188 protein-coding genes, 2 tRNA genes, 3 pseudogenes and 2 riboswitches (1 of these 195 cut by a window edge) are annotated in these 230,686 nt (G+C 67.0%); of the genes and pseudogenes, 122 read left to right on the forward strand and 71 right to left on the reverse strand.

Annotated elements, in window-relative coordinates:
• Positions 1-128: 128 nt before the first annotated feature.
• The 6 genes from ACTHQS_RS00945 to ACTHQS_RS00970 all read right to left on the reverse strand — a co-directional run bounded on the left by ACTHQS_RS00945 (position 129) and on the right by ACTHQS_RS00970 (position 7,824).
• Positions 129-836: an ABC transporter ATP-binding protein gene (locus ACTHQS_RS00945; RefSeq protein WP_440165262.1), complete on the reverse strand. Its 708-nt coding sequence runs from the start codon at positions 834-836 to the stop codon at positions 129-131.
• A gap of 2 nt (positions 837-838) precedes the next feature.
• The gene (locus ACTHQS_RS00950) at positions 839-2,269 is read right to left on the reverse strand and encodes an ABC transporter permease (RefSeq protein ID WP_440165264.1); all 1,431 of its coding nucleotides are present in this window, start codon (positions 2,267-2,269) and stop codon (positions 839-841) included.
• Positions 2,270-2,470: 201 nt separating this feature from the next.
• On the reverse strand, positions 2,471-3,565 hold the full coding sequence (locus tag ACTHQS_RS00955; RefSeq protein WP_440165266.1) for a substrate-binding domain-containing protein: 1,095 nt from the start codon (positions 3,563-3,565) through the stop codon (positions 2,471-2,473).
• 49 nt (positions 3,566-3,614) lie between these two features.
• The gene (gene mmsB / locus ACTHQS_RS00960) at positions 3,615-4,898 is read right to left on the reverse strand and encodes a multiple monosaccharide ABC transporter permease (protein WP_440165269.1); all 1,284 of its coding nucleotides are present in this window, start codon (positions 4,896-4,898) and stop codon (positions 3,615-3,617) included.
• Positions 4,899-4,942: 44 nt separating this feature from the next.
• Positions 4,943-6,502: a multiple monosaccharide ABC transporter ATP-binding protein gene (mmsA, locus tag ACTHQS_RS00965; RefSeq protein ID WP_440165270.1), complete on the reverse strand. Its 1,560-nt coding sequence runs from the start codon at positions 6,500-6,502 to the stop codon at positions 4,943-4,945.
• Between the two features lie 131 nt (positions 6,503-6,633).
• The gene (locus ACTHQS_RS00970; RefSeq protein WP_440165272.1) at positions 6,634-7,824 is read right to left on the reverse strand and encodes an ROK family transcriptional regulator; all 1,191 of its coding nucleotides are present in this window, start codon (positions 7,822-7,824) and stop codon (positions 6,634-6,636) included.
• 234 nt (positions 7,825-8,058) lie between these two features.
• Between ACTHQS_RS00970 and ACTHQS_RS00975 the strand changes: the two genes are divergently transcribed.
• Positions 8,059-8,919, forward strand: a complete 861-nt coding sequence (locus tag ACTHQS_RS00975; protein WP_440165831.1) for a nitrilase-related carbon-nitrogen hydrolase — start codon at positions 8,059-8,061, stop codon at positions 8,917-8,919.
• Positions 8,920-8,928: 9 nt separating this feature from the next.
• Here ACTHQS_RS00975 and ACTHQS_RS00980 read toward each other — a convergent pair whose 3' ends face one another.
• Positions 8,929-10,533, reverse strand: coding sequence for a PucR family transcriptional regulator (locus ACTHQS_RS00980; protein WP_440165274.1), 1,605 nt, complete (start codon positions 10,531-10,533; stop codon positions 8,929-8,931).
• A gap of 172 nt (positions 10,534-10,705) precedes the next feature.
• On the opposite strand from ACTHQS_RS00980, the gene ACTHQS_RS00985 reads away from it, so the two are divergent.
• Both ACTHQS_RS00985 and ACTHQS_RS00990 read left to right on the forward strand, forming a co-directional pair.
• Positions 10,706-12,232 carry an amino acid permease gene (locus tag ACTHQS_RS00985; protein ID WP_440165276.1) on the forward strand — a complete coding sequence of 509 codons (1,527 nt, stop codon included), beginning with the start codon at positions 10,706-10,708 and terminating at the stop codon, positions 12,230-12,232.
• Entirely contained in the window at positions 12,229-13,965 is a 1,737-nt protein-coding gene (locus ACTHQS_RS00990; protein WP_440165277.1) for a flavin monoamine oxidase family protein, read from the forward strand. The genes ACTHQS_RS00985 and ACTHQS_RS00990 overlap by 4 nt, the downstream gene beginning before the upstream one ends.
• On the opposite strand, the gene ACTHQS_RS00995 is transcribed toward ACTHQS_RS00990, so the two are convergent.
• Together ACTHQS_RS00995 and purU are read right to left on the reverse strand one after the other, a co-directional pair.
• On the reverse strand, positions 13,962-14,480 hold the full coding sequence (locus ACTHQS_RS00995; RefSeq protein WP_440165278.1) for a gamma carbonic anhydrase family protein: 519 nt from the start codon (positions 14,478-14,480) through the stop codon (positions 13,962-13,964). The two genes, ACTHQS_RS00990 and ACTHQS_RS00995, sit on opposite strands and share 4 nt — an antisense overlap.
• 107 nt (positions 14,481-14,587) lie before the next feature.
• Positions 14,588-15,448, reverse strand: coding sequence for a formyltetrahydrofolate deformylase (gene purU, locus ACTHQS_RS01000; RefSeq protein WP_440165280.1), 861 nt, complete (start codon positions 15,446-15,448; stop codon positions 14,588-14,590).
• Between the two features lie 43 nt (positions 15,449-15,491).
• Positions 15,492-15,577, forward strand: a riboswitch (ZMP/ZTP riboswitch).
• 147 nt (positions 15,578-15,724) lie between these two features.
• Here purU and glyA point away from each other — a divergent pair.
• The 10 genes from glyA to ACTHQS_RS01050 all read left to right on the forward strand — a co-directional run bounded on the left by glyA (position 15,725) and on the right by ACTHQS_RS01050 (position 25,022).
• On the forward strand, positions 15,725-17,023 hold the full coding sequence (glyA, locus tag ACTHQS_RS01005) for a serine hydroxymethyltransferase (protein ID WP_440165281.1): 1,299 nt from the start codon (positions 15,725-15,727) through the stop codon (positions 17,021-17,023).
• A 3-nt stretch (positions 17,024-17,026) separates the two neighbouring features.
• Positions 17,027-17,929: a bifunctional methylenetetrahydrofolate dehydrogenase/methenyltetrahydrofolate cyclohydrolase gene (locus ACTHQS_RS01010; protein WP_440165283.1), complete on the forward strand. Its 903-nt coding sequence runs from the start codon at positions 17,027-17,029 to the stop codon at positions 17,927-17,929.
• Positions 17,930-18,058: 129 nt separating this feature from the next.
• On the forward strand, positions 18,059-19,033 hold the full coding sequence (locus tag ACTHQS_RS01015) for an ABC transporter ATP-binding protein (protein WP_440165285.1): 975 nt from the start codon (positions 18,059-18,061) through the stop codon (positions 19,031-19,033).
• A gap of 40 nt (positions 19,034-19,073) precedes the next feature.
• A complete protein-coding gene (locus ACTHQS_RS01020) occupies positions 19,074-19,889 on the forward strand; it encodes an ABC transporter permease (RefSeq protein ID WP_440165287.1) in 816 nt (271 codons plus the stop codon).
• Complete coding sequence (locus tag ACTHQS_RS01025; protein ID WP_440165289.1) at positions 19,886-20,698, forward strand: ABC transporter permease; 813 nt, start codon at positions 19,886-19,888, stop codon at positions 20,696-20,698. The genes ACTHQS_RS01020 and ACTHQS_RS01025 overlap by 4 nt, the downstream gene beginning before the upstream one ends.
• 83 nt (positions 20,699-20,781) lie before the next feature.
• Entirely contained in the window at positions 20,782-21,345 is a 564-nt protein-coding gene (locus tag ACTHQS_RS01030) for a hypothetical protein (RefSeq protein ID WP_440165291.1), read from the forward strand.
• A gap of 10 nt (positions 21,346-21,355) precedes the next feature.
• Positions 21,356-22,189 (forward strand): exodeoxyribonuclease III, encoded by an 834-nt coding sequence (locus ACTHQS_RS01035; protein ID WP_440165293.1) that lies wholly within the window; start codon positions 21,356-21,358, stop codon positions 22,187-22,189.
• A 17-nt stretch (positions 22,190-22,206) separates the two neighbouring features.
• Positions 22,207-23,250 carry a tryptophan--tRNA ligase gene (gene trpS / locus ACTHQS_RS01040; RefSeq protein WP_440165295.1) on the forward strand — a complete coding sequence of 348 codons (1,044 nt, stop codon included), beginning with the start codon at positions 22,207-22,209 and terminating at the stop codon, positions 23,248-23,250.
• Positions 23,251-23,254: 4 nt separating this feature from the next.
• The gene (locus ACTHQS_RS01045) at positions 23,255-23,959 is read left to right on the forward strand and encodes a 2'-5' RNA ligase family protein (protein ID WP_440165297.1); all 705 of its coding nucleotides are present in this window, start codon (positions 23,255-23,257) and stop codon (positions 23,957-23,959) included.
• Positions 23,960-24,020: 61 nt separating this feature from the next.
• Positions 24,021-25,022, forward strand: a complete 1,002-nt coding sequence (locus ACTHQS_RS01050; protein WP_440165298.1) for a YihY/virulence factor BrkB family protein — start codon at positions 24,021-24,023, stop codon at positions 25,020-25,022.
• Here the strand turns inward: ACTHQS_RS01050 and ACTHQS_RS01055 are convergent.
• The 5 genes from ACTHQS_RS01055 to sdhC all read right to left on the reverse strand — a co-directional run bounded on the left by ACTHQS_RS01055 (position 25,019) and on the right by sdhC (position 29,439).
• Positions 25,019-25,795 carry an alpha/beta hydrolase family protein gene (locus tag ACTHQS_RS01055; RefSeq protein WP_440165300.1) on the reverse strand — a complete coding sequence of 259 codons (777 nt, stop codon included), beginning with the start codon at positions 25,793-25,795 and terminating at the stop codon, positions 25,019-25,021. The genes ACTHQS_RS01050 and ACTHQS_RS01055 overlap by 4 nt on opposite strands.
• A 106-nt stretch (positions 25,796-25,901) precedes the next feature.
• A complete protein-coding gene (locus ACTHQS_RS01060; protein ID WP_440165302.1) occupies positions 25,902-26,684 on the reverse strand; it encodes a succinate dehydrogenase iron-sulfur subunit in 783 nt (260 codons plus the stop codon).
• A 1-nt stretch (position 26,685) separates the two neighbouring features.
• The gene (gene sdhA, locus ACTHQS_RS01065; protein ID WP_440165303.1) at positions 26,686-28,485 is read right to left on the reverse strand and encodes a succinate dehydrogenase flavoprotein subunit; all 1,800 of its coding nucleotides are present in this window, start codon (positions 28,483-28,485) and stop codon (positions 26,686-26,688) included.
• A gap of 108 nt (positions 28,486-28,593) precedes the next feature.
• The gene (locus ACTHQS_RS01070) at positions 28,594-29,055 is read right to left on the reverse strand and encodes a succinate dehydrogenase hydrophobic membrane anchor subunit (protein WP_142130710.1); all 462 of its coding nucleotides are present in this window, start codon (positions 29,053-29,055) and stop codon (positions 28,594-28,596) included.
• Positions 29,056-29,058: 3 nt separating this feature from the next.
• On the reverse strand, positions 29,059-29,439 hold the full coding sequence (gene sdhC / locus ACTHQS_RS01075) for a succinate dehydrogenase, cytochrome b556 subunit (protein ID WP_081620212.1): 381 nt from the start codon (positions 29,437-29,439) through the stop codon (positions 29,059-29,061).
• Between the two features lie 276 nt (positions 29,440-29,715).
• On the opposite strand from sdhC, the gene ACTHQS_RS01080 reads away from it, so the two are divergent.
• The 28 genes from ACTHQS_RS01080 (at position 29,716) to ACTHQS_RS01215 (ending at position 58,767) form a co-directional block, all read left to right on the forward strand.
• Positions 29,716-30,849: a mannose-1-phosphate guanylyltransferase gene (locus tag ACTHQS_RS01080; RefSeq protein ID WP_440165305.1), complete on the forward strand. Its 1,134-nt coding sequence runs from the start codon at positions 29,716-29,718 to the stop codon at positions 30,847-30,849.
• 98 nt (positions 30,850-30,947) lie between these two features.
• Complete coding sequence (locus ACTHQS_RS01085; protein WP_440165307.1) at positions 30,948-32,165, forward strand: amidohydrolase; 1,218 nt, start codon at positions 30,948-30,950, stop codon at positions 32,163-32,165.
• 131 nt (positions 32,166-32,296) lie between these two features.
• Complete coding sequence (locus ACTHQS_RS01090) at positions 32,297-32,731, forward strand: MarR family winged helix-turn-helix transcriptional regulator (RefSeq protein ID WP_440165309.1); 435 nt, start codon at positions 32,297-32,299, stop codon at positions 32,729-32,731.
• A 44-nt stretch (positions 32,732-32,775) separates the two neighbouring features.
• Entirely contained in the window at positions 32,776-33,207 is a 432-nt protein-coding gene (locus tag ACTHQS_RS01095) for an organic hydroperoxide resistance protein (protein WP_440165310.1), read from the forward strand.
• Positions 33,204-34,220: an NADP-dependent oxidoreductase gene (locus tag ACTHQS_RS01100; RefSeq protein ID WP_440165312.1), complete on the forward strand. Its 1,017-nt coding sequence runs from the start codon at positions 33,204-33,206 to the stop codon at positions 34,218-34,220. The genes ACTHQS_RS01095 and ACTHQS_RS01100 overlap by 4 nt, the downstream gene beginning before the upstream one ends.
• 256 nt (positions 34,221-34,476) lie before the next feature.
• Positions 34,477-35,586 carry a BMP family lipoprotein gene (locus tag ACTHQS_RS01105; protein ID WP_440165314.1) on the forward strand — a complete coding sequence of 370 codons (1,110 nt, stop codon included), beginning with the start codon at positions 34,477-34,479 and terminating at the stop codon, positions 35,584-35,586.
• A 181-nt stretch (positions 35,587-35,767) separates the two neighbouring features.
• Positions 35,768-37,354, forward strand: a complete 1,587-nt coding sequence (locus ACTHQS_RS01110; protein ID WP_440165316.1) for an ABC transporter ATP-binding protein — start codon at positions 35,768-35,770, stop codon at positions 37,352-37,354.
• Positions 37,347-38,741 (forward strand): ABC transporter permease, encoded by a 1,395-nt coding sequence (locus ACTHQS_RS01115; RefSeq protein ID WP_440165318.1) that lies wholly within the window; start codon positions 37,347-37,349, stop codon positions 38,739-38,741. The genes ACTHQS_RS01110 and ACTHQS_RS01115 overlap by 8 nt, the downstream gene beginning before the upstream one ends.
• Complete coding sequence (locus ACTHQS_RS01120) at positions 38,738-40,063, forward strand: ABC transporter permease (protein WP_440165320.1); 1,326 nt, start codon at positions 38,738-38,740, stop codon at positions 40,061-40,063. The genes ACTHQS_RS01115 and ACTHQS_RS01120 overlap by 4 nt, the downstream gene beginning before the upstream one ends.
• A gap of 5 nt (positions 40,064-40,068) precedes the next feature.
• A complete protein-coding gene (locus ACTHQS_RS01125; protein ID WP_440165322.1) occupies positions 40,069-40,491 on the forward strand; it encodes a cytidine deaminase in 423 nt (140 codons plus the stop codon).
• Complete coding sequence (locus ACTHQS_RS01130) at positions 40,488-41,819, forward strand: thymidine phosphorylase (RefSeq protein ID WP_440165324.1); 1,332 nt, start codon at positions 40,488-40,490, stop codon at positions 41,817-41,819. The genes ACTHQS_RS01125 and ACTHQS_RS01130 overlap by 4 nt, the downstream gene beginning before the upstream one ends.
• 6 nt (positions 41,820-41,825) lie before the next feature.
• Positions 41,826-42,455: a DedA family protein gene (locus ACTHQS_RS01135; protein WP_440165326.1), complete on the forward strand. Its 630-nt coding sequence runs from the start codon at positions 41,826-41,828 to the stop codon at positions 42,453-42,455.
• Positions 42,456-42,588: 133 nt separating this feature from the next.
• Positions 42,589-43,314, forward strand: coding sequence for a DedA family protein (locus ACTHQS_RS01140; RefSeq protein ID WP_440165328.1), 726 nt, complete (start codon positions 42,589-42,591; stop codon positions 43,312-43,314).
• A 53-nt stretch (positions 43,315-43,367) separates the two neighbouring features.
• Positions 43,368-44,504: an adenosine deaminase gene (locus tag ACTHQS_RS01145; RefSeq protein ID WP_440165330.1), complete on the forward strand. Its 1,137-nt coding sequence runs from the start codon at positions 43,368-43,370 to the stop codon at positions 44,502-44,504.
• A gap of 79 nt (positions 44,505-44,583) precedes the next feature.
• Positions 44,584-45,165: a MazG nucleotide pyrophosphohydrolase domain-containing protein gene (locus tag ACTHQS_RS01150; RefSeq protein WP_440165833.1), complete on the forward strand. Its 582-nt coding sequence runs from the start codon at positions 44,584-44,586 to the stop codon at positions 45,163-45,165.
• A 118-nt stretch (positions 45,166-45,283) separates the two neighbouring features.
• On the forward strand, positions 45,284-46,564 hold the full coding sequence (gene eno, locus ACTHQS_RS01155; protein WP_110542781.1) for a phosphopyruvate hydratase: 1,281 nt from the start codon (positions 45,284-45,286) through the stop codon (positions 46,562-46,564).
• A 150-nt stretch (positions 46,565-46,714) separates the two neighbouring features.
• Positions 46,715-47,395 carry an FtsB family cell division protein gene (locus ACTHQS_RS01160; RefSeq protein ID WP_440165332.1) on the forward strand — a complete coding sequence of 227 codons (681 nt, stop codon included), beginning with the start codon at positions 46,715-46,717 and terminating at the stop codon, positions 47,393-47,395.
• 27 nt (positions 47,396-47,422) lie between these two features.
• A complete protein-coding gene (locus tag ACTHQS_RS01165) occupies positions 47,423-48,094 on the forward strand; it encodes a DUF501 domain-containing protein (RefSeq protein ID WP_440165334.1) in 672 nt (223 codons plus the stop codon).
• Positions 48,091-49,038 carry a Ppx/GppA phosphatase family protein gene (locus ACTHQS_RS01170; protein WP_440165336.1) on the forward strand — a complete coding sequence of 316 codons (948 nt, stop codon included), beginning with the start codon at positions 48,091-48,093 and terminating at the stop codon, positions 49,036-49,038. Before ACTHQS_RS01165 ends, ACTHQS_RS01170 begins: the two co-directional genes overlap by 4 nt.
• A 5-nt stretch (positions 49,039-49,043) precedes the next feature.
• Complete coding sequence (locus tag ACTHQS_RS01175) at positions 49,044-50,450, forward strand: S8 family serine peptidase (RefSeq protein ID WP_440165338.1); 1,407 nt, start codon at positions 49,044-49,046, stop codon at positions 50,448-50,450.
• 34 nt (positions 50,451-50,484) lie between these two features.
• Entirely contained in the window at positions 50,485-51,951 is a 1,467-nt protein-coding gene (locus ACTHQS_RS01180; protein WP_440165339.1) for an NAD(P)/FAD-dependent oxidoreductase, read from the forward strand.
• Between the two features lie 112 nt (positions 51,952-52,063).
• Positions 52,064-52,137: transfer RNA gene (locus ACTHQS_RS01185), tRNA-Leu, on the forward strand.
• Between the two features lie 246 nt (positions 52,138-52,383).
• The gene (locus tag ACTHQS_RS01190; RefSeq protein ID WP_440165341.1) at positions 52,384-53,616 is read left to right on the forward strand and encodes a branched-chain amino acid ABC transporter substrate-binding protein; all 1,233 of its coding nucleotides are present in this window, start codon (positions 52,384-52,386) and stop codon (positions 53,614-53,616) included.
• 152 nt (positions 53,617-53,768) lie between these two features.
• Positions 53,769-54,776, forward strand: coding sequence for a branched-chain amino acid ABC transporter permease (locus tag ACTHQS_RS01195; RefSeq protein WP_440165342.1), 1,008 nt, complete (start codon positions 53,769-53,771; stop codon positions 54,774-54,776).
• A complete protein-coding gene (locus tag ACTHQS_RS01200) occupies positions 54,773-56,020 on the forward strand; it encodes a branched-chain amino acid ABC transporter permease (protein WP_440165344.1) in 1,248 nt (415 codons plus the stop codon). Before ACTHQS_RS01195 ends, ACTHQS_RS01200 begins: the two co-directional genes overlap by 4 nt.
• The gene (locus tag ACTHQS_RS01205; RefSeq protein ID WP_440165346.1) at positions 56,017-56,982 is read left to right on the forward strand and encodes an ABC transporter ATP-binding protein; all 966 of its coding nucleotides are present in this window, start codon (positions 56,017-56,019) and stop codon (positions 56,980-56,982) included. The genes ACTHQS_RS01200 and ACTHQS_RS01205 overlap by 4 nt, the downstream gene beginning before the upstream one ends.
• The gene (locus ACTHQS_RS01210) at positions 56,969-57,682 is read left to right on the forward strand and encodes an ABC transporter ATP-binding protein (RefSeq protein ID WP_440165347.1); all 714 of its coding nucleotides are present in this window, start codon (positions 56,969-56,971) and stop codon (positions 57,680-57,682) included. Before ACTHQS_RS01205 ends, ACTHQS_RS01210 begins: the two co-directional genes overlap by 14 nt.
• A 152-nt stretch (positions 57,683-57,834) precedes the next feature.
• On the forward strand, positions 57,835-58,767 hold the full coding sequence (locus ACTHQS_RS01215; RefSeq protein ID WP_440165349.1) for a Bax inhibitor-1/YccA family membrane protein: 933 nt from the start codon (positions 57,835-57,837) through the stop codon (positions 58,765-58,767).
• Between the two features lie 103 nt (positions 58,768-58,870).
• Here ACTHQS_RS01215 and galK read toward each other — a convergent pair whose 3' ends face one another.
• Both galK and galT read right to left on the reverse strand, forming a co-directional pair.
• A complete protein-coding gene (galK, locus tag ACTHQS_RS01220; RefSeq protein ID WP_440165351.1) occupies positions 58,871-60,058 on the reverse strand; it encodes a galactokinase in 1,188 nt (395 codons plus the stop codon).
• Positions 60,055-61,212, reverse strand: coding sequence for a galactose-1-phosphate uridylyltransferase (galT, locus tag ACTHQS_RS01225; protein ID WP_440165353.1), 1,158 nt, complete (start codon positions 61,210-61,212; stop codon positions 60,055-60,057). The genes galK and galT overlap by 4 nt, the downstream gene beginning before the upstream one ends.
• Before the next feature lie 100 nt (positions 61,213-61,312).
• On the opposite strand from galT, the gene ACTHQS_RS01230 reads away from it, so the two are divergent.
• From ACTHQS_RS01230 to ACTHQS_RS01245, 4 genes are read left to right on the forward strand one after another with little or no spacing between them, the layout of a single operon-like run.
• Positions 61,313-62,272 (forward strand): aldose 1-epimerase family protein, encoded by a 960-nt coding sequence (locus ACTHQS_RS01230; protein WP_440165354.1) that lies wholly within the window; start codon positions 61,313-61,315, stop codon positions 62,270-62,272.
• A 35-nt stretch (positions 62,273-62,307) separates the two neighbouring features.
• On the forward strand, positions 62,308-63,645 hold the full coding sequence (locus ACTHQS_RS01235; RefSeq protein ID WP_440165356.1) for an AI-2E family transporter: 1,338 nt from the start codon (positions 62,308-62,310) through the stop codon (positions 63,643-63,645).
• Between the two features lie 3 nt (positions 63,646-63,648).
• A complete protein-coding gene (ilvA, locus tag ACTHQS_RS01240; RefSeq protein WP_440165359.1) occupies positions 63,649-64,887 on the forward strand; it encodes a threonine ammonia-lyase in 1,239 nt (412 codons plus the stop codon).
• Between the two features lie 8 nt (positions 64,888-64,895).
• Entirely contained in the window at positions 64,896-65,525 is a 630-nt protein-coding gene (locus tag ACTHQS_RS01245; protein WP_440165361.1) for a rhomboid family intramembrane serine protease, read from the forward strand.
• A gap of 108 nt (positions 65,526-65,633) precedes the next feature.
• Here ACTHQS_RS01245 and greA read toward each other — a convergent pair whose 3' ends face one another.
• Positions 65,634-66,128, reverse strand: coding sequence for a transcription elongation factor GreA (gene greA, locus ACTHQS_RS01250; RefSeq protein ID WP_440165363.1), 495 nt, complete (start codon positions 66,126-66,128; stop codon positions 65,634-65,636).
• 151 nt (positions 66,129-66,279) lie between these two features.
• The gene (locus tag ACTHQS_RS01255) at positions 66,280-66,738 is read right to left on the reverse strand and encodes a DUF4307 domain-containing protein (protein WP_440165365.1); all 459 of its coding nucleotides are present in this window, start codon (positions 66,736-66,738) and stop codon (positions 66,280-66,282) included.
• 128 nt (positions 66,739-66,866) lie between these two features.
• On the opposite strand from ACTHQS_RS01255, the gene mca reads away from it, so the two are divergent.
• Positions 66,867-67,772: a mycothiol conjugate amidase Mca gene (gene mca, locus ACTHQS_RS01260; protein WP_440165366.1), complete on the forward strand. Its 906-nt coding sequence runs from the start codon at positions 66,867-66,869 to the stop codon at positions 67,770-67,772.
• Between the two features lie 97 nt (positions 67,773-67,869).
• Entirely contained in the window at positions 67,870-68,211 is a 342-nt protein-coding gene (locus ACTHQS_RS01265) for a hypothetical protein (protein WP_440165368.1), read from the forward strand.
• Between the two features lie 23 nt (positions 68,212-68,234).
• Here the strand turns inward: ACTHQS_RS01265 and trhA are convergent, their stop codons facing one another.
• On the reverse strand, positions 68,235-68,978 hold the full coding sequence (trhA, locus tag ACTHQS_RS01270) for a PAQR family membrane homeostasis protein TrhA (protein WP_440165370.1): 744 nt from the start codon (positions 68,976-68,978) through the stop codon (positions 68,235-68,237).
• Between the two features lie 147 nt (positions 68,979-69,125).
• On the opposite strand from trhA, the gene ACTHQS_RS01275 reads away from it, so the two are divergent.
• A complete protein-coding gene (locus ACTHQS_RS01275; protein ID WP_141161648.1) occupies positions 69,126-69,887 on the forward strand; it encodes an isoprenyl transferase in 762 nt (253 codons plus the stop codon).
• A 239-nt stretch (positions 69,888-70,126) separates the two neighbouring features.
• Complete coding sequence (locus ACTHQS_RS01280; protein WP_440165371.1) at positions 70,127-71,545, forward strand: PhoH family protein; 1,419 nt, start codon at positions 70,127-70,129, stop codon at positions 71,543-71,545.
• Between the two features lie 102 nt (positions 71,546-71,647).
• On the opposite strand, the pseudogene ACTHQS_RS01285 reads toward ACTHQS_RS01280, so the two are convergent.
• Both ACTHQS_RS01285 and ACTHQS_RS01290 read right to left on the reverse strand, forming a co-directional pair.
• Positions 71,648-72,295: pseudogene (locus ACTHQS_RS01285) on the reverse strand (GNAT family N-acetyltransferase).
• A 42-nt stretch (positions 72,296-72,337) separates the two neighbouring features.
• Positions 72,338-73,129: a hypothetical protein gene (locus ACTHQS_RS01290; protein WP_440165373.1), complete on the reverse strand. Its 792-nt coding sequence runs from the start codon at positions 73,127-73,129 to the stop codon at positions 72,338-72,340.
• Between the two features lie 60 nt (positions 73,130-73,189).
• Between ACTHQS_RS01290 and ACTHQS_RS01295 the strand changes: the two genes are divergently transcribed.
• Together ACTHQS_RS01295 and ACTHQS_RS01300 are read left to right on the forward strand one after the other, a co-directional pair.
• On the forward strand, positions 73,190-73,732 hold the full coding sequence (locus ACTHQS_RS01295; protein ID WP_440165375.1) for a prepilin peptidase: 543 nt from the start codon (positions 73,190-73,192) through the stop codon (positions 73,730-73,732).
• Positions 73,733-73,773: 41 nt separating this feature from the next.
• Positions 73,774-74,244: an NUDIX hydrolase gene (locus ACTHQS_RS01300; RefSeq protein WP_440165378.1), complete on the forward strand. Its 471-nt coding sequence runs from the start codon at positions 73,774-73,776 to the stop codon at positions 74,242-74,244.
• Between the two features lie 88 nt (positions 74,245-74,332).
• Here the strand turns inward: ACTHQS_RS01300 and ACTHQS_RS01305 are convergent, their stop codons facing one another.
• The 5 genes from ACTHQS_RS01305 to ACTHQS_RS01325 form a co-directional block, all read right to left on the reverse strand.
• Positions 74,333-76,018 carry an MDR family MFS transporter gene (locus ACTHQS_RS01305; RefSeq protein ID WP_440165380.1) on the reverse strand — a complete coding sequence of 562 codons (1,686 nt, stop codon included), beginning with the start codon at positions 76,016-76,018 and terminating at the stop codon, positions 74,333-74,335.
• The gene (locus tag ACTHQS_RS01310) at positions 76,015-76,683 is read right to left on the reverse strand and encodes a TetR/AcrR family transcriptional regulator (protein ID WP_440165382.1); all 669 of its coding nucleotides are present in this window, start codon (positions 76,681-76,683) and stop codon (positions 76,015-76,017) included. The genes ACTHQS_RS01305 and ACTHQS_RS01310 overlap by 4 nt, the downstream gene beginning before the upstream one ends.
• Positions 76,684-76,813: 130 nt before the next feature.
• Positions 76,814-78,241, reverse strand: coding sequence for a class II fumarate hydratase (locus tag ACTHQS_RS01315; RefSeq protein WP_440165384.1), 1,428 nt, complete (start codon positions 78,239-78,241; stop codon positions 76,814-76,816).
• A gap of 87 nt (positions 78,242-78,328) precedes the next feature.
• Entirely contained in the window at positions 78,329-78,943 is a 615-nt protein-coding gene (locus ACTHQS_RS01320) for a carbonic anhydrase (RefSeq protein ID WP_440165386.1), read from the reverse strand.
• Positions 78,944-78,952: 9 nt separating this feature from the next.
• Positions 78,953-79,633: a DUF4245 domain-containing protein gene (locus ACTHQS_RS01325; RefSeq protein WP_440165835.1), complete on the reverse strand. Its 681-nt coding sequence runs from the start codon at positions 79,631-79,633 to the stop codon at positions 78,953-78,955.
• 224 nt (positions 79,634-79,857) lie between these two features.
• Here ACTHQS_RS01325 and glpX point away from each other — a divergent pair, with 224 nt between their 5' ends.
• Both glpX and ACTHQS_RS01335 read left to right on the forward strand, forming a co-directional pair.
• Positions 79,858-80,880, forward strand: a complete 1,023-nt coding sequence (gene glpX, locus ACTHQS_RS01330; RefSeq protein WP_210411426.1) for a class II fructose-bisphosphatase — start codon at positions 79,858-79,860, stop codon at positions 80,878-80,880.
• A gap of 83 nt (positions 80,881-80,963) precedes the next feature.
• The gene (locus ACTHQS_RS01335) at positions 80,964-82,019 is read left to right on the forward strand and encodes a lipid II:glycine glycyltransferase FemX (RefSeq protein WP_440165387.1); all 1,056 of its coding nucleotides are present in this window, start codon (positions 80,964-80,966) and stop codon (positions 82,017-82,019) included.
• A 93-nt stretch (positions 82,020-82,112) separates the two neighbouring features.
• On the opposite strand, the gene manA is transcribed toward ACTHQS_RS01335, so the two are convergent.
• Genes manA through ACTHQS_RS01355 form a run of 4 tightly spaced genes read right to left on the reverse strand, consistent with a single transcriptional unit; the run spans position 82,113 to position 86,789 of the window.
• Positions 82,113-83,357 carry a mannose-6-phosphate isomerase, class I gene (manA, locus tag ACTHQS_RS01340; protein WP_440165388.1) on the reverse strand — a complete coding sequence of 415 codons (1,245 nt, stop codon included), beginning with the start codon at positions 83,355-83,357 and terminating at the stop codon, positions 82,113-82,115.
• A gap of 42 nt (positions 83,358-83,399) precedes the next feature.
• Positions 83,400-85,049: an LCP family protein gene (locus ACTHQS_RS01345; protein WP_440165390.1), complete on the reverse strand. Its 1,650-nt coding sequence runs from the start codon at positions 85,047-85,049 to the stop codon at positions 83,400-83,402.
• 10 nt (positions 85,050-85,059) lie between these two features.
• Positions 85,060-85,644: a 5-(carboxyamino)imidazole ribonucleotide mutase gene (purE, locus tag ACTHQS_RS01350; protein ID WP_440165392.1), complete on the reverse strand. Its 585-nt coding sequence runs from the start codon at positions 85,642-85,644 to the stop codon at positions 85,060-85,062.
• Entirely contained in the window at positions 85,641-86,789 is a 1,149-nt protein-coding gene (locus ACTHQS_RS01355) for a 5-(carboxyamino)imidazole ribonucleotide synthase (RefSeq protein WP_440165838.1), read from the reverse strand. Before ACTHQS_RS01355 ends, purE begins: the two co-directional genes overlap by 4 nt.
• Positions 86,790-87,012: 223 nt before the next feature.
• Here ACTHQS_RS01355 and ACTHQS_RS01360 point away from each other — a divergent pair, with 223 nt between their 5' ends.
• Positions 87,013-87,573 (forward strand): GtrA family protein, encoded by a 561-nt coding sequence (locus tag ACTHQS_RS01360; RefSeq protein WP_440165393.1) that lies wholly within the window; start codon positions 87,013-87,015, stop codon positions 87,571-87,573.
• Between the two features lie 25 nt (positions 87,574-87,598).
• Here the strand turns inward: ACTHQS_RS01360 and ACTHQS_RS01365 are convergent, their stop codons facing one another.
• Positions 87,599-88,297: a TIGR03089 family protein gene (locus tag ACTHQS_RS01365; protein ID WP_440165840.1), complete on the reverse strand. Its 699-nt coding sequence runs from the start codon at positions 88,295-88,297 to the stop codon at positions 87,599-87,601.
• A 392-nt stretch (positions 88,298-88,689) separates the two neighbouring features.
• On the opposite strand from ACTHQS_RS01365, the gene ACTHQS_RS01370 reads away from it, so the two are divergent.
• Genes ACTHQS_RS01370 through ACTHQS_RS01380 form a run of 3 tightly spaced genes read left to right on the forward strand, consistent with a single transcriptional unit; the run spans position 88,690 to position 94,389 of the window.
• Entirely contained in the window at positions 88,690-89,223 is a 534-nt protein-coding gene (locus ACTHQS_RS01370) for a WhiB family transcriptional regulator (protein WP_440165394.1), read from the forward strand.
• 29 nt (positions 89,224-89,252) lie between these two features.
• A complete protein-coding gene (locus tag ACTHQS_RS01375; RefSeq protein WP_440165396.1) occupies positions 89,253-92,636 on the forward strand; it encodes a glycosyltransferase family 2 protein in 3,384 nt (1,127 codons plus the stop codon).
• Positions 92,629-94,389, forward strand: a complete 1,761-nt coding sequence (locus ACTHQS_RS01380) for a DUF5719 family protein (protein ID WP_440165397.1) — start codon at positions 92,629-92,631, stop codon at positions 94,387-94,389. The genes ACTHQS_RS01375 and ACTHQS_RS01380 overlap by 8 nt, the downstream gene beginning before the upstream one ends.
• Before the next feature lie 41 nt (positions 94,390-94,430).
• Here ACTHQS_RS01380 and ACTHQS_RS01385 read toward each other — a convergent pair whose 3' ends face one another.
• On the reverse strand, positions 94,431-94,943 hold the full coding sequence (locus ACTHQS_RS01385) for a metallopeptidase family protein (RefSeq protein WP_440165399.1): 513 nt from the start codon (positions 94,941-94,943) through the stop codon (positions 94,431-94,433).
• A 117-nt stretch (positions 94,944-95,060) separates the two neighbouring features.
• Between ACTHQS_RS01385 and ACTHQS_RS01390 the strand changes: the two genes are divergently transcribed.
• The 4 genes from ACTHQS_RS01390 (at position 95,061) to ACTHQS_RS01405 (ending at position 98,599) form a co-directional block, all read left to right on the forward strand.
• Positions 95,061-95,447 carry a DUF3499 domain-containing protein gene (locus ACTHQS_RS01390; RefSeq protein ID WP_159632513.1) on the forward strand — a complete coding sequence of 129 codons (387 nt, stop codon included), beginning with the start codon at positions 95,061-95,063 and terminating at the stop codon, positions 95,445-95,447.
• 79 nt (positions 95,448-95,526) lie between these two features.
• Positions 95,527-95,754: a Trm112 family protein gene (locus ACTHQS_RS01395; RefSeq protein ID WP_142120732.1), complete on the forward strand. Its 228-nt coding sequence runs from the start codon at positions 95,527-95,529 to the stop codon at positions 95,752-95,754.
• Positions 95,755-95,829: 75 nt separating this feature from the next.
• Positions 95,830-97,296, forward strand: a complete 1,467-nt coding sequence (ahcY, locus tag ACTHQS_RS01400) for an adenosylhomocysteinase (protein WP_440165402.1) — start codon at positions 95,830-95,832, stop codon at positions 97,294-97,296.
• Positions 97,297-97,360: 64 nt separating this feature from the next.
• Positions 97,361-98,599: a L,D-transpeptidase gene (locus ACTHQS_RS01405; protein ID WP_440165403.1), complete on the forward strand. Its 1,239-nt coding sequence runs from the start codon at positions 97,361-97,363 to the stop codon at positions 98,597-98,599.
• Position 98,600: 1 nt separating this feature from the next.
• On the opposite strand, the gene ACTHQS_RS01410 is transcribed toward ACTHQS_RS01405, so the two are convergent.
• Positions 98,601-99,401, reverse strand: coding sequence for an RDD family protein (locus tag ACTHQS_RS01410; RefSeq protein ID WP_440165405.1), 801 nt, complete (start codon positions 99,399-99,401; stop codon positions 98,601-98,603).
• A gap of 88 nt (positions 99,402-99,489) precedes the next feature.
• Here ACTHQS_RS01410 and ACTHQS_RS01415 point away from each other — a divergent pair, with 88 nt between their 5' ends.
• Together ACTHQS_RS01415 and ACTHQS_RS01420 are read left to right on the forward strand one after the other, a co-directional pair.
• On the forward strand, positions 99,490-100,482 hold the full coding sequence (locus ACTHQS_RS01415) for a stage II sporulation protein M (RefSeq protein WP_440165407.1): 993 nt from the start codon (positions 99,490-99,492) through the stop codon (positions 100,480-100,482).
• Positions 100,483-100,606: 124 nt separating this feature from the next.
• Positions 100,607-101,866 carry a TIGR01906 family membrane protein gene (locus tag ACTHQS_RS01420; RefSeq protein WP_440165408.1) on the forward strand — a complete coding sequence of 420 codons (1,260 nt, stop codon included), beginning with the start codon at positions 100,607-100,609 and terminating at the stop codon, positions 101,864-101,866.
• Here the strand turns inward: ACTHQS_RS01420 and ACTHQS_RS01425 are convergent.
• Together ACTHQS_RS01425 and ACTHQS_RS01430 are read right to left on the reverse strand one after the other, a co-directional pair.
• Positions 101,857-103,686 (reverse strand): AMP-dependent synthetase/ligase, encoded by a 1,830-nt coding sequence (locus tag ACTHQS_RS01425; protein ID WP_440165409.1) that lies wholly within the window; start codon positions 103,684-103,686, stop codon positions 101,857-101,859. The two genes, ACTHQS_RS01420 and ACTHQS_RS01425, sit on opposite strands and share 10 nt — an antisense overlap.
• A 67-nt stretch (positions 103,687-103,753) precedes the next feature.
• The gene (locus ACTHQS_RS01430; RefSeq protein ID WP_440165411.1) at positions 103,754-105,478 is read right to left on the reverse strand and encodes a dolichyl-phosphate-mannose--protein mannosyltransferase; all 1,725 of its coding nucleotides are present in this window, start codon (positions 105,476-105,478) and stop codon (positions 103,754-103,756) included.
• Between the two features lie 45 nt (positions 105,479-105,523).
• On the opposite strand from ACTHQS_RS01430, the gene rsmI reads away from it, so the two are divergent.
• Both rsmI and ACTHQS_RS01440 read left to right on the forward strand, forming a co-directional pair.
• Positions 105,524-106,399: a 16S rRNA (cytidine(1402)-2'-O)-methyltransferase gene (rsmI, locus tag ACTHQS_RS01435; RefSeq protein WP_440165412.1), complete on the forward strand. Its 876-nt coding sequence runs from the start codon at positions 105,524-105,526 to the stop codon at positions 106,397-106,399.
• A 194-nt stretch (positions 106,400-106,593) separates the two neighbouring features.
• Positions 106,594-108,093 carry an NAD-dependent succinate-semialdehyde dehydrogenase gene (locus ACTHQS_RS01440; RefSeq protein WP_440165414.1) on the forward strand — a complete coding sequence of 500 codons (1,500 nt, stop codon included), beginning with the start codon at positions 106,594-106,596 and terminating at the stop codon, positions 108,091-108,093.
• Between the two features lie 59 nt (positions 108,094-108,152).
• Here the strand turns inward: ACTHQS_RS01440 and ACTHQS_RS01445 are convergent, their stop codons facing one another.
• From ACTHQS_RS01445 to ACTHQS_RS01455, 3 genes are read right to left on the reverse strand one after another with little or no spacing between them, the layout of a single operon-like run.
• Positions 108,153-110,630 carry a transglutaminase family protein gene (locus ACTHQS_RS01445; RefSeq protein ID WP_440165416.1) on the reverse strand — a complete coding sequence of 826 codons (2,478 nt, stop codon included), beginning with the start codon at positions 110,628-110,630 and terminating at the stop codon, positions 108,153-108,155.
• The gene (locus tag ACTHQS_RS01450; protein WP_440165417.1) at positions 110,627-112,093 is read right to left on the reverse strand and encodes a DUF58 domain-containing protein; all 1,467 of its coding nucleotides are present in this window, start codon (positions 112,091-112,093) and stop codon (positions 110,627-110,629) included. The genes ACTHQS_RS01445 and ACTHQS_RS01450 overlap by 4 nt, the downstream gene beginning before the upstream one ends.
• Before the next feature lie 11 nt (positions 112,094-112,104).
• On the reverse strand, positions 112,105-113,205 hold the full coding sequence (locus tag ACTHQS_RS01455; RefSeq protein WP_440165419.1) for an AAA family ATPase: 1,101 nt from the start codon (positions 113,203-113,205) through the stop codon (positions 112,105-112,107).
• Between the two features lie 163 nt (positions 113,206-113,368).
• Here ACTHQS_RS01455 and ACTHQS_RS01460 point away from each other — a divergent pair, with 163 nt between their 5' ends.
• The 5 genes from ACTHQS_RS01460 (at position 113,369) to ACTHQS_RS01480 (ending at position 119,543) form a co-directional block, all read left to right on the forward strand.
• Positions 113,369-114,274 carry a TatD family hydrolase gene (locus ACTHQS_RS01460; RefSeq protein WP_440165421.1) on the forward strand — a complete coding sequence of 302 codons (906 nt, stop codon included), beginning with the start codon at positions 113,369-113,371 and terminating at the stop codon, positions 114,272-114,274.
• A gap of 279 nt (positions 114,275-114,553) precedes the next feature.
• The gene (locus tag ACTHQS_RS01465) at positions 114,554-115,720 is read left to right on the forward strand and encodes a transglycosylase family protein (protein ID WP_440165422.1); all 1,167 of its coding nucleotides are present in this window, start codon (positions 114,554-114,556) and stop codon (positions 115,718-115,720) included.
• A gap of 110 nt (positions 115,721-115,830) precedes the next feature.
• Complete coding sequence (gene rsmA / locus ACTHQS_RS01470; RefSeq protein ID WP_440165424.1) at positions 115,831-116,703, forward strand: 16S rRNA (adenine(1518)-N(6)/adenine(1519)-N(6))-dimethyltransferase RsmA; 873 nt, start codon at positions 115,831-115,833, stop codon at positions 116,701-116,703.
• Entirely contained in the window at positions 116,700-117,677 is a 978-nt protein-coding gene (locus tag ACTHQS_RS01475; protein ID WP_440165426.1) for a 4-(cytidine 5'-diphospho)-2-C-methyl-D-erythritol kinase, read from the forward strand. The genes rsmA and ACTHQS_RS01475 overlap by 4 nt, the downstream gene beginning before the upstream one ends.
• A gap of 33 nt (positions 117,678-117,710) precedes the next feature.
• Positions 117,711-119,543, forward strand: coding sequence for an ABC-F family ATP-binding cassette domain-containing protein (locus ACTHQS_RS01480; protein WP_440165428.1), 1,833 nt, complete (start codon positions 117,711-117,713; stop codon positions 119,541-119,543).
• A 161-nt stretch (positions 119,544-119,704) separates the two neighbouring features.
• Here the strand turns inward: ACTHQS_RS01480 and ACTHQS_RS01485 are convergent, their stop codons facing one another.
• A complete protein-coding gene (locus tag ACTHQS_RS01485) occupies positions 119,705-120,331 on the reverse strand; it encodes a TetR/AcrR family transcriptional regulator (RefSeq protein WP_440165430.1) in 627 nt (208 codons plus the stop codon).
• Positions 120,332-120,464: 133 nt separating this feature from the next.
• On the opposite strand from ACTHQS_RS01485, the gene ACTHQS_RS01490 reads away from it, so the two are divergent.
• From ACTHQS_RS01490 to sufU, 9 genes are all read left to right on the forward strand, one after another.
• Positions 120,465-120,536, forward strand: a tRNA-Gln gene (locus tag ACTHQS_RS01490).
• 104 nt (positions 120,537-120,640) lie between these two features.
• Positions 120,641-122,119, forward strand: coding sequence for a bifunctional UDP-N-acetylglucosamine diphosphorylase/glucosamine-1-phosphate N-acetyltransferase GlmU (gene glmU, locus ACTHQS_RS01495; RefSeq protein WP_440165431.1), 1,479 nt, complete (start codon positions 120,641-120,643; stop codon positions 122,117-122,119).
• Between the two features lie 2 nt (positions 122,120-122,121).
• Entirely contained in the window at positions 122,122-123,102 is a 981-nt protein-coding gene (locus tag ACTHQS_RS01500) for a ribose-phosphate diphosphokinase (protein ID WP_188569849.1), read from the forward strand.
• Positions 123,103-123,426: 324 nt separating this feature from the next.
• Positions 123,427-124,041 carry a 50S ribosomal protein L25/general stress protein Ctc gene (locus ACTHQS_RS01505; RefSeq protein WP_440165433.1) on the forward strand — a complete coding sequence of 205 codons (615 nt, stop codon included), beginning with the start codon at positions 123,427-123,429 and terminating at the stop codon, positions 124,039-124,041.
• Between the two features lie 123 nt (positions 124,042-124,164).
• Positions 124,165-124,770 (forward strand): aminoacyl-tRNA hydrolase, encoded by a 606-nt coding sequence (gene pth, locus ACTHQS_RS01510; protein ID WP_440165435.1) that lies wholly within the window; start codon positions 124,165-124,167, stop codon positions 124,768-124,770.
• A gap of 109 nt (positions 124,771-124,879) precedes the next feature.
• Positions 124,880-127,615 carry a LuxR C-terminal-related transcriptional regulator gene (locus ACTHQS_RS01515; protein ID WP_440165437.1) on the forward strand — a complete coding sequence of 912 codons (2,736 nt, stop codon included), beginning with the start codon at positions 124,880-124,882 and terminating at the stop codon, positions 127,613-127,615.
• A 52-nt stretch (positions 127,616-127,667) separates the two neighbouring features.
• Entirely contained in the window at positions 127,668-130,253 is a 2,586-nt protein-coding gene (locus ACTHQS_RS01520) for a LuxR C-terminal-related transcriptional regulator (RefSeq protein ID WP_440165439.1), read from the forward strand.
• Positions 130,254-130,767: 514 nt separating this feature from the next.
• Positions 130,768-132,093, forward strand: coding sequence for a SufS family cysteine desulfurase (locus ACTHQS_RS01525; RefSeq protein WP_440165441.1), 1,326 nt, complete (start codon positions 130,768-130,770; stop codon positions 132,091-132,093).
• Between the two features lie 23 nt (positions 132,094-132,116).
• Positions 132,117-132,566, forward strand: a complete 450-nt coding sequence (gene sufU, locus ACTHQS_RS01530; protein ID WP_440165443.1) for a Fe-S cluster assembly sulfur transfer protein SufU — start codon at positions 132,117-132,119, stop codon at positions 132,564-132,566.
• A 91-nt stretch (positions 132,567-132,657) separates the two neighbouring features.
• Here sufU and ACTHQS_RS01535 read toward each other — a convergent pair whose 3' ends face one another.
• The 3 genes from ACTHQS_RS01535 to ACTHQS_RS01545 are packed head-to-tail and all read right to left on the reverse strand — an operon-like array spanning position 132,658 to position 134,920.
• Positions 132,658-132,879 (reverse strand): SCO4848 family membrane protein, encoded by a 222-nt coding sequence (locus ACTHQS_RS01535; RefSeq protein WP_440165444.1) that lies wholly within the window; start codon positions 132,877-132,879, stop codon positions 132,658-132,660.
• 3 nt (positions 132,880-132,882) lie between these two features.
• A complete protein-coding gene (locus ACTHQS_RS01540; protein ID WP_440165447.1) occupies positions 132,883-133,380 on the reverse strand; it encodes a DUF2505 domain-containing protein in 498 nt (165 codons plus the stop codon).
• Between the two features lie 43 nt (positions 133,381-133,423).
• On the reverse strand, positions 133,424-134,920 hold the full coding sequence (locus ACTHQS_RS01545) for an SDR family oxidoreductase (RefSeq protein WP_440165842.1): 1,497 nt from the start codon (positions 134,918-134,920) through the stop codon (positions 133,424-133,426).
• A gap of 246 nt (positions 134,921-135,166) precedes the next feature.
• Here ACTHQS_RS01545 and mfd point away from each other — a divergent pair, with 246 nt between their 5' ends.
• Together mfd and ACTHQS_RS01555 are read left to right on the forward strand one after the other, a co-directional pair.
• On the forward strand, positions 135,167-138,853 hold the full coding sequence (mfd, locus tag ACTHQS_RS01550) for a transcription-repair coupling factor (protein WP_440165449.1): 3,687 nt from the start codon (positions 135,167-135,169) through the stop codon (positions 138,851-138,853).
• Between the two features lie 6 nt (positions 138,854-138,859).
• Entirely contained in the window at positions 138,860-139,678 is an 819-nt protein-coding gene (locus tag ACTHQS_RS01555; protein ID WP_440165450.1) for a metal-dependent hydrolase, read from the forward strand.
• Positions 139,679-139,750: 72 nt separating this feature from the next.
• On the opposite strand, the gene ACTHQS_RS01560 is transcribed toward ACTHQS_RS01555, so the two are convergent.
• From ACTHQS_RS01560 to nirB, 6 genes are all read right to left on the reverse strand, one after another.
• Complete coding sequence (locus ACTHQS_RS01560) at positions 139,751-140,014, reverse strand: hypothetical protein (protein ID WP_440165452.1); 264 nt, start codon at positions 140,012-140,014, stop codon at positions 139,751-139,753.
• Positions 140,015-140,066: 52 nt separating this feature from the next.
• Entirely contained in the window at positions 140,067-140,786 is a 720-nt protein-coding gene (gene deoC, locus ACTHQS_RS01565) for a deoxyribose-phosphate aldolase (protein ID WP_440165453.1), read from the reverse strand.
• Positions 140,787-140,914: 128 nt separating this feature from the next.
• On the reverse strand, positions 140,915-141,811 hold the full coding sequence (locus ACTHQS_RS01570; RefSeq protein ID WP_440165455.1) for an FAD-dependent oxidoreductase: 897 nt from the start codon (positions 141,809-141,811) through the stop codon (positions 140,915-140,917).
• Positions 141,812-142,035: 224 nt separating this feature from the next.
• On the reverse strand, positions 142,036-143,184 hold the full coding sequence (locus ACTHQS_RS01575) for a uroporphyrinogen-III synthase (protein ID WP_440165456.1): 1,149 nt from the start codon (positions 143,182-143,184) through the stop codon (positions 142,036-142,038).
• A 14-nt stretch (positions 143,185-143,198) separates the two neighbouring features.
• Positions 143,199-144,248 (reverse strand): uroporphyrinogen-III C-methyltransferase, encoded by a 1,050-nt coding sequence (gene cobA / locus ACTHQS_RS01580; protein ID WP_440165457.1) that lies wholly within the window; start codon positions 144,246-144,248, stop codon positions 143,199-143,201.
• Between the two features lie 2 nt (positions 144,249-144,250).
• Complete coding sequence (nirB, locus tag ACTHQS_RS01585; protein ID WP_440165458.1) at positions 144,251-146,893, reverse strand: nitrite reductase large subunit NirB; 2,643 nt, start codon at positions 146,891-146,893, stop codon at positions 144,251-144,253.
• Between the two features lie 259 nt (positions 146,894-147,152).
• Here nirB and nirD point away from each other — a divergent pair, with 259 nt between their 5' ends.
• Entirely contained in the window at positions 147,153-147,533 is a 381-nt protein-coding gene (gene nirD / locus ACTHQS_RS01590) for a nitrite reductase small subunit NirD (protein WP_440165460.1), read from the forward strand.
• A 48-nt stretch (positions 147,534-147,581) separates the two neighbouring features.
• Here nirD and ACTHQS_RS01595 read toward each other — a convergent pair whose 3' ends face one another.
• Positions 147,582-149,330, reverse strand: a complete 1,749-nt coding sequence (locus ACTHQS_RS01595) for a phospho-sugar mutase (protein ID WP_440165461.1) — start codon at positions 149,328-149,330, stop codon at positions 147,582-147,584.
• A gap of 57 nt (positions 149,331-149,387) precedes the next feature.
• Entirely contained in the window at positions 149,388-150,206 is an 819-nt protein-coding gene (locus ACTHQS_RS01600) for a purine-nucleoside phosphorylase (protein ID WP_440165464.1), read from the reverse strand.
• Between the two features lie 104 nt (positions 150,207-150,310).
• Between ACTHQS_RS01600 and ACTHQS_RS01605 the strand changes: the two genes are divergently transcribed.
• The 6 genes from ACTHQS_RS01605 to ACTHQS_RS01630 are packed head-to-tail and all read left to right on the forward strand — an operon-like array spanning position 150,311 to position 155,239.
• Complete coding sequence (locus tag ACTHQS_RS01605; RefSeq protein WP_440165466.1) at positions 150,311-151,726, forward strand: NAD(P)H-quinone dehydrogenase; 1,416 nt, start codon at positions 150,311-150,313, stop codon at positions 151,724-151,726.
• A 49-nt stretch (positions 151,727-151,775) separates the two neighbouring features.
• Positions 151,776-152,534, forward strand: coding sequence for a prolipoprotein diacylglyceryl transferase (locus ACTHQS_RS01610; RefSeq protein ID WP_440165469.1), 759 nt, complete (start codon positions 151,776-151,778; stop codon positions 152,532-152,534).
• On the forward strand, positions 152,531-152,887 hold the full coding sequence (locus ACTHQS_RS01615; protein ID WP_440165470.1) for a hypothetical protein: 357 nt from the start codon (positions 152,531-152,533) through the stop codon (positions 152,885-152,887). Before ACTHQS_RS01610 ends, ACTHQS_RS01615 begins: the two co-directional genes overlap by 4 nt.
• Before the next feature lies 1 nt (position 152,888).
• The gene (locus ACTHQS_RS01620) at positions 152,889-153,242 is read left to right on the forward strand and encodes a hypothetical protein (protein ID WP_440165471.1); all 354 of its coding nucleotides are present in this window, start codon (positions 152,889-152,891) and stop codon (positions 153,240-153,242) included.
• Positions 153,243-153,259: 17 nt separating this feature from the next.
• The gene (locus ACTHQS_RS01625) at positions 153,260-154,846 is read left to right on the forward strand and encodes a radical SAM protein (protein ID WP_440165472.1); all 1,587 of its coding nucleotides are present in this window, start codon (positions 153,260-153,262) and stop codon (positions 154,844-154,846) included.
• Positions 154,847-154,855: 9 nt separating this feature from the next.
• The gene (locus ACTHQS_RS01630; protein WP_440165473.1) at positions 154,856-155,239 is read left to right on the forward strand and encodes a hypothetical protein; all 384 of its coding nucleotides are present in this window, start codon (positions 154,856-154,858) and stop codon (positions 155,237-155,239) included.
• 42 nt (positions 155,240-155,281) lie between these two features.
• On the opposite strand, the gene ACTHQS_RS01635 is transcribed toward ACTHQS_RS01630, so the two are convergent.
• The 5 genes from ACTHQS_RS01635 to ACTHQS_RS01655 all read right to left on the reverse strand — a co-directional run bounded on the left by ACTHQS_RS01635 (position 155,282) and on the right by ACTHQS_RS01655 (position 162,804).
• Positions 155,282-156,739 (reverse strand): benzaldehyde dehydrogenase, encoded by a 1,458-nt coding sequence (locus ACTHQS_RS01635; RefSeq protein WP_440165474.1) that lies wholly within the window; start codon positions 156,737-156,739, stop codon positions 155,282-155,284.
• Positions 156,740-156,884: 145 nt separating this feature from the next.
• On the reverse strand, positions 156,885-157,520 hold the full coding sequence (locus ACTHQS_RS01640; RefSeq protein WP_440165476.1) for a hypothetical protein: 636 nt from the start codon (positions 157,518-157,520) through the stop codon (positions 156,885-156,887).
• Between the two features lie 85 nt (positions 157,521-157,605).
• Complete coding sequence (locus ACTHQS_RS01645) at positions 157,606-159,165, reverse strand: FAD-dependent oxidoreductase (RefSeq protein WP_440165479.1); 1,560 nt, start codon at positions 159,163-159,165, stop codon at positions 157,606-157,608.
• Positions 159,162-161,381: a molybdopterin oxidoreductase family protein gene (locus ACTHQS_RS01650; protein ID WP_440165481.1), complete on the reverse strand. Its 2,220-nt coding sequence runs from the start codon at positions 161,379-161,381 to the stop codon at positions 159,162-159,164. The genes ACTHQS_RS01645 and ACTHQS_RS01650 overlap by 4 nt, the downstream gene beginning before the upstream one ends.
• A gap of 1 nt (position 161,382) precedes the next feature.
• Complete coding sequence (locus ACTHQS_RS01655) at positions 161,383-162,804, reverse strand: MFS transporter (RefSeq protein ID WP_440165483.1); 1,422 nt, start codon at positions 162,802-162,804, stop codon at positions 161,383-161,385.
• A 277-nt stretch (positions 162,805-163,081) separates the two neighbouring features.
• Between ACTHQS_RS01655 and ACTHQS_RS01660 the strand changes: the two genes are divergently transcribed.
• Positions 163,082-164,491 carry an MFS transporter gene (locus ACTHQS_RS01660; RefSeq protein ID WP_440165484.1) on the forward strand — a complete coding sequence of 470 codons (1,410 nt, stop codon included), beginning with the start codon at positions 163,082-163,084 and terminating at the stop codon, positions 164,489-164,491.
• A gap of 70 nt (positions 164,492-164,561) precedes the next feature.
• Here the strand turns inward: ACTHQS_RS01660 and ACTHQS_RS01665 are convergent, their stop codons facing one another.
• The 6 genes from ACTHQS_RS01665 to ACTHQS_RS01690 all read right to left on the reverse strand — a co-directional run bounded on the left by ACTHQS_RS01665 (position 164,562) and on the right by ACTHQS_RS01690 (position 171,676).
• The gene (locus ACTHQS_RS01665; RefSeq protein ID WP_440165485.1) at positions 164,562-165,293 is read right to left on the reverse strand and encodes a glutamine amidotransferase; all 732 of its coding nucleotides are present in this window, start codon (positions 165,291-165,293) and stop codon (positions 164,562-164,564) included.
• Between the two features lie 100 nt (positions 165,294-165,393).
• A complete protein-coding gene (locus tag ACTHQS_RS01670; RefSeq protein WP_440165487.1) occupies positions 165,394-165,831 on the reverse strand; it encodes a YybH family protein in 438 nt (145 codons plus the stop codon).
• An 18-nt stretch (positions 165,832-165,849) separates the two neighbouring features.
• A complete protein-coding gene (locus ACTHQS_RS01675; protein ID WP_440165489.1) occupies positions 165,850-167,661 on the reverse strand; it encodes an acetyl/propionyl/methylcrotonyl-CoA carboxylase subunit alpha in 1,812 nt (603 codons plus the stop codon).
• A gap of 130 nt (positions 167,662-167,791) precedes the next feature.
• On the reverse strand, positions 167,792-168,436 hold the full coding sequence (locus ACTHQS_RS01680; protein WP_440165491.1) for a Maf family protein: 645 nt from the start codon (positions 168,434-168,436) through the stop codon (positions 167,792-167,794).
• A gap of 9 nt (positions 168,437-168,445) precedes the next feature.
• Complete coding sequence (locus ACTHQS_RS01685) at positions 168,446-170,968, reverse strand: MMPL family transporter (RefSeq protein ID WP_440165492.1); 2,523 nt, start codon at positions 170,966-170,968, stop codon at positions 168,446-168,448.
• Positions 170,969-170,986: 18 nt separating this feature from the next.
• The gene (locus ACTHQS_RS01690) at positions 170,987-171,676 is read right to left on the reverse strand and encodes a TetR/AcrR family transcriptional regulator (RefSeq protein ID WP_440165494.1); all 690 of its coding nucleotides are present in this window, start codon (positions 171,674-171,676) and stop codon (positions 170,987-170,989) included.
• Positions 171,677-171,874: 198 nt separating this feature from the next.
• Between ACTHQS_RS01690 and ACTHQS_RS01695 the strand changes: the two genes are divergently transcribed.
• A complete protein-coding gene (locus ACTHQS_RS01695) occupies positions 171,875-172,438 on the forward strand; it encodes a hypothetical protein (protein ID WP_440165495.1) in 564 nt (187 codons plus the stop codon).
• Between the two features lie 105 nt (positions 172,439-172,543).
• Here ACTHQS_RS01695 and ACTHQS_RS01700 read toward each other — a convergent pair whose 3' ends face one another.
• The 5 genes from ACTHQS_RS01700 to ACTHQS_RS01720 form a co-directional block, all read right to left on the reverse strand.
• Positions 172,544-173,995, reverse strand: coding sequence for a dicarboxylate/amino acid:cation symporter (locus tag ACTHQS_RS01700; protein WP_440165497.1), 1,452 nt, complete (start codon positions 173,993-173,995; stop codon positions 172,544-172,546).
• A 118-nt stretch (positions 173,996-174,113) separates the two neighbouring features.
• On the reverse strand, positions 174,114-174,983 hold the full coding sequence (locus ACTHQS_RS01705) for a phosphatase PAP2 family protein (RefSeq protein ID WP_440165499.1): 870 nt from the start codon (positions 174,981-174,983) through the stop codon (positions 174,114-174,116).
• Positions 174,984-175,100: 117 nt separating this feature from the next.
• Positions 175,101-176,786 carry a DUF885 domain-containing protein gene (locus ACTHQS_RS01710; protein WP_440165501.1) on the reverse strand — a complete coding sequence of 562 codons (1,686 nt, stop codon included), beginning with the start codon at positions 176,784-176,786 and terminating at the stop codon, positions 175,101-175,103.
• Positions 176,787-176,828: 42 nt separating this feature from the next.
• The gene (locus ACTHQS_RS01715) at positions 176,829-177,086 is read right to left on the reverse strand and encodes an acyl-CoA carboxylase subunit epsilon (protein ID WP_440165503.1); all 258 of its coding nucleotides are present in this window, start codon (positions 177,084-177,086) and stop codon (positions 176,829-176,831) included.
• Complete coding sequence (locus tag ACTHQS_RS01720) at positions 177,083-178,666, reverse strand: acyl-CoA carboxylase subunit beta (protein WP_440165505.1); 1,584 nt, start codon at positions 178,664-178,666, stop codon at positions 177,083-177,085. Before ACTHQS_RS01720 ends, ACTHQS_RS01715 begins: the two co-directional genes overlap by 4 nt.
• Before the next feature lie 215 nt (positions 178,667-178,881).
• Here ACTHQS_RS01720 and ACTHQS_RS01725 point away from each other — a divergent pair, with 215 nt between their 5' ends.
• From ACTHQS_RS01725 to ACTHQS_RS01820, 20 genes and pseudogenes are all read left to right on the forward strand, one after another.
• Positions 178,882-179,769, forward strand: coding sequence for an SDR family oxidoreductase (locus ACTHQS_RS01725; protein WP_440165507.1), 888 nt, complete (start codon positions 178,882-178,884; stop codon positions 179,767-179,769).
• 86 nt (positions 179,770-179,855) lie between these two features.
• The gene (locus ACTHQS_RS01730; protein ID WP_440165509.1) at positions 179,856-180,764 is read left to right on the forward strand and encodes a biotin--[acetyl-CoA-carboxylase] ligase; all 909 of its coding nucleotides are present in this window, start codon (positions 179,856-179,858) and stop codon (positions 180,762-180,764) included.
• A complete protein-coding gene (locus ACTHQS_RS01735) occupies positions 180,757-181,356 on the forward strand; it encodes a PH domain-containing protein (RefSeq protein ID WP_440165510.1) in 600 nt (199 codons plus the stop codon). Before ACTHQS_RS01730 ends, ACTHQS_RS01735 begins: the two co-directional genes overlap by 8 nt.
• A complete protein-coding gene (locus ACTHQS_RS01740; protein ID WP_440165512.1) occupies positions 181,346-182,548 on the forward strand; it encodes an adenylate/guanylate cyclase domain-containing protein in 1,203 nt (400 codons plus the stop codon). The genes ACTHQS_RS01735 and ACTHQS_RS01740 overlap by 11 nt, the downstream gene beginning before the upstream one ends.
• A 316-nt stretch (positions 182,549-182,864) precedes the next feature.
• Entirely contained in the window at positions 182,865-188,987 is a 6,123-nt protein-coding gene (locus ACTHQS_RS01745) for an Ig-like domain-containing protein (RefSeq protein WP_440165514.1), read from the forward strand.
• 54 nt (positions 188,988-189,041) lie between these two features.
• Entirely contained in the window at positions 189,042-190,013 is a 972-nt protein-coding gene (locus ACTHQS_RS01750; RefSeq protein WP_440165516.1) for an AAA family ATPase, read from the forward strand.
• 71 nt (positions 190,014-190,084) lie between these two features.
• Entirely contained in the window at positions 190,085-191,428 is a 1,344-nt protein-coding gene (locus ACTHQS_RS01755) for a DUF58 domain-containing protein (RefSeq protein ID WP_440165517.1), read from the forward strand.
• Positions 191,425-194,052, forward strand: coding sequence for a transglutaminase-like domain-containing protein (locus ACTHQS_RS01760; protein WP_440165518.1), 2,628 nt, complete (start codon positions 191,425-191,427; stop codon positions 194,050-194,052). Before ACTHQS_RS01755 ends, ACTHQS_RS01760 begins: the two co-directional genes overlap by 4 nt.
• Positions 194,052-194,129 (forward strand): annotated as a pseudogene (locus ACTHQS_RS01765) (zinc-ribbon domain-containing protein); the annotation flags it as partial. The gene ACTHQS_RS01760 and the pseudogene ACTHQS_RS01765, both read left to right, overlap by 1 nt.
• A 264-nt stretch (positions 194,130-194,393) precedes the next feature.
• The gene (locus tag ACTHQS_RS01770) at positions 194,394-195,620 is read left to right on the forward strand and encodes an RDD family protein (RefSeq protein WP_440165844.1); all 1,227 of its coding nucleotides are present in this window, start codon (positions 194,394-194,396) and stop codon (positions 195,618-195,620) included.
• Positions 195,617-196,543 (forward strand): PP2C family protein-serine/threonine phosphatase, encoded by a 927-nt coding sequence (locus ACTHQS_RS01775; RefSeq protein ID WP_440165520.1) that lies wholly within the window; start codon positions 195,617-195,619, stop codon positions 196,541-196,543. Before ACTHQS_RS01770 ends, ACTHQS_RS01775 begins: the two co-directional genes overlap by 4 nt.
• Complete coding sequence (locus tag ACTHQS_RS01780; RefSeq protein ID WP_440165522.1) at positions 196,540-198,525, forward strand: FHA domain-containing protein; 1,986 nt, start codon at positions 196,540-196,542, stop codon at positions 198,523-198,525. The genes ACTHQS_RS01775 and ACTHQS_RS01780 overlap by 4 nt, the downstream gene beginning before the upstream one ends.
• Positions 198,522-200,288: a serine/threonine-protein kinase gene (locus ACTHQS_RS01785; protein ID WP_440165524.1), complete on the forward strand. Its 1,767-nt coding sequence runs from the start codon at positions 198,522-198,524 to the stop codon at positions 200,286-200,288. Before ACTHQS_RS01780 ends, ACTHQS_RS01785 begins: the two co-directional genes overlap by 4 nt.
• Positions 200,289-200,333: 45 nt before the next feature.
• On the forward strand, positions 200,334-201,038 hold the full coding sequence (locus ACTHQS_RS01790) for a hypothetical protein (RefSeq protein WP_440165526.1): 705 nt from the start codon (positions 200,334-200,336) through the stop codon (positions 201,036-201,038).
• Entirely contained in the window at positions 201,035-205,480 is a 4,446-nt protein-coding gene (locus ACTHQS_RS01795; RefSeq protein ID WP_440165527.1) for an FtsK/SpoIIIE domain-containing protein, read from the forward strand. Before ACTHQS_RS01790 ends, ACTHQS_RS01795 begins: the two co-directional genes overlap by 4 nt.
• A gap of 121 nt (positions 205,481-205,601) precedes the next feature.
• Entirely contained in the window at positions 205,602-206,240 is a 639-nt protein-coding gene (locus ACTHQS_RS01800; protein WP_440165529.1) for a hypothetical protein, read from the forward strand.
• Positions 206,241-206,303: 63 nt separating this feature from the next.
• Positions 206,304-208,527: pseudogene (gene ligA / locus ACTHQS_RS01805) on the forward strand (NAD-dependent DNA ligase LigA); the annotation flags it as partial.
• Positions 208,528-208,705: 178 nt separating this feature from the next.
• A complete protein-coding gene (locus ACTHQS_RS01810) occupies positions 208,706-209,515 on the forward strand; it encodes an inositol monophosphatase family protein (RefSeq protein WP_440165531.1) in 810 nt (269 codons plus the stop codon).
• A gap of 160 nt (positions 209,516-209,675) precedes the next feature.
• A complete protein-coding gene (locus tag ACTHQS_RS01815; RefSeq protein WP_387560042.1) occupies positions 209,676-210,179 on the forward strand; it encodes a GNAT family N-acetyltransferase in 504 nt (167 codons plus the stop codon).
• Between the two features lie 47 nt (positions 210,180-210,226).
• Positions 210,227-210,607: a RidA family protein gene (locus ACTHQS_RS01820; RefSeq protein WP_440165532.1), complete on the forward strand. Its 381-nt coding sequence runs from the start codon at positions 210,227-210,229 to the stop codon at positions 210,605-210,607.
• Positions 210,608-210,617: 10 nt separating this feature from the next.
• Here the strand turns inward: ACTHQS_RS01820 and ACTHQS_RS01825 are convergent, their stop codons facing one another.
• Entirely contained in the window at positions 210,618-211,280 is a 663-nt protein-coding gene (locus ACTHQS_RS01825; protein WP_440165533.1) for a response regulator, read from the reverse strand.
• Positions 211,273-213,027: an ATP-binding protein gene (locus tag ACTHQS_RS01830; protein WP_440165535.1), complete on the reverse strand. Its 1,755-nt coding sequence runs from the start codon at positions 213,025-213,027 to the stop codon at positions 211,273-211,275. The genes ACTHQS_RS01825 and ACTHQS_RS01830 overlap by 8 nt, the downstream gene beginning before the upstream one ends.
• Positions 213,028-213,216: 189 nt before the next feature.
• On the opposite strand from ACTHQS_RS01830, the gene ACTHQS_RS01835 reads away from it, so the two are divergent.
• The 5 genes from ACTHQS_RS01835 (at position 213,217) to ACTHQS_RS01855 (ending at position 219,087) form a co-directional block, all read left to right on the forward strand.
• On the forward strand, positions 213,217-214,686 hold the full coding sequence (locus tag ACTHQS_RS01835; RefSeq protein ID WP_440165537.1) for a CitMHS family transporter: 1,470 nt from the start codon (positions 213,217-213,219) through the stop codon (positions 214,684-214,686).
• 145 nt (positions 214,687-214,831) lie between these two features.
• The gene (gatC, locus tag ACTHQS_RS01840; RefSeq protein ID WP_043455998.1) at positions 214,832-215,128 is read left to right on the forward strand and encodes an Asp-tRNA(Asn)/Glu-tRNA(Gln) amidotransferase subunit GatC; all 297 of its coding nucleotides are present in this window, start codon (positions 214,832-214,834) and stop codon (positions 215,126-215,128) included.
• Positions 215,129-215,130: 2 nt separating this feature from the next.
• On the forward strand, positions 215,131-216,696 hold the full coding sequence (gene gatA, locus ACTHQS_RS01845; protein WP_440165539.1) for an Asp-tRNA(Asn)/Glu-tRNA(Gln) amidotransferase subunit GatA: 1,566 nt from the start codon (positions 215,131-215,133) through the stop codon (positions 216,694-216,696).
• Entirely contained in the window at positions 216,696-218,204 is a 1,509-nt protein-coding gene (gene gatB / locus ACTHQS_RS01850; RefSeq protein WP_255174957.1) for an Asp-tRNA(Asn)/Glu-tRNA(Gln) amidotransferase subunit GatB, read from the forward strand. Before gatA ends, gatB begins: the two co-directional genes overlap by 1 nt.
• A gap of 187 nt (positions 218,205-218,391) precedes the next feature.
• A complete protein-coding gene (locus ACTHQS_RS01855) occupies positions 218,392-219,087 on the forward strand; it encodes a hypothetical protein (RefSeq protein WP_440165540.1) in 696 nt (231 codons plus the stop codon).
• A 21-nt stretch (positions 219,088-219,108) separates the two neighbouring features.
• Here ACTHQS_RS01855 and ACTHQS_RS01860 read toward each other — a convergent pair whose 3' ends face one another.
• The gene (locus ACTHQS_RS01860; protein WP_440165542.1) at positions 219,109-220,020 is read right to left on the reverse strand and encodes a LysR family transcriptional regulator; all 912 of its coding nucleotides are present in this window, start codon (positions 220,018-220,020) and stop codon (positions 219,109-219,111) included.
• 126 nt (positions 220,021-220,146) lie between these two features.
• Here ACTHQS_RS01860 and tdh point away from each other — a divergent pair, with 126 nt between their 5' ends.
• The 6 genes from tdh (at position 220,147) to ACTHQS_RS01890 (ending at position 226,551) form a co-directional block, all read left to right on the forward strand.
• Complete coding sequence (gene tdh, locus ACTHQS_RS01865) at positions 220,147-221,193, forward strand: L-threonine 3-dehydrogenase (protein ID WP_440165544.1); 1,047 nt, start codon at positions 220,147-220,149, stop codon at positions 221,191-221,193.
• An 8-nt stretch (positions 221,194-221,201) separates the two neighbouring features.
• Positions 221,202-222,398, forward strand: coding sequence for a glycine C-acetyltransferase (locus tag ACTHQS_RS01870; RefSeq protein WP_440165546.1), 1,197 nt, complete (start codon positions 221,202-221,204; stop codon positions 222,396-222,398).
• A gap of 55 nt (positions 222,399-222,453) precedes the next feature.
• Positions 222,454-223,566, forward strand: a complete 1,113-nt coding sequence (locus ACTHQS_RS01875; RefSeq protein ID WP_440165548.1) for an NAD(P)/FAD-dependent oxidoreductase — start codon at positions 222,454-222,456, stop codon at positions 223,564-223,566.
• Between the two features lie 11 nt (positions 223,567-223,577).
• Positions 223,578-224,789: an imidazolonepropionase gene (gene hutI / locus ACTHQS_RS01880; RefSeq protein WP_440165550.1), complete on the forward strand. Its 1,212-nt coding sequence runs from the start codon at positions 223,578-223,580 to the stop codon at positions 224,787-224,789.
• A 99-nt stretch (positions 224,790-224,888) separates the two neighbouring features.
• Entirely contained in the window at positions 224,889-225,677 is a 789-nt protein-coding gene (locus ACTHQS_RS01885) for a DeoR/GlpR family DNA-binding transcription regulator (protein WP_440165552.1), read from the forward strand.
• A gap of 94 nt (positions 225,678-225,771) precedes the next feature.
• Positions 225,772-226,551, forward strand: coding sequence for a CPBP family intramembrane glutamic endopeptidase (locus ACTHQS_RS01890; RefSeq protein ID WP_440165554.1), 780 nt, complete (start codon positions 225,772-225,774; stop codon positions 226,549-226,551).
• A gap of 74 nt (positions 226,552-226,625) precedes the next feature.
• Here ACTHQS_RS01890 and ACTHQS_RS01895 read toward each other — a convergent pair whose 3' ends face one another.
• Positions 226,626-228,464, reverse strand: coding sequence for an HNH endonuclease signature motif containing protein (locus ACTHQS_RS01895; protein ID WP_440165556.1), 1,839 nt, complete (start codon positions 228,462-228,464; stop codon positions 226,626-226,628).
• Positions 228,465-228,790: 326 nt separating this feature from the next.
• Positions 228,791-229,429, reverse strand: a complete 639-nt coding sequence (locus ACTHQS_RS01900) for a VOC family protein (protein ID WP_175318149.1) — start codon at positions 229,427-229,429, stop codon at positions 228,791-228,793.
• 161 nt (positions 229,430-229,590) lie between these two features.
• Positions 229,591-229,705, forward strand: a riboswitch (SAM riboswitch).
• A 44-nt stretch (positions 229,706-229,749) separates the two neighbouring features.
• On the opposite strand from ACTHQS_RS01900, the gene ACTHQS_RS01905 reads away from it, so the two are divergent.
• A protein-coding gene (locus tag ACTHQS_RS01905; RefSeq protein WP_440165558.1) for a bifunctional o-acetylhomoserine/o-acetylserine sulfhydrylase crosses the window boundary here: on the forward strand, positions 229,750-230,686 show its 5' portion. The gene runs 386 nt beyond the window's last position; the window shows 937 of its 1,323 coding nt (coding positions 1-937); its start codon is at positions 229,750-229,752; its stop codon lies off the right edge, out of view.

The raw sequence follows: 230,686 nt of genomic DNA on the forward strand, positions 1-230,686 counted from the left end.
AGGGCCGCAGCACGCCACCGGAATTCCCGCGCCCTGGTTGGGGGTTTGGAGCGGAAAGGGGCCGACGGCGGGAGGATGCGTTGGGCGCTTCCCCCGCCGACGGCCCCGCCGCGTCAGGTTCCTCCGGGTCAGGGCGTGGCGGCGACGGCGCTCCGTCCCCGGACCGGCTCTTCCGTCAGCTTGCCCTGCTGCAGGCGGAACCGGCGGTCGGTCTTGTTCGCCAGCACCCTGTCGTGGGTGACCACCAGGATGGTGGTGTTATGGTCGCGGCTCAGCGAGCTGAGGAGCTCGATGATGTGGTCGCCGGTCTGCTCATCCAGGTTGCCTGTGGGTTCGTCGGCCAGGATGAGCTTCGGCTCGTTGGCCAGGGCACGGGCGATGGCCACGCGCTGCTGCTCGCCGCCGGAGAGCCTGTTGATCCGCCGGTCGTGCTTGGACGGATCAAGCTGGACCTGCTCCAGCAATTCCTTGGCGCGCTGCAGCCGGGCGGCCTTGCGAACCCCGGCGAACTCCATGGGCAGCATGACGTTGTCCACGGCGGACAGGTTGGGGATCAGGTTGAACTGCTGGAACACGAAGCCGATGTCCCGGCGCCGGTATTCGGTCAGCTTGCTGTCCGGCAGGCCTGCCAGGCTGACGCCGTCCACCACGACGTCCCCGCTGGTGGGCTTGTCCAGCGCGCCCAGCAGGGACAGCAGGGTGCTCTTGCCGCTGCCGCTCTTGCCCACGATTGAGGCCAGCGTGCCCTGCTCCAGGACAAAGCTGACATCGTTGACCGGCTTGATGGTGCGGTCACCGGAATTGAATGTGCGGACCAGGTTCTTGACTTCAATCATGGCTATTCTCCTCGCAGGACTTCGATGGGACGGATGCGCGCGGTGAGCAGCGCGGGGACCAGGGCGCCGACAATGGCGACGCCGAACACGGCGGCGATGCCACCGGCAATCACGCCCGGCGATGCGCTCGCGGTCACGGAGTTCAGCAGCTGCGAGGCGCCGCCCAAGGGGCCGCCCTGGCCGCCCGGGAAGCCGCCTGCCCCGCCCGGGCCGCGGCCCGTGGTGGCAGTGGTTGTGCTGGTGTTGCTGCTGATCAGGGCGGACGCGATGCCGCCGCTGGCGAAGGATGCGATGGCCGCCCCCACTGCGCTGCCCAGGGCTGCCAGGACCAGGGCTTCGAGGACGAACTGCAGGCCGATGGTCCGGTTAGGGGCGCCGATGGCCTTGAGGACACCGATTTCGCGGCGGCGCTCCCGGACCAGCATGACCATGATGAGCAGGATGATCAGGCCGGCGGTCCCGAGCGCGGCGATGAAGGCGATGAAGGAGATGTTCTTGACGCTGCCCAGGGAGCTGACCGCGGTCTGCAGGTTCTGCCCCTGGGTGACGTCGGCCTTGTCAGTGCCCAGGGCAGCCTGCAGGGCCGTCTTGGCGGTGGCCACGTTGTCCATGGAGTTGACCGTGACGATCATGCTGGACAGCTCACCCGGTGTCCCGGCGAGCGTCTGGGCGGTGGGGAGCGTGACGTAGACGGCGTTGTTCCCGAACGCAGTGCCGGCGTCGAACAAACCGGTCACCGTGTAGGTCTGGTCGTTGATGGTAAAGGTGGATCCGACGGTGAGGCTGTTCTTCTCCGCCAGCGTGGTGCCCAGCAGTGCACCGGTGGATGCTGCCGAGTAGTCACCCAGGCCGGCGCCCTGCGTGATGTTCAGGGCCTTGCCCGTGGTGTCCACCTCAGCACCGATACCGGTGGCGGTGACCGGCAGGGACCGCACCGGCTGCTGGGTGGTTCCGGTGTTGCCCGTCGTTCCGTTGGCCTGCTGGTTGCGGTTGCCCAGGGTGCCGGCATCCACGGCCGCGGTCAGGCTCGTGTTCAGGGTTGCAGCCGCTTGGCCGCCGGGTCCGCCCGGTGCGGCCTGTCCGCCCTGGCCCGTTTGACCAGCTGCCGTTTGGGCTGCGGCAGCAGCCGCGTTCCGCAGCCGCAGTGATGAGGTCCCGACGACGGCGCTGACGTTGGGCACGCCGGCGGCGGTGGCTGCCTGGTCGGCTGTGAGCGGTTCACCGCCGCCTTCGAAGCCTTGCCCGCCGGCGGGGTTGACGGTCAGGACGGTGCCGACGGAGGCGTTCAGCTCCTGGACTTTCGCTCCGACTGCCTGGTTGGCCACCAGCATGGCCAGTGCCAGGCCGATGGCGACGGCCAGCACCGCAACAACAGCTGCGGTGCGGACCTTGTTTCTGAAGGCATTGCCTACGCTTCGGGCAAGGACGCTCACGTTACTCCTACGAACTCAGGTGCCGGCGCTGAGGGCCGGCTTCGCATCCACCCTCGCCGGGGATCCTGTGCAGGAATCCGGCCAGGCCTGTGTTTGTGCTGTGAAGGGTGTTGCTGCTGGGCAGGACGCGGGAAAGCCCGGTCCAAATGAATGGACCGGGCTTTCTGGCCGCCGGTTTTACCCGGCGGGGAGTGAAGGGTGTTACTTGGTGATCGGGCCGAGTACCGGATCGTCGGCGTATGCCGTCTTGACGTTGGCGGCGGTCACGATGACCGGCTCCAGCAGGTAGGCGGGAACCACCTTGTTGCCATTGTTGTAGGACTTGTCGTCGTTGACCTCAGGCTTCTTGCCGGCCTGCAGGTCCTTGACCATGGTGATGGCGTGCTCTACGAGCTTGCGGGTGTCCTTGTTGATCGTGGAGTACTGCTCGCCGGCCATGATCGACTTGACCGACTCAACCTCGGAGTCCTGGCCGGTGACAACCGGGATGGGCTTTCCGGCAGCCTTGACGGAGGTCAGGACCGCGCGGGCCAGGGTGTCGTTGGGGGAGAGGACGCCGTCCAGGTTGGCGCTGGTGTAGCTGCCGCTAAGCAGGGTATCCATGCGGCGCTGGGCGTTCTCAGCCTTCCAGCCCTGGGTTACAGCCTGTTCGAAGGTGTTCTGCCCGGAGACAACCTTCAGGGTTCCGTCGTCGATCTTGGGCTTCAGGACGCTCATAGCGCCGTCGAAGAAGACCTTGGCGTTGGCATCGTCGGGGGAACCGGCGAACAGTTCGATGTTGTAGGGGCCGGCGGGCTTCTTGGCCTTGAGACCGTCCAGCAGGGCCTGGCCCTGGAGGACGCCGACCTTGAAGTTGTCGTAGGCCACGTAGTAGTCCACGTTGTCGGTGTTCAGCAGGAGGCGGTCATACGCGATGACCGTGGCCCCGGCGTCCTTGGCCTGCTTGAGCTGGGTACCCAGCTGGGAGCCGTCGATGGCACCCACGATGATGACCTTGGCACCCTTGGTGACCATGGCGCTGATCTGGTTCTGCTGCTCGGAGACGCCGCCGTTGGCGAACTGGACGTCAGCCTTGAACCCGGCGCCGTTGAGGCCGTCGTTGAACAGCTTCTCGGCGAGGACCCAGTTTTCACTGGTCTTCTGGGGAAGCGCGACGCCGATGGAGGAGTTCTGCTCGAATCCTGCGGCGCCGCTGCTGGAACCGCCGGACGGTTCCGAGCGGCCGCAGCCCGTCAGCGCCAGTGCTGCGATGGCAGCAACCGCTGCGGCCTTCCCTGATTTACCAAACATTCGCATTGTTGGTTCTCTTTCTTTGTGTGATGGAACGGTATTCAGGCTGCAAACTTCAGGCTTCCCTGGCGATCGCTTCCTTGGTGGAGGTGGTTTCGTCGGGCTGGATGGGGCTGCTGGGTCCGCCGGATGGACGGTTCATGTTCCGGGTCAGCATGCCGATAATGGAGCGTTTGCCCTGGGACTTGTTGTAGACGTCGAAGGCGACGGCGATCAGGAGCACCAGGCCCTTGATGATCTGGGTGAGGTCGGCGCCCACGCCCAGGAGCTGCAGGCCGTTGTTGAGCACTGCCATGACCAGGCCACCGATGATGGAGCCGACCACCGTGCCCACACCGCCGGTCACTGCCGCGCCGCCGATGAAGACTGCGGCGATGGCATCCAGTTCCCAGCCGACACCATCGAACGGACCTGATGCTGTGGACCGGCCGACGAAGATCATGCCTGCCAGGCCGGCCAGGATGGACATATTCATCATCACCAGGAAGTTGACCTTCTTGGACTGGACACCGGACAGCTCGGCTGCATGGCGGTTGCCACCCACTGCGTAGACGTGGCGGCCCAGGATGGTGCGGGAGGAGATGAAGCCATAGATCAGCACCAGGATGGCCAGGATCAGGCCGGGAATGGGGAACGAGGTGCCGGGGCGGCCGGTGGCGAAGAGGTACGTGGCGTAGAGGATCGCGGCGCAGATGAGGACCAGCTTCAGGACCGTGACCCACATTTCGGGAACTTCGGCACCCAGCGCCTTGGCGCGGGCCCGGGAGCGCAGTTCGCCCACGACGACGAAGACGGCTACGGCGATGCCCATGAGGAGCGTGAGGTTGTTATAGCCGGTGTCCGGTCCCACCTCGGGCAGGTAGCCGGAGCCCAGGTACTGGAAGTCGCTGGGCACGGGGATGGTGTTGGACTTGCCCACGAACTGGTTGAAGCCGCGGAAGAGGAGCATGCCGGCCAGGGTCACGATGAAGGCGGGGATGCCCACGTAGGCGGTCCACCAGCCTTGCCAGGCGCCGATGGCGGCCCCGAGGACCAGGCCCAGCAGCACGCCGGCATACCACGGCAGGTGCCAGTCGCGGATGGCCAGGGCGACCGTGACGCCGACGAAGGCGGCGACGGAACCGACGGAGAGGTCGATGTGGCCGGCAATGATGACCAGCACCATGCCGATGGCCAGGATCAGGATGTAGGAGTTGCCGTTGAAGAGGTTGATGACGTTGCCGGGGGTCAGCGTCCGGCCTTCGGTGGCGAACTGGAAGAAAATGATCAGGGCCACGAGGGCGAAGATCATGCCGAATTGGCGGGTGTTGCCGCCAAACAGCTTTTTGAGGGCGTTCATGGTGTCAGTCCTTGTGTCCGGAAGGTTCTGGATGGGCCAGAGGGTCAGGCGGCTTTTCGGGTGGCGGAGGTCATCAGCTTCATCAGGCTTTCCTGGCTGGCCTCGTCTTTGTTCAGGACACCGGTGATGGCGCCTTCGAAGATGGTGTAGATGCGGTCCGACAGGCCCAGGAGCTCGGGCAGTTCGGAGGAGATGACGATGACTCCCTTGCCCTGGTTGGCCAGCTGCTGGATGATCCCGTAGATCTCGTACTTGGCTCCAACATCGATGCCGCGGGTGGGTTCATCCAGGATCAGCAGGTCCGGGTCGGTGAACATCCACTTGGCCAGGACCACCTTCTGCTGGTTGCCGCCGGACAGCTTGGCCACGCCTTCCTCCACGGAGGGCGTCTTGGTGCGAAGCGACTTGCGGTACTGCTCGGCCACGGTGAACTCCTGGTTGGCATCGACCACATAGTTGTGGCTGACTTTCCTCAGGTTCGCGGCCACGGTGGTGGTCTTGATGTCATCGAGGAGGTTCAGGCCCAGGGTCTTGCGGTCCTCCGTGACGTATCCGAGCCCGGCGTCGATGGCCTGGCGGACGTTCTTGAGGACTACTTCCTTGCCGTCCTTGTAGATGTGGCCGTCAATGAAACGGCCGTAGGAGCGGCCGAAGACGGAGCGGGCCAGTTCGGTGCGGCCGGCGCCCATGAGGCCGGCGAACCCTACGATTTCGCCGCGGCGGACGTAGAAGCTGGAGTTCTTGCAGATCAGCCGGTCCTGGACGTTGGGGTGGCCCACGGTCCAGTTCTTGACCTCGAAGAACACCTCACCGATCGTGGGGGTGTGGTCCGGGAACCGGGACTCGAGGGTGCGGCCCACCATGCCCTTGATGATCCGGTCCTCATCCACGCCGTCCTTCTTGACGTCCAGCGTCTCGATGGACTTGCCGTCGCGGATGATGGTGATGGAATCGGCGATCTGCTCAATCTCGTTGAGCTTGTGGGAAATGATGATCGACGTGATGCCCTTGGCCTTCAGGCCCAGCATCAGGTCCAGCAGGTGCTGTGAATCCGATTCGTTCAGGGCCGCCGTCGGCTCGTCCAGGATGAGGATCTTCACGGACTTGTTCAGGGCCTTGGCGATTTCCACCAGCTGCTGCTTGCCGACGCCGATTTCCTTGATGGGGGTGTCGGGATCGTCCCGCAGGCCAACCCTGGCCAGAAGGTCCAGGGACCGCAGCCGGGCCTCGCCCCAGTCGATGATGCCCCGCTTGGTGGGCTCGTTGCCCAGGAAGATGTTCTCCATGATGGACAGTTCGGGGATCAGCGCCAGTTCCTGGTGGATGATCACGATGCCGGCGTGCTCGCTGGCCCTGATGTCCCGGAACTGCTGCACCTGCCCCTGGTAGACGATGTCGCCGTCGTAGCTGCCGTACGGGTACACGCCGGACAGGACCTTCATGAGGGTGGATTTGCCGGCGCCGTTTTCGCCGCAGATGGCGTGGATTTCGCCTGCTTTTACCCGGAGGTTCACGTTCGACAAGGCTTTAACGCCGGGGAATTCCTTGGTGATGGTCCGCATCTCGAGGATGATCGGATCCGCTTGCGTGGTCTGGGACGTCATGAGCCCTAACCCTCCAATGCAATGACTTCTTTGTCCGGCCGGCAAAGCGCAGGGCCGTCTGAACCAAAAGTAAACTGGATCACAGCTGTTGTCGTCAAGTCTTTAACGCAATTGCCGGATAACGAAATGGTCTACGACTTGCGGATTCCGGCGTGTTGGAACACCAGGGCGGCGGCTCCCAGCGCCTCCGCGCGGTCGCCCAGCGAGGACATGGTCAAGGTGGTGGTCTCTCCGATCACCGGGACTGCATGGCGGATCAGGCCGCGCCTGATGGGGTCCAGCAGGATGTCCCCGAGGCCCGCCAAGGGCCCTCCCACGACGATGACTTCCGGGTTGATCAGGTTGGCCACATTGCCCAGTGCGCGGCCCACGGCCAGTCCGGCATCGTCCACGACGCGCAGGGTGGCGGAGTCCCGGTTCAGGGCCTTGCGGACAATGTCCGCCGGGGTCATGGGAGGGTCTTCGCCGCGGCTGAGGAGCTCGATCATGGTGGTCGTCGAGGCGATGGTTTCCAGGCAGCCGCGGTTGCCGCAGCGGCACACCAGGCCCTGCTCATGGATGGTGGCGTGCCCTATTTCTCCTGTGATCCCCACGTTGCCGTAGTAGGGGGCACCGTTGAGGATCAGGCCGGCGCCGATGCCCGATCCGATTTTCATGAACATCAGGTTGCTGACCCCGGAGTGCTGCCCCCAGGTCACCTCGGACCAGGCGCCGAGGTTGGCATCGTTATCAACAAACACGGGGATTCTCAAGGTTTCCTCAAGGTGCTGGAGGATGTTGATGCCCACCCATTCGGGAAGGATGGCGCCCTGGGCCACCGTCCCTGTCCGGCGGTCAATAGGCCCGGGAATGCCGACGCCGGCACCCACTACAGAGGCGCGATCCACGCCGCTTTCCCGCAACAGTTTCTCCAATAGGGCCACAGCGGCCTGGATGCCGTCGTCCGCCTGGTGGCCCAGGGGGAGCATCACCGATTCTTCGGCGATGACGTGGTAGCTGAGCGAGGCCAGCACCACCCGCAGGTGCCGCCGGCCGAAGTCGATTCCGACGGCCACGGCGCCGTTGCTGTTCAACCGCACGTTCAGTGCCCGCCGACCGGAACTGGTAATGGGTTCGGTGGACGCCAGGCCCGAATCGAGCATGATCCTGACGATGTTGGAGACGGTGGCGGTGGACAGCCCCGTCTGCCGCGCCAGCTCCGCCTGGGTGGACGGGCCGCCCATCAGGGTCTCGATAATCCGCTGCTGGTTCAGCTGCCGCAGGGCGGACTGCGATCCGGGATTTTTAGCTTTGCTCCTCGTTGAGCGCGTGGTTGCGGACATGCTAAGAAGATTGCCCTATCGCCGCTCTTGTAGTCAAGAAGTTAACGCATGGCCCCGCACTGGTACATCTCAGTGCGGCAACCTTAGGCCAGCCGGAGTCCCGTGCATTCCATCCCGGACTGCCGGCGGGCGGGTCCAAAAGACCCGCCGGATCCCGAAGGTGGCTGGCTAAGCTGGTAGGCGGAAACAGTCCGGCCTGCGCATGCCCCATGAGCCGGCATGAAGAAGGTGGTAATGATGCTGCTGTCCGTCTTGCAGGCCAATGCCGTGGTCCTGGACATTGAGGCCAATCTCCGGACCGTGGACCATGCCGCCCAACGGTCTGCGCAGGCCGGCGCGGACCTGCTGCTCACGCCGGAACTGTTTCCGGTGGGCTACGCGCCGCTGCGGCTGCGCAGCGAACTGGATCCGGAGGCACTTCCGGCCATTCGTACACGCCTGGCTGATATCGCGCGCCGGAACAGGATCGCGCTCGTCTACAGCCTGCCCGCCCCGGTGCGCGCGGAACCGGCGCCGGCCAATGAACCCCGCTGGCACATCTCGGCCACCCTGGTGGATGCCCAGGGCAGGGAAATCCTGGACTACGCCAAGGTGCACCTTTTTGGCGGCGAGGAACGCAAGGCATTTGCCGCAGCCGCGGAACCTCCCGCCGTCGTGGATTTCCAGGGCATCCGCACCTCCCTGCTGGTCTGCTACGACATCGAGTTTCCCGAAGCTGCGCGGGCGGCCGCGGCCCGGGGCGCCGAACTGCTCCTGGTGCCCACCGCGCTGTCCGCCGGCTTCGAGGCAGTACCGCAGGTGCTGATCCGGGCCCGTGCACTGGAGAGCCAGCTCAACGTCGCCTACGCCAACCACTGCGGAAACGAGGACGCCTACACGTTTGGCGGCGGCAGCGTGGTGGCGGGACCCGACGGCGTGCTCCTCGCCGAGGCCGGGGACGGCCCGGCGCTGCTCTTTGCCGAGGTGGGCACGGCGGCTGTCAACGCAGCACGGGATGAGGTGCCCTACCTGCGGGAACGCCGGCCCGGGCTGTACCGGGAGTGGGAGGCAAGACTGCCACAGGAACCAGGCCGGCCCGGAGACGCTCCGGCATAGCAACTGCCGTCAGTCCCTGCCCGCCACGTCGCCTGCATACTGCAGTGCAATCCACAGCTCTGCCCGCACCTGTGCCAGGTTCAGGTCCATCTGCAGCAGTTCGCCGATGACTCCGATCTGCCGCCGCACGCTGTTCCGGTGCAGCCCCAGCAGTTTGGCGGAGGCATCCCAGCTGCCGTTCGCGCCCAGCCAGCCGTGGAGGACTGCCAGCAGCGGCCGGTGCCGGTCCGGTTCCAGCGCCAGGATCGGCGCCAGGAGGCGTTCGGCCAGCAGGGTCCCGGCCTCGCGGCCCAGCAGTCCCGTGACCGACCAGGACACCTCGCCAGCCCGAATGCTCCGTCCGTCTCTCTGGACCTGGCTGCGCAGGGAGCTGGTGCGCTGGTAGGCGGCAGGCAGGCCGGTAAGCTCGGTCGGTTCGCCGATCACCAGGCGCCATCCGAGCTTCTCCACGTCGACGAGCAGGGCATCGTCCACCCTGAGCCGGGTCACGGCGGCGAACCCGTAGTCAGTGATCTCCACCAGTTTGGTGTCGAGCATCCGGCGCCACTGCAGCAGTTCCCGGACCGGGCCGTCACCGGCCGGCCAATGCGGCGCCTCCACATTGATGCCCTGCACTACCCGCATGGGCGCGGACCGGGTGGAGGAGAGGCTTTGCGCCAGCAGGTCCTTGAGCCCGTTCAGCTGTTTGGCGCCGCCCGTGGCCAAGGTTTCGGGGTGCAGGAGGACGGCAGTGGCCAGCTGGCTCGGGGCCAGCGACCCGCTGGTGCGCTGCCGCACCAGCAGCTCGAGCAGCCCGACGGCGGTCTGCACCACGTTGTTCTGAGCGGGAGTCAGCGGAACGTCGGAACCGAGCACCAAGGCGCCGAGGTTGGCGTCCTTGGTGCTGCGCAGCGGATGGCCCACCACCAGCGCCGAGCCCGGCTGGTCAAAGCCGTCCATCTCCACCCGCGGGCCCCGGCCGGACAGCAGCCGTTCCAGCATAGGCCCCAGCAGGGAAAGGTCGACGGCGGTGCTGCCGCCGGCACTGGTGCCTCGGGCCCGGACCCGGCCGTCCGCCCCCACCATCACCGCCCAGACCGGCACGCGCTGGACCAGCGCGGCCAGGAGCTCATGCTCCGGCTTGGGGGAGAGGACAGCACGCATTAGTTGCCGGTTGGTCTCTGCCAACTGCCGGAAAACCCTGGCATTGTCACTCTCCAGCAGCTGTGAGAACTGGAGGCCTATCGCCGCGAACGGAAGGGACTCCGGTACTTCGAACAGGGTAAGGTTGTGCCGCCTGCACGCGTCGAGCACCGCATCCGGGACGGCATCGAAGTAGGGCCTGATCCCGAACCCGAGGGCCGCCACCTTGGCCTCCACGAGCCGCTGGACATACGCATCCACCCTGGCCTTTGCGCCTCCGTCGCCAAGGAAGGGCAGCCCGGCGGTGAGCAGGAACTCACCCTCCGGGAGATAGGGCGTAGGGTCCTCCAGTTCACTGGGTTCAACCCACCGCAGGAGGTGGCCGCCGCTGCCGCCATCGTGGAGCGTTTTCAGCAGTGGCGGCAGCTGGTCAAGGAACTGCTGGAGCGTGACGAAGCTCAGCCGTCCGCCCGCTTCGGGCTCAGCAGCCACGGTCCGGTACAACAGCCCGCGTGGTTCTCCGGGGCACCCCGCGGCGGCCACGGCCCTGTGCAATAAGTCTCATGGTGGACCACTATAAGTCATTTTGCACCTCCTTGAGAGTTGGCTCACATGGAAACCTTGGGGAGGGGAAATCGAAAACTACTCTGAAGGGACGTCAACGGTGACTGTGCCTGTAACGACCGAAAAACCCATTGCATCCAGCGGCGAAAGGCCCGGCCTCAAGGCGCAGCTGCTGCGCCGCAAACCGATCGGCCAGCTGGTGGGTGAAGCCGCGGGCAGCGAGGGCAGCCACGGGCTGGTCCGCAGCTTCGGCGTCCTCCACCTGACCATGATCAGCGTGGGAGCCACCCTGGGGACGGGAATCCTGGTGATCCTCGGCGAATCGGTTCCGCTGGCCGGGCCCGCCATCTGGATCTCGTTCGTCATCGCCGGCCTGGCCGCGCTGCTCTCGGCCGTGTCGTACGCCGAGATGGCGGGCCTGGTCCCGGTGGCGGGCTCGAGCTATTCCTACTCCTACGCCACCCTGGGTGAGGGCATGGCGTGGATTTGTGGTTGGTGCCTTGTCCTCGAATACGCGGTGTCCGTGGCCGCCGTGGCGGTGGGTGCCGGCCAGTACGTCAACGAAACGTTGGCTGCGTTCGGGCAGGTACTGCCCGGGGCGGTGGCACAGCCTCCCGGTGACGGGGGACTGATGAACCTTCCGGCAATGGCCATCGTGGCGCTGGCCATGATCCTGCTGGTCCGCGGTGCCCGGGAGAGCGCCCGGATCAACACGGCCATCGTCATCCTCAAGGTGGGCATCCTGCTGTTCTTCTGCGCCGTAGCCTTTACTGCCTTCAACGCAGGGAACTTCCAACCGCTCCTGCCCATGGGCGCGGCCGGGGTCTCCGCCGCAGCCTCCAGGGTGTTCTTCTCCTACATCGGGTTTGATGCCGCCTCCACTGCCGGGGAGGAGGCCAGGAACCCCAAGCGCGACCTTCCCCGCGCCATCCTGCTGTCCATGGTGATCGTCACCGGCATCTACGTCCTCGTAGCCGTGGCTGCCATCGGCGCCCGCCCCTGGGGCTGGTTCGACGGCACAGAGGCCGCCCTGGTCCAGATCCTGGAGGAAACTACCCACCAGCCATGGATCGCCCTGGTCTTCTCCGTCGGTGCTGTCCTTGCCATCGCCAGTATCGTGCTCACCGTCCTGTACGGCCAGACCCGGATCCTGCTGTCGATGTCCCGTGACGGACTGGTACCCAAAGTCTTCGGCCGCATCTCACCCCGCACCGGCACCCCGGCCGCCGGAACCCTCGTTGTGGGTACCGCCGTCGCCCTCACCGCAGGGCTGGTCCCGCTGGGCGCCCTGGCAGATGCCACCAGCATCGGAACCCTGTTTGCCTTCGCGCTGGTCAACGTGGCCGTCATCTACCTCCGCCGCAACCGCCCTGACCTGAAGCGGAGCTTCAAGGTGCCGCTGTACCCCATCACCCCCGTGCTGGGCACGCTCATGTGCGCCTACCTGATGGCAAACCTTGGCGCCGATACCTGGGTTGTCTTCGGCGCCTGGATGCTCGTGGGCGTCGCCATCTACTTCGGCTATGGACGCCGGAACTCCAAGGTGGCGGCTCTCAGCGAGCTCGATTACCGTGAACTGACCGCCAAGGCCCCGAGCCAGGAACCTGTGAAAGCAGAACAACCATGACCATCGCCACCGAACTGCCTGCCTTCAACCCCTCCAGCACCTCCACGCCGCCGGCGGACGCGGCCGGGCAGGGCGCCGGTGGGCAGGCGGCGCCCGTCACCATGCTGAACCCAGACTTTCCGTTCAGTTACGACCACTACCTGGCCCACCCGGACGGACTGGGTTCCGTCCCGCCGGAGCTCTACGGCACGGAGGTCGCGGTCATCGGCGCCGGGCTTTCCGGGCTGGTGACAGCCTATGAACTGATGAAGCTCGGCCTGCGGCCCGTGGTTTATGAGGCGGACCAAATCGGCGGCAGGCTCCGCACAGCCGCCTTCCCCGCCGCGCCCGGAGTGGTGGCGGACCTGGGCGGGATGCGGTTCCCGGTCTCGGGCAAGGCCTTTTACCACTACGTGGACCTTCTGGGCCTGGAAACCCAGGACTTCCCCAACCCCCTCGCCGAGGCCACCTCCAGCACCGTGATCGAACTGGCAGGCAAGAAGCATTACGCGGAGAAGCCAAGCGACCTTCCGCCGTTCTTCCGCGAGGTGGCCGACGCCTGGAAAGCAGCGGTCAACGACGGCGCCGCGTTCGGCGGGATGCAGGACGCGATCCGTGCCCGGGACACCGCCAGGATCAAGGAACTCTGGAACGAACTGCTCCCGCTCATGGACGAACAGACCTTCTACGGGTTTATCGCCGCCAGCGAGTCCTTTAAGAAGGCAGGGTTCGCCCACCGGGAAGCGTTTGGCCAGGTAGGCTTCGGCACCGGTGGCTGGGACACCGACTTCCCCAACTCCATCCTGGAAATCCTGCGCGTGGTCTACACCGATGCTGACGACCAGCACCGGCTGATCCGTGGGGGAGCGCAGCGGCTGCCCGAGGCACTCTGGCAGCACGCGCCGTCGGGCCTGGTGCATTGGCCCGCCGGCACCTCCCTGGCATCGCTGCACTCCGGCTCACCCCGCGGGGCCGTGGGAAAGATCAGCCGGGACCCCGACGGCAACCTGCGGATCCGTGAACGCTGGGGCCGCGAGGCCAGCTACCCGGCCGTGGTGACCACCTGCCAGTCGTGGCTGCTGTCCACGCGGATCCACACGGAGGAGGCGCTGTTCCCGGCCGGGCTGTGGACCGCGATGGAACGCTCGCACTACATGCAGTCCTCCAAGACCTTCGTCATGGTGGACCGGCCGTTCTGGAAGGACATCGACCCCGCAACGGGCCATGAGACCCTGTCCATGACGCTGACGGACCGCCTGAACCGGGCCACGTACCTGCTGGACAACGGTCCGGACCAGCCCGCCGTCATCCTGCTCTCCTACACCTGGAATGACGACGCCCTGAAGTGGCTGGCCCTGGACGCCGACGAGCGGGTGGAGCTGATGCTGCACTCGCTGGAGCAGATCTACCCCACCGTTGACATCGCCGGCCACATCGTGGGCCAGCCCATCACCGTGTCCTGGGAAGCTGATCCCAACTTCATGGGCGCGTTCAAAGCCAACCTCCCCGGGCACTACCGCTACCAGCAGCGTCTCTTCACCCACTTCAAGCAGGACGCCCTGCCGGAATACCAGCGCGGTATTTTCCTTGCCGGCGATGACGTCTCCTTTACCGCGGGCTGGGCCGAAGGTGCCGTGACCACAGGCCTGAATGCGGTGTGGGGCGTGGTGAAGCACCTGGGCGGGTCCTCGGCGCCGGGCAATCCCGGTCCCGGCGACCTGCTGGACGAATACGGTCCTATTTCATTGGACTAAGCGTGGAGCTCGCGGTGTTTCGCCGCGAGCTCCACGTAGCGCGTCGCATTGGCGCGGACGCCGTCGAACTCTTCGTCGGTGAGTTCACGGCGCACCTTGGCGGGCACGCCCGCCACCAGCGAGCGGGGCGGGACCACCGTTCCTTCCAGCACCACGGCGCCGGCGGCCACCAGGGAGCCGGCGCCGATCACGGCACCGTTGAGGACGGTGGCGCCCATGCCGATCAGGCAGTCGTCCTCCACGGTGCAGCCGTGCACGACGGCGGCGTGCCCCACACTGACGCGTTCGCCAACCGTGCAGGGGAAGCCGGGGTCGGCGTGCAGCACCACATTGTCCTGCAGGTTGCTTCCGGCGCCCACGGTGATGGCCGCGGTGTCGGCGCGGACGGAGACGCCGTAGAAGGCGCTGGCGTCCGGGCCCAGGGTGGCGTTGCCGATGATCGAGGCCGACGGGGCCACGAAAGCTGATTCATGGACAGCCGGGGAGTTGCCGGCGAAAGGGTAGAGAGGAGCCATGGCTTCACCCTAAGCCACCCCTCCACCCAACTGGCCAGCAGTAGTTGTCGTTTTGAGGCCTCAAAACGACAACTGGTGCCAGTCAGTTGGGGGAGGCAACTCGACGGCTAGTTGAAGACCACCGTCCGGTTGCCGTCCAGCAGCACCCGGTGCTCGGCATGCCACTGCACGGCCTGGACCAGCGTGCGGCCCTCCACGTCGCGGCCCATCTGCACGAACTGCTCGGCAGTGCGGGCATGGTCCACCCGGATGACTTCCTGCTCGATGATGGGCCCCTCGTCCAGGGCGGCGGTGACGTAGTGTGCCGTGGCCCCGATCAGCTTCACCCCGCGGGCGTGCGCCTGGTGGTAGGGCCTGGCACCCTTGAAGGACGGCAGGAACGAGTGGTGGATGTTGATGGCCTTGCCGGTGAGATCGGTGCAGAGTTCATCGGACAGGATCTGCATATAGCGGGCCAGGACGGTGAGCTGGATGTCGTGCTCGGCGATGAGGGCGCGGAGCTTGTCCTCCGCCTGGACCTTGGTGTCCCTGGTCACGGGAATGTAGTGGAACGGGATGCCGTAGAACTCTGCCAGCCCGGCCAGGTCCTGGTGGTTGGACACGATAGCCGGAATTTCGATGGGAAGGGTGCCGGAGCGCTGCTGGAAGAGCAGGTCGTTGAGGCAGTGCGCCGACGTGCTGCACATCACCAGGGTGCGCACCTTGTCGCCAACGGTATCCAGGCTCCACTGCATCGAGAAGGCCTCCGCCACGGGCTCCAGCGCGGCGCGCAGCTCGGATTTGGGGGCTGCCGTGGTCACCTCCACCCGCATGAAGAAGTTGCCGGTTGAAGGGCTTCCGTACTGCTGCGAATCCGTAATGTTGCAGCCTGCCACCAGCAGCGCTCCGGCCACGGCGTGGACAATGCCGGGGCGGTCCGGGCAGGACAGGGTTACGACGTACGCTTGGTTCAGCAGCTGTTCATTCACGCGTAATAGCCTACCCGCGCTGCAGGCGCCGGTTTTGGTAGGCTGGAACGGTCGCAACTGGCGTTGGGTGGCTAACCACCAGGGAGCGGCAATCACGAAGACCACGGATCGTACGCCTGGGCCGAGGGTCATGTTTTGCCGGAATTTGGAGTTGCCCCTGCGTCAGCACAGCAGCGCCATGCCGCGCTTTCACGCCCTGTCATCAACAGGGTGCGGATGTACGCCAGCCGGTAGCCTGACCTAAGCAGTGCCCGTATCCCTAGCCAGGAGTTCCTCGTGACTACTACAGCCACCTCAACTACAGCCGTCAGCAACCAGCCGCTGGCTGAGCTTGACCCCGAAATCGCCGCAGTCCTTGAGCAGGAGCTGGGCCGCCAGCGCGGCACCCTGGAAATGATTGCTTCCGAGAACTTCGCGCCCCGCGCCGTGATGGAAGCCCAGGGCTCCGTCCTCACCAACAAGTACGCCGAGGGCTACCCGGGCCGCCGCTACTACGGCGGCTGCGAATACGTCGACGTCGCAGAACAGCTGGCCATCGACCGGGTCAAGTCCCTGTTCGGCGCCGAGTTCGCCAACGTCCAGCCGCACTCCGGCGCACAGGCCAACGCTGCCGCGCTCTCCGCCATGATCACTCCCGGCGACAAGATCCTGGGCCTGTCCCTGGCCCACGGCGGGCACCTGACCCACGGGATGAAGCTGAACTTCTCCGGCAAGCTGTACAACGTGGCTGCCTACCAGGTGGAGGAAGACAACTTCCGCATCGACATGGACAAGCTCCGTGAGCAGGCCATCGCCGAGAAGCCCCAGGTCATCATCGCCGGCTGGTCCGCCTACCCGCGCCACCTGGACTTCGCCGCCTTCCGCTCCATCGCCGATGAAGTGGGCGCGCTGCTCTGGACCGACATGGCACACTTCGCCGGCCTGGTGGCAGCCGGGCTGCACCCCAGCCCCGTGCCGCACTCCGACGTCGTCACCTCCACCGTGCACAAGACCCTTGCCGGTCCCCGCTCAGGCGTGATCCTTGCCAAGGAACAGTGGGCCAAGAAGCTGAACTCCAGCGTCTTCCCCGGCCAGCAGGGCGGGCCGCTGATGCACGTCATCGCAGCCAAGGCCGTTGCCTTCAAGATCGCAGGCACGCAGGAATTCAAGGAGCGCCAGGAGCGCGTCCTGGAAGGCGCCCGGATCATCGCCGACCGCCTGAACCAGGCGGACGTCGCCGAGGCCGGCGTCTCCGTCCTCACCGGCGGCACCGATGTGCACCTGGTGCTGGTTGACCTGCGCAACTCGCAGCTGGACGGCCAGCAGGCCGAGGACCTCCTGCACTCCGTGGGCATCACCGTCAACCGCAACGCCGTGCCGTTCGACCCCCGTCCCCCGATGGTCACCTCCGGCCTGCGCATCGGCACCCCGGCCCTGGCCACCCGCGGCTTCGGTGCTGCCGAGTTCACCGAGGTGGCCGAGATCATCGCCACCGCACTCAAGGCAGGCAGCAGCGCCGACGTCGAGGCGCTCCAGGCCCGCGTGGACAAGCTGGCGGCCGACTTCCCGCTCTACCCGCAGCACGAGCAGTGGTAACCCATGACTGAAACCACAACCGCACAGATCCTTGACGGCAAGGCCACCGCCGCTGCCATCAAGGCCGAGCTGACCGAACGCGTGGCCGCACTCAAGGCCAAGGGCGTCACTCCCGGCATCGCCACTGTGCTGGTGGGCGCTGACCCTGCCTCGCAGCTGTACGTCTCCATGAAGCACAAGCAGTCCGTGCAGATCGGGATGAACTCCATCCAGCGCGAGCTGCCGGCCGACGCCACCCAGGAACAAGTGGAGGCCCTCATTGACGAACTCAATGCGGACCCCGCCTGCCACGGCTACATTGTGCAGCTGCCGCTGCCCAAGCACCTGGACACGGACGCCATCCTTGAGCGGATCGACCCCGCCAAGGACGCCGACGGGCTGCACCCCACCAACCTTGGCCGGCTGGTGCTGAACGTCAACAACAAGATCACCACGCCGCTGCCGTGCACCCCGCGGGGCGTCATCGAGCTGCTGGAGCGCAACGGCTACAGCCTGGCCGGCAAGCACGTCGTGGTGGTGGGCCGGGGCGTCACCATCGGCCGGTCGATCGGCCTGCTGCTGACCCGGCGGGACGTCAACGCCACCGTGACCCTGACCCACACCGGCACCACGAACCTCCCGGAGCTGCTCAAGCAGGCGGACGTCATCGTGGGTGCGGCGGGCGTGAAGCACATCGTCAAGGCCGCGGACGTGAAGCCGGGCGCTGCACTGCTTGACGTCGGCGTGACCCGCGAAACCGATCCGGGGACCGGAAAGAGCCGCGTCTACGGGGACATCGATCCCGCCGCCGCCGAGGTGGCCGGCTGGATCTCGCCCAACCCGGGCGGCGTAGGCCCCATGACCGTGGCGCTGCTGATGACCAACGTGGTGGAGGCCGCGGAACGCGCGGCAGGCATCCAGCAGTAGTTCGCACACAACCAGTACGACGGCGGCACGGCACCTTTTGGACGGAAGGTTCCGCGCCGCCGTCGGCCGTTTAACGACGGAACTGCAAGTGCCCTTCCACATGTGCGCCGCCTCCACTAGTCTGCACAGGTGCACAACCACGCCCTGACGCCCTCCGGCACCCTGACCGGGGGCCCGCCGCACGGCACCGTCATCTCCGCCGAAAACCTCACCAAGACCTATGGCGACGTGGCCGCCGTGGACAGCATCTCGTTCACCGTGCCTGCAGGGGAGTCTTTCGGCCTCCTGGGGCCCAACGGCGCGGGCAAATCCACCACCATGAAGATGATCGGCGGCGTCACCCGGCGCACGTCCGGCCGGTTGAGCATCATGGGCCTGGACCCGGACACCCACGGGCCGGAAGTGCGCGCGCACCTGGGCGTGGTGCCGCAGCAGGACAACCTCGACGAGGAACTGCGCGTCCGGGACAACCTCCTGGTCTACGGCCGCTACTTCGGCCTCCCCATGAGCTACCTCAGGCCCAAGGCTGACGAACTGCTGGAGTTTGCCCAGCTGACGGACAAAGCCAAGTCCAAGGTGGACGCGCTCTCCGGGGGCATGAAGCGCCGGCTCACCATCGCCCGTTCCCTGATCAACGAGCCGCGCATCCTGCTCCTGGACGAGCCCACCACGGGACTGGACCCGCAGGCCCGGCATATCCTCTGGGACCGGCTGTTCCGGCTCAAGGAACAAGGCGTCACGCTGATCCTCACCACGCACTACATGGACGAGGCCGAGCAGCTCTGCGACCGGCTCATCGTAGTGGACAAGGGACGGATCATGGCTGAGGGCTCGCCCGCGCAGCTGATCCGCGGGCATTCCACGCGTGAGGTGGTGGAGCTGCGGTTCGGTTCGGAGCGGAACGCCACCATCGGTTCCCAGCTGGAAGGCATCGGCGAACGCCTCGAGGTGCTGCCGGACCGGGTGCTGGTGTACGCGCACGACGGCGAGTCAGCCCTTGAGCAGGTATCGGCCCGCGGCCTGAGGCCGCTGACATCGCTGGTGCGCAGGTCCTCGCTGGAGGACGTGTTCCTCCGGCTCACCGGGCGGAGCCTCGTTGACTGAACCGTTGACTGAACCACCGGCGGGGGCAGGGCCGTCCGGCATGCACGCACATGCACCGGAGGTTTCGGCGGCCAGGGCGCGGCGCTGGGGCGCTTTCTACTACGCGGAGCAGGTGCTTCGCGTGATGAAGGGCTACTCCTGGTCCATCCTGATGTACAGCGTGGGGCAGCCGGTGGCGTACCTGTTCGCCATGGGCGTGGGCCTGGCCACCCTGGTGGACAGCGGCAACGCAGCGTTCGGCGGTGTTTCCTACCTGGCCTTCATCGCCCCGGCGCTGCTGGTGTCCGCCGCCGTGATGACGGCCGCCAACGAATTCACGTTCCCCGTCATGGACGGCTTCAAGTGGCGCAGGATCTACTATGGCCCGCACGCCTCGCCGCTGGCACCGCAGCAGATCGCTGCCGGACAGATCATGGCGGTGACGCTGCGCCTGCTGTTGCAGTCGGCCATCTACTTCGGCGCCGTGGCCTTGTTTGGCGCCTCGCCATCGGGCTGGGGCTGGGCGGGCATCCTGGTGGCCACGCTGACGGGGCTGGCCTTTGGGCTGCCCCTGATGGCATACTCCGCCTCCATCACCGAGGACAAGGGCCAGTTCGCGCTGGTGATGCGGTTCATCGTGATGCCGCTGTTCCTGTTCTCCGGGACGTTCTTTCCGCTGGAAAACCTTCCCGTGGCCGTCCGCTGGGTGGGCTGGATCTCGCCCATTTGGCACGGCACCGAGCTGGGCAGGGTGCTCAGCTTTGGATACCGGGAGCCCCTGCTCCTCACGGTTCTCCACGCCGCCGTCCTGTCAGGACTGGCGGTCCTGGGCTGGATCCTGACCCGGCGGCGCTTCGTCCTGAGGATGGGCCGATGAGCGCCCCCGCGCAGGCCCGCGGCCGGTCGTTCGGGCCCCTCTATTCGCGCAATGCCAGGGCGGTGATTTCCCGGGGCCTGATGGCCACCCGCAGCACCAACTGGCTGGTGATGGTGTCCGGGTTCTTCGAGCCCGTCCTGTTCCTCATCTCCATGGGCGTGGGCCTGGGGGCGATCGTGGGCGACGTCCAGGGACCCGACGGAACCCATATCAGCTACGCGGCCTACATCGCCCCCGCCCTGCTGGCCGTCTCGGCCATGAACGGTGCCGTGTACGACTCCACCTGGAACGTCTTCTTCAAGATGAACTTCGCCAAGCTCTACCAGGGCATGCTCTACACCTCACTGGGACCGCTGGATGTTGCGTTGGGCGAGATCGTCCTGGCCCTGCTGCGGGGCATGCTCTACGCCACCGGCTTTACCGCTGTGATGGGCGTGATGGGGTTGATCACCACGCCCTGGGCGTTGCTGATGGTCCCGGCATCGGTGCTGATCGCGTTCGGATTCGCGAGCCTGGGCATGGGCATCACCAGCTTCCTGAAGACGTTCCAGCAGATGGACTGGATCAACTTCATCCTGCTGCCCATGTTTCTTTTCAGCGCAACGTTCTACCCCCTGAGCGTGTACCCCCAGACCATCCAATGGTTCATCCAGGCCATGCCGTTGTGGCACGGTGTGGAACTGCTGCGGCAGATCAGCGTAGGCAGCTTCACGGCCGCCACACTCCTGCACGTCGGCTACTACGTGGTGATGACCGCCGTCGGCATGCTGCTGACCACCCTGCGGCTGCGGAGCCTGTTCCTGAAATAGCCTGCCTCCGGTCTGCGCGGCGCCGTGTTCGCCGGGGGTGGAAGGCGGCGGGAGCACAGTCCGCCGTTTGAGACAATAGCTGCATGCGAACTTTGGGCAGCTCCTCGTCATCCTCCAAACCCGCCAGGGCCGGTTTTTCGATGTTCCGGATCAGCGGGCCGGGCCTGATGGTCCTGGTGACAGCCTTCATCGTGGCGGTCATCTTCGCCGCCAACCAGAACGACGTCGTGGGCTGGGTTGTCGCCGTCATCGCCGCCTTCTGGCTCGCGCTGGCCGCGTTCGTAGTCTTCAGCATCCAGCGGGCCGCCAAGAAGGCGGGGGCCAAGCTGTCCGAGGCGCAGAGCGCCTTCAACACCGCAACCGGCCGTGCCCCCGCGCCCGCGTCCGTGGACCACGGCGGGACGCGGGTGGTGTACGAACGCACCAAGGCCGACGAGGTACGCGACCTGAAGCTGGACCACTCCTTCAAAATCGTCCAGGTCCAGGTGCGGGTGGTGGAGGAGGAATGGGCCAAGGGCGCCGCCGCCAACCAGGACACCATTAACCGCGCCCTCGAGACCATCGAGATCACAGCCACCAACGCCCGGGACATGATCAAGTCCTCCGGCGGCAGTGGTGAGCCGGTGACCGGAACCATCATCGACTAGAGTGGAGCGGGTGAGCTCGGCATTGAACAAGGACCACCTTCGCATCGCATCCGTCAACGTCAACGGCCTCCGCGCTGCCTTCAAAAACGGCATGTCGGCCTGGCTGGAGCCGCGCGAAGTGGACATCCTCTGCCTGCAGGAAGTGCGCGCCCCTGACGCCGTGGTCCGCGAGCTGCTGGGGGACGGCTGGCATATCCTGCACGCCGAGGCTGAAGCGAAAGGCCGTGCCGGCGTCGCCATCGCCTCCCGCCAGGAACCGCTGGAAACCAGGAACGGCATCGGGGACGACTACTTCGCCACGGCCGGGCGCTGGGTGGAAGCGGATTTCCGTTTCCCCGACGCCGCAGGCAACCCAGTCCAGCTCACCGTTGCCAGCGCCTACGTGCATTCCGGCGAAGTCGGGACCCCCAAGCAGGACGACAAGTACCGCTTCCTTGACGTCATGAGCACCCGGCTTCCGGAGCTCACCAAGCACAGCGACCACGCGCTGGTGGTAGGGGACCTGAACGTCGCCCACACGCCCCGGGACATCAGGAACTCCAAGGGCAACCTGAAGAAGGCAGGCCACCTGCCGGAGGAACGCGCCTACTTCGACCGCTTCTTCGGCGAGGAGATTGGCTGGCACGACGTCCACCGGAATTTCGCAGGCGACGTCGACGGGCCGTACACCTGGTGGTCCTGGCGCGGCAAGGCGTTCGACAACGACACCGGCTGGCGCATCGACTACCACATGGCCACCCCCGAACTGGCAGCGTCCGCCATTTCGGCTGTTGTGGACCGTGCAGCCTCCTGGGACACCCGCTTCTCCGACCACGCACCGCTGGTAGTGGACTACCAGCTCTAAGCCCGAAAGTTTCTTCCATGACCACCCAGACTTCCCCCACTGCCAAGAAGCGCATCCTTTCCGGCGCCAAGCCCACCGCAGATTCCCTGCACCTGGGCAACTACATCGGCGCCGTGCGCAACTGGGTGGACATGCAGGCGGAATACGACGCCGTCTTCTTCATCCCGGACCTGCATGCCATCACGGTGGACTTCGACCCCGCTGAACTGGCCAAGCGCACCCGCATCGTGGCAGCCCAGTACATCGCCGCGGGCATCGACCCGGACAAGAGCATCTTCTTTGTCCAGTCCCACGTTCCGGAGCATGCGCAGCTTGCCTGGGCGCTGAACTGCATCACCGGCTTCGGCGAGGCCTCCCGGATGACGCAGTTCAAGGACAAAACCCAGAAGTCCGGCGCCGACGCCGCCACGCTGGGCCTTTTCGCCTATCCCACCCTGATGGCTGCGGACATCCTGCTCTACCAAAGCGACCTGGTGCCCGTCGGCGAGGACCAGCGGCAGCACCTGGAACTGACCCGGAACCTCGCGCAGAGGTTCAACACCCGGTTTGGCCACACGTTCACGGTTCCCGAGGCAACGATCGTCAAGGAAAGCGCCAAGATCTACGACCTGCAGAACCCCAGCGCCAAGATGTCCAAGACGGGGGAGTCCCCCAACGGCGCCATCCAGCTGCTGGAGGACCCGAAGATCGCCGCCAAGCGCATCAAGTCGGCAGTGACCGACGCCGGCACGGACATCCGCTTCGACGCCGAGGAGAAGCCCGGGGTCTCCAACCTGCTGACCATCTACTCCTCCCTCACCGGCAAGTCCGTTGCCGAGCTCGAAGCCGAGTACCAGGGGAAGATGTACGGCCATCTCAAGGTGGATCTCGCCGAGGTGGTGGTGGACTTCATCACCCCGCTCCGCAACCGGACCAACGAGCTGATGGCCGATCCCGCCGAGCTTGACCGGCTGCTGGCCCTGGGTGCGGAACGGGCCCGGGAGATCGCCTCGGTCACGCTTGGCCAGGTGTACCAGCGCATGGGCTTCCTGCCGTCCCTCAGCCTCGCAGGAGTCCGCTAGCGCCATGTCTTCGAGAAACGTCACCGCCAGGGGAGGCGCCTGCTCTGCCGGCCAGGTGGAGCGGACCTTGGCTGACCGCTTCGAAGACCAGTCCGGCAGCAATGCGGCGGCAGATCGTGACGCGGCGCCGAGCGAAGAAATCAGCGTGGGCGTCATTCTTGGCTTTCCGGCCGAGATAGCCGATGAACTGCAGCGCTGGCGGGCGTCCTTTGGCGATCCCCTGGCCGGCGTTGTGCCCGCCCACATCACGCTGGTCACCACCACACCTACCCAGGATTGGGAGGCCACCCGCCGGCATGTCCGCGAGGTGGCCCGCTGCCAGAGCCCCTTCATGGTCACCATTGCCGGCACCGGAACCTTCCGGCCCGTATCACCGGTGGTTTTCATCAACGTGGCGGACGGCTTCGACGAGTGCATTGACCTGCACCGCAAGCTTCAGCAGGGTCCGCTCCACCGCGAACTTCCCTTTGCCTATCATCCCCATGTCACCATTGCCCATGATGTCGCCCCGGAAAGCCTGGATGAAGCCGAAACGGTGCTGAAGGACTACAGGGCCACCTTCCCCGTGGTTAGCATGGGACTCTATGAGCATGATGCCGACGGCATCTGGCAGCTACGGGAAGAGCTGGACTTTGGGACCGAAACTGACAACCACGCCGGCACCAGCTTCACGGACGCTGCCGCGGACGCCCCAACCGACGCAGGGTGACCGGCAGCAGCCGCTGCCAACCGAGCACGCCCGGCTGAAGCTGGAGGTCATCCAGAAACGGATGGAGTGGAACCGGGCGCGCAGGTCCGGCGGGAAGTTCGGGGCCCTGATGGCCCTGGTGCAGTGGCTCACCGCCCGGTTGAACGTCCTGCGCCCCATGCGCGCGTTCCGGCACTACACCCTCCACTATGGGCCCTTGATGAGCGCCGGCATCGGCTTCAACATGTTCTTTTCCATTACCGGCCTCCTGGCTACCGGATTCTCCATTGCCGGCCTGGTGCTGCGCGGCCAGCCGGCGCTGCTGGACACCATCATCAGCAGTGTGGCCACAAGCGCCCCGGGGCTGTTGAAGATCAACGGCGGCGAGGGGCTGGTGGACCCCAAAGACCTGCTCGATCCGAACGGGCTGGGCTGGACCGCACTGATCAGTGCCGTCGTCACCGTTGTCACGTCCCTCGGCTGGATCAACGGCCTCCGGGACGGCCTCCGCGGCGTCCTGCAGCTGCCGCCGCTCATGGTCAACCCCATCCTGATGAAGCTGCGGGACGCGGGAACCCTCCTGCTGCTGGGAACCGCCCTGGTCATCAGCGCGGGCGCCTCGCTGGTTTTCGGCACGGCGGCCGGGTGGGTCTCCGATTTCCTGCACCTCAGCGATGCACTGGCCGGGCCCCTCACCACGTCCGTCAAGATCGTGGTGCCGCTGGTCCTGAACTGGGTCACGGCGCTGATCATGTACCGCCTGGCCGCCGGACTGAAGCTGTCCCGCCAGGCGCTGCTCGAAGGCACCATCCTGGCCGCCGTGGGTACCACCGTCCTGCAGATCTTCAGCACTGAGCTGCTGGGCGGTGCCAGCCGCAATCCCATCCTGGCGCCGTTTGCCATCATTATCGGCCTGCTCATCTGGTTCAACCTGGTCAGCCAGGTCTACCTTGTCTCGGCCGGGTGGGCCGCCGTCCGCGAGGCCGACCTGGAGTCCAGCGGAGCTCCGCGGAAGACGATCCTCGGCGCGCGGCGGGCGACGCCCCAGACCTGGACTTGCAGGAACTGCCCGGCGGCCGTCTAGGAGCCGTTCCCGGCGTCCAGGTACTGGTCAGCCCAGGCAGCGATAATCCGTGCGGCGCGGGCGGCCTGGCCCTTGCCTGTCAGGAGGTGGTCGCTGCCCTCCAGGGATACGAAGTTCCTGGGGTGCCGCGCGGTCTGGAAAATGGTGCTCGCGTTCTCGATACCCACAGTGTTGTCGGTAGGGGAGTGCAGCACCATCAGCGGCTTGTGCAGCTGCCTGATGCAGTCCGTGAGGTCTGCGTTCTCAAGGTCCTCCACGAAGTGCCGCCGGATTTCCACCCGCTTGCCGCCCAGGTCCACCTCGGCGCTGCCCTCACTCAGGATTCGGTCCAGGGCGGCATCAAACACGTGGGCGACGTGCTTGGGGGAGAAGGGAGCTCCCACGGTGGCGACGGCGTCCAGCTCCGGTATCTCCCGCGCAGCCGCAAGGACCGCCGCGCCCCCGAACGAATGTCCCACCAGCAGCGAAATTGCCTTGCCTTCGCTGCGCATGAACTCTGCGGCTTTAACCGTGTCCGCCACCTTGTGGCTGAATGACCCGGCAGACCATTCACCGGCGGAGCCACCCAGGCCCACGTTGTCGAAACGCAGCATGCCGATGCCGCTGTCCGCCAGCGCCTTGCACATCCGTGCCGCCGAGGGGCTGTCCTTGCCCAGGGTGAAGCCGTGCGAGAAGACACCCCAGCCTTTGACGGGGCCTTCAGGAACATCGATGATGCCGGAGAGCATTTCGCCGGTGGAACCGGCGAAGGACACCTTCTCGGAGCGGGACATGCTGTCCCCTTTCTGTACGTGGATTCTGTGCGGAAACGAACGACGGCGCCCTCCACCACGTGTGGTGGGTGACGCCGTCGGCCGTTATGTCTGTTGTTGAACGTACTTAGATCCTGCGGGCCAGGATGGCCTGCTTGACCTCCGCGATGGCCTGGGTGACCTGGATGCCGCGCGGGCACGCCTCGGTGCAGTTGAAGGTGGTGCGGCAGCGCCACACGCCTTCCTTGTCGTTGAGGATCTCCAGGCGCATGTCGCCGGCATCGTCGCGGGAGTCGAAGATGAAGCGGTGTGCGTTCACGATCGCGGCGGGGCCGAAGTACTGCCCGTCCGTCCAGAACACGGGGCAGGACGACGTGCAGGCGGCACACAGGATGCACTTGGTGGTGTCGTCAAAGCGCTCACGGTCCTCAGCGGACTGCAGGCGCTCCCGGGTGGGCTCGTGGCCCTTGTTGATCAGGAAGGGCATGACTTCGCGGTACGATTGGAAGAAGGGCTCCATGTCCACGATCAGGTCCTTTTCCACCGGCAGGCCCTTGATGGGTTCCACCGTGATGGGCTTGGACGTGTCCAGGTCCTTCAGCAGGGTCTTGCAGGCAAGGCGGTTGCGTCCGTTGATGCGCATGGCATCCGAGCCGCAGACACCGTGGGCGCAGGAGCGGCGGAACGACAGGGTGCCGTCCATCTCCCACTTCACCTTGTGCAGGGCGTCCAGGACACGGTCCGTGCCGTACATGGTCAGGTGGAAATCGTCCCAGGTTGCTTCCCCGGAAACCTCCGGGTTGTACCGGCGGACCCGCAGGTGGACGTCGAACGTGGGGATTTCCCCGCCCCCGCCAACGCCGGCAGGAAGTTCAACCTTTGAGGCTGGCTCAGCGATTTCAGCGGTCATCTTAGTACTTCCTCACCATCGGCTCGTAGCGGGTAAAGACAACCGGCTTGGTGGCCAGGCGGATGCCGGCGATTGATTCCGCCGATCCGTCAGCCGGCGCATGGTCATCCTTGTACGCCATGGAGTGCTTCATGAATTTCTCGTCGTCACGCTCGGGGAAGTCCTCGCGGAAGTGTCCGCCGCGGGATTCCTCGCGGTGCAGGGCGGCCACGGTCATGACCTTGGCCAGTTCCAGCAGGAAGCCGAGTTCAACGGCCTCGAGCAGGTCCAGGTTGAAGCGCTTGCCCTTGTCCTGGACGTTGATGCGCTTGTACCGCTCCTCGAAGGACGCGATGTCGCGCAGGACCTGGTTCAGGGTGTCCGCCGTACGGAACACCTGCATGTTGGCGTCCATCGTGTCCTGCAGTTCCTTGCGGATCTGCGCCACCTTCTCGTCGCCGGTGCCATTGCGGGCGATGTCCAGCAGTTCGGTGGTGTAAGCCAGCGGGCTCTCCGGCAGTTCCACATACTGGGCGGTCTTTGCGTACTCCGCGGCGGCAATGCCGGCGCGCTTGCCAAAGACGTTGATGTCCAGCAGCGAGTTGGTGCCCAGGCGGTTGGAGCCGTGGACGGACACGCAGGCCACTTCCCCCGCGGCGTACAGGCCGGGGATCACGGTGTCGTTGTCCTGCAGCACCTCGGTCTGGATGTTCGTGGGAATGCCGCCCATGGCGTAGTGCGCGGTGGGGAACACCGGCACCGGCTCGGTGTACGGTTCCACACCGAGGTAGGTGCGGGCGAACTCGGTGATGTCCGGAAGCTTTGCGTCGATGTGCGCCGGCTCCAGGTGGGTCAGGTCCAGGAGGACGTAATCCTTGTTCGGGCCGCAGCCGCGGCCTTCGCGCACCTCGTTGGCCATGGAGCGGGCCACGATGTCACGCGGCGCCAGGTCCTTGATGGTGGGGGCGTAGCGCTCCATGAAGCGCTCACCTTCGGAGTTGCGGAGGATTGCACCTTCACCGCGGGCGGCCTCGGACAGCAGGATGCCCAGGCCGGCAAGGCCGGTGGGGTGGAACTGGAAGAACTCCATGTCTTCCAGGGGGATGCCGCGGCGGAAGGCGATGCCCATGCCGTCACCGGTCAGGGTGTGGGCGTTGGACGTGGTCTTGAAGACCTTGCCTGCGCCGCCGGAGGCGAACACCACGGACTTGGCCTGGAAGACGTGCAGTTCACCGGAGGCGAGGTCGTAGGAGACGACGCCGGCCACGCGCTTCTGCTTGTAGGCAGTGCCGTCTTCGCGGACAGCGTCCTCTTCAACGGTCAGCAGGTCCAGGACGTAGTACTCGTTGTAGAACTCAACGTTGTGCTTGACGCAGTTTTGGTACAGGGTCTGCAGGATCATGTGGCCGGTGCGGTCCGCTGCGTAGCATGCACGGCGGACGGGAGCCTTGCCGTGGTCGCGGGTGTGGCCGCCGAAGCGGCGCTGGTCGATGCGGCCCTCGGGGGTGCGGTTGAAGGGCAGGCCCATCTTTTCCAGGTCCAGCACGGCGTCGATGGCTTCCTTGGCCATGACTTCGGCGGCGTCCTGGTCAACCAGGTAGTCGCCGCCCTTGACGGTGTCGAACGTGTGCCATTCCCAGTTGTCTTCCTCGACATTGGCAAGGGCTGCACACATGCCACCCTGCGCCGCACCGGTGTGCGAGCGGGTGGGGTAGAGCTTGGTCAGTACTGCTGTGCGCGCGCGCTGACCGGACTCGATCGCGGCGCGCATGCCAGCGCCACCGGCACCGACGATGACGACGTCGTACTTATGGACCTGCATACCAGACGCTCTTTCTCTCAAAATTCGCTATAAAACAACGGGGCGGCTTTGCCTGCTCCGCAAAACAGGGCCCGCGGAAAAGCCCGCGGGCCCAGGGTTGTGCCAGTGCTAGGCAGGGCAGAAACCGCCCGGCAGGGCGACGCCGTTCACTACGGGGCACGGGTTGAAGGTGAAGATGACCAGGGTGCCCAGGAGGATGATGACCACAGCGGCAGCGTAGAGAACAGTCTTCAGCCAGCGGCGGGTGGACGTCTTCTCGGCGTAGTCGTTGATGATGGTCCGCACGCCGTTGGTGCCGTGCAGCATTGCCAGCCAGAGCATGGCCAGGTCCCAGAACTGCCAGAACGGATCTGCCCACTTGCCGGCCACGAAGCCGAAGTCGATGGCGTGGATGCCTTCGCCGACCATGAGGTTCACGAACAGGTGGCCGAAGATGAGGACCACCAGCACCACGCCGGAAAGGCGCATGAACAGCCAGGCGATCATCTCGAAGTTGCCCTTGGAACCGCCGCTGCGGCGGTACTGGGGAGCGATCCGCCCGCTGCGGGGGCTCTCGATGGTTGCAGTCATGGCTTAGTGACCTCCGAGGGCGAGGGACAGGTGGCGGATGGAGAAGGCAACCATGGTCACGACCCAGAGGGCCAGGACTGCCCACAGCATCTGCCGCTGGTACTTGGCGCCCTTCTTCCAGAAATCGACCGCAATGATCCGCAGGCCGTTGAAGGCGTGGAAGACGATGGCGGCGACAAGGCCGGTCTCACCCAGCGCCATCAGCGGATTCTTGTAGGCGCCGATCACAGCGGTGTAGGCCTCCGGTGACACACGCACCAAGGAGGTGTCCAGGACGTGGACCAACAAGAAGAAAAAGATCACTACACCGGTAATACGGTGTCCTACCCAGGACCACATGCCTTCACGGCCGCGGTACAAGGTGCCAGCTGGTTTTGTCGGCACTGATAAACCTCCCTGCAACACAGCGGCGCTGGCATGAGATCCATGCGGGGGGAACGCCTGCTGCGAGAGCACTCGTAGCTCAGGCCTAAATCTAGGCTTCGCTAACAGCTTATTCAATTTAGGCGTTTGGTGGTGCCCAGTGCTGGAGCGGATTTTCCGGGGAAATGAGACAAACGCCACATCGTTGCGGACTCCCGGGCCCGTGCGCAGCCCAAAAGGCATGCCTGCGCACCAACTAAAGGAGCCGCCTGCGGCCCTTCGGCTAAAGTAGCCGTGATGAGTACAGACAAAGTGACAAGCCCGGCTTCACCCATTGACCGCTTCATCGCGGTGATTCCGGCAGGCGGAGTGGGGACCCGCCTCTGGCCACTGTCACGAGCAGCAGCTCCCAAGTTCCTTCACGATCTCACGGGATCAGGCAGCACCTTGCTGCGCGCCACCTACGACAGGCTGCACCCCCTCGCGGGCAACCGGATGCTGGTGGTGACCGGCCAGGCGCACCGTGAAGCCGTATGCCGGCAACTTCCAGAGGTGCGCGACTCCGACCTGGTCCTTGAATCGGAACCCAAGGACTCCGGCGCGGCCATCGGCCTCGCCGCGGCAATCCTGCACGAACGCGATCCCGATACCATCATGGGTTCCTTCGCTGCCGACCAGGTGATCAGCCCGGACGACCTCTTCCAGCAGGCGGTCCGGGAAGCCATCCACACGGCTGCCACCGGCAAGATCGTGACCATCGGCATCAAACCCACCCACCCGTCCACCGGTTTCGGGTACATCCGCTCGGGCAAGGCGCTGCACATCGAAGGGGCCCCCAGCGCCCACGACGTCGTGGAGTTCGTCGAAAAGCCGGACGAGACGGTGGCCCAGCAGTACGTGGACAGCGGCGACTACGTGTGGAACGCCGGCATGTTCGTGGCGCCCGTGTCGCTGATGCTCAAGCACCTCGAGGCCAACCAGCCCGAACTGTTCCAGGGCCTGCAGGAAATCGCCCGTGCGTGGGACACCCCCCAACGGGACGAGGTTACGGCCCGCATCTGGCCAACCCTCCCGAAGATCGCCATCGACTATGCAGTGGCCGAGCCCGCAGCCGAAGCCGGGGACGTCGCCGTCGTGCCCGGAACCTTCCGCTGGGACGATGTTGGTGACTTTGCCTCGGTGGGCCGCCTTAACAGTGCGAAGGAAGTGGACGATGTCACCGTCCTCGGCGAAGGCGCCCGCGTCTTCACCGAGAACTCAAGCGGCGTCGTGGTCACCGACACCAAGCGTGTCATCGCCCTGATCGGCATCCAGGACGTCGTCATCGTGGATACGCCGGACGCCCTCCTGGTGACCACCATGGCCAATTCCCAGCGCGTCAAGGCCGCCGTCGATGCCCTCAAGGCGAGCGGGGACACGGACGTCCTCTGACCGGGAGCCTGCCGGCACCTCGCGTGCCGGCAGGGCCGGGATGTAATGCTGCGTCAGTGAATGGGCGCTAAAGCCGCCACCCTCGCTAGAGTGAAGCAGTGCGCAATTACACTACTGAAGCCGAGCCCACCGCCCTGGTGGCTCCCTGGCTCGAACCGCTCCTGCCGGAACTGATCGAATTCCGCCGGGACCTGCATGCGCACCCGGAACTGTCCTTCAAGGAGTTCCGCACCACCGACAAGCTTGCCGAGCGGCTCGAAGCCGAAGGGCTGAGCCCCCGCCGCCTTGAAGGTACCGGGCTGACCGTTGATGTGGGCGAAGGCCCCATCGCCACGGCCCTGCGCGGTGACATAGATGCCTTGCCCATCATCGAGGAGACGGGCCTGCCGTTCGCTTCGAAGAACCACGGCGTCACCCACGCCTGCGGCCATGATGTGCACACCACCACCATGCTGGGCATTGCCCTGGTCCTGCACCGGATGCACCAGGAAGCCCCCCTCGGCGCCACCGTCCGGATCATCTTCCAGCCTGCCGAGGAGACCATGCCCGGCGGCGCGCATGCCTGCATCGAACAGGGTGTCCTGGACGGCGTCCCCCGGATCCTGGCGCTGCACTGCGACCCGCGGATCGAAGTGGGCAAGGTGGGCACCCGGATCGGCGCCATCACGTCGGCCTCGGACACCATCCGGATCGAACTGTCCGGGCGTGGCGGCCACACGTCCCGGCCGCACCTCACCGAAGACCTCGTGTTCGCGCTGGCGCAGATCGCCGTCAACGTGCCGGCGGTGCTGTCCCGCCGGGTGGACGTCCGCAGTGGCGTCTCCGTGGTGTGGGGCCAGATCACCGCAGGCTCGGCACCCAACGCCATCCCCGGCACGGGCTACATGGCAGGCACCATGCGCTGCCTGGACCGGGACGCGTGGCATGCCGCCGGTGAACTGCTGGACGAGGTGGTGCACCAGGTGGCCGCGCCCTACGGCGTGGACGTCCACCTTGAGCACACCAGGGGAGTGCCGCCGGTGGTGAACTCCGAACACGAGACAGCCATCATCGAGGCTGCCGCGCGCGCCGAAATCGGCGAGAACGCCGTGGTGCTGACCCCGCAGTCCATGGGCGGGGAGGATTTCGCCTGGTTCCTTGCCGAGCTTCCCGGCGCGATGATGCGCCTGGGCACCAAAACGCCTGGCGGGGAGGACTACGACCTCCACCGCGGCGACTACATCCTGGATGAGCACTCCCTGGGCATGGGCATCAGAGTTCTCACGGCAGCAGCGCTGCGCACTGTCCGGGACCTGGAGCAGGCCCCCCTTTCCTAGCCTCCTGCGTGCCCGGCGTCGCCGGGCGGGAGGTGCGGGTCCGGCGCGGGAAAGCACGACGGCGGTCTAAGCGTAGGCGCCCCGCGCATAGATAAGTTGTGCACAACTAAGTTGTGGACTATGGTAGTTCCATGACCGAAGCACCCCGCCTGGACCGGCAAGTATGTTTCGCCCTCTATTCCGCGTCCAGGGCTGCCACTGCCGTTTACCGGCCCGTCCTGGACGAACTGGGCCTGACCTACCCGCAGTACCTGGTCATGCTGGTGCTGTGGGAAAGCGAGCCCCGGGGCGTCAAGGAGCTCGGCGGGGAACTCGGCCTTGACTCAGGCACCCTGTCGCCCCTCCTCAAGCGACTGGAAGCACTCGGGCTCGTGGAACGCCGGCGGTCCGGCGAGGATGAGCGCCGCGTCGCCATCCACCTGACGCCTGCCGGGCGGAGCCTCAGCGGTCCGGCCAGCGCCATCCCGCAGCGGCTGGCAGACGCCGCAGGGCTTTCCCTGGACGAGCTTGAACAGCTCCGGACCACCTTGGGCAAGCTCACGGCCGCGCTGCATGAATCACTCTGAACTTTGAATCCGGCACCCTCCCAACTACAGGACGGACACTTTTCGTGAAAACTCTCTACACCGCCGAGGTGCTGGCCTCGGGCGAAGGGCGCGACGGCGCTGCACGCAGCAATGACGGCAGGCTGGCCGTGGACCTCGCCAGTCCCGTGGAACTTGGCGGCAGTGGCCAGGGCACCAACCCCGAACAGCTCTTCGCCGCCGGCTATGCCGCCTGCTTCCACTCCGCGCTGCGCCTGGTAGGCCGCAAGGCTGGCGCCGACCTGACGGACTCGGCAGTCGCGGCGAAAATCCACCTGGGGCAGCTGGACGGCGGTGCCGGCTTCGGCCTGGCCGCCGAATTGGAAATCGCGCTCCCCGCCCTGGACCTCGCCACCGCGGAAGACCTCGTGGCCAAGGCGCACCAGGTCTGCCCCTATTCAAACGCCACCCGCGGCAACATCAACGTCGACATCAAGATTCTGGAGTACGCAGCATGAGCACAGCACTTGCAACCACCACCCGTGAAATCCGGCTGGCATCACGTCCTGTAGGGCGCCCTTCCAGCGACAACTTCGAATTGGCCGAGTCGCCGCTGCCCCCGCTCGAAGACGGCCAGATCCTGGTCAAGAACCTCTTCATGTCGGTTGACCCCTACATGCGGGGCAGGATGAACGACGTCAAGTCCTACTCCGCCCCCTTCGCCGTGGGTAAGGCGCTCGACGGCGGCGCGGTGGGTGAGGTCGTCGCGTCCCGTTCGTCGGCACACCAGGAGGGCGACGTCGTCGTGCATTCCCTGGGCTGGCGGGAGTACGCCGTGGTTGACGGCGCTGCCACCACCCCGGCGCGCACGGACCTTGCGCCGGCGTCCGCTTTCCTTGGCGCCCTGGGCATGACAGGGCTAACGGCGTACGCCGGCCTGCTGAAGGTTGCTGAGTTCAAGCCCGGGGACGCCGTATTCGTTTCCGGCGCCGCCGGTGCGGTGGGCTCCTTGGTGGGACAGATCGCCAAGGCCATGGGCGCCTCCCGCGTCATTGGCTCAGCCGGCTCGCCCGCCAAGGTGGCCCGGCTGCTGGAGCTCGGCTTCGATGCCGCCTTCGACTACCACGACGGTCCCGTTGTGGAGCAGTTGGCAAAAGCCGCTGGCCCCGCCGGCATCGACGTCTACTTCGACAACGTGGGCGGCGAGCACCTGGAGGCCGCCCTGGCGGTCCTCAACGTGGGCGGACGGGTGGCGATGTGCGGCGCGATCGCACAATACAACTCCACCGAGCCCACACCTGCACCCCACAACCTGATGCAGGCGATCGGCAAGCAGTTGACACTCCGCGGCTTCCTGGTGGGCGGCCAGCGGCAGCACGCGGCGGAGTTCGCAGAAAAGATGGCGGCCTGGCTGGCGGACGGGACCGTGCGCTACGACGAGACGATCGTGGACGGTCTGGAGAACGCCCCGCAGGCCTTCATGGACCTCCTGGACGGGGCCAACACCGGCAAGATGCTGGTCCGGCTGTAGCCGCAGCAAGCACGCACAAGCAGTAGGGGCACCGCAATCCGCGGTGCCCCTACTGCTTGGTAACAACTTGTAAACAATCTCCCGGATGGGCTCCTGACGTGCTAGGGGGACGTGGCGCAAGCCACTAAAGTGAGTGCCATCAGTGCGCTCCGGCGCAGTGCTGCGTGCCTTCAGTGAAAACAGAATTTCAGCGCCGAAACGGACACTCATTGAATTCCAGCCCGTAGCGCCACTCGCATCATCCCCTGGAGGAAAATTGAAGAAATCACTGCGTGCCAGCTTCAAGCGCGGTTCAATGGCCGGTGTGGCCACCCTCGGTGCGTCCGCGCTTGTGCTCACCGGATGCGGTGCAGCCCCCGAAGCCGGAAGCACCGCATCCGCCGGTGCCAGCGACTACACGGGCTGCATCGTTTCGGACTCCGGTGGATTCGATGACCAGTCCTTCAACCAGTCCTCCTACGAGGGCCTGAAGAAGACCGAGAAGGACCTTGGCATCAAGGTCAACCAGGTCGAATCCAAGACCAACAACGACTTCGAACCCAACCTTCGCGCAATGGTCACCGCCGGCTGCAACCTCACCATCACCGTGGGCTTCCTGCTCAAAGACGCCACGAAGGCGCAGGCTACCGCCAACCCGGACAAGCACTTCGCCATCATCGACGCCGGCTACGACCAGCCCATCAGCAACGTCAAGCCCATCATCTACGACACCGCGCAGGCGGCATTCCTTGCCGGCTACCTCGCCGCGGGAACCACCAAGACCGGAACCGTTGCCACGTTCGGCGGCATCAAGATCCCCACCGTGACCATCTTCATGGACGGCTACGCCGACGGCGTGAAGTACTACAACCAGCAGAAGGGCAAGAACGTCAAGCTGCTCGGCTGGAACAAGGACGCCCAGGACGGCAGCTTCACCGGCGACTTCGAGAAGCAGGACGTTGGAAAGCAGCTGACCAAGAACTTCCTGGACCAGGGCGCGGACATCGTTATGCCCGTGGCCGGCCCGGTGGGCAAGGGTGCGGGTGCCGCGCTCAACGAAGCGAAGGACGCCGGCAAGGACGTCAAGCTCATTTGGGTTGACTCCGACGGCTACCTCACCGCCCCGGACTACAAGGGCATCATGCTCTCGTCCGTCATGAAACAGATGGGCGAGGCCGTGGAGACCGTGGTCTCCGAGGACAAGGACGGCAAGTTCAACAGCACCCCGTACGTGGGCACCCTTGCCAACGACGGCGTGCAGCTTGCACCCTTCCACGACCTCGATTCCCAGGTCCCCGCGGAACTGAAGTCCGACCTCGAAAAGATCAAGAAGGACATCGTCGACGGCAAGCTGAAGGTCGAGTCCGCAGCAAGCCCCAAGGCCTGATCCACCACAGGAAGCGCCACCGCCGGTCCGTCACCCACTGGCCCGGCCGGTGGCGCTTTTTGCTGGCCGGACGTTTACCGCGCGCGGCCGGCTCCTCCCGGTACTGCAGCCACTAGGCTGGTGCTGCAGCCATATATCCCGTCCGGTCTGATCACCGGACGCTTCGAGATTGGTCAGAGTTTTGAAACTTGAGCTTCGAGGGATCACTAAACGCTTTGGCACGCTGGTGGCCAACGACCACATCGACGTGGTGGTTGAGCCGGGCCAGATCCACTGCCTCCTTGGAGAAAACGGGGCGGGCAAATCCACCCTGATGAACGTGCTCTACGGGCTGTATGAGCCCACCGAAGGCGACATCCTCATCGACGGCAAGCCCGTCACCTTCCGGGGGCCGGGCGACGCCATGGCTGCGGGAATCGGCATGGTGCACCAGCACTTCATGCTGGTGCCCGTCTTCACGGTGGCAGAGAACGTCGCGTTGGGTGCCGAGCCCACCAAGGCTGCGGGTTTCCTGAACCTGGACCAGACCCGCCGGCGCATCAAGGAGATTTCGGACCAGTACGGTTTCGACGTGGACCCGGACGCCTTGGTGGAGGACCTGCCGGTAGGTGTGCAGCAGCGGGTGGAGATCATCAAGGCGCTGGTCCGTAACGCGAAAGTCCTGATCCTGGACGAACCCACGGCCGTCCTCACGCCGCAGGAAACCGATGAACTCCTGGACATCATGCGCGAGCTCAAGTCGCGCGGCACTTCGATCGTCTTCATCTCGCACAAGCTGCGGGAGGTCAAGGAAGTCTCGGACACCATCACCGTGATCCGGCGGGGCAAGGTAGTGGGCACCGCCGATCCGGCCGCGTCCAGCACCGAGCTTGCCTCAATGATGGTTGGCCGGGCCGTCAGCCTGAACCTGGACAAAGCCCCGGCCCAGCCCAAGGAAACCACCTTCGAAGTCCACGACCTCACCGTCATTGCCCCCAACGGCCAGCACGTGGTGGACCACCTCAGCTTCCAGATCAGGCGCGGAGAGATCCTGGCCATCGCCGGCGTCCAGGGCAACGGGCAGACCGAACTCACCGAAGCCATCCTGGGCCTGCAGGAGCGGGTCACCGGTTCCATCGTCCTGGACGGCAAGGAACTGCTGGGCCGGTCCGTCAAGCAAGTGCTGGAGGCCGGCGTCGGGTTCGTGCCCGAAGACCGCAAGGTGGACGGGCTGGTGGGCACCTTCTCCGTGGCCGAAAACCTGGTCCTCGACCTGTACGACAAGCCGCCCTTCGCCAAGGGGATCAGCATGAGCCCGGCGAAGGTCATGGAGAACGCGAAGGCCCGCATCGGAGAATTCGATGTCCGCACCCCTTCCGCTGCAGCAGCCGCCGGAACCCTGTCCGGCGGCAACCAGCAAAAACTGGTCATGGCCCGCGAACTTTCCCGGCCGCTGCGCCTCTTCATCGCATCCCAGCCCACGCGCGGCGTGGACGTCGGTTCCATCGAGTTCCTGCACCGGCGGATCGTCGCCGAGCGTGACCAGGGCACTCCGGTGATGATCATTTCCACCGAGCTCGACGAAGTCATGGAACTGGCCGACCGCATCGCCGTGCTCTATAAGGGCAAACTGGTGGGCACGGTTCCCGCCGGAACCAGCAGGGACGTCCTGGGCCTCATGATGGCAGGCATCCCGCCGGAGGAACACGCACCGGCAGAACACGCACACACCCCGCAGGCCGGCGCTCCGGCCCCTGTCTCCAACGCCGAGGGAGCCGAGCATGCCTGAACAACATTCCCCTGAACACGCCCCCGACGAACAACCCGCGACTTCGCCGCGCGCCCAGGGCGGGCAGAACGGCGCGGACGCCGCAGCCGGGGAGCAAACCGCGGCCGTGGCCGTTGACACCGCCGGCGGCGCCATGCAGCCCTCGGCGGTCCCAGCCACGGCACAGAGTGGACAGTTGCCCGGCGGCTCCGAGACTGTACTGCGCCGGATCTTCACCGGGAGCGGCATGGTGTCAGTGCTGGCGGTGCTGCTGGCGCTGATTCTCGGCGGACTGCTCATCGCGAGCACGGACAAGCAGGTGGCCACCACCGTCGGCTATTTCTTCGCCCGTCCCACTGACATGCTGACGGCGGTATGGAATGCCGCCACCCGCTCCTACATCGCGCTGTTCCAGGGCTCGGTGTTCAACCCCCGCGGCAACGGGACCGCGGCACAGTTTGCCCCCTTCATGGAAACCCTCACCGTCGCCACCCCGCTCATCACGGCAGGCCTGGGCGTGGCGCTGGCATTCCGGGCCGGGCTCTTCAACATCGGCGCGCAGGGGCAGATCATCGTGGCAGGCATCCTGGCCGCGTGGGTGGGCTTCGCGCTGCACCTGCCGGTTGGACTGCACCTGCTGCTGGTGCTTGCAGCCGGCATCATCGGCGGCGCCCTCTGGGGTGGCCTCGCCGGCCTGCTCAAAGCCCGCACCGGAGCCCACGAGGTCATCCTGACCATCATGTTCAACTACATCGCGCTGTACTTCCTGCGTTACCTGCTTAACACGCCGGCATTCCAGCGGCCGGGGGAGTCGAATCCCATCTCGCCCATCCTGGATCCCAGCGCCGTCTATCCGCAGATCCTGGGCAGCCAGTACCGGCTGCACCTCGGGTTCATCCTCGCCATCGGCGCCACGGTCCTGGTGTGGTGGCTGCTCAACCGGTCCACAGTGGGCTTCGAGTTCCGGGCTGTGGGCGCCAACCCCCAGGCAGCGCAGACCGCCGGCATCAATGTCTCCCGTTCCACCATCCTGGTCATGGCCATCGCCGGCGGTCTTGCCGGCATGTCCGGCGTAGCGCAGGTTGCCGGTACCGAGAAGGTGCTCACCGACGGCGTCGCCGCCACGTACGGCTTTGATGCCATCACGGTGGCGCTGCTGGGACGTTCGACGCCGTGGGGCACCTTCGCTGCCGGCCTGCTGTTCGGCGCCTTCCGCGCCGGGGCGGTCCAGATGCAGATCCAGACCGGCACCCCCATCGACATCGTCCTGGTGGTGCAGTCCCTCATTGTCCTTTTCATCGCCGCACCCCCGCTGGTCCGCGCAATCTTTGGCCTGAACCCGCGGCGCAGGAAGCCCGCGCGTACAGCAAAGTCCGGGCAGGCAGCCACTACCGGAGGTGCCGCATGAGCACAACAGTTTCATCGTCCAGGCCCGGCAGCCCGCAGCCCGGGGGCTCCAAGGCGGCCGCCCCCGCCGCGGCGCTTTCGGCCAAACCGGTCAGCTGGAAGACCCCCATCCTGCTGACCGTCTTCGCCCTGGTCTCGCTGGTGTTCTTCGGCTTCCTGGCACCCAGCCAGACAGCCAGTTTCGGGATCTCCACCGGGGGCGACTTCTTTCAGCTCCCGGCAGTGGAAATCAATGCCTTTGCGGGCGGCATCGTGCTGTCGGTGCTGCTCGTTGCGCTCGCCGCCTACGCCGTCTTCCTCAGGACAAAGAGCCAGCCCGCGCCCGGCTGGCTGCCGGTCACCTTCATCGTGATCTTCGTGGCGGCCTTCCTCATTTGGGTGGTGGGAGGGGCCCGCACGCCCGCCATTTCGCTGGCCGGCCTCATCGCCGGATCGGTGACCCTCGCCGTTCCGCTCGTGTTCGGTTCGCTGTCCGGGGTCCTGTGCGAGCGGGTGGGCGTGGTCAACATCGCAATCGAGGGGCAGCTCCTGGGCGGGGCGTTCACCGCAGCCATCGTTGCCAGCATGACCAGGAACGCCTTCATCGGACTGCTGGCGGCAGCCATCGCCGGCGCTGTGGTGTCCATGGTCCTGGCCTTGTTCAGCATCAAGTACCTGGTCAACCAAATCATCGTCGGCGTCGTCCTGAACGTGCTGGTCTCCGGCGTGACGGGCTTCCTGTTCAGTACCGTCATGCAGGCCAACAAAGCGCAGTTCAACTCGCCGCCGGGCCTGGACGTCATTGACATCCCCGTCCTTTCCGCCATCCCGATCATCGGGCCCATCCTGTTCCGGCAGTCCCTGGTGGGCTACCTCATGTACGTGGCCGTTGCGGTGGTCTGGGTCGGCCTGTTCAAGACCCGTTGGGGCCTGCGCGTCCGCGCGGTGGGGGAGCACCCGCAGGCGGCGGACACGCTGGGCATCAGCGTCAACGCCACCCGTTTCTGGAACGTCACCCTTGGCGGTGCCGTTGCCGGCATTGGCGGCTCCTTCTTCACCCTGGTGGCCATCGACAGCTTCACCAAGGAAATCTCCGGCGGGCGTGGCTTCATCGCCCTGGCGGCGCTCATCTTTGGCCGCTGGAAACCGGTGGGGGCCTTCTTCGCGGCCCTCCTGTTCGGGTTCGCGGACAACCTGCAGAGCATCGTGACCATCATCGGCACGCCTGTTCCCAGCCAGTTCATGGCCATGCTGCCCTATCTGGTGACCGTCCTCGCCGTCGCAGGCCTGGTGGGCAAGTCCCGGGGGCCTGCCGCCAGCGGCATCCCCTACGTCAAGGGATGACGGCCATGGACAAGGTAGAGGCGGGCAAAGCCCAGGGAGTGGACTGGGCAGCCCTGGAGGCCGCTGCTGCCGCCGCCATGAAGAATGCCTACGCCCCGTACTCCAGGTTCCCGGTGGGCGCCGCGGCCCTTACGGAGGATGGCCGGATCGTCAGCGGCTGCAACGTGGAGAACGCCAGTTACGGGTTGACCCTCTGCGCGGAGTGCGTCCTGGTGGGGGAACTGCAGATGACCGGCGGCGGCCTGCTCCGGGCCTTCTACTGCGTGGATGGGGAGGGCACCGTGCTCATGCCCTGCGGCCGGTGCCGGCAGTTGCTGTACGAATTCAGGGCCCCCGGCATGCAGCTCATGACCAGCCAGGGCATCAAAACCATGGACCAGGTGCTGCCTGACGCCTTTGGTCCCGAACACTTGGAGGAGAACCGGTGACAGAGACCCACGCCGTGGACAGCAAAGCCGAAGCGTTCGACGCCGTTGACATCATCCGCACCAAGAGAGACAAGGGGACGCTAAGCCCCGAACAGATCGACTGGACCATCGACGCGTACACGCGGGGGGCCATCGCGGACGAACAAATGGCAGCCCTGAACATGGCCATCCTGCTCAACGGCATGGACCGCGCAGAAATAGCCCGCTGGACGGCCGCCATGATCGCCTCCGGCGAGCGGATGGATTTCTCCAGCCTGCGGCGCCCTGACGGCGGCCTGAAGTACACCACCGACAAGCACTCCACCGGCGGGGTGGGGGACAAGATCACCCTGCCGCTGGCCCCGCTGGTGGCGGTGTTCGGCGTCGCCGTCCCGCAGCTGTCCGGCCGCGGACTGGGGCACACCGGCGGCACGCTGGACAAGCTGGAGTCCATTCCGGGATGGCGCGCCAACCTGGCCAACGACGAGATCCTGGCCCAGCTCCAGGACGTGGGCGCGGTGATCTGCGCCGCCGGCGCCGGCCTGGCGCCGGCGGACAAGAAGCTCTATGCGCTGCGCGACGTCACTGGAACGGTTGAGGCCATACCGCTGATTGCATCCTCCATCATGAGCAAGAAGATCGCCGAGGGCACCGGATCGCTGGTCCTGGACGTCAAGGTGGGCAGCGGTGCCTTCATGAAGGATGAAGCCAAAGCACGCGAGCTGGCCGAGACCATGGTGGCGCTCGGCAAGGACGCCGGGGTCAACACCGTTGCACTGCTGACCAACATGAACACCCCGCTGGGCCTCACGGCCGGCAACGCGATCGAAGTCGAGGAATCGGTGGAGGTGCTGGCAGGCGGCGGACCGGACGACGTGGTGGAACTGACCGTCCGGCTCGCCGAAGAGTTGCTCGCCTGTGCAGGGGTGCGCGACGCCAACCCCGCCGCCGCCCTCAAGGACGGCCGGGCCATGGACGTCTGGAACCGGATGATCACCGCCCAGGGCGGCGACCCCGGCGCCGCCCTGCCGGTCGCCAGGGAATCCGACGTCGTCTATGCCCCTGCCGACGGGGTGCTGGTGGAACTGGATGCGCTCGCCGTCGGAGTGGCTGCCTGGCGGCTGGGTGCCGGCCGCGCCCGCAAGGAGGACACGGTCCAGGCGGGTGCGGGAGTGCGCATGCACGCCAAGCCCGGGGCCACCGTGCGCGCCGGGGAGCCCCTGATGACACTGCTCACCGACACCCCGGAGCGGTTCGCCCGCGCCCGCGAAGCCCTGGAACACGCCGTCCTCATCGCACCGGAAGGGTCGCGGCCCGCCCAGCAGCTCATCATCGACCGCATAGCATAGGGACCCATGCAGGCCATCAACGACTTCATCCTCGCAGCAGCCGGCCAGCCGTGGGTGCTGGTCCTGGTGCTGGCCTGTTGTGTCATCGACGGCTTCTTTCCGCCAGTCCCCAGCGAATCCGTGGTGGTGGGCCTCGCCGCCGTGGCCGCCACCGCGGATGTTCCCAACCCGACGCTCCTGGTGCTCGTGGCTGCAGCGGGTGCCTTCCTCGGGGACAACATCGCCTACCTGCTGGGCCGCCGGGTGGGCACCAGGCGCTGGGCCTGGATGCGCGGCCCGCGGATGCAAAGCGCGTTCCGCTGGGCGGGCCGGGAACTGCACAAGCGGCCGGCGTCCCTGATCCTGGTGGCCCGCTTCGTCCCGATCGGCCGCGTGGCGGTCAACCTGACCGCCGGGGTCACGCACTACCCGCACCTGCGGTTCGTGGGCCTGACCGTCCTTTCGGCAAGCCTGTGGGCCGGATACTCAGTGGCGATCGGGCTGTTCTTCGGCCAGTGGTTTGAGGACAACCACCTTCTGGGCGCGGCGATTGCCATTGTGTGCGCCGTTGCGCTGGGCATCCTGGTGGACCTGGTGATCAATAAATTCCGGGGCAAACCCAACGTGGTGGAACGTATCCGGGAACCAGGAGCCTGACCAGCGCGTTTAAGGGGTAATTCCGGGCATTGGGGCGTAGCGGACAGGGCCCGGAGCGTGGGACACTTAGGAACGATTTCCGCTTTGGCTGCGGCACTTTGGCTGTGTCATTTTTCTACAGGAGCAACACCGCGTGGAGTTTATTAATGAGGCCGTGCTCCATGCAGCGGGCCAGTGGTGGATTTACCCGGTGCTGCTGGTGTTCTTCTTCGTGGACGGCTTCGCCATGGTGGTCCCCAGCGAGACCCTCATCGTGGCGCTCGCAGCCTTCTCGAGGCACAGCGGCGAACCCAATCTCTGGATCCTCGGTGTCACGGCGCTGGTCGGCGCCATTGCCGGTGACAACATGGCCTACATGCTGGGCCGCAAGATCGGCCTGGAACGCTGGGGATGGATGCGGCGCCCCAAGGTCCGGAAAGTCTTCGCCTGGGCCCGCTACGAGCTGGAAAAACGCGGCGCGGTACTGATCTTCACCGCCCGCTACATCCCCTGGGGTCGCGTGGCCGTCAATTACGTGGCCGGCAGTACGGGCTTCTCGCACCGCAGGTTCTTCGTCTTCGACTCGTTTGCCTGTGTCACCTGGGTGGGATACTCGCTTGGCATCGGCGTGCTGGCCAGTTCGTTCCCGTGGATGCACCACAACCCGCTGCTGAGCGCGGGCATCGCCGTCGTCTTCGCCATCGTCCTGGGCGTGGTCATCGACCACCTGCTCCGCTGGTGGCACAAACGGCTGGGCCGGCACGACGCACCGGAAACGGATGACTGGAGCGAAGAGTCCTCCGGCTCGGGGCAGGACGGCAGGCCCGGCACGCAGGCCCTCGTCGTGCCCTCGGCAGAGGCAGGTCCCGCGGCCAAGTAGCTGCCGGCTTTGAACGGCTGGCATTGAACTGCGGCCCACCCTAAGGTGGGAACGTGACTGAGCCCATTGTTGACGCTGCCCCTGCCATCGATTTTGACCTGAAGAGCCTGCCCAAGGTTTCCCTTCACGACCACCTGGACGGAGGACTCCGTCCAGCCACCATCATCGAGCTGGCGCAGGCCGTTGGCCACACGCTCCCCTCAACGGACCCTGTGGCCCTGGGGCAGTGGTTCCGCGAATCAGCCGACTCCGGATCCCTGGTCCGATACCTGGAGACCTTTGACCACACCGTGGCGGTCATGCAGACCTACGAGGGCCTGTTCCGCGTGGCCAAGGAATTCGTTGAGGACCTCGCTGACGACGGCGTGGTGTACGGCGAAGTGCGGTGGGCGCCCGAGCAGCACCTCCAGAAGGGGCTGAGCCTTGACGAGGCCGTGGAGGCGGTCCAGGAAGGCCTGGAGGCCGGCGTCGAGGCCGTCTCCGAAAGCGGGCACGAGATCCAGGTGGGCCAGCTGATCACGGCCATGCGCCATGCCGACCGGGGCCAGGAGATCGCCGAACTGGCGGTGCGCCACCGCAACAAGGGTGCCGTGGGCTTTGACATCGCCGGCGCGGAAGACGGTTTCCTGCCCAGCCGCTTCAAGGACGCCTTCACCTACCTCGCCCAGCACAATTTCCCCGCCACCGTGCATGCCGGTGAAGCAGCCGGGCTGGAGAGCATCCAGTCCGCCCTGGTGGACGGCCGCGCCCTCCGCCTGGGACACGGCGTACGCATCGCCGAGGACATCATGGTGGAATTCGACGACGACGAGGAAGCCGGAGACACCGTCGGCCTGGTCACCCTGGGCGACCTCTCCAGCTGGGTCCGCGACCGCGGCATCGCCCTGGAAATCTGCCCTTCCTCCAACCTGCAGACGGGCGCGATCGCGGAATTCGGTGACGGCATTGAAAGCCACCCCCTGGACATGCTCTACCAGCTGGGCTTCAACGTCACCATCAACACGGACAACCGCCTCATGAGCGGTGTCACCCTGACCGACGAGTTCAACCTGCTGGTGGAAACCTTCGACTACGACCTCGACGACCTGCTGGAACTGACCCTCAACGCCGCCGAGGCATCCTTCCTGCCCCTGGAGGAAAAGGAAGCGCTGGTGGAGTACATCAACGACGCCTACGCCAACCTTGGCTGACCAGCGTCCCGTCTCCGGCAGCCTCGCCACGGCGGATCTGCTGGACCAGATCGCCCAGCTGCGCATGCATTGCCCCTGGATGGGCGCGCTGACCCACGAGTCGCTGGTGGAATACCTCCTGGAGGAGGCCTACGAAGTGGCCGAGACCATCGAGGAGGGTCACTCCGATGCCGAACTGCAGGGCGAACTGGGTGACGTGCTGCTCCAGGTGGTCCTGCACGCCCGGCTGGCAGAGGAGCGCGGTGCGTTCACGTTCGACGACGTGGCGCGCGGCCTGGGTGCCAAAATGGTGCGCCGGAACCCGCACGTCTTCAAGCCAGACGGCTCCCTGCAGGACAGCTTCCCCGCCACCGTGGACGAGATCGAACAGAAGTGGGATGCCGTCAAGCGGGCCGAAAAGCCGGAACGGCAGGACCCCTTCGAAGGTATCCCGCAGGCACTCCCGGCGCTGGCCCGGGCGCAGAAGTCGCTGGACCGTGCGGCACGGGCGGCCCTCGGGCTCCCCGCGGGAACTTCCGTGCCTGAAAGCGAGGAGGAGCTCGGAGACCTGCTGCTCGCCGTCGTGCGGTCCGCCCGGGACAGCGGCATGGACGCCGAGCGCGCGCTGCGGGCCGCTGTCCGCCGGTACCACGGCAACGACAGCGACCCAGCGCCATCATGACGGCCGGACCTTGGCCGGTTTGAGTAACCCGGAGCACTCTCGACTACGCTGGTCCGTGACGAGTACGTCGAGTTTTTTGCCTGATTCCCCCCGTTAATCGCCCATAAGGAGCAAATTCATGGCGCTTATCGATGCCATCCACGCCCGCGAGATCCTCGATTCCCGCGGCAACCCCACTGTTGAAGTTGAAGTCCTGCTGTCGGACGGCCAGATCGGCCGCGCGGCGGTTCCCTCCGGTGCCTCCACCGGTGAGCACGAGGCCGTCGAACTGCGTGACGGCGACAAGGGCCGCTACCTGGGCAAGGGCGTGCAGAAGGCCGTCGACGCCGTGATCGACCAGATCGCCCCCGCCCTGACCGGCTTCGACGCGACCGACCAGCGCAGTATCGACCAGGCCATGCTGGACCTGGACGGCACGCCCAACAAGGGCAAGCTGGGCGCCAACGCCATCCTGGGCGTTTCCCTGGCCGTGGCCAACGCAGCCGCAGCCTCCGCTGACCTGCCGCTCTACAAGTACCTGGGCGGCCCCAACGCCCACGTCCTGCCCGTGCCGCTGATGAACATCCTCAACGGTGGCTCCCACGCCGACTCCGACGTCGACATCCAGGAATTCATGATCGCCCCCATCGGCGCCGAGACCTTCTCCGAGGGCCTGCGCTGGGGCGTTGAGGTCTACCACAACCTCAAGTCCGTCCTACAGCAGAAGGGCCTGTCCACCGGCCTCGGCGACGAAGGCGGCTTCGCGCCGAACCTGCCGTCCAACCGCGCAGCCCTGGACCTCATCACCGAGGCCATCAAGAACGCCGGCTACACCCCGGGCAAGGACATCGCCCTCGCCCTGGACGTTGCCTCCTCCGAGTTCTACAAGGACGGCGCCTACCAGTTCGAAGGCAAGTCCCTGTCCGCCAGCGACATGAGCGCCTACTACGGCGAACTCGTTGCCGACTACCCGCTGGTTTCCATCGAAGACCCGCTGGACGAGAACGACTGGGACGGCTGGAAGACCCTCACCGACGCCATCGGCGACAAGGTCCAGCTGGTTGGTGACGACCTCTTCGTCACCAACCCGTCCATCCTGCAGCGCGGCATCGACACCCGGACCGCCAACTCCCTGCTGGTCAAGGTCAACCAGATCGGTTCGCTGACCGAGACCCTGGACGCCGTCAGCCTGGCCCAGCGTGCCGGCTACACCACCATCACCTCGCACCGCTCCGGCGAAACCGAGGACACCACCATCGCCGACATCGCTGTGGCCACCAACGCCGGCCAGATCAAGACCGGTGCCCCGGCCCGCTCCGAGCGCGTAGCCAAGTACAACCAGCTGCTGCGCATCGAAGAGGAACTGGACGACGCCGCACGCTACGCCGGACGCAGCGCGTTCCCGCGTTTCAAGGGCTAGTAACCGCCTAAACCCATCCGCGGTGGCTATGGTTGAAAGACCATAGCCACCGCTGTTGTTTCCAGCAGTGTCTGTCCAGCAGTGTCTGTCCAGCAGTGAACGTCCAGCACAGATAGTGGCGGCCCCGGCAGGCTGCGTTTCAGGAGTGTCATGGCTACCCGCCGCCCCAAAGTTCCCAAGGTCGCCCCCGCCCGTCCAGCCAAGGCAACGGACGACGACGGATCCTCCAGCGGTGCCGAGGTGATCCGTGCGGATTTCCGGCCGGCAAGGGGCACGGCTCCGGCAGCGCCGGCAGCTTCAAAGGACAACCACGGGCGCGGAACTCCGGCCCGGCGCGGCGGAAAAGCGGGGGAGGCCAACGCGCCCAAGCCGTCCGCCGGGCGCAAAGGCAGCAGCCCGGTTGACGGCACGGATGCCCGCAGCCCTGAAGAGGAGCAGCATCCTGTCCCCGCCAAGGCGTTCTCCGGCCGCATGCTCGCACTGGCCGTGGTAATGGTCGCCATCACCATCATGCTGGCGCCCACGGTGAAGATCTTTTTCGACAAGAAGGCCGAAATCGACGCCCTGAACGCTGATATCGCCGCACGCCAGGCCGAAGGTGACGCCCTCCGCCAGCAGGTTTCGCGCTGGCAGGATCCCAACTACGTCAAGCAGCAGGCCCGCGACCGCATTAACATGGTTATGCCGGGCGAAACCGGCTACTGGGTTTTTGGCAGCGATGAGCCGGCCGGAGAAAGCAGTAGCCCCGCCGGCGCAGTAGCACAAGACCCCGCCGATCTGCCGTGGGTGGATTCCCTGTGGGAGTCCATCAGGCGCGCGGCCACAGACTGAACCGCACAGGAAGGACGGCCCGCGACAGTGGAACACAACACGGCAGCCGCCCGGGACGAATCCCGCCAACCAACAGCACACGACCTTGAAGTACTGAGCCGGCAGCTGGGCCGTCCCGTCCGCGACGTCGTGGAGATTCCGGCCCGCTGCATCTGCGGCAACCCGCTGGTAGCCGCCACCGCGCCCCGGCTCAGCAACGGCACCCCGTTCCCCACCACCTTCTACCTGACGCACCCGGTGATCACGTCCGCGGTTTCCAGGCTTGAAGCGGCAGGGGTCATGAACAGCATGAACGAACAGCTGGCCGGAGACGCCGGGCTTGCCGCTGCCTACCGGGCGGCCCACGAGGAGTACCTGGCCGCCCGCGACGCCATTGGCCAGCGCTCCGGAATCGGCCCGGTGCCTGAAATCGATGGTGTCTCGGCCGGGGGGATGCCCACGCGCGTCAAATGCCTGCACGTCCTGGTGGGCCACTCCCTGGCTGCGGGCAGCGGCATCAACCCCTTGGGGGACCAGGCGCTGGATATGATCAGCGAATGGTGGACCGCCGATACATGCCACTGCGACGGCGCCTGGGACACCACCGGCGAGGCACCCTCCCGGGACCTGAGCCGCCACGGGCCCCAAGGGCTGCCGGATATCGTGGGCCGCCCCGCCCCGGTCCGGAAATCCGCAGGAACCACAGGAGCGGCGGAATGACCCGCGTCGCCGCCATCGACTGCGGCACCAACTCCATCCGGCTCCTCATCGCTGACATTGACCGCAGCAACGGCAGCACAAAGCTCACCGACGTCCACCGCGAAATGCGGGTGGTCCGGCTGGGCCAGGGCGTGGACGCCACCGGCGAACTTGCCCCCGAAGCGCTGGAGCGCACGCTTGGCGCAACAGCCGACTATGCCCGCCTGATCAAGGTGCACGGTGCTGGGCGGATCCGGTTTGTGGCCACCTCCGCAAGCCGCGACGCGCGCAACCGCAACGTCTTCGTGGACGGCGTCAGGGAGCTGCTGGGAGTGGAACCGGAGGTCATCTCCGGGGACGAGGAGGCGGCCTTGTCCTTTGCCGGGGCCAGCAGCGTCCTGCCTGTCCTCGACGGCCAGCAGGTGCTCGTGGTGGACCTCGGCGGGGGAAGCACGGAGTTCGTCCTGGGCACCGCGGCCGGCGTCATTGCCGCCAAGTCCGTGGACATCGGCTGCGTCCGGCTGACGGAACGCCACCTGCGCAACGATCCACCCACCGCGGAACAGATTGCCGCCGCGGAAGCCGACGTGGACGCAGCCATGGCCCGCGCCGGGCGCGACGTGCCCCTGGAACGCGCCACCGCCGTCGTCGGTGTTGCCGGGTCCGTCACCACCATCACCGCGCACGCGCTCCGCCTGCCGGAATATTCCCCCACCGCAATCCATGGGGCCGCGCTTCCCATCGCGGACATCCGCGGCGCCGCCACCGACCTCCTGGGCATGACCCGCGCCCGCCGCGCGGCGCTGCCGTACATGCACCCCGGCCGCGTGGACGTCATCGGCGCCGGGGGACTGGTGTGGCGGCGCATCCTGGAACGGATGGGGGAGTTGACCGGCGGGAGGATCACCGCGGCCACCGCAAGCGAGCACGACATCCTTGACGGCATCGCGCTGAGTATCGGGTAGGCCCCATGCACACCACATCAGCTCCAACCCGGTTGGTATCACGTGCTGCGGCCGCCGCCGTCGCCGTCCTGCTGGCCGCGTGCTGCCTCTGCGCCGGCCTGTTCTCGGCCCCCGCCGCACGCGCCGACGAGTGGCGCGACAAGGAATACTGGCTGGCAGACTCCGGCATTACCAAGGCGTGGGAGGTGTCAAAGGGCGCCGGCGTGAAGGTGGCCATCATCGACAGCGGCATCGATGCCCAGCACCCGGACCTCAAAGGCGCAGTCGTCGGCGGTTACGACGCCTCCGGCTCGGGCCAGCCGGACGGCCAGAAAAGCGTGGGCTCCAAGCCTGAACACGGCACCCTGGTAGCCACCATGCTGGCCGGCCGCGGTCACCAGCCCGCCAGCGCGAGTCCCAGCCCCAGCCCCGGGCCGGTTGTTCCGCCTGACGGCATCATGGGCGTGGCGCCCGAAGCGCAGCTCCTCTCTGTCTCGACATGGCTGGGTTCCGCCAACCCTTCGGGCAAGAGCGACCAGGACCAGATTCCCGAAGCGGTCCGCTGGGCGGTGGACAACGGCGCCAAGGTCATCAACATCTCGCTCGGCAGCACCACGCCGCAGTGGCCGCAAAGCTGGGACGCCGCCTTCCTCTACGCCGAGCAGAAGGACGTGGTCATCGTCGCCGCCGCCGGAAACCGGGTGGGGGGCAATACCCAGGTAGGCGCCCCCGCCACCATCCCCGGCGTACTCACCGTTGCCGGGCTGGACCGCAAGAATGACGCCAGCGTGGACGCTTCCTCCCAGGGCATCAGCATCGGAGTGGCTGCCCCCGCCGAGAACCTCCTGGGCGGCCTCCCTGGCGGTAGCTACGCCGAATGGGCCGGAACATCCGGGTCCACCCCCATCGTCTCCGGCGTTGCCGCGCTGATCCGGTCCAAGTGGCCGGACATGAGCGCCGAGCAGGTGATCAACCGGATTGTCTCTACGGCAAAGGACGCCGGAACCCCGGGCAAGGATCCGCTGTACGGCTACGGCATCCTCAATGCCGAGGCGGCGCTCAAGGCAGACGTCCCGGAGGTCTCGGTCAACCCGCTGGGCACCATCGCCGAGTGGATCCGCGTGCACAGGCGTGGCAACGCCGCGCCGGCCACCCCGGTGCCCACCGCAACGCACGCGCCCAGTGCGGCACCCACGCTGCCCGAAGCCACCGTTCCCGCGGCCAAGGCGCCGTCCCAGCGCGACAGTGCCATCGGCGCCGCCGTCGTGATCGGTTTTGCCGCCCTGTTCGTGGCAATCATTGCCGCGGCTGCCGTCCAGCTCCGAAGGGCTGCGCGCAACCCTTCCCCCGCTTTGGAAGAACCTGATACGGGAGTCATGGAAAGCCTCAAAACACGCCCGGATTCCCAGGTTACGAAGGGGTCCGGGGGCTAGTGAAGATTTTCACAAACTCCTGTATCCTTGAGGAATGGCAACCACCCCACAGCTCCAGGACCGTCCCAGGGTACTCGTCGTCGGCGGCGGGTACGTCGGCCTGTACGTAGCACTGAAACTGCAGAAGAAGATCGCGAACGCCGGTGGCATTGTTACCGTCGTTGATCCCCTGCCCTACATGACTTACCAGCCCTTCCTTCCCGAGGTGGCCGGCGGCAACATCGAAGCCCGCCACGCCGTGGTCTCGCACCGGCAGCACCTCAAGCAGACGGAACTCATCCAGGGCCGCGTCACGTCGATCGACCACGTCAACCGGACGGCCGTGGTGGCTCCGGCCGACGGCGGCGGGAACTTCGAGGTTCCTTACTTCGACGTCGTGCTCGCAGCCGGCGCCATCACCCGCACCTTCCCCATCAAGGGCCTTGCGGACAAGGGCATCGGCCTGAAGACCATCGAGGAAGCCGTTGCGCTGCGCAACAAGCTGCTGGAGCGCATCGAGGTTGCCTCCACCATGACCGACCCCGCCGCCCGCGCCCGGGCCCTCACCTTCGTGGTGGTCGGCGGCGGCTTCGCCGGCATCGAATGCATTACCGAGATGGAAGACCTCGCCCGCGCAGCCGTGCGCAACAACCCGCGCATCAAGCAGGAGGAAGTCCGCTTCGTCCTGGTCGAAGCCATGGGCCGCATCATGCCCGAGGTCACCGCCAAGCAGGCTGACTGGGTAGTCGAGCACCTGCGCAGCCGCGGCATCGAAGTCCTCCTGAACACCTCGCTGGACAGCGCAGAAGGCACCCTGAAGCTGATCAACCTGCCGGACAAGACCCCCGCCCAGGAATTCGAAGCAGACACCCTCGTGTGGACGGCCGGTGTGCAGGCGAACCCGATGGTCCGCTCCACCGACTTCCCGCTCGAGCCCCGCGGCCGCGTCCGCGTCCTGCCGGACCTGCGGATCGCCGGCGACGAAGGCATCGTCGAGAACGCCTGGGCTGCCGGCGACATCGCCGCTGTTCCGGACCTCACCGGCAAGGGCCTCCCGGACGGCACCTGCGTGCCCAACGCCCAGCACGCCCTGCGCCAGGCCAAGCGCCTTGCGAAGAACCTGTGGGCTTCCCGCTGGGACAAGCCGCTGGCTGACTACAAGCACAAGAACCTTGGTGCCGTGGCCGGCTTCGGCGAATGGAAGGGCGTTGCCAACATCAACCTCCTGGGCCGCATCGGCCTCAAGGGCGGACTCGCCTGGTTGGCCCACCGCGGCTACCACGGCATGGCCATGCCCACTTTTGAGCGCAAGTTCCGCGTCATCCTGAACTGGATCATCGGCTTCTTCGCCGGACGCGACACCACGCAGCTGACGGACCTGGACAACCCCCGCGGTGCCTTTGTTTCGGCAGCCACCCCGGCGCCGAAGCCTGCCGCTGCACCCGCAGCGGTGCCTGCCGCCGGCTCCAGCGTTGCCGGCGCCGCCGCTCCCAAGGAAACGGTAGCGGCCAACGCCAAGTAGCGCGTCTGTTCCACCTCGCTTCACAGCGTCCGACGGCGGCTGTCCCCTTTGCGGGGCGGCCGCCGTCGGCGTTTCCAGCCAATGCGTCCTGGGCAGGTACCATTGACCCGGCGCCCCAGTAGCCCAATTGGCAGAGGCAGCGGACTTAAAATCCGCGTGTTGTGGGTTCGAGTCCCACCTGGGGTACAACTGTCCCCTCCGGCGCCCGCCAACGCGCGGCCACCAGGAAGCCGCCTGCGATGCAGGCGGCTTCCTGCGTTTAATTCCGCATAGGCAACGACTGTTATAAGGCTGTGACCTCAGTCACTTAGTTTCGCTGCTGTCTATGCACTAGCTTGAAGCTAAATCAGGAATACCTGGTCCCATTCCGGGCGCCGAAGCGCCCATTGATCCGCACGCGCATCGCATGGCCCTGTTTCGGAAGGCAGACAAATGTACCGAAAGAAAGTCCTCACCTCGTTGGCAGCGGCAGCTACCTTCAGCATGCTGCTGTCGGCCTGTGCCAACCAGGCGGGCCCCGGCACCACGGAAAGCTCGGGTTCGTCCAACAAGGTGAACATTCCCGCCATTTCGAAAGTGGACGTCCCCTCAGGAGCCGTAAAGCCCGCCGGTGACGGCAAGGCGACCTGCCCTTCGACCACCACGCTGGCCTACGCAGGCGCACAGACTGGCCCCAACGCCCAGCTCGGCGTCAACATCTTCAACGGCATCCAGCTCGCCATCGACCAGCACAACAAGGCCAATCCCGGCTGCCAGGTCCAGTTCAAGAAGTTCGATACCGAAGGCGATCCCAATAAGGCCACCGGCCCCGTCACCCAGCTGGTGAGCGAGCCGGACATTCTGGGTGTCGTCGGGCTCCCGTTCTCCGGCGAATCCAAGGCGACGGGCAACATCTTCGAGCAGAAGGGCCTGGTCCACATCACCCCGTCGGCCACCAACCCCACCCTGACAGAGAACGGCTGGACCACCTTCTTCCGGGGCCTCGGCAATGACGCCGTCCAGGGTCCGGCAGCCGCCAAGTTCCTCACGGGCAAGCTCGGCGCCAAGAAGGTCTACCTGGTCCAGGACGACTCCGACTACGGCATTGGCCTGGGCACCTCCACCTCCGCAGGACTGGGCAGTGCACTGGCCGGGACGGAAAAGGTAACCACGGGCCAGAAGGACTTCTCGGCAGTCATTTCCAAGATCATGAACGCCAAGGCTGACGCTGTGTTCTACGCAGGCTATTACGCCGAGGGCGCCCCCTTTGACCAGCAGCTGGTTGGCAAGGGCTTCACCGGAACGTTCGTGGCCCCGGATGGCGTCAAGGACGACCAGTTCATCAAGCAGGCAGGCGATGCCTCGAACAACGCCTACTTCACCTGCCCCTGCATCCCTGGTGAACTGATCTCGGACTTCGCGTCGGCGTACAAGGACATCGCCAAGGGTGCAGAACCCGGAACGTACTCGATCGAAGGTTACGACGCCGCCACCGTCCTCCTCTCCGGCATCGACGCAGGCAAGCAAAGCCGTGCGGACCTGCTGGCCTGGGTCAAGGCCTACGACAAGGACGGCCTGAGCAAGCACTACAAGTGGGACGCCAAGGGCGAGCTCCAGGCCCCGACCGTTTACGGCTACAAGGTGGAAAACGGGAAGATTGTCCCCGTCGGCCCCATCGGGGAGTAGCAGCCCGCGCGAAATCGGCTGTGGGGGCCAGCAGTTGCGGCCCCCACAGCCTTTTCTTCGTTCGGCAGCAGCCCATGACCACTTCAGGTCAATAGACACAAGTCCCACGGCCGGGCCCACAAGGCCGCGTGCAACTGGATCAGGATGTTCCCATGCTTCCCTCTCTTGTCCCACTACTCCCGATGGAAAACGACTGGATCACCTTCGACATACCGTCCCTGGCCCAGAACTTCTGGAGTGCCACCTTTGACGGCCTCACATTCGGGGCCATCTATGCACTCGTAGCGCTGGGGTACACCCTGGTCTACGGCGTGCTGAACCTGATCAACTTCGCCCACTCGGAAGTGTTCATCGTTGGCTGCTATGCAGTCTTCTTTACCCTCAGCAGCCTCGGATTTGGTCCTTCCGTTCCCCGGCTGGACATCTGGGCCATCATCCTCAACCTGCTGCTGGCGCTGGTCCTGGCCATGGTTGCCTCCGCGGTGACAGCCTTCCTGCTGGAACGCATCGCCTATAAGCCGCTCCGCCAGCGGAACGCCCCGCGCCTGGTCTTCCTGATCACCGCCATCGGTGCTTCCTTCACCATCCAGTACCTGATCTACCTCTGGCGCGGTCCCAGTCCCGAACTGGCCCTGACCATGTTCCGGCCCACGCCCATCTTCGATGTCTTCGGCACCATCGTCGACTCCCAGCAGCTGGTGATCATCATCGCCGCGGTGATCATGATGGTGGGCATCGACAGGTTCATCAGCAAATCGCGGACCGGCCGCGGCATCCGTGCGGTTGCCCAGGACCCCGATACCGCCACGTTGATGGGCGTCAACAAAGAGCGCATCATTATTACCACCTTCATCATCGGAGGCCTGCTCGCAGGAGCCGCCGCCTTGTTCTACGTCATGAAAATCCCGTCCGGTGTCCAGTACAGCGGTGGTTTCGTCCTGGGCATCAAGGCGTTCGCTGCCGCGGTGCTCGGCGGCATCGGCAACGTCCGTGGAGCACTGCTGGGCGGACTGCTCCTTGGCCTGATCGGCAACTACGGCCAGATCCTGCTGGGCAACTCGCAGTGGACCGACGTCGTGGCGTTCGTGGTGCTGGTGCTCGTGCTGCTGCTGCGGCCCGAAGGCATCCTGGGCACCTCCCTTGGAAGGAGCAAAGCATGAGTATGACGGACGGCCCCACGCCGCTGCCGACAGCCGCGGCCGAGCAGGCGGCAGAGGACCGCGAAGCATCATCGAAGGCAGCGGGCAAGAGCGACCTCCGCCAACGCGGGAAGCGCAAGTCCGGGTACTTCTCCGACCGCTGGCATGCCTTGTCCCGCCAACAGCAGTGGGCATTCCTGGTGGTCGTCGTGGTACTTGCCTACCTGCTTCCGCTGCTCAACCCGCCCATCATCACCACTGAGCCCGGCAACAACTTCGCACTGGCCTGCTTCGACATGGCCCGGTTCGCGCTGATCGCCGTCGGCCTCAACGTTGTGGTGGGGTATGCCGGCCTGCTGGACCTGGGATATGTCGCCTTCTTCGCAGTCGGTTCCTACTGCGCGGCCATGCTGACCAGTCCCGACTCGCCCTTCCTGCACATCCCGTACCTGTGGACCATTCCGGTGGCCATGGCAGTCACCATGTTCTTCGGCGTGGTGCTGGGTGTGCCCACACTGCGCCTGAGGGGCGACTATCTTGCCATCGTGACGCTCGGGTTCGGCGAAATCGTCCGCATCCTGGCGACCATCATTCCGGCCATGAAGGGCCAGGTGGGCTTCCAGAACGTCGGCCACCCGCCAGGTACCGAGGCGGACGGAACACCTATCTTCTCCAACTCGAACGGCGTGCCCTGGTACTGGCTGACGCTGACCATCATCATCATCGTCACCCTCCTGGTGGGCAACCTGGAACGCAGCCGGGTTGGCCGCGCCTGGATCGCCATCCGCGAGGACGAGGACGCCGCCGAAATCATGGGCGTTCCCACCTTCAAATACAAGGTGTGGGCATTCGCCATCGGCGCTGCGATCGGTGGCCTGTCCGGCGCCCTGTTCGCCGGGCAGGTGGGGTTCGTCAACAACCAGAAGTTCGACGTCACCACGTCCATCCTGTTCCTCGCCGCAGTTGTGCTGGGCGGGGCCGGTAACAAAGTGGGCGCAATCCTGGGTGGAGCCCTGGTCAGCTACATCCCGCTCAGGTTCACGGCCATCGCCGAATACAAATACCTGATCTTCGGGATCGCGCTGGTGCTGATCATGATCTTCCGTTCCCAGGGACTGCTGCCCGCGCGGCAGCGGCTGCTGGCCTACGGCAGGACGGCACTGAACAAGGTCACCAGCCGCGATGGCACGGAGCCGAAAGACACGGACAATCCAGCGGCGGGTCCTGACTCCCGCGTTCCCGGACAGAGAGGAGCGGAGGCATGAGCTCCGAGGAAAGGCACACGGGCTCCAGCAGTGTGGAGGAGCAGGCGGCCCAGGACAACACGGTCCAGGACGGCTCGGCGGCCCCCATCGCACCTGAGCTGGATATGGATGCCCTCGCCGAGGCCGGGGTGGACCAGGAACTGGCCGAGAAGGTTGCACCGGACCGCGATATCGCGGTCAAGGTTGGGGACAACATTGTCGAAGTGCAGAACCTGACCATCAAGTTCGGTGGCCTCGTGGCACTGGACAACATCAGCTTCAACATCAAGCGTGGCGAAATCCTGGGGCTCATCGGACCCAACGGCGCAGGCAAGACCACCTGCTTCAACGCGATGACCGGCGTCTACAAGCCCACCAGCGGGAAAGTCGTGCTGGAGGGCCAAGTCCTGAACGGCATCAAGCAGCACAAAATCACCCGGCTGGGACTGTCCCGCACGTTCCAGAACATCCGGTTGTTCGGCGAGATGACCGCCCTTGAAAACGTGGTGGTCGGTTTGGACGCCCGGCACCGCACCAGCGTAGGCGGAGCGCTGCTTCGCCTGCCCACCCACATCAGGGAGGAAAAATCCGCCATCGAGCGTGGCATGGCCCTGCTGGACTTCGTGGGCATCGGCAGCCATGCACATGTCCTGTCCCGGCAACTGCCTTACGGCTACCAGCGCCGGCTTGAGATTGCCCGGGCCCTGGCCACTGATCCAAAGGTGCTCTGCCTGGACGAGCCCGCGGCCGGGTTCAATCCCGCCGAAAAAGAGGAACTGATGGCCCTCATCCGCACCATCAGGGACGAGGGCTACACCGTCCTGCTCATCGAGCACGACATGAAACTCGTCATGGGCGTGACAGACCGGATCGTCGTGCTGGAATTCGGGAAAAAGATCGCGGACGGACTGCCGCGTGAGATCCGCGAAGACCCGCGTGTTATTGCTGCTTACCTAGGGGAGCCTGAAGATGACGTTGCTTGAACTTAAGGGAGTGTCCGTCCACTACGGCCGAATCCAGGCCCTGCGGGACATCTCCTTTACCGTCAACGAAGGCGAAGTGGTGGCGCTGATCGGTGCCAACGGCGCCGGCAAGACCACCACCATGCGGACCATCTCCGGCCTGCTGAACTGCACCGAAGGCAGGATCACCTTCGCGGGCCAGGACATCACCAAGATGAAGGCCCACATCCGGGTGGTCCACGGAATCTCCCAGGCCCCGGAAGGGCGCGGCATCTTTCCGGGCATGACCGTCATGGAAAACCTCGACATGGGAACGTTCGGGCGCAAGGACAGAAGCAGCGTACCCAAGGACCTGGACCGCGTGTTTGACTTGTTTCCGCGGTTGAAGGAGCGGGAAAAGCAGTACGGCGGGACCATGTCGGGCGGCGAGCAGCAGATGCTGGCCATCGGCCGGGCCCTGATGTCAAACCCGAAACTCCTGCTGCTCGATGAGCCGTCCATGGGACTCGCACCGCAGTTCATCCGCCAGATCTTCAAGATCATCAAGGAAATCAACAACCAGGGCACCACGGTCCTGGTCGTGGAGCAGAACGCCAACCAGGCCCTGGCCGGAGCGCACCGCGCCTTCGTGCTGGAGACGGGGGAGATCACCCACAGCGGCACCGGCAAACAGTTGCTGGAGGATCCCTCCATCAAGGAGGCGTACCTGGGCGTGGGGTAGTCCGCCTCATGGGGCCCGATGCCGAACCGGCGGTAACGGTCACGGTTCGGTTGCAACCGGGCCCCATGGGAACTTTCGCGGCCGCCCCCACGTGGGAATTGGTAGCGTAACCAAAAGCTCATCACCCACACCCCACATGGAGGAATCCCGCAATGGCACTTGGCGGCAACCCGATCTTCAACGGAAAGAGTTTCCGTGGAGCCACCCAGGCACCGCCTGTCCCGCAGGCTCCCTATGGCGCTCCTTACGGGCAGCAGCCGTATGGCCAGGCACCCTATGGCCAGCAGCCGTATGGCCAGGCACCCTACGGCCAGCAGGGCTGGGGCACGCAGCCCCAGAGCATGACCGACGACCAGCTGCGCCAGATGTACAGCCAGCCGTCCGCCGGCCCCGCAGACACCGGCCGGATGACGTTCGACGACGTCATCATGAAGACCGCTGCATGCCTCGGTGCCGTGCTGGTGGGCGCCGCCATCACCCTCACTGTGGGCCTGCCGCTGGCCTCCATGCTGATGATTGTCGGAGCCCTGGGCGGCTTCGTGCTGGCCCTGGTGAACACCTTCAAGAAGCAGCCCTCACCGGCGCTGATCCTTGCCTACGCGGCCCTCGAGGGCCTCTTCCTCGGCGGCCTGACCAGGATCCTTGACACCATGTACCCGGGTGTTGGCCTGCAGGCAGTAATCGGCACGCTCTCGGTGTTCGCCGTGACACTGGTCCTCTTCAAGAGCGGCAAGGTCCGGGCCACACCGAAGGCAATGCGGTTCTTCATGATCGCCATCATCGGATACGCCCTGTTCTCCTTGGTCAACATGGTGCTGGTCTGGACTGGCGCCGTACAGAGCCCGTTCGGCCTGCGCACCAGCGTCGAAATCTTCGGCATCCCGCTGGGTGTCTTCATCGGCCTGCTGGCCATCGGTCTTGCGGCCTTCTCGCTGATCATGGACTTCACCAGCATTGAGGCGGGCGTCCGCAGCGGCGCCCCGCAGCGCTTCTCCTGGACAGCGGCCTTCGGCCTGACCGTCACACTGGTCTGGCTGTATGTGGAGATCATCCGCCTGCTGGCCATCCTGCGCGGCGACGACTAGCTACTCCGGCAATTTCCGCCGTCGTACGTTAAGCAACCGTGGGCCCCACCAAACTGGTGGGGCCCACGGCCGTTAAAGCGCGTTGATGCGGCGGGGAACAGGCTTAGGCGATGCGCATGGCTCCGGCGGCGGGGGTGACGGTAAAGATGTCCGGGGCTGCAAAGCCGGCGGCCGAGAAAGCCTTCACGACGGCGTCACGCACCTTCTGCTCGGCGGCCACGGGGGTCAGGGCGATCGCCGCTCCGCCGAAGCCGCCGCCCGTCATGCGCGCGCCGATGGCGCCAGAGGCGCGGGCGGTGTCCACTGCCAGGTCCAGCTCCGGGCATGAGATTTCGAAGTCGTCGCGCATGGAGGCATGGCTGGCGTCCAGCAGGGGACCGATGGCGCCCGCGCCGGGGCCGCCCAGGAGCTCGACGGTTTGAAGCACCCGGTCGTTCTCCGTGACCACATGCCGCACGCGACGGAAGGTGACCTCGTCCAGCAGCCCGCTGGCTTCCTCGAGGTCCGCCACTTCCAGGTCCCGCAGGGCCTTCACCCCCATTACCTCCGCGCCCAGCTCGCAGGATGCGCGCCGCGAGGCGTAACCCCCGTCGGCGTGCGAGTGTGACACCTTGGTGTCGATCACCAAGAGCACCAGGCCGGCGGGTTCGGTCTCAAACGGGACCAGTCGCGCCGCCTGGTCCCGGCAGTCCAGGAAGACTGCGTGGCCCTTTGAACCGCGCAGGGACGCGGACTGGTCCATGATCCCCGTGGGCGCCCCGACGAAGTCGTTTTCCGCCCGCTGGGTGGCCAGCACCATGTCCTCGGCCTTGAGCCCGGCGCCCGTCAGGTCATTCAGCGCGGTGATGACGGCGCATTCGATGGCGTGCGACGACGACAGGCCGGCACCGAGCGGCACGTTTGAGTCAAGGAGCAGATCCAGTCCGGGCACGTCGATGCCACGTTTCCGGAGGGCCCACATCACGCCCAGGGGGTACTTGGTCCAGCCTTTGGCCGTTCCGGGCTGCAGCGACTCCAGCGATGTGGTGACCACGCCCTGGTCACCGTAGGTGGACAACAGCCTGACGCCGGCATCTTCCCGGACGCCGACGGCCACCCGGGCGGTGCGGTCGATGGCGAAGGGCAGGACGAAGCCTTCGTTGTAATCCGTATGTTCGCCGATGAGGTTCACCCGTCCCGGCGCCTGCCATACGCCGTCGGGAGCGCTGCCGAACTCCTGCTCAAAGCGGCCGCCCAGATCCTGCAGCGCGGCAGCTGCGGCCTGGTTGTCGGCTTGGTTATGGGTGGTCACGCGGAGGCTCCTTCCGGGGTGGCTGCCAGGGCGGCAGCAGGCGCAGACGACGGCGGGACGGCAACATTGCGCAGCCGTTCCGCGACGCTTTCGGGCGTGGTGTCATTGATGAATGCGCCCATGGCTGCCTCCGATCCGGCCAGGTACTTCAGCTTATCGGCTGCCCTGCGCGGGGAGGTCAGCTGCAGGTGGAGGTAGCCAGCGGGACGCAGGACCTCATCCAGCGGTGCCTGGTGCCAGGCGGAGATGTAGGGAGTGGGCGTGGGGTACAGGGCGTCGACCCGTTTGAGCAGGTCCAGGTAGACCTGGGCGAGCTCATCCTTTTCCTCCCCGCCCAGGGCGGCGAGGTCGGGGACCTGGCGGTGCGGGACCAGGTGGATCTCCAGCGGCCACCGGGCGGCGAAGGGCACGTAGGCGCTGAAATGTCTCCCTTCCACCACCATCCTGCTGCCGTCCTCCCGCTCAGCGCGCAGCAGTGAACCGGTCAGGGTATCCCTGCCGTCCTTTGCGTCGTAGTACCTCCGCGCCGCCGCACCCAGGACGCCGGCGCGCGGCGTGACATAGGGGTAGGCGTAGATCTGCCCGTGCGGGTGATGCAGCGTCACCCCGATGTCGGCGCCCCGGTTCTCGAACGGGAAGACCTGCTTGACGCCCGCCATGGCACTGAGTGCAGCGGTGCGCTGCGACCACGCTTCAACCACGGTCCGGGACCGTTCCTGGCTCAGCCCGCTGAAGGATCCGGTGTGGTCCGGGGTAAAGGACACCACCTCGCAGCGACCGTACGCCGGGCCTTTCGTTCCCCACGCGGCATCCTCCGGGACTGGTCCCAGAGCCGGCCCCAGGGAGGGGAACCGGTTCTCGAAGACCACCACGTCATAGTCTGCAGCAGGAATTTCGGAAGCATTTCCGGGTGTGGTGGGACAGATGGGGCACTGGTCTGCCGGCGGCAAGTGGGTGCGGGCCTGGCGGTGTGCGGCGATGGCCACCCATTCGTCCGTCAGCGCATCGAAGCGGACCTCGCCCGGTTCCCCACGCGGCGGCAGGCCGCGGTGGTCGGTGGTGAGGTGTCCGGCGCGGGAGGTGCCGGTGCCGGCGTCGTCAAAATAGATCAGTTCCCGGCCGTCGGAGAGTGTGGTGCTCGTAATCCCTGTCATGCAAAAAGTCTGGCACAAACGATCAAAAATGAATAGTTAACAACAAAAAGTAACAGGAAGGGGATGCGGGTACGGCGCCGCCCGTTGTACGGTAATCCCCATGACTGCCTCTTCCGAACAGGGAACTTCCGCCCCTGCATCCGCAAGGTCGTGCGCCACCGGCCGGCAACACGAACTTCGGCGGGGTGACGCCGTGGCCGTGGTCACCGAGCTTGCCGCCGGACTCCGCTCTTTCAGCAGGGGCGGCGTCCTGCTGACCGAAACCTACGGTGATGGCGAAATCTCTCCCGGCGGGGCGGGCATCACGCTGGCACCCTGGGCCAACAGGGTGGAGGACGGGCAGTGGTTCCTCGACGGCAGGAAGCAGCAACTGGACATCACCGAAGTGTCCCGCAACAACGCCAGCCATGGCCTGCTGCGAAACACCGGCTACGCGGCCGTGGAGGAATCCCCACATGCCGTGGCGCTGGAGGCAGTGGTCTTCCCGCAGCACGGGTACCCCTTCCTGGTGCGGCACCGGGTCGATTACCAGCTTTCGGAAGACCTGGGGCTGCGGGTCCGGCAGACCCTGGCCAACGACGGTGCGGCAGCCGCTCCCTTCGTCCTGGGCGCGCACCCCTACCTGCGGGTCGGTGACGCCCCGGTGGAGCAGCTGCAGCTGACCGTTGCCGCCGATACCCGGCTGGTGACCGATGACCGCTTGATTCCGCGTAGTTCGGCCCCGGTTGACGGGGATGTTGATTTCCGTTCGGGGCGGCACATCGCGGACCTGGCAGTGGACGTTGCCCTGACTGACCTCCGCTTTGAGGGCGGCGTGGCCCGGCACACCCTCTCAGCGGCGGACGGCAGTGCGGTGTCGCTTTGGCAGGATGAATCCTGCCGGTACGTCCACATCTACGTGAGCACGGTGTATCCCGGCCGGGCCCGGGCAGTGGCAGTGGAGCCAATGACAGGGCCGGCCAATGCCTTCAAATCCGGTGACGGCCTCCGGTGGCTACAGCCGGGGGAGTCCTTCAGTATGGAATGGGGAATCGACTACACACCGCGCGCGGCCCAGTAGTTTGCATTGGGCCACCGCTGGGGAAGTATTGGGATATGACGCCAAAAGAGGACGACGTTACCCTTGCCCGCCCAGTACCGGCCCCCGCGCCCGCACCGGCCGCGGCTGCGCCCCTGCGGGTCCTGACCGACCGTGAACTGGACAAGGACATACCGTACGGCATCCGCATTGCGGCCTCCTGGTCGTGGCGGCTGGGCCTGATCCTCCTGATGGTGGGAACGCTGGTGTGGCTGCTCAGCCACATCACCCTCCTGATCATCCCGGTCATGGTGGCTGCGCTTCTCGCCGGACTCCTCAGCCCGGTGACGGCATGGCTGAAACGTCGGGGGCTGCCCGCAGGCCTGGCCGTCGCCGTGACCGTCCTGGGGTTCGTCGGCGTCATTGCCGGTGCGCTGACCCTGGTGGGCAGGCAGCTTGTCGTAGGTTTCAGCGAGCTTTATTCCCAGGCACTCGAAGGCGTGCGGCAGGTCCAGGACTGGCTCTCGGCGGGACCGCTGCACCTCACTGCAACTCAGATCGACCAGTACATCAAGGAAGCCACCGACGCGCTGCAGAACAACAGCAGCAGCATCCTCAGCGGTGCCCTCTCTTTCGGCAGCACCGCCGGGCACTTTGCCGCCGGCATGCTGCTCTCGCTGTTCATCCTCATCTTCTTCCTCCTGGAAGGAGACCGCATCTGGGCATTCCTGGTGAGGATGCTGCCCCGCAAGGCCCGGGCCGCCACGTTCGGCGCAGGCCGCAAGGGTTGGGCATCCATGGTCAGCTACGCACGCATCCAGATGTTCGTCGCCGCAGTGGATGCCACCGGAATCGGCGTCGGGGCTGCCATCATTGGCGTCCCGCTCGCGCTTCCCCTGGGCGTGCTGGTCTTCCTTGGCTCGTTCATCCCGGTCGTCGGGGCCCTGGTGACCGGCGTCGTCGCAGTCCTCCTGGCACTGGTGGCCAACGGCCCCGTCAACGCCCTGATCATGCTGGCAATCGTCCTGCTGGTCCAGCAGCTTGAGGGCCACATCCTGCAGCCCCTGGTCATGGGCAAGGCAGTGTCGCTCCATCCGGTGGCAGTAATCCTCAGCGTGGCGGCAGGCTCCTACCTTGCCGGCATTCCCGGAGCGCTGTTCTCCGTACCCATCCTGGCCGTAGCAAACTCGGCCGTTCGCTACATTGCCGCAAGAACGTGGGAACATGAACAGGTGCCGGTTATTGCCGGGAGGCCCATCACGGCCGGAGCAGGCGGAGACAACACCATCGAGGACGTTGTGCCGCCGTCTGCATCCGACGCCGGGAGCGGTCCGGCGGCCGGCACTCCATCCCAACACCGTGATGCCCGCACCGCCTCTACGGAAGGCACCGGGGCAGAACCCAGAGGAGAGTAGTCCGTGAAGATCCTTGAAACCCTTCCCGTCACACTGGACGATGTCCTTGAGGCGCAGAAGCTGCTCGACGGGATCATTGCGCGCACCCCCGTTGAATCGTCGCGGGCCCTGGGGGGCATGGTGGGCGGCGACGTCTATTTCAAATGCGAAAACCTCCAGCGCGCCGGCTCGTTCAAGGTACGCGGTGCCTATGTCCGGATGGCACGGCTCTCGCCCGAAGAGAAAAAACGTGGCGTGGTGGCAGCCTCGGCAGGCAACCACGCACAGGGTGTTGCGGTTGCTGCCAAGAGCCTTGGCATCAAGGCCCGGATCTACATGCCGCTGGGCGTCGCACTGCCCAAGCTTGCCGCCACGCGCAGCCACGGTGCCGAAGTCATCCTGCACGGTCACAACGTGGACGAGGCGCTCGCCGAAGCCCAGCGGTACAGCGATGAAACCGGCATGGTCTTCGTCCATCCGTTCGACAACGTGGACGTCGTGGCCGGCCAGGGCACCGTGGGCCTGGAGATCCTGGAGCAGGTTCCGAACGTTGACACCGTCCTGATGGGCGTGGGCGGCGGGGGGCTCCTGGCGGGGGTCGCCGTCGCCATCAAGGCCCGTGCAAAGGAACTCGGCCGGGAGATCCGCATCATCGGCGTCCAGGCGGAGAACGCCGCCGCCTACCCGCCTTCGCTTGCCGCTGACGCACTGGTGCCGCTGAAGAGGGTCTCCACCATGGCGGACGGCATCGCCGTGGGACGGCCGGGACAGCTGCCTTTCAGCATCATCCGCGAGCTGGTTGACGATGTGGTCACCGTCAGTGAGGACTCCCTGGCCCGTGCGCTGATCTTCCTCCTGGAACGGGCCAAGATGGTAGTGGAACCGGCGGGCGCCGTGGGGGTGGCAGCGCTCATGGACGGCAAGATCGAGAACCCCGGAACCACGGTGGCGGTCCTCTCCGGCGGCAACATCGACCCGATGCTGATGCTCAAGGTCATCCAGCGCGGCCTCTCCGCCGCAGGGCGTTACATGACCGTACGGATGATGCTCGACGACCGCCCGGGCTCGCTGGCAACCATTGCCCGTATCATCGCCGAAAACGATGCCAACGTCACCGGCCTGGACCACACCAGGGTGGGCGGATCCATCAGCATGGGCGACGTCTCCATTACCGTAAACCTGGAGACCAAAGGCCACCAGCACGGTGAGCAGGTCCTCAGCGCACTCCGTGCCGAGGGTTTCCAGCCGATCGTTGTGCATTAGGAGCGGCCATGGCCGGACTGGGTAACGGACTGACGGGCAACGGGGGCGTCCCCGGCCGGCAGGCTATCGCGTCGCGCGCCAAGGGTGGCCTGCTGGTGCTGGGTGGCTTCGTGGCCCTGTTGTTCGCCATCGAAGTGGCCAACACGCTGATGATGGGCGCACTCACGCGGACCTTCGGTCTGCGGCCCAGGAGCGCCGACGGGCTGCTGGACATCTTCACCTTCCCGCTCCTGCACGCCAACCTGAACCACCTGCTCTCCAACAGCCTGCCCTTGGTCATCTTCGGCTTCCTGGTGTTCCTTTCCGGGCTGCGCGTCTTCCTCACCGCGCTGGCCTTCAGCTGGCTGGGCAGCGGTTTGACGGTGTGGCTGATCGGCACCGGTGTCACGGTGGGCGCGTCAGGCCTGGTCTTTGGACTCTTCGCGTTCCTCCTGGTGCGTGGATTCTTCAACCGCAGCTGGCGGCAGATCCTGCTCGCGGTGGTCCTCTTCATGGGTTACGGAAGCATTCTGCTGGGTGCCCTGCCGTTTGTGGCAGGCTACGTGAGCTGGCAGGCACACCTGGGCGGCGCCGCCGGCGGGATAATCGCGGCCCTGCTGCTTCGTCCACGCGTCCCTGCGCTTCGTCGCCAGTTCTGAGCGCAGGTCCTGCCGCGCAGCCCCCGCGGCACAGACAGAAAAGCGGCGGCCGTCCCCTGTGGGGACAGCCGCCGCATTCGCCGCGCAGGCTTCCTGCTTTTCCTGGCGCTAGCCGGCATAGGGCTTGGCGGAGAGGATCTCCACCTTGATGTCCTTGCCGTTGGGCGCAACGTAGCTGAGGGTCTCGCCCTCCTTGTGCCCCAGGATGGCCGCACCAAGGGGGGACTTTTCGCTGAAGACATCCAGGTCTGAGTCGCCCGCGATCTCGCGCGACCCCAGCAGGAAGGTCTCTTCATCCCCGGCGATCCTGGCAACCACGAGCATGCCCGGCTCCACGATGCCGTCATCGGCAGGCGCTTCACCCACATGGGCGTCCCGGAGCAGCGCCGTCAGCTGGCGGATGCGGGCTTCAATTTTGCCCTGCTCCTCCTTGGCTGCGTGGTAGCCCCCGTTTTCCTTGAGGTCCCCCTCTTGCCGCGCTGCTTCAATCTTCTGGACGATCTCCGCCCGGCCTGCGCCGGAAAGGTGGTCCAGCTCTGCCTTCAGGCGGTCAAAAGCTTCCTGGGTAAGCCAGGCTGCAGATGCGCTGTTGGTGGTAGACACGGACTTCTCCTCTAGTGGTCCTACATGCAAAAGACCCCGCCACGGTGGCCACTTGTGGAACAGTAACCAGCTCAGCGGGGTAAAGGTATCTCTCCATTGTAGTCAATCCCTTGGAGATAACCCAACAAGCAAGCGTCGCACATCACATCTCTTACGGCGCGGCGCCGGGAATCCAGCAGCTGTCCACCACGCCGGATACGGACGCCGACTCCGTGCGCAAGGTGACGCGCTGGGCGACTGTCCTGCCGCCGTCGGGCGTTCCATCCGCCGCTGATGGCGGAACGTCCACCACTTTCCAACCCACCACCGCAAACTTGGAGTCCAGGGCCTTCACGGCGCACTTGACGGGGTTGGCCGGTTCCCTGGTCACCTGGAAGTCCACTTCCGCGAGCGTGGCATCGGTGGTGCTGTAACCCACGTCCTTGAACGTCACGCCCGAAAGCGAGTTGGACGTGGTCACCCAGGCCAGGAACCCGATTCCCGCAACCAGAGCGACACCGACGGCCGCCCGGGCGGCCCTGGGGGAGAGCCGGCGCTTTTTAGCACCATACCGATTGGCTAGGCTAGTGTCTGCGGGCACGGATTGGGCCGGCTGGTCCGGGGAAGTCACCAGACCAGTTTAGTGCCCTTTCCCCGGGCTCTTTGCGGTGGCTCCAGCTGCCACCCGGGAATGCACCCGCGATAAACATCCGAAAGCTGCCACAAGCCGCGCAAGACGAATAAGGAGCCGTCCTTTCCATGACAGCGTCCAGCAACTCCCAGGTGCCGCTCCGGCTGCTCGCGGTCCACGCCCACCCGGATGACGAATCCAGCAAGGGCGCTGCGACCATGGCGATGTATGCGGCTGCCGGCGTTGACGTCCTGGTGGCAACGTGCACGGACGGCTCCCGGGGCGACATCCAGAACCCCGCCATGGAAGGCGTGCCACATCCCAAACGCGACATGGCCGGCGCCCGCAGGCTGGAGATGCAGCGGGCCGCTGCCATCCTGGGCATCCGCCAGCGGTGGCTTGGCTTCGTTGACTCCGGCCTCCCCGAAGGCGACCCGCTCCCGCCCCTGCCGGCAGGCTCCTTTGCCACCCTGCCCCTGCAGCAGGCCGCGGCGCCGCTGGTGCGCCTGGTACGGTCCTTCAAGCCCCACGTGATCCTCAGCTATGACGAGAACGGCGGTTACCCCCACCCGGACCACATCATGGCGCACCGGGTGGCCGTGGAAGCCTTCGACGCCGCGGGCGACCCGGACCGTTATCCGGAGGCAGGGGAAGCCTGGGAGCCAAGCAAGCTCTACTACGACCGCGCCTTCAGCCCCGAGCGGTTCCGCGCGCTGCACTTCGCGCTGGAAGAGGCAGGTCTACAGTCTCCGTATGCAGAGCGCCTGGCGGCCTGGCTGGAGTCCGACGCCGAGGGGCACACTCCGCCCCCTGCCGCCCATCCCACGACCACGCAGGTGGACTGCGGCGACTTCTTCGAGATGCGCGACGACGCCCTCCGTGCGCACCAGACGCAAGTGGACCCGCTGGGGTTCTTCTTCGCAGTCTCGCCGGACATGCAGCGGCGGGTCTGGCCCTGGGAAGACTATTCCCTGATCCACTCCCGGGTGCCGTCCGAACTCCCCGAGAAGGACCTGTTTGCAGGGCTAAGATAGACAGGCAGGCCATTTCTATCTTGCGTAGAAGACAGGCGCGGCGACAGGCCGTTCCTTCCGCATCCTGCTGCATCCGTTCCACCAGAAGGTATTAACCGTGCATTCTCTGCTCCTCAGCCTCGCCACTACGCCGAGCCCGCTGCCCACTCCGACGCTCCGGGACGGAATTTCCGAGGACCAGGTCACGCCGGGCCTCCTGGGGTTCATCATGACGGCCTTTTTCGTCGTGGCCACCGCCCTGCTCATTGTGGACATGGTGCGGCGAATCCGCAGGGTCCGCTACCGGGCGCAGGTGGAGGAAGAGCGCCTGGCGGCCGCTGCCGCCGCCGACATTGACGCCGCGGACGCCCAGGACGGGCTCGACGGCGGCACGCACCCGGCAGCGCCGGACGCCAAGGGAAACGGCCCGGCCGACGGCGTTTCGCGGCCCCGCGAGTAGGGGAATTCCGCGCGGGAACCGCCTTAGGCGAGGACCGCCAGGGCGATCGCGACGAAGTGTGCCGCGAAGGCAAACACGGTGAACGCATGGAACAGTTCGTGGAAGCCGAAGTGGTAGTAGCTGAAATTCGGCTTCTTCAACGCGTAAAAGACAGCGCCTGTGATGTAGAGGACGCCGCCCACGCAGATCAGCACGGCCGCGGGAATGCTGGCCTGGAAAAATTGCGGCAGGTAGAAGAGCGCGCCGCAGCCCAGTGCGATGTAGATGGGAACGTAGAGCCAGCGCGGAGCATCAGTCCACAGCAGCCGGAACAGCACACCAAGGATGGCACCGGACCAGATGACCCACAGGAGCACCACCGCCTGCTGGCGTTCCAGGAGCGTCCATGCCAATGGCGTGTAGGTGCCGGCGATCACCAGCATGATGTTGGTATGGTCCAGCCGCTTCAGGACCAACTTGACCCGCGGGGACCAGTTGCCGCGGTGGTAAACGGCGCTGACACCGAACAACAAAACGCCCGTGGCGGCGTAGACGGCAGACGTGATCCGACGGTCAACCGTGGGGGCGAGGACCACCAGGATAATCCCGGCAGCGAGTGCCAGCGGGGCCGTGACGGTGTGGATCCAACCGCGCCACTTGGGCTTGATCATCAGTAGTTCCGCCAGGCGGACCGCGGCGTCATCCACTGCGCTGGGCTCCGGATCCGAACCGGCGTTTCTGTCCTCCGGCCGGGGCGCCGGGGAAGCCTGCGAAGAGTCGCTGTTCATGGCACCAGAATAACTTACGGAGCAGTAAGTTACCGCTCGGTAACTTCTATGGCTGTCCGTCCACCGGTGCTGCCCGTCCCGGAGTGCCGCGGGCGGTAGCCTAGGATGTGGATGTACGTACGGCAGGAAAGTCAGGTGAGTGGACGCGTGGAGTTGCCCGGGTTCCTCTATGGCTATTACGAGCGCCGGCTGCTCAAGGACCTTCCGCGCGACCGCATTCCCCGCCACATCGGTGTCATGGTGGACGGCAACCGGCGGTGGGCCAAGCAGTTCAACGCCCCCACCGCCCAGGGCCACCAGGCCGGAGCGGACAAGATCCACGAATTCCTGGGCTGGTGCCAGGAGCTGGGCGTCAAAGTGGTGACGCTGTACATGCTCTCCACCGACAACATGAACCGCTCCAGTGAGGAACTGGACCTCCTGATGGGGATCATCGCCAACACCCTGGACCGGCTGGACGAAGACGCCAACATCTCCGTGCACGCCATGGGCGCCCCCGAACTGCTGCCGGACTACCTGGCCGAGCGGCTGAACAAACTCACCGCCAGGACACCTGTCCGGGAAAAGATCCATGTCAACGTGGCCGTGGGATACGGGGGCCGCCGGGAAATTGTCGACGCCGTCCGCGAACTCCTGCACGACGCAGTCGCCAAGGGCATGGACATCTCAAAGCTCGCCGATGACCTGTGCGTCGATGACATCTCGCGCTTCCTGTACACGCGCGGCCAGCCGGATCCGGACCTGGTCATCAGGACGTCCGGGGAGCAGCGCCTTTCCGGCTTCCTGATGTGGCAGAGCGCCTACAGCGAGTTCTACTTCTGCGAGGCGCTGTGGCCGGCGTTCCGCAAGGTGGACTTCCTCCGCGCCCTCCGCGATTATGCGGGCCGGCAGCGCCGTTTTGGCGCCTGAATCCTGCCGTTCATAACGAGTTCATACATACGCCAGAGAAATCGCCGACAAATGGTTGCGGAAATGACCTGCGGTGGATTTACGTTATATCCATCAGCAGGCAAAACCGCCGGCTGATCGGGGAGGCCAGTACATGGAGCGAAACATCGCACCGGTTGTATGGGAGGCCGGACCCGGCCTCGTGGCCGAGCCGCCTCACCAATAACAAATCCGGGCTGGCGCCCGGGGCTGGAGTCGATGTGGCTACTTCTGAACAACTGCCCGAGGTCCTGGCTGGACAGGGCGGAAAAGCTACCTCTCGCGCCATGCGAGCCACCTCTGTGACCGGCGCAGCAACTGATGCTGCGGCCGGTTTTGCTGTCTCCGGAAGGGAAGCCGACATCCACACCTTCGTCATCGACACCTCCGTCCTGCTCTCCGATCCCCGCGCACTCCTGCGGTTCGCCGAACATGAAGTTGTCGTCCCCGTCGTGGTCATCACCGAACTCGAAGCCAAGCGGCACGACCCGGAACTCGGTTACTTCGCCCGGAATGCCCTGCGGCTCCTGGACGACCTCCGGGTCAAGCACGGCGGCCTGAACCAGCCCCTTCCCATCGGCGACGAGGGCGGCACCCTCATGGTGGAACTGAACCACATCTCCGCGGAGGTCCTGCCGCTGGGGTTCCGCAGCGGCGATAACGACAGCCGCATCCTCGCCGTCGCCAAGAACCTGGCCAACGAGGGACGCAACGTCACGGTGGTCTCCAAGGACCTGCCCATGCGCGTCAAAGCCTCCGCCATGGGGCTCACGGCCGATGAATACCGCAACGAACTGGTCAAGGACTCCGGCTGGACGGGCGTCGCGGAAATCGACGCGGACGAACAGGAGATCGCCACCCTCTACGGCCACGAACCGGTCTTCATCCCCGCCGCCGCCGAACTGCCCGTCAACACCGGGCTGGTGCTGCTCTCCAACCGCGGCTCCGCCCTGGGCCGGGTGGGCGCCGACAAGCAGGTCCGCCTCGTCAAGGGTGACCGCGACGTGTTCGGCCTCCACGGCCGTTCGGCCGAGCAGCGGCTGGCCATCGACCTGCTGATGGATCCGTCGGTGGGCATCGTTTCCATGGGAGGCCGCGCCGGCACCGGAAAGTCGGCGCTGGCCCTGTGCGCGGGCCTTGAGGCCGTGCTGGAACGACGCGAACACCGTAAGGTGATCGTCTTCCGGCCCCTTTACGCAGTGGGCGGCCAGGAACTCGGCTACCTGCCGGGCTCGGAGTCCGAGAAAATGAACCCGTGGGCGCAGGCGGTCTTTGACACCCTCGGCGCCCTGGTCAGCCAGGAAGTGGTGGAAGAGGTCATGGACCGGGGCATGCTCGAGGTCATGCCCCTCACCCACATCCGCGGCCGTTCCCTCCACGACGCCTTCGTGATCGTCGACGAGGCCCAGTCCCTCGAAAAGAACGTCCTCCTCACCGTCATGAGCCGGATCGGCCAGAACTCCAAGATCGTGCTCACCCACGACGTCGCCCAGCGCGACAACCTCCGCGTGGGACGCCACGACGGAATTGCCGCCGTCGTCGAAACCCTGAAAGGACACCCGCTCTTCGGCCACGTCACCCTCACCCGCTCCGAAAGGTCCCCAATCGCGGCCCTTGTGACGGAACTGCTCGAAGGATAGCGGGGGTGCGTGGGGCACCCTTCCTCTGCGTGCTGGCTCGTTCCTCGCCTTTGACGCACGCTGCCGGAAGGCTGCCCCACGCCCGCAGCCACGGACGGGCACTCAACGCACGCTGAGGAACCTGGCTGCCGCCTCGTGGCCCTCTACCTTTAGCTGCCAGTCCGGGCGGTTGAGGGTTTCCGGGCTGAGGCGGACGTGCTGGAGTGTTTCGACATTGGTGCCCCAGGCCTTCCGGCTGGTGCCGTTCAGTTCGTAGCCGAGGGAACGGGATACGCCCAGGGACGCGCTGTTCCAGGCGGCGGCCTCGGATTCGGCGACTTGGGCGCCAAGCCGGTCAAAGGCCCACAGGACGACGGCGGCACGCATCTCCCTGCCCAGTCCCCGGCCTTGGACGGACTGCTTGAGCCAGGATCCGGTGGTGACGGTCTTCAGCACCGCAAAGTCCTTGGCACCCACGTCCTGGCACCCGATGAACTGCCCTTCGTGCCAGATTCCCAGGAGGAGCGTCCAGTCTTCGGGAGTGAACCCAGCGCGGCAGCGCCACTACCAGCGGGCCATGTTGGGGCCCAGTTCGTCGTCGGCCAGCTCTGTCCACGGCGTGCTGAACGGGTTCCTGGCGGCATCGTGGATTCCGCTGCGTGCGGCGTCCACCGCTGCCGGGATGTCCTGGTCAGTGATGGGCCGGAGCTCCAGCCGGGGCGTGGTCAGCCTCAGGTCGAAAAGGGGCCAGATGGAGCTCATCGTCGTCATCCGCGAAGCCTAGCCGACCAGCGCCGGCGCGGCGTGTCACGCTCAGGCGGGAATGTCCCAGCTGATGTGCCGGCGGACATCGGTGAGGTTCATGGACTCGGCCAGGAACAGATCGTCCAGCATGTACTCATCCACGGCGATGATCCGGATCCAGTGGCCATACCCTTCCGTCTCCGGCTCCAGCGACCGGCTGGATACGCAGACGCCGGTGCCCCTGTCCACGCGGAGGAGGGAACGGCCGGGGAGACACAGGGGAGTGGCAGGGTCGGCGGGGCGGTAGGCGGCGTTGGGGACCACCACCGCTTCAATGACGGGCCGGCCTTCGTGGTCGGCATACCCCACCTCCCGGATGTCCAGCGCATTGCTGCCCGGAAACTCGATGGGTACCGGAGCGTTTCCCGCGAGCTCCACGGGGTCCAGCGCAGCCGAGAAGCGGCCATTGCCAAAACCGGGTTCCCCGTAGGCGGCCTCGGGCCGACGGCGGACCAGGCCGCCGTCGTCGTACACAGGGGTGACCAGATGTGGAGGGAGGAGCCAGGACTTGCGGGTGGCACTGACATAGAACACATCGCGGGAATCGTTAATCCCCGTGGTGCTGTGCAGGACCATGCGTTCGGGGCTTTCCAGGCGAAGTGCGCCCGGACGGCGCAGCCAGGCACGGACGAAGGGGGCGCCGGGAGCGGGGGCTGACGCAAAAGCCTGGTCCCAGTACTCAAACCGCAGCGACTGCCACTTCCAGGGGGAGGACCGGCACAGGTTCCGGAACACTGCCGCCAGGTCTGCGGCGGCAGGAGGGTCCGGAACCGGGCTGCGCCGGGAGTCCCAGGTCGACATATCCACATTTTACGCGGGAGCGCTACGGGGGGAATGGGTGGATCCAGTAGCATCCGAGGGGTGATCGGACGACTCGGTGAACTCTGGCAGCACACCCCGCTTGCCTTCTGGCTGGTCCTGGCGGCCTGCCTCTACTTTGCGGTGATGGCGGTCCGGCTGACCGTCATTGACGTCCGGCACCACCTCCTGCCCAACCGGATCGTCTTTCCGTCCTACGCGGTGGCCGGGGTCCTCCTCCTGGCGGCGGCCGCCGTCGCCTGGGCCAGCCCACTTCCGGCCGGTGACGGCAACGGGATCCTGGCAGCTCCTGCCCTCCGCGTGGTGGCCGGGGCCGGGATCCTGTGGCTGTTCTACTTCATCCTCCGGTTCGTCTATCCGCCGGGCATGGGGTTCGGCGACGTCAAACTCGCGGGAGTGCTCGGCATGTACCTTGGGTACCTCAGCTGGGGGCACCTGTTCGCGGGCACCTTCCTGGCCTTCCTGCTGGGCGGGCTGTGGTCCCTGGCCCTCCTTGCCGCCCGGCGGGGAACCTTGAAATCATCCATCCCCTTCGGGCCGTTCATGCTCGCCGGGGCCGCGGCCGCCATGCTGCTTCCCGCCTGAGCCGCGGGGTGTTCGGCTTGGGCGTTGGATAAGGTGGCCCTATGCCTGCACCCGAATACGTCCTGAAGCTGCGCAAGAAAATCGGCAACGACCCCCTCTGGGTTCCCGGCGTACGGGGCGTGGTGGTGGATGACTCGGGCCGGATCCTGCTGGCCCAGCGGGCGGACAACCGCCAGTGGGCGCTTGTCAGCGGCATGCTGGACCCCGGGGAGCAGCCGGCCCGCGGCCTGATTCGTGAGATCTTCGAGGAAACGGCAGTCGTGGCCGAGGCCGAGCGCGTGGTGTCCGTGGGCACGGTAGGTCCGGTCACGTATCCCAACGGCGACGTCTGCGAATTCCTGGACGTGGTGTTCCTATGCCGCTACGTGTCCGGCGAAGCCAGGGTCAATGACGACGAATCCCTGGCCGTCGGCTGGTTCACCCTTGACTGCCTTCCCGACCTGATGCCCGGGCACCTCACCAGCATCCGGCAGGCGCTGGCCCCCTCCGCAGCCGTCCACTTCGAGCCGTAGCGGCCGAAGCGAGGGAGGCTTAAACGAAACAGGGGCGCCGCAACCCCCAAGATTGCGGCGACCCTGTTGGTCTCTTCCGTCCGGGCCGTCAACGGCCCTGGGAAACCAGTTCGCCGTCGTCGTCCTTCACCACGTCCCCCTCACGCCCAGCGTCCGCGGCGCCGGCAGCGGTGCCAGGAAGCCCGGCGGCGAGCCGCTCGGCTTCCTCGCCGCCTACTGCCTCCCCGCGCGCCACCATACCCGCGGTGTCCGACAATGGGATCTGCTTCAGCGTGAGGGCCAGGAGCAGCGCAACGGCGATGAAGGGGAGCAGGTACCAGAACACCGGGGCCAGGGAATCGGCGTACGCGTTCACGATGGCGTCCCGCAGCTGTTCCGGGAGCTGGCTCAGGGCCTGCGGGTCCAGTGTGCGGGTTGACTGGCCCGCCTGCTCGGCGGAGGCTCCCGCTCCCGTGAATGCCTTTGTGAGGGCTTCGGACAGCCGCGTGGTGAAGATCGAGCCGAACACAGCCACGCCCATCGCGGCACCCACCTCGCGGAAGTAGTTGTTGGTGCTGGTGGCGGTGCCGATCTGGTCCGCCGGGACCGAGTTCTGGACCACCAGGACCACCACCTGCATGATCAGGCCCAGGCCTGCGCCGAACACGAACAGTTGGAGGCAGATGACCCAGATGGGGGTGCTGGCGGCGAGCGTGGTCATCCAGAGCATGGCCGCCATGGTGAAGACGGCGCCCAGGATGGGGAACATCTTGTATTTTCCGGTCTTGGAGATCCGGATGCCTGAGTAGATGGAGGTGCCCATGAGGCCGGCCATCATGGGAAGCATCAGCAGACCGGATTCGGCAGCGGAGGTACCGGAGGACATCTGCAGGAACGTGGGCACGAAGGCAATGGCGGAGAACATGCCCAGGCCCAGCGTGAACCCAATGGCAGTGGCATTGATGAAGATCCGGTTCCGGAACAGGCTGAGCGGGATGATGGGGTCCTCGGCGCGGCGCTCCACCATCACGAAAGCGGCCGCAGAAACCAGCAGGCCCGCACCAAAGGCCCAAGTGAGGGGGGAGTCCCAGCCCTCGTCCTTCTTGCCGCCGAAGTCGGTGAAGAAGATCAGACAGGTGGTTGCGGCGGAGAGCAGGATGACGCCGAGGACATCGATCCGCTTTTCGGCCTTTTTGTTCGGCAGGGTGAGGGCAAACCAGGCAATGGCGAAGGCGGCGATCCCGACCGGGATGTTGATGTAGAACGCCCACTCCCAGCTGAGGTGGTCCACGAAGAAGCCGCCCAGCAGCGGGCCGGCCACGGCGGAGAGGCCGAAGATGGCACCAAGCGGGCCCATGTACTTGCCGCGCTCCTTGGCGGGAACGATGTCGGCGATGATCGCCTGGGAGAGGATCATGAGACCGCCGCCGCCCAGGCCCTGGATGGCGCGGAAGATGACGAAGCCCCAGAAATCGCTGGCCAACGCGCAGCCCACCGACGCCACAGTGAAGAGTGCGATGGCTACCAGGAACAGGTTGCGCCGGCCCAGGATGTCACCGAACTTGCCGTAGATGGGCATGACGATGGTGGTGGCCAGCAGGTAGGCGGTGGTGATCCAGGCCTGGTGCTCCACCCCGCCGAGCTTGCCCACGATGGTGGGCATGGCCGTGGAGACGATGGTCTGGTCCAGGCTGGACAGGAGCATTCCGGCGATCAGCGCGGAAAAGATGATCCAGATGCGTTTTTGCGTCAACAGCAGCCGCCCAGCCGGCGCCTTGGTGGTGGCGGTACTCATGATTGTCCTTTTGCGGCGGTGGTGTCAGGGAGGTCGAACGGTTGTGAAAACAGGACGCTGGCGGCGGAGATGTTCTCCAGCAGCAGGTCCGGGTAGCTGCGGGTATTGCCGTCAGAGAAGTAGGCCATGCTGCTTTTGCGCGCGATAGTGCTGAGCAGGACAACGGCCATCTGCACCACTGGGTGGTCCGGCGCCACGCCTTCACGCCTGGCGACGTCCCGGGCGAACTGGGCTTCGCGCTGTTCCGTGACCCCGATGATTTTCAGGATGAGCTGCGGTTCCTTTTTGACGACCCCGATCAGCTGCCGGGTTTCTTCCTCGGACTCCGTCATTCCTTCGGCCAGGCGCAGGGAGAGCCGGACCAGGTCGCTGAACAGGGTGGGCGAAATTTCGCCGGCGCGGGAGCCGGCGGCACCGGCCACGAATTCCTCGATGACATCGGCCGGAACGTCGTCCTCGGCGTGGCCGATGATGGCGTCTTCCTTGGTGGGGAAGTAGTTGAAGAAGGTCCGGCGCGAAATCCCGGCCGCTTCGCAGACTTCCTCCACGGTGTAGCCGTTGAGGCCCTTTTCGGAGGTAAGGGCGCGCGCGGCGGAGGTGATGGCGCTCCGGGTGGCCGTCCGCTTGCGCTCGCGCAGGCCGTCAGAAGTTGCACTATCAGTCACAAAGTAAAGTTTTGTACTCTTTCTAAAAGAGTGCAACTTAGGCCAGGCCCCTCGCGGTTGCTTAAAGTACGACGGCGGCCGCCCGCCTCCGTTGGGAAGGTGGGCGGCCGCCGTCGGGCGCTGAGTGCTTTTACGCCTTGTGTGCCGGGGCCGTCATGGTGGTGACATCCAGTGCCTTGTCGAGGTCGGCCTCGGAAACCTTGCCCTCGCCTTCGCCGACAAAGCCGAGCTTCTCGGTGGCCTGGCGGATGGTCAGGCCCTCCTTGACGGCGGTCTTGGCGATCTTGGCGGCGTTCTCGTAGCCGATGTACTTGTTCAGCGGCGTCACGATCGAGGGGGAGGCTTCGGCCAGGAAGCGGGCGCGCTCCACGTTGGCGGTGATGCCGTCGATCATCTTGTCCGCCATGACGCGGCTGGTGTTGGCCAGCAGGCGGATGGACTCGAGCAGGTTGGCGGCCATGACCGGGATGCCGACGTTGAGCTCGAAGGCGCCGTTGGTGCCGGACCAGGCGATGGCGGTGTCGTTGCCGATGACCTGGGCGGCCACCATGATGGAGGCCTCGCAGATCACCGGGTTGACCTTGCCGGGCATGATCGAGGAGCCGGGCTGCAGGTCCGGGAGGGCGATTTCGCCCAGGCCCGTGTTGGGGCCGGAGCCCATCCAGCGGAGATCGTTGTTGATCTTCATGAAGGAGATGGCGATGTTGCGCAGCTGGCTGGAGGCTTCGATCAGGCCGTCGCGGTTGGCCTGGGCCTCGAAGTGGTCGCGGGCCTCGGTCAGCGGCAGGCCGGTGTCCGTGGCGAGCAGCTCGATGACGCGCTCGGGGAAACCGGCGGGTGTGTTGATGCCGGTGCCCACGGCGGTGCCGCCAAGGGGAACCTCTGCAACCCGGGGGAGCGAGGCGTTGATGCGCTCGATGCCGTAGCGGACCTGCGCAGCGTAGCCGCCGAACTCCTGGCCCAGGGTCACCGGGGTGGCGTCCATGAGGTGGGTGCGGCCCGACTTGACGACGTCCTTGAACTCAACAGCCTTGCGCTCCAGCGACTCTGCCAGGTAGCCCAGGGCGGGGATGAGGTCGTTGATCAGCGCGGAGGTGGCGGCAACGTGGACGGACGTGGGGAACACGTCGTTCGAGGACTGCGATGCGTTGACATGGTCGTTGGGGTGGACCACCTTGTCGCTGCCCGCAGCCTTCAGCGCGCGCGTCGCCAGCTCGGCCAGGACCTCGTTGGTGTTCATGTTCGAGGACGTGCCGGAACCGGTCTGGAAAACGTCGATGGGGAAGTCGCCGTCGTACTTGCCGGTGGCCACCTCATCGGCTGCGCCTGCAATCGCCTTGGCCAGCTCGCCGTCGAGCACGCCCAGTTCTGCGTTGGCCTGGGCAGCGGCCTTCTTGACCCGGGCCAGCGCCTCGATGTGGGTGCGCTCCAGGGTCTTGCCGGAGATGGGGAAATTCTCTACTGCCCGCTGCGTCTGCGCGCGGTACAGTGCGTTCACGGGGACGCGGACTTCGCCCATCGTGTCATGTTCAATGCGGAACTCTTCAGTGGAAGTCATGGGGCTAGCTTATGGCGATCCGGCGCCCCATCGAAAACCGTTAAGGAAGCGTTGCCGGCGGTCCGCGGGACCGCCGGCGTACGGCCCCTACAGCTCGCCGATTCCTGAAACAAGGTCGGCACGGCCCTCTGCCAGCCGGTATGAGAGGCCGATGACGGCCGTGCGGCCGTCCTCGATTGCGGCGGAAATCACACGCGAGCTGTCCGCGAGGCGCTGGGACATCTGCTTGACGTTCTCCACCACCATGTCGTTGACCTCGGTCTGGTTGTTCCGCAGGGACGTCAGGACCGAGGGCGTAATGCGTTCCACGAGGTCGCGGATGAAGCCGGCGGGCATTTCACCCGTCTCAACTGCGTCCCTGGTGGCCGTTACGGCACCGCAGCTGTCGTGCCCAAGCACCACGATCAGCGGCACCTCCAGCACGGCGACGCTGTATTCCAGCGAGCCCAGGACGGCGTCGTCAATCACCTGCCCGGCAGTGCGGACCACGAAGACGTCGCCGAGGCCGACGTCGAAGATAATTTCAGCAGCCAGGCGGGAATCCGAGCAGCCAAAGATCACCGCGAAGGGATTCTGAGTGTCCACCAGCGACGAACGCCGCGAAGCGTTCTGGTTGGGGTGGGAGGACTCGCCGTTTACGAAACGTTCGTTGCCTTCGCGCAGGCGGCGCCAGGCCAGTGCAGGGGTCAGGTTAGTCGTCACGGCCCCACCTTACGGGGTGGGAGCGGCCGACGGTGAAACCGTGACGGCCGGATTGCTCTCGAGGGAGCCCACGACGGCGGCCGCCAGGGTTGCGAATTCGTCCAGTTGCGCCGTGCCGGAGAGGATAACTGTACTGCCGCGGTAGTTCAGGACCATCGACTTTTCACCCTTGCCGGTGTCCCGCAGTTCCCATTCCTGGCCCCCGGCGTTCCGGGAGCCGGTAACGGGGGCGTTCTTGGTCTGCTGGAGCAGCCAGGTGGGGTTGGCCTGCGTGGTCTGCACCAAAGCGATGAACGACGTCTTGGGGGTCACGTAGCCAACCTCCCAGGTTGGCACCCCGCTGCCCGTTCCTGCTTCCCACCGGGCGTAATTTGCCCGGAAGGCGTTGCCGGGGTCCGGTGCCACGGGTGTGAATCCTGCCACATCCGCCGCGTTCCGGGCCACGGACGCAACATCGATGTCCGGCCGGTAGCCCTCGCTCTTCGGCTGCGGATTCATCAGGACAACGGGCAGGAATGCTGCGATGCTGAGCACCAGGGCAATGATCATGCCGATCACTGAAGCATTGGCACGCTTGGCGGCGGCCGCCGGAATGACGGGCTTGACCGGGGTGCCGGCACTGCTGCCCGCGGCGCCGGGGCGGCCGTCGGGCTGGGCCTGGCCGGAGCTGGGACTGGTGGCTTCCTGCATGTCATTCACCCCTCTATAGTCGCCCATCCCGGAGCCGGACTTCTATTCGGGCCGCTGCACAGGCCGCCGCCTGGCGCAATGCACATTTCGGGGTTGCGTCACGGGCCACCCCCAGCGCGGCGCCACGACTATGATCGGTATCAGAGGAATCACCGTTCTGCTGCACCGGCGGGCGGGTTCAATGATCGCCACTCGAAGAAGAGGTTCACGTGTCACCAGCGTCCATGACCCAGAAGTACTCCACGATTTCGCCGTCCCTTGCGGTGGGCCACGACGAACCGGACCGCAACCTTGCCCTTGAACTTGTCCGCGTCACCGAAGCCGCGGCCATTGCCGGCGGCCACTGGGTTGGCTTCGGTGACAAGAACACCGCCGACGGCGCTGCCGTCGACGCCATGCGTTCCTTCCTGCAGACCGTGCACTTCAACGGCGTCGTGGTGATCGGCGAGGGCGAGAAGGACGAAGCGCCCATGCTGTTCAACGGTGAGCGTGTTGGCGACGGCACCGGCCCCGAGGTGGACGTCGCCGTCGACCCGATCGATGGAACCCGGCTGACCGCCCTGGGCATCAACAACGCACTGGCAGTGCTGGCTGTTGCCGAGCGTGGCTCCATGTTCGATCCCTCCGCCGTGTTCTACATGGAGAAGCTCGTCACCGGCCCCGAGGCCGCAGACATGGTGGACCTCCGCCTGCCGGTCAAGCAGAACCTGCACCTGATCGCCAAGGCCAAGGGCGTGAAGGTCAACCAGCTCAACGTCATGATCCTTGACCGCGACCGCCACCGCCCGCTGGTGGAGGAGATCCGCGAAGCCGGCGCCCGCACCAAATTCATCATGGACGGTGACGTCGCCGGTGCCATCGCCGCGGCCCGCTCCGGCACGGGCGTGGACGCGCTCATGGGTATCGGCGGCACTCCCGAGGGCATCGTGGCGGCCTGTGCCATCAAGTCCCTGGGCGGCGTCATCCAGGGCCGCCTGTGGCCCACCAGTGATGAAGAGAAGCAGAAGGCCATCGACGCCGGGCACGACCTCGAGCGGGTGCTTTCCACCAACGACCTCGTCTCCAGCGACAACTGCTACTTCGCTGCCACCGGCATCACGGACGGCGACCTGCTCAAGGGCGTGCGCTACTCCAAGGACAAGGTGCTGACCCAGTCCATCGTGATGCGTTCCAAGTCCGGCACCATCCGCTTCGTGGACGGGGAGCACCAGGCCAGCAAGTGGGAAGGCTACGCCCGCAAGAACTGACCCGCGGCCCCCGCTGACTGAAAGCCCCTGGCGCACCACGCGCCGGGGGCTTTGGCGTTAAGCCTTGGTATAGGGTTTAAGCCATGATTCCTGCTGTTGTGCCCTGTACTGACCGCGCCCTTTGGGACGAGCACGTTGACCGGTTCGAGGGGCATCCGCAACAGCTGTGGGGCTGGGGCGAGACCAAGGCCGCGCACGGCTGGTCCGTTGACAGGGTCCTGGTCAAGGAGGGGGATGAAACCATCGGCTGCGCCCAGCTCCTGGTCCGTCGGCTTCCCGTCCCCTTCCGCGCCCTGGTCTACGTTCCCCGGGGTCCCATGTGCTCAGTGGAGAACGCATCGGCGGTCCTGAACCGGTTGGCAGAGCACGCAGCCCTCCGCCACCGCGGCGTGGCCCTCAGCATCGAACCGGACTGGGACCGGGACTCCGCCTTTGCCGGCGCCGTGGCCGCGGCAGGCTTCCGCGAGTCCACCAACACCGTCCTCATCCCGCGCACGCTCATCCTGGACCTCGGCCGCTCCGACGACGAGCTGATGGCCGAGATGTCCAAGTCCACGCGGGCGAACATCCGCAAGGCGATGCGGAGCGACGTTGAATTCCGCAAGGTCAAGAACGAGTCAGAGCTGGAGCAGGTGCTGGCCATCTACCACCAGACCGCCGAGCGGGCGGGCTTTGGCATCCACGAGGACCAGTACTACAGGGACATCTTCCGGAACCTCGGTGATTCCTCGCCGATCATCGCCGCGTTCGACGGCGAGCAGATGCTTGCGTTCACCTGGCTTTCGCGCAGCGGTGCCACTGCTTTCGAGCTCTACGGCGGCGTTTCCGCCGAGGGCCAGAAGCAGCGTGTGAACTACGGCGTGAAATGGGCGGCACTTCAGGCCATGCGGGAAGACGGCTGCAGCCGGTACGACTTCAACGGCCTCCTGAACGACGGCATTTCCGACTTCAAGAAGCAGTTCGCCAAGCACGAAAACATGCTCCTGGGGACGTGGGAGAGGCCGCTCTCGCCGTTCTACCCGGCCTACGCGAAGGCGATGCCCCTGGCGCGCAAGGGCCTCCAGCAGGCGCGTCTGCTGTTGAAAGGCGCAGCCGGGCGGGTCCGCCCGCTTGTCCGGAAGCTGCGGCCGGGCAACTAGCCGCGGCAACCAACCCGGTCAACGCCGAAGGGCGGCGGCGGCACCAGTCCGGGTGCCGCCGTCGCCCTTTTTGTTGCTTAGTGGCGCCCGGGGTTAGAGTCCGGTGGTCACGGCGAAGGCCAGTGCGGGCCCGGTGCTGCCGGCCACGCGGTGGACGTTGACGGGGGCTTCGGCGGCGGCGATGAACGCGCTGCCGCCCTGCGCGAGTTCCAGGTCGCCCTTGGGGGAGTCGAGGTACACGGAACCGGCTACCACGATCACTACAGCCGCCCCGGCCTGCGCCAGCGGAACCGGGCCGGAGTCCGGGCCCAGCTCGATGCGCTGCAGCTGGAACTCCCGGAACGGCGGACGGAACAGTTCCTGGTCCATCACCGTCTTTTCGGCGTCCACCATGGGCACGGCCACCGGGTGGAAGTCGATGGTGGCCAGGAGCTCCGGGACGTCCACGTGCTTGGGTGTCAGGCCGCCGCGCAGGACGTTGTCCGAGGACGCCATGACCTCAACGCCCAGCCCATGCAGGTAGGCGTGCACATTTCCGGCGGGAAGGTAGACAGCCTGGCCCGGCTTCAGGGAAATCCTGTTCAGCAGCAGCGAAATCAGGACGCCGGGATCGCCGGGGTACTTCTCGTTGAGGCTGATGACCGTGCCCAGCTCGGCCTGGTAGGGCTCAAGCGGTGCCCCGGACAGGAGGGCTTCCACCACCAGGGCGGTGTCCTCTGCCACACCCTGTCCGCCGGTGATCAGCCGCCCAAAGGCCTGGCGCAGTCCTTCACTTTCATCGGCGGCGGCAAGATCGTCGATCAGGGCCTGGACCAGCTTTGGGGACTGGCCGTCCGCGGGGAAGGCATCCGCAACGTGCTGCAGGATCTTCCGGGTCTCGGCCGCCGGCCGGAATCCGCACAATGCCTCAAACGGCGTGAGCGCGAAGATCATCTCGGGCTTGTGGTTGTCATCCTTGTAGTTCCGGTTCGGCGCATGGGCATCCAGTCCGGCTTCGTTTTCCCGCGCGAACCCCTCCCTGGCCTGTTCCAGGCTTGGGTGGACCTGGAGGGACAGCGGTTGCGCGGCGGCAAGGATCTTGGCCAGGAACGGCAGCCGGGGGCCAAAAGCGGCGACGGATTCTGCGCCCAGGAAGTGGTCTGGATCGGAGGAGACCAGGGAGTCGAGCGGCCTGCGCGTCCCGTCCTCCGGCAGGTGCGCCACCGACGGTGAGTCAGGATGCGCGCCAATCCAGAGTTCGGCCTCCGGGCGCCCGGATTCGGCGCGGCCCAGCAGCGAGGCGATGGCCGTCGTCGAACCCCAGGCGTAGTCCCGCAGGACGTTGTCAATCTCGTACAAAGCCGTTCCGTTCCTTGATGGGTGGGCGCTGATGGGTGCTCGCTAGAGCGGGGCGCACTGTCCGTTGGTGGCCACGAGCTGGCGGATGGCCTCTTCGTTGCCCTCCAGCTTGAGCTGGGTCAGCATCTCTTCGGTGATCGGCTCGCCGTCGGGCGTGGTGGTCACCGGCGTGAAGTCCGACGGCGAAGGCTGCTGTGCCGCGTTGCCCGCGGCGGGCAGGGTGGCGGGGACAGCCCCGGCCGCCTGGACGTGTCCGGCGCCTGCCTGCGGAACTGCCGTGCCGTCGTCGGGAATTCCTGCCGACTGTGCGCCCTTGGCGGACGCGGACGCCAGCAGCTGGTCCACCCGCTCGTGGATCTGGTCGAAGTCAGGGTTCGTGGAGAACGACGCGTCAAAGTCCGGCGGCCCGATGGTCAGCCGTTTGACGTCCTTGCCCCTTGCCTTGATGGCGAGGTCCAGGAAACTGCCCAGCTGGGCGGAGGAGATGTTGGACTCCACCACCTTGGTCCCGGCGCCGGCGATGTCCTCGAACTTGGACAGCAGGGTGGCGGGGTCAAGCTGTTTGAGCATTGCCTGCTGCACACACTGCTGGCGCTGGATGCGGGAGTAGTCATCCACGTATTCGCGCGACCGCCCGTACCAGAGGGCCTGCGCGCCGTTGAGCGTCTGGTCCCCGGCCGGAATCCACCCGAGCGGCATTCCGTGGGTCTTGGTTGCCTCGTCAAAATAGCCGCTCATGGGAACCCAGCCGCCGGCCTTGATCCGGATGCCGCCCATGGCGTCGATCAGGGTGGAGAATCCCTCCATGTCAACGAGCACATACGCCTGGATTTTCATGCCCAGCGTTCCGGAAACTGCTTCCATGGTTGCCTGTGCGCCCGGGTCTGCCACGCCTGGATAGAGGTCCGCGTGCTCGTTGGTGACCTCGGTGTTGATGGCGTTGATCAGGCACTCGTCGCCACAGTCGTAGCCGTCGGGATAGAGGGCCCGCATGGGGGAGCCTTCGCTGAACTGCGCGTTCTGGAAGTTCCTGGGGACCGAAATGATGGCGGTCTGGCCCGTCTGGGCGTCCACGCTCAGGATGGACAGGCTGTCCGGGCGGCGTCCCGTGCGGTCATCGCCGGCGTCGCCGCCCATCATGAGGAAGTTGTAGCGCCCGTCAACCGGCTCTATGGCGGGACCGGACGAGAAGATGTTGCCGATGGCATTGCGGCCCACGTTCAGCAAGTAGGCGGCATACCCCACGGAGCCGCTGCCCAAAACCAGCGCCACCACCAGGGCAATGCCGACGGCGGGACGGGCCCGCGGTGCGAGCAGGACAGGGCGGATGAGGCGCAGGGTATTGAGGAACAGCAAAGCCCAGCCGAGGGCCAGCGCAGCCAGAACGACCACCAGCAGCAGCGAGGTGACCGGGCTGGTGACGATGTTGATGACCAGGCTGCGGTCGACCAGCAGCATGACCGCTGCCAGCAGCAGGACCGCCCATACGCAAAGCGTTACGCGCAGGGCGGTCCGTCCCAGCTTCCGGTCGCCTGCCACGAGTTGGGCGCTGCCCGGTACCAGGAGGGTCAGCAAGACCAGGACGAAGGCGCGCTTGGTCCTGACCGCGGGAGAAGCGCTGACGGGATAGCGGACCGGGTCCGTCAGCGACGGACCGGAGCCGGTATTGAGCACGCTGCTGCTGCTGGCCATGCCCGGCGCCCTAACGGCTGCCCCGAAGAGCGCTGGAGCCGCCCGGGAAGACTTCGCTTACCTTCTGCCGCAGGTTCGCGCCCTTGCGGGCGGCGACAGCGTTCAGGTCCGCGGCGAAGTCGAGGAGATCGGCGCGAAGGGAAGCGGCAAGTTCATCAGTGCCTGATGCCAGCATCCGCACGGCCAGGAGCCCTGCGTTCCGGGCGCCTGCGATGGAGACTGTTGCCACCGGAACGCCTGCCGGCATCTGGACGATGGAGAGCAGGGAGTCCATCCCGTCGAGGGTTTTCAGGGGAACGGGAACCCCGATCACCGGCAGGGGCGTGACGCTGGCGAGCATGCCCGGCAGGTGGGCCGCGCCGCCGGCACCGGCGATGATGACCCGCAGCCCGCGCTCGTGCGCGGTCTGGCCGTACTTGATCATCTCGGTAGGCATCCGGTGGGCCGAGACGACGTCCGCTTCAAAGGGGATGCCGAACTCAGCCAGGGCGTCCGCCGCAGCCTCCATGACCGGCCAGTCCGAGTCGGAGCCCATGACCAGGCCCACCAGCGGACTGGCGCCGGAACCTGCTGCTGGGGTGGCTTCGGCGCTCATGCGTTCTCCTCGAAAATTGCGGAAGGTTCTTCGGTGGTAACCCGCCCGTCGCGGATGATGCCCGCCACGGCTGTGGCCCGGCGCCGGACGGAGTCCACCTCGGCCGTGGAAGTGCCCATCAGGTTGACGTGGCCGATCTTGCGCCCCGGCCGCACGGACTTGCCGTAGCAGTGGACCTTGGCAGCAGGCTCGGCGGCCAGCGCCATGGGGTAGGCGGTGTATAGGTCCTGGTTGTCCCCGCCCAGGAAGTTCTTCATCACCGTGACGGGCGCCAGTGCATCGGTGGCGCCGAGGGGCAGGTTCAGGACCGCGCGGAGGTGTTGTTCGAATTGGCTGGTGATGGAACCGTCCTGGGTCCAGTGGCCGGTGTTGTGTGGCCGCATGGCCAGTTCGTTGATCAGGAAGCCGGCCCCCGAACCCGGGGTTTCGAACAGTTCCACGGCAAGGACGCCGGTGACGTCAAGCTCGGCGGCGATGCGCAACGCTGCGTCCTCAGCGGCGGCAGCAACTTCCAGCGGGATATCCAGCGCGGGTGCGATCACCTCGTCGCAAACACCGTCCACCTGGATGGTGTGGACCACTGGCCAGGCACGGGCCTCACCGTCGGGGGTGCGGGCCACCAGCGCCGAGAGTTCGCGGGTGAACTCGACCTTGGCCTCGGCCAGCAGGGGACTCATGGCGGCAAACCAGTCGGCGGCCTCCGCAGCTTCTTCAGCTGAGGCCACGATCCGGACGCCCTTGCCGTCATAGCCGCCCCGGGGGGTCTTCAATACCACGGGCCAGCCTGTTTCGTCGCCGAAGCGGACCAGCGCGTCAACGTCCGCCACGGACGCCCACGCAGGGTTGGGCAGTTCCAGCCGGTCGATGGCGGCACGCATGACCAGTTTGTCCTGGGCGTGGACCAGGGCGTCCGGTCCGGGCTGGACGTTGACTCCGGCATCCTGCAGGGCGCGGAGGTGGGCCGTCGGCACATGCTCATGGTCGAACGTCATCACATCCAGGCCCTCGGCGAAGTCCAGGAGTGTCTGCAGGTCCTTGTAATCGCCCACCGGAGTGGCGGGTACGGCCGACACTGCGGAAACGTCCTCACCCTCGGCGAGGACCCGGAGTTCAAAGCCGAGTGCTGTAGCGGCAGGGGCCATCATTCGCGCGAGCTGGCCGCCGCCAACCACGCCTATCACTGGGAAAGTCACATGTGCCAGCCTACCGAAGACGGGGCCAATCCTGCTTTTACGGCCCGGCGGGGGAACGGGATTTTCAACAGGACGGTCAAACGCCACCTGCTTCTGCGGGGCCGGCTCCAAGCTTTGGGGGCTAAAATGGATCCTTGGCCGAGTGGCCCACAGTTCGTCGCGGCCATGGAGGGTCATGTTTAGCACACTTGCAGATCGTATCCGGGGGCTCGCCTCACTCTTTTGGCGCGAGGTGGCCAAGTTCGGTGCGGTGGGCGGTGTGGCATTTGTCATCGACAACGGCCTGACCTATTACCTGATGCACGGTCCCATGTCGGACAGCGAGGCGAAGGCACGCTTCGTGGGCGCCACCGTGGCCACGGTCTTCTCGTGGGTGGCAAACCGCTTCTGGACCTTCCGCCACCGCCGCCAGGCCAACGTGCTCCGCGAGTTCGTCATGTTCGTCATTATCAACGGCATCGGCATCGGCATCTCCACCGGCTTCACCGCACTGGCCAAGTATGGGATGGGCATCGACAACAAGAACCTGCTGTTCCTGGCAGGCGTGGCGGGCATCCTGGTTGCCACGGTTGTCCGCTTCTTCGCGTACCGGTTCCTCGTCTTCAACCAGGAACTGGACCAGGAGCCGGAGTTCTCCCACGACCACGAAATCATCGAAGCCCACCCGCACCGCGAGCCGGCACGCACGGCGGAGAGTCCGGCGTCCACATCAGCCGACGGCGGCCCGCAGGCCTAGCTGTACACCTAGCGCTGCGCGGCTGCTAGCTGCCGTGGATGCGTTCGTCGGCACGCAGTTTGTCAGTGAGCGCCACGTCGGGATGGGTGAGCACAACGGAGCCGTCCCGCTGCCAGGCTCCCAGCGCACTGGACAACGCTGATTCCAGCCCCCTGTCAGCGGGGATATGTACCCTGGCGCCCTCCTCATGGTGCATGGCAAAGCCGGTCAGCAGTTCCCGGTGGGGGACCGTCCGCCCTTCATTGGTCCGGAGGGCACATCCTGCCGGATCCGGGTCGGAATGCGGCATGAACACATCGCCGTGGGAACGCACTTCCGAGGCGTAGTCGATCCAGCCTGCAGGGAGTTCGCCGGTCCACCGCATGGCGAGGGCCGGGAGTGCGACGGCGATGACGGCGTCGTGCTGCCCCATGGCCGCGGCGGGATTGTCCGTGGCCAGGAAGTCGGCCGGGCCGCCGTCGAGCACTGTTTCCAGGCCAAGCTGCCATCCCGCCAAGGCCCACACCATGGCTTTCCAGTGCGCCGGAAGGGCAAGCCGCAGCCGCATGCCCGGCTCCGCGTCCAGTTCGTCCTGCAGGAGGTTGCTGGTTTTTGCCACCCAGTTGTCCAAGACCCGTCCGGACAGCTCCACCCGCTCGGAATCGGGGCCGTACCAGGTGAGTCGTGGTGCCGTGGAGTTGCCCGAGCGGAGGGTGCCCATGAGGTCGATCGCGGGGGTTGTCATCATGGGTTCATCCTGCCACTCCCCAATGTCCCGGTCATCCAGCGGTGAGAGGCGATTTCGTCTCCTCGGCAGAAAGTGATGTTAATCACTGTCATTGCTAAGCGTGCTTGCTATTTAGGTGATGACCGGGTATTTTCCCCGCCAGTCGTACCTTTTGAGGCATTTTTCGGCCTCGAACCGCCCGCTGCCGGGCCCGCCACGCCCAAGCCGGCGAAAATCCCGGGCGTGGCGTGCGCAAACTTCTGAACGGAGACTGTCTATTATCCCGGCAACGGCTTGACTCGCCCTAGTTACACACGTGTAATTAGGTAACTAAAGCAATTGCGTAAATACCGGCACACAACCGAGTGTCCACGTATCCAGGCAGTGGCTGAAACATCAGGAGGGTCGCCGTGGGGCAAGCAGAGCGTATCCAGGAAGATGCCGTCGTGGCCGGCCAGGCAACGGCAAAGTACCGTGCGCGGGGGGTGCCGAGCGACTGGTATGTGGATCCCGCGGATCCTGATGCTGCGGAGCGGTATAACAGGAATTCCACCAGCGTCCTCGAGGACCAGGCTACGGCGTTCCTTGCGGCGCATGAAGCCCTCCTGGACGGCGGCGCAGAGCCGGAAGACGACCTTGATCCGCCCATGGAGCTCGCAGCCGCCGGGACGGCCCAGCCGGTATGGATTGGATTCCCGCTCCAGCAGGACTTCGATGACGAAGGTGAACTGGGCTGGCAGACGGACGCTTTGTGTGCCCAGACCGACCCGGAAGCCTTTTTTCCCGAAAAGGGCGGCTCCACCCGCGATGCCAAGAAAGTTTGCGGCGCCTGCAACGTGAGGTCCCAGTGCCTCGAGTACGCGCTGGCCAATGACGAACGGTTCGGCATCTGGGGCGGCCTTTCCGAGCGTGAGCGCCGGCGGCTAAGGAAGCGAGCAATCTAATTCTTCAGGATGTCCATGTCACTGCCGTTGTGGTTGCCCACAACGGCAGTGCCTATCTGCCCAGAACCCTTTCGGCCCTGGCGGCCCAGACGCGCCCGGCTGACCGTGCCGTTGGCGTGGACGCCGGCTCCGGCGACGATTCGTACAGCCTCCTCAGGGAGGCCCTTGGTGACGCCGGGGTTGTCAGCCAACCCCGGGGCAAAGGCGGCATGGGTGCCGCCGTCTCCGCCGCGCTTGCAGCGCTGGTGCCCTTCGACGGAAGCACCGACGGCGCCCGGACGGAGTGGATCTGGCTGCTGCACGACGATGCCGCGCCGGCGCCGGAAGCCCTCGCGGAACTTTTGGGCGCCGTGGAGCGCGCACCCTCGGTCACTGTTGCCGGCTGCAAGCAGCTGGATTGGCATTCGCCGCGCAAACTGATGGATGTGGGCCTTTCCACCAGCAGGTGGGCCGAGCGGCTTACGCTCATCGACGCCGATGAGATGGACCAGGGCCAGTACGACGGCCGCACCGATACCTTCGCCGTGAACTCGGCCGGCATGCTGGTTCGCCGCGACGTCTGGGAACATCTGGGCGGCTTCGACCCCGCACTGCCGGGCAGCGGCGATGACGTGGACTTCTGCTGGCGGAACCGCCTGGCTGGCCACCGCGTGGTAGTGGTTCCCGCGGCCCGGATGTTCCATGTGGCGCACCGGCCCCACGCCCTTGGAAACCCGTCCGCAGCCCGGAAGGCGCAGGTCCACCTGCGCCTGAAGCACAGCCCGCTCTGGATGGTGCCCATCCACGGCATCGGCGCCTTGCTGGGCAGCCTCTTCAAGCTGGTCCTGCGTATCGTGGTCAAAGATCCCGGCCACGGCATCTCCCAGCTTCTTGCCACCTCCGCTGCCCTGGGCCGGCCGCGTGCTGTGGCCAAGGCCCGGCGCGCAGCCAAACGCACGCGGCGCATCCGCCGCTCCGTCATCCGCAAGCTTCAGACACCCCGCCGGGAGGTCTGGAGCCACCGCCGGTCCTTGATGGAGGCGCTGGGATCCGACGGCTCAGCTGCCGACCACCTCGTGCAGGACCCGCTCGCGCACCAGCCAACCGGCGACGCCGCGGACGACTTTGCCGCCCTGGCCACCAGCAAGCGCGGCTGGGTGGGCAACGGTGCCCTGGCCGCCGTCATCATCGCGGCAGTGGCGTCGCTGCTGGCGCTGGCAGGACTGTTCCGTGCCGGCGCCGTAGCCGGCGGTGCCTTGATTCCCGTGTCCGCGGACCTGGGGGACATCTGGCACAACGCCTCCAGCTGGTGGATCAGCCTCGGAGCGGGCCTGCCCGGCCGCGGTGATCCGTTTGGCTATGTCCTGTGGATCATCGGCCTCGCCGGCGGAGGCGATGCCAACGCCGCCATGGCCTGGCTGCTCCTGCTCGGTGCCCCGCTGTCCGGGCTCACCGCGTGGTTCGCAACGGGCGGGGTGACCGAACGCCGCCGGCTCCGCTTCGCGGCGGCAATCTTCTGGGCCGCGGCGCCGGCACTCCAGGCCGCGCTGAACCAGGGCCGGGCCGGCGCCTTGATCGCGCACATCATGCTGCCGCTGGTGGTCCTGGGCCTCCTGCGGGCTACCGGCTCAGCCGTTGGCCATGGCCGTTTCAGCCCCGCTGCGGCACCCGGCGACCTGGCGGGTGAACAGACTCCGGCCAAGGCGGGCATCAACGGGGTGCCGTCGTGGACAGCCGCCGCAGCTGCGGGCCTGGCGCTGGCGGTCACTACCGCGTCGGCGCCGTCCCTGCTCATCCCGGCAACTGTGGTCATCGTGCTGTGCGGCATCGTGCTGGGGCGGCGCGGACGGACAGTCTGGTGGGCACTGCTGCCCAGCGCAGCCCTGTTTGTCCCGTTCGCCCTCTCCACCATCGACCGGCCGCGCGCGCTCCTGGCCGATCCCGGACTCCCACTGGGATTCGACGCCGCGCCGCTGTGGCAGCAGGTCCTGGGCCAGCCCCTGTCATTCGACCCCGCCGGTGGCCTGCGAGGGTTGGCGGCCTTCGCGGGCGGGACGGTGCCGTGGGCCCTGCTGCTGGCCTTGCTCATCGCAGGTCCGGTGCTGATCCTTGCCATTGTGGGACTCTTCAGCCCGGGACGCCGGGCGCGGACTGCCAGATGGTTCTGGACGGGCTCGATCATCGCCCTGGCCGGCGGTTGGCTGGCAGGCCACGTTGCCACCGGCCTGGCAACGGATGTCATGGTGACGCCTTTCCCCGGCCCCGCCGTGTCCGCCGCGTCCTTTGCCCTCCTTGCAGCGGCACTCCTCGGGGCGGAGCAACTGCTGTCCGCTGCGGACGTGGCTTCCGCCGCCGGTGCGAAGACCAGGACGGCAGCCCGTGCCGGCCTGGCGCTGGGCCTGGTGGTACTGCTGGCCGGGCCGCTGGCAGGCATGGCCGCCTGGTCCGCGCAGAACCTGCTGCGCCCGGCCACTGCTGCCGCACCCGCTGCCCGGGCGGTCGCCCCCGATTCAGGTCCGGCTTCAAACCCGGCCACCCCCGGAGACGGGGGAGCGGGAGCGCTCGGCACAACGCGGCTGGTGGACGCCGCTACCGGACGGTCCCTTCCCGCCACCGCCATCGACCGCGGGACCGGACCTGAACAGACGCGCACCCTCCTGCTGAGCACCGGAGACGACGGAAGTTTCAACGCGTCGCTGATGCGCGGGTCCGGGACCACCCTGGACAGCCTCTCGGCCATCGCCTCCGCCCGGAACATCATCGGCGCTCCCGGTGCCGAAGAGGTGCGCGACGACGACGACGTCACCGCAGCTGTCCGGCGCGTCGTGGCCACCATGGTCGCGGGCCAGGGCGTGGATCCCCGGTCCGACCTCGAACAGCTCGGTGTCGGCTTTGTGGTGCTCCGCGCCGCGGACACGGCAGCCCAGCTGACCGCCAGCCGGATGGACGCAGTCCCGGGCCTGGTGGCCGTGGGGCAGACCGACGTCGGCTGGCTGTGGCGGATCAGCCCGCTGAACCAGCGGGGCCTCCAGGCCGCCGACGTGGCGCACCGCGTCCGGATCGTGGACGCCGGCGGGACGGCGACAGCGTTGGTCGCTTCCGGCACTGACAATGTCGACGCAGCTGTCCCTGGCGGGGCGGAAGGCCGGCTGGTGGTACTGGCAGAGCGGGCCGATCCCGGTTGGAGCGCCTGGCTCGACGGGCGGAAGCTGACCTCCACCACCTCCGGCTGGTCGCAGGCCTTCACCCTCCCGGCGTCGGCCGGCCAACTGACGGTCCGCTACGAAAACCCGTGGTCGTTCTGGGCGGCCGCCGGCCAAATCACGGTCATTGGGCTCACCGTCATCCTTGCCATCCCCATGCCGGCCCGGCGGCCGCGGACCGGCCTGTCCCGTGACGAGGGCTCCCTGCGTAAGGAACACCAACATGCATGAGCACAACCCACCGGCTGCCAAGGCCCGGGCTGATGCCGGAACGCCGGACCCCGCCGAACCGGCGCATTCCGGAGAAAAGCCGGCAGCACCGGGGAAGCCCGCTGCCGCCGCCGCTCCTGCCGCACGCACCGGTCCCGGCCAGGGCCGGAAACCGTCCGGCCGCGGGGCCACCCGCCTGCCGGGCGGAAAGGGCCGTGCTGCTTCCGTTGCCGGCGTGGCGGCAGGTGTCCTGATCCTCGCCGGCGGCGGGGCCGTCGTGGCCGCCGGATCGCTGATCCCGGAGCCTGCATCCAGCCGGACGGTGCCGCTGGCCGAAACCGCCGTTCCAGCCGGGGCCAGCCTCGGCGTATGCCCCGGCCCTGCACGGCTGCTGGAGGGCACCGAGGCAGGCACCGATGCCCAGTTCAGGCCCGAGTCTGCCACCGCGGCAACCAAGGTCAGCGCCGCGGTGCTCAGCGCCGGAGGTGTGCTGCCCGGGAGCCGGCTGGCGCACCTGGACGGAACCGCCGCCGTCGAAATTGCCAAGGACCCAGGCCCGGCGCCCAGCGTCGGAGCCCCCCAGGAACTCCTTGCCGGAGTGGTGACGGACCGTGCCGTGGGCCAGGTGAACGTCCTCAGCGCCAACGCCGTGGCCAACCAGAATGCCTCGGCCGCCGGGGCCATGAAGTACACCGCCACCGACGGCGACTTGCAGGGCAGTGCCGCTGCGCCCTGCGGGCAACCCTCGAATGACCAGTGGCTGGCGGGTGCCAGCACCACTGTTGGCCGCACCTCCGTGCTTGCGCTGACCAACGCCTCCAGCACGCCCGCCACCGTAAGCCTGGAACTGTTCGGTGCCGGTGGGCAGGTCCAGGCGCCCGGCAGCCGTGGGCTGCTGGTTGCCCCCGGCACCACACGCAGCGTGGTCCTCGCCGGACTCGCGCCCAACGAGTCCAAGCTCAGCCTTCACGTCCGCAGCGCCGGTGGACCGGTTGCAGCCTCGATCCAGCAAAGCTTCCTGCGCGGCCTCACCCCGGGTGGCGTGGATTACATCAGCCCGGGGACTGCCCCCGCTGTCCGCCAGGTGATGACCGGAGTGGACATCCAGGACCCTGCAGGGCTTGCCGCCCTGACGGCACAGCCCGGCTACCGCGATGCCGGTCCCGCCCTTGAATTGACCGTTCCCGGCGCATCAGATGCCGTGGTGGAGATCAAGCTGTTCGGACGCGACGGCCAGCACGCGCTTCCCACCGGCGGCGTCATCACCGCAAAAGCCGGATCAACCACTGAGGTCTCCCTGGCAGGGGTGCCTGCAGGCCAGTACACGGTTGCCGCCTCATCCGACGTCTCCTTCCTCGCCGCCGCGCGCATGAGCCGCGGCCTCCAGGCGGGACAGCCCTCGGATGTGGCCTGGGCGGCGTCGGCAGTGCGGCTGGGCAGCCAGCACGTGGTTCCCGTCCCCAAGGGCGGCCAACGCCAACTGGTCTTCGGTGCCCTGGACGCCAGGGCCACGATTACCTACGCGCCCATCACGGCCGACGGAAAGGTACGGGCCGCGGCCTCCGCTGACATCGCAGGGGGAACCACAGCCTCCATCAGCATTCCTGCCCAAGCTGAAGGCGCCGACGTCGTCGGCTACGTGGTGTCCGCCTCCGGTGGCGCTGCCTACGGGGCGGTGCTTTTGGGGCAGGACGGCCGGAACGACGTCTCATCCCTGGCCTTCCTGGCTGCCGCTGCGGGCCAGGAAACAGTGCCGGTCACGCTGGGGTACTAGGGCCGGGGATGCCGGCGGCGCCGTCTGCCTGCGGCCCCGCGTCAGTAGCGGCGGCGGTACACGGGATCCAGAGTCTCCGGCGCCACGCCCAGCATTTCCGCGGTGTGTTCCACCACCACGTCGTGGACCAGGTCCTGGAGTTCTTCCACGCTGGAGCACGTCTGCTCCACCACCCGCCGGTACACGGTAATCATGGGTCCGTCCTCACCGGCGGCGGGGGTGTAGGAGCCCATGGGTGGCGTGGATGCATTCGCGGCCAGCTGCTCGAGGTCCGGCGGGATTTCATCCACGCCAAACCGGACGCCGTCGAGGGTCTTGCCCCAGATGTCGTGCAGCCGCTGGGCTGAGTCGAGCACCATGTCGTCAAAGCGGTCGCCGCGCGTGCGGTATCCGGGATGGGTGGGCAGCATTACCTCGCCGCGGAGGCCGCGTCCGTGGCGGTTCCGGCGCCGCCTGGAGAAGCTCCTGCCGGCGGTCTCCGCGCCCGTTGCCACTGGGGCATCCGGGTCAGCCAACCGGACCGAAAAACCTGATTCATGGTTCGATGACTGCATACATCGACTGTAAACCCGGGGGAGGATTTACGCGATACATGCCGCCCGCTCCGGCGGCGCGTCGGCCATGGCCGCAATGCGCGGGTTTTCGGCGGCGAAGGGGTAGTCTGTGATGTCGTGGGAGCTATCCGTCAATGTTCAAGGTCTGCCTGCCGCCAGTCGGCGGTAGCCACCCTGACGTACGTGTACGCGGACTCCACCGCGGTCCTGGGCCCGCTCGCCACCTACGCCGAACCGCACTGCTACGACCTCTGCGAGCAGCACGCCGATTCGCTGACGGTGCCCCGCGGCTGGGAAGTGCTGCGCCTGGCCATGCCGTCCACCCCCCAGCAGCCAGGACCCGATGACCTGCTGGCCCTCGCCAACGCTGTTCGTGACGCCGCCGCCCTGCCCCCGGAGCCGCAGGCGCCCGCCCAGCGGGCACACCACTCCGCCCTGGAAGCTCCGGCCGGTACCGAAGGCGCACGTCGGGGGCACCTGCGCGTCCTTCGGGAACCTTCCTGACGCCCATCTGGCGGTAGGCTGGAAGCTGCACATCTTTTCCGCTACCGGCGCGAGCGCGCCCGCCAGGGAGCATGAACAAATGCCAAAGATCAGCCCCGAGCTGTTGTCCGTCCTGCGTTGCCCCGTGACCGGCTCACCCCTGGTCCAGGAGGGGGAGGAGCTGGTGGCCACCGCCGCCGGGGATACAGGCGCCAGGAACCGGTATGCCATCGAGGACGGGATCCCTTTGCTGCTACCCCCGGAGCTGCTGGCGGCAGCAGCCTCGGCAGGTTCCGACCAGCATGATCCCGCTGCGGCAGGCCACTAGTTCACCTGCGTCCGCACGCACAGAAACAGCAGAACGGGGACTGGACCAGGACCCGGACCAAGCAAAGGACCACCCATGACTTTTGACTACAAAGTTGCCGACATTTCACTGGCGGAAGCCGGCCGGCACCAGATCCGCCTTGCTGAGCATGAAATGCCCGGCCTGATGTCCCTCCGTGAGGAGTTCGGCCCCACCCAGCCGCTCAAGGGCGCCCGGATTGCCGGTTCCCTGCACATGACGGTGCAGACCGCCGTGCTGATCGAGACCCTCACCGCGCTGGGCGCCGAGGTCCGCTGGGCCTCCTGCAACATCTTCTCCACCCAGGACGAAGCGGCCGCAGCCGTGGTGGTGGGCAAGGGCACCGTCGAGGACCCGCAGGGCGTACCGGTGTTCGCCTGGAAGGGCGAGACGCTTGAGGAATACTGGTGGACCGCGGAACAGATCCTCACCTGGCCCGGCGCCGGGACGAACCCCGAGCTTGGTCCCAACATGATCCTGGACGATGGCGGCGACGCCACCATGCTGGTGCACAAGGGCGTGGAGTTCGAAGCCGCCGGCAACGTCCCTTCCGCGGATCCCGAGGATTCGGAGGAATACGGGATCTTCCTCGATGTGCTGCGCCGCTCCCTGGCCGCAGACGCGCAGAAGTGGACCCGCACGGCTGCCACGATCAGGGGTGTCAGCGAGGAAACCACTACCGGCGTCCACCGCCTGTACCAGCTGGCGGACCAGGGCAAGCTGCTCTTCCCGGCCATTAACGTCAACGACTCCGTGACCAAGAGCAAGTTCGACAACAAGTACGGTATCCGCCACTCCCTGCCGGACGGCATCAACCGGGCCACGGATGTGCTCATGGGCGGCAAGGTCGCCGTCGTCTGCGGCTACGGCGACGTCGGCAAGGGTGCCGCGGAAGCGCTGCGTGGGCAGGGCTCGCGCGTCATCGTCACCGAGATCGACCCCATCTGCGCGCTGCAGGCGGCCATGGACGGCTACCAGGTGGCCAAGCTGGAATCCGTCCTGGCAAAGGGCGACATTTTCATCACCACCACCGGCAACAAGGATGTCATCCTGGCCGAGCACATGGCCGGGATGAAGAACAAGGCCATTGTGGGCAACATCGGCCACTTCGACAATGAAATCGACATCGCCGGACTGGCACGCATCCCTGGCGTCAAAAAGGTCGAAATCAAGCCGCAGGTCCACGAATGGGTCTTTGATGAAGGCACGGACGCCGAGCGCTCCATCATCGTCCTGTCCGAAGGACGCCTGCTCAACCTTGGCAACGCCACGGGCCACCCGTCCTTTGTCATGAGCAACTCGTTCGCCAACCAGACCATTGCGCAAATCGAGCTGTGGACCAAGCGGGACCAGCACGAGTATGAGAACAAGGTCTACGTCCTCCCCAAGGTCCTGGACGAAAAGGTGGCCCGGCTGCACCTGGACGCCCTGGGCGTTGAGCTCACCGAACTGAGCAAGGACCAGGCGGAATACCTGGACATCGACGTCGCGGGCCCGTACAAGCCCGAGCACTATCGTTACTGAGCCGTAAGGGCCCGGGTGCGCATCGTGCCCGGGCCCGTTATTTTCTGCACGTAGGATCGAAAACATGGAGCCTGATGTAAAGCCCCGCCGCCGGGGGACTGCCAAGAAAATCGTTGCCGTGGCTGCTGTTTGTATCCTGGCCGCTATGGGCGGGGTTTTCGCCGCTGTCGCGCCGGGCCTTGCCGGCGGACCCCTTGAATCGGAAGCAGGCTCCGCACTGCGGACATCGCGGGGCATCGCTTCACCCGTCGTGCCGCCGGTGAAGCTCGACGCGGCCCCGGTTGACGGGGCCAAGCAGGTGAATCCCGCCGCCCCGGTGTCCCTGAAGGTGGGCAACGGGACCATCCAGCGCGTCACCCTCGCCAGCACCGCCGGGAAGACCATTGACGGCAGCATCGACGCCAGCGGGACATCGTGGTCGGCCACCGCGCCTTTGGAGTTCAACACCGAGTACAGCTACACCTACGTGGTGAAGGACAGTGCGGGACGCGAAACCAGCACCACCCAGTCCTTTAACACCGTCTCCAGTTCGCATGAGGCGGACGCGGCCATCTACCCGCTGAACGGCATGAAGGTCGGCGTCGGCCAGCCCCTGCAGATCATCTTCAGCGAGCCCGTGACCAACCGTGCCGCCGTGGAAAAGGCCATCAAGATCACCAGCACGGCAGGACAGACCGGTGCATTCCACTGGTACAGCGACACCATGGTCCGGTACCGCCCCGAGAACTTCTGGGCGGCGAACTCCACCATCACCATGGACATGCAACTCTTCGGCGTTGACCTTGGGAACGGCCAGATCGCCAACTTCAACAAGAAGGTGAACGTCAACATCGGGGACAAGAAGGTGGCCATCGCCGACGCCACGGCCCACACCTTCACGCTGAGCATCAACGACCAGCCTGTTAAGACCCTGCCCGTCAGCATGGGGGACAAGCGTTTCCCGTCCGCCAAGGGATATGCGGTGCTGATGGAGAAAAACCGGTTCGACCACTTCAGGGCGGCAAGCATCGGCCTGAAGCCTGACGATCCCGCCTACTATGGCGAGGCCGACGTCGAATACACCATCCGGCTCACCCTCAGCGGCGCCTACATCCACCAGGCACTTGAGTCCGCCTATCCGTACATTGGCAATACCAACGTGTCCCACGGCTGCATCGGGTTCCTGCCGGACGGGGCAGCCTGGGTGTTCGACAACATGGGGACCGGTGACGTAGTACAGATCATCAACACCGAAGGTGACTACGCGGCGAACACTGACGGGTTTGGCGACTGGAACATTCCGTGGAGCGAGTACGACAACTAGGTCAGTTGCCGAACGGCAGGCGCTGCAGCCGTCGGCCCGTCTCCGTGTTCCGCTGCCGTGACTGCGACAGCCTGGTGAACTCCCTGTTCCGGCGCTCAGCCACGACGGCGGCCAGATAGTCTTCGGGGCGGGTTCCCGGCGGCGGGGCCGGGGCCACGTGTACAGACAGCTCCTCGGCGACCGCCTGTGCCATGCCTGCCCTGGACAGCGGAGCCATCCGGTCCGCCTGGCGGAGGAACTGGGCTGCCCGGCGCGCCGTGGCGTCAGGGATACGTCCGATGTCCGCCGCGGCAGCCCACGGTTGCAGGTAGGGTGGAACGAATACCCGGAGGGCCGCTTCGGCAGGAACCCGGCTGCGCACAGCGTACGTGCCAGCGAGCAGGTCTCCGAGCCGCCTGGATTTGTCGTTGAAGAGCGCCACGGCGAGGGCAAGACCTCCGAACGTCAGGTAGATCTCGAGGAATCCGGTCAGTCCGCGGATCACGGCGTGCCGGAAGCGGATGGCGCCGCCGTCCTCGCGCACCACCCGAAGGCCTGTGGCCAGTTTGCCGAGCGACCGGCCCCGGCTCAGTGTTTCCACCGCCACCGGCACTACCACCAGGCAGAATACGACGGCGGACAGGCCAAGGGCCCGCGCAGCGGCACCGTCCAGGTCAGCACCGGCGGCGGACAGGCCAAGCATGATCAGCACGAGCAGGACCACGTGCAGGACGACGTCGATGACCAGGCCCAGGGCCCGGGCAGCAAAGCCCGCGGGCCGCAGCTCGAGTACTACTGCCTCGCCGGTGATGATCTGGCTCACCCTGCGTCCCCGCCCTTCGCAGCTGCTGGTATGGACCGTCCGATGGTGCGGACGGTCAAAGTCTAATGCCGGGCGCTAGGCTGTAGCCGTGGACATGGATGCCTTCGCCGCCGTTAATGCGGACAAGTGGGCGCGGCTGCAGGAGCTCGCGGGCAAAGGCAGGCTCACCGGCGCCGAGCCTGACGAATTGCTGGCGCTGTACCAGTCAACGTCCGGCCACCTGTCACTGGTCCGGTCCGTTGCCCCGGAGAGCGGGTTGTCCGCTTCCCTCTCGGCCACGCTCGCCCAGGCCAGGACCCGCTTTACCGGCGCACGCTCCAACCTCATGGCCGACCTCGCCAGGTTTTTCGTGGTCGCACTGCCCGCGGCGCTGTACCGGCTGACCTGGCTTACCCTGGCGTGCGGAACAGCTTTCGTCCTCGTCGCTGCTGCGTACGCGGCGTGGATCGGAACATCGCCCGAAGCGCTCAGGGCCGTGGCGTCGGAGACCGCTGCCGCCCAGTACGTGGAGCAGGACTTCATCAACTACTACTCAGAGAACCCTGCAGCATCCTTCGCCGGAGCCGTATGGACCAACAACGCGTGGATCAGTGCGCAGGCGGTGGCCCTGGGGATCACCGGGGTCTGGGTGCCCATGATCCTCTTCAGCAATGCCCAGGGAATGGGCATCGCCGCCGGAATCTTCGCTGCCGCCGGCAAATCCGACGTCTTTTTCAGCTACATCCTGCCTCACGGGCTGATGGAACTGACTGCCGTCTTTGTTGCCTCCGCCGCGGGACTGCGGATCTTCTGGGCCATGGTCTCGCCGGGGCCGCGGACCCGGGGACGGGCGGTGGCGGAAGAAGGGCGGTCGCTGGTCACGGTGGCCCTGGGACTGGTCCTCGTACTGTTCATCTCGGGGCTCGTGGAAGGGTTTGTCACTCCCAGTCCGCTGCCTGCCTGGGCGCGGATCAGCATCGGCGCGGCAGTCCTCGCTGCGTATTGGACTTACGCCGTGGTCTGGGGCAGGCGGGCTTTCCTCGCCGGGGAACGCGGGGACCTCCGCCGGGAAGATGCCGGGTACGCGGAAATCGCTGCCTGAATCGTTGTAATCCTGCCGGGGTGGTTCCTCGCCCAGCGGAAGTCCGTGACGGTAGGCTCGACAGCAGAATCAATCGCACCGGCGGCATGGGGCCGGTGCGGAACCCAACGGAAGTGACGCTGCTGTGAATGACGAAACACCGGTCCGCGCCAAAAGCGCTGCGCCGCAGCCGGAACCTTTGCTGGATACGTCCCGGGATTCCGACGAGCCCGCGTTCTCCTGGCTGACGCCCACTGACGCCCACAAGGCCGACGCCGACAAGGCCGACGCCGACAAGGCCGACGGCGACAGGACCGACGGCGACAGGACCGGCGGGGAGGAACCCGGCGACAAGACCGGCGGGGGAGCATCCCACGGGAAGCGGCCCGACCGGGAAGAACCCACGGCAGCGGGCAAGACTGTCCAGCCCGAAAGCCGTGCCCACCGCAAGGCTGCGGAAGCCGCAGTCGAATCCTCCGCCCCTGGAAGCCACGCTGCCGGTCCGTCGGCTGCCGGCCGTCCTGCCGCCGGCCCGTCAACGGCCGCCACTTCCGCAGATGGGCCCGCGGGCAGCACTGCCTCGCCGGTCTTCAAGGAGCCCCTCCCCACCTCAGCGCTGCACGTCCGTCCCCCTGCGGAGGAAGTGGAGCGCCGCAATGCCCAGCGGGAAAGCGCTGCGAACGCCAAGCCCGTGGCGCCGCGCGTCCTGCAGGTCGTGCTGGCCATCATCTACCCGTTCATCCTCCTGATCCTTGCCGTCCGGGCAGTGACCACCCCGCTCTTCCTCTGGGTGGAGTACAACCGCCCCGGTTTCCCGGGCGACGGCTACGGCTTCAGCACCGATGACAGGATGACGTACGGCTCCTACGCCGTGGACTACCTCATCAACTGGTCGGGCCCCAGGTATCTGGGCGATCTGGTGCAGCGCGGCGGCGAAAAACTCTTCAAGGACGGCGAAGTCAGCCACATGGCGGACGTCAAGGCGGTCATCCTCTCCACCTTTGGCGCCGGTGCGCTGCTGCTCCTCCTGGCGCTGATCGCAATCCTTTACCTGCGCAGGCGCAGCACCGGCGGAGTCCGGCGCGGCCTCTTCGCCGGCTCCATCATCACGCTGGTCCTGATCCTGGGCCTGGGCACCCTGGCGGCGCTGGGCTGGCAGCAGTTCTTCACCGAATTCCACCGCGTCTTCTTCGCCAACGGGTCCTGGACGTTCAGCCTGGACGACACCCTGATCAGGCTGTTCCCCAGCCAGTTCTGGATTGACGCCGGCATCGCCATCGCCGGCCTGGTGCTCCTGGCATCCATCGTGACCCTGGTGCTCACGTGGCCCACCCGCCGCCGCCGCGGTTTGGCAACGGAGGACAAGCAGGTAAGCCCGGACCAGGAAAAGATGGATCAGCCGTAAATTTTGGCGATCTCCGCCTGGAACTCCTTGACGACGGCGGCCCGCTTGAGTTTCAGGGAAGGCGTCAGGTGCCCGGACTCCACGCTGAATTCAGCGTCCAGCAGCCTGAAAGTCCGCACCGACTCGGCTTGGGACACCATCTGGTTGGCAAGGTCCACTGCTTCCTGAAGGGCAGCCAGGACCTTGGGGTCGTCCGCGGCTTCCCGAAGGGGGAGGGGACGCATGCCACGCTCAGACCGCCAATTGGCCACGCCTTCCGGGTCCAGGGTCAGCAGGGCTGAGACGAAAGGCTTGCCGTCGCCCACCACCACGGCATGGCCCACCAGTTGGTGGCTACGGATCTTCTCCTCCAGCGGCCCCGGCGCCACATTCTTGCCGCCGGCCGTGACCAGCAGGTCCTTCTTCCGGCCCGTGACGGTGAGGAAACCGTCCTTGTCCAGGACGCCAAGGTCACCGGTACGGAAGAAGCCGTCCACGAACGCCTCCGCGTTCGCCGCGGGGTTGGCGTGGTAGCCCCTGAACACCCCGATCCCCTTGACCAGGATTTCGCCGTCCTCGGCAACGCGGATGGTGGTGCCTGGGATGGGTATGCCCACTGTACCCACCTTGGTGCGGGACGGGGTGTTGGCCGTGCAGGGCGCCGTGGTCTCGGTCAGGCCATAACCTTCCAGGACGGGAATTCCCACGCCCCGGAAGAAGTGCGCGTCCTCTGACGCCAGGGGACTGGCCCCGGAGACGGTGTATCCCACCTCTCCGCCCAGCGCCTGGCGCAGGCGCGGATAGACCAGGCGGTCGTACACCGAATGCCGGACCCGGCTGAGCAGGCCGGGGCCCGGACCTTCGCCCTGGTTCTGGCGGTCCTGCGCCCGGGAGTATTCGATGGCGGCTGCCGCTGCGGCATCGAACAGCCTCCCCTTGCCTGCCACGGCAGCCTTGTGCGCTGCAGTCGCCCGGACCTTTTCGAAGATGCGCGGCACCACCAGCAGGAAGGTGGGCCGGAACGTTCCGAGGTCCTCGAGCAGTTGCGCCGCGCCCGGGGTGTGCCCCAGGGTGGCTCCCGCGGCCAGGCAGACCACCTGGACCGCCCGGGCCAGCACATGGGCAAGCGGGAGGAACATCAAGGTGCGGGCCTGGTCCTTTTGCAGGACTTCGGGGAGGAAAGCGACGATGTTCCTGGCCACCAGCGCGAAGTTCCCGTGCGTGATCTCGCACCCCTTGGGTTGGCCTGTGGTCCCCGACGTGTATACCAGCGAGGCGAGATCGGCCAACCCTGCGCGGCTTCGCTGCCGCTCCAGCTCGGCATCGCTGACGCCCGTGCCCGCAGCGGCGAGGCTGGCGAGGTCCGGGGCCTCGCCGTCGTAATCCATCCTTACGACGTTGACCAAGCGGTCCCTGAGCTCGGCCGAACCGGCCACCACGCCGCTGACCAGCCGCACGGTGGCGCGGTCGCCCGCGAAGACGCGGCGGACCCCCGCGTCCTGGATGATCCACTGCACCTGGCTGGCGGAGGACGTTTCATAGATAGGTACGGTGACGCCGCCGGCGAACCAGATGGCAAAGTCCACCAGCGTCCACTCGTAGGAAGTGCGGGACATCACCGCCACGGTATCGCCGGGTTCCAAGCCGCCGGCGATCAGGCCCTTTGCCAACGCGCTGACGTCCTGCAGGAACTTTTGCGCGGAAACATCCACCCAGCCATTGGGCCCCTTCCGCCGGTACAGCGCGTGGGCCGGGCTGGCGGCGTGCTGCTCCAGCAGCAGGTCAGTCACGTTGCTGTTGGCGTCAAGCTCAACCAGCAGTTCCGTGCTCGCTTCTCTCACAGCAGGTCTCCGTTTCCGCTGCCACGCCGCGGCAGCGGCTCCTTCAGGTCTCCCTTGCCATCCTGCCCTAGATCCAGGATGGCATCCACATCCGCACCTTCCAGTCGACGTAGGGGAACACTTCGGCCGTCCAGATCGGGTAGAAAAACGCCGACAGCAGCACTGCCGCAGCAAGGAACAGGGCCACCAGGTACACCCCGGAGCGGCGCCGCCAGGGCGGGTCCGTGGACCTGCCCAGGACCAGCCCCAGGCAGTACACCAGGGCCAGGACAAGGAACGGTTCAAAGGACACGGCGTAGAAGTAGAACATGGTCCGCTCGGGGTACATGAACCACGGCAGGTAGCCCGCAGCGACGCCGGCCAGCACGGCCCCGGCGCGCCAGTCCCGGCGTCCCGCCCACCAGAACAGCAGGACCACCAGTGCGATGGCCGCCGGCCACCAGACCAGCGGGTTCCCGACCGACAGGATGGCGGAGGTGCACTTCTCCACGTCACAGCCCGGGGTGCCCTGGGGCGGGGATTCGTAGAAGAACGACGTGGGCCGTCCCATCACCAGCCAGCTCCAGGCGCTGGCCTGGTAGGGGTGCTCCGAACTCAGGCCCTGATGGAAGTTGTACGCTTCCAGGTGGTAGTGGACGAGGGACCGGACGGAGTCGGGGAGCCATCCCCATTCTGCCGACGGGTTGCTTTCCGCCCAATGGCGGAAGTAGGCGTTGTCCGACAGGAACCAGCCTGTCCAGGTAGCGGAGTAGACGATCCCTCCGACCGGGACCATGCCCATGAAGGCGGGGATACCGTCCCGGATGACGCCGCCGCTGATCCAGCCGCGGATGCCTGCCACCCGCCTGGCGTTGAGGTCCCACAGCACCGTGAGGATGCCGAACCCGGCCAGGAAGAACAGCCCCGACCATTTGGTTCCCACTGCCAGGCCCAGGCAGACGCCCGCGGCAACCCGCCACCAGCGCATGCCCAGCCATGGTCCGGACAGCAGCGCACCGGCCGGGGGCTGTCCGCCGTTCGCGGCGGCGATGCGTGCCAGCCGGGCGGCCAGGCGGCGGCGTCCGTCGTCGCGGTCCATCAGCAGGGCGCCGAAGGCGGCGAGGATCCAGAACGTGAGGAAGATGTCCAGCAGCGACGTGCGGGACATCACCAGGTGGTGGCCGTCGACGGCGAGGAGCAGCCCGGCGGCGCCCGCCAACGGAAGGGAGCGGAACAGCTTCAAGGCGATCAGGGAGACCAGCAGCACGGTGAGGGTGCCCGTGAGTGCCGCCGCAAAGCGCCAGCCAAACGGATTTTCCGGTCCGAACAGCCACATGCCCGCCGCGATCATCCATTTGCCCACCGGGGGATGGACCACATATTCCGGGGTGTTCAGCAGGACGTCCGGATTCCCGGCGTTGAAGGAATCATTGGCTTTGTCCGGCCAGCTGCGTTCGTAGCCGCTGATGAGGTAGGAGTACGCGTCCTTGACGTAGTACGTCTCGTCGAAAACAAGCTTGTGCGGTACTTCGAGGCGGATGAACCGGAGGAGGCCGCCGATAACTGCGGTGAAGGCCGGGACCAGGATGAACCAGAGCCGGAGCGACGGCGGATATTCCCGCCAGGACGTGCCGGTCCCGATGAGCCTCGCCTTCAGCGCCTCGACGGTGAAGGCCTCGTTTGGCCGGCTGATCCACGGCCGGTCCGCCTTCGCGGGTTCCACCGCAGTGGCGCCGGTACCGGTGGGGGATGCCGCCGGGCTGGGTTTCCCGGCCCCGGCGGGCCGCGTCGAGGTCTGCGTCACGAGCCCCATGCTACCTTTTGCGGCTGGAAGACCCGGCAGCAGTAGGCTTGGTGGGTGGACCCGAACCCCAGCCCCCTTCCCGAGCCCGCCCCTTCGACGGCGGGACGGATCGTCCTTGCCGCCACTCCGATCGGGAACACCGGCGATGCCTCCGCCCGGCTGGTGGAACTGCTGGGCACCGCGGACATCGTGGCGGCAGAGGACACCCGGCGGCTGCACCGCCTGGTCCAAAGCCTGGGTGTTGCCGTTGCGGGGCGCGTTATCAGCTATCACGAGCACAATGAGGCCACCCGGACGGCCGAGCTCCTGGACCAGGTCCGTGCAGGCAGCACGCTTCTGATGGTCACCGACGCCGGGATGCCTGCGGTGTCAGACCCCGGTTTCCGGCTGGTGGAGGGGGCCATCGCCGCGGGACTTCCGGTTACCGCTGTCCCCGGGCCGTCCGCGGTCCTCACGGCACTGGCACTGTCCGGCCTGCCCACTGACCGGTTCTGCTTTGAAGGATTCCTGCCCCGCAAGGCCGGTGAGAGGGCCTCGCGCCTCGCGGACCTTGCGGGGGAGCGGCGCACCATGGTGTTCTTCGAGGCACCGCACCGGCTTGAAGCCATGCTGCGGGCCCTGCGGGAGAGGTTCGGCCCGGACCGGCCCATCGCAGTGTGCCGCGAACTGACCAAAACGTATGAGGAAGTCATCCGCGGCACCGTGGGCGAACTCCTGCAGTGGGCTGAGGACAACGAGGTCCGCGGCGAGATTGCCGTAGTGCTTGGCGGCGCGCCCGAACAGGCGGCCGGCACGCCGGAGGACCACGTTGCGGCCGTCAATGAACTGGTGGCCCAGGGCATCCGGCTGAAGGAGGCCGTAGCCGCCGTCGCCGAAGATGTCCGGGTCAGCAAGCGGGAGCTCTATTCAGCGGTCCTCGCCGCGCGGTAGCCTGCCTCCCAAGCCGCTCCCCACGCCACGCTGCTGCGCTGTGCAGCTGCACAGCGCAGCAGCGATTCCGCAGTGCGCCGCGGCGTAGACCATGGGTGTCGCCGGCAGTAGTCTGGCTGTTAATCAGCCCCATGATCCCGGTCACTCCGGCCGCGGCGACGGGCTGCCACAACCCTACCGACGAGGGAGTCATCGTGACTGTCACTGCACAGCCGGCCGTTACCGCCGAGCGCGAAACCCGGCTTTTGGCCTCCGTTCCCACTGGGCTGCTCATCAACGGCGAGTGGCGCGACGCCGCGTCCGGCAAGACGTTCGACGTCGAGGATCCCGCCACCGGGAAGGTGCTGCTGAGCATCGCCGACGCCGGCCCCGAGGATGGTGCGGCGGCCCTCGACGCTGCCGCGGCAGCCCAGGAGTCCTGGGCGAAAGTACCGCCCCGCGAACGGGGTGAAATCCTCCGCAGGGCCTTCGACCTGGTGACCGAGCGGGCAGAAGACTTCGCCCTCCTGATGACCCTGGAAATGGGCAAACCGCTGGCCGAAGCCCGCGGCGAAGTGACCTACGGCGCCGAGTTCCTGCGCTGGTTCTCCGAAGAAGCAGTACGTGCCTTCGGCCGCTACTCCGTGTCCCCGGATGGCAAATCCCGCCTCCTGGTGACCAAGAAGCCGGTTGGCCCGTGCCTGCTGATCACCCCGTGGAACTTCCCGCTTGCCATGGCCACCCGCAAGATCGCGCCCGCCGTCGCTGCCGGCTGCACCATGGTGCTGAAGTCCGCAAACCTCACGCCGCTGACGTCCCAGCTGTTCGCCGCCGTCATGCAGGAGGCCGGACTGCCCGCCGGTGTCCTCAACGTCATCCCCACCTCCACGGCGGGGGCCACTACGGGACCGCTGATCAAGGATTCCCGCCTCCGCAAGCTGTCCTTCACCGGTTCCACCGAGGTGGGCCGCCGCCTGCTGGCCGATGCCTCCGAAAACGTGCTGCGCACCTCCATGGAGCTGGGCGGCAATGCCCCGTTCCTGGTCTTCGAGGACGCCGACCTGGATGCTGCCGTCACCGGCGCCATGGCGGCCAAGCTGCGGAACATGGGCGAGGCCTGCACTGCTGCCAACCGGTTCATCGTCCACGAGTCGGTGGCCGGTGAGTTCGTGGAGAAGTTCGCCGCGAAGATGAAGGAGATGACCACCGCCCGCGGCACCGAACCCGAATCAAAGGTGGGCCCGCTGATCGATGGCAAGAGCCGGGACAAGGTGCACGAGCTGGTGTCCGACGCGCTCGCCTCCGGTGCCAAAGCAGTCCTGGGCGGTGCTCCCGTGGAGGGGCCGGGCTACTTCTACCAGCCCACCATCCTGTCCGGCGTCTCCGAGGGGACCCGCATCCTGTCCGAGGAAATCTTCGGACCCGTGGCCCCGATCATCACCTTCAGCAGCGAGGACGAGGCCGTCCGGCTGGCCAACAACACCGAATACGGGCTGGTGGCCTACGTCTTCACCAAGGACATCAACCGCGGTATCCGGATGGGCGAACGCCTGGAAACCGGCATGCTTGGGCTGAACGCCGGCGTCATCTCCAACGCTGCAGCACCGTTCGGCGGGGTGAAGCAGTCGGGCCTGGGCCGCGAAGGCGGCCTCGAAGGCATCGAGGAGTACCTCTACACGCAGTACATCGGCATCGCCGACCCCTACGCGGGCTAGCCCGGCGCCTCTCCAACCGCATGTGCCGGCCGGGAACTTTCCCGGCCGGCACTGTGCGTTCAGCCCCCGCCGGCCCTCCTGCCGACGTCGTCCGGCGCCCGCCTGAAGCGCGCCCCGGTGTGCGGCAGCCGGCGGATGGCGCGGCCGGCTGCGCTGAACGGCATCCTGAGCAGCTGGCCCAGCCGGCGGGTGACCGACGGCGGGAGCCACGAAGCAGCCCATCGCCGGGGCAGGGGAGCATTGGCCTGCAGGGACGCCTCCACTGCGGCGATACCGGCCGCGAGGTCCCTGACACCCGCACCCGCGGAACCGCCGGCGCCGGGACGGCCGTACCTGTGGTGCTCGAAGGCAGAGGTGAGGGACGCCACCGCCTCGTGGGCGTCCCGGTCCATACCGTCGGGCTCGCCCAGCAGCGTGCCGCGGAACCGGGCCGCATAGGCCCTCGGGGTTTCGTTGTCCCCGGCAGGCAGCCTGTAGTCGGTGCCGAGGTCCCTGAGCTCGCTCCAAGCCAGCGGGACGGCCAGCTCCGGGCGCTTTGGGCGCAGCCGCCGAGACCGGGTGCCGGTGCGGACCATGCGCGGGGCGGTGGCCAGGAGGACCAGGCCCACCGCTCCTGCCGTCCCGAGGAGCCAGGGCATCAACTGCACGCCGTCGCTGGAGCCGCTGCCGCCGGCACCTGGGACGGCCAGTGCCGTTGCGCTGGCCGAAGGTGATGGTACCGGGGCGGTATCGGGAATGAGCCCGTCGTTGTTGTCCAAAGACTCCGCAACGGATGGTGCTGATGCGTCGGAGGCATAGTCGGGAACCACTCCCCGGGAAGGCGTCGGTTCGAACGACACCCAGCCCAGGCCCTGGAAGTACAGTTCCGGCCAGGCGTGGGCGTCGCGGGCATCCGCCTCGTACTCCGGGAGGGCACCCTGGCCAGCCAGCGTTATCGTCGCCCCGGTCAACCGTCCAGGAGCGTACCCCACGGCGATCCTGCTCGGGATTCCCTCCAGCCGTGCCATGACTGCCATGGCGGAGGCGTAATGGATGCAGTAGCCGCTCTTTTGCTGCAGGAAGTCGGCCAGGACAGAAAGCCCGTTGCCGTCGTAGCCGCCCTGCACCGGTGACTGCAGCGAGTAGGTGAACTCGGACGACCGCAGGTACTTCTGGATGGCCATGGCTTTCTGGTACGGCGTGCCGGCGGCTCCGGCCACCGTCTGCGCAGTGGTTTTCACGATGTCCGGCACATTGCCGGGGACCCTGGTGAAAACGTCGGGAATGCCGCGTGCCGGAGCGGAGGACTGGGCCAGCAGGGCTGCGGTGAGCTTGGGCACCGCAGAGGTCACCAGGTATTCCTGCCGCCGGGTGGTGGTGTCCGTACCCTTGATGCTCAGCGTGGCCGGATCCCAGGTCCACTGCCCGCCCAGGCCACTCACGGTTTCAGGTGCATAGGGGACCGGCAGGTAGGGGCTGGTGAAGGAACCGGCGTCGATGGCTGTGACCAGGCGCACCTGCTCGTCCGTGAGGACCGGATAGCCGGGGTCGATCCGGCCGTCCAGCGGCACCCTGGAGCCGGTCCGGTCGTCCGGGCCCCAGGAGTCGCCGTCGAAACTGTCCACCGTGACCGAGCGCAGGTAGAGGGGTGCAGGCGAGTTGGTGGCGTACGTGATCCTGCCGCTTCCGTCAGGGGTGCGCAGGCTGCTGCCCAGGGTGATCATCGGGTTCAGGCCGGTGGAGCCGCCCCACGGGTTCAGCCGTGAACCCTGGGGGAAAGTGCCGCGGTCGAAGCCAGGGATGGCCAGCGGCAGTACCAAGGTGGCCGCCAGGGCCACGGCGCCGGTCAGCGCGGCCCGCCGCATCAGTCCGGGGCTGCCGGCAGAACCGCCTTGCAGCCTGCCGTCCGGGGCAAACCACTGGCTGCAGGCGAGGATCAGCAGGTATCCCGCCGCGGTGGCAACGAAACTCCACACGCCCACGCTCTGGGGTTTGATCATGGCCGGGACCACCAGCAGGGCCAGCAGCCCGATGCCGGAGGCAGCCGGCATCCCCAAGGGCACCGCCAGGGCATCGACCAGGATGACAGCCAGGCCGAGTACGGCGCAGACCACCATGACGATTCCAGCGTTGGGCGCCACGGGCGCTGTCTCCGCCAGGACGGTCTCGCTGGCGCGCCGCATCAACCGGTCCAGCTCAGGCAAGGTGGCGCCGGTGGGGACGACCCAAAGGAAGCTGGAACTGCGGAAGAACGTCAGTGTCAGGACGCCGCCCAGTGCCACGAACCCTGCGGCCGTGACCAGCAGGGGCTGGGCACGGAGGGTACGGAGTGCTGCCAGCGTGAAGCCAACCGCCACCACCGTGGTCATGGCGGGCCAGTACCAGTTCCAGCCGCGAAGGACGCCGTTCAGGGACAGGGCGGCCCCGCAGGCCGCCACGGCGATTGCTGCCGCCATGGCCCAGGGATAGGCTCCCATTCCCGTGCGGCCCGCCGGGATCTGCGGCTTATGCTCCGCCTGGTGTTCCGCACCCGCTGGCCGGGCCGGTGCCATCGTCATTTGGCCACCCCCGCTCCCCGGCGGACCTCCGCTGCCGGCGCCACCGGCAGGGCGGGGTCCTGCTCGAACTGGCCCCACACGGCCGCAAGCCGGGACTTCGGCGCAGCTGCCACCGCCCGCCAGCCGCCCTGCCGCAGCACGTCCAGGACGTCCTGGAATTCCGCGGGCCGTTCCACAGCAAGGAGGGCGAACGCATCGGTGCCATACGCTGCCGCCGGTGCCAGTGCCGCTGCTTCCTCCCCGGTAATCCGACCAAGCACGGCGATCAGCGGCCCCCGCATCCGGTGCGCGGACAACTTGTCCATCAACTGGTCGTCAAACGCCGGCGGACCATGGTCGGTTCCAGCATGTGTCCGCGCACCCCCAGCGGCCCGGTGTTCGGTGTTCCTGCCGGTGATGTCCAGGAGCGTGCCGTCCCGCCACGGGTGGAACGTTCCGGAGAGGTGGATTGCAGCCAGGCTCTCGGCGATCGATTGCAGGCCAGACGGGCCGCTGTACTCTTCCGCCGCTGGTTCCGGGGAGGAGGGGGAGTGCAGGAACGCCGGGTGGCCGCCGGTATCCAGCAGGCGCAGGGAGTAGTTGCGTTCAGCCAGGTGTGTACTGACGGACATCGCGGCAACAACGGACCACTCGAAGGTGTCGCTTGTTGAGGGTGCATGGCCATCGAGGCCGGGCAGCCCCGGCATGGATGTTCCGGGCCTTCCGCCAAACGAGCCGGAACGGTGGTCCAGGATGATGGTCGCTTCCGGGGTAGTGACCGATTCCTCCTGCCGGACCATCAGCTCCCCGTGCCTGGCCGTCGCGGCCCAATGGACCCGCCGCATGGGATCCCCGTGGCGGTATTCACGCGTCATCACGTCGTCATCGCTGGGGTTCGCCCGCACCCGGGTGGCCGTGACGCCGTCATTGCCGCGCGCTCCCGCCAGCCCGGTGGAAGGCAGGACGATGGCGGCGGGCGTCACGGTGAGGACGTCGCCGTCGTCAATGGCCCGCCGGTGCAGGGAGAGACCGAACGGGTCGGTGAACTCGGCCGTCACCGGCCCAATCCTGAACTGCCCGCGGTACCTGGAGGTGAGGTGGTATTCGTAGCGGCTGGTGCCGCCGGAGGCGGAACGGGACGGGAACCGGAAGGCAGGCGCCTGGCCGAACTGCGCCGGCAGCCGCTCCTCCATGACCACCCGCCCGGTGCCCGGGCCGGTCCTGGCCACCGCAAGGTTGACCGCTGCCGGTGCCGACGTTTCCAGCGGCGAAGGGCTGAATTCGCGGTAGACCCGGAAGCGTGGCTTTACCAACCGCACGCCGGCCAGTGAGACAAGCGGAAGCACCAGCAGCAGCAGGGCCAGCGTCAGGAGGTCACGGCGGCCCATGACCTGGGCCGCGGCCAGCGTAAAGGCACCCGCCGCCAGCATGCCCCATCCGCGCCTGGTGAACAGGTGCCGGGGGAGCTTGTCCAGGAGGGCCATGGTTCGTGCCCCTAGCGGTTCCTGCTGCCTGCGGCGGCTGCGGCCCGGTTGGGCTGTCCGGGGGCGGCCTGGGGCACGGGCAGCCGGGACAGGATGCCGCGCAGGACGCTGTGCGGGGTCTCGCCGGCGCCGGCAGCCTTCCGGTCAAGGATGATGCGGTGTGCCAGGACGGCTTCTGCCACGTCACCTACATCGTCCGGAAGGACAAAATCGCGTCCGTCCAGGGCCGCCGTGGCCTTGGCGGCGCGCAGCAACTGCAGCATGGACCGGGGGCTCGCACCCAACCGCAGCAGCGGGCTTTCCCTCGTTGCCCGGCCGACCGACACCGTGTATTCCTTTACCGGACCGGAGACGTAGACCTGCTGGACCGTGGCGATCATCGCGGCGACATCGGAGGCAGTGACGACGGGCGAGACGTTGGCCAGCGGCGAGACCGCCTGGTGGGTTTCCAGCATCTCGATCTCCGCGTCCTTGTCCGGGTAGCCCATGGAAATCCGGGCCATGAAACGGTCCCGCTGTGCTTCCGGCAGCGGGTACGTCCCCTCCATCTCGATGGGGTTCTGGGTGGCCACCACCATGAACGGCTCGTCGAGTTTGTAGGACGTCCCGTCCACCGTGACCTGGTGCTCCTCCATGCATTCCAGGAGGGCCGACTGGGTCTTGGCGGATGCGCGGTTGATCTCGTCGCCGATGACGATGTTGGCGAAGACGGCGCCGGGCCGGAACTCGAAGAGCCTGGAGGCCTGGTTGTAGATGGACACCCCTGTCACGTCGGAAGGCAGCAGGTCGGGGGTGAACTGGATGCGGTTGACCGTGCAGTCGATGGTACGTGCGAGGGTTTTAGCCAGCAGGGTTTTTCCGACGCCGGGCACGTCCTCCACCAACAGGTGGCCCTGCGCCAGAAGGACGGTGAGCGCCAGCTTGGCGGCATCCGACTTGCCGTCGATGACGGTATTGACAGTGGTGAGGATGCGCTGCGCGGCGGCGTGGAAGGCGCCTGAGTCCATGGCTGCCGGCCGGTGGCCGTTCAGGTGGCTCACTGAATCGGCGACGCCGGCCAGGTTGAGGCTGGGTGCGCCTGCATTGTTGGCAGTGCGTCGGTGGGGTTCCATCGGCAACCTTTCAGCCCGGGTTTCACCTGGACGTGACAGCAAGCCTGCCTTCGCCCCTCGGTGGGCGTGCGCATGTGTCCGTTCCAGACTACTAACACAACTGCCATGCCTGACAGAGAGTTCCGGCAAATATGGGGGAGCCTCGGGCCGTTAGGCTGACTGGATGTGCAATTCGTCGATTCCCGCTGCCTACCGGGAGCCTGGGGCAGGCTCCGCACCGGATCCGGAAGCCGGGCGCCGGAGGGACTTTCCGCCCGCGCCGGAGCCCTTGCCCGTCCCCGTCATGGACAACCACACCCACCTGGACTTCCCGGACGGAGAGGCCCCTGTGGGGATAAGGGCCGCGCTCGATGCGGCAGCGGCCGTGGGCGTGCAGGGTGCCGTGCAGGTGGGCTGTGACCTGGAGTCCTCGCGGTTCACGGTGCAGGCGGTGGACCAGGATGAACGGCTCCTGGGAGCTGTTGCGCTGCACCCCAACGATGCTCCAGACTACGCCGCCAAGGGTGAACTCGAGGTGGCCCTTGCCGAGATCGAACGGCTGGCCGCGCATCCCCGCATCCGGGCCATCGGGGAAACCGGCCTGGACTTCTACCGCACCGAAGGTGAGGGGCTGCGGCACCAGGAGTACTCGTTCCGGCGCCACATCGACATCGCCAAGCGTCTCGACCTCACCCTGCAGATCCACGACCGCGATGCGCACAGCGACGTGGTCCGGGTGCTCCGGGAAGAAGGTGCACCGGAAAGGGTGGTGTTCCATTGCTTCTCCGGTGATGAGGCCCTGGCCAGGACGTGCAACGAACAGGGCTGGTGGATGTCTTTTGCCGGCACCCTGACCTTCAAGAACGCCGGGAACCTGCGCGCCGCGCTCGCCGTCGCGGACCGGCAGCTCATCATGGTGGAAACGGACGCCCCCTTCCTGACGCCGCACCCGCACAGGGGGCGTCCGAACGCGAGTTATATGGTTCCTTACACCGTGCGGGCCATGGCAGAATTGACAGGCTCCGACCTCGGCGGGCTCTGCACCGCCATCAGCGAAAATACCGTGCGGGCATACGGATCCTGGACCTGATCGGGACCAACCGGCCAGCTGCCGAGGGCATACCTGGTATGCAAAAATGTTGGCTGGTTTATAACGCTACGGTTACAGTGGAAAACTATTAGCCGGGGTCGGGGAAGGCCAACGGGTAATTTCACTCCACGTGCAGCCGGGCCGGCCTGTCCAATATCCGGCCTTGCCGCTGCGCGGAGTGTGGCGGCGCACTGGTGCCCGGACTCTCCTTTTGAGGTTGCTCCGGGCATTTTACTGCGCATTCCCCGTGCCCGGATGGACCGAGAGTTACGGGCAATCGTGATCAAGTTCTTTACATCGGACGGCAAGTTCAGCTTTATAAAGGTTGGCGCCCAGCTGCTGGTGCTTTGCGGCCTGGTCGCAGGCCTCGTAGCCTTCGTGGGCAATAACAAAACAATTACGCTCAACGTGGACGGCAAAGCGTCGTCCGTGCAGTCCTTTGGTGGAACAGTGGAACAGGTGGTTAAGAGTGCCAACCTGGACCTGAAGCCCGGCGACCGGGTTTCCCCCTCCCTTGACGCCACCGTCCAGAACGGCACCGTCATCAACATCAACCAGGCGAAAGAAGTCAAGGTCAGCCTTGACGGAGCCGAAAAGACGGTCAACACCACGGCGCAGGACGTCGAAGACCTGGTGACGGAACTCGGTGTGGCAAGCGCCTCGTCCGTTTCAGCGCCCAAGGATGCCACCCTTTCGCTGGCCGGTTCCTACGTCTCCATCTCCACGCCCAAGACCGTCAGCATCGTGGCCGACGGCAAGGTGGACACCGCCACCACCACCGCCCCCACGGTCGGCAAGGTCCTTGAAGATTCCGGCGTGACCCTCGGCGCCAACGACCGCACCTCCCAGCCGGCCAACGCCAACGTAGTGAACAACATGGTTATCAAGGTTTCCCGGGTTGACACCGGCCAGACCGCGGTCACCAGCGAAGACGTTCCCTTCGACACTGTTACCGCCGAAAGCGCGGACATGCTCAAGGGCGAGAAGGAAGTGACCCAGGCTGGAGCCGCCGGAAAGATCGAGCGCACCTTCAAGCTGGTGCTCGTGGACGGACGGGAAGCTTCCCGCACCCTGGTCTCAGAGAACGTAGCCGTCCAGCCGGTCACCGAGAAGGTCACCGTGGGCACCAAAGCCAAGCCCGCGCCCCAGGCCGCCGCGGCCCCCGCAGGCGCCAACAGCGGGGCAGCAGCACCGGCCATGATGAACGAAGCCATGTGGGACAAGATTGCCCAGTGTGAGTCCACCGGTAACTGGAGTATCAACAGCGGCAACGGCTACTACGGCGGCCTGCAGTTCGACGTCCAGACCTGGATCGGCGCCGGCGGCGGCGCCTACGCACCGAACGCCAGCCTGGCAACCAAGGCGCAGCAGATCGACATTGCCAACCGCGTCTACGCGCAGCGCGGCCTGTCGCCGTGGGGCTGCGGCTGGGCCGCCAGCCGCTGATCCGTCAGCCATGGACGCAGGTATCGCCGATGGCCGCCCCCGGTACTCCGGGGCCGGCCATCGCCGTTAAACCGGAAGGGCCCACGTGCCGCGCGGGATAGGATACCTAGGTGACTGAACCGATCCCCGCCGTTCCCGCACCGTTGTTCGGTGCTTCCGACATACGCCGGATGGCAGAGGAAATCGGAGTCAGGCCCACCAAGACCCTGGGCCAGAACTTTGTCATTGACGGCAATACCATCCGCCGGATTGTCGCCGCCGCGGCCGTGGGCCCGGATGAAACGGTGCTTGAAGTCGGTCCCGGGCTGGGCTCCCTCACGCTGGGACTGCTCGACGCAGCAGCGGCGGTCGTCGCCGTCGAAATCGATCCCGTCCTTGCCGCCAAGCTCCCCGAAACCGTGAAGGAATGGCGGCCGGCAGCCGCCAGCGCGTTCCACCTGGTGCAGGCCGATGCCATGAAGGTCACGGAACTTCCGGTGGAACCCACGGCGCTCGTAGCCAACCTGCCCTACAATGTGGCAGTTCCCGTGGTGCTGCACCTGCTGCAGCATTTCCCAAGCCTGCAGCACGGCCTGGTGATGGTGCAGGACGAGGTGGCAGACCGTTTGGCAGCAGGACCGGGGTCCAAGACCTACGGTGTCCCTTCCGTTAAAGCCGCCTGGTACAGCCAGATGCGCAAGGCCGGCGTCATCGGCATGAACGTCTTCTGGCCGGCCCCGAAAATCCATTCCGGGCTTGTGGCCTTCACCCGGCGCGAACCCCCCGCCACCACCGCCACCCGCGAACAAGTGTTTGCCGTGGTGGATGCCGCGTTTGCGCAGCGGCGCAAGACGCTCCGGGCCGCCCTTGCGGGCTGGGCCGGGGGAGCGCCGGAAGCTGAGCGCTGCCTGCTGGCGGCCGGCGTCGACCCCACCGCACGCGGTGAAGTCATTGACATTGCCGCGTTCGCCAGGATTGCCGAAGCCAGGGAAAACCGCCCGTGAGCGCAGGACTTGAGAGGGCAGGCAGAGGGCGGTTCGCGGCCCGGACAGTGCGCGTCAAGGCGCCCGGCAAAGTCAACGTGTCCCTCGCCGTGGGGCCACTGCGGCCGGATGGTTACCACTCGGTGGCCAGCGTCTACCTCGCCGTGTCCCTCTACGAGGAAGTGGCGGCCACCAGCACCGCCGCCCCCGGCATCACCATCAGCCTCAGCCCCGAAAGCACCCTGGACCTCGACGCCGTTGATATCCCCCTGGACAGCAGCAACCTGGCCTACAAGGCGGCCGCCATCATGGCCGACGTCTCTGAACACGCCACCGGCGTGCACCTCGACATCACCAAGCGGGTTCCGGTGGCCGGAGGAATGGGCGGCGGCTCCGCCGACGCAGCTGCCACGCTCCTGGCCTGCGACGCGCTCTGGAACAGCGGCCTCTCCCGCGAGGAGCTGGCACACCTGGCGGCGGAACTGGGCGCGGACGTCCCCTTCTCGCTCCTGGGTGGAACCGCCGTCGGCCTCGGCCTGGGGGACGAACTGTCTCCGGCCCTGGCCAAGGCGCAGACCCACTGGGTGCTGGTGGTGGCCGACTATGGCCTTTCCACTCCCGAGGTGTACCGGACCCTGGACCGGCTGCGCCATGCGGAGGGAATCGATGCCGGGGAACCCACCGGTGTGGACCCGAACATCCTTGCGGCGCTGCGCGGCGGCGATGCCGAATCCCTGAGCCGCGTGCTGGTCAACGACCTGCAAAGGGCCTCCATTGAACTCTCGCCCGCGCTGCGCGATACGCTGGGAATCGGCGAGTCCCATGGCGCTATCGCAGGCATGGTCTCCGGATCCGGCCCCACCGTGGCGTTGCTGGTGGAGGATTCCGTTGCGGCCGCTGCCCTTGCAGAGGACCTGCAGCACTACGGCCTGACAGCCCTGGCCGTCCACGGCCCGGTCCCGGGCGCGCGCATCATCTCCGACACCCTCCTTTAATACTTCAAGTCCGGCAGCAGAAAGCAGTTCCCTTTGGCACACCTTCTTGGCGGCGAGAACCTCACGGTTTCCTACGCAACCCGCACCGTCCTGGACGGCATCACCCTGGGACTGGAGGAGGGGGACCGGATCGGCATGGTGGGCCGCAACGGTGACGGCAAGTCCACCCTGATGCGCCTGCTCGCCCTGCGCTCCACCCCGGACTCCGGCCGCGTCACCAAGCGCGGTGACGTCAACGTGGGGTACCTGGACCAGAGCGACGTGCTCGACGGCGACCTGACAGTGGGTGCCGCGATCGTGGGGGACCAGGCGGATTACGAGTGGGCACGGAACCCGCAGATCCGGGAGATCATGGGCGGCCTGGTGTCCGACGTCGACTGGCATGCCAACGTCCACGCCCTCTCCGGCGGCCAGAAGCGGCGCGTGGCCCTGGCCAAGCTGCTCATCGAGGACCACGACGTCATCATGCTGGACGAACCCACCAACCACCTCGACGTCGAGGGCGTTGCCTGGCTGGCCCGGCACCTGAAGACGCGCTGGCGGCCCAACCAGGGCGCCTTCCTGGTGGTTACCCACGACCGCTGGTTCCTTGACGAAGTCTGCACCAAGACCTGGGAGGTGCACGACGGGATCGTGGACCCCTTCGAGGGCGGTTACGCCGCCTATGTGCTGGCCCGTGCGGAACGGGACCGGATGGCATCCGTGGTGGAAGGCAAGCGTCAGCAGCTGGTGAAGAAGGAGCTCGCCTGGCTGCGGCGGGGCGCCCCGGCCCGCACCGCAAAGCCGAAGTTCAGGATCGAGGCAGCCAACGCGCTCATCGCCGATGTACCGGCTCCGCGTGACTCCATGGCGCTGAGCAAGATGGCCACAGCGCGCCAGGGCAAGGATGTCCTGGACCTTGAAAACATATCCCTGAACTTCCAGGGCAGCGACGATGGCAGGAAGCTCTTCGACAACATCACCCTCCGCCTGGCCCCGGGGGAGCGGCTGGGCCTGGTGGGCGTCAACGGCGCCGGGAAGACTACCCTCCTCAAGCTGCTCAACGGCGAGATCACGCCCGACGCCGGCCGGCTGAAGCGGGGTAAGACCGTGGTCACCGCAGTCCTCACCCAGGAAGTCAAGGAGCTCGACGACGTCGCGGACCTCCGCGTGATCGAGGTCATCGAGCGGGAAAAGCGTTCCTTCAACGTCGGCGGCAAGGAATTCACGGCCGGCCAGCTGGTGGAACAGCTCGGGTTCACCAACCAGAAGCAGTGGACGCCGGTAAAGGACCTGTCCGGCGGTGAGCGGCGCCGCCTGCAGCTCCTCCGGCTGCTCGTGGGCGAACCCAACGTGCTGATGCTCGACGAACCCACCAACGACCTCGACACCGATACCCTCGCCGCCGTCGAGGACGTCCTGGACGGCTGGCCCGGCACCCTGGTGGTGGTCAGCCACGACCGCTACCTGCTGGAGCGCGTGACCGACCACCAGATGGCGCTGCTCGGCGACGGCAAGCTCCGCGGCCTGCCCGGCGGCGTAGACCAATACCTTGAGCTGCGCGAAGCCGCCCTGGCCGGCTCAACCGTGACCGGCGGTGGAAACCCGGTCACCAGCGCCGGGCAGGCGCAGACTGCCGGGGCGACCGGCGCAGGCCCCTCCGAGGCCGAGAAGCGCGAAGCCCGCAAGGCCCTCAACAGGATCGAGCGGCAGCTCAAGAAGCTCGACCAGCAGGAAAAGAAACTCCACGACGACATGGTGAAAACCACCGAGGTGGGGGACTTCGACAAGCTCGCCGACCAGAACAAACAGCTCAAGGACCTGGCAGACGAAAAGGACACCCTGGAACTGGAGTGGCTGGAGTCCTCAGAACTCCTGGGCGACTGACAAAGGCGACGCGGGCACAAGCGGTGCAGGAGGCCTTCGCGTAGGAGCGCATCGCGGCGCATCGGGCGCCGTAGGTCGCCCAGCGACCGCAGGTGCCCCTATGCGTTGTGTCTAAGCGACGGCGAAGGGCTCCTGTGCCGCGGACGGAACCACGCCGACGCCTAGAGTTCAGACTGCAGCTCAGGGTCCTTCTTGAGGCCGGTGAGCCCGTTCCAGGCGAGGTTGACCAGGTGCGCGGCGACGGTTTGCTTGTCGGGCTGGCGGCTGTCCTGCCACCATTGACCCGTCATGGCCACCATGCCCACGAGCATCTGGGCGTACATGGCCCCGTCCTCGCCGCTGAGGCCGCGGCGGGAGAACTCGTCGGAGAGGATGTGCTCCACGCGTGCGGTGACATGGGACAGCAAGGTGGAGAAGGCGCCCTCGGGCTGGGAGGGGGGAGCGTCGCGCATCAGGATGCGGAAGCCCTCCGTGCGTTCCTCGATGTAGGTGAGCAGGGCGAGGGCGGCGCGTTCCACGAGGACGCGGGGCTTGGCTTCCTCCGTCAGCGCGGCGTTGACGGCGTCGAGCAGGATGTGGAACTCGCAGTCCACCACCTCGGTGTACAGCCCCTCCTTGGAGCCGAAGTGCTCGTAGATGACCGGCTTGGACACTCCGGCGCAGGCGGCGATTTCCTCGATGGTGGTCCCGTCCAGCCCTCGGACGGCAAAAAGGCCCCGGCCGACGTCGATCAGCTGGCTTCGGCGCTGCAGGCCAGTCATCCGCATCCGCGGAAGGTTGTTGCTCACCTCCCCATCATGCCTCACCTCCGGCGGCGTGATTCAGGGGTACCGGAAGGGGCAGGGGGCCCTGTGTCGCGCGGCGCCCTGAACCCGTGGCAAAATAAGGACTTGTGCCCGGGCCTTGAGTCCATCGGCACGGTCCGCTCTGGTGTAACGGCAGCACCCCGGCCTTTGGAGCCGTGGAGTATAGGTTCGAATCCTATGGGCGGAACTGCTGCGCGGGGCGCGATCACGAGGATGGCACCCGGTGCCTGGCGGCCTTGACCGCCGGACGCCGCAAAACGCCAGCACAACCGAAGCAAGGAGAGCCCGTACGTGATCCCCGAGAATGCCGGCCCGGCCGCTGTAATCGTTCTGGCAGCAGGCGCCGGTACCCGGATGAAATCGCGTACCCCCAAGATCCTGCATGAAATCGGCGGCCTGTCCATGGTGGGCCACGCCCTCCGTGCAGCCCGCAGCATCAACCCCCAGCGGTTGGCCATTGTGGTCCGCCACGAGCGGGACCTGGTGGAAAGCCACGTGGCCGCCCTGGATCCGCAGGCCGTGATCGTGGACCAGGATGATGTCCCGGGCACCGGCCGCGCCGTTGAAGCTGCACTCGAGGCGCTGCACGCTGACCAGGACCTGGCAGGCACGGTTGTGGTTACCTATGGCGATGTGCCGCTGCTGTCCGGCGACCTGCTGACCGAACTTGTCGCCACCCACGAGCGCGACGGCAATGCCGTCACCGTGCTGACGGCGGTCCTGGACGACGCCTCCGGTTACGGCCGCATCCTCCGTGGTGACGACGGCTCCGTCACCGGCATCCGCGAACACAAGGACGCTTCCGAGGCCGAACGGCTGGTCCGCGAGGTCAATTCCGGGATCTACGCCTTCGATGCCGCGGTGCTTCGCGATGCGCTGGGCAAGGTCACCACCGACAACGCGCAGGGCGAAAAGTACCTCACCGACGTGCTGGGACTGGCCCGCCAGGCAGGCGGCCGGGTTGCCGCCGTCGTCACCGCCGACCGCTGGCAGGTGGAGGGCGCCAACGACCGCGTCCAGCTCGCAGCACTCGGTGCCGAGCTGAACCGCCGCACGGTGGAAGCCTGGATGCGTGCCGGCGTGACTGTCGTGGACCCCGCCACCACGTGGATCGATTCGTCCGTCACGCTGGACGAGGACGTCCGACTGCTGCCCAACACCCAGCTGCACGGCGCCACCACCGTGGCGAGGGACGCCGTCGTGGGCCCCGACACCACCCTGACCGATGTCGAGGTGGGCGAGGGTGCCACGGTGGTCCGCACCCACGGCTCCGGCTCGGTGATCGGCCCACGCGCCGCCGTCGGCCCCTTCACCTACCTGCGCCCCGGCACGGTGCTGGGCGAAAAGGGCAAGATCGGCGCCTTCTACGAAACCAAGAACGTGACCATCGGCCGTGGCTCCAAGCTGTCCCACTTGGGCTACGCCGGAGATGCCGAGATCGGCGAGGACACCAACATCGGCTGTGGCAACATCACGGCCAATTACGACGGCGAGAAGAAGCACCGCACGGTGATCGGCTCAGGCGTCCGGACAGGCTCCAACACCGTCTTTGTTGCCCCGGTCACCGTGGGGGACGGCGCCTACAGCGGCGCCGGCGCGGTGATCCGCAAAGACGTTCCGGCCGGTGCCCTTGCGCTGAGCATCGCTGCCCAGCGCAACACCGAAGGCTGGGTTTCCGCGCACCGCCCGGGAACCCGTTCCGCCGAACTGGCCCAGGCGGCCACCAATGACTCCTCCAGTACCCCGGCATCTACAGAAGAGGGCAAGTAACCATGAGCGAAATTACGGCGCACGGCGAGAAGAAGCTGGTGCTTGCCTCCGGGCGGGCCCATCCGGAGCTGGCCCGGGAAATCGCCAAGGAGCTGGGCACCGAACTCCTGCCCCTGGATGCCTACGACTTCGCGAACGGGGAGATCTATGTCCGGGCCGGTGAAAGCGTCCGCGGCACCGATGCTTTCGTGATCCAGGCACACCCCGCCCCGCTGAACAACCACCTTATGGAACAGCTGATCATGATCGATTCGCTGAAGCGGGCCTCCGCCAAGCGGATCACGGTGGTTTCGCCGTTCTACCCTTACGCGCGCCAGGACAAGAAGGGCCGCGGCCGCGAGCCTATCTCCGCCCGGCTGGTTGCCGACCTCTACAAGACCGCCGGTGCGGACCGCATCATGAGCGTGGACCTGCACACCTCCCAGATCCAGGGCTTCTTCGACGGCCCGGTTGACCACCTGATGGCCATCCCGCTGCTGGCCGACTACATCCGCACCCGGGTGGGTTCGGACAACATCACCGTTGTGTCGCCGGACACCGGCCGCGTCCGCGTTGCCGAACAGTGGGCCGAACGGCTGGGCGGCGCGCCCCTGGCCTTCGTCCACAAGAGCCGGGACCTTACCGTCCCCAACCAGGCCGTCTCCAAGACTGTGGTGGGCCAGATCGAGGGCCGCACCTGCGTCCTGATCGACGACATGATCGATACCGGCGGAACCATCTCCGGCGCCGTCACCGTCCTGAAGAACGCCGGCGCCAAGGATGTCATCATCGCGGCCACCCACGCCGTCTTCTCCGATCCCGCCGCCCGGCGCCTCTCGGAGTCCGGCGCGCGTGAAGTGGTGGTCACCAACACGCTGCCGCTGAATTCGTCCCAGCGCTTCCCGCAGCTCACGGTGCTTTCGATCGCGCCTTTGATTGCCAGGGCCATCCGTGAAGTGTTCGACGACGGTTCGGTCACCAGCCTCTTCGACGGCAAGGCCTAAGACAGTACTTGACGAAACCCCGCCGGCAGGAGCCGGCGGGGTTTGGGCCCACGGCGGCAGGGTTCCCTGGGCGAGCTTGCGAGCTCAGGGGGCCGGTGGGGATTAAAGGAAATGGTCTCCGCACTGGTAGGCTTTTAGGCGATACCTTGGCGAGGGAGAGCAAACCGGAACTCCGGCTTGCAGGTCTCCGTTATCGACTGGGTCTGCTGGCCCCTCCCGCGAGGGGCCGCCTTCTTGAAGGGCCGCCTCCGGGGTGCCCGGCGTTGAAGGTCACACCAGACCTCCGCCCTTGCTGAACACCGTTTAGTCTTCAAGGAGATTTCCATGTCTGAGCAGAAGCTCGCAGCAGAACTGCGCACCGAATTCGGCAAGGGCTACGCCCGCCGCGCCCGGATGGCCAACCTGATCCCCGCCGTCATTTACGGCCACGGCGCAGAGCCCATCCACGTCACCCTGCCGGCCAAGGCCACCACCCTGGCCGTCCGCACCGCCAACGCCCTGCTGTCCCTGGACATCAACGGCGAGGGCCACCTTGCCCTGGTCAAGGACATCCAGCGCGATCCCGTAAAGCAGATCATCGAGCACATCGACCTCCTGACCGTCCGCCAGGGCGAGAAGGTCACGGTTGACGTTCCGGTCCACGTTGAGGGTGAGACCGCTCCCGGAACCGTCCACAACCTGGAACTGACGGTTGTGTCACTCGAGGCTGAGGCCACCCACCTGCCCACCGCCGTGGTGGTCAACGTCGAGGGCCGCGCCGCAGGCGAGCACATCCACGCTTCCGACCTGGTCCTGCCCAAGGGCAGCATCCTCCTGACGGACGCCGAGTCCCTCGTGGTGAACATCTCCGAGGCCGTCGAAATCGCCGAGGAAGGCGAAGCAGCCGCCGAGGGCGCAGCAGAGCAGGCTCCCGCAGCTGAAGCAGAAGCAGCCGAGTAACCACTCCGCAGTTTCCCGCAGTGGCCGGGCCCCCGGGGGCCCGGCCACTGCCATGTCCGCGGGCCGGCGTCCTTGTGCGCCCGGTTCCATCCCTTCCCACGCCGCCCCCATAGGATTGATTCCATGACAGACACCTGGCTGATCGTTGGCCTCGGCAACCCCGGAGCGCAGTACCAAGGCAACAGGCACAACGTAGGCCAAATGGTGCTCGATGAACTCGCGGGCCGCATCGGGGCTGCTTTCAAGACCCACAAGGCACGCGCCCAGGTGCTCGAAGGCCGGCTCGGTATCGGTGGGCCCAGGGTTGTCCTCGCGAAGCCGGCGAGCTACATGAACGTTTCCGGTGGCCCGGTCTCCGCCCTCGCCAACTTCTACGGCATCCCGGCGGACCATGTGGTTGCGGTACATGACGAGATCGACATCCCGTTCAACACGGTCAAACTCAAGCTGGGCGGCGGCGAAGGCGGCCACAACGGGCTGCGGGACATCTCCAAGGCGCTCGGCACCAAGGACTACCTGAGGGTCCGGGTGGGGGTGGGTCGCCCGCCCGGCAGGATGGACACCGCCGACTATGTCCTGCGCGATTTCGGCACCGCGGAGCATAAGGAACTGCCCTTCCTGCTGGACGATGCCGCCGATGCCGTGGAGTCCCTGATCCGTGACGGGCTCACGGCCGCACAGCAGAGATTCCACCCCGCCAAAGCGGAATCACGCCAGCCGGAATCGTAAAAGTTCCTTCCGGCCCTGTTTCCCTGTCTGTGGCACAGGGTACTCTTCTTCCTATGCGGGGGAGCAAAGGGGCTACATCCCGCTAATGCAGGATGTAGGGGAAAAGTTCATGTCAATCGAGCCACTCAGCTGGGGACGTGGGTCAACGCCGCAAGGTGACGGGCTGCCCACGCCAACCTCCGGGGCGCCGGAGGGCCAGCAATGGTCCATGCCTGCACGAAGCGCCAACCTCGACGCCGTCCGCACCGCGCTGACCAGCGAAAACTCGCTGGGCGTTGTCATTACCGGTGCCAGGGGAGTGGGTAAGTCCTCCCTGGCCCGCGCAGCAGTGGCAGACCTTGGCCCTGATATTTGGTCGCTGCAGCTCCGCAGCGGTCCCGCGGGCTCCACCACCCCGTATGGTTGCCTGTCGTTCCTGCTGGCCCGGCTGCCGCAGGCCTACATGGGGTCCCCCACGGCCATCCTGCGCGGCATCACCTCGCTCATCCGCAGCGATGCGGCCGGAAGGCCGTCCATCATTACGCTGGATACCTCCACCGGCATCGACGACATGAGCGCGGGCGTCCTGCTGAACGTCCTGCTGACCGGTACGGCGAAGATTGTTGCCGTCGCCCCCAACTCAAGCGACCTGCCGGCGGATTTCCACTGGCTGCTGACGGACCGGAAGCTGACCGAAGTGCGGCTCAGCAACCTCAACGAGCTGCAAACCAGGCAGGTCCTGCTGTCCCTCCTGGGCCACCGCGTTGCTTCCTCCCTGGTCAGCACGTACCACCAGATGGTTGGTGGAAATCCGTTGCTGCTCAAAGCCCTGGTCACCGAACAGCAGCTCTCCGGAAACCTGGTCCTGTCTGATTCGGTCTGGACGCTGCGGGACAAAGTGGTGCTCGACGGCGCTGCCAGCCTTGATGACATCGTCCGCTCCCGCTGGTCACGGGAAACACCGGAAACCCGGGAAGTCGTGGAGATGCTCTCCTGTGCCCGGCGGGTGGAGCTGTCCAGCCTCACTGCCATTTACGGCGCGGAGGTGGTCGCGGACATGGAGGACGGCGGGCTGCTGGAGATCGACGACTCCGAGCACCGCTGGGTGTCGCTCCGGGAGAAATATATCGGGGACGTCGTCAGGACATGGCTGAGCATTTCCCGGCGGAGGGAGCTTCGCAACGTGCTGATGGGCGGCCTGGAGCCGGATCCGGCCACCATGACGGTGGACGAACTGATGTCCTTTGCCGCCTGGACCCACGAGTGCGAAGCCGAGCTTGCCCCGGCGTTGGCGTTGGCCGCGGCCCAGGCCGCGGTCCAGCTCTTCGACCCACGTTTTGCTTTGACTTATGCGGAGATGCTGAAGAGAACCGACGCCGGGTGGGCGTCGGCGCAACGGCAGAAGGCCGCGGCGTACCTCCAGTTGGATATGCCGGCCCAGGCCCTTTCCGCCTTGGACGATATTTCCCATCCCGAGCTTGAGGCCCTGGACCCGGAGGAGTATGCCCAGGTAGTCGCCGCCAAAGCCCGGGTCATGCGCTTCATTCCGGAGCAGGCAGGCAAAGTCCCGGAACTGCTCGCCTCGGCCCGGGAACGGCTGGACCGGACTGCCGGGCACTCCTCCTGGCCCGCGGCCGGCGCAGTGGCAGCAAACCGCATCTCTTTGAGCGAATTCGAATACCAGGCCCACACCGGCGACTACGCTGCCATGATTCCCGCGCTGCAACGGGCGGCCGATCCTGACAGTAACCCGGATACCGCGTTCCGGCTCCAGTCCGCCATCATCCTCATGAGCGCCCTCGCGCTGACCGGGCGGGAGATGGACGCACTGGGCCTTATGCGCCAACTCGGCGGCCAGCTTACCGACGCCTCGCACATTGTCGGCCTCCGTGAGCGCTACGCCAGGGAGGCCTACTTCGTCCTGCTGGTGGCGGGGCAGTGGCGGCGCTGCATCGACCTCCTCAGCCCCTTCAGTACGGGCCAGCCCCACCGGCTGCCGTACCGCAGTGCCGCCACCGAACTGGCTGCCGGGGTGGCTTTTGCTTTCTCCGGCCGCGGCGAGGCCGCCCTGGAGCCCTTGATCTCCGCCACTGCGCAGCTGGAGCTGCAGCCGGTCCAGGCAGCGCTGCGGACCGCGTACGCGGCTACGGCTTTGGCTTATGCCCAGACCGGCAACGCCGCATTCGCCCGCAAATACCTCGCCAAGCTGCAAAGGACCTCCGGCAGGGCAGGGTTTGCCACGGAGAGCATCATCGAGTTCTGTGCGCTGGTCGCCGGGCGCTGGCTGGGCGATTCGGAGGCGGTAGCCAGCCTGAAGCAGGGGGCCCGCCGGAACGTGGAGGCGGGCAGGCACACTGTCGCGGGCATGCAGCTGCTGGCAGCAACCGTAAACGGCAGCGACGCCGACTTCCGACTCCTGGAAGATATCGCCGGCCACCGGCAGGGCCCGCTGGCCGAGGTCTCACGGCTGATCGCCCTTGGAAGCAGGACAAAGGACGCCAAGGCCCTCCTTGCCGGCGGCGAACTCGCGGCAACACTTGAACTCGACGCCGTGGAAGCCCGGTGCATGGCCTTGGCGGTGGATTTCGCCCGCCAGGAGGGGGACGCCCTTTCTGCGAGGACGGCGCAGGCACGGCTGGACATCCTGGCCGCCACAGTGTCGAACCTGCCCATCGTGCCCAGCAGCGGGAGCCCGCTGCTGACCAGCCGGGAACGCCAAATTGCCCGGATGGCCGGCCGCGGTGCCTCAAACCGGGACATCGCCATGGAAATGGGGGTGTCAGTCCGCACCGTGGAGGGCCACCTGTACCAGGTCTTCACCAAGCTGGGCGTGACTTCAAGGGGTGATCTGACTGGACTCGTCTAATGGCCACAAGGCAGGGGCTGCGCACCGGCTCCTTACCGGCCGCCGGGAGCCGGTGGACCGGATTTGCAACCTGGTCCGGAACGGCACCCACCAGGCCGTCTTCATCATGGCGGGCCCGGGCATTGGAAAGTCGGCCGTGACCGATGCCGTGACGGAGCGCCTCGCCGGGAGCATGAAGATTCTGCGCATCCATGCCAGCTCGGCCTTGGCAGGGGTGCCCTTTGGGGTCCTGACTCCTTATACGGGGGAGCTCACCGCTGAGGAGTCCGTCTCGCCCGTGGCAGTGCTCCGTTCCATGTGGTCATACTTCGAGAAGCTGAAGGGCGGCCACGGCGCTGCTGTCCTGCTTGCCGTGGACGATGCCCACCACCTGGATGACGCATCCGCAGGCGTGCTGGCCGAAGTGATTTCGGCCGGGTGGGCAACAGTGTTGGCCGCGGCCCGTCCCCGGCCCGGGCTGCCGCAGCCGCTGGACCAGCTCTGGTACGACGGTCTTGCCGAGCGCGTGGACCTGCGGCCCCTCAACCGTGAACAGGTCGAGGAGGTCCTTGCCCACGTTCTTGACGGGACAGTCCCAGGGGCAACAGTGGACGCCATCTGGAATGCATCAGGAGGCAATCCCCGGATACTTGATGCCCTGCTCCACGACTCCGCTGAAACCGGCGTCCTCGCCAAGCGCAACGGCATCTGGATGCTGCTGGGCGCCCTGCCCGCCGATGGGGCACGGCTTGCAGGAGTGGTAGCCAAAGACCACCTCCGCCGGGGCCCGGAAGAACAGGAAGCCCTGAAGCTCATCGCCCTCGCCGGCCCGGTGGGCCGAAAAGTCATCGAAGACATCAGCGGCGCAGCAGTGGTCCGGTCCCTGCTGGACCAGCAGATGATCGTGGAAGCCCCCGGCGTACCATCCGAGCTTTCCATCTGGAACGGGATCTTTGCCGGTGCCATCCGCAACACCGTCTCCGTATCCCGCAGCCTCCAGCTGCTGGAGACGGTCAAGGCCCACCAGAACCCCACCCAGCTGCAGGGGGAGGGCCGGCTGCGGTCCGTTGAGTGGGCCCTGGAATGCGGCGTCCGGGTGGGTGATGACGAGATGCTGGCGGCGGCGAAAGAGGCCCTGCTCAGGTTCCGCAACCACAGTGCGCGTTCCATTGCGGCACGCATCCACCATCCCCCGCTGGTTCCGATGGCCCAGGCCATCCAGGCGCGGGCGCTGTACAACGAAGGTTCATATACGGAGGCGGCGGCACTCCTGGACGCATGCTGGCTCCCCCTGGCAGAGGACGCCGAGGGGCTGGCGGTCCTACTGCTCCGGGTCTCGGCCCACCAGGCCATCGGCCACCCGCTTGGCGTCGTAGCCGAAGACGTCGAAAAGCATGCAGCACCTGGCGGCGAAAGGAGCTGGCAGGAAGAGCTCCTGCACCTCCTGCAGCTGGGTGCGGAGGTAAACGTCCAAGCCTTGAGCGAGGCAGTGGAGGTCATGCGGAAGCGCCGTACGGGCACCGGCGGAGAACCGCTCCGTGCCTTGGCCGAGGGTCTCCAGGCCCACGCACTCGCTTCCGCTGGGCGTCCCGTCCAGGGCCTGGAGGCTGCCCTGCTGGCAGCCTCGGAACTTCCCCCGCTGGAAGGCAGCCTTTTTTTCTTCCCCGAGTTCGTGCTGGGGCGGCTGGTTTCCGACTACCTGGCCATGGGTGAATGGGAGTCGGCAGAGCGGGAGATCAACCACTATGCCACCGGAAATGCGCCCGGCGCCGCCACCTTCAACGGGAGTCTTCAGCTGCTCCATGGCTACTCGCTGCTGCGGCAGGGAAGGATGGAGCGGGCGTACCAGGTGCTGCTGCCCGCCGTCGAGGCGCTCAGCCTCAATGATCCGCTGCAGCTGTACCGTTTTGGCACTGCCCTGGGCTTCTACGCGGCAGCCAGGCTTGGGGACACGGAACAGGCAAGGCGCCTGGAACAGGACCACAAAGACGCCGACGCCGGCTGGCCGGCGCACGATCTCCTTGCCGAGGCTTACGTGGCCGCAGCCGCTGAATACCAGGCGCGCGACGGCAAGGGGCTGGCCGCCCTGCAGACGCTCATGACCACCCCGGAGGCTTCCGCCCGCACGGGAAACCTCCTTGAGATTTTCGCCATGTGCTGGGACCTGGGGGACCCGTCGGTGGTCCCCATGGTGCAGACAGCCGCGGGCGGGGTGGAGGGACGCTGGGCGGAAGCGCTGATGACCCTGGCGACGGACTGGGAAAACGCCGACGGCGATGCCCTGATGACAACGGCTGCCTCGCTGGAGGAGGCAGGCTTTGTGAATCTGGCCCGCGAAGCCTACGCCCGTGCCAGCACGGTGCTGGAACAGGCCGGCGAACGCCGCCGGTCGCGGCAGGCCGTTGCCCAGCGTGAGAAGTGCGACCACGAGCTGGGTGAACGGTTCCGTGAAGGCCGCTTTATTGCTGCTGCGCCCGCCGTCCGGCTTACCCGGCGCGAACAGGACATCGTTGAGCTGGCAGTGCAGGGCTTGACCGACCGGGAGATCGCCCAACGGCTGATGGTGTCCGTGCGGACGGTGGAAGGCCACCTGTACCGCACCTACGTCAAGCTCGGGGTCCGCAGCCGCGATGAGCTGGAGTCGGCCCTGCCCAAGTAGGTCCCGCGGGAAGCCCCGCCCGATGCCTGTTCCCCGCGCCTGTCCGTTGCCGCGCAGGTGCCCGTCCGCCGTCGGCCGCCTGGGATGGACCAGTGCTGCCCTGGTAAGCGCCGCACCTGCCCTTCCCACCCGTGCGCCCGAACCATCTGGCGGGTAGGAGCACCGCGCCCCGGTAGTACTCCCCGGGGGATTCGAGTACTCCCTACTCGTGTACAGGAGGGCGCCACGGGATTTACTTAAGGAGGCAAAGCGAAGCGGCCGGCTGGACGCCGCGGAGCACGCCGAACAGGACATTGAGGCCCTCTCAACTTCCGGTCCGCAGGGACCGGGCCTAGACGGGGCCGGCGGCGTCAGAGTCTTCTGAGACCGAGACTCTCCCCCCAGCCGTCGCCGGCCCTCTGCTCCCTCGGCTGAAGCCCGGGGCAGCTGTGGCGGCCGCCCCTCCCGGGCGGCCGCCACAGCCGTGTGTGGGACAATTGGGATGTCAGACATTGGCAGCCCCAAGGAGTTCGTTTTGGCCGTAGTATCAACGCCAGCCACACTGGAACGCGCCGTACCTGTCATGGATAACGCCGAGGTCCTGCGCATCCGCAACGACTTCCCAGTCCTCAACCAGCTGGTTAATGGACAGCCGCTGGTCTACCTCGACTCCGGGGCCACGTCGCAGAACCCCATGAGCGTCATCGAGGCCGAGCAGGAATTCTACGAACAGCGCAACGCCGCCGTTCACCGGGGCGCCCACCATCTTGCGGTGGAGGCCACCGAGGTCTTCGAAGATGCCCGGCAGACCATTGCCGACTTCATCGGTGCGGACTATGCCGAGACTATCTGGACGTCGAACGCCACGGAGGGATTGAATCTCCTGACGTACGCGCTGTCCAATGCCGGGCTGTGGGCTGCCCAGGGGCGCGGCGACCAGGCGCTCAGGGGACTGGCACTGGGCCCGGGTGACGAAATCGTGGTCACGGAAATGGAGCACCACGCCAACCTGATTCCATGGCAGGAACTGGCATTCCGCACCGGGGCCACGCTCCGCTACATCCCCATTGCCGACGATGGCAGCCTGCGCATGGAGCAGGCCGGGACGATCATCGGCCCGCGCACCAAGGTCCTTGCCTTCACCCACGCTTCCAACGTCCTGGGAATCATCAACCCTGTGCAGGAACTGGCGGCCCTGGGGCATGCTGCGGGCGCCCTGGTGGTCCTGGATGCCTGCCAGTCCGCGCCGCACCTGCCCTTGGACGTCAAGGAGCTTGACGTGGACTTCGCGGTCTTCTCCGGCCACAAGATGCTTGCCCCCACGGGAATCGGAGTGCTGTACGGGCGCCAGGAGCTCCTGGACATCCTGCCGCCGTTCCTGACGGGCGGATCGATGATCACCACGGTCACCATGGAACGGGCCGAATACCTTCCGGCGCCCCAGCGTTTCGAGGCAGGTACCCAGCGCATCTCCCAGGCGGTAGCCCTGGCCGCCGCCGCCAACTACCTGACCGAAACCGGGCTGGACCGCATCCACCGGTGGGAGGCAGACCTTGGCCAGCGCATGGTGGCGGGACTGGAGGGCATTCCCGGTATCAGGGTCCTGGGCCCGGCCGCCGGACAGGAAAGGATCGGCCTTGCCGCGTTCGACGTCGAAGGTGTCCACGCCCATGATGTGGGGCAGTTCCTGGACTCCCGGGGAATTGCCGTGCGCGTGGGGCACCACTGCGCCCAGCCGCTGCACCGCAGGCTTGGCCTGACCGCCACCACCCGCGCCAGCGCCTACCTCTACAACACCACTGACGACGTGGACCGCTTCCTCGATGCCGTCGCCGGCGTCCGGGCCTACTTCCGCGCCTAGCGGAGCAGACGAAAGCTGACATCATGAGCCTTGACCAGCTGTACCAGCAGATCATCCTGGACCATTCCAAAGCCCGCCACGGCAGCGGGCTCGCCGCCACGGAAGCCCCGGATGGCACGTCCACGGGGCAGTCGCACCAGCTGAACCCGGTGTGCGGTGACGAAGTGACGCTCCGGCTTGCGGTCCAGGAGGGAAAGGTGGCCCAGATTGCATGGGACGGTGCCGGCTGCTCCATCTCCATGGCCTCGGCGTCAGTGCTGTCCGACCTCGCCCAGGGCATGACGGTGGCCGAACTGCATGAGGTCATCGACAGCTTCCGCGAGGTGCTGCGGTCCCGGGGCAAGGTCCATGCCGATCCTGAACTGCTGGGGGACGCCGCGGCGTTCGAGGGAGTGGCCCGCTACGCAGCGCGGGTCAAATGCGCCATGATTTCCTGGGTGGCGGCCGAGGACGCGCTCAACCAGGCGGCCTGAGCCGGACAGCAAACAGCCCGGGCCTTCCCCTCCTGGAGGAGAGAAGGCCCGGGCTGTTTCGTGCGGAAAACGCCTGGCTCAGCCTGGCAGCTCAGCCAAGCAGGCCGAGGACGCCGATCACGGCGGTGGCCAGTCCCAGCACCATGGAGATGCTCACCAGCACCACGTGCACGGTCAGGAACTTCGTTGCCTTGCCGGCGGCATCACGGGCCCGTGGATCCTTCATCACCCGGCGCAGGAACTGCGGCCAGACGGCCAGTGACCAGACGCCGGCGATGATCAGGACCAGCGCGGCGAGGACGGGAAGCTGCATGGGCTAGTGGCTTTCCAGCCAGGCCTGCGCCTGGGCGGCCTGCAGGTTCAGTGCCTTGGCCACCATGGGCTCGGCGGCGTCGGCGATCTTTCCGCCGAGGAACGGTACGGAGGACTTCACGGCGCCCTCCAGTTCAACGCGGGTTCCGCCGCCGTCTGCCACCAGCCGCTGGACGGCGGTCACATCCACTGGGGCGCCGGCGATCTTCAGCGAGATGTTGCTCTGGCGGGAGCCGTCTGCCGCGGGCGCCTCCCAGTTCTCCACCTGGGTCACCTTGAGGTGCTCACCAACGAACTTACGGGCAATCTCGGGCAGCCGGGTGGTGGGAAGGGTGCGCACCGAGGTGGTGTTGAAGGCCCCTGCAATGTCGCCGTCAAGGGTGAAGGACTCCAGGCTGCCGCCCACCAGCTGGCTGACGTGGCGCTGGAAGTCCTCGTTCACCAGCACAGCGGCAACACTGTCAACGGAATGCGGAAGGGTGGTGGTTGCGCTCAGCGCCATGGGTCCTCCTGGGACGTGGGAGATGAATTAAGCCTCCAACATCCTACGGGGTCAGCTCGGCACGGTCCGCATCCGCCAGTTTCTGGGCAGCCGTGGTGATGTTGCGGGCCATGGCCGGGAAGATCAGGCTGTGGAAGGGAAGGACGGCGAGCCAGTACAGCCGGCCGCTGAGTCCTTTGGGAAAGAAAATGGCGCGCTGCCGGTAGCGGCTGCCGCCGCCGTCAGGCGCCACGGACAGCTCCAGCCAGGCCCGTCCCGGCGCCCGCATCTCCGCCCGAAGCCGCAGCAGGCTGCCGTGCTCGATCTTCTCCACGCGCCACCAGTCCACGACTTCCCCCGCAACCAGCGTGTGCGGGTGCCGGCGGCCGCGCAGCAGGCCTGCGCCGCCGGTGAGTTTGTCCAGCCAGCCCCGCACCTGCCAGGCCAGCGGCAGCGAGTACCAGCCGTTGCGGCCGCCGATGCCTTCGATAATGGTCCAGACGTGGGCGGGATCCACGTCGCCGTGGAACGTCCGCTCGTCGATGTACACCTTATGCCCGGCCCAGTCCGGGTCGCTGGGCAGCGGATCGGAGTCGGCGCCGGCATTGGCCCACGTGGTTTCCACCTGGCCGTCCCGCTCCTTGCCCAGTGCCAGGGCCACCGCCGTCCGGTAAGGGGTCAGGCCGCCGTCGGGCTGTGGAATGTACTGGTCGATATCGTGCTCGTTGGACACGGCGTCGTGCTGCAGCGACTGGACCAGGGGCACGGCCATGGAGAGCGGGATGGGGGTGGTGAGGGCCACCCACATGCCTGCCAGTTTTGGTGCGGGCACGGGCAGCGCCAGTACCACCCGGTACGGCAGCCCTGCCTCAGCCGCATACTCCTTCATCATTCCCGCGTAGGTCAGCACCTGCCGGCAGCCGACGTCGAAGGTCCGGTTGATGGCGCCTTCCAGCGACGCAGCGGCCACCAGGTAGTACAGGACATCGCGCACGGCGATGGCCTCGATCCTGTTGCGAACCCAGCTGGGCGCCGGCATCAGCGGCAGCGTTTCGGAGAGGTGCCGGATCATTTCGAAGGACGCGGAACCGGATCCAATGACCACGCCGGCCTGGAACACTACCGCGTCCACCGGGCTGTCCAGGAACACCTTGCCCACCGCCTCGCGGGAGCGCATGTGGGTGGACAGTTCCACATCCTGCGGGTGCAGGCCGCCCAGGTAGACGATCCGGTGGACTCCCGCGGCGGCAGCAGCGTCCGCGGCGGTCCTGGCCATGGCCTTTTCCTTCGCTTCAAACCCGGCCCCTGCCGCCATGGAATGGACCAGATAGTAGAAGATGTCGACGCCGGCCAGGGCTGCGCGGAGGGCTTCGCCGTCGTCAAGGCTGCTTTGCACCACGTCCACTTTGTCCCGCCACGGGACACCGGCGATCTTCTCGGGGGAGCGGACCAGCACCTTCACGGCGTGGCCGGCCTCCAGCAGCCTGGGCACCAGCCGGCCGCCGATGTAGCCGGTGGCACCGGTCACGAGGACGGTCTTCGGTGTTCGCTGGGCACTCATTGCGGTCATGCGGGCTCCTGTTCGTCCCTTGCAATTCGCAGCGGCGGCCGGTGAGGACGGTTGCCGCGGCGAAAAAAGCTTCGGAAAATGGCTCGGCGGTGCCAGCCTAGGCCTATTCCCACCGAGATAGTGCCGCGCCGCCATGTCGTTCCTGCGCGGTAGGCTGGGAGTACCCGGGATTCGCAGCGAATTTCGGGTTTTCGCGTTGCCTGCTTGTTTTCGCTGAACACCACAGGAGCTTCTGCCATGAGTCTTCCCGGCCAGTCCGCCGCCGGCACATCCAGCACGGGCAAGTCCGCCGCGCTCCCGACGCTGGACGGACTCCGCCGCGCCCTGGAACCCGACCAGACGTTCGCCCGCGTCCGGGCCGAGGCAGCCCGGGGCTTTGCCGTCCGCGGCCAGGATTACCAGATCAGTGCCCCCGCGGGCCTGCGCCCGGTGCTGCTGGCAGAGATGGCGGACGGGCTTGCCGCGGCCGCAGCAGGACAGTCCGCTGAGCCGGGCGTCGTGCTTGCCGTCACCGCCACCGGCCGCGAGGCGGAGGACCTGTCCGCAGCCCTGCGCGCTTACCTGCCCGCGGATTCGGTGGCAGAGTTTCCCAGCTGGGAGACCCTTCCGCACGAGCGGCTTTCGCCGCGTTCGGACACCGTGGGCCGCCGGCTGTCCGTGCTGCGCCGCCTGGCACATCCGGAAAGTTCGACGGCGGGCCGGCTGCGCGTCGTCGTCGCGCCCGTCCGCGCCGTGGTCCAGCCCGTCGTGGCCGGCCTTGGCGACCTGGTCCCCGTCACGCTGAAGGTGGGCCAGGACGTTCCGTTCTCCAGCGTGGTCAAGAGCCTCGCGGACGCGGCGTACGCCAGGGTGGACATGGTCACGCACCGCGGTGAGTTCGCTGTCCGCGGCGGCATTATCGACGTCTTCCCGCCCACGGAGGACCATCCCATCCGCGTGGAGTTCTTCGGGGACGAGGTGGACCAGATGCGCTGGTTCGCCGTGGCTGATCAGCGCTCGCTGTCCGCGCCGGGCATCCACCACCCGGCAGAGCTGCACGCCCCGCCCTGCCGTGAAATCCTCATTACGCCGTCCGTGATGTCCCGTGCGGCCACGTTGAAATCCCAGCTCCCGGCCGCAGCCGACATGCTGGAGAAGATCGCCGGCGGCATCGCTGTGGAAGGCATGGAATCGCTGGCCCCGGTCCTGGTGGACGCGATGGTTCCGTTCGTGGACCAGCTGCCGGCCGATTCCATCGCCGTGGTGATCGAGCCGGAGAAGGTGCGCACCCGCGCCCACGACCTCGCTGCCACCAATGAGGAGTTCCTCGAGGCGGCGTGGTCCACCGCGTCCGACGGCGGGGCGGCACCTTTGGACCTCAGCTCCCAGGCGTCCGCAGCGCTTCATTCGGCGAGCTTCCGCTCACTCGCCGAAACCCGCGGCTCCGCCCTGTCGCACGGGGCGTCCTGGTGGTCCATCACGTCACTGGCCCAGGACGCGGAACTGTTGCCCGAGATCGACGTCCTGAACCTGCACGCCCGCGAACCCCGCGGCTACCAGGGCGACGTTGCGGAGATGATGGACTTCATCGGCTCGCATGTCCGGGACCAGTGGCGGATCGTGGTGGCCACCGAAGGCCCGGGGCCCGCACAGCGCCTGGCGGAACTCTTCCACGAAAACGACATCCCCTGCGCCCGGGTGGACAGCCTGGACCACGAGCCGCAGGCGGGCATCATCGAAGTGACCACAGCCGCCGTCGGCCGCGGCTTCGTCCTGGACGGCCTCAAACTTGGCCTGCTCACCGAGGCGGACCTGCTGGGCCGTACCTCTGCCGGGTCCACCAAGGACATGCGGCGGATGCCCTCCAAACGGCGCAACGCCGTCGACCCCCTGCAGCTGGTGGCAGGCGACCATGTGGTCCACGAACAGCACGGCATCGGCCGGTTCGTGGAACTCATCCAGCGCAAGGTCGCCGGCGGCGGCGACGGCGTGCGCGAATACCTGGTGCTGGAATACGCGCCCGCCAAGCGCGGCGCCCCCGGCGACCGCCTGTTCGTGCCCACTGACCAGCTGGACCAGGTGACCCGCTACGTGGGCGGGGACACGCCGGTCCTGAGCAAGATGGGCGGCGCTGACTGGGCCAGCACCAAGTCAAAGGCGCGCAAGGCCGTCAAGGAGATCGCCGGCGAGCTGATCCGGCTGTACTCGGCCCGGATGGCCTCGCGTGGCCACGCCTTCGGCCCCGACACCCCCTGGCAGCGCGAGCTCGAGGAAGCCTTCCCCTACGTGGAGACGCCGGACCAGCTGACCACAATCAACGAGGTCAAGGCGGACATGGAACGCGAAATCCCCATGGACCGCCTGGTGTCCGGCGACGTGGGCTACGGCAAGACCGAGATCGCGGTGCGCGCTGCGTTCAAGGCCGTGCAGGACGGCAAGCAGGTGGCGGTGCTGGTGCCCACCACCCTGCTGGCCCAGCAGCACTACGAGACCTTCACCGAGCGGTTCTCCGGCTTCCCCCTGCGCGTCAAGCCGCTGTCCCGGTTCCAGTCCGCCAAGGAGTCCAAGGAAACCGCCGAGGGCGTCAAGAGCGGCGCCGTGGACGTGGTGATCGGCACCCACCGGCTGCTGTCCAAGGACTTCGAGTTCAAGGACCTCGGTTTGGTGATCGTGGATGAGGAACAGCGGTTCGGCGTGGAACACAAGGAAGCGCTCAAGAAAATGCGCACCAACGTGGACGTCCTGGCCATGAGCGCCACCCCGATCCCGCGCACCCTGGAGATGTCCCTCACCGGCATCCGGGAGACCTCCACCCTGGCCACCCCGCCGGAGGAGCGGCACCCGGTGCTGACCTATGTTGGCCCGTACACGGATAAGCAGACCTCTGCCGCCATCCGCCGCGAGCTGATGCGCGAGGGGCAGGTGTTCCTGGTCCACAACCGGGTGTCCACCATCGAACGGACCGCGGCGAAGATCCGCGAACTCGTGCCCGAGGCCCGGGTGGAGGTGGCGCACGGCAAGATGTCCGAAAGCCGCCTGGAGCAGATTATCGTGGACTTCTGGGAACGGCGCTTCGACGTCCTGGTGTGCACCACCATCATCGAGACCGGCCTGGACATCTCCAACGCCAACACCCTGATCGTGGACGGGGCGGATAAATACGGTCTGTCCCAGCTGCACCAGCTCCGCGGCCGTGTTGGCCGTGGCCGCGAACGTGCCTACGCGTACTTCCTGTACCCCTCCGAGAAACCCCTGGGTGAGGTGGCGCTGGAACGGCTCAAGGCGGTCGCTGCGCACAACGAGCTCGGTGCCGGCATGCAGCTGGCCATGAAGGACCTGGAGATCCGTGGCGCCGGCAACCTGCTGGGCGGTGAACAGTCCGGCCACATCCAGGGGGTGGGCTTCGACCTGTACATCCGCCTGGTGGGCGAGGCCGTGGCGGACTTCCGCGGCGAAGCCGAAGAGAAGGCCGCGGAGATGAAAATCGAGCTGCCGGTCAACGCCCACCTGCCGCACGACTACGTTCCCGGCGAACGGCTGCGCCTGGAGGCCTACCGCAAGCTCGCGGCCGCCCTCACCAACGAGGCCATCGATGAGGTCCAGGCCGAGCTGGTGGACCGCTACGGCGAACTGCCGCTGCCCGCCCGGAACCTGGTGGAGGTGGCACGGTTCCGTGTTTCCGCCCGCGAGGCCGGCCTGTCCGATGTGGCACTGCAGGGCAACTTCATCAAGTTCTCCCCGGCCTCGCTCCCGGAGTCCAAGACCATGCGGCTGAACCGGATGTACCCGGGATCGCAGTCCAAGCCGGCCATGGACGCCATCCTCATTCCCAAGCCCAAGACGGCACGGATCGGCGGCCGGGACCTCCAGGACGCCGAGATCCTGGAATGGGCCAACGGCGTCATCCGGAACATCTTCTCCGACGCCCCGCTGGCGGTGAGTTAGCACTTGATGGGAGGACACCACGCCGCGTCGGGAGCCGCGGCGTGGGTAGCTGTTGCGTCCACCGGCCCGTACACCCTGGGCTGGTACCCGCTGGATCCCGCCGGTATCCTCATTGGCGGCATGGCGACGGCCGGCACCGCGCTGGTGTGCGACTGGGACCACCGGTCCAGCACGGTGGCCCATTCGCTGCCGCCGCTGTCCAACGTGATCGCCCGCGGCATTGAGAATGCCAGCGGCGGCCACCGCCAGGGCACGCACTCCATCCTCGGGGCGGCGTTCTTCGTCTTCCTGGCCGGTCTGGCATCGCAGGTCCACATGGACACAGGGTGGGGCCGCCTGTCCGTCGGCGCCGGGCTGTTGTGCATGTTCCTGATCAACATCGCGGCGAAGGCACTGAAACTCTTTCCCAAGGGCGGCTTCATCTCCAACTGGATCTTCGCGCTGGTAATGGCGGGCCTGGTCACTGCCTACGCGCCGGAACAGTGGACCTGGCTGCCCACGTCGATGCTGATCGGTGTGGTGGTGCACATTGTCGGAGACCTCATCACCACCGGGGGAGTGCCGCTGCTGTGGCCGCTGGTGGTCCGGCCGCCGAAAATGCTGCGCCGCCTGCCCCTGCTGCGGAATGTGTGGCGCGCCAACGGCGCCCTGTCCGTACCCCTCCTGGGCCGGGCCGGCTCCAAGCGGGAATGGCTGGTGCTGATCCCGGTGAGTGCCTATGCCATGGTGGGCATGACCATGGCCGGCTGGGCCATCGCCCAGCACCATTGGGGCCGCGTGGCGGCAGCCGCAGGGGCATGGATCAGGCTCTGGTTCCAGCTGTGAACAGCTGATACGGCAACGGACCCCGGACGATGCGTCCGGGGTCCGTTGCTGTCTTAAGCGTTTGCGGGAAGCTTAGTGCTCGCCGGCGGAGTCCGAGCGGCCAAAGATGGTCTGCGGAAGCCAGAACGCCAGGGCGAAGAGGCCCAGGCAGACTGCCATGGGCCACGGGTTGCCCAGGGTGAGGAAGGACAGCGAGTAGATGGCACCCAGGAACAGGGCGAAGCAGATCACGAACAGGACCACGCTGGTGGCGAGGTTGTTTTCGTTCTGCGGGGTCCGGACGGATTCCTGGTTGGACGCCGTGTCCTTGCTGGACGCGTTGATCTGGCTGGACATGTGTTCCTCCTCGGCCCCGCGGGGCTTTCTCTGTGGCGGCTTCCGGCCAAGGTCAGTAAGCGGCTGAACCCTGTTCACCCTTGACGATGGCAATTCCGGAGCTGGCACCAATTCGTGTTGCACCTGCTGCAATCATAGCCTGCGCATCGGCCAGCGACCGTACGCCGCCGGAGGCCTTGACCCCCACGTCCGGGCCCACGGTCCGGCGCATCAGGGCCACGTCCTCGACGGTGGCGCCCCCGCCGTTGAATCCCGTGGAGGTCTTGACGAAGTCAGCCCCGGCCTCCACGGCGGCCTGGCATGCCAGGACCTTCTGCTCATCCGTCAGGAGGGCTGTTTCGATGATGACTTTCAGGATGGCACCGCCCGCGTGGACGGTCTCGGCCACGGCGGCGATGTCCTCCGTCAGGGCGCCCTTGTCGGCGGCCCTTGCCGCTGCAATGTTGATCACCATGTCCACCTCTTCCGCGCCGTCCAAGACTGCGCCGCGGGCTTCGAACGACTTCACGTCCGTGGGGGTCGCCCCCAGGGGGAAGCCCACCACGGAGCAGGTGAGGACGCCCGAGCCCCTCAGCGCAGTGGTGACGGTCTTGACCCAGATCGGGTTGACGCAGACCGACTTGAACCCGTACTCGGCTGCCTCGGCGCAGACCTTCAGGACGTCAGCTTCCTCGGCCTCGGGCTTGAGCAGCGTGTGGTCGATGTAGGAGGCGATGTTCGCGGGCCCGGCCGGGTGGGCGGTGCCTGCGTGAACGGTGGCTTCGTTGCTCATGATGGTCCTCTCGAAGGGCCTTGTGGGCCCGGCGTTGACTCGGTTTCGGGAACCATCTTGTCACAGGGGGCCGCGCCGCAGCAGGCCCCACGCGGAGCGCCGGGAGCGCCCCAGCGGGGCACCGCCGCTCAGGCCGCCTGCAGGGCCGGCGCTTCCGCTGCCGCGGTCAGCAGCTGGCTGGCGCAGGCGCCTGCCGCCGAAGCGGCTGCCACTAGCAGGCCCAGCCGGACGCCGTCGAACGCTGCGGCGTCCCCAATCGCCCAGATTCCCGGAACGGAGGTGCGGTAGTCCCGGCTGATCACGATGCCGCCCCCGGCTGCCGTCTCCAGGCCCGCCCCGGCGGCCAGGCCGTCGCGGGAGACCCGCTCCTCGGCCAGGACCACCAGGTCGCCAGTCATGGTGCTGCCATCCTCGAAGACCACGGCGGAAGCGGCCTGCCGGGCGGGCGCACCGGAAACGGCTGCACCGGAAGCGCCTGCACCTGAAGCGACTGCAGGGATGACGGCAGCCGGGCGGGCAGTGGTGCGGATGGGCCGCACGCCCTTGGCCCGCAGAACCGCCTCGGCCTGCCCGGCAGCGGCCCCGGTGCCCACCAGGATTCCCACGGGGCGGCGCCCCAGCTCCCGGGCCACCTTCTGCACGCCCTTGGCGATGCGCGGCGCGTCGTCGATGGTGGTATAGCTCAGGCACTGCGCGGCACCATCCACCGGGCTGGCCACGGGGGCGGAGCCGGTGGCGATGACCAGCTGGTCATAGGCGAATTCCATGCCGTCAGCCGTTGCCACCGTGCGGTTGACGGGGTCGATGTGGCTGGCAGGCTGGCCAAAGCGTACGGAAACCTGGGGCAGCATGGCCAGCTCCAGCAGTTCTCCAGGGGTGTCGTCCCGATTGCTCAGCACGGTGATGGTGCCGGTGAAACGGGCCCGGTCCAGCTGCGCCACCAGGGCCTGGGCAGCGGGGCCGGCGCCGGCAATGACAATGCGGGTTGCGGCGGAGGTGGACGGTGAGGGTGCCGGAGCGGACATGTGCTGGCCCTTTCGCTGGCGGCCGGTAAGCGGCCGGAACTTCGTGATGGAATACAGCGTAGGCCCGCGTTTTTTCCGGGGTGTTTCCCTCCAGTTGCTGGTTATCGTGCCCCTGTTCGCCAGTATTTACCGGCCGGTAACAGAACCCGTGACGCACCTCTCATTCGTCCACCCGCCGACACAAAAGCGCGGACGCTGGGCACTGTGCGGCCGGCCGACCGTAGCTAGACGCGGATCCGGTACCCGCGCTTGACCACGGTTTCAATAAGCTTGCCGTCCGGCAGCGAGGACCGGAGGCGGCTCACGGTCATGTCCAGCGCGTGCACGGAGCCGCGCAGTTCCAGCAGGTCGGACAGCGATTCGCGGGACAGGACAGCGCCGTCGGCGCCGAGCAGGGCGCGCAAGAGCAGCAGGGGGGCGGGCGCCAGCTCCACCTGCTGGCCGTCGATGCGCAGGCTGCGGCCGCGAAGCTCGATGCTGCCGGAGCGCGTCTCCAGCCGGCGCACATGGTTCAGCGCCAGGTGCTCGCACACCAGCCTGATGAGCGCGCCCATCCGGAACCGCTCCGGGATGAGGGGCGTGATCCCGGCGTCCAGCAGCGGCTGGGCCGTCACAGGGCCCACCACAGCGGTGGTGACGTTCAGTTTCAGGCTCTCCACCAGCTGCTTGTAGAGCCCCATCTCATGGGCTGTGCTCCACATAGCGTCCACGGCGGGGGCGCTGGTGAAGGTCAGGACGTCCAGGTTTCCCGTGCAGGCAGCCTCGATCAGCCGGGGGAGCTTATCCTCGCCGTCGGGCTTGACCCAGCGGTAGGGCGTCACGGTCAGGACGGTGGCGCCTGACATCCGCAGGCGCTCCAACTGGCGGACGTCGGTGTATCCGTGCAGCTGCATGGCCACGGTCTTGCCCCGGACGCCTTCCGCCAGCAGCATGTCTACCAGGGTGGAGGTGGTTTCGTCACTGCTGATTCCGACGTCGGCAAGGCCTGCCGCGCGCACGGCACCACGGGCCTTCGGTCCCCGGACGAACATGCGGCAATTGCCCAGCGTTTCCAGCAGTTCGTCACCGATCCCGAACGAATCCGCTGCCTCGCACCACCGGCGCATGCCGTAGGCGGTGGTGGCGATGCAGAGGTCCGGTTTGGCGGCGATGATGGCCCGCGTGTCCTCGATGAGGCGCATGTCCTCCTGGACGGGGGCAATCTTCAGCGCGGGGGCGTGCAGCACTTCGGCGCCACGCCGTTCCAGTGCTTCGATCAGGTCGCGGGACCGCCGGTCCGAAGTGACGCCGATGCGGAATCCCTCCAGCGGCGACCCCGCAGCGTCGGTGGATTCTTCAGCCTGGGTTGGTTCGGCCGGTGCAAGTGCGGTCATGGGGGTTAATCCTTTCATGATCCCAGCAGCGAGGCCGCCAGCCTGTCCAGGTCGGCGGCGGCCCCGGCGTGCTGCTGGTTGGCTTCAGCCACCCGGACCACCTCGCCGATAACCAGCACGGCCGGGTTGCTGCAGCCGGCCGCGGCGGAGGTGATGGTGCCCAGGTCGGCGATCGTGGTGCGCTGGCCGGGCCGGTAGCCGCGTTCCACCACGGCCATGGGCATGTCCGGGCGCATCCCGGCGCGGCGGAGGCCGGCAGCGAGCTGGTGAAGGGTGCCGATCCCCATAAGCACCACAATGGTGCCGCCCAGGCCGGCCAGGTGGTGGTGCTCCTTCTCGGTGAGCGGTGCATGCCCGGAGACCACGGTGAACATGTGGCTGACTTCCCGGTGGGTGACCGGGATGCCTGCAGCGGCGGGCACCGAGATGGCGCTGGTCACGCCGGACACCACCTGGACCTTGATGCCTGCGGCCACGCACGCGGCTACTTCCTCGCCGCCGCGGCCAAAGACGTAGGGGTCCCCGCCCTTGAGGCGGACCACGTTGTTGCCGGCGAGGGCGCTTTCCACCATCAGCTTCTCGATGTCCGACTGGCTGACCTTGTGGTGCCCGGGCTTCTTTCCAACGTCCACGAGCTCCGCGGACGTCAGCAGCGGCAGTTCCTGGTACGGCGCCAGGCGGTCATAAAACACGACGTCGGCATCCCGCAGCGCCTTGACGGCCGCCACGGTGAGCAGGTCGCCGGTGCCCGGGCCGCCACCCACCAGGGTGACATGCCCGGCGGGGCCGGCGGCAGGCTCGGCGGCGACCGGGATTCCTGCCTCCCGGCAGCGGTCCAGGAAAGGGGCCCAGCCAGGCTGGCCGTCGTCGACGGCGGCAACCAGGAAAGGCTGCTCCGGCACCCGGGCGCCTTCGCTGCCATGGCGGAGGCCGCCGTCGTGGGGGCTGGTGCGGCGGTGGACGACGGCGCCCGCGGCCTGGTACCGCCGCACTGCCTGCCGTGCGGCAGTGTCGGTGCCGGTGACCAGGATGTCCCGGCCAGTGAGGTCGATGCTGAGCTGCATGGCTATGCCTCGTTCCCGTTGGGTGCCTGCGTGGTGGAGCGGACCGGGATGGAGGAACCGATCAGGACCTTTCCCTTTTCTTCCGGTGTGGCGGGGCGCATCTGGCCGCGCTCGTCCGGGACGAAGGTGATGGAGTCATCCTTCTGGTCCGGGGCGTTGACGAAGGAGCGGAACCGGCGCAGCCGCTCGGGGTCCTTCAGGGTGTCGGCCCACTCGTCGATATAGGTGTCCACGTGCTTGGCCATGGCGGCCTCAAGGTCGGCCGCGATGCCCAGGGTGTCCTTGACCACCACGTCCTCCACATGCTTGATGCCGCCGACGAGCTCTTCCTGCCAGCGGGCCGTGCGCTGCAGGCGGTCGGCGGTGCGGATGTAGTACATGAAGTAGCGGTCGATGTACTTGATCAGCGTCTCGTCGTCCAGGTCCTTGGCCAGCAGCTGGGCGTGGGCCGGGGTGGCTCCGCCGTTGCCGCCCACGTAGAGGTTCCAGCCGTCCGCCGTGGCGATCACGCCGACGTCCTTGCCGCGGGCCTCGGCGCACTCGCGGGCGCAGCCGGAGACGCCCATCTTGAGCTTGTGCGGGCTCCGCAGGCCGCGGTACCGCAGCTCGAGCTGGATGGCCATGGCGACGGAGTCCTGGACACCGAACCGGCACCAGGTGGACCCGACGCAGGACTTCACGGTGCGCAGGCTCTTGCCGTACGCCTGCCCGGACTCGAAGCCGGCGTCCACCAGTTCCTTCCAGATTTCGGGGAGCTGTTCCAGCCGGGCACCGAACATGTCGATCCGCTGGCCGCCGGTGATCTTGGTGTAGAGGTTGTACTTCTCGGCGACGGCCGCGATCACGCCGAGCTTCCTGGGGGTGATTTCACCGCCGGCGATGCGCGGGACAACCGAGTAGGTGCCGTCCTTCTGCATGTTGGCCAGGGCGCGGTCGTTGGTGTCCTGCAGCGTGCCGCGGCCCGCATCCAGGACGTAGGCGCTGTTCTGGCTGGCCAGGATGTTGGCGATGGTGGGCTTGCAGATGTCGCAGCCAGCGCCAGTGCCGTACTTGGCCATGATCTCCTCGAAGGAGGCCAATTCCAGGACGCGGATGGCGTCGAACAGTTCCTGGCGGGACAGCTCGATGTGCTCGCACAGGGCCTTGGAGACCTCGACGCCGGACTTGGTGAGTTCGGTTTCCAGCAGTTTCTTCAGCATGGGCACGCAGGAACCGCACTGGGTGCCGGCCCGGGTGCAGCCCTTCAGCTCGCCCAGCTCCTGGACGGGTGCGTTGCCCTCGCAGGCGCCGCAGCCGTTAATGGTGTCCCGGATGGTTCCCGCGGTGACGTTGTTGCAGGAGCACAGGGTGGCGTCGTCGGGGAGCTCGGTTTCCGGAGCGTCGCCGCCGCCCGCCGCGCTGAGGAACGCGCCGGGCTCGGCCGGCAGTTCCCGGCCCAGGAGCGGACGCAGGCTCATGTAGGGGGAGGCGTCGCCCACGAAGATGCCGCCGAGGAGCGTCTTGGCGTCGTCGGTGGTCACGATCTTCTGGTACACGCCCCGCGCGGGGTCGGCGTAGACGATCTCCAGGGCATGTTCGGTCCTGGCGAAGGCGTCGCCGAAACTGGCAACGTCCACGCCGGAGAGTTTCAGCTTGGTGGCGGTGTCGAAGCCGGGGAAGGTGGCGTCCCCGCCGTGCAGCCGGTCGGCCACGATCTCGGCCATGGTGTTGGCGGGGGCCACCAGGCCCAGGCACATGCCGCCGAAGTTGGCTACTTCGCCGATGGCCCAGATGCCAGGTACTTCGGTGGCGCAGTAGTCGTTGATGACCACGCCGCCGCGGGGGCCCAGGCTGAAGACCTGCTCTTCGCCCTCGGCGGCCCGGAAAAGTTCATCGCGGGGCTTGACGCCGATGGCGACAATCACCAGGTCGGCCGGAATGATGCGTTCGTCGGCCATGAGCACCCCGGTGACCTGGCCGTCGTCGTCCGCCAAAATCTCTGAAGGGAACACGCCGCCGTGGACTTCGAAGCCCTTCGCCTCGATGAGGCGGCCCAGGGCCTGGCCGGCGCCCTCGTCCAGCTGGGTGTTCATCAGCCAGGGTGCCCCGTTGATGACGACCGGCGTGGCGCCGAGCTGCTCGGTGCCCGCTGCAGACTCCAGGCCCAGGAGTCCGCCGCCGATGGTCACGGCGTTGACCTTGCGGCCAAGCTTTTCCGTGAGCTCCGCAATGGCCTTGTTGATGGCCCACACGTCCTCGAGGGTGCGGTACACGTGGGCGTGCTGTGCGCCGGGAATGGGCAGTCGCATGGCATCGGAGCCTGTGGCCACCACCAGCTGGTCATATTCATAGCTGTGGCCGGCGGCGGTTTCCACACTCTTTGCTTCCGCATTGATCCGGAGCACGCGTTCACCGGTCTTCAGGACCAGTGAACCGTGGTCCCACATTGACGCCGTGCCCAGGGTAAGGTCCACGCCGGTATCGGTGAGGGCCTTGGAGAGCGCCACCCGGTCGTAGGGGAGGTGTGCCTCCTCGGTGAGGACCGTGACATGCCAGCCATCGAGGCCGCGGGCATGCATGGCGTCCGCAAAACGGTGGGCCGCGGGGCCGCCGCCGGCGACGACGATGCGGCGCGGAGTCTCTGTGCTTGAAGTCTGTTCGGTCACTGTGGGCCTTTCGCATGGGCCGCAGACGGTGCTCTGCAGCTTGTGCTTCCAGCCTAGGGAGGGGCAGTTTCGCCTCAGTTTCCCAATTGTTTCGTCAACTTAACTTCTGCATCACGAACGCATTTCCGGCTGCGTTAGGTCTCTTTTACGCGCCGGACACATTGACCGCACCCGGTTGAAACACCCGGACCATAGCGTGGGACACGGCTGCAAAAGCTGCCATTGCAAGGGACAACAGGCAACGGGAAAGGAGCCGGACATGACGGCAACACTGGAACTTGGGGCGCTCGCCGCCGAATCAGACATCGCCGGGTTCGGGACCGGCTGGCACCGTGTCTGCACCGTGGATGACCTCGAACCCGCGTGGGGTGAGGCAGCCCTGGTGGCAGGCCGCCAGGTGGCGCTTTTCCGCACCGGCCCCAGCGAAGTCTTCGCCGTGGCGCACGAGGATCCGGCCACCGGAGCCCACGTCATGGCCCGCGGCATCCTCGGTTCCAAGGGAATCCGCCCGACTATCGCCTCACCGCTGCACAAGGAGGTCTATGACCTCGAGACCGGTGAGTGCTTCACCACCCCTGGCCTGCGGCTGGCCGCGTTCAGCACCCGCGTCAGGGACGGCTTCGTCGAGGTGGAGCTCTAAGACCTTCCACACCTTCAAAGGGGCGCCTGCCGGCGCCCCTTTGCGGGTTTAAAGTCCCAGCGCCTCACTCACGTCGTGGAGGACTTCGTCCAGGGAGGCGCGCGCAGCCTGGCGTGCCGCCGGCAGCTCAGCGGCGGAGCCCACCTGGTGGATGACCTCCAGGTAGCACTTGAGCTTGGGCTCGGTGCCGCTGGGCCGGATGATCACGCGGGTCAAATTACGGGTGACGTAGAGCAGGCCCTCCGTGGGCGGCAGCTGCGCGCTGCCTTCGGCCAGGTCCGTGAATACCTCCACCGCTGACTGCAAGAACGATTCCGGCGGCGAAACCCGGAGGCGGTTCATCATGGCATCCAGCAGTCCCAGGTCCGCAACCCTGATGCTGAGCTGGTCACTGGCATGCAGGCCGTGCTGAAGGTACAGCTCGTCCAGGGTGTCAAAGACCGTCTTGCCGGCGGCTTTGGCGGTGGCCGCAAGTTCGGCGATCAGGAGCGCGGCGGAAATGCCGTCCTTGTCTTTCACCTGGTCCGGTGCGACGCAGTATCCCAGCGCCTCCTCGTAGCCGTAGACCAGCCCGGGGACCCGGGAGATCCACTTGAATCCGGTCAGCGTTTCTTCGTGGCCCAGTCCTGCGGCGGCGGCGATGCGCGCCAGCAGGCGGGAGGACACAATCGAATTGGCGAACACGCGCCGGCCGTCCGCCTCCGCAACGGAGTCGCCGTCCGCGAGCCGGGCCACCATGTGGGCTCCCAGCAGGGACCCCACTTCGTCGCCCCGGAGCATGCGCCAAGCGCCGGTGTCGGGGTCCTTGGCCGCCACGGCGGCCCTGTCGGCGTCGGGGTCGTTGGCGATGACGAGGTCCGCGTCCAGCCGCGCCGCTGCTTCCAAGGCAAGGTCCAGTGCCCCGGGTTCCTCCGGGTTGGGGAAACTGACGGTGGGGAAATCGGGGTCCGGATCGGCCTGCTCTGCCACCACGGTGACATCCGTGAAACCTGCCGCCTTCAGCACTTCCAAGGCGGTTCCGCCGCCGACGCCGTGCAGCGGGGTCAGGACAATCCGAAGGTCGCGTGCCGGAAACCGCTCCGGCATGGCGAGGGCCGCCGTCGCCTGCTGGTAACCGTCGGCAATGGAGCTGTCCAGGACGGTCCAGCCGCCCTCCGCGAGTGCTATCGATTCCAGTGGCCCCACGGCACTAATGCGCGCGGCGATTTCGGCATCGTACGGCGCCACGATCTGGGCGCCGTCGCCGTCCGCCGTTACGGCGTGCCGCCCCAGGTACACCTTGTAGCCGTTGTCCTGCGGCGGATTGTGGCTGGCAGTGACCATGACGCCGCCGTCGCACTCCAGGGCGCGGACAGCGTAGGCCAGCACGGGAGTAGGGAGGGCTGCCGGCAGCAGGAACGTCTCGATGCCGGCCGCGGTGAAGATCGCGGCGGTTTCCGCCGCGAAGACGTCCGAGTTGTGCCGGGCGTCATAGCCGACGACGGCGCGCGGCCGGCCGCCGTCTCCCGCCTTGCTCACGGCGTCCACGAGAAAGGCTGCGAGTCCCGCGGCGGCGCGGCGGACCACCACCCGGTTCATCCGGTTTGGCCCGGGACCCAGCGCGGCCCGCAGGCCCGCCGTGCCGAACTGCAGCGTGCCGCGAAAGCTGTCTTCCAGTTCCTGCCGGGCCACGGGGTCGCCATCCCCAACGAGGCGGACAAGCTCAAGGAGCGACGCCTTCGTTACGGGATCGGGGTCCTGGGCAGCCCATTCGCGGGCCTCGGTGAGCAGGCGAAGATCGGCATCGGAAGACGTCATGGGCCTAACGCTATCGTCATTGCCCATCCACGTGGCGCACCCCGGACGCCTTACCCGCTAGAGCCGGGCAATGATGTCAGCCAGCAGCCTGGAAATGCGCGGGCCCGCTGCCTGGCCGGATTCGATGACTTCCTGGTGGCTGAGGGGCTGTGGGCTGATCCCCGCCGCAAGGTTGGTGACCAGCGAAATGCCAAACACTTCCATGCCGGCATGCCGCCCTGCGATGGCCTCCAGCGCCGTCGACATGCCAATGAGGTCTGCGCCGATCCGCTTGGCGTACTGCACCTCTGCCGGCGTTTCGTAGTGGGGGCCGGGGAACTGTGCGTAAACGCCCTCGTCCAGGGTGGGGTCCACTTCCCGGGCCAGCCCGCGGATCCGCGGCGAGTACAGGTCGGTCAGGTCCACGAAGGTGGCGCCTTCCAGCGGCGACGCGGCGGTGAGGTTGATGTGGTCCCGGATCAGTACGGGTGTGCCCGGGGCCCAGTCCTCGTTGAGGCCGCCGCAGCCGTTGGTCAGGACCAGCGTGCTGCACCCGGCGGCCGCAGCGGTCCGGATGCCGTGCACCACGGCGCGGACGCCCTTGCCCTCGTAGTAGTGCGTGCGGGCGCCCAGGACGAGGGCGCGTTTGCCCCCTTTGGTGAGCACGGAGCGGATGGTGCCGACGTGGCCCTCCACGGCGGGGGCGTGGAAGCCGGGAACCTCCTCGGCGGACAGGGTGGCCGTGGTCTCGCCGATCAGGTCTGCAGCCTCGCCCCACCCGGAGCCGAGAACCAGTGCGGTGTCATGGCGGTCCACCCCGGTTTCTTCCGCAATGTAGTCCGCGGCGGCGCGGGCGGCGGCGAACGGGTCCGTGTTCAGGAAGTCTGTTGTACTCACCAGTACAAGTTATCCTGCCACCCATGTTGGCCCGGTCACGGCAGGCCCGGAAAGCACCCTGGTTTCTTGGTGGTCGGGCCCTGGATGGGAGAGAATGGATGACTGTGACTACGCATCCAGATTTCAGTTCCCCCCGGATCGCAATCCTGGGAGGTGGTCCCGGCGGATACGAAGCTGCCATGGTGGCCGCCTCGCTGGGCGCGACGGTTACCGTCATCGAACGTGCCGGGCTCGGTGGATCCGCGGTGCTGACCGACGTAGTCCCGTCCAAGACCCTCATTGCCACGGCTGACCTGATGACCCGTGTTGCGGAGGCCGGCGAGCTGGGAGTGAAGTTCGACGTCGACGGCGGTGACTTCCTGCCGGTCATGCGCGCCGACCTCAAGCACATCAACGACCGTCTCCTTAACCTGGCCCGCAACCAGTCCCGTGACATCCGGGACGGCCTGGAAAAGCAGGGCGTCCGCATCATCGAAGGCTCCGGCCGGCTCCTGGACAGCCACACCATTGAGGTCGTGACGGTGGACGGCGCCGAAACTGTCGAGGCGGACACCATCCTGCTGGCTGTAGGCGCGCACCCCCGCGAGCTGGAAACGGCCCGCCCCGACGGTGAGCGCATCCTGAACTGGACCCAGATCTACAACCTGGACGAACTGCCCGAGGAACTCATCGTGGTGGGCTCCGGCGTCACCGGTGCAGAGTTCGCGTCGGCCTACAACGGCCTGGGTTCCAAGGTCACCCTGGTCTCCAGCCGTGACCGCGTGCTGCCGGGTTCTGACGTTGACGCCGCTGTGGTCCTGGAAGAAGTCTTTGAACGCCGCGGCGTCCGGGTCCTGTCCCGCTCCCGTGCCCAGACCGTGGAACGCACCGACGACGGCGTGGTGGTGACGCTCTCTGACGGCACCAAGGTGACCGGCAGCCATTGCCTCCTGTGCCTTGGCTCCATCCCCAACACCGCCGGCGTCGGCCTGGAGGAAGCCGGCGTGGCAGTCAGTGACAGCGGGCACATTAAGGTCGACGGCGTCTCCCGCACCACCGCCCCGAACATCTACGCCGCCGGAGACTGCACGGGTGTGCTGCCGCTGGCTTCCGTCGCTGCCATGCAGGGCCGCATCGCAGTGGCGCACTTCATGGGCGACGGTGTCACCCCGCTCAAGCTCCACCAGGTGGCGTCCAACATTTTCACTTCGCCCGAAATCGCGAATGTCGGCGTCTCCGAGGCCGAGATCGAGTCCGGCAAGTACCAGGCGGATGTCATTAAGCTCTCCCTGCGCAGCAATGCCCGGGCCAAGATGCGCAACGCCAAGGACGGGTTCGTGAAGATCTTCGCCCGGAAGGGCTCCGGGACCGTCATCGGTGGCGTGGTGGTGGGGCCCAACGCCTCGGAGCTGATCTTCCCCATCTCCATCGCTGTCAAGCAGAAGCTGCACGTGGACGACGTCGCCAGCACCTTCACGGTGTACCCGTCGCTCACCGGATCGATCTCCGAGGCAGCCCGCCGCCTGCACGTCCACATGTAAGGGCCGAAGGGCCCGCATCGGGTGGGCAATCCGTTGTTACACTCTGCCCATGATTGGGCTTCCCCTGGCGGGAAACGCGCTGGTGCATGCCGGCATGGTGGGGCTGGGCATTTGCGCAGCTCTCCTGTTTTACGCCTATGAGAAGCGCCGCCGAGGCCTCACAGACCCGCGCTTGTGGCCCATCGCCGGGTTCGCGGTGGCTTTTGGCGCCATCGGTTCCCGAGTGCTCACGTGGGACATCTCCCGGCAGGTTTCCCTGGCCGACTGGTGGGGCAACGGCGACCGGAGCATCCTTGCCGGCCTGGTGGGGGCCTGGTTCGGCGTCCACCTTGGCAAACGGCTGACCGGTTACAAGGAATCGACGGGAGACCTGCTGGCCCCTGCGGTGGCCCTTGCGATGGTCATCGGGCGCGTGGGCTGCCTGCTCACCGAGCTCCCGGGCACCCCCACCGGTGGTAGCTGGGGGATCGTCCTCACCTCTGCCCAGGCTGCGGTGACGGGCGCCCCGGCGGGTATGGCCCTCCATCCGTCCTTCGCCTACGAGATCGTCTTCCACCTGGCCGCTTTTGCCCTGATGTGGCGTTACCGGGACGCCCTGCCCCACCCAGGCGACCTCTTCATCTGCTTCGTCAGCGCGTACGCCGTCTTCAGGTTCTTCGTCGAGTTCGTCCGGGGAAACGAGGTCCTCTGGCTGGGCCTGAGCCGCCCCCAGCTGTTCCTCTTGGCGGTCCTTCCCCTGCTGGCCTGGCGCGTCCGGCGCGTGTTCAGGAAGCCCGTCCGCCCTGCACTGGAAGGAACCGTGGCATGAGCGGAGGTCCGTCCGGCGTTCCAGAGGTTCCGCCCCCACGGCGGCAGGAGAACGCTGAGGACAACGAACCACGGGGCGGGTCCCTGGGGCTGGGGGCCGTGTTTGGCGCCGTGGCGCTGTACGCGGTCTACGTCCTGGGAACCATAGCCCAGGGGCCTTATGCCTGGTCTGCAAGCTTCCTCGCCGTGCCGGCCCCCTTCATCCCCATCGTCCTGTACCTGGCTGTGGCGATCGTGCTCGCAGTACGGCGCCGGACGTCGTTCTGGGGGGCAGGGCTGCTTATCGGCCTGGGCGCTTTTGTCTTGCTCGGCGGCGGCCTCTGCATCAGCTTCCTTGTCCAGGTCCGGGCCTGACATGGACGACGACCAGGAGGTTCCGTCCCCTCCGCTGGAGCCGCACCGGCCGGGGCAGCAGCGGGAACCGCGGCGCGGCTACTTGGGTCCGGGGCTCTCTTTTGGCGCTTTGGCGTTGTACATCCTCTACCTTTGGGCCACGGTCGGCATCGGTGCGCCGAATTCCTGGCCAAACAGCATTTTGGCGGGCCCCGCAGCCTTCGTCCCCATCGCCGTCTATCTGGGACTGGCCATTTTTCTTGCCGTCCGCCCCGGCACCGCGCGGACAGGGGCGGGGATGCTGATTGGGCTGGGCATCTTCTTGTTGCTTGGCGGGGGACTGTGCGTGGGTGCCCTCGCACAGACCGGATTCTAAGAGGGGAGCACTGATCAATGAGGTCGCGAGAGTTGCCAGGTCCCGGCCAGCCGCTTCGCGGTGACCGGATCCACCGCTATGTAACGGCATTCTGCCCGCGTTGCCACGGGACCAACCCTCCACTGAGCCAAGTCCGGCGACTGTCCGGGGCGCTGCTGATCCGCGACGGGCGGGTGTGGCTTGAACGCGGCTGCCCGGACCACGGTTTGGTCCGCACGCTCTACGACGAATCAGCGGAGATCCTGCGCTACCTGGAGAAATGGCAGGCGCCTCCCAAACAGCACGTTCCGGACCGGCCGGACAACTTCCGTCCCATACCGGAGGCGTACGCCTACGGGCTTCCCGCAATGCAGACCCAGCACACGTGCATCCTGCTCCAGGACATTATCGAGCACTGCAACCTGCGGTGCCCCACGTGTTTCACGGCCTCCGGACCGCAACTGCAGGGGGTGGCACCGCTGGAGGAGGTGCTGGCCAACATTGATACCCGCCTGGCACGCGAGAACAACCGCCTTGACGTGCTGATGCTCTCCGGCGGTGAACCGACGCTGTACCCGTACCTGGCCGAACTGCTGGACGAACTCGTTGCCCGGCCGATCGTAAGGATCATGGTCAACAGCAACGGCATGCTGATAGCCACCGACGACGACCTGCTTGCCCTGCTGGCCCGGCACCGGGACCGGGTGGAGGTGTACCTCCAATACGATGGCTCTTCCAGGGCATCATCGGTTTACCACCGCGGCGGCGACCTGACCCGCTACAAGGATGCGGCCATCTCCCGCCTGTCAGGAGCCGGCATTTTCACCACGCTGACCATGACCGCATCCCTTGGCGTCAACGACGGTGAGATCGGCGATGTGGTGATGCGGGCACTGGAGACCCCGTTTGTGGGCGGCGTGGCGTTGCAGCCCGTTTTCGGCTCCGGCCGTGGCCACGGCATCGATCCTATGGACCGCCTGACGCATACCGGCGTCCTGGACAGGCTGGAATCACAAACCGGTGGCGTGGTCTCCTGGCACGACCTCACGGCACTGCCCTGCTCCCATCCACACTGCGCATCGGTGGGCTACATGCTCAAGGACGACGCCGGCACCTGGCGTTCCCTGACAGCGCTTATCGGCCATGACCAGTTGCTCGCCTGGCTGGAACTCAACCCTGGGAGCATCGCCAACCGGATCGCTGACAGCGCTGTCCCGCTGGAGCTGCGGAACCTGATGAAGACCTCGCTCCTGGACCTGTTGAGTGAGCAGTCATCCCAGTCGCACCCGCGGACCATGGACCTTTGGAAGAACATCTGCACGCAGTGTGACCTTGGCATCGGGACGCTGACCACCCTGGCCGCCGGCAAGCTTCCAGGCCAGCAGGAGCGCCTGCGCCGCCTTCTCGCCGAACGGGTCACCCGGATCATGGTCAAGCCGTTTATGGATGTCTCCACCATGATCGAGGAACGGCTTACGCAATGCTGCGTCCACGTTGGAACCAAGGGCGACGACGGCGAGCACCAGTGTGCGCCGTTCTGCGCTGTCCAGGCGTGGCCTTCCCTGGCCCGGCAGCGGATGAGCACGGCAACCGGTGCACGGCTGCTTCCGGTGCGCCAGGTCTAGGGAGGATCCATGGACCCAGCTTCTGATGCCCGGCGCATTGCCGCAGGGCCGACGCCGTCCCAGCTGGCGGGCAAGCACGCGGCAGCACCAGCACCACATTCAACCCCGCAGGATCCCGGCACCACGGCACCCATGGACGAGCCACCTTTTGATCCACTCCGGCTCTGCATTTTCGCCACGATCGCCCTGCTCGGCTGGCTCGCGGGACCGGTTGCCCTGGCCGTCTTCGCCGGGCTCGGGTTCGTGGGTTACTGGAAGGCACGGCGGCGGGGCCTCACGAGGTCTAAATGTTTCCTGCGCGACACGAGGCTTGTACTCGCTTATTTAGGTGCCCTCCTCGCCGCGGGCACTTACGGAATCTACGTGATGGCAGGACAAATTTTCGGGGTGTGACACGTCTTCGGAGTGCAGCCCGGTCCTGGAGCGGGAACGAGCCTAGAACGGATACGGGGCGATGTCCGGGCGCATGGTGAGCCACTGGATCTCGGTGAACGACTCCATGTTGGCGTGGTGGCCGCCGATCCGCGAGCCGTTGCCTGAGTTCTTCATGCCGCCGAATGGGGAGTTCGCCTCGTCGGAGACGGTCTGTTCGTTGATGTGGACTTTCCCGGAATCGAGGCGGTCGGCGATGGTCATGGCCAGCCCGACGTCGCCCAGGATCCCGATGGACAGGCCGTACTCATTGTCGTTGGCCAGCGCCACAGCCTCATCCACGGTGGAGAACTTCACCACCGGGGCCACCGGGCCGAAGATTTCGTCCTTCCAGGCAGGACTGTCCGTGTCCAGGTCAACCAGCACGGCGGGCTGGTAGAACCGGCCATCGTGGGTTCCCCCGGCGGCAAGCCGCGCGCCCGCCTGGACCGCGTCCTGGACGATCCCGTCCACCCGCTGCAGCTGGCGCTCATCAATGACCGGCCCCAGGGCTACGGTGCCGCTTTTCGGATCGCCCACAGGCAGGTGGGCCGCCTTTTCCGACAGGGCGGCGACGTAGTCGTCGTAGATGTCCTCATGCACGATATGGCGTCCGGCGGCCATGCAGATCTGGCCCTGGTGCATGAAGGAGCCGAACGCCGCTGCGGAGGCCGCCTTGGCCAGGTCTGCGCCGGGGAGCACGATGAGCGCGTTGTTGCCGCCCAGTTCAAGGTGCGCGCGCTTGAGCAGCCGGCCGGCCGTCTCGCCGATCTTGCGGCCGGCCGCCGTCGAGCCAGTGAAGGCGATCACGCGGACCTCCGGGGCTTCGACGACGGCGGCTCCGATGTCCGCGCCGCCCGGCAGGAGGGAGAGCAGGCCTTGCGGAAGCCCGGCCTCCTCGAAGATGCGCATCACCGTCACGCCGCCGCAGACCGCTGTCCTCGGGTCCGGCTTGAGCAGCACGGCGTTACCCAATGCCAGGGCGGGTGCCACGGCGCGGATGGAGAGGATCAGCGGGAAGTTGAACGGCGCGATGACGGAGACGACGCCTACCGGACGGCGCCGGGCAAAGGACCACCGGTTTTCATTGGAGGTGAGGACGTCCCCGGCAGGGAGTGAGGGCAGCGCCGAGGCGTCGTAGCATTCGTTTGCTGCGATATGCGTTTCCAGCCCGGCTTTGGGTGGAATCCCGCCTGATTCGCGCACAATCCAGTCCTGGACCTCGGCAGCGTGCTCCTCCCAGAGCTGCCCGGCCCGGCGCAGCACCGCGGCCCGGTCCTCCGGGTTGCGGGCAGCCCATTCCTTTTGCGCCTTCGCGGCGGCGGTTGCGGCTTCGCGGACGTCCGCCACGGAAGCGACGCCATAGCTTCCCAGCTGCCCACCGGTAGCCGGTTCCATGCTGGGGGCGGTCCCACCGCCGCCCGCCCGCCAGCCGTTGAGGTAGATCTTGCCTTCCCAGAGGGCGGAGTCGAGCAGGGACATTGGGGTAGTCCTTTCGTTGTTCCGAACGGCAGGCGTCCGGCCCGGAAAATGGGCGCGCGGGTCAGTTCCGTCCATCACATGCTGTGCGGACGCCGTCGTCAAGGGCATGAACGGGAAATGAGGGCAGCGGTATCCGTGCGGAAGCTTATGCCGCGGCCGGGAGCGTATTCCGGGAGGCCGGGTCCCGCCCGGCCAGCCGTGCGGCCACCAGGTAGGCAACGCCGGCTATCAACGGAACCACGCTGGCGGCGGCAAGCGAGGCCGCGGGCCCCGACCGGCCAAGAACCGTGATCAGCAGCGGCAGCGTGCCAATGGCCAACAGCAGCCAGCCGGCCGGGCTTGACCGTTTCAGTCCCAGGACAGCGGCCGGGAACGCCAGGGCGACGACGCCGATGGCCACCACCGGTCCGTTCGAATCCTGGAGGCTGCGGGCCGTCGCGGGATCGAGGGTGAACCACACGCAGACCGCGACGAGAAGCACGGCCAGCGCCCCCAGGAGGGGAGAGGCCCCGGCCGGCCGGAACCAGGCGAAGGCCGCAAGGACCACCATGGGAGCAAACCAGGACAGGATCATCATCAGCCCGGCCATGCCGCCGGGCTGATCCATGGCGTAGCCGCCGATGAAAGCCACAGCGGCCACGGTGAAGACCGTCGTGGCCACCGCGCCCATCTTCACCAGTGCACGGGCCCGGCGCTGCGGATCCTTCTCCCGGACCAGGAGTACTCCGGCCACTGCGGCGAGCACCACCGCGGCGAACGCCAGAATGAGAGGGAAGGACATGGGTGCCTCCTGCAGCCGGTGGGATCCTGTGACCATTCAAGCCCTGTGGAATCCCGCTGCCAAGGGAACAAAGCCCCGCAGGCCGCTATGCCGCTGCCGCCTGGAAGTGCCGTTCAATGAGGCCTTTGATGTCCTCGTGGCAGCCGCCGCATCCGGTGCCCGCCCGGGTGGCCTTGGAAACATCCGCCACCGTGGAGCAGCCATCCGCCACGGCGGCGGAGATGGCTGTCCCGCTGACGCCCGCACACCGGCACACGGTGCCCGCGGGGTCAGCAGCCCCGCCTCCGGGCAGCTGGTCCGGTCCATCCAGGCGCAGGAGCAGTGACCGGTCCGCGGGCAGCTCGGCGCCCCGTTCAAAAAGCCCCACGAGTTCTGCGGCGGTCCGGGGCATGCCCACCGCCACCAGGCCTTCCAGCACACCGCCCCGGGTGGTCATCTTGACGTACCGGCCATGCTCCGGATCTGCCCACTGCGACACCTGCAGGCGCGGCCTGCCGTTGACCGCACCGGCGGTGAGGGCTTCCTCGTCCCACGGCTCCGCGGCGTTGTCTCCGGCCACGGCCAGATTCATGCCCCGGGCTTTTAGGACAACGACGCCGGGCTGTTCCGGTGGCAGCGCGGGCAGCAGTTCGGCGTCCGCGCCGGCGCCACCGGCCAGCAGGGTGAGGTAGCCGGCCAGCCATTCGGCCTGCCGCCAGCCGGGGCCGACCAGCCCGGAGGGTCCTTTGGCATTGCGGCAGTCGGCGCAGTCGGCGTCCGGGCAGCGGACTTCGGCGCAGTCGCCAATGGCAAAGATGTGCGGCTCGTGGTGCGCCCGCAGCCGGTGGTCCACCAGGATCCCGGTGCCGGTGGAGAGGCCGCAGCCTTCGGCCAGTTCCGTCCGGGGACGCACACCGCACGAGATGACCAGGAGGTCGCCGTCGATCGCGGATCCGTCGTCGAGCAGCAAAGCCGAGAACCCGCCGTCGGGCGCGTTGTGCTCAACACCGGTGGAACGGGCATTCCCGGCCACCCGGACACCGCAGCGGCGCAGCCCCGCAGCAAGGACCGCCCCGCCGCCGCGGTCGATGCTGCGGCCCAGCGGGTGCGGGCCGTTGTGGACCACGGTGACCGTGGCGCCTTCCTCAGCGGCGGCCAGCGCGGTTTCCAGGCCCAGGACGCCGCCGCCCAGGACCACCACGCGCTTGCCTCCGGCCACGGCCTGCCGCAGCACCTGGGCATCGCGGAGGTCCCGCAGTGCCGTGACTCCGGCGGGCAGCACAGGGGAGGACGGGTCCGGGTTGATGCCGGTGAGGTTGGGGATCACCGGGCGGGAGCCGGTGGCAAACACCAGCCTGTCGTAGTGCACGGACGTGCCGTCGGTGAGCACCACCTGCTGCCGCGCCCGGTCCACCCGCCGGACCCTGACTCGCAGCCGGACGTCCACGCCCTCGGCAACCAGCTCAGCGGTGTCGGCGAGGGCAAGGGCGCCGGCGGTGGTTCGGCCAACGCCGAGATCGGCAACCAGGACGCGGTTGTAGGCGGCCTCGGCTTCCTCGCCCACCACCGTGAGCCTGGCGTGTCCGCTGCGCACGGCGGGCAGGAGTTCGTCCACCAGCCGGGCGGCCACGGGACCAAATCCCACAATGACAATCTGCTCGCTCATGAGGCCTCCGTTGTTTGAAGCATGCGGGCGGAACCGGGTGCGGCCACGGGCCGGACCCAAACAGTGTTGAACTTGAACTCGGGCATCCCCGAGACCGGATCGGTGGCGGCTTCGGTCAGCCGGTTGGCGCTCTCGGCCCCCGGAAAGTGGAAGGGCAGGAAGACCGTCTCGGGGCGGATGCCGGTGCTGAGCTCGGCCCGGCACACCACTTCGCCGCGCCCGTTCGACACCGACACCAGGGTTCCGGCGGCGATGCCCAGGGCGTGGGCCGCCCCCGGGTGGATCTGCATCCGGGCCTCGGGCTGGGCGGCGGCCAACTCGGCGACCCGGCGGGTCTGGGCCCCGGACTGGTAGTGCTCCAGGAGGCGGCCGGTGATGAGGGTCATGGCTTTGCCGGCTGGGTCTATTGCGTGCCCGGCGGCTTCAGCCTCGGGGGTACGACGGCGGCGCGGCGCCACCGGGACCATGACTGCATTGCCGTCGGGGTGGGCGAAGCCGTCCCGGAACAGCCGCGGCGTTCCGGTGCTGCCGGCCGGGTACGGCCAGTAGGCGGCCTCACCGCGGTCCAGCATGGCGTAGTCGATGCCGGAGTAGTCGGCCAGGCCGCCCGCGGAAGCCAGCCGGAGCTCCTCGAAGACAGTCTCCGGATCCTCGCTGTAGGTGGAGGGGGCATCCAGCCGCTCCGCGAGGCGCGCCATGATCCAGAGCTCGCTGCGGGCGCCGGCGGGAGGGGAAATGGCGCGGCGTCGGCGCAGCACCCGGCCTTCCAGGTTGGTCAGGGTGCCTTCCTCCTCGGCCCACTGGAGCACCGGAAGGATCAGGTCCGCCTCCGCGGCGGTTTCGGACAGGAAGAAGTCGCAGACCACCAGGAAGTCCAGGCTCCGCAGCCCCTCGATCACGGCGTTGGCATCAGGTGCCGCCACCGCGATGTTGGAGGCGTGCACGAAAAGGCACCGGACGCCGTCGGGCTTTCCCAATGACTTCAGCAGCTGGACGGCGGGCAGGCCGGGGCCGGGGATCAGGTCTTCGGGGACGCCCCAGACCGCGGCGACGTGCGCGCGGGCGGCGGGGTCGGTGATCTTGCGGTAACCGGGCAGCTGGTCGGCCTTCTGGCCGTGCTCGCGGCCGCCCTGGCCGTTGCCTTGTCCGGTGAGGGTGCCGTAGCCGCTGCGGGCGGAGCCGGGCAGGCCCAGCAGGAGGCTGAGGTTGATGGCCGCGGTGGCGGTGTCCGTGCCGTCCACGTGCTGCTCCACGCCGCGGCCGGTGAGGATGTAGCTGCCGCCCTTGCGGGCGCCGGCGGCGAGCAGGCGTGCGGTTTCACGGATCAGCTCCGCGGGGACGCCGGTCAGGGACTGGACGCGTTCGGGCCAGAAGGCGTTCACGCTGCGGACGACGCCGCTGTAGCCCGAGGTGCGCTCTTGGAGGTAGGCGGTGTCCACCAGGTCCTCGTGGATGACCACGTGCGAAAGGCCCAGCAGCAGGGTGAGGTCGGTGCCGGGAAGGGGCTGGAGGTGGAGGCCGGCGCCGTCGGCCGTGAAGGCCGCGGTGGCGGAGCGGCGGGGATCGACCACAACCAGCCCGCCGGCGTCGCGGGCGCCCTGCAGGTGCTGGACGAACGGCGGCATGGTCTCGGCAACGTTGGAGCCAAGCATCAGGATGGTGCTGGCGGTGTCCAGGGCCTCGAGCGGGAACGGCAGCCCGCGGTCCACGCCGAAGGCGCGCATTCCCGCGGCGGCCGCTGAGGACATGCAAAACCTGCCGTTGTAGTCGATCCGGGAGGTGCCCAGCGCCAGCCGGGCGAACTTGCCCAGCTGGTAGGCCTTTTCATTCGTGAGCCCGCCGCCACCGAAAACGCCGACGGCGTCCGCACCGTACCGGGCGCGGGCGTCCTTCACTGCCGCAACAGCGAGGTCGAGGGCCTGGTCCCAGGCGATGGGCCGGTGGATGCCGTCGGCACCTTTGAGCAGGGGCTCGGTGATCCTGCCGGCGTGGTTCAGGAGCGTGGCCGAGGTCCAGCCCTTGCGGCACAGGCCGCCGCGGTTGGTGGGGAAGTCCCGGCCGGCAACGTCCAGTTCGGGGGATGCCTTGGGGCTGGCAGGTGTGGGGGCTGGGCCCGGCCCCGGCTGCGAAGCCGGGGCCAGGTCCGCCGGGGACGTGAGCGTCATGGCGCACTGCAGGGCGCAGTAAGGGCAGTGCGTGTCGGCGCTTGTGGTCATGTTAGACGTGTCCCATCGCGTTCCGGCCGGCGTTGCGGATGTAGCAGGTCCAGCAGACCACCAGCATCAGGACGTACGCGCCGACGAATCCGTAGAAGGCCGGAGTGTAGGAGCCGCTGGCGGTGCTGGAGGCATTGAGCACCTGGGGAATCACGAAGCCCCCGTAAGCGCCGATCGCGGAGATCAGGCCGAGGGCCGAGGACGCGAGCCGCTGGGTGGCCACGGAGCTTGCACCGTTGCGGGCAGCCCGGCTTGAGGTGGCAAAGATGACCGGAATCATCCGGTACGTGGCCCCGTTGCCGAAGCCGCTGGCGGTGAAGAGCATCAGGAAGAGGACCAGGAAGAGCAGGAAGTTCTTCAGCGGCAGGGTCCAGACCATGGTCAGCGTGATCACGGCCATCGCGGCGAAGGCGGACACTGTCATCCGGGCTCCGCCCATCCGGTCTGCCATGCGGCCGCCGTAGGGGCGCGCCAGGGATCCCACCAGGGGGCCGAGGAACGCCAGGGACAGGGCCACGCTTCCCACGGCGATGGAGGAGAACTCCGGGAAGTAGTCCTTGATCAGCTTGGGAAACACGCCGGCGAAGCCGATGAAGGAGCCGAAGGTGCCGATGTACAGCAGCGCCATGATCCACAGGTGCGGTTCCTTGAGAGCTGCGACCGAGCCGGCCACGTCACCCTTGGCGCTGGTGAGGTTGTTCATGTACTTGAAGGCGCCGAAGGCGGCCAGCAGGATGAACGGGACCCACATCCAGCCCGCCATGGGAAGGTTGACGGTGCCCGCGGCAAGCAGGGTAATGACGATCGGAACGGCAAGCTGTGCGACGGCGGCGCCAAGGTTCCCGCCGGCGGCGTTCAGGCCCAGCGCCCAGCCTTTTTCCCGGGCCGGGTAGAAGAACGTGATGTTGGCCATCGAGCTGGCGAAGTTGCCGCCACCGAAGCCGGCCAGGGCAGCGACCAGGAGCATGACGCCGAATGGGGTGTCCGGATTGGAGACGCAGAGGGCCAGCCCGGTGGAGGGGATCAGGAGCAGCAGGGCGGAGACGATGGTCCAGTTGCGGCCGCCGAAGCGGGGGACCATGAAGGTGTAGGGGATGCGGAGGGTGGCGCCCACCAGGCTTGGCATGGAGATGAGCCAGAAGATTTCCGAGGTGGAGAAGGTGAAGCCTGCGGCGGGAAGCTGGACCACAACGATGGACCACAGCTGCCAGACGACGAAGCCGAGGAACTCGGCGAAGATGGACCAGTTCAGGTTGCGGCGGGCGATGGCCCGGCCTGCGGCCTCCCACTGCTCCTTGTTCTCGGCATCCCAGTTGGCGATCCAGCGGCCGGGACGGAATTCAAGGGCAGGGGCGTCAGTGGTGCGGGTAGGGCCGGGCTGTGCGCTGGCGGATACGGCATCGACGGTGCGGTCAACAGTCACGGGTTACCTCCTTCAGGGGATGTTGTTCCTCCAAGGTAGGGACGGCGCGTTTCGCGGACGGTCGATGTTTGTTAACGCGCTGTGACTTTTGCCTATCCGGCGCGGCGGGCCGGCGTGAGGCGGTCCGGGGCCCGGAATGTGAGACGCACAACACAGGTCCGCATAATGGACGTTTCGTCCATTGACTGGACGTGGCGAAGTAAGATCGAACTCTAACTATTCGCGCCGGGAGGCAGCACCCGCCTGCGCCCGGCCGGTCTCACGAAAGCGTTTACCCATGTCATCCACCGATACCACCAAGGTGCCTGGTTCGCACCAGCCGGTGAACTCCCGCGGCCGCGTCATCGTCGCCAGCCTGATCGGCACCACTGTGGAGTTCTACGACTTCTACGTCTATGCCACGGCCGCCGTGCTCGTGTTCCCCAAGCTGTTCTTCCCGGGTGCGAACGAAACCACCCAGCTGCTGAGCTCCTTTGCCGTCTTCGGCGTGGCCTTCATTGCCCGCCCCCTCGGCTCCATTATTTTCGGGCACTTCGGCGATAAGTTCGGCCGCAAGGGAACCCTTGTTGCGTCGCTGCTGACCATGGGCATCGCCACTTTCCTTATCGGCTGCCTCCCCACCGCGCTGGTTCCGGGCTGGGAGTTCCTGGCGCCGGCATTGCTGGTGGTCATGCGCTTCGCCCAGGGTCTGGCCCTCGGCGGCGAGTGGAGCGGGGCCGCGCTGCTGGCCACGGAGAACGCGCCCGCCAACAAGCGCGCCATCTACGGCACCTTCCCCCAGCTCGGTGCCCCCATTGGCTTCATCATCGCCAACGTCATCTTCCTGGTGGCCAGCTACACCCTGACGCCGGAGGCCTTCGCAGCATGGGGCTGGCGCGTGCCGTTCCTGCTCAGCGCCGTCATGGTGATCCTGGGCCTCTACGTCCGGCTCAAGCTGATCGAAACCCCCGCCTTCACCAAGGTGGTGGAATCCAACGAGGTGGCCAAGCTGCCGCTGGGCCGCGTCTTCAAGTCCAGCTGGCGCCAGCTGATCCTGGGCACCTTCATCATGCTGGCCACGTACGTGCTCTTCTACCTGATGACCACGTTCACGCTGACCTACGGCACCAAGCCCACCCTGGAGGGTGCCAAGGCAGCAGCCGAAAAGGCCGGTAAGCCCATGTCCGAGGCCGCAGCAGCCGCGTTCGTTCCGGGCCTTGGCTTCAGCCGGAACGATTTCCTCTGGATGCTGATTGCCGGCGTCGTCTTCTTTGGCATCTTCACCCTGGTCTCCGGGCCGCTCGCTGAAAAGTACGGCCGCCGCAAGATGCTCATGGCCGTCACCGCCGGCATCTTCGTCTTCGGCCTGCTGTTCGTCCCGCTGTTCAGCGGCGGCTTCGTGGGCACCATGGGCCTGCTGATCCTTGGGTTCTCCCTCATGGGCCTCACCTTCGGCCCCATGGGAGCGCTGCTGCCGGAACTGTTCCCCACCAACGTCCGCTACACCGGCTCGGCCATCAGCTACAACTTCTCCAGCATCCTGGGTGCCGCCGTGGCCCCGTTCATCGCCGTCGCCCTGTGGGAAGCCGCCAAGGGCAGCCCGGTGCTGGTGGGCATCTACCTGACCTCCATGGCCGTGCTGACTTTGATCGCGCTGTTCCTCACCCGCGAAACCCGGGACGTGGACTACGAGAACAACGTCGCCTGACGGCCCTCAGAAATGCCCGGCGGCCCCTGGTGGCCTGCCGGGCATCTTCGTGTCTGGACAGTCACAGCGTTCACCGCGCGTAGCGGGCCACGAAGTTCTTCAGTACGGCCATGGGTTCGGTGACGGTGAAGCGGCGTGCGGCGGCCATGAGCTCCCCGGCCGAATCCGGCGGGAAGTACCCGGCGTGCCGGTAGATGTCGATCCGCGTCACCAGCCCCTCGGCGTCCAGCTCGGGGTGGAACTGGGTGGCATAGAGGTTCGTCCTGATGCGGAACATGTGGACGGGGCAGGTGGCGGCACGTGCCAGCAGGACCGCATGCGGGGGGAGTACGCTGACGGCTTCCTTGTGCCCGGTGAAGGCGGTAAACGTCCGGGGCATTCCCTGCAGGATAGGGTCCTGCAGCCCCTCATCAGTCAGTTCCACCTCCACGGCGCCGAGCGGCTCACCGTAGGTCCGGTCGATCACCGCACCTTGGTGGCTTCCCAGGGTGCCGACTCCGTAGCAGGCGCCAAGGAACGGGAAATCAAGGTCCACCAGCTGGTCCAGGAGCGCTGCGAGCTCCTGCTCCACCCGGCGCTGGACCGGGCTCTTGTGCTCCGGCGGGTCGCTGGAGGTAAACGGGCTGCCGCCGACGATGACGCCGGAGTACGTGGAAAGGTCCAGTGGGGGCAGGGGAGCTGCTTCGAGCCGGATCCGGTGCAGCTCCCGTTCCTCCAGCCCGCCGTACCTCAGGTACGCGGCGTACTCGTCCTCAGCGGCGGCCTCTTCCGCGCGGGAGGCCAGGAGCAGGAAAGGCAGCATGTGCTAAGTCTGCATCCTGCCGGGCGCCCCTGCCAGCATCCCGGCTGCGAGGACAATGCCGGCAGCGGACCACCGCCGGAAGCCAGTGGCCACTCCAGGGTCAGGCCGGGGGCTGCGTGAGTGACCGGCGGGACTGCGGCCGGGCCGCGGGGTCCGCGTGGCGGTGCACCAGCTTCCAGTAGCCCTCCTCGCGGCGGAAGATGCTGGTCACGCGCAGCGCGAACTCCTCCGTGGTGGCGGCGCTGTCCAGCCGGGCCCGGAAGTGTTCGGTCTCCAGCAGGTACGCGGTGTCGCGGGCCGTGTAGGAGGTGACGGTGTCGAAGCCCAGCATCTCGCCGTCGCGGAACTGCCGCGCCGCCTGGTCCAGCCGGGCCTCCACCTGGGCCCAGCCGCGGGCTATCCCGCCGAACGGGTTGGCCAGGGTAACGTCATCCAGCCGGGAGTACAGTTCCTTGATCGGCGCAGGGTTGCCCCGGGTGATCTCGGGGACCGCCTGGTGGTAGCGGTCCACTTCTTCCTGGAAACTTGGTGCGAGCATGGCTGCGTGTGCCGCTTTCTAGTCTTCGATGGTGGCGATGATGGCGCCCGCGGACACCGTCTCGCCCGCCGTTGCCGTCAGGCCCGTGATGGTGCCGGACCGGTGCGCGGTCAGGGGCTGCTCCATCTTCATGGCCTCGAGGACCACCACCAGGTCGCCTTCGGACACCACGTCGCCGTGGGTCACGGCCACCTTCACGATGGTGCCCTGCATGGGGGAGGTCAGCGCGTTGCCGGTGGCGGCTGTGGGGCCGGCGGAGCGGGAGCGCTTCTTGGACTTGCCGGGCTTGCCGGCGGCGGCAGCTGCCGTCCCCGGGGTTCCCAGGGAAGCGGGAAGGACCACCTCGAGCCGCTTGCCGCCCACCTCCACCACCACGCGCTGGCGGTCCTCGGCGGAGCCCTCGGCGTCAGCAGCGGAGTCCGGGGTCCAGGCCGGCAGGTTGTTGGTGAATTCGGTTTCGATCCAGCGCGTGTGGACCTTGAAGGGCCCTTCGGCGGGTGCGAAGGCGGGATCGGAGACCACCGCGAGGTCGAACGGGATGACGGTGGGGATGCCCTCCACCACCATTTCCTCCAGGGCGCGGCGGGCGCGCTGCAGCGCCTGCGGGCGGCTGGCTCCGGTGACGATGAGCTTGGACAGCATGGAGTCGAAGTTGCCGCTGATGACGTCGCCCTGTTCCACGCCGGAGTCTACGCGGACACCGGGACCGGTGGGGTTCTTCAGGACGCGGAGGGTGCCGGGGGCGGGCAGGAAGTTGCGGCCGGGGTCCTCGCCGGTGATGCGGAATTCGATGGAGTGCCCGCGGACCTCGGGATCGCCGTAGCCCAGTTCCTCGCCGCGGGCCAGCCGGAACTGCTCGCGGACCAGGTCGATGCCGGTGACTTCCTCGGAGACGCAGTGCTCCACCTGCAGGCGGGTGTTGACCTCGAGGAAGGAGATGGTCCCGTCCTGGCCCACCAGGAATTCGCAGGTTCCGGCGCCCAGGTAGCCGGCCTCTTTCAGGATCGCCTTGGAGGATTCGTAGAGACGGCGGTTCTGGTCCTCGGTGAGGAACGGTGCCGGTGCTTCTTCCACGAGTTTTTGGTTGCGCCGCTGGAGGGAGCAGTCGCGGGTGGAGACCACTACCACGTTGCCGTGGGCGTCGGCCAGGCACTGGGTTTCCACGTGCCGGGGAGCGTCCAGGAAGCGCTCGATGAAGCATTCGCCGCGGCCGAAGGCGGCCGTCGCCTCGCGGACTGCGGATTCGTAGAGTTCGGGAATTTCTTCCCGCGTGCGTGCCACCTTGATGCCGCGCCCACCGCCGCCGAACGCGGCCTTGATGGCTACCGGCAGGCCGTGCTGGTCGACGAACTCCAGGACTTCGTCAGCGGATTCGACGGGGTCGGCGGTGCCGGGGACCAGGGGGGCGCCCACCTTTTCGGCGATGTGCCGGGCCCGGACCTTGTCGCCCAGGGCGGAGATGGCGTCAGGGGAGGGCCCGATCCAGGTGATGCCGGCGTCGATGACGCGGGCAGCGAACTGGGCGTTCTCGGCCAGGAAGCCGTAGCCGGGGTGGATGGCGTCGGCGCCGGACTGGCGCGCGGCGTCAATGATTTTGTCCATCACCAGGTAGGACTCCGCGGCGGTGGTGCCACCGAGGGCGTAGGCCTCGTCAGCGAGCCGGACGTGCAGCGCGTCGCGGTCCGGGTCAGCGTAGACAGCCACGGAGGCAATGCCCTCGTCGCGGGCCGCCCGGATGATCCGCACGGCGATTTCGCCGCGGTTGGCGATCAGCACCTTTGTGAGGCTGGGCTGCGTGGTTCCTGCGGACTGCTCCAAATTTGCTGACAAGGCGTCTCCTTCTTTCCTTCAGGGAGCCTAGCGCGGTTCTGAGGGTTCCGCCGATATTACTTGCGGAATCCGCGTGTAAAGGAGCCTTCCTTTGTAGGGAAGCTACAAGCAGCGCAGAAAAGCGGGTACTTTACCGCCGCGGCCAGAGGTCCGTGATGCGCACGTTGGCGGCAGCGAGCAGGCCGCGCAGCGTGGAGACGGAAAGGCCGACGACGGCGTGCGGGTCGCCGTCAACCTTCCTGATGAAGGCCCCGCCCAGGCCGTCGATGGTGAAGGAACCGGCACAGTGCAGTGGTTCACCTGTGGCGATGTAGGCGTCGATCTCCTCCGGGGCCATGTCCAGGAAGGAGACCTCGGCGGAGGCGACCGCCCCGAGCGTGGCGCCCGAGCCGCGTCCGCCGGCGCCGTCGTCGTCCGTGTCCCTGCAGTCAACCAGCCAGTGCCCCGTGTGCAGCACCCCCGCACTGCCGCTCATCCGCAGCATCCGTTCGCGCGCGACGTCGGCGGTGTAGGGCTTGCCGTGCGCCTCGCCGTCGAACTCGAAGACGGAATCGCAGCCCAGCACCAGGGCGCCTTCTGCTTCCGGCAGCGCAGCTACTGCCTCGGCTTTGGCGCGGGCCAGCAGCAGCGCGGTGTCGTGCGGGTCCGTGACGCCGTACCGTTCCTGGACGGCCGCTTCGTCGACGTCGGAGACCAGCACGGTGTGCCGGATGCCGGCCTCGGCCAGGAGCTTGGTGCGGGCGGGGGACTGGGAGGCAAGGATCAGATGGTGCACGGTTTCAGCCTAGTGGACCAGTTCGGCGGACACGGGCGCGGCCTGGCCGCGGTTGAGCTTGGCGCCCTCCACGTCCACGTCCGGCAGGATCCGGTCCAGCCAGCGGGGCAGCCACCAGGACTTGGCGCCCAACAGGTACATGACGGCGGGCACGATGGTCATGCGGACCACGAACGCGTCGAACAGCACGCCGAAGGCCATCGCGAAGCCCAGCGGCCGGACCATGGTGAGGTGGCTGAAGATGAAGCCAGAGAACACGCTCACCATGATGATCGCGGCGGCGGTGACCACCGCGGCTGCGTGCCGGAAGCCGACGCGCACCGCTTCCTTGGCTGATGAGCCGTGCATGTAGGCCTCACGCATGCCCGAGGCAATAAACACCTGGTAGTCCATGGCCAGGCCGAACAACACACCGATCAGGATAATGGGCAGGAAACTCAGCACCGCGCCCGGGTTGGCCACGTCGAAGACGTTCCCCAGCCAGCCCCACTGGTACACCGCCACCACGGCGCCGAAGGCGGCCGACAGGGACAGCAGGAAGCCGCCCGTGGCCAGCAGCGGGACCACGATGGAGCGGAACACCAGCAGCAGCAGGACCAGGGAAAGTCCGACGACGATCGCCAGGTAGGGCGGCAGGGCGTCGCCGAGCTTGGTGGAGACGTCCACGTTGCCGGCGGTCTGCCCGGTCAGGCCCATGGCGACGTCGTAGTCGGCCTTGATCCCGCCGTTCAGGCCCCGCAGTTCGGAGACCACCTTGACCGTGCTGGCGCTGGCCGGGCCTTCCTCGGGGATGACCTGGAACACGGCGGTCCGGCGGTCCTCGCTGAGTGCCACCGGCACGGCGGCCACCACGTTGTCAACGGCGCGGAGCTTGTCCGCGATGTCGTACTGCAGCTTCTGCGCCTGGGCTGCGTCAAGGTTCGCGGGGAACTCGCCCACGGCCACGATGGGGCCGGTGACGCCCTCGCCGAAGCTGCGGGCGGTCAGGTCGTAGGCCTGGTAGGCCTCGGACTCCACGGGCTCGGAGCCGCCGTCCGGCAGTGCCAGCTGGAGCTGGGTGGCGGGCAGGGCCAGGGTGCCCAGCAGGAGGATGCCGGCGGTCAGTGCGACCCAGGGGTGCTTGGTGACCAGGCCGCCCCACCCGTGGGTGCTGCGTTCGCGGTCGGTGGCGAGATCGGCTGCCTCGTGGTCCGGTTCGGCGTTATGCGCCTTGGACTTGGCCCAGGCCCGCCTCGAGATGATGCGGCGGCCAATCAGGGACAGCATGGCGGGGGTCAGGGTGATGGCAACGAGCACCGCCACGGCCACGGTTCCCGCGGCGGCGAGGCCCATGACGGTGAGGAACGGCAGCCCGGGGACCACCAGGGCGGCAAGGGCGATGATCACGGTCAGGCCGGCGAAGACCACGGCGTTGCCGGAGGTGCCGTTGGCCCGGGCCACGGACTCTTCAGGGTCCATGCCGGCCAGGAGCTGCGTCCGGTGCCGGTTGACGATGAACAGGGAGTAGTCGATGCCGACGGCGAGCCCCAGCATGAGGGCCAGCATGGGGGAGATGGAGCTCATGTCGAAGAGGCCGGAGAGTGCAAAGGTGATGCCGACGCCCACGCCAACGCCGATGATGGCCATCAGCAGCGGCAGGCCGGCGGCGATCAGCGTGCCCAGCATGAGGATGAGGACCAGTGCGGCGACGGCGATGCCGACGATTTCAGCGGTGCCGAACAAGGCCGAGATGTCCTCGGTGATTTCCTTGCTGGCCAGGGCCGTGACGCCGACCGAGGAAGTCCCGTGGGCGATCTCCTGCACCTGCTTCCGCACCGCCGGGGCCAGCCCGTTGATGGAGGTGTTGAACTGCACCTGGGCCACCGCGGCCTTGTTGTCCTCGGACACGAAGCGGATGGCTGAGGCCGCCTGGGCCTGGCGCTTGCCAAGCTCCAGCTTGGCCTTGTTGGCCTCCAATTCCTGGGCGCCGGCGTCGAGCTTGGCCTGGCCGGCTGCCAGCGTTGCTTTCTGCTGGCCCAACTGGGCTTCAACCAGCGCCGCCGGGGCTCCCGCGGCAGTGAGCTGCTGCTCCGCCGCTGCCAGCTGTGCCTTGCCTGCCTCAAGCTGCGCCCGGGAGGCGTCCAGCTGTGCCTGGCCGGCTGCGAGCTGCTGTTCGCCGTCGGTGATGGCCTTGCCCGCCTGGTCCACCTGGGCCTGGGTGGCGAAGGGGTCCACGGTACCGCGGACCTCGGGGATGGTCTGGAGTTTCTTCAGCGCATCCGTCACGGCTGCCCGGCTCCCAGCCGTGAAGCCGCCGTCGGGCGCTTCGAAAACGATCGTTGCGCTGCCGCCCGACGCTGAGGGCAGCTCCTGCTTGAGCTTGTCCGCGATCCGCTGGGTCTCGGTGCCCGGAATCTGGAAGTTGTTGGACAAGGTGCCGTGGAATGCGGCGGCAGAACCGCCCACGGCCACCAGCACGGCAAGCCAGAGGGAGATGACAAGCCAGCGCCGGCGGTAGGAGAACTTGCCGAGGCGGTAGAGGAGGAGTGCCATGCGGGAGAACCGATCTGATCAGGAGGAACGGGAGGCGGACGGGAAAGCGGTGGTGTTGAAGCCGGCGCCCAGCAGGGCCATGGCGTCGATGAGCAGTTGGCGGAGTTCTGCCAGGGAAGCGGGTGACAGGTCGGGGCCGCGCCGGTTGAACCAAACCTCCATGGCGGCCTTTCCACAGGAAATGATGGAGCCCGCCAGCGCGTGGATATACAGCTCGTCCTGCCCGCCGTGGGTGCCGGCAAGGCGTTCCCGGGCAACGGTGAAAACCTGGGCCCGGCAGTGGTCCCACGCCTCAAGCTCGGTATGGGACATCAGCGGGCTCTGCTGGGTCAGCGTGAACAGTTCTGCAAGCGGTGCTATGGCTTTTGGATCCGCCAGGGCCACCAAGGCGGCCTGGGCCGACTCCAGCATGGGTTCGTCGGACGGCCGGAGGCGCAGTTGCTGGATGGCGTTGTCCAGGAAGCCGTGGACGATGGACGCAAGCGCCGCGTCAGTGCTGCTGAAGTAGTTGAAGAAGGTGCGGCGCGAAATCCCTGCGGCGTCGGCGATATCCTCCGCCGTGAAGTTCCCCGGCCCCTTGCCGCGCAGGAGCTCCAGTGCGGCGTCCGTGATGGCTTGTCGGGTGGCGGCCTTGTTCAGCTCGCGCCGTGACGGGGCGGCGGATCCGGCGTCCTGCGATGCGTCGGGCGGGGAAAAGGGGCTGGGCACGTACTTACACTATGTGCAAGTTTGCACTGAATGCAAGTTATCTGCGCGGGGGGCTCGGGCGCGCGGTGCTTACGGATTCACAGGAGAACGAAAGGTTCCCAACAGCCTCTGCTGAACCTGGTCGCGGATGCTTGGAATGTCCCGCCACGAGGCGTATCACCAGCAGCCGTCAGGCGACGGCGAATCAGGAGACAAGAAATGACACGCACGAAGAAGATGACCCTGGGCCTGTCAGCCGCGGCGCTGGCGCTCGGTGCAGGAATCGGCGTAGCCGGCATGGCCTCTGCCACCACCACAACTCCCGCTCCGACGCCGAGTGCAAGTTCCAGCGCCTCCGCTGACGGCGGCACCGGCACCGGCCACGACGGCATGGGCAGGCACGGCGGCCGCGGCGGCCACGGCATGGAGCAGGCCTCCGCGCTGGCAGCGAAACTCGGTGTGGACGAAGCCAAGGTGACTGACGCGCTGAAGGCCTTCCGCGACGCCAACAAGCCCGCCACTCCGCCCGCCGACGGCCAGAAGCCGGACCCAGCCGCGCGCGAGGCCGCGCTCGCCAAGTCCCTGGCTGAGTCGTTGGGCATCGATGAGGCGAAGGTGACGGCAGCCCTTCAGGAGATCCGCACCGAGGAGCAGTCAGAACACGCTGCGGCACTCAAGACCCGCCTGGACCAGGCGGTCACGGACGGCAAGCTGACCCAGGCCGAGGCGGACGCCGTCACCAAGGCCGTCCAGAATGGCGTGATCGGGGGCGGCGGCCGCTGACCAGTGCCGGCGGGGCAGATAGTCCTTAAAGCAGACAGTCCTTAAAGATGAAGAACGTCCCCGGGAGCAATTCCCGGGGACGTTCTTCCCCGTGCGACGGGGCTGTTACGCCTTTGCATCCTGCAGTTCGCGGGGTGCGGTGTCGGCGCTGGTGCCGTCCGTGGCGGTTTCGCCGGCCACGGCATCGCTGCCGGTCTCTTCCTCAACAAAGGGCGTGCCGTTGCGGGGTGCGTTGTACAGCGACTCGTCCAGGATGCCCTGGCGCTTGGCCACGATGGTGGGGACCAGGGCCTGGCCCGCGACGTTGACCGCGGTGCGGCCCATGTCCAGGATGGGGTCGATGGCAAGCAGGAGCCCGACGCCGGCAAGGGGCAGTCCCAGCGTGGAGAGCGTCAGGGTGAGCATCACCACGGCGCCGGTGGTGCCGGCGGTTGCGGCGGAGCCGAGGACGGAGACCAGGGCGATCAGCAGGTACTGGCTGAAGTCCAGGTGGATGCCGAAGAACTGGGCCACGAAGATCGCGGAGATGGCCGGGTAGATGGCAGCGCAGCCGTCCATCTTGGTGGTGGCGCCCAGCGGTACTGCGAAGGAGGCATAGGCGCGGGGGACACCCAGGCTGCGCTCAGTGACGCGCTGGGTCAGCGGAAGGGTGCCCACGGAGGAGCGGGAGACGAAGGCCAGCTGGACGGCAGGCCATACGCCGGAGAAGTACTGCTTGATGGACAGGCCGTGGCTGCGGACCAGGACGGGGTAGACCACGAACAGCACCAGGACCAGGCCCGCGTAGATGGCTACGGTGAACTTGCCCAGCGAGCCGATGGTGTCCCAGCCGTAGACGGCAACTGCGTTTCCGATCAGGCCGATGGTGCCCAGCGGCGCGATGCGGATGATCCACCACAGCACCTTCTGGATGACGGCGAGGGCTGAGGCGTTGAGGCTGAGGAACGGTTCGGCGGCTTTGCCCACCTTGAGTGCGGCGACGCCCACGGCGATGGCGATGACCAGGATCTGCAGGACGTTGAAGCTGACCGAGGTGGTGACGGCGCCGGACTCGGCAACGGTGGAGCTGGCGCCCAGGCCCAGGAAGTTCTTGGGGAAGAGGCCCACCAGGAAGGCCCACCAGTCACCGGACTTGCCGGTGTACTTGGCGTCCCCGGTGATGCCGGTGTTGGCGCCGGGCTGCAGCAGCACGCCCAGGCCCATGCCGATCAGCACGGCGATCAGGGACGTGATGGCGAACCACAGGAGGGTGTTCCATGCCAGCCTGGCGGCGTTGGATACCTGGCGCAGGTTGGAGATGGAGCTGACGACGGCGGTGAAGATCAGCGGAACAACGGCCGTCTGCAACAGGGACACATAGCTCGAGCCGATGGTCTGCAGGGTGGCGCCGAGCGCATTGGGGTTGGCCTTGGTGCTGCCGGTGTACTTTGCCAGCAGGCCGAGGCCAAGACCCACAATGAGGGCGGCGATGATCTGGAAGCCGAACGAACCCGCCCATTTGGGGAGCTGGAATCCGGTCTTCCCTGCGGGGGAGGGGGTGCTTGTCTGAGTGCTCACCAGAACAAGCTAGACCTCCGCCAATATCACGTCGAACCAACATTGAGAAATATTACGCGGCCATAATGCACTCCGGAGCGTGAAAAGCCCGGAGAATCAGGGCCCATGACGGCATTTGTTACTTATTCCCGGCAGGGGTGTGCTTAACATCTCGTGTTTCATGGTGCTTCCGGACCGTTAGGTAGAGCCGGTGCGCGGTGATCACCAGTGCCAGCCAGGCCGCGCCAAGCGCCCATGCGGCCAGGACGTCCGTGAGCCAGTGGTGTCCCAGGAAGATCCTGCTCAGGCCAATCGCCACAGCGAAGAGGGCTGCTGCCGCCGCCGTGAGGATGCGGGCGCGGTTCGAGTGGAGCCGCAGGATGATGAGGTAAGCCACGATGCCGGCGATCACCACGGCGTTAAGCGAGTGTCCACTCGGAAACGATGCCGAGTGCTCGTAGGGCGGCACCGCATCGCTGAGGTCCGGCCGGGTGCGTCCCACGAGGCGCTTGCCGGCGATGGTCATCAGCAGCGAACCCAGACCGGCGGTGACGATCAGGATGACCGGGGTCCAGGAGCGGCGCCGGAGAGCCAGGCCCGCCATGATGGCAACGGCCAGGACCGGCATGCCGATGGTCCCGCCAACGTCCGTGAAGGCCGTGACGACCACGTCAAGCGTGGGGGTGCGGAGGTCCTTGCTGGCCGCCAGGACCGGATGGTCGAGTCCCGCCACCCCATCGGCGGCCACTACCGCTTCATAGACTTCGCTGAAGGCAGCGGTCAATACCGCGGAAATGACGGCCCCCACCAGCAGGGTGAGGATCAACGCGCCGTGCGGGCCCAGTACCTGGCTGATGCGGTGGACCACTCCCACCAGGCGCCGGCCTGTCCGGGTGTCCCATCTGGTGAGGTCCTTGGCACCCACGGACGTGTCCTGGCGCAGTTCGCCACGCACCCCTGTCTCGGCCGGCGTCCCTTGGAGGTTCGTCAACATCGTCTCCCTGCTCATTCGGCAATGCGCACCACAGCAATTTAGTAAGCAAGCTTATTGATTGCTGTGCGCGCTGTCCACCAACTGCCGTGGGCACGGTCCACCCGCCAGGGATCCGCCAGGAGGATGGGCCGGCTAGGTGAGGAGTGCCCGGCGCAGGGTATCGAGTCCGACAGAGCCGATGTTGAGGGCCTTGGTGTGGAACTCCCTGAGGTTGAACCCGGGCCGTGCTTCGAGTTCCGCACGGATTTGTTCCCAGAGGCGCTGGCCCACCTTGTAGGAGGGAGCCTGGCCCGGCCAGCCAAGGTAGCGGGTGAACTCGAAGTTGAGCTGGCCTTCGCTGATGGGGAGGTTCTCCTTGAGGAAGCTGTATCCCTTGTCGGCGGTCCAGGTGCCGGTTCCCCAGCGTTCGGGCATCTCGAGTTCCAGGTGCACGCCGATATCGAAGACCACCCGGGCCGCCCGCATGCGCTGCATGTCCAGCATGCCCATGTGGTCGCCGGGATCGTTCAGGTAGCCCAGTTCCTGCATGAGTTTTTCGGCGTAGAGGGCCCAGCCTTCGCCGTGGCCGGAGGTCCAGCAGACGTTCCGGCGCCACTTGTTGAGCAGCTCGCGCCGGTAGGTTGCGGTGGCCACCTGGAGGTGGTGGCCCGGAACGCCCTCGTGGTACACAGTGGTGGTTTCCGCCCAGGTGGTGAAGGTATCCTCGCCGGCGGGGACGGACCACCACATGCGGCCGGGGCGGCTGAAATCGTCGGACGGGCCGGTGTAGTAGATGCCGCCCTCGTCGGTGGGGGCGATCCGGCACTCCAGTTTCTTCATTACATCGGGGATGTCGAAGTGGATCCCGGCGAGTTCGGCCACGGCCTTGTCGGAGAGGCGCTGCATCCATTCCCGGAGCGCATCGGTGCCCTTCAACTGCCGTGCCGGATCGTTGTTGAGGATGTCCTTCGCTTCGGCAATGGTGGCGCCCGCCTTGATGGTGGCCGCCACCTGTTCCTGCTCCGCGATGAGGCGGTCCAGCTCCCGGACGCCCCACGCGTAGGTTTCCTCCAGGTCCACCTCTGCACCCAGGAAGGAGCGGGAGGCCAGTGCGTAGCGGGCCCTGCCCACCGCGTCCTTTTCGGGTGCCGCGGGGAGCAGCTCGGTGCGCAGGAATTCCGCCAGGCCGGTGTAGGCGCGGCGGGCGGCGTCAGCGCCGGCGTCGAGCTTTTCCTGCAGCGCCGCCGGCAATGGCCCGGCGGAGGTGGAGGCATCCGCCGCCAGGTTGGCGAAGAAACCGTCCGCGGCGGCGTACTTGGCCACCTGTTCGATGACGATCCGCACCTGGCGGGCAGCGGCCACTTTGCCGGCGTCCTTGGCCAGGCGCAGTGACTCGGTGTAGCCGCTGATGGCAGCCGGCACATTGTGGGCGCGCCCGGCGATGTGCTCCCAGTCCTGTTCGGTGTCGGTGGGCATGAGGTCGAAGATGGCGCGGATGTCCTGGGCCGGGGAGGCGATGTTGTTCAGCTCCGCGTATTCCCAGCCGGAGGCGTGGATCAGCAGCTGCAGGCCCAGCCGCTCCTGCATGGCGTCCAGGGTGACGGCGTCCACGTCGTCCTCAGGCTCCAGGCCCTCCAGTGCCATGAGGGCTTCCCGGGCTGCCTCGGCGAAACCGGCGATGCCGGCAGGGGAGAAGTCCTGGTATTCCGTCTCGTGTCCCGGCAGGCCAAGGGTGGTGGCGAAGGTCGGGTTGAGCCTGATCAGGGTGTCAGTGTAGGTGTCCGCGACGGCGTCGATCCGGGTGTGCGGGCGCGCGGCGGGGGAGGTGTCTGTAGTCACACCCCGAGACTACCCGGCCACGCGACGGGGCAGTGAGCGGCGTCAGCCGTGGCTGCGTTTCCACGCTCCCGGGCCGGGCGTGGGGGCGAGCCGCAGTTGCTGCCTGCGGACCCAGTGCCGCACGCTGGCGGTCCTGGCGGGTGCCGGGCTTTCCCCGCTGAGGGAAAGCACGACGGCGGTCAGTGCGGCCAGCTCCTCGGCGCTCGGCTGTCCTTTGACAACAGAGAGCAGGGGAGCAGCGGATGCTTGCGCGCTGTCCGGGGTTTCGTCGGGCTCAGGCGCCCCTGGGGTGGAGGTCACAGCGGGATGTTCCCATGCTTCTTGGCGGGGAGGCTGGCGCGCTTGTCACGCAGCGCGCGCAGGCCCTTGATGATCTGGATGCGGGTGTCCGAGGGGGCGATGACGGCGTCCACGTAGCCCAGTTCGGCGGCCTGGTAGGGGTTGAGGAGTTCTTCCTCGTACTGCTGGATCACCTGGGCGCGGCGGGCCTCGACGTTGCCGCCGTCCTCGGCGACGGCTGCGAGGTCGCGGCGGTAGAGGATGTTGACAGCACCCTGGGCACCCATCACGCCGATCTGCGCCGTGGGCCAGGCCAGGTTCAGGTCGGCGCCGAGCTTCTTGGAGCCCATGACGATGTAGGCGCCGCCGTAGGCCTTGCGGGTGATGACGGTGAGTTTGGGGACGGTGGCCTCGGCGTAGGCGTACAGAAGCTTGGCGCCGCGGCGGATGATGCCCTGGAACTCCTGGTCCTTGCCGGGAAGGAAGCCGGGAACATCCACCAGGGTGATGATGGGGATGTTGAAGGCGTCGCAGTGGCGCACGAAGCGGGCTGCCTTTTCTGATGCGGCGATATCCAGGGTGCCGGCGAACTGGAGGGGCTGGTTGGCCACGATGCCGACAGTGTGGCCCTCCACCCGGCCGTAGCCGATCATCACGTTGGGGGCGTACAGGGCCTGCATTTCCAGGAAGTGCCCGTCGTCCACGATTTGCTCCACCACGGCGCGCATGTCGTAGGGCTGGTTGGCTGAGTCCGGAACCAGCGCGTCCAGGGCGAGGTCGTCGTCGTCGATCTCCAGCTCCTGCTGGTGTCCCAGGACGGGTGCCTCGGACAGGTTGTTGGACGGCAGGAAATCCAGCAGTTCGCGCACGAACTCGATGGCATCGGTTTCGTCCGAGGCCAGGTAGGTGGACGTCCCGGTGGTGGCGTTGTGCTGCCGCGCGCCGCCGAGGGTTTCCATGTCCACGTCCTCGCCGGTGACGGTCTTGATGACGTCCGGGCCGGTGATGAACATGTGCGAGGTCTTGTCCACCATCACCACGTAGTCGGTGAGCGCGGGGGAGTAGGCGGCGCCGCCTGCGGACGGGCCCATGATGAGCGAGATCTGCGGCACCACGCCGCTGGCGTGGACGTTGTTGCGGAAGATGTCAGCGAACATGGCCAGGGAGGCCACGCCTTCCTGGATGCGGGCGCCGCCGCCGTCCAGGATGCCGACGACGGGGCAGCCGTTGCGGAGCGCGAACTCCTGGACCTTGACGATCTTTTCGCCGTTGACCTGGCTCAGCGATCCGCCGTAGACGGTGAAGTCCTGGCTGTAGACCGCCACCAAGCGGCCGTCCACGGTGCCGTAGCCGGAGACCAGGCCGTCGCCCAGCGGCTTCTTCTTTTCCATGCCGAACGCGGTGGAGCGGTGGACGGCCAGGGCGTCGAACTCAACAAATGAGTCCTCGTCCAGCAGCAGGGCGATGCGCTCGCGGGCCGTGTTCTTGCCGCGGGCATGCTGCTTTTCGATGGCTTCGGGGCCGGATGGCTGTTCGGCGCGCGCCTGGCGGTCGCGGAAATCGGCAATCTTTCCCGCTGTCGTTGTCAGATCGTGGCTCATCAAGTGTCTCCGGCTCTGTAGCAGGTCAGTTCTGTCGGCTGGCGGCCCGTGTTGTCCGGAGCGTTAAGTAGCATCCACACAAAAGACCAACCCTGCTGGCAAGTCTAGTGACGGTTTGGGCGCCAACAGCTGTAGGGAACCTACAATTTTCTGCGTTTCCTGCACCCCCTTCGCAATGTTACTCGCGAGTAACTTAGTTGGGTTACAGTGTTCCCATGACTTCAAGCAACGATGCTTTGCATGCCTCCGAAAGCCCCTACCGGGCAGCAGGTTCCTTGGCGGGCCGGACCATCCTGCTGTCCGGCGGAAGCCGCGGGATCGGCCTGGCCATCGCGCTGAGGGCGGCCCGGGACGGCGCCAACATCGTGCTCCTTGCCAAGACGGGGGAGCCGCACCCCAAGCTGGCGGGCACCGTGTTCACCGCGGCGGAGGAACTCGTGAAGGCAGGCGGCCAGGCGCTGCCCCTGGTGGGCGACGTGCGCCGGGATGAAGACGTGGCCGGTGCCGTGGCCGCAGCCGTGGAACGGTTCGGCGGCATCGACGTCGTCATCAACAACGCCTCCGCCATCGACCTCTCCACCACGGATGCCGTGGACATGAAGAAGTACGACCTCATGCAGGACATCAACGTTCGAGGCACCTTCCTGCTTTCCAAGTTGGCGCTGCCGGCGCTCCGCTCTTCTGGACAGGGGCAGATCCTGACGCTTTCGCCGCCGCTGAACCTCGACCCCTCCTGGGCGGGAAAGCACCTTGCCTACACCATGGCCAAGTACGGGATGAGCCTGACCACCCTGGGCCTGGCAGAGGAACTGGAGGCGGACGGGATCAGGGTCAACTCGCTGTGGCCGTGCACGCTGATCGACACGGCGGCCATCCGCAACATGCCCCACGGCGAAACCATGGTGCTGGCCGCCCGCGGCCCGCAGATCATGGCCGACGCCGCCCACGCCGTCCTGACCGGAAGCAACCTCGGGGCGGGCGCGCCGCCGTCGGGCAACTTCTACACGGATGAGCAAGTCCTCGCCGCCGCGGGCGTGACGGACTTCCGCCCCTACAGCCTGGGGGCGCCCGAAGACCGGCTGGTCCCGGACATCTTCCTCTAGCGGGCCTTCTCGCCGCCCCCCGGACGGTCGGTTCCAGGACTGCAGTTGGCTGGGTGGGACCCCGCCCGGCTCGGTAGGATCTAGCTATGGATGACGCACACGCACCGGGTATCCCCCTGAACCGATCGGACCTGGCCGACCAGCGTTTCCTCTCAGCCACGGGGATACCCCGGATCGATGTCGTGGACTCCACCGGCTCCACCAACGCCGACCTCCTGCGGGGCGTCACCGTGGAACCTGCGGCCTGGCCGGATCTCTCCGTCCTGACCGCGGAGTACCAGACCGCTGCAAGGGGACGGCTGGACAGGCACTGGGAGGCGCCGCCGCTGAGCTCGGTGTCTGTCTCCGTGGTACTGCGTCCGGTCAACGCGGACGGCAGGCCCCTTCCTACCCAGAGCTACTCCTGGCTGTCCCTCATCGCAGCCCTGGCCCTGCGCCAAACCCTCCTGGACACGGCGGGCCTCCCGGCCGAACTCAAATGGCCCAACGACGTCCTGGTGCGCGGCAGGAAGATCGCCGGCATCCTCGCCCAGCTCGGGCCCATGGTGGATGGCAACGTTCCCCCGGTCATCCTGGGCACCGGGCTGAACGTCACCCTGCGCGAAGATGAACTTCCAGTTCCCACCGCCACCTCCGTGGCCATCGAAGGTGCCACCACCACGGACCGCACCGCCCTGCTGAAAAGCTACCTGTCCCACTTCGCCGTCCTGTACCGCAGTTTCTGCAATGCCGACGGCGACCCCACGGCAGGGATGGCCGGCGGACCATCGCTGCACAAAAGGGTTGAGGCCGTGATGGTCACCTTGGGAAAGCAGGTGCGCGCCCAGTTGCCCGGCGACCACGAAATCATTGGCCATGCGTCCCGGCTGGATGACTACGGCTCCCTGCTGGTGGTGGACCGCGACTCGCGCGAGCACGTGGTGACTGCCGGTGACGTGGTGCACCTGCGGCCCTGGACATCGCCGGACGCACCAAACCAGGGTGGTTATGCGTAGAACCCTCGTTCCAGGGGAGCAGGTGATCGTCACTACCCGTCCGCAGCCGCGGAAGCTCGCCGGGGCCGCCGTGGCCTTTGTCCTGGCGCCGGCGTTTGCCGCCTTCGCCAGTGCCTGGATCCTCCGGGGCGGCGCGGCCCGCGTGGCGCCTGCCCTTGGCCGCCAATGGACGCCCTGGCTCGTGACCGCGTGCGTCCTCGCGGCCGCAGCTGTCTGGCTGGGCTACTGCCTGCCCCGCCTGCTGCGCTGGCAGGGCACCCGCTACACCCTGACCAGCCAGCGGATGGTGGCCCGGTATGGTCTGTTGAACCGGCGGGACCAGCAGGTCAACCTGGTGTCAGTGCGTAACCTCACGGTCCACGAATCGCTGCTGCAGCGACTGGTGCGCTCAGGGAATATATCCTTGGAAACCGGGCACCAAGGCATGGTGACCTTTCGCGACGTGCCCGAGGTTGCCAGGTTCCGCGACTTTATCCTCGACGCCATCGGGGAACTGCCGGACGAGAGCGGGGCCCAGCCGGGTGGCGCGACGCATTACCCCGCCGGTGCTTTTCCGGAGGACATGAGAGAAGGTGGACGGGATGACCGATGAGGCCCAGCAGGAACGCGTCGAGCGCATCCCAACCGGAACCACCGCCTTCGAGCCTTCTTCCGGCGACTACGACGCCGCCCAGCCGGAAGCCGAAACCGGCCCTCCCGCGGAGAAGCCCGCCGTCGAGCGGCATCCGCCAACAGGCGCCATGTCCGCGGAACGCCTTGCCATGAAGGCGCTTGAAGCCCGCCTGCTGGGTGGGGAACGCAAGCTCCGCCGTCGTGAAGTTGCCGCCGGTGCCGGCCTCTCACTGCTTTCAGCCCGCAAACTATGGCGCGCCCTGGGTTTCCCCAACTTCGGCGACGAGGATGTCGCCTTCACCGAACGCGACCAGGCGGCCCTGTCCACCGTGGTGGACCTGGTCCGTGCCGGGAAGCTCACGGAAGAAGCAGCCATCTCGGTCACGCGTTCCATCGGGCAAATGACCGACCGCATGGTGGTCTGGCAGATCGAAGCGCTGGTGGAGGACATGGTCCACGAGCAGGGCGTTACGGATGCCGTGGCCCGCAAGCGCCTGGTCAACGAACTTCCCGCGCTGGTGGATGCGCTCGAAGAAGTGCTGGTCTACTCCTGGCGCCGCCAGCTCAACGCCGGTGTCCAGCGGCTCGCGGTCCGCGCCGAAGCCGGGCTGCAGGCCAGTGAGGAGGGCCGCGAAGGCGACGAGGATGACGCGCCCCTGCCCCTTGCCCGCGCAGTGGGTTTCGCGGACCTGGTCTCCTACACCAGCCTGTCCCGCCGGATGAACGAAAAGACGCTCGCCCGGCTGGTCCAGCGCTTTGAAAACAAGTGCGCCGAGATCATCTCCGTGGGCGGCGGCAGGCTGGTCAAGACGGTCGGCGATGAAGTCCTTTACATCGCCGAAACTCCGGCCGCCGGGGCCGAGATCTCCCTGGCGCTCGCCGAAGCCTTCACCGAAGACGAGATCCTTCCCGAAGCCCGGGTGGCCATGGTGTGGGGGAGGATCCTCTCCCGACTCGGCGACATCTACGGGCCCACGGTCAACCTCGCGGCACGCCTGACCACCCTCGCGGACCCGGGCACGGTGCTGGTGGACTCCATGACCGCCTCCGCCCTGGAACACGACGAGCGGTTCGTCCTGATCCCCCAGGAACCGGAAAACGTGCGCGGCTTTGGCGAGATCAACCCCGTCCGCCTCACCCGCGGCCGGGGCAAGGGCCTGGTCCTGGACTGACGGGCACTTTTGCTTCCCTGCAGCGGGTGAGCAAAAGAGTTTGTCCATTCGGTGGTTAATCGCGCTATAGTCGGTTCGTTCACTGATGCCGAAGCCCTGGGCGGGGAGGCCTCCCCATCGCGGCCATTGAGGGGCATGGGTAAAGTGGCCGGCAGGGAAACGGCGGCATTGTTCCCTCAGGGCCCGTCCATTGCGGCCCTCCGCCAGGTCTCGGTCACCCCTGCATCACGGGTGCCATCAAAGTAAAAGGGTGGGGCAGTTTTGCTCCGCCTGCGATGCTGCCACGCGGCAGCGCTATAACAGGGGAAACATCGCTGTGACATCACTGCTGGGGAAGCTTGGGCTGAAAAGGCGACATAGGAAACTGGTCTCCGGCACTCCGTTTGGTGCTGTGGTGGCGGTTCTGGTGACAGGTGCAGTGTTGTATCCGGGGTTCAAGACCACTGAGGTGGAGTTGAACGATGGCGGCGTGTGGGTGGTGTCCAAGACCAAGAACGCCGTGGGCCGGCTCAACTACCCTTCCCGCGTGCTCGATGGCGCTGTGACGCCGGCGTCGACGACCTTTGATGTGTTGCAGCATGCCGGTGAGGTGTTTGTTGATGATGAGACTGGTTCGACGTTGAACCAGGTGTCGCCGGCGAATATGCGCTTGGGTGGGGATAAGCAGTTGCCGGGGGCGGCTGATGTCAGTTTTGGGGCGCGGACGATTTCGGTGACGGATGCTGCGTCGGGGAAGGTGTGGGCGGTGTCGCCGTCCACCGTGAACAGCTTTGATAAGGAAGCCTCGGAACCTGTCATGGTCGGCTCTGAGGGCACCGTCTCGACGGTTGGTTCTGATGACCGGATCTATTCCGCCGATCCCAAGACCGGAACGGTGACAGTGACGGGGGTGGATGCCAACGGTGAGGTGACGTCGTCGGAGTCCACTGCCTGGGATGGCCTTAAGGGCGCCGGGAATTTGCAGATGACGGTGGTGGGGGACCAGCCGGTGGTGCTGGACGCTGCTGCCGGGAACCTGTTTTTGCCCGGTGGTAAGCGGCTGGCGCTGGAGAACGCGCGGGATGCGAAGCTGCAGCAGGCCGGGCCGGGCAGTGATGTTGTGGCAGTGGCCACCAGGAAGGCGTTGGTGAAGCAGCCGCTGGACGGGGGTACGGCGAAGACGGTGTCGTTCGACGGCGAGGGCGTCCCGGCTGCACCGGTGCAGTTGGGTGGGTGCGTGCATGCGGCGTGGTCGGGTGCGAACAAGTACGTCCGCGATTGCACCAATGATGGTGACGATAAGAAGGTGGACGTGCCCAAGGCGAGTGCGTCGCCGTCGTATGTTTTCCGTGTGAACCGGGAGCTGGTGGTCCTCAATGATGTGAACTCGGGCAATGTGTGGTTGGTGAACCAGAACATGCAGCTGGTGAACAACTGGGACGACGTGATCCCACCCAAGAACCAGTCCGACGACCAGGACCAGGAATCGGCAGACAACAACACCATCAACATCCTGCCGGACCGCACTAAACCGAACCGTCCGCCGGAAACCAAGCCCGACGCCGTCGGAGTCCGGCCGGGCCGTACCACCGTCCTCAGCGTCCTGGACAACGACAGCGACCCCGACGGCGACGTGCTCACCGCAGCGGTGGGGGACGCCGGACCCAAAGCGGGCACGCTGGAAAGCATCTACGGCGGCACCGCCTTCCAGATCACCGTCCCCGCAGACGCCAAGCCGGGCACGGAAACCTTCAACTACAGTGCCTCGGACGGCCGCGGCCTGTCCGCCACCGGCCAGGTCATGCTCAGCGTGGTGGGACCCGACGAAAACAAACCGCCCAAGTTCAAGCGCGGAGAAGACACCACCATGCTGGTGGAACAGGGCAAGACCGTCAGCCAGAACATCCTCACCGACTGGATCGACCCCGACGGCGACGACATGGTCCTGCTGGACGCCAAGGCCGACAACGACCAGGACCAGGTCAAAGTCCGGCGCGACGGGCTGCTCACCTTCCAGGATTCCGGCGCCACCGCCGGCAAGAAAAACGTCCAGGTCACCATCTGGGACGGCCGCGCCACCGTCACGGGCAAGGTGGTGGTCAACGTCCAGCCGCCCGGGGCACTGGCACCCGTGGTCAACGCCGACCACGTCACCGCCGTAGTGGGCCAGGACCTGGTCATCTCCCCGTTGAAGAACGACGTCGACCCCAACGGTGGTGCCCTCCGCCTGGCCCAGGTGGAAGCCAGCGGCCCTGCCGAACTTGGCCCCGTCACCGACGGCGGCACGTTCACTTTCCGCAGCAGCACCCCCGGCCCGGTCTACCTGACCTACATCGCCAGCAACGGCCCGCAAAGCAGCCAGGGCCTCATCCGGGTGGACGTGGAATCAGGCAACGACGGGGGCGACCCCGTGGCCGTCCATGACGTAGCCCTGATGCCCGCCGGCGGAAGCGTGCTGCTGGACCCCCTGGCCAACGACTCCGACCCCTCCGGCGGTGTCCTGGTGCTGCAGTCCGTGAAACTCCCGGACAATGCGACAGTATCCGTCAGCGTGATCAACCACAGCGTCCTGCGGATCACGGACATCCTGGGGACCAAGGACCCCATCCTGTTCGAATACACCATGTCAAACGGGAAGAAGTCGGCCACGGGCAGTGTTTCCGTGGTGCCCGTCCCCGCACCCGCCGTGGTGGAAGCCCCGCAGCCCAAGCCGGACGAAGTGAATGTCCGCGCCAATGATGTGGTCACCATCCCCGTCCTGGACAACGACACCCACCCGCAGGGGCAGGAACTGACCGTGGACCCCGTCCTGCCGCAGTCGGTTGACCCGGCCGACGGCAAGAGCTTCGTCTCCGAAAACACGCTCCGTTTCATCGCGGGCAGCCAGCCCAAGACAGTGCGCGCCATCTACAACGCGATGGATCCGCAGGGCCAGAAGAGCGCCGCCGCCGTGACCATCCACATCCTTCCGCTCGAAGGCGCGGAGAACTCCCGGCCGCAGCCGCGGAACCTCACTGCCCGCGTGGTGGCTGCGGGCACCGTCCGGATCCCGGTTTCCCTGGACGGCATCGATCCCGATGGCGACTCCGTGCAGCTGACCGGCATCGACAGCACCCCTGCCATGGGAACTGCCACCGTGGGCAGCAACTTCATCGACTTCACGGCTGCAGGGGACGGTGCCGGTACCGATACGTTCCGCTACAAGGTGGTGGACCGCCAGGGCGCCGTGAATACGGGAACCGTGACCGTCGGCATCGCGCCCCGCGGTGACATGAACCAAAAGCCCACCCCGGTGGACGACGAGGTCCGGGTGCGCCCGGGCCGGCAGATCGCCGTCGACGCCACCGCCAACGACACCGATCCCGACGGCGACCGCATCCGCATCCTGACCGACGGCATCGAGGCCGACCCGGCCCTGCAGGCCACCGTCAGCAAGAACAGCGGACGCATCATCCTCCTGGCCCCCAACGAGGCCGGAACCGTCAATGTGCGCTACACCATCGCCGACGACCGGGACGCTGCCGCCCAGGCCACCATCCGCCTGGTGGTCGATAACGACGTGCCGCTGAAGGCACCGATTGCCCGTGATGACCGGGTGACGTCCGCCCAGGCCATGGGGAAGACCGCCGTCGACGTTCCTGTCCTCAAAAATGACGAGGACCCCGACGGTGTGGGCGAGAACCTGAAGATCAGCACGGAAGCCACCACGGCGCGGCCCGGCGGCAGCGGCAATGTCCTGGTGGACCTCACCGAGCAGCCCCAGCTCATTCCGTACACCGTGGAAGACGTGGACGGCCAGCAGTCCACGGCCATCATCTGGGTGCCCGGCCTGGGCCAGCAGGTGCCCACCCTGGCCAAGGACGAGGTCATTGAGGTGGTGGCCGGGCAGTCCGTCGACGTTGATCTGAAGGAATGGGTCAAGGTACGGGACGGACGGTCGCCCAGGCTGACCCAGGCGGACCGGATCAAGCTTATTGGGGCCGACGGCGGCGATCCGGTGACGCGCGACGGCGCCGGCCTGAAATACGCTGCAGGTGCGGACTATGTGGGTCCCGGCTCGCTGACCTTCGAGGTGACCGATGGCACCGGACCGGATGATCCTGCCGGCCTGAAGTCCACCCTCAGTATCCGCACCAAGGTCCTGCCGGACCCGAACAAGAACAACCCGCCGGAACTGCTTGGCGCCAACGTGGATGTTCCCAAGGGTGATTCCGCGGGCACGGACCTGGGCAAGCTCACCTCCGATCCTGACCAGGACGACGTCGAGAAGATGAAGTACGAACTGGTGGGCGGTTCTCCCGGCGGGTTCAATGCACGCATCGAAGGCAAGACGCTGAAGGTTTCAGCGGCCGATTCGACGGCAACCGGAACCCGCGCGGCCGTGCAGGTCACGGCAACCGATCCCCGCGGGCTCGAGGCGACGGCCACCTACCAGCTCGCGGTGACCGCCTCCAACCGGCCCAAGCCGGTGGCCAACGACGACGTGCAGGACAATGCCGCCGCCGGCAAGCCGGTGACCATCAATGTGCTGGCCAACGACGGGAACCCCTTCCCGGAAACACCGCTGAAGATCATCGCCGCCAATACCGAAACGGGCAGCGGCAACGTGGGCGTCAATGGTGACTCGGTGACCGTCACGCCGGCGCCCGGCTTCACCGGAACCATGGTGGTGGCCTACACCGTGGAGGACAAGACGGCGGATGCGTCCCGGCACGCCACCGCGCGTGTCCGGCTCACCGTCAAGGACAAGCCGGCAGCACCCACCACACCCCAGGCACAGAGCGTGGGCGACCAGACGGCGCTGCTCACCTGGTCCGCGCCGGCCGACCGGGGTTCGCCCATCACCAGGTACACGGTGTTCGGCGAGGGCGGGTTCCGGCAGGAATGCCCGGCCAACACGTGCACCCTGAACGGCCTGACCAACAACACCACCTACCACTTCCAGGTGACGGCCACCAACGAATTCGGCGATTCCGACCGGTCCCCGGCGTCCGCCGATGTCCGGCCGGACGTCAAGCCGGATACTCCGCTGGCGCCCTCGCTGAAGTTCGGCGATAAGCAGTTGGCGGTCAACTGGGCCGCGCCGGCGAGCAAGGGTTCCCCGGTGAAGTCCTACGACCTGGAAATCTCACCGGCACCTGCAGGCCAGAATGCCCAGATCCAGGGGCTGACGTCCGTCAGCTACGTGTGGAAGGGCCTCCAGAATGGTGTGTCCTACAAGGTCCGGGTCCTGGCCCGCAACGACGCCAAGGACCCGTCCGAGTGGAGTCCGTACTCGGCAGCTGAAGTCCCGGCCGGTGTACCCGCAACTCCGGCGGCGCCGAGCGTGGCACAGGCAACTCCCGTTGGATCGCAGAGCCAGCTGAGGGTCGTGTGGTCGGCCCCGAACAACAACGGTGATCCAGTTTCGGCCTACACCCTGACCACCCTTCGTGGCGGTGCCGCCATCGCAACCCAGCAGGTTGCCGCCACTTCGCAGAACGTAACAGTGGACAACTCCGAGTCCAGCTACACCTTCACCGTGTCGGCAACAAACAAGGCCGGCACCAGCGCCACCAGCGCGCCGTCAGCAGCCACGCGCGCAGTGGGTAAGCCCGGAACAGTGGGAGCGCCCACGGCCACCCTTGTGGATACCAATGCCAACGGCGGCAAGATCGATGTTCGGTTCACGCAATTGACCGATGCCCAGCGCAACGGCTCATCACAGACTGAGATCGCCTACCGTTACAGCCTGACGTCGGGAGGTGGCTCAGGCAGCATCCCCGCCGGTGGCGGTGTGGTCGCGGCTCCCAACGGCACGCAAACTTCGGTGGTGGTGTGGGCCGTGTCGTCCCGCAGCACCACAGCCGGCGACGCAAGCGCACCCTCCAACGCAGTCAACCCTTATGGCCTTGCTTTTGCCCCGACGGTAAACGGCAGCAACAGCAGCGGCGTCGGCGACAAGACGGTGTCCTGGACCTGGAACCAGCCAAGCGGCAACGGCCGGGCCGTGACCGGGTACCAGTACAGCCTGGACAACGGCCCTTGGCAGGACACCCAACAACGGAGCTTCTCGAAGAGTGTTGGCTACAGCGAGACCCACAAGCTTGAGGTACGTGCCATCAGTGCGGGACAGCCAGGCCGGATTGGCAGCGACACATCCCGCAGCGGCTCGGAACCACCGCCTCCGGTACCCACGTCCTGGAGCATTACCGCGACCCCGGTTCGGAGCTGTACGGAGCCCGGCTATGGTACGGACAGTTTCCGTGCCGGCAACCCGTCCGACTGCGTGGGCGGTGGCAAGTGGATGCCGGCCAACCAGCCCGCCAATTCGGACTTCTATGTGGTCTGGTACAAGACGAGCGAGAACCCGTCGGGCATTTGGTATCACCTCACGAGTGGTGCCGCCTCCGGGAACTACGTCCGCAGCGACACGACCAACCACCCCGGGAACCCGCCTGCCGGGATGCCCAAGCACTGAACCGCCCGGGCACTGTCCGGACATGTCTCTACCATCTTCGAAAAAGGACCCTTCATGACCATGACCATTGAGCAGGCCGAGTGGTTTGCCGACACATTCGAAAAGCTGGTTGCCAACGTAGGGCAGGCGGTGCTGGGCAAGGAACACGTCATCAGGCTGACCTTCACCGCCATGCTGGCCGAGGGCCACGTCCTGTTCGAGGACGCCCCGGGCACGGGCAAGACCTCCCTTGCCCGGGCATTGGCCGCCACCGTGCAGGGCTCCAACAACCGCATCCAGTTCACGCCGGACCTGCTGCCGTCCGACGTCACCGGCGTGACCATCTACGACCAGAAGACCCAGAAGTTCGAGTTCCACAAGGGGCCGATCTTCAACAACATCGTCCTGGCCGACGAAATCAACCGGGCCTCGCCCAAGACCCAGTCAGCGCTGCTGGAGGTCATGGAGGAATCCCGCGTCACCGTGGACGGCGTCACGTATTCCGCAGGCCGGCCGTTCATGGTGATGGCCACCCAGAACCCGATCGAGCAGGCCGGTACCTACCGCCTTCCCGAGGCCCAGCTGGACCGCTTCCTGATCAAGACCTCCATCGGCTACCCGGACCATGCCTCCACCGTCAGGCTCCTGGGCGGCAGCAACCTGAAGGACCGCTCCCAGGAACTGTCCGCCGTCATCACCACGCAAGCAGTGGCGGACATGGCAGACCTCGCCGCAACGGCACACGTGGACACCGCGGTGCTGGAGTACATTTCCAGGCTGTGCGAGGAAACCCGCAGCGCCCCGGAAACCCGGCTGGGGGTTTCCGTCCGTGGTGCCCTGGCCATGGTGCGGGCCGCGAAGGTCTGGGCTGCCTCGCAGGGCCGGAACTTTGTCCTGCCGGACGACATCAAGGAACTGGCGCCGGTGGTGTGGACCCACCGGTTCGTGATGGACCCCGAGGCAGAGTTCTCCGGCGCCACCGCCGAGGCCGTGCTCACCCGGATCCTGGCCGACGTCGCCGCCCCGCAGCAGCGCACCAACGCCTGAGCCGCCTGGCGGCAGCCGAAAGCTGCTGCACCCGCCATTCCATTCCAGCGCAACAACGAAGGCACACCCCTATGTCCGACGGCACGTCCAGCGGAACCCCGTTGACCCGGCTCGCGGAGCGTCTCCAGCAACTTTTTCACCGCAACGGCCGCCCCACCCGGCTGCACCCTGCAACGGTGTGGTCGGAAGCCAGCAGCACCGCCCTCCAAGCCCTGACACCCGCGTGGCGTGCTGTCCGCCGCAACTGGCTGAAGTATGCGTGGCCGGTGCTGTCCGTGGTCAGCATTTTGGGCTGGTCAGTCCTTGCCGCCGCCATCCTGCTGTGGATCACCGGCCAGGCGTTCGGCTGGCAGGAAGCCACGGCAGCGGCCATTGCCGCCTTCACCATGTTCGTGATCGCCGTTGCCTTCATCCTGGGCAGGTCCTCCTATGGGGTGGTCCTGGACCTGGCCCGCACGAGGGTCGCGGTGGGGGACAGCGCCGTCGGCAGCATTGCCGTCTCCAACAGCTCCGCACGTCCGCTCCTGCCGGCCGCGCTGGAACTCCCGGTGGGCAGCACCACGGCCGTGTTCCACCTGCCCCGGATGAAGCCCGGCCAGGTCCACGAAGACCTGTTCACCATCCCCACCGCCCGGCGCGCCGTCATCGTGGTGGGACCCGTCCGCTCCGTGCGGGCGGACCCGCTGCACCTGCTGCGGCGCCAGGTCCTCTGGACCGAACCGGAGGACCTCTTCGTCCACCCGCGGACCGTGGCCTTGGCCGGCTCCGCTGCAGGCTTCATCCGCGACCTCGAGGGCATGCCCACCACCGAACTCTCCAGCGCCGATGTCTCCTTCCATGCGCTGCGCGACTACGTGCCGGGCGATGACCGCAGGCACATCCACTGGAAAACCACGGCCCGTACCAACAAACTCATGGTCCGCCAGTTCGAGGAAACCCGCCGTGCCCACCTGGCCATCTCGTTGTCCATCAACACCGAGGAATACGCCTCCGAAACCGAGTTCGAGATGGCCATCTCCGTGGCTGCCTCCATCGGCCGGCAGGCCATCCGCGAACAGCGGGAACTGGATGTCCTGACCCAAAAGGGGCCCCTGCGCTGCGAAACCGGCCGGAACATGCTCGATGACATGACCCGGATCGTGGGCACCCCGATGCGCCGCACCGCCGTCGACCTCGCCCGGACCCTGGCTGACACCGTCCCCAACGCCTCCGTGGTCTTCTTCGTGGTGGGCAGCAACGTGACGGCAACCCAGCTGCGCTCTGCCGCCGCCTCCGTCCCGCCCGGCGTCCGCAGCCTGGCCGTCAGGGTGGAAGCCGGCGCGGCCCCCACCCGCGCCAACATCGCAGACCTTACTGTCCTCACGCTCGGCGACCTGGCCGACCTCGCCATCGTGCTCCGAAAGGCGGCCGCATGAGCACCACGCCGGGCCGCTCCCCGCAGACGCAAATTCCCCCAACCCGCACCCGCCGCAAGGCTGCCAATCAAGAGTCGGCGTTCGCGGACGGCCAGCCGCTGTGGCACTTCCTGCTCGACGCCGGAGCCCTGGTGGTCCTGCTGGGCCTGGGCCTGCTCGGCTTCGGCCTGAGCTTCGGCGGAGACCCGTACTACCTTCTCTCGGGTTTCGGCGGCATCATCCTGGGCCTGGCCATCGGGGCGGCCAATGCGCACCTGCGCCTGGGCCTGCTGATCACCACCGCACTGGCCCTCGCCGCGTACCTGGTCTTCGGGACCCTGCTGGCAGTGCCGGACGCCGCCATCGCCGGGTTCGTCCCCACCCTTGACTCGCTGCGGACCCTGCTGCTGGGCGTTGTCTTCGCCTGGAAGGACATGCTCACCGTGGGCGTGCCGGTGGGAACTGCCGGCGGCGTACTCATTGTTCCCTTCCTCAGCGCACTGATCACGGCGCTCGTGGCCGCGCTGCTGACGTGGCGCGCCAAAAGCCCGTACCTGCCCCTCCTCCCGGTGCTGGTCCTGTTCGTCAGCGGCATCGCCTTCAGTACCAACGCAGCGTTCCTGACCCTGGAACGCGGCATCGGCCTGACCGTCCTCGGCATCGCCTGGGCCACCTTCCGCCGGGATGCCCTGCGGCGGAACAACACCCGCCGGGTGGCGGTCAACAACCCGCAGACGGACACTGCAGCCGCACGGCGGGCCAGGATCCGCCGGCTGGGCATGGCGGCGGGAGTCATCGCCGCCAGCGTGGGGGTCACCGCGGTGGCAGCACCGCTGGTCAGCGCAGGGGAGGACCGGAAGGTCCTCCGCAACGTGGTGGTACCCCCGTTCGACCCCAAGGACTACATCACGCCCCTGGCAAGTTTCCGGACCTACGTGAAGGACAAAAAGGACGACACCCTGTTCGTGGTCAAGGGCCTCCCGCGGGACGGCCGGGTCCGGCTCGGCGCCCTGGATGCCTTCAACGGGACCAACTACAACATGGACCCCAATGGCTCCGGCAACTTCAGCAAGGTGGGCGATGCGAAATCCATCAACACCCTCGCCGACGCATCCGGGGTGGTGCCCACCAACGACTACTCGATCAGCATCAACATCGAGGACTACCAGGGCTACTTTGTCCCCGGCGGACGAAAGACCACCGGCATCAGTTTTGACCAGTCCGGCTCCGCCGCCGCTGCGGGCCTCTACTTCAACCCCGGCTCCGACACCGCAGTGACCACCAACGGGTTGTCCCGCGGCGACTCCTACAGCGTCCAGGTCTCCGACCCCGTTAAGCTCGAACACGGGCAGCTGACGCAGTACGACTTCGCCAAGGTGTCGCTCCCGGACGCGCTGGAGGTGCCTCCGGTGGTGGGCTCCCAGGCCAACGACCTCTCCGCCGATGCGCCCACCGCCATCGACCGGGTGCGCCAGATCGAAGCCCACTTCCAAAAGACGGGGGCGTTCAGCAACGGCCTGGTCAGTGAGGGCCAACTGCCCAGTGTCTCCGGCCACGGCTCAGCCCGCATCCGCAGCCTGCTCACGGCCAAGCAGATGCTTGGCGACGACGAGCAGTACGCGGTGGCCATGTCCCTGATGCTCCGCCACCTGGGGATTCCGTCCAGGGTGGTGATGGGTTTCTACCCCGAACCGACCAGCCCCGAGAACGGCGCGGGCGAAGTTAAGATCACCGGCAAGGATGTCCACGCCTGGGTTGAGGTCGCCTTTGAACGGGTGGGCTGGGTCAGCTTCGATCCCACCCCGCCCAAGGACAACATCCCCATCCCGCCCGACCCGGAGAACAAGTCGAAGCCCAAGCCGCAGGTGCTGCAGCCGCCGCCCCCGCCGCAGGAACCGGCAGACCTGCCACCGGACTCCTCACCGGACGCCCTGGATGCCGACCAGAAGAAGAACAACCCGTGGCTGTTCTGGGGTGCCCTCCTGGGTGCCCTGGGCGTCGTCGCCATCCCGCTGGTGGTCCTGGCCCTGCCGCTGTTGCTGATCGCCTTGTTGAAGGCACGACGGCGGAAGTCGCGTTTCCGCGACGGGCACCCCGCCCAGCGTGTGGGCGGAGGATGGAACGAGGTGGTGAGCCTGGCGACAGACCTGGGCGCCGCCGTCGACACCCGCTCGACGCGCCGGGAGAGTGCTGCCGTCCTGGCTGAAGCGTTCCCCGCCACCCAGGGAACCACCATCATGCTGGCGCGCCGGGCGGACGCCTCGATCTTCGGAGCGGGGGAGCCCACGGAGGAGGACGTCCGCGAGTACTGGACCATTGTTGACGGTTCACTGAAGGAAATGACCTCGGGCATGGGATTCTGGCGGCGCCAGCAGGCACGGTTCTCGCCGCGGTCGCTCCTTGCCGACGCCCGGACCGCCATGAACTCCGGCAAAGGCCTCAAGCTGCGCGGCGGCCGCGTGGCCCTGCCGGCGGTGGGTGGGATCCTTGCCGCACGCCGCCGTCGGGTTGCTGGCGGGGCGGCTGCCGGCGGGGCCGCTGCAGGTGACCGGGCCGGAACGCCCGGCGCACCTTCAGCGCCCCGAACGGAAGCCCCGCCCAGAGGCACGCACGAATCACACCAGCAAGGACCCAACCAGCAGTGATGCCCGACGCCGAACGCTGCCCGCGCTGCCAACAGCAGATCCGCGCGGGAGCCACCTTCTGCACTGCCTGCGGCGCGCCGCTGCCCAACCGGGCCGCGCGCCGCACCCGCACCCCGGACCCGCTGGCGCACCACGACAGGAGTGACGCCGGGGAAGCGCGCCCCGCGCAAGCGCCCGGGATTCCCGGTACTATCCCGGTAGTAGAAAGGCCCCCGGCAGGTCAGCCGGCGGGTACCGAATTTACGGGCACCGCGCACAGGAGCACCCTGCACGCGGGCACCGGGCCGGGCAGCACCGGCGGTTCCACCAGGGTGGAAGCCGCTCCAGGGGGAGGAACGGGAATGGCAGTGAACCTTCAGCTTGTTCCGGCTGCGGCGGGCAAGCGGCTTGGGGCTGCCGTCATCGACTGGCTGCCCGGGGTGGCAGTGCTGGTGGTGACCTTCGCCATCGGATTTGCCGGGATCACCCGGACCAGGAGCGGCGGCTTCATCGTGTACGACACCTCCTCCCTGGTGCTGTTCGGCGGCATAGGCCTGGGCCTCACCCTGGCCTACCTGTTCGTGGTGCTCGGCCTGGAAGCCCGCAGCGGCAAGACGCCCGGCAACCTGGCCATGGGCATCCGCAGCGCGGACCAGGACGGCTACGCACCCGGCGCCGGTGCAGTCTTCCTGCGCGGCCTCATCACCGGGGCAGGCATCCTCCTGGCCCTGCTGGCGGCAGTACTGATAGTGGTCTTCAAATGGTTTGACGCCGCCCTGTTCATCCTCGCCCCGCTGCTCCTGGTGGGTGCCGCCTGGGCCGTGCTGGTGGTGGTTTCCAACCGGTGGGACAGGAATGGCGGCCTGCGGGGCTGGAATGACACCGCTGCCAAGACCCTGGTGTTCGACGTCAAGGCCGGCAGGGACCCCATCACCACCGGCGGCATCCAGGGACCCTACAGCTTCGCGCCCCTGGACCTTCCGCCCGTCCAGCAGGTGCTCTCCCCGGTGGCCGGCGCCAAAGCGCCGCAAACCCCGGCACCCCAACCCCCGGCAACCCGGACTGCGGCACCCCCAGTACCTGCGCCGTCGGCCGCCATGCCGTCCCAGCCCATGCCCTACACGTCGCCCGCCTCCTTCGCGCCGCCCGGCAGCAATTCCCCGGGTGTGCCCACCGGACACCGCGTGCCGCCGCCGCACGTGGACGACGACGTCGAACGCACCCAGGTGCGCCCCGGCGCCGTCGGCCCCGCGCCGGTGGCCGTCCTCCGCATCCGCCTGGACGACGGCCGCGACTTCCAACTGGACCGCAGCGTCCTGGTGGGCCGCAACCCCATGGGACAAACGGGCGAACAGCACGCGCAGCTGCTGGCCGTGGACGACCCCGGACGTTCGATCTCAAAGACGCACCTGCACCTGCTCACCGACGGCACGGGAATCTGGGTGACGGACCGGCAGTCAACCAACGGAAGCGCCGTCACCACCCCGGACGGCCTGCGCACCCCCCTGGTGCCGGGCGTCCCCACGTTTGTTACCCCCGGCTCCAGCGTGCACTTTGGAGACCGTACCTTTTACCTAGGACAGGCATGAACCAGCACCCCGCCAGTGTTTCCCCCACCATCCAGCCGGGGCCAGGCCTCGTCCTCACCTACGGCTACGGGACGGACAGGGGCCTCCGCCGGGAGCTGAACGAGGATTCCTACATCGCCGCCGACCCCGTCTTCGCCGTGGCTGACGGCATGGGCGGGCACGAGGCCGGGGAAATCGCCAGCGGCCTGTGCGTGCGTGCCTTGGCTGAAATACCCCAGGTCACCACCGGGGAGCGGAACATCACTGCCCCCCTTCTCCAGCAGTACCTGGTCCGTGCCGACGCTTCCATCCGCGAAGCCACGGGGGCCCGTGCCGGCACCACCCTTACGGGCGCCGTGGTGGTGGAACAGATGAGCATGCCCTACTGGCTGGTCCTGAACATCGGCGATTCGCGCACCTACCGGCTCAGCCAGGGGCGGTTCGAGCAGATCAGCGTGGACCATTCCGAGGTCCAGGAGCTCGTGGACGCCGGCGAGATCACCGCCCAGGAAGCCACCGTCCACCCCCGCCGGCACGTAGTTACCCGGGCTTTGGGCACGGGGGATGAGACGGAGGCGGACTACTGGCTCCTCCCCATCGAGGAAGGCGACCGCGTGCTGGTCTGCTCCGACGGCCTCACCGGGGAATTGTCGGACGAGGACATCCTTCGCATCCTCAGCACCGTGGCGGCGCCGCAGGACGCAGTGGACGCCCTGATCCAGGCTGCCCTTCGCAGCGGCGGCCGGGACAACGTGACGGCCATCGTGGTGGACGCCAGGAATGTCGCGAACGACGACGGCGCGGGCACCACCGCGCCCCGCCACACCCCGGCGGACGGGGACGAAGTGACGCTGCCGCGGCCGCCGGCCTCCGAAGCCGTAACGCAGCCCCTGCCGGCACCCGTTGATGCCCGCGCGGACCAGGACGGAGAGCCTGGACGATGACCGGCGCCAGCTACATTCCCGGCAGCTGGCTGGGCATTGTCCGGCGTGGAACCGCAGTCCTCCTGGGTCCGGAGTCGCCCGGGGCGCTGGCGGGGGCCGTTTGGGAGCTTTTGGGTTCAGACCCGGAGCCGCACGAGGTCCTGGCCGCCGTGACCAGCAGTTCTGGTGGGTCACTGACCCGCATACCGTCCTTCGGGATCCTGAATTTCAACGGGTCCCTGCGGGTCTTCCTGCGCGGCGAGCTCGACCTCGCCGTCGAGCAGCCCGGCGGACCCGTGGACCTCGACGGCCGTGACGTAACCACCTGGAACGAGCGCAGGTTCCTCGTACCCGGGAAGTGCCGGTTGGTTATCGCAGGCGGTGGCACGGGCACCCCAGGGCAGGCTGCGGGACGGCCCGGCCTTCCGCTGGTTGAACTTCCACTGGGGGAGGGCGTGGTGCTGCTGCAGTCCCTGACCTTGGGCGCACCGGCCGGTCCTGCCGCCGTCGCTGCTCCGGCTCCGGCGGACCGTGAAGAACCCACGCGGACTCCGGCCGGTGTTGACGGCCCGTTCGCCGTCAATTCTTCCGGCGAGGTGGATGGTCCCGCCGACAACGAGCAGGCCCTTGCCCCGGAAGCGCCAACGGGCGGGGGCGAAACAGCCGACGATTCCTCCAGGTGGACCGCCACTGCCATGCCAGCCGCCCCTGCCGTTGCCGTGCAGCAGCCTGACGCCATACCCCGTCCGGTACCCGCCGTGCAGCACCTCGATCCGGAAGCCACAATTGCCCCTGGCTCGATCATCGACGCCGACGGAGAGCTTCTTGAGGAAACCGGTGCCGCGGAATCGGCCGGCCTTGGCGAGCAAGAATCGGAGCTGCCCGGTTCCGGGACAACCGGCGCGACACCAACCGCCGCTGCAGCAGGTCGTGGTGAGGCAGCTCCCGCCGTAGACACGACCACGTCCTACGACCATCTGTGGGACCGGACCGTGATGCGGAACATCGAAGATGCGGCCGTGCGCGAGGACCCCGACGCCGACTCCGGACATGTCGTGCCGCAGCAACAGCCGGCACTGGCAGCTGCCGAACCACTGCCTGCCCTGGGCACGAGGGAGGATGCGCCGGGTGGCTCCTCCGCAGAATCGGGTGCAACGGAATCCGGAGCACCAGAAGTCGGCCCCGCGCCTGCAAGTCCAGACGACGCGGCGGGACCCGGGACCGGCCCGGACGATGCCGCTGCCACCCCGCTCCGTCCTGCATCTGCTGGAGTCCTCATTGACTCCGTACCCTGGCGCACCGGGGGTGCAACGCCCAACCCGATGCCTGCACCTCGCCTGGGCAGCCATGCCCCCGTCCACGAACCTGCACCCTTCGAGGCACCTGAAGTAGCCCAGGACCCGCTGGCGCACCCGCCTGCCCCGGGGCAGGAACCAAGCTTCGACCCCGACCACGACGGCCAGACGGTCATGAAGAGCAGCCTCGCGGGAACAGCGGCCGGGCCGGCAGCGAACCCACCTGCCGCCCGGCAGGATGCCGGCGGTGGCCCGCTGGTGCTGGCCCGCGTCTGCGCCCAGGGCCACGCCAACCCGCCCACCCGCGCCCAGTGCAGCGTCTGCGGGGCCGCCCTGTTGCCCGATGCGGTGCAGGTGGCGCGTCCCCGGCTGGGACGGATGCGGCTGTCCACCGGAGACCTGCTGGACCTCGACCAGTCCATGGTGATCGGCCGCCAGCCGTCAGTATCCCGGGTCCAGGGCGGTGTGATGCCGCGCCTGGTGCAGGTGGCAAGCCCTGGCGGCGACATCTCCCGGTCCCACGTGGAGGTGCGGCTTGAGGGCTGGCACGTGATGCTCTGCGACCTCAAGGCCACCAACGGCACCGTCCTGGTCCGCGAAGGCCAACCGCCGCGCCGTCTCGCCCAGAACGAGATGGCCATCCTGCTCGACGGCGATATCGCTGAACTGGGCGACAACATCTCATTGCGTTTTGAGGAGATTCCTTGAGTTCCAAACGGCCTGTTGCGCCGCCGCCCCGCATTCCGGGGTTCACCTACATCAGCCTGCTCGGCTCGGGCGGCTTTTCGGACGTCTACCTCTACGAACAGGACAGGCCGCGCCGGAAGGTCGCCGTCAAGGTACTCCTGTCCGACCTGAAGACTGAGGGCGCCCGCCGGCGTTTCGAGTCCGAGGCCAATCTCATGGCCCAGCTGTCCTCGCACCCCTACATCGTCACCATTTTCGAAGCGGAAGTAACCGACGACGGGCACTCCTACCTGGCCATGGAGTACTGCTCCCGGCCCAGCCTGGACGTGCGGTACCGGCGCCAGCGCTTCAGCGTTGATGAAGTCCTGGCCGTCGGCATCCAGGTGGCCTCCGCCGTCGAAACCGCGCACCGCGCCGGCATCGCCCACCGCGACATCAAGCCCGCGAACATCCTGGTGACGGACTATAACCGTCCCGCGCTGACCGACTTTGGGATCTCCGGCACCCTTGCCGGGGACTCCGACGACAACTCGGGCATGTCCATTCCCTGGTCGCCGCCGGAGCAGTTCCGCGACGGCAGTGTTGACGGCGTCATGGTGGACGTGTGGGCCCTCGGCGCCACCCTGTACACCCTGCTGGCCGGACGCTCGCCCTTCGTCATGCCCGGGGCGGACAACTCGCAGCGGGAACTGATCAACCGGATCAGCAACTCGCCGCTGCCCCGGCTGGGCCGTCCGGATGTGCCGGAGTCGCTGGAACTGGCCCTGGCCACAGCCATGGCCAAGTCGCCGCAGTCACGGTATTCCTCCGCGCACGCCTTCGCGCTGGCCCTCCAGCGGATCCAGGCTGAGCTCAACCTCTCCGTGACGCCCTTCGAAGTCCTTGAGGAACCCCAGCAGGAGGAGAGCCACCCGGACGACGGCACGGAGGAAACCCGCGTCCGCAGCATTGCTGCCATCGATCCCGAGCGCACCGGCAGCGCCCCCACCTTCCCGGCCCGCACCCGTCCCAACGCCCCCGGCGCCGGGACCGAGGCCACGGGACGCCGGGGTGGCGCCGTCCCGCCGTCGTCCTTCACTCCCGCCGGCCCCGGCCAATGGCGGCCGGCCCTCGCCGTGCCCTCCATCCCGGCGGGTCCCGCCGGAACGGATGGGCCCGGAGCAGGCGCGGCCGACGGCGGCGGCCAGGGGGAGTGGGCCCAGTCCACCGTCCTGCGCGGCAGCCCAGGCGCGGCGAACTATGGTGCCCCGGTCAGGGACGACGCGGGGCCTGACGCCTACACCGCCGACGCCACCGTGCACCGGCCCGTGAGCGTCGACCAGCCCCAGCCGGAGCCGGCGGCAGACCACAGAAAGCGGAACCTGTGGCTGGCGGTTTCCGGCGGCACCCTGCTGGCGCTGGCAGCGGTGGTGGGCATCGTGGTGGCCAACGCTGCCCCCGGCACGCCCAAGGTGGCGGAAACCCAGCAGGTCAGCAAGCCGCCGGCCGACGCCGTGGACAGCGGCACCGTCCCCAGTGTTGAAGGCCTCACGGCATCACGAAAGCCCGAAGATCCAAACACCATCATCTTCTCCTGGACCAACCCGCAGCCCAGGGAGGGCGACTCCTACAAGTACCGCACCAAATCGGCCAAGGCGGACGGGCCCTTCGAAACCACGAAGGTACCAAAGACCTTTGTTTCCGGGTTCGGCCCCACTCCCATCTGCCTGGAAGTGATCCTGGTGCGGGCCGACGGCAGCGCATCGCCGGAAGGCCCGGACTCCGTCGCCTGCCTGCAGGACTAGCCAGTTGATGACGCAAACACATTGCCCACTGAGGAGGCACAGATCATGGGGGATCTAGCAATAGATTTCTGTGGCGAATGGTACGAGCCATCGGACGAGGACATCTTCAACATTGGCCGCGAGGGCGATCTTGAAGTGGACGACAACCCGTACCTGCACCGGCAGTTCCTGCAGGTGGCCCGCTACGACGGCATCTGGTGGCTCAGCAACGTGGGCAGCATGCTCTCGGCCACCGTGGCTGACGGCTCCGGCGGCATGCAGGCCTGGCTGTCGCCCGGCGCCCGGATTCCGCTGGTGTTCAGCCACACCAACGTCATCTTCACGGCCGGACCCACCACCTACGAGTTCGCCGTGCACGTGAAGACGCCATCCTTCCGGCAGGAAGCCCGCGAAGGCGCCAGCGGCGGGGACACCACCATCGGGCCCGTGGTCTTCACCGACGCCCAGAAGGCACTGATCGTGGCGCTCGCCGAGCCGGTGCTCCGGCGCGAAGGCACCGGCTTCAGCACCATCCCCTCCTCGGCAGCCGCCGCCAAGACCCTGGGCTGGGCGCTGACACGCTTCAACCGCAAACTCGACAACGTCTGCGACAAGCTGGACCGCGTCGGTGTCGTGGGACTGCGCGGAGGGGGCGGCAAGCTGGCCACCAACCGCCGTGCCCGCCTGGTGGAGCACGCCGTCACCACCCACCTGGTGACATCCGATGACCTGTACCTGCTCGAAAAGATGAGGGGCGTGGACGAAGGATGAGGATCCGGCTGACACTCCGCCGCGAACCCGCCGACGCCAAGGACCTGGCCGTCACGGTGGACGGCCTGGCCACCGTGGCCGACATCGCCACCGTGCTCTGGGCGGCCGACCCGGACCGGAAGGGCACCCCTGCCCCGGACAACCTGTCCCTGCGCATCGACGAAGCCTTCGTGGGCGCCGGGATCACCGGAAACATCCTGGCCCGGGAGGACAACCTCCTTGAATCGGGCCTGCGCCCGGGCTCCGTGGTCTCGCTGGCGCAGGTGAGCGGGCAGTTCCACGAACCCGGAGCCAGCCGTGGACCTGCTGCCGCCACGTTGCGCGTGCTGTCCGGGCCCGACGTCGGCCGTGAATTTTCGCTGCCCACCGGCACCAGCTACATCGGCCGGGACCGGGACGTGGACATCCGCCTGACGGACCCGCTCACGTCCAAGCGGCACGCCCGGATCACGGTGGGCGAGAGCATCGAGATCGTGGACACCAATTCCGCCAACGGCCTCCTGATGGACGGCCTGCCCGTCACCCGCGCCACCCTGAACTCATCCGACACGGTGACCCTGGGGGACACCACCATCACCGTGGTGCCGCTGGGGCACAACCACGCGGCAGCGCCGACGTCGCCCCTGGTTGACTTCAACCGCTCCCCGCGGGTGGTGCCCCGCTTCGACGTGCCCAAGCGTGTCCTCCCGGCCGGACCCAAGCGTCCCGAAGACCAGCCGTTCCCGTACATCATGCTGGTGGCGCCCCTGATGATGGGGGCGGTCATCTTCGCGGTCACCCAGAACGTGCTCTCCGTGGTGTTCATGCTGATGATGCCCCTGTTCATCGTGGGCCATTACGTGGACCAGCGGATGCGGACCCGGAAGCAACAGAAGGAACAGCTCAAGCAGTTCCGCGCCTCCATGGCCGACTTCCGGCAGGACCTCACCGAGCTGCAGCAAGTGGAACGGGCGGTCCGGCTCCAGGAAGCGCCGTCCGTCAGCGACACCGTGGACGCCATCTACAAGCTCGGACCGCTGCTGTGGACCCACCGGCCGGAGCACTCCTCCTTCCTGGGCCTGCGCTTTGGGCTGGGGACAGCACCCTCCCGCATCCCTTTGGAAGAGCCGTCCAACAATGACACCGAGGTCCAGTATGCCCGCGAGATCCAGGACTGCATCAAGCAGTTCAGCGAGATCGAAGGCGTCCCCGTGGTCTCCCAGCTGCGCACCTCCGGCGCCCTGGGCATCGCCGGCGCCCGCGGCCTGGTGGACGACGTGGCCCGCGGCATGGTGCTGCAGTTGGTGGGCCTGCACTCCCCGGCAGAGGTGATCCTGACGGCTATCACGTCCGCCCAGTCCCGCGAACGCTGGAACTGGCTGCAGTGGCTCCCGCACGTTGGCTCCGGCCACAGCCCGCTGGGCGGGGACCACCTGGCAGCCGGGTCTGCCGGCGGCTCCTCCCTGCTGGCACGGCTTGAGGACCTGGTGGATGCCCGGGAAACAGCGGCCAAACGGAGCGCCCCGGACCTGCGGCCGGGCATCGACCCCGTCAAGCATGAACTCGAAGAGCCCGTCCTCCCGTCGGTGCTGGTCATCGTGGAGGACGACGCGCCCGTGGACCGCGGCAGGCTCACCCGGCTGGCCGAGCGGGGTCCCGACTGCGGCGTCCACGTCCTGTGGGTGGCCACCGACATCCAGGCGCTGCCCGCAGCCTGCCGCGATTTCATGGTGGTGGACGGCCACCACGGCACCACTACCGGCCAGGTGCGCCTGGGCCGTCACACCTACCCGGTCAGCTGCGAAAGCGTGGATGCCGAACTTGCCGCGCAGCTGGCACGGATGCTGGCCCCCGTGGTGGATGTGGGCAAGCCCGTCAACGACGACTCCGACCTGCCGCGTGCCGTGTCGTATGCAACCCTGATCGGCAAGGACTTCCTGGACAACCCCGACGCCGTGGCAGAGCGCTGGACGGAGAACAACTCCGTCCAGGCCACCGCGGTGGCCAACCGCAAAGACAACGGCACGCTCCGGGCGCTGGTGGGGTCCAAGGGCATCGAGCCGCTGTACCTGGACCTGAAGAACGAGGGGCCGCACGCGCTGGTGGGCGGCACCACCGGTGCAGGTAAATCCGAATTCCTGCAGTCCTGGGTCATGGGCATGGCCGCGGCGTACAGCCCGGACCGCGTCAGCTTCCTGTTTGTGGATTACAAGGGCGGCGCCGCGTTCGCGGACTGCATCAACCTGCCGCACACCGTCGGGCTTGTCACCGACCTGTCCCCGCACCTGGTGCGCCGCGCCCTGACGTCCCTGCGTGCGGAGCTGCATTACCGTGAGCAGCTGCTGAACCGGAAGAAGGCCAAGGACCTGCTGGCCCTGCAGCGCGAGGCTGATCCCGACGCACCGCCGTACCTGATCATCATCGTGGACGAATTCGCCGCCCTGGCCAGCGACGTTCCCGAGTTCGTCGACGGCGTGGTGGACGTGGCCGCGCGCGGCCGCTCCCTGGGCCTGCACCTGATCCTGGCCACCCAGCGTCCGGCCGGCGTCATCAAGGACAACCTGCGCGCCAACACCAACCTCCGGGTGGCACTGCGCATGGCGGATGAGGACGACGCCACGGACATCCTGGGCGTCCCGGATGCCGCCTACTTCGATCCTGGCATTCCGGGCCGCGGCGCCGCCAAGACCGGGCCGGGCCGCATCCAGGGATTCCAGACCGGCTACGCCGGCGGCTGGACCACTGACAAGCCGCAGCGGCCGCAGATCGACATCGTGGAGATGGCCTTCGGTTCCGGTCCCAGCTGGGAAGCGCCCGCCCCTGCTAAGCCCGTTGCCCAGGAACCGGCCGGGCCCAATGACATCGCCAGGATGACTTCCACCATCGTGCACGCCGCGGACACCCTGGCCATCCGGCCGCCGCGCAAGCCGTGGCTGGATGAGCTGGCCAAGACCTACGATTTCTCCAAGCTGCCCAACCCCCGCACCGACGAACAGCTGCTCCTGGGCGTTGCCGACGATCCAGTGCACCAGGACCAGCCCACCGTGTTCTACGAACCTGACCGGGACGGCAACATGGCCATCTACGGCACCGGCGGTTCCGGCAAATCTGCAGCCCTGCGCGGCATTGCCATTGCTGCTGCGGTCACCCCGCGCGGTGGCCCGGTCCACGTCTATGGCATCGATTGTGGCTCTTCGGGGCTGCGGATGCTGGAGGAGCTTCCGCACGTGGGCGAGATCATCAACGGCGACGACGTGGAACGCGTGGGGCGGCTGCTGCGCCTCTTACGGGATATTGCCGAGCTGCGGTCCGCGCAGTTCGCAGAGGTGCGTGCGTCCACCATCGTGGAGTACCGGAAGTTGGCCAACCGGCCGGATGAGAAGCGGATCTTCGTGCTGGTGGACGGCATGTCCGCGTTCCGGGAAGCATACGAGCACAGCAAGCTTTCCGGGCTCTGGGACATCTTCCTGCAGCTGGCCACTGACGGCCGCACCCTGGGCATCCACCTGGTGGTGACGGGGGACCGGCCCAACGCCGTCCCCGCGTCGCTGCTTGCTTCCATCCAGCGCCGCCTGGTGCTGCGGCTGTCCAATGAGGACGACTACATCTCCATGGACGTGCCCAGGGATGTCCTCACTGCGACGTCGCCGCCGGGCCGCGGGCTGCTGGACGGACTTGAGGTCCAGCTTGCCGTCCTGGGCGGCAACTCCAACCTGGCCCTGCAGGCCCGGGAAGTCCATAAGCTCAGCGAAGCCATGCTGCGCCAAGGCCTCGATACCGCGCCCGGCATCGAACGGCTGCCCGAGCAGGTGGACCTGGATGTCCTCGCCGCCGGCAGCCCGGACCTGCCGGTGGTCGGTGTGGACGACGAGTCCCTGCAGCCCGCGGAGATCATGGCCCGCGGCCCGCTGCTGCTGGCCGGCCCGCCCGGTGCCGGACGGACCGTAGCCCTCGTGACCCTTGCCTATGCACTGCGCCGGTCCAACCCTGCCACTGAGCTGATCTACCTCGGGTCGCGCCGGTCCGCCGTCGCCTCCCTTCCCATCTGGAACCGCTCGGTGGTGGGGCCGGACGACCTGGCCGAGGTGGTGGAGGACCTGGTGGAACACTCCACCGGGAATCCGGGAGCGGTGGCCTTCTTCATCGAAGGCCTGACGGAGTTCACCGACACTATCGCCGAATCGGGCATGGCACAGCTGGTCACGGCCTCGCTGAAAGCAGACCAGTGGGTCATCGGCGAGTCCGAGTCTTCCACCTGGTCCAGCGCCTGGCAGCTTGCCCAGCCCTTCAAATCCGGGCGCCGCGGCCTGCTGCTCAACCCCGGGGACATCGAGGGCGACAGCCTGCTCAACACCTCCCTGGGCCGGGTGAGCCCGGAGTTCATCCCCGGCCGCGGCTACGTGGTGGGACGCGGCAAGGCCCGCAAGATCCAGGTGGCGCTGCCGCCGGAAAACCGGGACTGAGCAGGACCAACGACGACGGGGCCGCCGCTGCGGCGGATTTGCGGCCCCGCCGGGCGCTGTAGAAGACTACCGGGGACACCAGAAAGCCGCGGTGGGGGGCTGCGCGCATCGAAAGGTAGCAATGACCCCGTCCGCTCTGATCCTCCATGCCGTCTCGACGACGGCTTCAGCAGCTGCCTTGGCCTTCGCTCTTGGCTTCTTCCCGGCCGGGCCCGCGCTCGCCGCCGCCACCGCACCCTCTCCAACTCCGGCGTCGGAAACCCAGGCCCCATCAGACTGCGGGTTGGTCTGCCTGCCCATCCTCGCCAGCAGCCCCGACGCCGGCCAAACCGGGCGGCCGCGGAAATCAAGGGAGCTGGCGCCGCCGCCGGCCCAGCCGGCACCTCCGACGGATGTGCCCGCGCAACCGGCCCAGCCCCAACCACCACAGGGCGATACCCAGTCGCAGCCCGATGCCCCGGCACCGGATCCGGCGCAGCAGCCTGCGACGGCGCCGGCAGCCCCGGATGAACCTGCCGTTGGTTCTTCTCCCTCCGCCGGTTACCGGCCGCCCACCGGCCCCTCCAGCGGACAGGACTGGAACAGCCCTGTTAACCGGACCAGCGCGCCCACCCAGTTGGCTGCCGTTGCCCCTACCGGTGGCGGGGGTCCTGGCGGGCCGGCCCTCGGGCCCATCGCCCTGGGCACGCTGCTGGTGGGCACCTCCGCCGGAGCCTTCGCCTGGTGGAACCGGAACCGGAACGGGCTCCGGGCGCACTGAGCCGGGGTGCGTGCCACGCCGTCCTGCCCCATGGCTGTCGGAGGTGTAAGGCAAGATAGGTCTGTGAGCACAGGACCAGGACCCGCAGAACAAACCGCTACCCGGACCACGGCACCGCACGAGCCCGAGGCGACCCCCACCGAAGCCATCCGCGAGGAATACGACAACCTCGCGGACCTGGTCCGGAAGTACCGGTTCGCGTACTACCAGGAGGATGCGCCGCTGGTGTCGGACGCCGAGTTCGATGCGCTGTTCCGCCGCCTCGAGGAGATCGAGGCACTGCACCCCGAGCTTGTCGCCAACGATTCACCAACCCAGGAGGTGGGCGGCGAGGTGTCCGCCGCCTTCGCGCCGGTGGAACACCTGCAGCGCATGTACAGCCTAGAGGACGTCTTCTCGCTGGAGGAGCTCGAGGCCTGGCTCAACCGCGCCGAGGCCAGCATCGAAAAAATCGGCGACGGCGGTGCCAAAGCCGCCTGGCTGACCGAACTGAAGATCGACGGCCTGGCAGTCAACCTCCTGTACCGCGACGGCAAGCTGGTGCGGGCTGCCACCCGCGGCGACGGCACCACAGGCGAGGACATCACCCACAACCTGCTCACCATCAAGGAAATCCCGCAGGAGCTGCGCGGCAGCGGCTTCCCGGCCGAAATGGAAGTGCGCGGTGAAGTCTTCATCCCGTCCAAGGCGTTCGCCGAGTTCAATGAGGCCCTGATCGAAGCCGGCAAGGCGCCGCTGGCCAATCCCCGCAACGCCGCGGCCGGTTCGCTGCGGCAAAAGGATCCGGCGGAGACGGCCAAGCGGCCGTTGAAGATGTTCGTCCACGGCATTGGTGCCCGGGAGGGGCTTGCCGCCGGCAGCCAGTCCGAAACGTACGGGCTGCTGAAGGAATGGGGCCTGCCGGTCAGCCCGTACTTCGAGGTGTTGGAGACCCGCGACGACGTCCTGGCGTTCATCAAGCGGTACGGGGACCAGCGCCACAAGCTGCTCCATGAAATCGACGGCATCGTCATCAAGGTGGATGACTTCGCCACCCAGCGTGCCCTGGGCAACACCACCCGCGTTCCCCGCTGGGCCGTAGCCTACAAGTACCCGCCGGAGGAAGTGCACACCAAGCTGCTGGATATCCAGGTCAACGTGGGCCGCACCGGACGCGTGACGCCCTACGGTGTCATGGAGCCGGTCAAAGTTGCGGGGTCCACGGTGGAAATGGCCACCCTGCACAACCAGGACGTGGTCAAGGCCAAGGGCGTCAAGATCGGCGACATCGTCATCCTGAGGAAGGCCGGGGACGTCATCCCCGAGATCGTCGGCCCGGTCCTGAACCTCCGCGACCAGCAGGACCCGCCGGTGCGCGACTTCGTGATGCCCACCGAGTGCCCCTCCTGCGGAACGCCGCTGGCACCTGCGAAGGAGGGGGACGTTGATGTGCGCTGCCCCAACGCCAGGTCCTGTCCGTCGCAGCTGCGCGAGCGGGTATTCCACGTCGCCGGCCGTGGTGCCTTCGATATCGAGGCCCTGGGCTGGGAGGCCGCCATCGCACTGACCCAGCCCGCTGAACCGGATACCCCGCCGCTGACTTCCGAAGCCCGCCTGTTCGACCTCACCCCCGAGGACCTGGCCGGCGTTCGGATCCGGCGCGAGAAAAAGGCCAAAGGCGTCCCCACCGGTGAATATGAACTGGTGCCGTACTTCTTCAGCAAGGGCACGGCAAAGTCCCCGTCCAAGCCCACCGCCACCACCCAGAAGCTGTTCACGGAACTTGAAAAAGCCAAGACCCAGCCCCTCTGGAGGGTCCTGGTCGCCCTGTCCATCCGGCACGTCGGCCCACGCGCATCACGGGCTCTGGCGCAGGCATTCGGCTCCATGGACCGCATCCGCGCAGCGTCCGAGGAGGAACTCGCGCACGTGGACGGTGTTGGCCCCACCATCGCCGCAGCTCTGAAGGAGTGGTTCGCCGAGGACTGGCACGTGGAGATCATCGACCGCTGGGCCGCCGCCGGGGTACGCATGGAGGACGAACAGGACGAGTCGATGCCGCGCACCCTTGAGGGATTGACGGTGGTGGTCACGGGCTCCCTGCCCAACTTCAGCCGCGACGAGGCCAAGGAAGCCATCCTGCTCCGGGGCGGCAAGGCGTCAGGTTCCGTTTCCAAGAACACCAGTTATGTGGTGGCCGGCGAAAGCGCCGGCAGCAAGCTGGACAAGGCAGAGCAATTGGGGATCCGGGTCCTGGACGAGGACGGGTTCCGGCAACTGCTCGACGGCGGTCCGGCAGCTTTGGGGGACGGGCCGGCAGGCGGAACAGCTTCGGGGGACGCGGCACGACAAGAAGTGGGCGACGACGGCAACGAAGAGGCGACCGTACCAACCACTGCCGGGGACAGCACTGTCGGGGACAACACTGCCGGGGAAAACACCGTCGGGGAGAACACTGTCGAGGACCACACCGTGGAGGAGAACGCATGACGTCCGCAACGGAGCTGCTGGAGGTAGCCAAACAGGCGGCCGCGGCAGGCGCAAAGGTCTTGTCCGGCCGCGACGGCAACGCCCTGGACGCGAGCAACAAGGGGGCGGCCGGGGACTGGGTCACGGCCTTCGACCTGGCCGCGGAAAACGCCGTGCGCCGCGTCATCGCCGCTGCCCGCCCCGGCGACAGCATCACGGGCGAGGAGCAAGGAACCACCCGGGCCACCGAACCCACCGGTTACCGCTGGTCCATCGACCCCCTGGACGGCACCACCAACTTCATCCGCAATATCGTTTACTACGCCACCTCCGTGGCTGTTGCCGATGCCGACGGCGTCTGGCTGGCCGGCGTCGTCAACGCCCCCGCCCTTGGCAGGGTGTACTACGCTGCCCGCGGCCAGGGTGCGTGGCTGGAGGAACGCGGCACTGTCACCAGGCTCGACGGCCCGGTACCGGGCCGCGCCGGGCAGATCCTGGCCACCGGGTTCAGCTATGAGCCCGACATCCGCATCCAGCAGGCCGGCGCGTTCGGTGCGTTGATGGACGGCTTTGCCGATGTCCGCCGGCTTGGTTCCGCTGCCCTGGACCTGTGCATGGTGGCGGACGGAACCCACGATGCCTACGGCGAGCGGGGCCTGAACGAGCACGACTTTTCAGCCGGCGCGCTGATAGCGGAGGAGGCCGGATGCTGGGTGCGCAGGCCGCGCCTCACCAGCCCGCTCGACGGTGGCCCGACCGATGGTGAGCGCCTGGACGCCTGGACCTGTGCCGCCAGCCTGGAGTTGTCCGGGAAGTTTCCGCTCTAACCCGGCACGGGCCTGTGCCGGCTTGGATCCTTGGCGGTCCAGAGCGGCCCGGATCCATCGCGCTTCGTGTCAAAGCGGGACGGCAGCCCGTTCTGATAGTTCTGTCACGGAAAGTGCCTTCCTGACGTGCCGCGGGTGGGCCCGCTACTAGCATTGACTGGTGCAGCCGCAGATAACCATCCGTCCCGCCGTCGAGGCCGACTTCGCCGCCATTGCCCGCATCACCGGAGATTCGTATCTTTCGGCAGGCTACTTCGACGACGCAGCCCACCCCTACATGGTCAAGATCATGGATGTGGCAGAGCGCGCGGAGCAGGCCACCATCTGGGTTGCGGAGCGGGACGGCGCTGTGGTCGGTTCGGTGACCCTGGCACTGGCGGGGGAGCCGTACGCGGACATCGCCCTGCAGGATGAGCTGGAATTCCGGATGCTGGTGGTGGACCCTGCCGTCCAGCGCAGTGGCGCCGGCAAAGCCATGGTCGAGGCCATCATCGGCCATGCCAGGACGCTCCCCGGCATCCGCGCAGTGGCCCTTACCACCGGCCAAACCTGGGAAAGCGCGCACGGGCTGTACCGCAAGACCGGCTTCCAGCGCGTGCCGGAACGGGACTGGCTGGTCCCCGGAACCGACATAAAACTGCTGGTTTACCGGCGCGACCTGTAGCAGCCCTACAGTGGTGCCGACCCATTCCAGCTTTGAAAGGCCCACCCATGCGCAAAACCTTCGGCAGCGGATCCGTCTGGGAACAGACCCTCGGCTATTCCCGCGCCGTCCAGGTGGACAACACCCTGTACATCTCCGCCACCGCGGCCAGCGGTGACGACGGAGTGGTGGGGGATGACTTCTACACCCAGACCCAGTACGTCCTGCAGAAGCTCGGCAAGGTCCTGGCCGACGCCGGCTTCGCCTACGAAGACGTGGTGCAGTCCAAGCTGTACCTGACGGACATCAGCAAATGGGAAGAGGCCGGCCGGGCCCACGGCGAGGTGTTCGGTGAGATCCGACCCACCCTCTCCCTGGTCCACGTGCTCCCGTTCCTGGACCCGAAGATGCTCGTCGAGATTGAACTGGTCGCGCAGAAGAGCGAGTAAGTTTCCGGCCCTACCTCCCAGGCAGGCCGTAGCGGTGCTCCGGCCTGCCGGTGGTGCCGTAGCGGAGCTGGATGTCCACTGCGCCGTCGTCCGCCAGCGAGGACAGGTACCGCTGGGCGGTGGCGCGGGAGACGCCCACGCGGGCGGCCACCTCGGCGGCAGAGTACTGCTCGCCGGGGGCCAGCGATTCCAGTACCGCCGCCTCCGTTGCGGAACGGGGTTTCGACGACGGCGCGACGTCCCCCGGAATCAGGGCACGTTTGGCGCGTTCCACGGCCTCCTGGTCCAGTGCCCCCGGCTGGGCCAGGAGGCGCCGGTACCGGGCATAGGAGCGCAGCTGCTGCGACAGTGACTCAGCTGTGAACGGCTTGAGCAGGTACCCCAGCGCACCGCGGCGGAAGGCCACCCGGACCGACGCGGGATCGGATGCGGCGCTGAGGATGATCGTGTCCACATCCAGCTGTTGCAGCAGGTCCAGCCCGGAGGCGTCCGGAAGGTACACATCCAGGAGCACCAGGTCTGGCCGCAGGCTGTGGATGGCCTGCAGGGCCAGCGACGCAGTACCAACGGGCGCCAGCGCCAGGAACCCGGCCACCGAATCGACGTAAGCGGCGTGCAGTTTGGCCACGTGGAAGTCGTCGTCCACGATCAGGACCCGAAAATCATCAGCCATTGTCATCCTTTCCGGCCGTCCCCGTGATCTTTGCGGCAGGGTTCCCCGCCGTCGTGTGCGGAAGGCTGGCCATGAACACGGCACCCGGCCCGCCCCGGGTGCCCCGCTCCAGCACCTTCACGTCGCCGCCCCGCCGCCGTGCCAGCTGGCGCGCCAGCGCCAGCCCAAAGCCCTGCCCGCCGCCGGCACGCACCGGACCCGCGGCAGTAGTGAAACCTTCGGCAAACACGCCCTCCGTGTCTGCCCCTTCTGCCAGCCCGTCACCTGAGTCCGCCACGACGACGTGCAGGGTGCCGCCGTCGTCGCCCGGCTCGTCCAGCACCTCAAGCTCAACCCAGCGGTCCGTCGAGGACCCTGCCACGGCGGCGTTGACCGCGTTGTCGATCAGGTTCCCCAGTACCGTAGTCACGTCCTGGGCCTCCGTGACCTGCCCGCGGACCAGCGTCTCCGGCCCGATGCGCAGCGCGACGCCGCGCTCGTCCGCCTCCACGCCCTTCGCCCCCACGAAAGCCTGCAGGTAGGGGTCCTGGAGCAGCTCGGCCTGGTCCACCGGAAACTTCAGCGGGCCGGTGGCCGCCAGCCCGGCAAGGTAGTCGCGGGCCTCCTGATGCTGCCCGATGCCCAGGAAACCGGCAAGGGTGTGCAGCTGGTTGGCGAACTCGTGCCGCTGGGCGCGCAGCGCGGTGGACATGGTGCCGACGGCGTCGAGTTGCCGGGTAAGCTCCTGCAGTTCCGTGCGGTCGCGGAGCATGATGACCCAGCCCAGGTCCTCCCGCCGGTGCAGCGCCTTCCGGGCGTTCGCCACCAGCACCCGGCCGCCGGCCACGAGCTCGAGGGCGTCCTGGTTTGATCCGCCAGTGCCCGCGGCTGGACCCGAAGCACCGTTTCCCGGGCGGGTAACGGACTTCAGCTGTTCCGGGACGGGCGCGTCCTCCCAGCGGGATCCCGACAGGTCCGGCAGACCAAGCAGCCGCTGCGCGGCGGCGTTGAAGACGCTGACCCGGCCGTCGGCACTGACGCCGATGACGCCGTCGTCCACGCCCTGCAGCACCGCCACCTGGTCGTGCACCAGGGTGCTGATTTCCTCCGGTTCCAGGCCCAGCGTGAGGCGCTGCAGGCGGCGGCGCAGCAGGAAGGAGCCCAGGACCCCGGCCAGGAGGGCGCCCGCGGCGGTCAGTGCCACGGGTCCGATATCGCGGGCCACGCTCTGGGCCACGGTTTCCATGGAGTAGCCCACGCTCACCTCGCCCACCACCGTGCTGGTGCCGGGCGCGTACACCGGAACCTTCGCGCCGGCGGAGGGGCCCAGCGTTCCGGTGTTCCGGGTGGTGACCTCCTGCCCGGACAACGCCTCGGACGGATCGGTGCTCACCTTCTCGCCGAGCCGCTGGGGATCGGGATGGGCCAGCCGGATTCCGGTTTCATCGGTGATCACCACGAACAAGGCGCCGGTCCTGGTCCGCGCCGCTTCCGCCGACACCTGCAGCGGGCCGGCCAGAAGGTCCTCCGCCGGGGGAGTGCCGGGCTGGTCGCTGATGGCCAGCACCTCGGCGCGGACCTCCGGATCAGAGGCAACGGTCCGGGCGAGCGTCAGCGCCTGGTTCTCCGCATCGCTGCCCACCCGGTCGTACGTCAGCCAGGCGTGCACGGCGGCGCTCAGCAGTACCACCAGCAGCACCACGGCCAGCTGGAGCAGCAGCGTCTGGGTGGAAAACCGCAGCGGCTGCCGGGGCACGGATCGCTGCATTCATCCTCCTTGACGGGTGTGGCGGGGCCCGGTTCCAGCGCGACGGCGCTGTGAGCACAATGAGCAAAATGCTCCCAATAAGCAGTATGCCAATCAATTGAGCCAAAGGCACTGCCGTGACGGCCGCCACCCTACAGTCTGTAGCACGCGTCACACCGCTGTGCCGCTGTTCACAAGAAGGAGCCGGCTGTGCTGGTAATACTTGGATTCGCCATGATCGCGGTATTCATGGTGCTGATCATGACGAAGAAGTTGACGCCAGTGCTGGCGTTGATCATTGTCCCTACTGTTTTTGGCCTGTTCGCAGGTGCCGGCCTTGGCATCGGCGACATGGTGATGGACTCCATGAAGTCCATGACCTCCACCGCGGCCCTGCTGATGTTCGCCATCATCTACTTCGGCCTGATGATCGACGTCGGGCTCTTTGACCCGCTGGTGAAGTTCATCCTCCGCAAGCTGGGCAACGACCCCGCCAAGGTGGTCCTGGGCACCGCCATCCTGGCCGCCGCCGTGTCCCTGGACGGCGACGGGTCCACCACCTTCATCCTCACCACCGCAGCCATGCTGCCGGTCTACCTGCGCCTCAAGATGAGCCCCGTGGTCCTCACCTGCGTGGCCGGCCTGGCCAACGGCACCATGAACATCCTGCCGTGGGGCGGCCCTACGGCCCGCGCCGCCACCGCCCTGAAGATCGACGTCAACGATGTCTTCGTCCCCATGATCCCGTCCCTCGTGGCCGGCCTGGTGGTCGTCTTCGCCTTCTCCTGGCTGCTCGGCCTGCAGGAACGCAACCGCCTCCGCGCCACCGCTCCCGAGATCTGGGGCGTGCCGGACACTGCGGAAGAGTTCGACGGCGGCACCTCCGCAGGTGCCTCCGGCACCGGCGCTTCCGGAACCGGCCGCGGCCGCAAGGGCGGCAACCCCGGCGGAGCAGCCCCCGCCGGTGGTTCGGTGGCAATCCTGGAACGCACCGAAACCCTGGTGGATGAGCACGACTCCGCCATGGCGGACACCGCTCTCGACCCCAACCGCAGCACCCTGCGCCCCAAGCTGTTCTGGTTCAACCTGGCCCTGACCGTCGCCGTCATGGTGGTGCTCGTCGCCAACGTCATCCCGCTGCCGTTCGTGTTCATGGTGGGCGCCGCAATCGCCCTGCTGGTCAACTTCCCCAAGGTCAAGGACCAGGGCGCCCAGCTGATTGCGCACGCACCGTCCATCGTCGCCGTGGTCAGCATGGTCATGGCCGCCGCCGTCCTCACCGGCGTCCTCAAGGGCACCGGCATGGTGGAAGCAATGTCCGCGTGGCTGGTCCAGATCATCCCCACCTCCATGGGTCCGTTCATGGCGGTCATCACCGGTGTGCTCAGCATCCCCATGACGTTCTTCATGAGCAACGACGCGTTCTACTTCGGCGTCCTGCCCGTCCTCAGCGAAACCGCTGCCCACTACGGTGTCGGCGCCGCTGACATGGCCCGTGCCTCCATCACCGGCCAGCCGTTCCACCTGCAGAGCCCGCTGGTTCCGGCCATCCTGCTGCTGGTCTCGCTGGCCAAGGTGGACCTGGGCGACCACCACAAAAAGGTCCTGTGGCGCACCGCCGTCATCTCCCTGGTAATGCTCGGAGTCGGCATGCTTACCGGAGCCATCGGAATCGGCTAGTCTGTACCTGCCCGTGATCCTGTCCCCGAGGCAGGCCGGGTATCGAAGGTGCCCGTCTGACGCCCGCTGGGGGATGTCAGACGGGCATCTGCGTTTCCGCACTAGACTGGATCGGAAAACAATTCGAACTTTGCAGGGGAGATCCATGGCTGCGATCAACCGTGACGACGTCGCGCATCTCGCGCGGCTCGCTCACATCGAGATGAGTGCCGAAGAGCTGGACAGGATGGCCGGCGAGCTCGCCGTCATCGTGGATTCGGTCAAGTCCGTCAGCGAGGCCGCGGGGGACGACGTCCCGGCCACCTCGCACCCCATCCCGCTCACCAACGTGTTCCGTGAGGACGTTGTGGGACACACCTTCACCGCGGAACAGGCTCTCTCCGGCGCACCGGACTCCGATGACAACCGTTTCAAGGTTCCGGCCATCCTGGATGAGGCATAGACATGACTGAAAAGAACACCAGCGCCGGCACCCTGATCCGGCTGTCCGCCGCACAGCTTGCCGAGAAACTGCGCGCCGGCGAGGTCACCGCCGTCGAAGCCACCCAGGCCCACCTGGACCGCATTGCCGCCGTCGACGGGAAGGTCAACGCCTTCCTGCACGTCAACGCGGAGGAAGCGCTCGCCGTCGCCGCGGAGGTGGACGCCATCCGCGCCGCCGGCGGAGCGGAAGCCGAAGCTCTGCACTACCTGGCCGGCGTCCCCATCGCCGTCAAGGACCTGATCGTCACCGTTGGCCAGCCCACCACCGCCGGCTCGAAGATCCTCGAAGGCTGGCACAGCCCGTACGACGCCACCGTGGTGGAACGCCTTCGCGCCGCAAAGATGCCCATCCTGGGCAAGACCAACCTGGACGAGTTCGCCATGGGCTCATCCACGGAGCACTCCGCCTACGGCCCCACCCGCAACCCCTGGGACCTGGACCGGATCCCCGGCGGCTCGGGTGGTGGCTCTGCTGCCGCCGTCGCCGCTTTCGAGGCGCCCCTGGCCCTGGGTACGGACACCGGCGGCTCCATCCGCCAGCCCGGCGCCGTCACCGGAACCGTTGGCGTGAAGCCCACCTACGGCAGCGTCTCCCGCTACGGCGCCATCGCCATGGCGTCCTCCCTGGACCAGATCGGCCCCGTCACCCGCACCGTGCTGGACTCCGCGCTCCTGCACCAGGTCATCGGCGGCCACGATCCCCGCGACTCCACCTCGCTGCCCGAACCCCTGGCGGACCTCGTTGCCGCCGCGAAGACCGGCAACGTCGAGGGCCTGCGGATCGGCATCATCAAGGAACTGCACGGCGAGGGCTACCAGGCCGGCGTCGAAAACCGCTTCAACGATGCCCTGGAGCTGCTCAAGGAAGCCGGCGCGGAGATCGTGGAGGTCTCCTGCCCCAACTTCCAGTACGCCCTGGGCGCCTACTACCTGATCATGCCGTCCGAGGCCTCTTCCAACCTGGCCAAGTTCGACGGCGTCCGGTACGGCCTGCGCGTCCTCCCCGAAGAGGGCCCCATGACCATCGAACGCGTGATGGGTGCCACCCGCGCCGCCGGCTTCGGCGACGAAGTCAAGCGCCGGATCATCCTGGGCACCTACGCCCTGTCCGCCGGTTACTACGACGCCTACTACGGCTCCGCGCAGAAGGTCCGCACGCTGGTGCAGCGTGACTTCGAGGCCGCCTTTGCGCAGGCTGACGTCCTGATCTCGCCCACCGCCCCCACCACGGCGTTCCCGCTCGGCGAAAAACTGGACGATCCGCTGGCCATGTACCTCAACGACGTCGCCACCATCCCCGCCAACCTTGCCGGCGTCCCCGGCCTGTCGCTGCCTGGCGGCCTGGCGGACGAGGACGGGCTGCCTGTCGGTATCCAGTTGCTGGCCCCGGCCCGCGAGGACGCCCGGCTGTACCGGGTGGGTGCGGTCCTTGAATCGCTGCTCGAAGCCAAGTGGGGCGGGCCGCTGCTGGCCCAGGCTCCCGACCTTGCCGTTGCCGGAACCCTCGAAACCCAGGAGGCAAAATAATGAGCACTGATGACATCCTGAGCTTCGACGAGGCCATGGAGAAGTACGATCCCGTTCTGGGGTTCGAGGTCCACGTGGAGCTGAACACCAAGACCAAGATGTTCTCCTCCGCCCCCAACGTCTTCGGCGACGAGCCCAACACCAACGTCAACGAGGTGGACCTGGGCATGCCCGGCGTCCTGCCCGTGGTGAACAAGACGGCCATCGAGTCCTCCATCAAGATCGGCCTGGCGCTGAACTGCAAGATCGCCGAATCCTGCCGCTTCGCCCGGAAGCAGTACTTCTACCCGGACACCCCCAAGAACTTCCAGACGTCCCAGTACGACGAGCCCATCGCCTACGACGGCTACCTGGACGTTGAGCTCGAGGACGGCACCGTGTTCCGCGTGGAGATCGAGCGCGCGCACATGGAGGAGGACGCCGGGAAGCTGACCCACATGGGCGGCGCCACCGGCCGGATCCAGGGCGCCGACTTCTCGCTGGTGGACTACAACCGTGCCGGTGTTCCGCTGGTGGAAATCGTCACCAAGCCCATCGAGGGTGCCGGGTCCCGCGCACCGGAACTGGCCAAGGCCTACGTGGCGGCCGTCCGGGAGATCGTGAAGAACCTGGGTGTGTCCGACGCGAAGATGGAACGGGGCAACGTCCGCTGCGATGCGAACGTTTCGCTCCGCCCGCACGGCCGTGAGCGGTTCGGCATCCGTTCCGAGACCAAGAACGTGAACTCGCTGCGCGCCGTGGAGCACGCCGTCCGCTACGAGATCCAGCGCCACGCCGCTGTCCTGGACTCGGGTGAGCCGGTGATCCAGGAGACCCGGCACTGGCACGAGGACACCCGGACCACCACGTCCGGCCGCGCCAAGTCCGACGCCGACGACTACCGCTACTTCCCGGAACCGGACCTGGTTCCCGTGGTGGCGTCCCGCGAGTGGGTGGAGGAACTGCGTGCCACCCTGCCCGAGCCGCCGGCCGAGCGCCGCAAGCGACTGAAGGCCGACTGGGGCTACTCCGACCTCGAATTCCGCGACGTGGTCAACGCCGGCGTCCTGGACGAGATCGAGGAGACCATCGCCGCCGGCGCCACCGCATCCGTGGCCCGCAAGTGGTGGATGGGTGAGATTGTGGGCCGCGCCAAGGCTGCCGACGTCGATCCCGGCCAGCTGGGCGTAGAGGCTGCCACGGTGGTGGAGCTGAGCCGCATGGTTGAGGCGGGCAAGATCAACAACAAGATGGCCTCCCAGGTGCTGGACGCCGTGCTCGCCGGTGAGGGCACCCCGGAGGAGATCGTGGAGAAGCGCGGCCTCGCCGTCGTATCCGACGACGGGCCCCTCCTGGAAGCCATCGACGCCGCACTCGCCGCGCAGCCCGACGTCGCGGACAAGATCCGTGGCGGCAAGGTCCAGGCCATCGGCGCGATCGTGGGCGGGGTCATGAAGGCTACCCGTGGACAGGCCGACGCCGGCCGCGTGAAGGAACTGATCCTGGAGAAGCTGGGCGTCACCGTCTAGCGCTCCCACCCAACTGGGTCGCAGTAGATGCCGTTTTGAGCCCTCATAACGGCATCAACTGCGACCCAGTTGCCTTTAAGTACTCGGGTGGCCGTCACTGAAAGTACCCGTGGTTGGCCGCCCGTGTCGGACTTACACTGGAGCCCACAGGGCGCCGGTGCCCTGGCAGCGTGCGGGAGGAACAACCATGGTGGTCCGGGAACCAAAGGGGATGCGCAAGGCAGTGCTCGCCGGGGCCGTGGCCCTGGCGCTGACCGGGACGGGCGCCGCGCTGGCATGGTCCGCCACAGGAGCGCCGACATCAACGCCCCCGCTCTCACAAACAGCGCCCGGCAACTCCGGCAACGCGCCAGGGCACAACAAGCCCGGCAAGACCCAGCACGGGCAGCCCCTGCACGGCGAAGCCGTGGTCAAGAAGGCCGACGGCACCTTCCAGACTGTCCTGGAACAGCGCGGCACCGTGGAATCGGTCAGCGACTCGGTCATCACCGTCAAGAGCGAGGACGGCTTCTCCCAGGCCTTCACCGTCAATGGCGATACGAAGATCGTCAGGCTTCCGGCAGCGCCGGCCAGCCCAGGGTCCGCAGGCAGCCCGGGAGCAACGGCCAGCCCGGAGGCAACGCCCAGCCCAGGAGCAACGGGCGACGACGGCAAGCGCCTTAAGCCGACGGATGGGACCATCGCGGACATCGCCGCCGGGGACACAGTGCGAATCGCCGGCGTCAAGGACGGGGACAAAGCCGCGGCCACGCGGATCGTGAAGGGCGCCGGCGACGGGCCCGGCCTTGGCTTGGGACGCGGGTTGGGACGTGGGCTGGGACACGGCCAAGGACTTGGGCACAAGATGGGCAAGGGCAACCACCTGGACGACCAGGACTCGTAGCTGTGGTTGGTGACGCTGGGCTCAGCCCTGTTTCACCAACCCCGCCATGATGTCTTCCAGGGCCTCGCACACCATCACCACGGACCGCCGTTTCAGGTTCTCCGGCCGGGCCAGCAGGTCAATCCTGCGGCGGGTGCTGATGCCCTCCAGCGGACGAAGTACGATGTCCGGGTTCAGGACCGGCCCCGCCGTGTATCTGGGCAGCAAACCCACCACGCCGCCGGCAGCCACCAGCGCCGCCACGGTGGAGTAGTCGTTGATGCGGTGGACGATGTTCGGCTCGCGGCTGGTGACGGCTGCGACGGCGGACAGGACATCGGCGGGGGAGTAGCCGGGGTGGCTGGTCACCCAGGCCTCTGCACCGACGTCGTCCGCCGTGACTGTTTCCTTTTGGGCCAAGGGGTGGTTTGCGGGCAGCGCCACGTCCAGGGGCTCATGGGCCAGGGGGATCACGGCAACCCGTTCCGCGGGCCAGCGGGGACTGTGGTCCATGCGGTGGGCCAGTACCAGGTCATACCGGGCGGTGAGGGCCGGGAAGTCCTGCTGGGCAACGTCCTCGTCGGACAGCTCGATCCGCGGGTGCTCCGGCCGGTCCAACATGCGGGCCAGCGGCGCGAACAGGGCCTGCCCCGCGCTGTGGAAGCCGCTGACGGTCACCCTTCCGGCGGGCGAGCCGTGGTAAGTACCGAGAGCGCCACGGGCATCGGCCATGGCGCTGACGACGGCGGCGCCCGCGTCAGCGAGAACCTGGCCGGCCTCCGTCAGCACCAGGTTCCGGCCCTCCTTGCGCGTCAGCGGCACCTCCACGGTGCGCTGCAGGTGCGCCAGTTGCTGCGACACTGCCGACGGGGTGACCATGAGCGTATCGGCCACGGCCTTCACACTGCCCAGGGCGCCCAGTTCCCGCAGGATCTCAAGCTGATGAACCTCCATACATCCACTCTAATCATTAGCAATAGCTACATCGTCGATTGAGAAAATCCCTGTTGTGCTAAAGCATCGTCAGGGCTTCAATGGGGACGTACCCCGCAGATTGAATGCCAAGCAGTAAGGATGCCAATGAAGGCCCTGTATAAAGCCGGCCCCCACGCCGGATTCGAGCTCGTCGAACGGCCCGAACCCGCAGCAGGCCCGGCTGACGTGAAGATCCGGGTCATGACCACCGGAATCTGCGGCACGGATCTGCACATCCAGTCCTGGGACGCCTGGGCGCAGGGGATCATCGAAGCCCCCCTGATTGCCGGCCACGAGTTCTACGGCGAAGTGGTGGAAGTGGGCGAGGACGTCCGGGAGGTCAAGGTCGGGGACAGGGTCTCCGGCGAAGGCCACGTGGTCTGCGGCATCTGCCGGAACTGCCGGGCCGGACGCCGCCAGATGTGCATCCACACGGTCAGCGTGGGAGTCCAGCGTGATGGCGCCTTCGCCGAGTACGTGGTCATCCCCGAAACCAACGTCTGGGTCCACCACGACCCCTCCGTTACGCCCGAGCTCGGCGCCATCTTCGACCCCTTCGGAAATGCCGTCCACACTGCCCTCAGCTTTCCGCTGGTGGGGGAGGACGTGCTCATCACGGGGGCGGGCCCCATCGGCCTCATGGCCATCGCCGTTGCCCGGCACGCCGGCGCGCGGAAGATCGCCATCACGGATGTTTCCCGGCCGCGGCTGGACCTGGCACGGCAGCTCGGAGCCGACCTGGCGATCGACGTCTCCACCACCCGGGTGCGCGACGCCCAACGTGAGCTGGGCATGCGCGAAGGCTTCGACGTCGGCATGGAAATGTCCGGCCACCCCTCCGCCCTGCCTGAAATGATCGACAACATGAACCACGGCGGCCGGATCGCCATGCTGGGCCTGCCCAGCCAGGCGATCACCATCGACTGGGGCAAGGTGGTCACCCACATGCTCACGCTCAAGGGCATCTACGGCCGCGAAATGTACGAAACCTGGTACGCCATGAGTGCCATGCTCTCCTCCAACGCGGTGCTGCACGCCGGCATCTCCGCCGTGGTGACGGACACGCTGCCCGCCACGGAATGGGAAAAAGGCCTCGAAATTGCCCGCAGCGGCGTGGGTGGCAAAGTTGTCCTCGACTGGACCCGACTGTAAGGAATCCCATGTACACCTCCATCAAGGACCAGCTGCGCGAAGAACTGGACGGGATCCGCAGCGCGGGACTGTACAAGACCGAACGCAGCATCAGCTCGCCCCAGTCCAGCCACATCACCGCCGGGCAAATCGGCGGCCCGGGAGCCGACGTGCTCAACTTCTGCGCCAACAACTACCTGGGCCTGGCCGACCATCCGGACATCATCAGCACCGCCAAGGCCGCCATGGATGAGCGCGGCTTCGGCATGGCCAGCGTCCGCTTCATCTGCGGCACCCAGGACCTGCACCTTGAGCTGGAAGCCAAGGTTTCCACGTTCCTGGGCACAGAAGACACCATCCTGTTCTCCAGCTGCTTCGACGCCAACGGCGGCGTGTTCGAGTCCCTGTTGGGCCCGGACGACGCCGTAATCTCCGACGCGCTCAACCACGCCTCCATCATCGACGGCATCCGCCTCTGCAAGGCCCGCCGCTACCGCTACGCCAACCAGGACATGGCCGAACTCGAGGCCCGCCTGCAGGAGGCACAGGACGCCCGCCGGAAACTCATCGTCACCGACGGCGTGTTCTCGATGGACGGGTTCCTGGCCCCGCTCGAGGCCATCTGCGACCTCGCCGAAAAGTACGGCGCCATGGTCATGGTGGACGACTCCCACGCAGTGGGCTTCATGGGCGGCACCGGCGCCGGCACCCCCGAGCACGCCGGCGTCTCTGACCGGGTTGACATCTACACCGGCACCTTCGGCAAGGCCTTGGGTGGAGCATCCGGCGGCTACGTCTCGGGGCGGGGCGAGATCGTCGCCATGCTGCGCCAAAAAGCGCGGCCCTACCTGTTCTCCAACTCCTTGGCACCGGCCATCGTTGCCGCCACCCTCAAGGCGCTGGACCTGGTGCAGAACTCGGCCGACCTGCGCCGCCGCCTGTTCGAAAACGCCGAACTGTTCCGCCGCCGCATGACCGAGGAAGGCTTCGACCTGCTCCCCGGCGAGCACGCCATCGTGCCGGTCATGTTCGGCGACGCCGTCATGGCCGCCAAAGTGGCGGACCGGATGCTGCAGCACGGCGTCTTCGTCACCGCCTTCAGTTTCCCCGTGGTCCCGCGCGGTGCCGCCAGGATCCGGGTGCAGCTCTCCGCTGCGCACTCAGCGGACGACGTCGAAGCGTGCGTAGGTGCGTTCGTCGCCAGCCGGGCCGAGGCAGCAGCCTGACAGGAGTCCCCGAAGGCGGGGTTCCAGTTCGCAGGAACTCTGTCAGGATGGACGGATGGCAGCACACTACGATGTCCTAATTGTGGGCGGCGGCATCGCCGGCCTGTCCCTGGCGTCCGCGCTTGCCGGCCGCTGCAGCGTTGCGCTGGTGGAGGCGGAGCAGGAGCTGGCGTACCACACGTCCTCCCGCTCCGCCCGCCAGCTGATTCCCAGCTACGGGCCTCCCGTGGTGCAGGAGCTCACCGTCCGGACCCTTGAGCTGCTCGCGGCACGCGACGCGGAATCGGCGGAGCCCGTCCTGACGCCGCGCAGTTTCATGCTGGTGGGCTCTGCGGAGGATGTCGCCGCGGAAGCCAGCGGACACATGCAGCCCATTCCGGTGGACCGTGCCCTTGGGCTCTGTCCAGCGCTGCTCCCGGGAACCTTTGCAGCCGCCGGACTGGATACCGGCTCCTTTGGCTGCAATGCGCCCCTTCTGCTGGAGGAGCACCGCAAGCGCGCGCTCTCCGCTGGCGCAGACATCATCACCGGCGCCCGCGTGCATTCCGCGCAACGGCTCGGTTCCGGGTGGCAAGTGGGCGCCGGTGCCGAGGGTTTTGAGGCCGCGGTGCTGGTCAATGCTGCAGGCGCCTGGGCAGACGAGCTGGCGGTGCTCAGCGGCGTGGAAAAGCTGGGCCTCCAGCCGTACCGGCGCACCGCGGCGATTGCCGCCGTTGACCATCCCTTGCCGGCTGCCACCCCCATGGTGGCCGGGGCGGACAACACGTTTTATTTCCGTCCTGACGGCCAGGACGTCCTGATTTCTCCCTCGGAAACCGTACCCAGCGGCCCTGAGGATGCGCGCCCCCGCCCGGGGGACGTGGAGCGCCTGGTGGAAAAGCTCAATGCGATCACCAGCTTGGGGATTACCGGAATCCGCCGGGCCTGGACGGGCCTGCGCACCGAGGCGGCGGACGGGGTGCCGGTGGCAGGGTTCGACGCCGAAGCTGCCGGGTTTTACTGGCTTGCCGGGCAGGGTGGCTACGGCTTCCAGACCTCTGCGGCCCTGGCGGAGCTTGCAGCGGATCAGATTCTTTCCGGTCCGGCGGCGTCCGGCGGGGCTGCGGACCGTCCGGAATCCCGGACAGCTCTGGCACTGGCGGCGACCCGCTGGTCCATCCGACGCTGAAGAATGATTCCATGAGCACCTTGATCACCAACATCGCCGAGCTGATGACGCAGGACCTGGAGCACCGGGTTTTGAAGGATGCGGCGGTGGTGGTCGAGGGTGAACGGATCTCCTGGATCGGGGCGGCGGCCGATGCTCCGGCGGCGGATGACGCCGTTGACGCCGGCGGGCGCGCCATGCTGCCGGGGTGGGTGGACTCGCACAGCCACCTGCTGTTCGCCGGGGACCGCACTGCCGAATTCGAAGCCCGGATGGCAGGGGAGTCCTATGCCGCCGGTGGCATCGCCGTCACCATGAACGCCACGCGTGCCACGTCCGATTTCGACCTCACCCGGCTGGCGATGGGCAGGGTGGCCGAGGCCGTCTCGCAGGGAACCACGTACCTCGAAACCAAGACCGGCTATGGGCTGGACGTTGAGAACGAGGCCCGGAGTGCGCGCATTGCCTCCACCATCGCGGACCAGGTGACCTACCTCGGCGCCCACCTGGTGCCCGCCGGGCAGGACCCGGAGGCCTACACGGACCTGGTCTGCGGGCCGATGCTCGACGCGGTCCTCCCTTACGTCCAGTGGGCTGATGTCTTCTGCGAAGAGGGCGCATTCAACGCCGAGCAGTCCCGCCGCGTGCTGGTGGCATGCCGCGACGCCGGGCTGGGGCTGCGCGTGCACGGCAACCAGCTCGGTGAAGGCCCTGGCGTGCAGCTTGCCCTGGAGCTTGGAGCCGCGAGCGTGGACCACGTTAACTACCTTGCTGCACAGGACGTCAAAGCCCTGGCTGCCTCCTGGTCGGGCTGGGATCCAGCCGCAGGAGCCGGCGAGCGGGGCACCGTTGCAACCTGCCTGCCTGCCTGCGACCTCTCCACCCGCCAGCCGCTGGCCCCCGCCCGCGAACTTCTCGACGCCGGGGTACAGGTGGCGCTGGCTTCCAACTGCAATCCGGGCACGTCATACACCAGTTCCATGGCCTTTTGCGTGACAACTGCCGTCCTCCAGCTGCGCTTGAGCGTGCACGAGGCCGTCCGTGCCGCGACCTACGGCGGGGCGTTGGCGTTGCGCAGGGAAACCGGCCGGGATACCGACGGCGAACGCGCCGTGGGGTCGATCGCCGTCGGACACCGGGCCGACCTGCACCTGCTGAACGCGCCGTCCGCCACGCATCTCGCCTACCGGCCGGGAATGCCGCTGACGTACGCTGTGTGGCGGGCAGGAGTGCGGGAGCGTTAGTTCCCATCCCCTGTATGATTGTTCCTGATCTTTTCCTTCTGCTTATAATCAGGAAACGTCATCCAAAGCGGTGGCTGATGTATCGAAAGGCCCGCTTGCATGACTCGTACCGACCGGTTGACGGCGATTCTTGACCTGCTGGCCAGGACCGGCCAGGTGGAGGTCGACGAGATCGTCAGCACCCTCAACGTTTCCCCCGCCACCGCCCGGCGCGACCTGGACAGCCTTGCCAAGCGCCGCCTGCTGACGCGGACCCGTGGGGGCGCCACCACCGGTGCCCTGGCGTACGACCTGCCGGGGCGTTACAACCGCGACGACCATGCCGAAGCCAAGGAACAAATCGCGCAGTGCGCCTCTGCCTTGATTCGGCCGGGTGCGGTCATCGGTCTCTGCGGGGGCACCACCAGCACCGCGCTTGCGCAGATCCTGGCCACCCGTGAGGACCTGAACGCACCCTCCAACCAGCCGACGCTCACCGTGGTGACGAATGCCATTAACATCGCCGGCCAGTTGGCGGTGCGGCCGAACATCAAGGTGATGGTTACCGGCGGCATCCTCAACCCGCGCTCGTATGAACTCGTGGGACCCTACACGGACATCATCATGCAGAAAGTGGTGCTGGATATCGCCTTCATCGGCGTCAACGGCATCGATCCTGAGGTGGGGCCCACCAACACGGGGGAGGGGGAGGCCTCCGTCAATGCCTTGCTCGCCTCCCGCGCCAGGGTCTCCTACGTCCTGGCTGATTCCTCCAAAGTCGGCGTGCGGGCTTTTGCCACCATGGACGGCTACAACTTCACCCGGCTGATCACCGACTCCGGTATCTCTGCCCGCGACAAGGCAGCCTTTGAAGCCAATGGCACGGAAGTGATTGTGGCGCCGGCCTAAATCCGAGCCGCTGCGCGGGGCCCTGGCCTATCGGGCTGCTGGACACCTGCCGCTCCATCAGGCCGGATCCAGAATCTGAAGGCAAGATGGAAACATGCTGGTTCCCTCCCGCCGTCGACTGCGGCTCGAAGTCTGGATCGTCCTGGGCCTTTCCCTGGGCCAGTCGGCTGTGTACTCCGTGGTGCAGCTGCTCGACAAGGTGACCCGCGCCCCGCTGGCCGAGGGCACGTCCACCCTGAACCGGTCGCAGAGCACCCGCGAGTACTTCGATCTGACATACCAGCTGCTCGACATTATCTTTGCGCTGGTTCCGGTGCTGCTGGTTCTCTACTTCCTCACTGACCAGCGCCAGGCTTCCCCCGGCGACGCGCGCAACTCCGGTTCAGCCTTCCGGAAGCTTGGGTTCAACTTCGCCCGGCCCGGAAAGGACCTGCTGCAGGGCCTGGGGCTGGCCGCGCTGATCGGGATACCGTCCTTGGGGCTCTATGCGGCCGGCCGGGCGCTCGGCATCACCACTGCCATCATCCCCAGTGCCCTGGACGCATACTGGTGGACAGTTCCTGTCCTGATCCTCTCGGCGATGCGCCACGCGGTGCTCGAGGAAGTCATCGTGGTGGGGTACCTTTTGGACCGCTTCGGCAAGTTTGGCTGGAGCACGCCACTGGCCATCGCCGTAAGCTCGCTGCTGCGGGGCAGCTACCACCTGTACCAGGGCTTCGGCCCTTTCATTGGCAACGCCGTGATGGGGGTCGTCTTCGCTTGGCTCTACACCCGCACCAAGCGCGTCATGCCGCTCGTTATTGCCCACGCCCTGCTGGACATTGTGGCTTTCGTGGGCTTCAGCCTTTTCGGTAAGGCGGTCGGGCTGGGATAGCAACGCCCGCAGGCCACGGGCCCGGTCATAATCCCTGCGCGGAATAAGCGGTGGAGTCCTGAACATCACCCCCATCACATTTGCGACAGCAGCAACTGCCAGTCCGCTTGCGGGTCGGGTGGCAGTACGTAGGGCTTTGCATAGAACTCATCCCACAGAGGATCGGCAGGGCACAGCTGGTCTGAATCCAGCACGTTGTCGCCCGGTGGTTCTTCGACAGGCGGATCTGGCCACACCGGCATCTCTGCGAGGAATTCTTGCCACTGCGGATCTTCCGACAGGTGCGGCCCGATCCATGGTGGCGCTAGGTCCAGCGGAGAAGTGGCTTCTTGTGGTGCTGCCACCTCGATGGCGCGCGCAGGAGCATCCGTCGGCAGGAATCCTGGTGGCAAGTGTGTTGGTTCGGGGTGGGGGTGTTCAGGTTTGTAGTGGCGGCCGGTGGGTGAGGTCCAGCCGGGTGGTTCATTGTTGGTTGCCGGGTTTGGTGTCCACTGGCTGTGGTGTTTGAGCCGGTGGTGTTTGGGACAGAGTTGTCCCAGGTTGCTGGTGCCGGTGGTGCCGCCGTGTTCCCAGGCTTTGAGGTGGTCGGTGTCGTTGTCGGGGGTGTGGTTGGTGCAGCCGGGGAAGGTGCACTTTCCGTCGCGCATCCTGATCCAGCGTTTGATGGTCTCGGGAAGCCGGTAGTTCTTCCGGCCGATCTCCAAGGGCGCGCCGTCCCTGGGGTCGACGAGGACCCGGTAGAAGGACTCCGCACCGTCGGCGACGAGTTTGCGGGCCATGGATGCCGGGATGGGTCCGAGTCCGTCCAGCACCGCCGGCTCCTCGGTCGCCCCGAGCAGCGAGAGCACCGGCACCATGACGAGTACATCGGCCCGCGGGGTGGGGACTTCGCCGATTTTTGTGACGGCCGTTGAAGTGGCGGCACTCCCGGAAGCGTTGTCGCTGCCCTGCCCCGTTGCATCATGGGGAGCAGAAAGGACCATCGCACCCCGAAGCGCGTCACCGCTGGCCGCGCCCTGTGTCGGGTCAGCGGGCCCGCCCCCATCGGTGGTGGTGTTGCCGGTGCCGGTCAGGGTGTTGCCGGTGCTGAGGAGTCGTGCTGCTGCGATGTCGGGGCGGAGTTGGGTGAGGGTGCGTGGTTCGTTGGGGCCTTGGAGGCCGCGGGCGATCGCGGTGGTGCGGTTCCAGATGGCGCACGCGGCGTCGCCGGGCAGGTAGAGCGTGACCCGGGCCATGCCGTCGCGGTCCGGGGTGTACTCCATCCTTCGGTCGGCGCAGCCTTTGGCGTGGCGTTTTTCGATGGAGTCGGGGTGGTGGCGTTCGCGCCAGGCACGGACCTTGGCCCGGAACCGGAAGGGGATGAGTTCGCCTGGAGCGGCGCCGCGGGCGGGGTGGGGTACGTTGGGGTCGAAGAAGTGCGCCACGAGTGACGCCGCACCCTCAGGGGTGAGGCCTTCGGTTTCGTCTGCGATGATCTTCGCGTGCTGCCACGACATCACGCCCGCGGCCAGTGCCTCAAACACGTGTGGCAGGGAGCAGATCCGGCGGGACTGGTCCACCAACGCGCCTGCTGCGGCGGAACTGATGGTCAGGACCCCGGCGATCTCCTCCACAACGGACATTTCGGCGTAAGTGCGGTCCTGAACGGAGGCGTCCGGCGGAGTCATCGCCTCCTGGAACCCCGCGGCGTCGGCGGCGTCCTGTGCCTGTCCGGCCGCGAGTTGCGCCGTGAGCCGGGACCGAAGTTCCAGACGCTCCAGCCGGATCTCATACCGCCGCTGCAGAACATCTACATCGGAACCAGCACCCACTCCGGCAGCTATAAATGCGTCTTCACGGTGCAGCGCATCAAGGGCAGCAATGCAGGCGTGAACACCTTCCGGTGCCCTTGCCGCCTCAACTCCTATACCCATAGAAGAATCATCCAACAGGGGTCTGACATTATGAGCTGCGCCTGTGCCGCTGACCGCCCGGGCGGGCCGAGCACCGAAGCCGCCTGCCGTCGTCGTACGTTTTCCATGCGGAGGTTCCTTTTCGCGGCCCAAGTTTCCGGCACGAAAGGAGCACGTGTGGCGCAGAAGAATATGCGGCACCGCACTTTGCAACAGCAGATAGCACTTAAATGAATTCCGCCGCCATTGGGTGGTGACGCCGTTGTCACCACCTAATGGCGGCCGAAGCTTGCCCGGGAGCAACCCGGGATCCTCCCGGAAAAGCCGGAAGGGAAGGGGCTGGAGGGTCAGATAGTGACGGCTCCGTTGGCGGTTTCAAAGGTGACCGAGAGGATGCCCGGTGTTCCGTGCGGGGCCACCCACTCGACCGCAACGTCCTCAAGCGGTTTCTCCACCGGCTCGCCCAGCCACTCGGTTACGCGGGAGGCGGAACCGGCGATGGTCAGGCAGCTCATCTTGAGGTTGCTCTCGTACGCGTTGGACGGGTGGAGTGAGGGATCGCCCTCCCACTTGAGCATGTACGGCACCTGGGGATCGGCGATGAGGCCCAGGATGCCAATCTGCTTCCAGACCAGCTCGCGGCCGTCCGGGAACTTGCGGTTGCCGTTCACGGCGGCGCGGCCAAGGCGTTCCTCGAAGGGGGCGAGGTCGTCCACTTCGACGCACCAGCCCATCCAGCCGCCACCAGCAGCGGAGCGGGCCCGCACGGCCTGGCCGAACGGTGCCTTGTCCGACGCCGGGTGGTCCAGGACCTCGACGACTTCCAGGTACTTGTGGCCGGCGAGCGGGATGATCATATTTCGGGTTCCGAACCGGGGGTGTACGCCACCCTTCACTGCCTCAACGCCGAGGGCAGTTGCAATACGTTCGGTAGTGGCCGCGAGGCCATCGTGTTCACAGGCGTAAGAGACGTGATCCATGCGCATGCGATCATCTTGGCACTTTGTGATCCGGCTCTCAGCTAAGGGTACCCTTACTAGCATTTGACGGGCGGGGCGCCCCCGTCCCGAGGCAGAAGGACCGGCATGAAGACCATGTTCGTCACAATGCTGTCCAGGGCAACCATCCGGTTCCTAGACTGGGCCCAGGTCATGAGTGCCAGCGCCAAGCCCCGGCCCGCTGGCCGGCAACCCTCCATCCGCGGTGGGGTGCCCCGGGTGAAGACCTGGCTCTCCGGCAACAGCCGGGAGCAAGCGCGGCCCGTACTGCCGGTGAGCATGCCGGGCCCATGTCAAAGGAGATTTGGATGTCCAACGGATGGTCCTTCGAAACCCGCCAGATCCACGCAGGGCAGGAGGTGGACAGCGCCACGGGTGCCCGGGCCCTGCCCATCTACCAGACCACGTCATTCGTGTTCCCCAGCGCCGAAAGCGCCGCCAACCGCTTTGCCCTGGCCGAACTTGCACCCATCTACACCCGCATCGGCAACCCTACCCAGGACGCCGTCGAGCAGCGGATTGCCAGCCTCGAAGGAGGCCTGGCAGCGCTGCTGCTGAGCTCGGGGCAGGCCGCCGAAACCTTCGCCGTCCTGAACATTGCCGAGGCAGGGGACCACATCGTGGCCAGCCCCAGCCTCTACGGCGGAACCTACAACCTGTTCGCCCACACCCTGAAGAAGTTCGGCATTTCGGTCACCTTCGTGGACGACCCTGACAACCTGGACCAGTGGCGCGATGCCGTGCAGCCCAACACCAAGCTCTTCTTCGGTGAAGTGGTGTCCAACCCGCGCCAGGATGTCCTGGACATCGAAGGCATCTCGCAGGTGGCCCACCAGGCCGGGGTTCCCCTGATCGTGGACAACACCTTGTCAACCCCCTACCTGATCCGCCCGCTGGAGTGGGGCGCGGACATCGTGATCCACTCGGCCACCAAGTACCTGGGCGGCCACGGTTCAGCCATTGCCGGCGTCATCGTCGATTCCGGCAAGTTCGATTTCGGCAAGGACCCGGAACGGTTCCCGGGCTTCAACACCCCGGATCCCACCTACAACGGCCTTGTCTACGCACGCGACCTGGGTGAAGGCGGCGCACTCGGGGCCAACCTGTCATACATCCTCAAGGCCCGTGTGCAGTTGCTGCGCGACCTGGGCTCGGCGGTGTCGCCCTTCAACGCCTTCCTGATTTCCCAGGGCCTGGAGACGTTGAGCCTGCGGGTGGAGCGCCACGTTGCGAATGCCACGGATG

Source organism: Arthrobacter sp. SAFR-044 (assembly GCF_051965175.1).
Taxonomy (GTDB): domain Bacteria; phylum Actinomycetota; class Actinomycetes; order Actinomycetales; family Micrococcaceae; genus Arthrobacter.

What these genes read in the sequence shown, in the direction of transcription:
- ACTHQS_RS00945 (WP_440165262.1), bottom strand. Translation starts at nt 836, where the DNA reads ATGATTGAAGTCAAGAACCTGGTCCGCACATTCAATTCCGGTGACCGC.
- ACTHQS_RS00955 (WP_440165266.1), bottom strand. Translation starts at nt 3,565, where the DNA reads ATGCGAATGTTTGGTAAATCAGGGAAGGCCGCAGCGGTTGCTGCCATC.
- mmsB (WP_440165269.1), bottom strand. Translation starts at nt 4,898, where the DNA reads ATGAACGCCCTCAAAAAGCTGTTTGGCGGCAACACCCGCCAATTCGGC.
- mmsA (WP_440165270.1), bottom strand. Translation starts at nt 6,502, where the DNA reads ATGACGTCCCAGACCACGCAAGCGGATCCGATCATCCTCGAGATGCGG.
- ACTHQS_RS00970 (WP_440165272.1), bottom strand. Translation starts at nt 7,824, where the DNA reads ATGTCCGCAACCACGCGCTCAACGAGGAGCAAAGCTAAAAATCCCGGA.
- ACTHQS_RS00975 (WP_440165831.1), top strand. Translation starts at nt 8,059, where the DNA reads ATGATGCTGCTGTCCGTCTTGCAGGCCAATGCCGTGGTCCTGGACATT.
- ACTHQS_RS00990 (WP_440165277.1), top strand. Translation starts at nt 12,229, where the DNA reads ATGACCATCGCCACCGAACTGCCTGCCTTCAACCCCTCCAGCACCTCC.
- ACTHQS_RS00995 (WP_440165278.1), bottom strand. Translation starts at nt 14,480, where the DNA reads ATGGCTCCTCTCTACCCTTTCGCCGGCAACTCCCCGGCTGTCCATGAA.
- ACTHQS_RS01010 (WP_440165283.1), top strand. Translation starts at nt 17,027, where the DNA reads ATGACTGAAACCACAACCGCACAGATCCTTGACGGCAAGGCCACCGCC.
- ACTHQS_RS01020 (WP_440165287.1), top strand. Translation starts at nt 19,074, where the DNA reads ATGCACGCACATGCACCGGAGGTTTCGGCGGCCAGGGCGCGGCGCTGG.
- ACTHQS_RS01025 (WP_440165289.1), top strand. Translation starts at nt 19,886, where the DNA reads ATGAGCGCCCCCGCGCAGGCCCGCGGCCGGTCGTTCGGGCCCCTCTAT.
- ACTHQS_RS01030 (WP_440165291.1), top strand. Translation starts at nt 20,782, where the DNA reads ATGCGAACTTTGGGCAGCTCCTCGTCATCCTCCAAACCCGCCAGGGCC.
- trpS (WP_440165295.1), top strand. Translation starts at nt 22,207, where the DNA reads ATGACCACCCAGACTTCCCCCACTGCCAAGAAGCGCATCCTTTCCGGC.
- ACTHQS_RS01045 (WP_440165297.1), top strand. Translation starts at nt 23,255, where the DNA reads ATGTCTTCGAGAAACGTCACCGCCAGGGGAGGCGCCTGCTCTGCCGGC.
- ACTHQS_RS01050 (WP_440165298.1), top strand. Translation starts at nt 24,021, where the DNA reads ATGGAGTGGAACCGGGCGCGCAGGTCCGGCGGGAAGTTCGGGGCCCTG.
- ACTHQS_RS01055 (WP_440165300.1), bottom strand. Translation starts at nt 25,795, where the DNA reads ATGTCCCGCTCCGAGAAGGTGTCCTTCGCCGGTTCCACCGGCGAAATG.
- ACTHQS_RS01060 (WP_440165302.1), bottom strand. Translation starts at nt 26,684, where the DNA reads ATGACCGCTGAAATCGCTGAGCCAGCCTCAAAGGTTGAACTTCCTGCC.
- sdhA (WP_440165303.1), bottom strand. Translation starts at nt 28,485, where the DNA reads ATGCAGGTCCATAAGTACGACGTCGTCATCGTCGGTGCCGGTGGCGCT.
- ACTHQS_RS01070 (WP_142130710.1), bottom strand. Translation starts at nt 29,055, where the DNA reads ATGACTGCAACCATCGAGAGCCCCCGCAGCGGGCGGATCGCTCCCCAG.
- ACTHQS_RS01080 (WP_440165305.1), top strand. Translation starts at nt 29,716, where the DNA reads ATGAGTACAGACAAAGTGACAAGCCCGGCTTCACCCATTGACCGCTTC.
- ACTHQS_RS01090 (WP_440165309.1), top strand. Translation starts at nt 32,297, where the DNA reads ATGACCGAAGCACCCCGCCTGGACCGGCAAGTATGTTTCGCCCTCTAT.
- ACTHQS_RS01100 (WP_440165312.1), top strand. Translation starts at nt 33,204, where the DNA reads ATGAGCACAGCACTTGCAACCACCACCCGTGAAATCCGGCTGGCATCA.
- ACTHQS_RS01115 (WP_440165318.1), top strand. Translation starts at nt 37,347, where the DNA reads ATGCCTGAACAACATTCCCCTGAACACGCCCCCGACGAACAACCCGCG.
- ACTHQS_RS01120 (WP_440165320.1), top strand. Translation starts at nt 38,738, where the DNA reads ATGAGCACAACAGTTTCATCGTCCAGGCCCGGCAGCCCGCAGCCCGGG.
- ACTHQS_RS01125 (WP_440165322.1), top strand. Translation starts at nt 40,069, where the DNA reads ATGGACAAGGTAGAGGCGGGCAAAGCCCAGGGAGTGGACTGGGCAGCC.
- ACTHQS_RS01135 (WP_440165326.1), top strand. Translation starts at nt 41,826, where the DNA reads ATGCAGGCCATCAACGACTTCATCCTCGCAGCAGCCGGCCAGCCGTGG.
- ACTHQS_RS01150 (WP_440165833.1), top strand. Translation starts at nt 44,584, where the DNA reads ATGGGCGCGCTGACCCACGAGTCGCTGGTGGAATACCTCCTGGAGGAG.
- eno (WP_110542781.1), top strand. Translation starts at nt 45,284, where the DNA reads ATGGCGCTTATCGATGCCATCCACGCCCGCGAGATCCTCGATTCCCGC.
- ACTHQS_RS01160 (WP_440165332.1), top strand. Translation starts at nt 46,715, where the DNA reads ATGGCTACCCGCCGCCCCAAAGTTCCCAAGGTCGCCCCCGCCCGTCCA.
- ACTHQS_RS01170 (WP_440165336.1), top strand. Translation starts at nt 48,091, where the DNA reads ATGACCCGCGTCGCCGCCATCGACTGCGGCACCAACTCCATCCGGCTC.
- ACTHQS_RS01175 (WP_440165338.1), top strand. Translation starts at nt 49,044, where the DNA reads ATGCACACCACATCAGCTCCAACCCGGTTGGTATCACGTGCTGCGGCC.
- ACTHQS_RS01180 (WP_440165339.1), top strand. Translation starts at nt 50,485, where the DNA reads ATGGCAACCACCCCACAGCTCCAGGACCGTCCCAGGGTACTCGTCGTC.
- ACTHQS_RS01190 (WP_440165341.1), top strand. Translation starts at nt 52,384, where the DNA reads ATGTACCGAAAGAAAGTCCTCACCTCGTTGGCAGCGGCAGCTACCTTC.
- ACTHQS_RS01195 (WP_440165342.1), top strand. Translation starts at nt 53,769, where the DNA reads ATGCTTCCCTCTCTTGTCCCACTACTCCCGATGGAAAACGACTGGATC.
- ACTHQS_RS01200 (WP_440165344.1), top strand. Translation starts at nt 54,773, where the DNA reads ATGAGTATGACGGACGGCCCCACGCCGCTGCCGACAGCCGCGGCCGAG.
- ACTHQS_RS01205 (WP_440165346.1), top strand. Translation starts at nt 56,017, where the DNA reads ATGAGCTCCGAGGAAAGGCACACGGGCTCCAGCAGTGTGGAGGAGCAG.
- ACTHQS_RS01210 (WP_440165347.1), top strand. Translation starts at nt 56,969, where the DNA reads ATGACGTTGCTTGAACTTAAGGGAGTGTCCGTCCACTACGGCCGAATC.
- ACTHQS_RS01215 (WP_440165349.1), top strand. Translation starts at nt 57,835, where the DNA reads ATGGCACTTGGCGGCAACCCGATCTTCAACGGAAAGAGTTTCCGTGGA.
- galT (WP_440165353.1), bottom strand. Translation starts at nt 61,212, where the DNA reads ATGACAGGGATTACGAGCACCACACTCTCCGACGGCCGGGAACTGATC.
- ACTHQS_RS01230 (WP_440165354.1), top strand. Translation starts at nt 61,313, where the DNA reads ATGACTGCCTCTTCCGAACAGGGAACTTCCGCCCCTGCATCCGCAAGG.
- ACTHQS_RS01235 (WP_440165356.1), top strand. Translation starts at nt 62,308, where the DNA reads ATGACGCCAAAAGAGGACGACGTTACCCTTGCCCGCCCAGTACCGGCC.
- ACTHQS_RS01245 (WP_440165361.1), top strand. Translation starts at nt 64,896, where the DNA reads ATGGCCGGACTGGGTAACGGACTGACGGGCAACGGGGGCGTCCCCGGC.
- mca (WP_440165366.1), top strand. Translation starts at nt 66,867, where the DNA reads ATGACAGCGTCCAGCAACTCCCAGGTGCCGCTCCGGCTGCTCGCGGTC.
- trhA (WP_440165370.1), bottom strand. Translation starts at nt 68,978, where the DNA reads ATGAACAGCGACTCTTCGCAGGCTTCCCCGGCGCCCCGGCCGGAGGAC.
- ACTHQS_RS01290 (WP_440165373.1), bottom strand. Translation starts at nt 73,129, where the DNA reads ATGTCGACCTGGGACTCCCGGCGCAGCCCGGTTCCGGACCCTCCTGCC.
- ACTHQS_RS01300 (WP_440165378.1), top strand. Translation starts at nt 73,774, where the DNA reads ATGCCTGCACCCGAATACGTCCTGAAGCTGCGCAAGAAAATCGGCAAC.
- ACTHQS_RS01305 (WP_440165380.1), bottom strand. Translation starts at nt 76,018, where the DNA reads ATGAGTACCGCCACCACCAAGGCGCCGGCTGGGCGGCTGCTGTTGACG.
- ACTHQS_RS01315 (WP_440165384.1), bottom strand. Translation starts at nt 78,241, where the DNA reads ATGACTTCCACTGAAGAGTTCCGCATTGAACATGACACGATGGGCGAA.
- ACTHQS_RS01325 (WP_440165835.1), bottom strand. Translation starts at nt 79,633, where the DNA reads ATGCAGGAAGCCACCAGTCCCAGCTCCGGCCAGGCCCAGCCCGACGGC.
- glpX (WP_210411426.1), top strand. Translation starts at nt 79,858, where the DNA reads ATGACCCAGAAGTACTCCACGATTTCGCCGTCCCTTGCGGTGGGCCAC.
- ACTHQS_RS01335 (WP_440165387.1), top strand. Translation starts at nt 80,964, where the DNA reads ATGATTCCTGCTGTTGTGCCCTGTACTGACCGCGCCCTTTGGGACGAG.
- ACTHQS_RS01345 (WP_440165390.1), bottom strand. Translation starts at nt 85,049, where the DNA reads ATGGCCAGCAGCAGCAGCGTGCTCAATACCGGCTCCGGTCCGTCGCTG.
- purE (WP_440165392.1), bottom strand. Translation starts at nt 85,644, where the DNA reads ATGAGCGCCGAAGCCACCCCAGCAGCAGGTTCCGGCGCCAGTCCGCTG.
- ACTHQS_RS01355 (WP_440165838.1), bottom strand. Translation starts at nt 86,789, where the DNA reads ATGATGGCCCCTGCCGCTACAGCACTCGGCTTTGAACTCCGGGTCCTC.
- ACTHQS_RS01360 (WP_440165393.1), top strand. Translation starts at nt 87,013, where the DNA reads ATGTTTAGCACACTTGCAGATCGTATCCGGGGGCTCGCCTCACTCTTT.
- ACTHQS_RS01365 (WP_440165840.1), bottom strand. Translation starts at nt 88,297, where the DNA reads ATGACAACCCCCGCGATCGACCTCATGGGCACCCTCCGCTCGGGCAAC.
- ACTHQS_RS01380 (WP_440165397.1), top strand. Translation starts at nt 92,629, where the DNA reads ATGCATGAGCACAACCCACCGGCTGCCAAGGCCCGGGCTGATGCCGGA.
- ACTHQS_RS01385 (WP_440165399.1), bottom strand. Translation starts at nt 94,943, where the DNA reads ATGCAGTCATCGAACCATGAATCAGGTTTTTCGGTCCGGTTGGCTGAC.
- ACTHQS_RS01395 (WP_142120732.1), top strand. Translation starts at nt 95,527, where the DNA reads ATGCCAAAGATCAGCCCCGAGCTGTTGTCCGTCCTGCGTTGCCCCGTG.
- ahcY (WP_440165402.1), top strand. Translation starts at nt 95,830, where the DNA reads ATGACTTTTGACTACAAAGTTGCCGACATTTCACTGGCGGAAGCCGGC.
- ACTHQS_RS01405 (WP_440165403.1), top strand. Translation starts at nt 97,361, where the DNA reads ATGGAGCCTGATGTAAAGCCCCGCCGCCGGGGGACTGCCAAGAAAATC.
- ACTHQS_RS01430 (WP_440165411.1), bottom strand. Translation starts at nt 105,478, where the DNA reads ATGGGGCTCGTGACGCAGACCTCGACGCGGCCCGCCGGGGCCGGGAAA.
- ACTHQS_RS01445 (WP_440165416.1), bottom strand. Translation starts at nt 110,630, where the DNA reads ATGACGATGGCACCGGCCCGGCCAGCGGGTGCGGAACACCAGGCGGAG.
- ACTHQS_RS01450 (WP_440165417.1), bottom strand. Translation starts at nt 112,093, where the DNA reads ATGGCCCTCCTGGACAAGCTCCCCCGGCACCTGTTCACCAGGCGCGGA.
- ACTHQS_RS01455 (WP_440165419.1), bottom strand. Translation starts at nt 113,205, where the DNA reads ATGGAACCCCACCGACGCACTGCCAACAATGCAGGCGCACCCAGCCTC.
- ACTHQS_RS01460 (WP_440165421.1), top strand. Translation starts at nt 113,369, where the DNA reads ATGTGCAATTCGTCGATTCCCGCTGCCTACCGGGAGCCTGGGGCAGGC.
- ACTHQS_RS01500 (WP_188569849.1), top strand. Translation starts at nt 122,122, where the DNA reads ATGAGCGAAATTACGGCGCACGGCGAGAAGAAGCTGGTGCTTGCCTCC.
- ACTHQS_RS01505 (WP_440165433.1), top strand. Translation starts at nt 123,427, where the DNA reads ATGTCTGAGCAGAAGCTCGCAGCAGAACTGCGCACCGAATTCGGCAAG.
- pth (WP_440165435.1), top strand. Translation starts at nt 124,165, where the DNA reads ATGACAGACACCTGGCTGATCGTTGGCCTCGGCAACCCCGGAGCGCAG.
- ACTHQS_RS01515 (WP_440165437.1), top strand. Translation starts at nt 124,880, where the DNA reads ATGTCAATCGAGCCACTCAGCTGGGGACGTGGGTCAACGCCGCAAGGT.
- sufU (WP_440165443.1), top strand. Translation starts at nt 132,117, where the DNA reads ATGAGCCTTGACCAGCTGTACCAGCAGATCATCCTGGACCATTCCAAA.
- ACTHQS_RS01535 (WP_440165444.1), bottom strand. Translation starts at nt 132,879, where the DNA reads ATGCAGCTTCCCGTCCTCGCCGCGCTGGTCCTGATCATCGCCGGCGTC.
- ACTHQS_RS01540 (WP_440165447.1), bottom strand. Translation starts at nt 133,380, where the DNA reads ATGGCGCTGAGCGCAACCACCACCCTTCCGCATTCCGTTGACAGTGTT.
- ACTHQS_RS01545 (WP_440165842.1), bottom strand. Translation starts at nt 134,920, where the DNA reads ATGAGTGCCCAGCGAACACCGAAGACCGTCCTCGTGACCGGTGCCACC.
- mfd (WP_440165449.1), top strand. Translation starts at nt 135,167, where the DNA reads ATGAGTCTTCCCGGCCAGTCCGCCGCCGGCACATCCAGCACGGGCAAG.
- ACTHQS_RS01555 (WP_440165450.1), top strand. Translation starts at nt 138,860, where the DNA reads ATGGGAGGACACCACGCCGCGTCGGGAGCCGCGGCGTGGGTAGCTGTT.
- ACTHQS_RS01560 (WP_440165452.1), bottom strand. Translation starts at nt 140,014, where the DNA reads ATGTCCAGCCAGATCAACGCGTCCAGCAAGGACACGGCGTCCAACCAG.
- deoC (WP_440165453.1), bottom strand. Translation starts at nt 140,786, where the DNA reads ATGAGCAACGAAGCCACCGTTCACGCAGGCACCGCCCACCCGGCCGGG.
- ACTHQS_RS01570 (WP_440165455.1), bottom strand. Translation starts at nt 141,811, where the DNA reads ATGTCCGCTCCGGCACCCTCACCGTCCACCTCCGCCGCAACCCGCATT.
- ACTHQS_RS01575 (WP_440165456.1), bottom strand. Translation starts at nt 143,184, where the DNA reads ATGACCGCACTTGCACCGGCCGAACCAACCCAGGCTGAAGAATCCACC.
- cobA (WP_440165457.1), bottom strand. Translation starts at nt 144,248, where the DNA reads ATGCAGCTCAGCATCGACCTCACTGGCCGGGACATCCTGGTCACCGGC.
- nirD (WP_440165460.1), top strand. Translation starts at nt 147,153, where the DNA reads ATGACGGCAACACTGGAACTTGGGGCGCTCGCCGCCGAATCAGACATC.
- ACTHQS_RS01595 (WP_440165461.1), bottom strand. Translation starts at nt 149,330, where the DNA reads ATGACGTCTTCCGATGCCGATCTTCGCCTGCTCACCGAGGCCCGCGAA.
- ACTHQS_RS01610 (WP_440165469.1), top strand. Translation starts at nt 151,776, where the DNA reads ATGATTGGGCTTCCCCTGGCGGGAAACGCGCTGGTGCATGCCGGCATG.
- ACTHQS_RS01615 (WP_440165470.1), top strand. Translation starts at nt 152,531, where the DNA reads ATGAGCGGAGGTCCGTCCGGCGTTCCAGAGGTTCCGCCCCCACGGCGG.
- ACTHQS_RS01620 (WP_440165471.1), top strand. Translation starts at nt 152,889, where the DNA reads ATGGACGACGACCAGGAGGTTCCGTCCCCTCCGCTGGAGCCGCACCGG.
- ACTHQS_RS01625 (WP_440165472.1), top strand. Translation starts at nt 153,260, where the DNA reads ATGAGGTCGCGAGAGTTGCCAGGTCCCGGCCAGCCGCTTCGCGGTGAC.
- ACTHQS_RS01630 (WP_440165473.1), top strand. Translation starts at nt 154,856, where the DNA reads ATGGACCCAGCTTCTGATGCCCGGCGCATTGCCGCAGGGCCGACGCCG.
- ACTHQS_RS01635 (WP_440165474.1), bottom strand. Translation starts at nt 156,739, where the DNA reads ATGTCCCTGCTCGACTCCGCCCTCTGGGAAGGCAAGATCTACCTCAAC.
- ACTHQS_RS01640 (WP_440165476.1), bottom strand. Translation starts at nt 157,520, where the DNA reads ATGTCCTTCCCTCTCATTCTGGCGTTCGCCGCGGTGGTGCTCGCCGCA.
- ACTHQS_RS01645 (WP_440165479.1), bottom strand. Translation starts at nt 159,165, where the DNA reads ATGAGCGAGCAGATTGTCATTGTGGGATTTGGTCCCGTGGCCGCCCGG.
- ACTHQS_RS01650 (WP_440165481.1), bottom strand. Translation starts at nt 161,381, where the DNA reads ATGACCACAAGCGCCGACACGCACTGCCCTTACTGCGCCCTGCAGTGC.
- ACTHQS_RS01660 (WP_440165484.1), top strand. Translation starts at nt 163,082, where the DNA reads ATGTCATCCACCGATACCACCAAGGTGCCTGGTTCGCACCAGCCGGTG.
- ACTHQS_RS01665 (WP_440165485.1), bottom strand. Translation starts at nt 165,293, where the DNA reads ATGCTGCCTTTCCTGCTCCTGGCCTCCCGCGCGGAAGAGGCCGCCGCT.
- ACTHQS_RS01670 (WP_440165487.1), bottom strand. Translation starts at nt 165,831, where the DNA reads ATGCTCGCACCAAGTTTCCAGGAAGAAGTGGACCGCTACCACCAGGCG.
- ACTHQS_RS01685 (WP_440165492.1), bottom strand. Translation starts at nt 170,968, where the DNA reads ATGGCACTCCTCCTCTACCGCCTCGGCAAGTTCTCCTACCGCCGGCGC.
- ACTHQS_RS01695 (WP_440165495.1), top strand. Translation starts at nt 171,875, where the DNA reads ATGACACGCACGAAGAAGATGACCCTGGGCCTGTCAGCCGCGGCGCTG.
- ACTHQS_RS01705 (WP_440165499.1), bottom strand. Translation starts at nt 174,983, where the DNA reads ATGAGCAGGGAGACGATGTTGACGAACCTCCAAGGGACGCCGGCCGAG.
- ACTHQS_RS01720 (WP_440165505.1), bottom strand. Translation starts at nt 178,666, where the DNA reads ATGAGCCACGATCTGACAACGACAGCGGGAAAGATTGCCGATTTCCGC.
- ACTHQS_RS01725 (WP_440165507.1), top strand. Translation starts at nt 178,882, where the DNA reads ATGACTTCAAGCAACGATGCTTTGCATGCCTCCGAAAGCCCCTACCGG.
- ACTHQS_RS01730 (WP_440165509.1), top strand. Translation starts at nt 179,856, where the DNA reads ATGGATGACGCACACGCACCGGGTATCCCCCTGAACCGATCGGACCTG.
- ACTHQS_RS01735 (WP_440165510.1), top strand. Translation starts at nt 180,757, where the DNA reads ATGCGTAGAACCCTCGTTCCAGGGGAGCAGGTGATCGTCACTACCCGT.
- ACTHQS_RS01740 (WP_440165512.1), top strand. Translation starts at nt 181,346, where the DNA reads ATGACCGATGAGGCCCAGCAGGAACGCGTCGAGCGCATCCCAACCGGA.
- ACTHQS_RS01750 (WP_440165516.1), top strand. Translation starts at nt 189,042, where the DNA reads ATGACCATGACCATTGAGCAGGCCGAGTGGTTTGCCGACACATTCGAA.
- ACTHQS_RS01755 (WP_440165517.1), top strand. Translation starts at nt 190,085, where the DNA reads ATGTCCGACGGCACGTCCAGCGGAACCCCGTTGACCCGGCTCGCGGAG.
- ACTHQS_RS01760 (WP_440165518.1), top strand. Translation starts at nt 191,425, where the DNA reads ATGAGCACCACGCCGGGCCGCTCCCCGCAGACGCAAATTCCCCCAACC.
- ACTHQS_RS01770 (WP_440165844.1), top strand. Translation starts at nt 194,394, where the DNA reads ATGGCAGTGAACCTTCAGCTTGTTCCGGCTGCGGCGGGCAAGCGGCTT.
- ACTHQS_RS01775 (WP_440165520.1), top strand. Translation starts at nt 195,617, where the DNA reads ATGAACCAGCACCCCGCCAGTGTTTCCCCCACCATCCAGCCGGGGCCA.
- ACTHQS_RS01780 (WP_440165522.1), top strand. Translation starts at nt 196,540, where the DNA reads ATGACCGGCGCCAGCTACATTCCCGGCAGCTGGCTGGGCATTGTCCGG.
- ACTHQS_RS01790 (WP_440165526.1), top strand. Translation starts at nt 200,334, where the DNA reads ATGGGGGATCTAGCAATAGATTTCTGTGGCGAATGGTACGAGCCATCG.
- ACTHQS_RS01795 (WP_440165527.1), top strand. Translation starts at nt 201,035, where the DNA reads ATGAGGATCCGGCTGACACTCCGCCGCGAACCCGCCGACGCCAAGGAC.
- ACTHQS_RS01800 (WP_440165529.1), top strand. Translation starts at nt 205,602, where the DNA reads ATGACCCCGTCCGCTCTGATCCTCCATGCCGTCTCGACGACGGCTTCA.
- ACTHQS_RS01810 (WP_440165531.1), top strand. Translation starts at nt 208,706, where the DNA reads ATGACGTCCGCAACGGAGCTGCTGGAGGTAGCCAAACAGGCGGCCGCG.
- ACTHQS_RS01820 (WP_440165532.1), top strand. Translation starts at nt 210,227, where the DNA reads ATGCGCAAAACCTTCGGCAGCGGATCCGTCTGGGAACAGACCCTCGGC.
- ACTHQS_RS01825 (WP_440165533.1), bottom strand. Translation starts at nt 211,280, where the DNA reads ATGGCTGATGATTTTCGGGTCCTGATCGTGGACGACGACTTCCACGTG.
- ACTHQS_RS01830 (WP_440165535.1), bottom strand. Translation starts at nt 213,027, where the DNA reads ATGCAGCGATCCGTGCCCCGGCAGCCGCTGCGGTTTTCCACCCAGACG.
- gatC (WP_043455998.1), top strand. Translation starts at nt 214,832, where the DNA reads ATGGCTGCGATCAACCGTGACGACGTCGCGCATCTCGCGCGGCTCGCT.
- gatA (WP_440165539.1), top strand. Translation starts at nt 215,131, where the DNA reads ATGACTGAAAAGAACACCAGCGCCGGCACCCTGATCCGGCTGTCCGCC.
- gatB (WP_255174957.1), top strand. Translation starts at nt 216,696, where the DNA reads ATGAGCACTGATGACATCCTGAGCTTCGACGAGGCCATGGAGAAGTAC.
- ACTHQS_RS01855 (WP_440165540.1), top strand. Translation starts at nt 218,392, where the DNA reads ATGGTGGTCCGGGAACCAAAGGGGATGCGCAAGGCAGTGCTCGCCGGG.
- ACTHQS_RS01860 (WP_440165542.1), bottom strand. Translation starts at nt 220,020, where the DNA reads ATGGAGGTTCATCAGCTTGAGATCCTGCGGGAACTGGGCGCCCTGGGC.
- tdh (WP_440165544.1), top strand. Translation starts at nt 220,147, where the DNA reads ATGAAGGCCCTGTATAAAGCCGGCCCCCACGCCGGATTCGAGCTCGTC.
- ACTHQS_RS01870 (WP_440165546.1), top strand. Translation starts at nt 221,202, where the DNA reads ATGTACACCTCCATCAAGGACCAGCTGCGCGAAGAACTGGACGGGATC.
- ACTHQS_RS01875 (WP_440165548.1), top strand. Translation starts at nt 222,454, where the DNA reads ATGGCAGCACACTACGATGTCCTAATTGTGGGCGGCGGCATCGCCGGC.
- hutI (WP_440165550.1), top strand. Translation starts at nt 223,578, where the DNA reads ATGAGCACCTTGATCACCAACATCGCCGAGCTGATGACGCAGGACCTG.
- ACTHQS_RS01885 (WP_440165552.1), top strand. Translation starts at nt 224,889, where the DNA reads ATGACTCGTACCGACCGGTTGACGGCGATTCTTGACCTGCTGGCCAGG.
- ACTHQS_RS01890 (WP_440165554.1), top strand. Translation starts at nt 225,772, where the DNA reads ATGCTGGTTCCCTCCCGCCGTCGACTGCGGCTCGAAGTCTGGATCGTC.
- ACTHQS_RS01895 (WP_440165556.1), bottom strand. Translation starts at nt 228,464, where the DNA reads ATGGGTATAGGAGTTGAGGCGGCAAGGGCACCGGAAGGTGTTCACGCC.
- ACTHQS_RS01900 (WP_175318149.1), bottom strand. Translation starts at nt 229,429, where the DNA reads ATGCGCATGGATCACGTCTCTTACGCCTGTGAACACGATGGCCTCGCG.